Here is a 230,686-nt window from a genome sequence, read left to right as displayed (position 1 = left end):
TAAACGCATATTCACATACCGCGCGCAGCGCCTCACTGGCGATACCTTTCCCCTGTGCAGCAGGCACAACCGTATAGCCAATATCAGCCTCTTCACGATTCTCTGGGCTGATCTGCAGACCGATATCGCCCAGCGGCGTGTCATCATCACGAAAACGAATCACAAAAACGTGCGCCGCCGTTAAGCGCGCAGCAAATACGCGCCGGGTCTCTTTTTCCGGCGCGATGGCGGCCATGTAACGCATGATATTGCGATCTTCCCGCAGCGAGCGGAAGAAGGCCCAGTCAGTGGGTTCGAACGGGGTGAGGTGCAGACGGGGTGTGGTTATGGTTGCCATTGTTACGCCATTTCATCGGGACATGGCGTACAAATGTAACATATTCATCCCACCACATCCCCCAGAGCCTCTTCTACGTCATACCAGCGAAACGCAAACCCGGCCGCTTCCAGCCGTTTAGGCAGCGCGCGCTGTCCGCCCAGCACCAGCACCGACGCTTCACCCATCATCAGGCGAATCATCGTCGCAGGCACGCGTAAAATCGCCGGGCGATGCAGAGCATGGCCCAGAGCGTGGGCAAACTGCTCATTTCGCACCGGGTACGGCGCAACCATATTGAACGGCCCACGTAGATCGTTATCCAGCAGCCAGAGAATACCGTTGACCATATCGTCGATGTGGATCCACGCCAGATACTGACGGCCATTGCCGATGGGGCCACCCAGTCCGAGCCGGAACGGAGGAAGCATCTTCGCCAGAATTCCGCCTTTCGGTGCGAGCACCACGCCGGTGCGCAGCAGGCACACGCGGGTAGTATCGCTCTGCGCCGCACAGGCAATGCGTTCCCACTGGGCGCAGAGCTTATGGGTAAACTCGTTGTGCGGCGGCTCTTCTTCGGTCACGACCACCTCACCGAGGTCCCCGTAATAGCCTACCGCAGAGCCAGAAATCAGTACCGATGGCGGGGTATGACTGTTACGGATGAGCTCGACCAGCTTTTCGGTGATGTTCCAGCGGCTGCTGCACAACAGCTGTTTTTGCTCTTCCGTCCAGCGTTTGTCGGCGATGGGTTCACCGGCCAGGTTGATGACGGCGTCAAAGCCGTCCAGATTCTGCCGGTCAGCCAGATTTTTCCAGATGTCGATACCGGCACCCAGCACCTGACGCGCTTTCTCAGGGCTGCGCGTCACCACGGTAATGTCGTGATGTAACGCCTGCAGGCGCGCAATGAGATGACGGCCAATCAGGCCTGTACCGCCGGTCAGCAGAATCTTCATACAACCTCCAGGTTTACGCCTGGCGCTGCCAGCTTAACGTCATGGAGACGGAATCGGCGTAACGCAGGGCGTGAAGTTTATCGATCTCTACTTCAGCATAAGTGACCCAGTGATGTTCGCGTGCGATGTCGAGCACATCCTGAGTTAATTTTTCCAGCAGAGAGAAGCGGTTATTTTCCACGTACTGGATGATGCTTTTGGTAATCGTGCGATAGTTCAGCGCGTCATTGATGTCTTCACTGCCACGCGCCTTGTCTGCCGGATAGTGGATAACCACATTAATGACGATATCCTGACGGTTGGCGATCTCCTCGTCTTTGATACCGATAAACGTGCGTAAGCGTAAATTTTTTATACGAATAATAGCGTCATGCTGCGACATTGCAGGTCTTCTCCGTGTCAGTATTTCCTCCCCATAATACATGAGAGCCTGACAGGCGCCCAATCGGGCGCAGGCCTAAATCTCGTGGATTTTTTTCATTGCACGCTCGGTCGCCGGGCGGGTACGGATGCGCTCAAACCAGTTGTTGACTGCCGGATAAGACGCTAAATCAATGCGGTGGCGTTCATGGGTATTCACCCACGGCCAGCAGGCGATATCGGCGATACTGTAGTGATCGCCGCCGAGCCACGGCGTTTTCTCCAGCCGGTGGTTCAACACACCGTACAGGCGCTGCGTCTCCACCTGATAGCGCTCTATGGCATAAGGGATAGGCTGAGGAGCGTAAGCGGTAAAGTGATGGTTCTGCCCCAGCATCGGCCCCAGGCCGCTTGCCTGCCAGAACAGCCACTGCAGCGTGTGGTGACGTTCGCGCAGTTCACCGCTCAGCAGTTTGCCGGTTTTCTCCGCCAGATAGAGCAAAATCTCCCCGGATTCAAACAGGCTCAACGGTTTGCCGCCATCGGCTGGCAGGTTATCGATGATGGCCGGGATTTTATTGTTTGGTGAGATGGCCAGAAAGAGAGGCCTGAACTGATCGCCTTTGCTGATATCCACGCGAATGATCCTGTAATCCAGCTCGGCTTCTTCAAGAAAGAGGGTGATCTTATGGCCGTTTGGAGTAGGGGCATAGTAAAGGTCGATCATTCTCAACTCCTGTCAGTGTGAAGTGTAATGCCATGACCAATGAGTATAGGTGGTTGTTGTAAATCGTGAGTTTTCATCAAGTGACAGCGACGCAAAGAGAATATATGTTGAGTGAATACCGATCAGCCGATGAGGATGTTATGAACCAGCCTGTAATCACGTTGTGGTCCGATGCCCAATTCTTTTCACCCTATGTCATGAGCGTGTACGTGGCGCTGGCGGAAAAAGGGCTGTCATTTAGCCTGAAAACCGTTGATCTGGACGGCGGTGAACACCTGAAACCCCAGTGGCAGGGTTACGATCTGACGCGGCGCGTGCCGGTACTGGACATTGATGGTTTCGCCCTGAGCGAATCGTCGGCGATCGATGAATACCTGGAAGATCGGTTCGCGCCACCAGAGTGGGAGCGTATTTATCCTCACGATCTGCAAAAGCGGGCCCGGGCACGGCAAATCCAGGCGTGGCTACGCAGCGATTTGGTGCCGATTCGCGTTGAACGCTCCACGGATGTGGTATTTGCGGGTGTGAAAAAGCCCACCCTGAGTACTGAGGGGGCGCTGAGCGCGCAAAAGCTGATTGACACCGCCACCTCGCTGCTGGCCCACGGTAACCCAAACCTGTTTGGCGAGTGGTGTATTGCCGATACGGACCTTGCGCTGATGCTGAACCGCTTGATCCTCAACGGCGATGCGGTGCCCCAGCTGCTGGTGGATTATGCCACTTTCCAGTGGCAACGTGCGTCGGTGCAGCGCTATGTGGCACTCTCCGCTAAGCGCGTCGGCTGATAAGCCCTGGCGCTTAAGGTATGATAAGGGCAGTCTGTTTTTCTGAGGAGTGACTGATGAAACTGATGTTTGCGTCGGATATCCATGGATCCCTGCCCGCGACCGAGCGCGTTCTTTCCCTGTTTGCACAAAGTGGGGCGCAGTGGCTGGTTATTCTGGGTGACGTGTTGAACCATGGCCCACGTAACGCATTGCCGGAAGGCTATGCCCCTGCGCAGGTGGCGGAAAAACTCAACCCGTATGCCTCGCGCATTATCGCCGTGCGAGGTAACTGCGACAGCGAAGTGGACCAGATGCTGCTGCACTTCCCCATGACCGCTCCGTGGCAACAGGTGCTGCTGGAAAAATGCCGTCTGTTCCTCACCCATGGGCATCTTTTTAGCCCGGATAATCTCCCGGCGCTGGCCGCTGGCGATGTCCTGGTTTACGGTCATACTCATATTCCGGTAGCAGAAAAACGCGGGGAGATTTATCACTTCAATCCCGGTTCGGTCAGCATCCCGAAAGGCGGATACCCGGCGAGCTATGGCATGCTTGATGAGAATACGTTAAGTGTTATCGCACTTAATGATCAGCAAGTTATTGCACAGGTAGCGATTAATCCGTAAGTTACACCTCAACTGTAAACGCGCCGTAAGAGCGCTTAGACGAGAAGGTTTCCCGATGGTGGAGCAGAGTCATTTGGCAAGTACAGAGTGGGTTGACATTGTCAACGAAGAGAATGAAGTGATCGCGCAGGCCAGCCGCGAACAAATGCGCGCTGAACGCCTGCGTCATCGTGCGACGTACATTGTTGTTCATGACGGCATGGGCAAAATTTTGGTTCAACGCCGCACGGACACCAAAGATTTTCTCCCTGGTATGCTGGATGCCACTGCGGGCGGTGTCGTTCAGGCGGATGAGGTCCTGCTGGATTCCGCACGCCGTGAAGCGGAAGAAGAGTTAGGCATTGCGGGCGTACCGTTTGCCGAACATGGGCAGTTCTATTTCGAAGACGAACATTGCCGCGTCTGGGGCGGGCTGTTTAGCTGCGTTTCCCACGGCCCGTTCGCCCTGCAGGAAGAAGAAGTGAGCGAAGTGAGCTGGATGACGCCGGAAGAGATCACCGCGCGTTGTGACGAGTTCACGCCGGATTCGTTAAAAGCGCTGGCGCTGTGGATGACCCGCAACGCCAAAAACGAATCGACCAAATCCGAGAAAGAAGAAGAGTCTGAATAAGCCTTAGCAGCTCTCCCTCAGACACAGACTGGATGCGATGGGTTTCTGATCGCGCCAGTCTCCGTCATTCAGACGTTCCAGTAATGCACGTCCCGCTTCAATACCAATCTTACGATGGGGCACTGCCATCGTCGTCAGCGGCGGCTGACAGACACGGCTGACGTCGCTGTCGCCAAACCCGACCACGGCCAGGTCGTCCGGCACCTTGATACGCCTGCGCTGGCATTCGTACAGCGCGCCACAGGCCAGTTCATCTGAGACGCAAACCAGTGCATCCAGCTCCGGCCACGCCAGCAGAAATTCAGGAAGTTGTGCGGCCCCCGTCGAAAAACTCGGCGGCATGGCGGCATTTATCACCCGGTTAGGCGACATATGGTGGCGCAGCATCGCTTTGTACCAGCCCTGCAAATGCTGCTGGAATATCCACTGCTCCTGGTTGGCACACAGCAGGCCGATGTTCTGGTAGCCGCGTTTAATAACCATTTCCGTGAGTTCATACATGGCCGCGACGTTATCAATCCCGATGTTCATATCAATGGGATCGGCGCGCATGGCCCCCATTTCCATGACCGGAATCGAGGCGTTCTTCAGCCAATGGCGCACGGTGTCAGTATGTTCAACGCTGAGCAAAATCGCGGCGGCGATATTCGACGCCAGCAGCGTTTCCAGTAATTTCTCTTCCTGTTCAAGACGATGCTGGGATTCGGCCAGCATGATCTGATATCCGGCAGGCTGCAGCACCTGCTGGAGCCCGGCGAACATCTCTGAACAACCGGCTTCGGAAAGATTGGGAACGACCATCGCGATGGTCCATGACGAGGCCGAAGCCAGCGCGCTGGCAGCAAGGTTGGGCATATAGCCTAACTCTTGTACCGCGGCTTCTATTTTTTCTCGCAGTTTATCGGAAACCTGTTCAGGCGTGCGGAGAGCACGGGACACGGTCATTGTGCCCACACCGGCAAGCTGTGCGACATCGGCAAGTGTCACTTTACCGGTACTGCGTCGTTTTCGGGTTAGAGACATACACCTTCCTGCTGACAGGACGCCACTCATTTCATCCTTCGCTTCACGTGACAGGCAGTATACGCCTTAAATCCCTTTTTTTGCTGTGATTTCGCGCCAGGATGTCAATTTGATAGCGCTATCACACTTCTGAATGTTAGATCTTGGTAGCGCTATCTTTGTGATCCCGATCGCAGTCAATTCGTTATGCGTTGAATAAAGTTTGCTCATCTTTAGCGCAGTGTCGGGAGGGAAAATGCTGAAAAAGTGGATATATGATACAACCATCACGCTGCAGGATAGCGTTGAGAGTTGGCCGCAGGCGCTGGAGATGTGCGCGAAACCGTTGCTGGAGTTGCAGGTCATTGCGCCGGAGTACGTGACGGCCATTATTGAGCAGCACCACACTTTAGGACCCTATTATGTGCTGGCACCAGGGCTGGCCATGCCGCATGCGCGGCCGGAAGAGGGGGCGAAAGGACTGGGCCTCTCATTATTAAAACTCAGGAAGGGCGTTTCATTCGGTGCGGGCGAATTCGATCCTGTTGATGTGATCGTCATGCTGGCGGCACCGGATAAACATAGCCATATCGAAATGATCTCCGCGCTGGCCGAATTATTCTCAAGCGATGAGGACATGGCTGAATTACATCAGGCGAATACCCTGGAGGAAATAAAAACGGTAATCGACCGCTTCTGATTTAATTATTTAATCCGACTTGTCACAACATTACGCGCAAGCGTGATGGGACATACTCTACGCAAAAAAAGGGGACAACAATGAAAATCATGGCTATTTGCGGTTCTGGCCTGGGCAGTAGTTTTATGGTCGAAATGAATATTAAAAAAGTGCTCAAGAAGCTGGATATTGACGCCGAGGTTGAGCACTCCGATCTCTCATCAGCCACGCCCGGTGCGGCCGATCTGTTCGTGATGGCGAAAGATATTGCCGCCAGCGCCAGCGTGCCGGAAAGCCAGCTGGTGGTGATCAACAACATCATCGATATCAACGAACTCGAAGCGCAACTGCGCGCCTGGTTCGAAAGACAATAACCCTGATAAGGCGAGGTGGATATGTTTATCCTTGAAACGCTGAATTTCGTTGTTGATATTTTAAAAGTCCCGTCAGTACTGGTGGGGTTAATTGCCTTAATTGGTCTGGTTGCGCAGAAAAAAGCATTTTCTGATGTCGTAAAAGGCACAATTAAAACGATTCTTGGCTTTATTGTTCTGGGCGGCGGCGCCACGGTGCTGGTGGGGTCATTAAATCCGTTAGGCGGTATGTTTGAACACGCTTTTAATATCCAGGGCATTATTCCCAATAATGAAGCGATTGTTTCCATTGCCCTGGAAAAATACGGTGCTTCGACCGCGCTGATTATGGCGTTCGGCATGGTGGCAAATATCATCGTCGCCCGCTTTACCCGACTGAAGTACATCTTCCTGACCGGGCATCACACCTTCTACATGGCGTGCATGATTGGGGTGATCCTCACGGTTGCGGGCTTTGAAGGGGTAGGGCTGGTCTTTACAGGGTCGCTGATCCTCGGGCTGGTCATGGCCTTCTTCCCGGCGATTGCGCAGCGTTATATGAAGCGCATTACCGGCAACGATGATATTGCTTTCGGCCACTTCGGCACCCTGGGCTATGTGCTGTCCGGCTGGATTGGCAGCAAGGTCGGCAAAGGTTCACGTTCAACCGAAGAGATGAACCTGCCGAAGAACCTGAGCTTCTTGCGCGACAGTTCGATCTCCATCTCTCTGACCATGATGATTATCTACCTGATCATGGCGGTGAGCGCCGGGCGTGAGTACGTCGAGGCTACCTTCAGCGGCGGTCAGAACTACCTGGTCTACGCCATTATCATGGCAATCACTTTCGCCGCAGGGGTGTTCATCATCCTGCAGGGCGTACGTTTAATTCTGGCAGAAATCGTCCCGGCCTTTACCGGTTTTTCCGAAAAACTGGTGCCCAATGCGCGTCCGGCCCTGGACTGCCCGGTGGTCTATCCGTATGCGCCCAACGCGGTACTGATTGGCTTCCTGTTCAGCTTCCTCGGGGGGATTGTGGGGTTAATTATCTGCGGCCAGTTTAACTGGGTGCTGATCCTGCCAGGCGTGGTGCCGCACTTCTTCACCGGCGCAACCGCGGGCGTGTTTGGTAACGCCACCGGTGGACGTCGCGGGGCAATGATTGGCGCTTTTGCCAACGGGCTTTTAATCACCTTCCTGCCGGTGCTGCTGCTGCCTGTGCTGGGAGCCATTGGCTTTGCCAACACCACGTTCTCGGACGCTGACTTCGGCGCCGTCGGGATTGTGCTTGGCAACCTGGCGCGCTTCCTGTCACCGCTGGCCATCACCGGGCTTGTCGTTGCGTTGTTCGCGCTGCTGGTGGCGTACAACGTGTTCGCGAAAAACAAATCTGCGGGTGGTAATGCGCAGGAAAACACCGGAGCCAAATCATGAATGACAATGAGATAACCGAACTGGCGCGTCAAATTCGACTCGAGACCCTGAAATCGCTGACGCAGCTGGGATTTGGTCACTACGGCGGCAGTATGTCGGTCGTCGAAACCCTGGCTGTACTGTACGGCGCGGTAATGAAAATTGACCCGGCAGACCCGGACTGGCCTGAACGAGACGACTTTGTCCTGTCGAAGGGCCATGCGGGACCGGCCCTGTACAGTACGCTGGCGATTAAAGGCTATTTCCCGATGGAAGAGCTGAGCACGCTTAACCAGAACGGCACACGCCTGCCAAGCCATCCGGACCGGCTAAAAACACGCGGTGTGGATGCCACGACCGGTTCGCTTGGCCAGGGGATCTCCATCGCGGGCGGCATGGCGCTGTCGCACAAGCTGGCCGGGCGGTCAAATCGGGTCTTTTGCATCGTCGGTGACGGCGAGCTGAACGAAGGGCAGTGCTGGGAAGCGTTCCAGTTTATAGCCCACCATCGTCTGAACAACCTGACGGTATTTGTGGACTGGAATAAGCAGCAGCTTGATGGCGAACTGGATGAGATCATCTGCGCGTTTGACCTGGAAGGGAAATTCCGCGCCTTTGGTTTTGACGTGGTGACGGTGAAAGGAGATGACATACCGGCACTGCTGAAGGTCACTGCACCGGTTCCGCCAGCGGATGCGCGTCCGCGGGTGGTGATCCTCGACAGCATCAAAGGACAGGGGGTGGCGTATCTGGAACAGCTGGGTAACTCGCACCACCTGCGATTGACAGCAGAGAGCAAAGCGGCCCTCAACGAGGCGATCCGTCAGCTGGAGGTAACTCATGATTAAGGTTGCACCTGCAGGACAGAGAGATGCCATTGAAATGCGTAAGGTCTACGCCGGTTTTGTGGCGAAACAGATTGAGGCCGGGAGCGATATTATCGCCCTGGAGGCGGATCTGATGAGCTCCATGGCGATGGATGGCGTGGCACGTGATTATCCGCAGCACGTGATCAACTGCGGCATTATGGAGGCCAACGTGATCGGTACCGCGGCAGGGCTGTCGCTCACCGGCCGTAAGCCGTTTGTCCACACCTTTACCGCGTTTGCCAGCCGTCGCTGCTTCGACCAGCTGTTTATGTCCCTCGACTACCAGCGCAATAACGTGAAGGTCATTGCTTCGGATGCGGGCGTGACGGCCTGCCATAACGGCGGCACGCACATGTCGTTTGAGGATATGGGTATTGTGCGTGGCCTGGCGCATTCGGTGGTGCTGGAGGTGACCGATGCGGTGATGTTTGAAGACATACTGCGTCAGCTTATCGACCTCGACGGGTTCTACTGGGTGCGTACTATCCGTAAACAGGCGCCGAGCGTGTATGCCCCGGGTTCAACGTTTACCATCGGCAAAGGCAATGTGCTGCGCGAAGGAAGCGACATTACCCTGATTGCCAACGGCATTATGGTGGCCGAAGCGCTGGAGGCGGCCCGTCAGCTTGAGCAGGAGGGCGTTAGCGCAGCAGTGATAGACATGTTCACCCTCAAGCCCATCGACCGGATGCTGGTGAAAAACTACGCCGAGAAAACCGGGCGGATCGTGACCTGCGAAAACCACAGCATTCACAACGGGCTGGGCTCGGCGGTGGCGGAAGTGCTGGTGGAGACCTGCCCGGTACCTATGCGTCGCGTGGGCGTGAAAGAGCGTTACGGCCAGGTAGGGACGCAGGAGTTCCTGCAGAAGGAGTATGGCCTGACGGCACACGACATTGTATCGGCGGCGCGGGAGCTGCTGTAAATAAAAAAGGCGACCCGTGAGTGGTCGCCTTTTTGTTGCCCGGTGGCGCTAGCGCTTACCGGGCCTACGGTCCTGTAGGCCGGATAAGCGAAGCGCCATCCGGCAAGACCTTATTTATTGCTGCTGTGAAGACTGGATCGCGGTCAATGCGATGGTGTAGACGATATCGTCTACCAGCGCGCCACGGGACAGGTCGTTCACAGGTTTGCGCATACCCTGCAGCATTGGCCCGATGGAGATCAGGTCGGCAGAACGCTGTACCGCTTTGTAGGTGGTGTTACCGGTGTTCAGATCCGGGAAGATGAACACGGTAGCGCGACCCGCAACCGGAGAGTTAGGCGCTTTGGATTTCGCAACATCAGCCATTACGGCGGCATCGTACTGCAGCGGGCCGTCGATCATCAGATCAGGACGTTTTTCCTGTGCAATACGGGTCGCTTCACGCACTTTCTCTACATCGCTACCTGCACCAGAGGTGCCGGTGGAGTAGGAGAGCATCGCGACGCGCGGTTCGATACCGAAGGCAATCGCGGAGTCCGCAGACTGAATCGCGATCTCAGCCAGCTGCTCTGCAGTTGGATCCGGGTTGATCGCACAGTCGCCGTAAACGTAAACCTGTTCAGGCAGCAGCATGAAGAACACGGAGGAAACCAGAGAGCTGCCTGGAGCCGTTTTGATCAGCTGCAGCGGTGGACGGATGGTATTCGCGGTAGTGTGAACCGCACCGGACACCAGACCGTCAACTTCGTCCTGTTCCAGCATCAGCGTACCCAGTACCACGTTGTCTTCCAGCTGCTCACGCGCAACGGCTTCGGTCATGCCCTTGCTCTTACGCAGTTCAACCAGACGAGCAACATAACTTTCGCGAACCACGTCTGGATCAACGATTTCGATGCCAGCGCCCAGCTCAACGCCCTGAGACGCCGCAACACGGTTGATCTCATCCGGGTTACCCAGCAGCACACAGGTTGCGATGCCGCGCTCTGCACAGATGGCAGCCGCTTTCACGGTACGTGGTTCATCGCCTTCTGGCAGAACAACACGTTTGCCCGCTTTACGCGCCAGCTCGGTCAGCTGGTAACGGAAGGCCGGAGGAGACAGACGACGGCTGCGCTCGGAGGTTGCGGTCAGGGATTCGATCCAGTCAGCGTTGATGTAGCTTGCAACGTATTCCTGAACCTTCTCGATACGCTCGTGGTCATCAACCGGCACTTCCAGGTTGAAGCTCTGCAGGCTCAGGGAGGTCTGCCAGGTGTTGGTGTTGACCATGAATACCGGCAGGCCAGTCGCGAACGCGCGTTCGCACAGCTTGCTGACGCGTGGATCCATCTCGTAAGCACCGGTCAGCAGGATAGCGCCGATTTCAACGCCATTCATCGCGGCCAGGCAGGCAGCAACCAGCACGTCTGGACGGTCTGCGGAGGTCACCAGCAGGGAACCTGCACGGAAGTGTTCCAGCATGTGTGGAATGCTGCGGGCGCAGAAGGTCACGGATTTCACGCGGCGGGTATTGATGTCGCCTTCGTTGATCACGGTGGCGTTCAGGTGACGCGCCATATCGATGGCACGGGTGGCAATCAGATCGAAGCTCCACGGCACCGCGCCCAGAACCGGCAGCGGGCTGGATTCCTGCAGTTTAGCCGGGTCAACTTTAATGACTTTCGCTTTGGAAGAGTCGTCGAAGATCTCGGACAGGTCAGGACGCGTACGGCCCTGCTCATCCACAGGCGCATTCAGTTTGTTGACGATTACGCCCGTGATGTTGGTGTTTTTGGTACCACCGAAGCTGCTGCGGGTCAGTTCGATACGCTCTTTCAGCTGCTCTGGGGTATCTGTGCCCTGAGACATCACAAAGACGATCTCGGCGTTCAGGGTTTTTGCAATTTCGAAGTTCAGCGACTGGGCAAACTGGTGTTTGCGGGTCGGAACCAGGCCTTCAACCAGCACCACTTCCGCGTCTTTTGTATTGGCGTGGTAGTTGGCGATGATCTCTTCCATCAGCACGTCTTTCTGGTTGCTGGAGAGCAGAGATTCAACGTGGTTCATCTTCAGCGGTTCAGCCGCTGGCAGATTGGAGTTCTTACGAACAATGGTGGTGGTCTGGTCTGGCGCATCGCCACCGGCACGTGGCTGGGCGATTGGCTTAAAGACGCTCAGACGAACGCCTTTGCGTTCCATAGCACGGATCACGCCAAGGCTGACGCTGGTCAGGCCGACGCTGGTTCCGGTAGGGATCAGCATAATAGTACGGGACACGGTTTATCCTCTTTCGTTACCGCCTGATTGTGGCGGGTGACAAAACAGCACCGCCAGCAGAGCTGGCGGTGTGGAATCAGGCAGTCAGACGGTGCGCGTCTTGCGCGATGACCAGCTCTTCGTTTGTTGGGATAACGAGAGCAGGGCGGGTGCCTTCTTTGTTGATGAAGCCAGACTTGCCGAAGCGGGCAGCCAGGTTACGCTCGTGATCAACTTCGAAGCCCAGAACGCCCAGTTTGCCCAGGGACAGTTCGCGAACCATTGCCGCGTTCTCACCGATACCACCGGTGAAGACAACCGCGTCCAGACGGCCATCCATCAGCGCAGTGTAAGAGCCGATGTATTTCGCCAGACGGTGGCAGTAAACGTCCATTGCACGTTTAGCGTCTTCTTTCTCTGCGTAGTTGTCTTCAACGTAACGGCAGTCGCTGGTGACTTCTGTCAGACCCAGCAGGCCAGACTCTTTGGTCAGCATTTTGTTGATCTGGTCAACGCTCATGCCCAGGGTGTCGTGCAGGTGGAAGATGATCGCCGGGTCGATGTCACCGGAACGGGTACCCATCACCAGACCTTCCAGCGGGGTCAGACCCATGGAGGTATCAACACATTTACCGTTGCGGATAGCAGAAACAGAACCACCGTTGCCCAGGTGGCAGGTGATGATGTTCACTTCTTCAACCGGTTTGTTCAGCACTTTTGCCGCTTCCTGAGTCACATAGAAGTGGCTGGTGCCGTGTGCGCCGTAGCGACGAACACCGTGCTCTTTGTAAAGGCTGTACGGCAGGGCATAGAGGTAAGACTCTTCCGGCATGGTCTGATGGAACGCGGTGTCGAACACGGCCACGTTTTTATCTTTCAGATTCGGGAAGGATTTCAGTGCTTCAGCGATACCGATCAGGTGCGCCGGGTTGTGCAGCGGAGCAAAAGAGGCTGAGTCTTTGATGCCCTGGATAACAGAGTCGTCGATCACGACGGAGCTGGTGTATTTCTCGCCACCATGGACGATACGGTGACCAATCGCAGTCAACTGAGCAGACAGTTCTGGTTTTTGTGCCAGAATAGTGTTAACGATAAAGTTCAGCGCTTCACTGTGAGCGGCGCCTGCACCTAAAGCCGCTTCTTGTTTGCTGCCGTCCATCTTCCACTTGATACGTGCTTCAGGCAGATGGAAACATTCGGCCAAACCAGAGAGGTACTCGTCACCATTGAGCGCATCGATGATGGCGAATTTCAGTGAGGAGCTACCGCAGTTCAGAACCAGTACTAACTTACTCGACATGGAAGTACCTATTATTGATACGTGGCTAAAAAAACGTCAAAGAGTCTAAAAGCGTAACGCATGCTGACCCAGACATTTATGATTAACATCATGCCAAACGAACATTCTGGCAGGATGGAAGAAATATCTATGATTTTATGCCATTTTGAACATTTTTCAGACAATGGCATAATATGCGATAATTTGACGAGTTAACGATTCTCGTCTATGGCCCTATCAGGCTGGCACAGGATACCCGATACGGGGTAGTGATGACAAAATATTTTGAACGTTGTCATAGCTTGTTGTGGTTTTGCACGAAAATTTTAATTTTTATATGTGAAGTTGAGGTATGCCATGTCGACACCTGAGATCCCGTCCGTAAGTTTTTTTAGTCTGTTTCGTCGGGGACAGCATTATGCGAAGACGTGGCCGATGGAAAAACGCCTTGCGCCCATGTTCATTGAGAATCGCACAATCCGCGCCACGCGCTATGCGATTCGTTTTATGCCACCTGTCGCCATCTTTACCCTGTGCTGGCAAATTGCGCTGGGCGGACAGCTCGGCCCTGCCGTCGCGACGGCGCTTTTTGCGTTAAGCCTGCCGATGCAGGGGCTGTGGTGGTTAGGTAAGCGTTCTGTTACGCCACTCCCGCCTTCTATTTTACACTGGTTTTATGATGTTCGCGGGAAACTGGAAGAAGCCGGTCAGGCGCTCGCTCCGGTTGAAGGCAAGCCAGATTATCAGGCGCTGGCTGACACGCTTAAGCGAGCTTTTAAGCAACTTGATAAAACATTCCTCGATGATTTGTGATTGATCATCGAAACGACGAATAAAAGAAGGCACAGTAACACACCGTTACCGTGTCTTTTTTTTAAGTGCCATGCGCTACAGGAGTCGAAAGATGGAAATGACCCATGCTCAACGTCTGATTTTGTCTAACCAGTACAAGATGATGACTATGCTTGATCCCGATAACGCTGAGCGCTACAGCCGCCTGCAGACCATCGTCGAACGCGGTTTTGGTTTGCAGATGCGCGAACTGGATCGTGATTTTGGCGAGCTGAAAGAAGAAACCTGCCGCATCGTGATCGACATTATGGAGATGTACCACGCGCTTCACGTGTCCTGGACCAACCTGAAAGATCAGCAGTCCATTGACGAGCGCCGGGTCACTTTCTTAGGCTTTGATGCCGCGACGGAAGCGCGTTATCTGAGCTATGTCCGTTTTATGGTGAATACAGAAGGGCGCTATACGCACTTTGATGCGGGCACCCACGGCTTTAACGCGCAGACCCCCATGTGGGAAAAGTATCAGCGCATGCTGAGCGCATGGCACGCCTGCCCGCGCCAGTACCACTTAAGCAGCAACGAAATTCAACAAATCATTAATGCCTGACGGAGGTGCGTGTGCAGTGTAGAGGTTTTCTGTTTGATCTGGACGGTACGCTGGTGGATTCGCTACCGGTTGTAGAGCGTTCATGGTGCCATTGGGCGGACAGACATGGCATCGACCATCAGGACGTGCTGAATTTTATCCACGGCAAACAGGCCATAACCTCGCTCCGGCATTTTCTGGCGGGACGCTCTGAGGACGAAATTCAGGCGGAGTTCAAATATCTGGAACACATTGAAGCCACGGACACGGACGGTATCACCGCGTTACCCGGTGCACGTGAACTGCTTGAGCATCTGAACGAAGCGCAAATACCGTGGGCCATTGTCACCTCCGGCTCCATTCCCGTGGCCCACGCCCGTCATAAGGCGGCGGGTTTACCCACGCCGGAGGTGTTCATTACCGCTGAGCGCGTCAAACGTGGAAAGCCGGAACCTGATGCGTTTTTACTGGGTGCAGAACTGCTGAGCCTTCCCCCTGCGGAGTGCGTGGTGGTGGAAGATGCCGCAGCAGGCGTGCTGGCCGGGTTGAACGCTGGCAGCCACGTTATTGCCGTCAACGTTCCGGCCGATTCTCCCCGGCTGGACGAGGCAGACTTTGTGCTCGACACGCTGACCGCGCTTGATATTGCTAAGGCACCAGACGGTATTGTAACCGTCTCGCTAAAAATGTAATCCCATGACATAGCCCCACGCTGCTGGGGCTTTTTTATGGCACAATTTTTCCTCTCTTTCTGACAAGGACATGTTGTGAACGGTGAACTGATTTGGGTTCTCAGCCTACTTTTAATTGCCATCATTCTTTTTGCTACAGGCAAAGTGCGCATGGATGCTGTCGCTCTGTTTGTTATCGTTGCGTTTGTGCTGAGCGGTACGCTCACGCTGCCGGAAGCCTTTTCGGGGTTTAGCGATCCCAACGTCATTTTGATTGCCGCGCTGTTTATTATCGGCGACGGCCTGGTGCGAACCGGCGTGGCGACGCTGGTGGGGTCATGGCTGGTGAAGGTAGCAGGCAACAGCGAAACCAAGATGCTGGTCTATCTGATGCTGACAGTCGCCGGGCTGGGGGCGTTTATGAGTTCGACGGGCGTGGTTGCCATCTTTATTCCGGTGGTGTTGAGTGTCTCCATGCGAATGCAGACGTCACCGTCGCGCCTGATGATGCCCCTGAGCTTTGCCGGGCTTATCAGCGGCATGATGACCCTGGTGGCCACGCCGCCGAACCTGGTGGTCAACAGCGAACTGATACGTGAAGGGCTGGAGGGCTTTAGCTTCTTCAGCGTCACCCCGCTTGGGCTGGTTATTTTGTTGATGGGGGTTGTGTATATGCTGCTGACTCGCTTCGCTCTGAAAGGCGAGAAGCAGGATAAATCGAAAGACGGCTGGAAACGACGTACGTTTCGCGATTTGATCAAAGAGTACCGTCTCGCCGGCCGCGCCCGCCGTCTGGCCATTCGTCCCGGCTCGCCGATGGTCGGCCAGCGGCTGGATGACCTGAAGTTGCGGGAACGTTATGGTGCGAACGTGATCGGCGTGGAGCGCTGGCGTCGCTTTCGGCGTGTCATCGTCAACGTGAACGGGGTCTCCGAATTCCGGGCGCGTGACGTTCTGCTGATCGATATGTCCACCGCGGAGGTGGATCTGCGTGAGTTTTGCAGTGAGCAACTGCTGGAGCCGATGGTGCTGCGCGGGGAATATTTCTCCGACCAGGCGCTCGATGTGGGTATGGCGGAAGTGTCGCTGATCCCGGAATCGGAATTGTTGGGTAAAACCGTGCGTGAAATGGGGTTCCGTACCCGCTATGGCCTGAACGTCGTCGGCCTGAAGCGTGATGGCGTGGCAATGGAAGGGGCGGTGGTGGATGAGCCCATCCTGTTAGGCGATATTTTTCTCGTCGTTGGTAACTGGAAGCTGATCAGCCTGCTCGGTCAGAATGGCCGCGACTTCGTCGTTCTCAACATGCCCGTTGAGGAGAGCGATGCCTCTCCGGCCCACAGTCAGGCGCCTCACGCCATTTTTTGTCTGGTGCTGATGGTGGCGCTCATGCTTACCGACGAGATCCCAAATCCGGTGGCGGCCATTATTGCCTGTCTGTTAATGGGCAAATTTCGCTGTATTGATGCCGAGAGTGCCTATAAAGCGATTCACTGGCCAAGCATCATTTTGATTGTCGGGATGATGCCGTTCGCCCTTGCCCTGCAAAAAACCGGCGGGGTGGATTTAGTGGTTAAAGGGCTTATGGACGTTGGTGGGGGATACGGTCCGTACATGATGATGGTGTGCCTGTTCGTCATGTGCGCCACGATCGGGCTGTTCATTTCCAATACCGCCACGGCAGTACTGATGGCCCCGATTGCGCTGGCGATGGCGAAATCCATGGGCGTGTCGCCGTACCCCTTTGCAATGATGGTGGCGATGGCGGCCTCTGCGGCGTTTATGACGCCGGTCTCTTCGCCGGTTAACACGCTGGTACTGGGGCCGGGGAATTATCGCTTTAGCGATTTCGTGAAGATTGGCGTACCGTTCACCATACTGGTGATGCTGGTATGCGTGGTGCTGATCCCGGTGTTATTCCCGTTTTAGCGTGAGCGCAGAAACGTAGGCCGGGTAAGGCGAAGCCGCTACCCGGCGAAAAATTACAACGGAGAATCCTGGCTGATCTCATCCAGCGATAAATGGAAGCTCGGCACAAACACCTGCATAAAATAATCCATCTCCTCGCTGCGGCGGGATTCCAGCGTCTTCTCCAGACGCGTTTTGGCCAGTAAAAACTCGTTATTCCCGGCAGACAACTCTTCCAGACATTTCAGGTAGGCGCAGAGCGCGTCCGCCTGCTTCACCAGTGACTTTTCCTCTTCGGTGTACTGATGTTCGTCAATCAGTGGCTCAAAGACATCGCGCAGTTCATCCGGCACCATGTCGATTAGCTTCTGCTGGGCGATCTTCTCGATGGCCTTATATTCCTGCGCAATCTGCGAGTTGAAGTATTTAACCGGGGTAGGAAGATCGCCGGTCAGCACCTCGGAGGCATCGTGATACATCGCGAGCAAGGCAATGCGTTCCGCATTGACCTGACCGTTGAATTTGCGGTTCTTAATGGCGGCAAGCGCATGCGCGACCATCGCAACCTGCAGACTATGTTCTGAGACATTTTCGGTGCGCACGTTGCGCATCAAAGGCCAGCGGTTGATGAGTTTCAGGCGGGAAAGGTGGGCAAAAAAATGACTCTGACTCATAGGTTACCTTTTGTCTTCACTGCGACAAACTTCATTGTGCGGGGAGGGGAGGGAAGATGCAAATTTGCGGAAGTTAGAGGCCGGGTAAGCGCAGCGCTACCCGGCAGAAAGATGATGTTATTGGTGGTATCCGGAGAGGAATCGTCCGAAGCGGCTGATGGCCATTTCGAGGTCATCTTCGCGCGGCAACGTCACGATACGGACGTGATCCGGCCATGGCCAGTTGAACGCGGTGCCCTGAACCAGCAGCACTTTTTCCTGCAGCAGGAAATCAAGCACCATTTTCTGGTCATCGTGGATATTGAAGCGCTTCGCGTCGATTTTCGGGAACATGTACAGCGCGCCATTTGGCTTCACGCAGGAGACGCCAGGGATATCGTTGATCAGCTCCCAGGCGCGGTTACGCTGTTCATACAGGCGCCCGCCAGGCACGATGAACTCGCTGATGCTCTGGTAGCCGCCCAGCGCCGTCTGGATCGCATGTTGTGCCGGAACGTTGGCGCATAAACGCATGGAGGCCAGCATCTCCAGCCCTTCAATATAACCCCTGGCATGTTTTTTCGGGCCGTTCAGAACCATCCAGCCCTGACGGAAACCGGCCACACGGTAAGTTTTAGACAGGCCGTTAAAGGTGACGGTCAGCAGATCCGGTGCCAGCGCTGCAATGGAGTGGTGTTGCGCCGCGTCATACAGGATCTTGTCGTAAATTTCGTCAGCAAAGATGATCAGGTTGTGCTGACGGGCGATCTCCACGATCTCCATCAGCAGCTCTTTTGAATAGACTGCACCCGTTGGGTTGTTCGGGTTGATGATCACGATACCGCGCGTGCGTGGGGTGATTTTGGCACGAATATCGTCGAGATCCGGGAACCAGTCAGAAGACTCATCGCAGAGATAGTGCACCGCTTTACCGCTGGAAAGTGACACGGCCGCCGTCCACAGCGGATAGTCCGGAGCGGGTACCAGCATTTCGTCACCGCTGTTCAGCAAGGCCTGCATGGCCTGCACGATCAGTTCAGAGACGCCGTTGCCGATATAAATATCCTCAACGGTAACATCACGCATTCCGCGAGCCTGGTAGTGCTGCATAATGGCTTTGCGTGCGGAGTAAAGTCCTTTTGAATCGCAGTAGCCTTGCGCAGTAGGCAGGTTGCGGATCACATCAACCAGGATTTCATCCGGCGCTTCAAAACCAAATGGCGCAGGGTTACCAATGTTGAGTTTCAGAACCTTATTGCCTTCTTCTTCCATGCGTTTTGCCTCTTTGAGAACCGGGCCACGGATGTCGTAACAGACGTTATCTAGCTTGCTGGATTTTTCGATAGGGGACATGAACCTTTAACCTTTTCGCTATTATTGCCACTCCCTGCCGTGGAAGTCAGCACGGAACAATGTACTCCCCCCTCGCTTCGTTTTGAAGGGTAAACAGAAGAAGATTTTGTGCAATGGATGCATTTCTGAAGAATCTATTACGCTGCCTGCATCGAAATTTTATGGTCTAAAGTAATGCATGATTTGAGTAATTAGGCTTATCATGCTGTGAATTTTGATATTTATTGTATATTATGCTGTAAAAAATAAAATGAGGGCCAGCGCTCAGTCAAAAGTTTACCTGAGTGACTTTTCGTAAAACCTGAATGCTTCGGGACAAAACACGGGAATAGTCTGCTTTGGTTAAAAGTTACTCATGTGAAAATAATGTTAAGTGTTATTAATGAATGGCCTTAATCTAAATTAAAATTTATTTATTATTAACCAACAAAATGCAACTTTAGTTAATTTTAATAAAATTAGTTTAGAAGCTTAACAACACCCTTTAATCCTCAATATTGCAATAAGACTTATAAATAAAGTGGATTTGGGTTAAGATGTCTTTAAGGAAAGCAGAGGAAAGATACCTGTGTTTTGTATATCTGAGCCTGGTTTTCTGAATTAATTGATTGTTATTGTTGGAGTTATCTCTGGCTGGAGTGTGCGAAGCACAACCTGCAACGTTGACAGCGCTGCGATATAGATGGCAGAAAAGGTGTCTTACCTTTAATGTAATTTACATTAACCTGCGAACATCTAAATATCCTGAACGTTTAAGAGAATAAAAATAACGTCATGAAACGTGCTTTCTGACTGTTGATAAATACACAAAATCATTCACGCTGGATCATGGCGGCAAGTCTGAGCATCCGCTGACGCTTACTCACGTTAGTGATGGGGGAAGCAGACGTAGCCTTTGCCTCGACAGCTTGAATGATGACGTGTATTAAGGCAGCACAATAACTATCTGTCAGGCAGTCTGCCGGGCCGGGATGCGAGGGAAAACCTTCAGAGGGAATTGCTTAACTGTTACACACAGCTTCAACCCGGGCAGCTCCGCACGAGCAACCTGAAAGTGAATAGATATGATAAATGCAAATCGTCCGATAATGAATCTCGACCTCGATCTGCTGAGAACGTTTGTTGCGGTCGCCGACCTCAACACTTTTGCAGCAGCTGCTGCCGCAGTTTGCCGAACCCAGTCCGCCGTCAGCCAGCAAATGCAGCGTCTGGAACAACTGGTTGGTAAAGAGCTTTTTGCCCGTCATGGGCGTAATAAGCTCTTAACGGAACACGGTATTCAGCTTCTGGGTTATGCCAGGAAAATTCTTCGCTTTAATGACGAAGCATGTATGTCATTAATGTTTAGCAACCTCCAGGGGGTGCTAACGTTAGGTGCATCTGATGAGTCAGCGGATACTATATTGCCGTTCCTTCTCAATCGAATTAGTTCGGTTTATCCGAAGCTTGCGCTGGACGTTAGCGTGAAGCGTAACGCTTTTATGATTGAGATGTTAAAAGAGAATGAGGTTGACCTTGTGGTCACCACGCATCGTCCCGGCCAATTTAACTGCCTGACGCTGCGTACTTCTCCTACGCACTGGTATTGCGCGGCAGAATATGTGCTCCAGCAAGGTGAGCCTATTCCACTGGTATTACTGGATGATCCGAGCCCTTTCCGCGATATGGTGTTGTCGGCACTCAACGAAGCCAACATTCCATGGCGTCTGGCGTATGTGGCCTCCACGTTGCCTGCCGTTCGGGCAGCCGTGAAAGCCGGGCTGGGCGTAACCGCTCGTCCGGTGGAGATGATGAGCCCGGATCTGCGTGTGCTGGGTAAATCCGATGGGCTTCCCGTCCTGCCGGATACGGAGTATCTGCTGTGCCACAATACGTCCAGTAATAACGAGCTGGCGAAAGTGGTGTTCGAGGCAATGGAAAACTACCATAATCCATGGCAGTTTGAGCATGTTACCCACGAAGGGGGGGATGATTCCCTGATCGTTGAAGGTGATTTTGAGTGATCGAGAACTCAAAATTCTGGTAACAAAATGTAAGTGTAAAAAAATGCCACTCGCGCGAATTTCGCCTGGAGTGGCTTTTTTTTTGCACAAATTCCCTCCGGGAAACAGGGGGATTGAATGAGAATCCTTATTTATCAATGAATAAACAAGGGTTGGTTAAAGTCTGAACAAATTCTTTTCCCACTTCCTTCCCGCCCCCGGCATGTTAATAAAACAGGAAAGATGTTGCCGTTTTCTTGGTTGAATTAACAAAAGCGTGTCTCAGATCAAGAAAATACTCCTATTTGGGGGGAGGAATCGTTGGCAAATCCTGTCAAAATAGGAGGGTTATTTTTTTTACTTCCAAAACGGACACGATTCAACAACATGCATTTGACGGAAAGTCAGCTGGCCACCAGGGTTAAAGGGCACCAAATGTTAATGAGAATCGCTCGATGTAATTTAATGTGAAGAAACCTTTGTTAAAGTTGACAAAAGGTTATAGAAAGGAGTAAAAAACCCCATCATTTTGCTGTCTATGTCTCATTTCTGACAGTTAGTGTAAGGTTATTTGTTCCTCCCCATGAATCGATGTGATGCCCATCTGCCAGCAAGAGCAGTGTCGTCGGTATCACTTTTGATGAGTAAGCAATGAGTATGTCAACATCCACAGAAGTCATCGCTCATCACTGGGCATTCGCAATCTTTCTTATTGTAGCCATTGGCCTGTGCTGCCTGATGTTAGTCGGCGGCTGGTTCCTGGGCGGTCGCGCCCGCGCAAGGCACAAAAACACCCCTTTCGAATCAGGTATTGATTCAGTAGGTTCCGCTCGCTTACGCCTGTCTGCCAAGTTCTATCTGGTAGCCATGTTCTTCGTCATCTTTGACGTGGAAGCGCTCTACCTTTTCGCATGGTCGACCTCCATCCGCGAAAGTGGTTGGGTAGGCTTTGTCGAGGCCGCAATTTTCATTTTAGTGCTACTGGCCGGTCTGGTTTATCTGGTGCGTATTGGCGCGCTTGACTGGACGCCTGCGCGTTCACGTCGTGAACACATCAACCCGGAAAACAGTATCTCTAATCGTCAGCAGTAACAGCGAGGCAATAAGATGGATTATACGCTCACCCGCATAGATCCTAACGGTGAGAATGACCGTTACCCCCTGCAAAAACAGGAGATCGTAACCGACCCCCTGGAGCAAGAAGTCAATAAAAGCGTGTACATGGGCAAACTCGAACATGCCATGCACGATATGGTCAACTGGGGTCGTAAGAACTCCATCTGGCCTTACAACTTTGGCCTTTCCTGCTGCTACGTTGAAATGGTGACGTCATTCACTGCGGTGCATGACGTTGCGCGTTTTGGGGCAGAGGTACTGCGTGCATCCCCGCGTCAGGCTGACCTGATGGTGGTGGCCGGTACGTGCTTTACCAAGATGGCACCGGTTATTCAGCGTCTTTATGACCAGATGCTGGAGCCAAAATGGGTTATCTCCATGGGCGCATGTGCAAACTCTGGCGGTATGTACGACATTTATTCCGTCGTGCAGGGCGTAGATAAGTTTATTCCAGTGGATGTATACATCCCGGGTTGCCCGCCACGTCCGGAAGCTTACATGCAGGCGCTGATGCTGCTGCAGGAATCTATCGGTAAGGAACGCCGCCCGCTGTCGTGGGTTGTTGGCGATCAGGGTGTCTATCGCGCGAACATGCAGTCTGAGCGCGAGCGTAAACGTGGTGAACGTATTGCCGTCACCAACCTGCGTACGCCTGACGAAATTTAATTTGCGCCTGTGGGCCTGGAGAACACCTTCGCATATCACTACTCAAATAGCGCGAAGCCAGGCTTAACAGTCACCACGGACCATTTGCAATGGTGAACAATATGACCGACTTAACCGCGCAAGAAGCCACCTGGCAGACCCGGGATCATCTGGATGACCCCGTCATTGGCGAACTGCGCAACCGTTTTGGGCCGGATGCCTTTACTGTTCAGGCGACCCGCACCGGGGTACCCGTTGTTTGGGTGAAGCGTGAACAATTGCTGGAAGTTGTCGATTTCCTCAAGAAATTGCCAAAACCTTACGTCATGCTGTTTGACTTACACGGCATGGATGAACGTCTGCGTACGCACCGCCAGGGTCTCCCTGCTGCGGATTTTTCCGTTTTCTACCACCTGATCTCAATAGACCGCAATACGGATATCATGCTCAAGGTGGCATTGTCTGAAAACGACATGCATCTGCCGACGCTCACCAAACTTTTCCCGAACGCTAACTGGTATGAGCGTGAAACCTGGGAAATGTTTGGCATGACCTTCGACGGCCACCCGCATCTGACGCGCATCATGATGCCGCAGACCTGGACCGGCCACCCGCTGCGTAAAGACTACCCGGCACGTGCGACTGAATTCGATCCGTTTGAGCTGACCAAAGCCAAGCAGGATCTGGAGATGGAAGCGCTGACCTTCAAGCCGGAAGACTGGGGCATGAAGCGCGGGACCGAAAACGAGGATTTCATGTTCCTCAACCTCGGTCCAAACCACCCGTCTGCGCACGGTGCATTCCGTATCATCCTTCAGCTTGATGGCGAAGAGATTGTCGACTGTGTTCCGGATATCGGTTACCACCACCGTGGTGCTGAGAAGATGGGCGAGCGTCAGTCCTGGCACAGCTACATTCCGTATACCGACCGTATCGAGTATCTCGGCGGCTGCGTAAACGAAATGCCTTATGTGCTGGCCGTTGAGAAACTGGCAGGCATCACCGTACCGGATCGCGTTAACGTGATTCGCGTCATGCTGTCAGAACTGTTCCGTATTAACAGCCACCTGCTGTACATCTCCACGTTCATTCAGGACGTCGGTGCGATGACCCCGGTCTTCTTCGCCTTTACCGATCGTCAGAAAATTTACGATCTGGTGGAAGCGATTACCGGTTTCCGTATGCATCCGGCCTGGTTCCGTATCGGCGGCGTAGCACACGATCTGCCGCGTGGCTGGGACCGCCTGCTGCGTGAATTCCTCGACTGGATGCCGAAACGTCTGGCCTCTTACGAGAAAGCCGCGCTGCGTAACACCATCCTGAAAGGCCGTTCCCAGGGCGTTGCCGCCTACGGCGCGAAAGAAGCGCTGGAGTGGGGGACCACAGGTGCAGGTCTGCGCGCGACCGGTATTGATTTCGACGTGCGTAAAGCGCGTCCTTACTCTGGCTATGAGAACTTCGACTTTGAAGTCCCGGTTGGCGGCGGAGTTTCCGACTGCTATACCCGTGTGATGCTGAAAGTCGAAGAGCTGCGCCAGAGTCTGCGCATCCTTGAGCAGTGCCTCAACAACATGCCGGAAGGCCCGTTCAAGGCGGATCACCCGCTGACGACGCCGCCACCGAAAGAGCGCACGCTGCAACATATCGAAACCCTGATCACCCACTTCCTGCAGGTTTCCTGGGGCCCGGTCATGCCGGCACAAGAATCCTTCCAGATGATCGAAGCGACCAAGGGTATTAACAGTTACTACCTGACCAGTGACGGCAGCACCATGAGCTACCGTACCCGCGTGCGTACGCCGAGCTTTGCGCACCTGCAGCAGATCCCGTCCGCCATCCGCGGCAGTCTGGTCTCCGACCTGATTGTGTATCTGGGTAGTATCGATTTTGTTATGTCAGATGTGGACCGCTAATTATGCACGAGAATCAACAACCACAAACCGAGGCTTTTGAGCTGAGTGAAGCAGAGCGTGCCGCCATTGAGCACGAGATGCACCACTACGAAGACCCGCGTGCGGCGTCCATTGAAGCGCTGAAAATCGTACAGAAACAGCGTGGTTGGGTGCCGGATGGGGCGATCTATGCGATCGCAGAAGTGCTGGGTATCCCGGCCAGTGACGTAGAAGGCGTAGCCACGTTCTACAGCCAGATCTTCCGTCAGCCGGTAGGCCGCCATGTGATCCGCTACTGTGACAGCGTTGTCTGCCACATTACCGGTTATCAGGGCATTCAGGCTGCGATTGAGAAAAAACTCAATATCAAGCCGGGCCAGACCACGTTCGATGGTCGCTTTACTCTGCTGCCAACCTGCTGCCTGGGTAACTGCGACAAGGGGCCGACCATGATGATTGATGAGGATACTCACAGCCATCTGACGCCGGAAGCCATTCCTGACCTGCTGGAGCAGTACAAATGAAAACTGTAATTCGTACTGCTGAGACGCATCCGTTGACCTGGCGTCTGCGCGATGACAAACAGCCGGTATGGCTCGACGAATACCAGAGCAAAAACGGCTATGCCGGGGCGCGTAAGGCCCTGGGCGGCATGGCACCGGACGACATCGTTAACGCGGTGAAAGAGTCGGGCCTGAAAGGGCGTGGCGGTGCGGGCTTTTCCACCGGTCTGAAGTGGAGCCTGATGCCGAAAGACGAATCCATGAACATCCGTTACCTGCTGTGTAACGCGGATGAAATGGAGCCGGGTACCTATAAAGACCGTCTTTTGATGGAACAGCTGCCACACCTGCTGGTGGAAGGCATGCTGATCTCCGCATTCGCGCTGAAAGCGTACCGTGGTTACATCTTCCTGCGCGGTGAGTACATCGAAGCAGCTGAAAACCTGCGTCGCGCGATTGCCGAAGCGACCGAAGCGGGCCTGCTGGGTAAAAATATTCTCGGTACCGGCTTCGACTTCGAGCTGTTCGTGCACACCGGTGCAGGGCGTTATATCTGCGGTGAAGAGACCGCGCTGATTAACTCCCTGGAAGGCCGCCGTGCGAACCCGCGTTCCAAGCCACCGTTCCCGGCAAGCTCCGGCGTGTGGGGTAAACCGACTTGTGTTAACAACGTCGAAACCCTGTGTAACGTTCCGGCGATCCTCGCCAACGGCGTGGAGTGGTATCAGGGCATCTCCTCAAGTAAAGATGCCGGTACCAAGCTGATGGGCTTCTCCGGCCGTGTGAAAAACCCAGGCGTCTGGGAACTGCCGTTCGGTACTACCGCCCGCGAAATTCTTGAAGACTACGCCGGTGGCATGCGCGATGGCCTGAAATTCAAAGCCTGGCAGCCGGGTGGGGCAGGGACAGACTTCCTGACCGAAGCGCACCTTGACCTGCCGATGGAGTTCGAAAGCATTGGTAAAGCAGGCAGTCGTCTGGGTACGGCGCTGGCGATGGCCGTCGACCATGAGATCGGCATGGTATCGCTGGTGCGTAACCTGGAAGAGTTCTTCGCCCGTGAGTCCTGCGGCTGGTGTACACCGTGCCGTGACGGTCTGCCGTGGAGCGTGAAGATCCTGCGTGCTATCGAACGCGGCGAAGGCCAGCCTGGTGATATCGAGACACTTGAGCAACTGTGTCGATTCTTAGGGCCGGGTAAAACCTTCTGTGCCCACGCACCGGGTGCCGTCGAGCCGCTGCAGAGCGCGATTAAATATTTCCGCGACGAATTCGAAGCAGGCATCAAGCAGCCGTTCAGCAATACCCATTCCATCAATGGTATTCAGCCGAACCTGCTGAAAGCACGCTGGTAAAAACAGAATTTTGATTAACGCTCGGTTTCGGCCGAGCCAACTGGAAGCATGCTAATGGCTACGATTCATGTAGACGGCAAAGAATACGAAGTCAACGGGGCGGACAACCTGCTGGAAGCTTGTCTGTCTCTTGGCCTCGATATTCCGTACTTTTGCTGGCATCCGGCGCTGGGCAGCGTCGGTGCTTGCCGCCAGTGTGCGGTGAAGCAATATCAAAACGCGGAAGACACGCGTGGTCGCCTGGTGATGTCCTGTATGACGCCAGCCACCGAAGGCACCTTTATTTCGATTGATGACGAAGAAGCCAAACAGTTCCGTGAAAGCGTTGTGGAATGGTTGATGACCAACCACCCGCACGACTGCCCGGTCTGTGAAGAGGGCGGTAACTGCCACCTTCAGGATATGACCGTAATGACCGGTCACAGCTTCCGTCGCTATCGCTTTACCAAGCGTACTCACCGTAACCAGGACCTGGGGCCGTTCATCTCTCACGAAATGAACCGCTGCATCGCCTGCTACCGCTGCGTGCGTTACTACAAAGATTACGCAGACGGTCAGGATCTGGGCGTGTATGGCGCACATGACAACGTCTACTTCGGTCGTCCGGAAGACGGTACGCTTGAGAGCGAATTCTCCGGTAACCTGGTGGAAATCTGTCCGACCGGTGTATTCACCGATAAAACCCACTCCGAGCGTTACAACCGTAAGTGGGACATGCAGTTTGCACCAAGCATCTGCCAGCAGTGTTCGCTGGGCTGTAACACCAGCCCGGGTGAGCGCTACGGCGAACTGCGTCGTATCGAAAACCGTTACAACGGTACCGTAAACCATTACTTCCTGTGCGACCGCGGTCGTTTCGGCTATGGCTATGTGAACCTGAAAGACCGTCCGCGTCAGCCGGTTCAGCGCCGTGGCGACGACTTCATCACCCTGAACGCTGAACAGGCGATGCAGGGTGCGGCAGATATTCTGCGTCAGTCGAAGAAAGTGATCGGTATCGGTTCCCCACGTGCCAGCATCGAAAGCAACTTCGCGCTGCGTGAGCTGGTGGGGGCGGAAAACTTCTACACCGGTATCGCTCAGGGCGAGCAGGAACGTCTGCAGCTGGTACTGAAAGTGCTGCGCGAAGGCGGTATTCATACCCCTGCGCTGCGCGAAATCGAATCGTATGATGCGGTTCTGGTGCTGGGCGAAGATCTGACGCAGACCGGCGCTCGCGCGGCTCTGGCGGTTCGCCAGGCGGTGAAGGGTAAAGCACGTGAAATGGCAGCGGCACAGAAAGTGGCTGACTGGCAGATTGCGGCAATCCTCAACATCGGCCAGCGCGCGAAGCATCCTCTGTTTGTGACGAACGTCGACAACACCCGTCTGGACGATATCGCCGCGTGGACCTACTGTGCGCCGGTTGAAGATCAGGCGCGTCTTGGATTTGCCATTGCCCATGCGCTGGACAGCAACTCTCCGGCCGTTGAACTGGATCGTGACCTGCAGAGCAAGGTCGACGTGATTGTTCAGGCGCTGGCGGGGGCGAAGAAACCACTCATTATCTCCGGGACTAATGCCGGTAGCGCCGAGATCATTCAGGCTGCCGCGAACGTTGCCAAAGCCCTGAAAGGCCGTGGTGCGGACGTTGGCGTCACCATGATTGCCCGTGCGGTGAACAGCATCGGTCTGGGTATGATTGGCGGCGGCTCGCTGGAAGAAGCGTTAAGCGAACTGGAATCCGGTGCCGCTGACGCCGTTGTGGTGCTGGAAAATGACCTGCATCGCCATGCCTCTGCCGCGCGTGTCGACGCTGCACTCTCTAAAGCGCCGCTGGTGATGGTTATCGATCATCAGCGCACCGCGATTATGGATAAAGCGCACCTGGTGCTCTCTGCGGCAAGCTTCGCAGAAAGCGACGGTACGGTTATCAACAACGAAGGCCGCGCACAGCGTTTCTTCCAGGTTTATGACCCGGCGTACTACGACAGCAACACCGTGATGCTGGAAAGCTGGCGCTGGCTGCACTCCCTGCACAGCACCGTGCAGAGCCGTGAAGTGGACTGGACGCAGCTCGACCACGTTATCGATGCGGTAGTCGAAAAACTGCCTCAGCTGGCAGGCATTAAAGATGCTGCGCCTGAAGCGAGCTTCCGTATTCGCGGCCAGAAACTGGCGCGCGAACCGCACCGTTACAGTGGCCGTACCGCGATGCGTGCCAATATCAGCGTGCACGAACCGCGTCAGCCGCAGGATAAAGACACCATGTTCGCCTTCTCTATGGAAGGGAACAACCAGCCGTCTGCGCCGCGTTCACAAATCCCATTCGCATGGGCGCCGGGCTGGAACTCCCCGCAGGCCTGGAACAAGTTCCAGGCGGAAGTGGGCGGTTCATTGCGTCACGGCGATCCGGGCGTGCGTCTGATTGAAGCCTCCGAAACCGGTCTGGACTTCTTCACGACCGTTCCGACGAGCTTCCAGGCGCAGGACGGTAGCTGGCGTATTGCGCCGTACTACCATCTGTTTGGTAGCGACGAGCTGTCCCAGCGTTCACCGGTATTCCAGCAGCGTATGCCGCAGCCGTACATCAAGCTTAACCCGGCAGACGCCGCGAAGCTTGGCGTCAACGCGGGTGCGAACATCGCCTTTAGCTATGACGGCCAGACCATCAGCCTGCCGCTGATTATCTCTGAAGGTCTGACAGCAGGGCAGGTTGGTCTGCCGATGGGTATGCCTGGCATCGCGCCGGTACTGGCGGGTGCGCGTCTTGATAACCTGCAGGAGGCAAAAGCATGAGTTGGTTAACGCCGGATCTTATCGACATCCTGCTGAGCATTCTGAAAGCGATTGTCATTCTGCTGGTGGTGGTCACCTGTGGTGCGTTCATGAGCTTTGGTGAACGTCGTCTGCTTGGTCTGTTCCAGAACCGTTATGGACCAAACCGCGTGGGCTGGGGTGGTTCACTCCAGCTGGTTGCGGACATGATCAAGATGTTCTTTAAAGAGGACTGGATCCCGCGCTTCTCGGATCGCGTGATCTTTACTCTGGCTCCGATGATCGCCTTCACCTCGCTGCTGCTGGCGTTTGCTATCGTTCCTGTCAGCCCGACCTGGGTGGTCGCTGACCTGAACATCGGCATTCTGTTCTTCCTGATGATGGCAGGCCTCGCGGTGTACGCGGTGCTGTTCGCAGGCTGGTCCAGTAACAACAAATACTCGCTGCTGGGTGCGATGCGTGCGTCTGCGCAGACGCTGAGCTACGAAGTGTTCCTGGGTCTCTCCCTGATGGGCGTCGTGGCGCAGGCCGGTTCATTCAACATGACCGACATCGTCAACAACCAGGCCGACATCTGGAACGTTATCCCGCAGTTCTTTGGGTTTATTACCTTTGCTATCGCGGGCGTGGCGGTGTGTCACCGTCACCCGTTTGACCAGCCAGAAGCCGAACAGGAACTGGCCGACGGTTACCACATTGAATATTCCGGTATGAAATTCGGTCTGTTCTTCGTGGGCGAGTACATCGGTATCGTCACCATTTCCGCGTTGATGGTAACGCTGTTCTTTGGTGGCTGGCATGGCCCGTTCTTACCGCCGTTCATCTGGTTCGCGCTGAAAACCGCGTTCTTCATGATGATGTTCATTTTGATTCGCGCAGCGTTACCGCGTCCGCGTTATGACCAGGTAATGTCCTTCGGCTGGAAAGTGTGCCTGCCGCTGACGCTCGTCAACTTGTTGGTAACGGCGGCTGTCATTCTCTGGCAGCAGCCATAAGGGGCTATAGACCATGACCTTAAAAGAATTACTGGTAGGCTTCGGTACCCAGGTACGCAGTATCTGGATGATCGGCCTGCACGCGTTTGCCAAACGCGAAACCCGGATGTACCCGGAAGAGCCGGTATATCTGCCGCCGCGCTACCGTGGCCGTATCGTGCTGACGCGCGACCCGGACGGTTCCGAGCGCTGCGTTGCCTGTAACCTGTGTGCGGTAGCGTGTCCAGTAGGCTGTATCTCTCTGCAGAAAGCAGAGACGGTAGACGGCCGCTGGTACCCTGAGTTCTTCCGCATCAACTTCTCACGCTGCATCTTCTGTGGTCTGTGTGAAGAAGCGTGCCCAACCACGGCGATTCAGCTCACCCCGGACTTCGAACTGGGTGAGTACAAGCGTCAGGATCTGGTGTACGAGAAAGAGGATCTGCTGATTTCCGGTCCGGGCAAATACCCGGAATATAACTTCTACCGGATGGCGGGTATGGCAATCGACGGCAAAGATAAGGGCGAAGCGGAGAACGAAGCCAAGCCTATCGACGTCAAGAGCCTGTTACCGTAAGGAGAGGGCAATGGAATTCGCTTTTTATATCTGTGGCCTTATCGCCATCCTGGCTACGCTGCGAGTGATTACGCACACCAATCCGGTGCATGCGCTGCTGTACTTAATCATTTCGCTGCTGGCTATTTCCGGGGTGTTCTTTGCGCTCGGCGCGCACTTTGCCGGTGCGCTGGAAATCATCGTTTACGCCGGGGCCATCATGGTGCTGTTCGTCTTCGTAGTGATGATGCTGAACCTGGGCGGCTCTGAAATTGAGCAGGAACGTCAGTGGTTAAAACCGCAGGTGTGGATTGGCCCGGCAATTCTGTCGGCCATCATGCTGGTGGTGATTGTTTATGCCATTCTCGGCGTGAACGACCAGGGCATCGACGGTACGCCAATCGGCGCGAAAGAAGTGGGTATCACGCTGTTTGGACCGTACGTTCTGGCGGTAGAACTGGCCTCTATGCTGCTGCTGGCGGGTCTGGTTGTTGCCTTCCACGTTGGCCGCGAAGAGCGTGCTGGTGAGGTGCTGAGCAACCGCACTGACGACCGCGCGAAAAGAAAAACGGAGGAACGCGCATGATCCCCTTAACACATGGACTGATCCTCGCTGCGATTTTATTCGTTCTGGGCTTAACCGGTCTGGTTATCCGCCGCAATCTGCTGTTTATGCTGATCGGTCTGGAAATCATGATTAACGCCTCCGCGCTGGCCTTCGTGGTCGCCGGAAGCTACTGGGGCCAGACCGATGGTCAGGTGATGTACATTCTCGCCATCAGCCTCGCGGCTGCCGAAGCGAGTATTGGCCTGGCGCTGTTACTGCAGCTCCATCGTCGCCGCCAGAACCTGAACATCGATTCAGTAAGTGAGTTGCGTGGATGAACATGCTTGCCTTAACCATTATTTTTCCGCTGATTGGCTTCGTGCTGCTGGCGTTTTCTCGCGGCCGCTGGTCTGAGAATCTGTCTGCGACCGTCGGCATGGGCTCTGTCGGTCTGGCTGCGCTGGTAACAGCGTATGCGGGTATCGATTTCTTCAACAACGGACGTCAGGCCTTCAGCGTGCCGCTGTGGACCTGGATGTCGGTCGGTGATTTCAACATCGGTTTTAACCTGGTGCTGGATGGTCTCTCGCTGACCATGCTCTCCGTGGTCACCGGCGTGGGCTTCCTGATCCACATGTTCGCCTCCTGGTACATGCGCGGTGAAGAGGGTTACTCCCGCTTCTTCGCCTACACCAACCTGTTTATCGCCAGCATGGTGGTTCTGGTGCTGGCCGATAACCTGCTGCTGATGTATTTGGGCTGGGAAGGCGTGGGTCTCTGTTCGTACCTGCTGATCGGGTTCTACTACACCGATCCGAAGAATGGCGCAGCGGCTATGAAAGCGTTCGTCGTGACCCGTGTGGGTGACGTCTTCCTCGCGTTCGCGCTGTTCATTCTCTACAACGAACTGGGCACACTGAACTTCCGCGAAATGGTGGAACTGGCGCCAGCGCACTTCGCCGCAGGCAACAACATGCTGTGGTGGGCAACGCTGATGCTGCTGGGTGGTGCTGTGGGTAAATCTGCACAGCTGCCGTTGCAGACATGGCTGGCCGACGCGATGGCGGGTCCAACCCCTGTCTCCGCGCTGATCCATGCCGCGACCATGGTCACTGCCGGTGTGTACCTGATTGCGCGTACCCATGGCCTGTTCCTGATGACCCCGGAAATTCTGCATCTGGTGGGTATCGTCGGTGCGGTCACACTGGTACTGGCAGGCTTTGCCGCGCTGGTGCAGACCGACATCAAACGCGTTCTTGCTTATTCCACCATGAGCCAGATTGGCTACATGTTCCTGGCGCTGGGCGTTCAGGCGTGGGACGCGGCGATTTTCCACCTGATGACGCACGCGTTCTTTAAAGCGCTGCTGTTCCTCTCATCCGGTTCCGTGATCCTGGCCTGCCATCACGAGCAGAACATCTTCAAGATGGGCGGACTGCGTAAGTCCATCCCGCTGGTGTATGTCTGCTTCCTGGTGGGCGGCGCGGCGCTGGCGGCACTGCCGCTGATTACCGCGGGCTTCTTCAGTAAGGACGAAATCCTTGCCGGTGCCATGGCGAATGGTCATATCAATCTGATGGTTGCAGGTCTGGTCGGTGCGTTCATGACCTCCCTGTATACCTTCCGTATGATTTTCATCGTATTCCACGGTAAAGAACAAATTCACGCTCACGCAGGGAAGGGGATTACTCACCACCTGCCGCTGATTGTGCTGCTGGTACTCTCCACCTTCGTTGGCGCGATGATTGTGCCACCGCTGCAGGGCGTACTGCCAGACACCACCGAGCTTGAGCACGGTCGCGTTCTGACGCTTGAAATCACCTCTGGTGTGGTTGCTATCGCAGGCATTTTGATTGCTGCATGGCTGTGGCTGGGCAAACGCACGCTGGTGACTGCCGTTGCCAACAGTGCGCCAGGCCGTCTGCTGGGCACCTGGTGGTACAACGCGTGGGGCTTCGACTGGCTGTACGACATGATCTTCGTTAAGCCGTTCCTGGGCATTGCGTGGCTGCTGAAGCGCGACCCACTGAACAGCCTGATGAATATCCCGGCGATCCTCTCCCGCTTTGCAGGCAAAGGCCTGCTGTACAGCGAGAACGGTTACCTGCGCTGGTATGTGGCGTCCATGAGCATCGGTGCAGTTGTCGTGCTGGCGCTGCTGATGGTGTTGCGTTGATCGTAAAGTGAATTTTATTCGAATTCGTTGAAAATCAGGCCCCTGCTGGGGGCCTTAAAAAGGAATGTAAATCGCCATGTTACTACCCTGGCTAATATTAATTCCCTTCATCGGCGGCTTCCTGTGCTGGCAGACTGAACGCTTTGGCGTGAAGATGCCGCGCTGGATCGCGCTGATCACCATGGGATTGACGCTCGCGCTTGGTCTGCAACTCTGGTTGCAGGGTGGCTACTCCCTGACCCAGTCTGCGGGCATTCCGCAGTGGCAGTCTGAGTTTATCCTGCCGTGGATCCCACGTTTCGGCATTACGATCCACCTGGCGATTGACGGTCTGTCGCTGCTGATGGTAGTGCTGACCGGTCTGCTCGGCGTTCTGGCGGTACTTTGCTCCTGGCGAGAAATCGAAAAATACCAGGGCTTCTTCCACCTTAACCTGATGTGGATCCTGGGCGGCGTAATCGGCGTGTTCCTTGCCATCGACATGTTCCTGTTCTTCTTCTTCTGGGAGATGATGCTGGTGCCGATGTACTTCCTGATCGCGCTGTGGGGCCATAAGGCGTCCGACGGTAAAACGCGTATCACGGCGGCCACCAAGTTCTTCATCTATACCCAGGCGAGTGGTCTGGTGATGCTGATTGCCATTCTGGCGCTGGTGTTTGTGCACCACAATGCGACCGGTATCTGGACCTTCAACTACGAAGACCTGCTGAAGACCCCGATGTCTCACGGTGTGGAATACCTGCTGATGCTCGGCTTCTTCATCGCCTTTGCGGTGAAAATGCCGGTAGTACCGCTGCACGGCTGGCTGCCAGACGCACACTCTCAGGCGCCAACGGCAGGTTCTGTGGACCTGGCGGGCATCTTGCTGAAAACGGCAGCCTACGGTCTGCTGCGTTTCGCGCTGCCGCTGTTCCCGAACGCGTCCGCTGAGTTCGCACCGATTGCCATGTGGCTGGGTGTGATTGGTATCTTCTACGGTGCCTGGATGGCGTTCACGCAGTACGACATCAAACGTCTGATTGCGTACACCTCCGTCTCCCACATGGGCTTCGTGCTGATTGCTATCTACACCGGCAGCCAGCTGGCGTACCAGGGTGCGGTGATCCAGATGATTGCGCACGGTCTGTCCGCAGCCGGTCTCTTCATCCTCTGTGGTCAGCTGTACGAACGTCTGCACACCCGTGACATGCGTATGATGGGCGGTCTGTGGAGCAAAATTAAGTGGCTGCCGGCGCTGTCTATGTTCTTCGCGGTGGCGACCCTGGGTATGCCAGGTACCGGTAACTTCGTCGGCGAATTTATGATTCTGTTCGGCAGCTTCAAAGTGGTACCGATGATTACTGTCATCTCCACCTTTGGTCTGGTGTTCGCGTCCGTCTACTCGCTGGCGATGCTGCACCGTGCTTACTTCGGTAAAGCGAAGAGCGAAATTGCTGCACAAGAACTGCCGGGGATGTCGCTGCGTGAGCTGTTCATCATCCTGCTGCTGGTCGTACTGCTGGTGCTGCTGGGCTTCTTCCCGCAGCCGATTCTGGATACCTCGCACTCCGCGATGGGTAATATCCAGCAGTGGTTTGTTAATTCTGCTTCTACTACAAGGCCGTAATTCGCCATGACAATAACTCCACAACAACTGATCGCGCTGCTACCGCTGCTGATCGTCGGATTGACGGTGGTGGTTGTGATGCTCTCCATTGCGTGGCGACGCAATCACTTCCTGAATGCCACGCTGTCGGTCATCGGACTGAACGCCGCGTTAGTCTCTCTCTGGTTTGTTGGCCAGGGTGGGGCGATGGACGTCACCCCGCTGATGCGCGTTGACGGTTACGCCATGCTCTACACGGGGCTGGTTCTGCTGGCGAGCCTGGCGACCTGTACCTTTGCCTATCCGTGGCTCGAAGGCTACAACGACAACAAAGAAGAGTTTTACCTGCTGGTACTGATTGCCGCGCTGGGCGGCATTCTGCTGGCGAATGCGAACCATCTGGCTGCGCTGTTCCTCGGCATTGAGCTTATCTCTCTGCCGCTGTTCGGTCTGATTGGTTATGCCTTCCGTCAGAAGCGCTCCCTGGAAGCGAGCATCAAGTATACGATCCTGTCTGCTGCTGCCTCGTCCTTCCTGCTGTTTGGTATTGCGCTGCTGTACGCACAGACCGGTAACCTCTCGTTCATGGCGCTGGGCAAGAGCCTCGGCGACGGCATGCTGCACGAGCCGCTGCTGCTGGCGGGTCTGGGCATGATGATTGTTGGCCTCGGCTTTAAGCTCTCACTGGTTCCGTTCCACCTGTGGACACCAGACGTCTACCAGGGTGCACCGGCTCCGGTGTCTACCTTCCTGGCGACGGCGAGCAAAATCGCTATCTTCGGTGTGGTGATGCGTCTGTTCCTGTACGCACCGGTAGGTGACAGCGAAGCAGTTCGCACGGTGCTGGGGATTATCGCGTTCGTCTCCATCATCTTCGGTAACCTGATGGCGCTGAGCCAGACCAACATCAAACGTCTGCTGGGTTACTCTTCTATCTCTCATCTGGGTTACCTGCTGGTGGCGCTGATTGCGTTGCAGAGCGGTGAGATGTCGATGGAAACCGTAGGCGTTTACCTGGCCGGTTACCTGTTCAGCAGCCTCGGCGCGTTCGGTGTGGTGAGTCTGATGTCCAGCCCGTACCGTGGCCCGGATGCAGATTCACTGTTCTCCTACCGTGGCCTGTTCTGGCACCGTCCGATCCTGTCTGCCGTGATGACCGTGATGATGCTCTCTCTGGCGGGTATCCCAATGACGCTGGGCTTCATCGGTAAGTTCTACGTACTGGCTGTCGGTGTGCAGGCGCACCTGTGGTGGTTGACCGCAGGCGTAGTTATCGGCTCGGCAATCGGTCTGTACTACTATCTGCGTGTGGCCGTGAGCCTGTACCTGAGCGCGCCTCAGCAGCTCAACCGCGACGCACCAGGCAACTGGCAGTACAGCGCCGGGGGGATTGTGGTGCTGATCTCCGCGCTGCTGGTGCTGATCTTCGGTATCTATCCGCAGCCGCTGATTGATATCGTGCAGCGAGCAATGCCATTAATGTAAAAGCAAAAAACCCGCCTCGGCGGGTTTTTTTATGGTTTTCGCCCTCTCCCTGTGGGAGAGGGACGGGGTGAGGGCACCAGCCCGCACCAGGCTTAAGCCAGCTGCTTCCTGCTAATCAACGGTCCGTCAATCTTCTTCATTGAACGGTCCAGTACCTCTTCAATCACCGACGACAGCTCGTTCAGCTCAAACTTCGCCACGTAGCCGTCGGCCTTCACTTTACGAATATGATCTTCGTTGGCGTTGCCGGAAAGCGAAGAGTGGATCACCACCGGAATATCTTTCAGCAGCGGGTCTGTTTTGATTTTGCGCGTCAGCGTGAAACCGTCCATCTCTGGCATTTCGAGGTCGGTCAGCACCAGGGCAATTTTATCCGTGATCGGCACGCCTTCAGCCTGCGCCTGCGCGGCCAGCACGCCAATTTTCTCCCATGCGTCTTTACCGGTGATATGCAGCTGCGCCGGGATCTCCATAGCCTGTAATCCCTTCTCCAGCATGGAGCGTGCGACTTTGGAATCTTCCGCCACAATCGCCACAGCGCCAGGCTTGATATGGAACTTAGTGGTCTGCAGATTCGTGGCGTGCAGATCGTGGTTGGCCGGCGTGATGTCATACAGGATCTGCTCAACGTCCAGCACCATCGCCAGCTCGTTGGTATCGGTCTTTTCGTCCAGACAGGCGATACTGGTGATGTAACGTCCGCTGACGGCGGTTTCCGCCGCGTGGACCTGCTTCCAGTCAAGGCGCATGATGTTCTCAACCGATTCCACCGCAAACGCCTGCACGCTGCGGGCATATTCGGTGATCAGCAGGATGTTGAGCCCCGTCGTCGGCTTACAGCCCGCCACGGCGGCCAGGTCGATCACCGGGATCACCTGATCGCGAATATTCACCATCCCCATCAGCGGGGACTTCATCCCTGCGGGTTTGGTGAACTCCGGCATCGGCACAATTTCACGCAGCTTAAAAACGTTAATGCCAAACAGTTCGGATTTATTTTCATTCAGAGACGTGCCCAGACGGAACAGCAACAGCTCAAAACGATTCGACAGGGTGAGATTTGCCCTGTCATCAATATCTTTCTGGAAATTATCCATTCTACCCTCAAGTGAAATGCTGCCCTTTTAATCGTTATCGGCATCCTGAGAGAAAAATGAAGGACTAAACGCTGACCTGAGTGAAATCGTTGGCCAGCTCACATGCCGGGAACACGTCACGGCACTCTGCCAGCAGTTTCTCACAGCCCCGGGCGTCATAGCGCGAGCTGACATGGGTGACAATCAATCTTCCGACGTTCGCTTCACGGGCAAGCGCCGCCGCCTGACGTGTGGAACTGTGGCCACGGCTGTTGGCTTTTTCTTCCATCGCCGTTTCGAGCGTGGCTTCGTGTACCATTACGTCCACGCCACGCGCCAGATGCAGGGCCGCCGGACAGGGAGCGGTATCACCGAAAATCGCCAGTTTTTTGCCTGGCTGCGGTGGGGCGAGATACTCCTCTCCGTTGATAACCCGACCGTCTTCCAGGGTGACGGTTTCGCCCTGCTTCAGACGCTGGAACAGCGGCCCGGGTTTTACACCATCGGCAATCAGCGCGGCGGCGTCGAGCGCGCCGGGCTTATCATGCGCTTCAATGCGGTAGCCATAGCACTCAACCGGATGATTCAGCGGCCGGGCGGTGACGGTATAGTCACCGTCATCAAAGACCAGCCCCTCGGTTATCTCCACCACCTCCAGCGGATAATCCGTCCACGACCCGCTCAGGCGCAGCGTGGTGTCAACAAACTCACAAATACCCGCAGGCCCGTAAATCGTCAGCGGGTTGGCATTACCCGCCATCGACCGGCTGCACAGCAGGCCCGGCAGGCCAAACAGATGATCGCCATGCAGGTGGGTAATAAAGATCTTATCCAGCTTACCGGGATGATAAGTGGTGTGTAACAGCTGATGCTGCGTCCCTTCACCACAGTCAAACAGCCACAGTCCGCCACGGGTTGGGTGCTGCAGATCCAGCAGGATCGCGGTCACGTTTCGTGTGCGTGTTGGCACGCCAGCGGACGTACCCAGAAAAATCAGTTCCATAACGCAATCAGCCCTTTGCCGAATGGGGAAGGGTTTAGTATAACGTGATGAACCCAGGAAGGAGACTGACATGATCCAGTGGCAAGATTTACACCATAGTAAACTCACCGTTCAGACACTGTACGCCCTGCTCAAACTGCGCTGCGAAGTGTTTGTTGTAGAACAAACCTGCCCGTATCAGGACATCGATGGCGATGATCTGGTGGGCGAGAACCGTCATATTCTCGGCTGGAGGGATAACGAGCTGGTGGCGTATGCGAGGATTCTGAAAAGCGAGGACGATTTTGAGCCCGTCGTTATTGGTCGCGTCATTATCAGCGGCAAGGCGCGCGGTGAAAAACTGGGCTATCAGTTGATGGAAAAAACGCTGGAGGCATGCCAAAAACAGTGGCCAGACAAGGCGTTATACCTGGGGGCACAGGCGCACCTTCAGTCCTTCTACGGCCACTTTGGCTTTATGCCGGTTACGGACGTGTACGACGAAGACGGCATTCCTCATATCGGTATGGCGCGGGAAGTGAAACAGGCGTAATGGCAGGTCGTTGGCTATAGTTAGCGGACTGGTGTACTAACATGGAGAAAAATATGTCATTTCAATCCTGGGATACCCGTATCGATGACGACCTGGCTTTGCTGAGCGAAACGCTGGAAGAGGTGTTACGTTCGTCGGGCGACCCTGCCGATCAGAAATATATCGAACTGAAAGCACGTGCCGAACAGGCGCTACATGACGTCAAAACCCGCGTCAGCCATGCGTCCGACAATTACTACTATCGCGCGAAAAAAGCGGTGTATCGCGCCGATGATTACGTCCACGAAAAACCGTGGCAAGGCATTGGTGTCGGTGCGGCGGTTGGTCTGGTGCTGGGGCTGCTTCTGGCCCGTCGTTAAGCCCGGAATCTGACGCTTAACCCCTCCCTATACGTGGGTACTGATCTTTCTGATGGTACCCCGTATACTAAGTGTTTTCACAGGGAGAGGTTCGCGTGCATTCGATTTCTACCGCGCTGGAACGTCTGCGTACTCAGCTTGCGCAAGCGTTACCCGCTACACCCGGTTTACATCATTTCGACGTCTCTTTCCCGTTAAACGACGCTTTCGATCCTCTCGCCTGGCTTGGCGCTCAACGCTGTTTTCCTCAGTTCTACTGGCAGCAGCGTAACGGTGATGAAGAGCTGGCCGCGCTGGGCGCCGTTATCCATTTTTCCTCTCTGGCACAGGCTTCGCAGTTTTTACAGAATAACCCCGTAGAGAACGACACGCGGATCTGCGGCCTGAATGCCTTTACCCCGGAGCAGGGCAGTCTCTTTTTACCCCGTCTGCTGTGGCGACGTTCTGCCGGGACCGCCACGTTGCGTCTGCAGCTGTGGAGTGATCGCTCCCTTCAGGAAGATGCGGGCGCGGCGCTGGATTTCTTACAGCAGCTTCACGATGCCAGGCCGATACGCCCGCTATCAGCCCAGGTGGTGCAGGAGACCCATCAGCCGCAAAAACCAGAATGGCTCCGCCTTATCCGCCAGGCGACAGAGACCATCGCGCGCGGTGATGTTGAAAAGGTGGTGCTCGCCCGGGCAACCGATCTGCAGTTCAGTCAGCCTGTGAATGCCGTGGCGCTGATGGCGGCCAGCCGTGCCCTGAATCTGAACTGCTATCATTTCTGCATGGTTTTCGATGCCCGCAACGCGTTTCTTGGCTCCACGCCTGAACGCCTGTGGCGGCGGCGCGGCAACCTGCTACGTACCGAAGCGCTGGCCGGTACCGTCGCCAGCCATCCTGACGACAAGCAGGCCCGCCTTCTCGGCGACTGGCTAATGAGTGACGACAAAAACCAGCGCGAAAACATGCTGGTGGTGGAGGATATCTGCCAGCGGCTCCAGCACCACACCCGGACGCTGGAGGTCCTGCCTGCGCAGGTCGTACGGTTGCGTAAAGTGCAGCATCTTCGTCGCTGCATCTGGACCGAGCTCAAGCATGCGGATGATGAGCAATGTCTGCATGTGCTGCAGCCGACGGCTGCGGTTGCCGGGTTACCGCGCCAGCCAGCACGCGAATTCATACACCGCGTTGAACCTTTCGACCGGGAATGGTATGCCGGATCCGCCGGATATCTGTCGCCAGAACAAAGCGAGTTCTGCGTGGCCCTGCGCTCGGCGCGCGTCCATGACGCCACCGTCCGTCTTTACGCCGGGGCGGGGATCGTCAGCGGTTCCGATCCGGAACAGGAGTGGCAGGAGATCGAAAATAAAGCCGCAGGCTTGCGCTCTCTGCTCCTGAAGGATTAGTACTGATTCGCGCAATCCCGATTCATATCAAAATTCTATTTTTTTCTATTATTTATACTGTGTCGCATTCTTGATACCGGACAATCTCATGTCAGTAAGTTCTTTTAACCGACGCTGGGCGACGGTGATCCTTGAAGCCCTGACTCGCCATGGCGTCAGGCATGTGTGTATTGCGCCGGGCTCACGCTCCACACCGCTGACGCTGGCGGCAGCAGAGAACCGGGCATTTATTCACCACACCCATTTTGACGAGCGCGGCCTGGGCCACCTGGCGCTGGGGCTGGCAAAGGTCAGCAAGGAACCGGTGGCGGTGATCGTCACCTCTGGTACCGCTGTGGCAAACCTCTATCCGGCCCTTATTGAAGCCGGGCTGACCGGTGAGAAACTGGTTCTGCTGACGGCCGATCGCCCGCCGGAGCTTATTGACTGCGGGGCGAACCAGGCTATTCGTCAGCCGGGCCTCTTTGCCTCGCATCCTTCGCAGACGGTTTCGTTACCCCGACCCACGCAGGACATTCCCGCAAGCTGGCTGGTCTCGACCGTCGATCACGCCATGGAGACGTTGCGCAGCGGGGCGTTACATATTAACTGTCCGTTTGCCGAGCCGCTGTATGGCGAAATGGACGACACCGGTCTTGCCTGGCAGCAGCAGCTTGGCGACTGGTGGGAGAGCGAAAAGCCGTGGCTGCGTGAGCAGACACACCTTGAGAGCGTAAAGCAACGTGACTGGTTCTTCTGGCGGCAAAAGCGTGGCGTGGTTATTGCCGGGCGCATGAGCGCCGCCGAAGGCAGGCAGGTGGCCGAATGGGCACACACCCTTGGCTGGCCGCTGATTGGCGACGTGCTGTCCCAGACCGGACAGCCGCTGCCGTGTGCCGATCTCTGGCTCGGGAATGCGAAAGCGGTCACTGAGCTGGCGCAGGCGCAGATTGTGGTTCAGCTGGGTTCAAGCCTGACCGGCAAGCGGTTACTGCAGTGGCAGGCAACCTGCACTCCGGAAGAGTACTGGCTGGTGGATCCGCTGGAAGGGCGGCTCGATCCGGCGCACCATCGCGGTCGTCGTCTGGTAAGCGAGATCGATGCCTGGCTGGCGCTGCACCCGGCGGAAAAGCGCACCCCGTGGGCCGTTGCGATCCCGGCGCTGTCGCGTCAGGCGTGGGAGTTGACCCGCGCACAATGCGAAAGTTTTGGTGAAGCAGAGCTGGCGCACCGTATTCACCGGTATCTGCCGGAGCAGGGGCAGTTGTTTGTCGGCAACAGCCTGGTGGTGCGTCTGATTGATGCGTTCTCAAAACTGCCTGCGGGCTATCCGGTCTACAGTAACCGTGGCGCCAGCGGCATTGACGGGTTGATCTCCACGGCGGCGGGTGTGCAGCGAGCCAGCGCGAAATCCACGCTGGCGATCGTGGGCGATCTTTCGGCGCTGTACGATCTCAATGCGCTGGCGCTGCTGCGTCAGGTGTCGGCGCCGTTTGTGCTGATTGTGGTCAACAATAACGGCGGACAGATTTTCTCCCTGCTGCCGACACCGCAGAGTGAACGCGAGCGCTTCTATCTGATGCCGCAGAACGTGCAGTTTGAACATGCCGCAGCGATGTTTAATCTGACATACCATCGCCCGGAAAACTGGGAAGCGCTGGATGCCGCCCTGAGCAGTGCCTGGCGACAGCCCGGTGCAACGCTGATTGAACTGGTCGTCAACGAAGCTGACGGTGCGCAGAAGCTGCAAAGCCTGCTGGCGCAGGTGAGCCACCTGTGATCCTCGCAGGCGTGCAACAGGCCGGTAAACCAGGCTACCCCTGGCTGGTCTTTTTGCATGGATTTTCCGGGGATTGCCACGAGTGGCAGACGGTCGGGGAGGCGCTCGGCGATTACCCCCGGCTTTATCTCGACCTGCCGGGTCACGGCCGGTCCGCCAGTATGGGTGTCACGGGGTTCGAAGAGGTGTGTGACGTGCTTACCCGAACCCTTGTTAGTTACAACATACTTAACTACTGGCTGGTGGGGTACTCCCTCGGTGGCCGCATTGCGATGTTCCATGCCTGCCAGGATCCTGCGGGGCTTCGCGGCATCATCGTGGAGGGCGGGCATCCGGGTCTGCAGGGGGTCGCAGCGCGAGAGGCAAGGTCTGCATCCGACCATCTGTGGGCGCAGCGTTTTCGCACGCAGCCCCTCTCAAATGTTTTTGCCGACTGGTATCAACAGCCTGTCTTTGCCTCCCTCACGGACAGCCAGCGCAGGGCGCTCATCGCCCTGCGCTGTCGCAACGCGGGCACAAACCTGGCGATGATGCTTGAGGCAACCTCGCTCGCCGTGCAACCAGACCTGCGTGCCGCACTCAGCGCGCGAAATTTCCCTTTTGATTATCTCTATGGCGAACGTGACGAGAAGTTCGCGGCCCTGGCCGCTGAACTGAACGCGGTTCGCCATGTCATTCCAAACGCCGGACACAACGCCCACCGGGAAAATCCCGGGGCGGTTAGCGCGAGTCTGGCTCAGATACTGCGTCGTCGAATAAAGGACACACTATGATCTATCCTGATGAAAACATGCTCTATGCACCGGTTGAATGGCAAGACTGCTCCGAAGGCTACACCGACATTCGCTATCACAAATCGACTGACGGCATCGCCAAAATCACCATTAACCGTCCGCAGGTGCGCAACGCGTTCCGTCCGCTGACCGTAAAAGAGATGATTCAGGCCCTGGCGGATGCGCGCTATGACGACAACATCGGCGTCATCGTCCTGACCGGGGAAGGCGAAAAAGCGTTCTGCTCCGGTGGCGATCAGAAAGTGCGCGGTGACTACGGCGGATATCAGGACGATGCGGGTACCCATCACCTGAACGTCCTCGATTTCCAGCGTCAGATCCGCACCTGTCCAAAACCGGTGGTGGCCATGGTGGCGGGCTACTCTATCGGCGGCGGTCACGTGCTGCACATGATGTGCGATCTGACGATTGCCGCAGAGAACGCCATCTTCGGCCAGACCGGCCCGAAAGTCGGCTCCTTCGACGGCGGATGGGGGGCTTCCTACATGGCGCGCATTGTTGGTCAGAAAAAAGCCCGTGAAATCTGGTTCCTGTGCCGCCAGTACAATGCCCAGGAAGCGCTGGACATGGGACTGGTTAACACCGTGGTGCCAATTGCCGATCTCGAAAAAGAGACCGTTCGCTGGTGTCGCGAAATGCTGCAGAATAGCCCAATGGCGCTGCGTTGCCTGAAAGCGGCCCTGAACGCCGACTGTGACGGTCAGGCGGGTCTGCAGGAGCTGGCAGGTAACGCCACCATGCTGTTCTACATGACCGAAGAGGGCCAGGAAGGACGCAACGCGTTTAACGAAAAACGCCAGCCAGACTTCAGCAAATACAAACGGAACCCGTAATGCGTCGCGCGCAGGTTTACCGCTGGCAGATACCGATGGACGCGGGCGTGGTGCTGCGTGAACGGCGGTTAAAAACCCGTGATGGCTTCTTCGTGCAACTGCAGCAGGGCGAAGGGCAGGGCTGGGGCGAGATTTCGCCTCTGCCGGGCTTTAGCCTGGAGTCGCTGGAGGAGGCGCAGGCTGCGCTGGTGGCATGGGTAGAGGAATGGCGTTCAGGCGTGAATCCGCCGCTGCCGGATGTGCCTTCCGTCGCGTTTGGCATCAGCAGCGCGCTTGCGGAGCTCGACGGTAGCCTGCCTGATGAGGCCGATTACCGTGCCGCGCCGCTCTGCACGGGCGATCCGGACGAGCTGTTTGCATTGCTCAGCGCAATGCCCGGCGAGAAAGTGGCGAAAATCAAAGTCGGTCTTTACGAAGCGGTACGCGACGGGATGGTCGCTAACCTGTTGCTGGAAGCGATCCCCGATCTGCGCCTGCGTCTGGATGCCAACCGCGCCTGGACGCCGCTTAAGGCGCAGCAGTTTGCAAAGTACGTCAACCCGGCGTACCGCAGCCGCATTGCCTTTCTGGAAGAGCCATGCAAAACCCGTGAGGATTCACGCGCCTTTGCCCGAGAAACCGGCATTGCCATCGCCTGGGATGAAAGTCTGCGCGAGGCGGATTTTGTCTTTAGCGCCGAGCCGGGCGTCAGCGCCGTGGTCATAAAGCCGACCCTGACGGGCAGTCTGGCAAAGGTGCGTGAACAGGTGGCGGCAGCGCATGCCGCAGGGCTGACGGCGGTGATCAGCTCCTCCATCGAATCCAGCCTTGGGCTGACGCAGCTGGCACGCATTGCCGCCTGGTTAACGCCCGACACCATCCCCGGGCTGGACACGCTAAACCTGATGCAAACCCAGCTCATTCGCCCGTGGCCGGGGAGCGCGCTGCCGTGCGCGGGCGTTGAGGCGCTGGAGCCGTTGCAATGAGTTTTACCGACTGGCCGTGGCGGCACTGGCGCGTGCAGCGTGCTGATAAACCGGCTCTGCGCCTGAATGACGAGGTGCTCAGCTGGCAACAGCTGTGTACGCGCATCGACAGCCTTGCGGCGGGGTTCCAGCAGCAGGGCGTGGAGGCGGGTGACGGCGTGCTGCTGCTCGCCCATAATCACCCGCAGACCCTGCTGGCATGGCTGGCGCTACTCCAGTGCGGCGCGCGTATCCTTCCCGTTAACCCGCAACTGCCGCGTCCGCTGCTGGAGGTATTACTTCCGCAGATGACGTTGCGTTTTGCGCTGGTGCTGGATGGTCACTACGATGGGCTTGCTGCCCTGAGCCTGCATGCGCTGTCTGGTGAATACCATGCGGCGTGGCAACCTGAGCGACTGGCCTCAATGACGCTCACCTCCGGCTCTACCGGGCTGCCGAAAGCGGCCGTTCATACCTGCGGGGCGCATCTTGCCAGCGCTGAGGGCGTCCTCGCGCTGATGCCCTATGGCGACGATGACGACTGGCTGCTGTCGCTGCCGCTGTTTCATGTCTCCGGGCAGGGGATCTTATGGCGCTGGCTGCAGGCTGGCGCGCGCTTAACCGTACGCGAGAAGCAGCCGCTGGAGCAGGCTTTACAGGGGTGTACGCATGCCTCGCTGGTGCCAACCCAGCTCTGGCGTCTGCTTAATACCCACCAGCGGATCGCGCTGAAAGCGGTACTGCTGGGCGGGGCCGCTATCCCCGTTGAACTGACGCAACAGGCGCGTGAGCAGGGGATCTGCACATTCTGCGGCTACGGCCTGACGGAGTTTGCCTCTACCGTCTGTGCGAAAGAGGCTGACGGTGAACCGGACGTGGGCAGTGCGCTGCCGGGCAGAGAGGTGCAGGTCGTTAACGGTGAAGTGTGGATCAGGGCGCAAAGCATGGCCTCAGGCTACTGGCGCGACGGTGCGTTGTTACCGCTCACGAATTCAGAGGGCTGGTTCGCCACCCGCGATCGCGGCGAGCTGCATGATGGCCGCCTGACGATCCTCGGTCGGATGGATAACCTCTTTTTCAGCGGAGGCGAAGGGATCCAGCCGGAGAGCCTGGAGCGGGTTATCGCGACCCATCCGCACATCAGCCAGGTCTTCATTGTCCCGCTGAATGACGCCGAATTTGGTCAGCGTCCGGTGGCGGTAGTGGAGTGTGAACCGGGAACGGATATCGCCCAATTCACGGAATGGATTCAGGGCAAACTGGCGCGATTTGAGCAGCCCGTGCACTGGCTGGTGCTGCCATCAGAGCTGAAAAATGGCGGGATTAAGATCTCCCGCCAGGCGTTAACACAGTGGGTGAATGCCCAACTGTCAGGGTAATCAGCCGATATCGGGCTGCGGTTTACGCTGACGGCGGCGTAGCAGGCGCAGCACCGGCGGCACGACCACCACCACGATTGCCATCGCCAGCAGAACTTTCGCCACATTGCTGTCCCACAGAATAGAGACATTGCCATTGCTGATGGACAGGGCGCGGCGCAGGTTCTGCTCCAGCATCTCACCCAGCACAAAGCCCAGAATCAGTGGCGACATCGGGAAGTGCATTTTACGCAAGATGTAGCCGAACACCCCCAGCGCCACCATCAGAATCAGGTCGAAGGTGGTGCTGTGTACCGCATACACCCCCACCGCCGAGACGGCTGCGATTGCGGGTACCAGGAACCACAGTGGAATGGTCAGCATGCGGGTGAACAGACCAATCAGCGGGATGTTCATCACCAGCAGCATCACGTTGGCGATCAGCAGCGCCGCAATCAGCCCCCAGACGATGTCCGGCTGCTCGGTAAACATTGCCGGTCCCGGCGTGATGTTATAAAGCGTCAGCGCGCCCATCATCACCGCCGTGGTGCCGGAGCCGGGCACGCCCAGGGTGAGCATTGGTATAAACGAGCCGCAGGCCGAGGCATTATTGGCCGCCTCAGGTGCGGCAACCCCGCGAATATCCCCTTTACCAAAGCTGTCGCTGTTACCGCTGAGTTTTTTCTCCGTCATATAGGTAATGGCGCTGGCGATTGTCGCGCCGGCACCCGGCAAAATACCAACAAAGAAGCCAATCACTGAAGAGCGCAGCGTGGTGCCGATACACTGCGCGCCCTCTTTGGCGCTAAAGAGCATCCGGCCGGTTTTACGCACCAGCGTCTGCCCGCTGCTGGTATGTTCCAGCATCAGTAAGATCTCAGAGACAGAGAACAGACCAATCACGACCACGATAAACTGCACGCCGTCGGACAGGTGAACGCTGTCGAAGGTAAAGCGATACACCCCGGTGTTGGCATCCACGCCGACGGTGGCTAACCCTAAGCCAATCAGCGCAGACAAAAACGATTTCAGTGGGTTTTGCGCCATCATGCTGCCGAGACAGGCGATGGCGAAGACCATCAGGGCAAAATATTCTGCCGGACCAAACGCCAGCGACCACTGGGCCAGCGCAGGGGCAAACAGAATGATGCCGCCAATGGCAATCAGCGAGCCAAAGAACGAACTCACGGCGGAGATGGACAGTGCCACGCCGCCGCGCCCCTGCCGCGCCATCGGGTAGCCATCCAGCGCGGTCATAATGGCCGCCGCATCCCCGGGTACGTTGAGCAGTATTGACGAGATACGGCCGCCATATTCACAGCCGATGTAGACCGTCGCCAGCAGGATCAGGGCCGATTCCGCAGGCAGATGCAGGGCAAACGCCAGCGGGAGCAAAATAGCGACCCCGTTGATGGGCCCAAGGCCGGGCAGCAGACCGACGATCGTGCCGACAAAGCAGCCGATCAGAGCGATCACCAGGTTTTCCGGGGTCATCGCCACAGCGAACCCCTGTGAGAGGTAAATCCAGGTATCCATAGCGTGCTCCGTTAATTAAGCCAGGCGCCAGGCGGCAGCGTCACATCCAGCAGACGGTCAAAGGCGTACCAGAGGAAAATGCCCATCACCACGCCCGAGATCCCCGCCGCCGGGAGGCTGGCGTTAAACAGTATGCCGATCACCATCGTCAGGATGGCGGTCGCTACCGGGAAGCCGAGCCACTCAAAGCCCCAGGCGTACATCAGCAGGACAATGACCATCACCAGCAGCCGCTGCAGAATGCGCTTAGGCGGCCACTCTACGGTATCCGGATGGCGTAACAGCAAGGCCACCGAACAGAGCAGCATCAGGCCGACAATGCCCATGGGAAAGGGGCGTGGCCCCACCGGTTCATAGCTGTATTCGCTGTGGATCTGCCAGGCGACGAACATCCCGCCAATGCAGAGCAACAACCAGATCCCGGCAAAAATGCGATCGCTCATAGCACCTCCGGTTATTTGGCCAGGCCAAAGGCTTTCGCCTGTTCGCGGTAGTCATTCACCTGTTTTTTAACGTAGTCGTCCAGCTGCTTGCCGCTCAGGTTGAACTCGAACAGCCCGCGCAGATCGCGCTGCTTTTTAAACTCCTCGGTCTGCTGGAGTTTGTTAAAGGTGTCGACCCACCACTGATATTCCGCATCGGTGACTTTTGGCCCGACGAAGAAGCCGCGGATAATCGGCCAGACCAGGTTATAACCCTGCTCTTTGGCGGTAGGGACGTTTGCCAGCTGGCCCGGCAGGCGGTTTTCGGAGAAGACCGCCAGCACGCGGATTTTATCGCCGCTGAGGTAGGGCACCATTTCGCTGAGATCGCCGGAAACCGCCTGTACGTGATTGCCCATCAGCGCCGTCACCGGTTCACCGCCGCCCTCAAACGCCACGTAGCGCATTTTGTGCGGATCCACTTTCGCCTGCTGCGCCAGCAGGGCCGCTTTCATCCAGTCCTGACTGCCGATAGAGGCACCGGCACCAATCACCACGCTGTTGGGGTCTTTTTCCATCGCGGTGAGCAAATCTTTCAGGGATTTCCACGGGGAATCCGCGCGCACCGCAATCATGCCGTAGTCGGTGCCGACGGTGGCCAGCCAGCGCACGTCATCCACGCCGTAGCGGCCAAACTTGCCCTGAGAAAGGTTGAGCAGCGAGCCGCCGGAGAAGGCCACCACCGTGCCGGCTTCCGCCGGACGTTGCGCGACAATCGCGTTATAAGCTACCGCACCCACGCCGCCAGGCATGTAGGTCACACGCATGGGTTTCTCGATGGCCTTCGTCTCCAGCATGCTGACCTGAATCAGTTTACAGGTGAGATCGAAACCACCACCCGGTTTGGCCGGGGCGATACATTCGGTGCGGGACGGGGCGTCCTGCGCCTGGACAACAGAGGCACTCATCATCAATACGCTTGCAGCAAGCGTTGAAAGTAATTGTTTTTTCATCGTTTATCCTCACGCCGGCGATCCGGGAGTACGGGTACGGGTTTTTTTCTGATTATGTGAACCACCTTGTAGCGGTTCCGTTGCGTGATTGTTAAAACATTAACCTTTCATTTCCCTTTCAACGCGACACCAACTTTACAGGATGTGATATGCGTCTCTTACTGGCGGAAGATAATCGTGAGCTGGCTCACTGGCTGGAGAAAGCGCTGGTGCAGGAGGGCTTTGCCGTGGATTGCGTTTCTGACGGTCGCGCGGCCGATCATCTTCTGCAGGGGGAAAACTACGCGGTGGCGATCCTCGACATCGGCATGCCCGGTTTTGACGGCCTGGAGGTGGTACACCGTTTGCGAAAACGCGGCCAGACCTTGCCGGTGCTGTTTCTCACCGCACGCAGCAACGTGGCGGATCGGGTGAAAGGGCTGAACGCCGGAGCGGATGATTATCTGCCAAAACCGTTCGAACTGGAGGAGCTTGACGCCCGCCTGCGTGCCCTGCTGCGCAGAAGCGAGGGGCGGACCCAGGAGCGTCAGCGCCTGGGAGAGCTGGAGTATGACGACGACGGTTTTTTCCTGCTGCGCGATGAGCCGCTCGCGCTCACCCCGCGCGAACTGTCGCTGCTGAAGGTGCTGATGCATCGCCGCACCCGGCCTGTCTCCCGGCAGCAGCTGTTCGACCAGGTGTTTAGCCTGAATGACGACGTCAGCCCGGAGAGTCTCGATCTCTACATCCATCGTCTGCGCAAAAAGCTGAGCGGCAGCGGCGTGCGGATCACCACCCTGCGCGGGCTGGGCTATGTGCTGGAGTGCGGCGATGAAGTGGGTTAAGCCTCAGTCGCTTTATCTGCAGCTGCTGCTTTTTCTCGGCCTGCCACTGCTGTTGCTGTGGGGGTTATCGGCCTTTAACAGCTACGTCAGCGCGCTGCAGGCGGCGACGCAGGCATACGACCGCACGCTGTTATCCTCTGCGCGCACCATATCGGAGCAGCTGGTGGTTCATGACGGTAAGCTTGGGGTAAATGTGCCCTGGGTGGTACTCGACAGTTTTGAACTGAATATGAACGACCGGCTCTATTACAAGGTGGTCGATCCCGACGGACGGGTGATCTCCGGTTATGACGATCTGCCGAAGATGCCGCCGGCAACCTCGCGCACCACCCTCTATCCGGCGCTGGCCTGGTTTTATCATACCGAGTATCGCGGACAGGCGATTCGGGTGGCGCGCTTGCTGCAACCCGTCAATGAAGATAATATTGTTGGCATGGCCGAGATATATGTGGCGGAGACACTCCAGTCCCGCCGCTATCTCGCCAGCCAGTTACTCTTTTCGTCGTGGGTCTCCCAGGGGCTGCTGGTGCTGCTGACGCTGGTGCTGACCGCGTGGTTGCTGCGCCGCGTGCTGCGCCCGATGCGCCAGCTCTCATCTTTGATGGTGCGACGCGATCCTGGCCTGCTCGCACCGTTGCCGGAGCTGTTGCCCTGGTCCGAAACCCGGCTGCTGATCGTGGCCTTTAACCGCTATATTGACAGGCTTCGCGGCGTGCTCTCACGGCAGGAACGCTTTAACGCCGATGCCTCGCATCAGCTTAAAACGCCGCTGGCCGTGCTGAAAACCCAGGTCTCTGTCGCCCTGACGCGCGACGATCCTGCCCTGTGGCAGGAGAGCCTGAGGGCGATGAATGTGACGCTCGATAACACCCTTGTGCTCACCGAACGGCTGTTGCAACTCTCGACGGTGAAGCGCAAAGAGCAGGGGGAGCGCCAGTTTGCCCCCGTGGATCTGGTGCAGGTGGTGCAGAACTGCTGCTTCTCCCGGCTGGCACAGGCGCGCAGCAAGGCGATCGATTTGGGTTACGACGGCATTCAGCAACCCGTCATGATGGAAGGTGATGAGGTACTGCTGGGCGAGCTGTGTGCCAACCTGCTTGAGAACGCGATCAAATATACCCCGGCAGGGGGCATCGTTACCGTATTCTTGTGCACCGACCAGGGCGCCGTTGAGCTCAGCGTAGAGGATAGCGGCCCCGGTATTGACGATGACCAGATACATCAGGCCATGCTGCCTTTCCACCGGCTGGACAACGTGGGGGATGCCGCCGGATCAGGGATCGGGCTGGCGCTGGCGGGCGACATTGCCCGGCTGCACCGCAGCCATCTGCAGCTTTCCCGCAGCGAAACGCTGGGCGGGCTGAGCGTAAAAATGCGCTTTCTGTTGCTGACGTAAAAAAGCCGCACGTTTCAAATCGTTACAATCTACTTGCTGGCCGCACGCAGAGTGCTTGATCCCCTGGCGTCTCAGGTTAAAATCTCGCGATTTTGGGACTTCTCTATAAAATTGTGCGGGATCACGACAATGAAAAAAGTGGCATTGATGGGCTTAGGCCTGATATTCGTTTCGGCGGCGGCTAACGCCATCAGCTTTAACGGCTCGGCGGGTCAGGATTACACCCACCTGGGCTTTGGCCTGGGCACCGAGACTGCCGGTCTGGCAATGACCGGCGGCTGGACGCATAACGATGACGACGGCGATGCGGCAAGCCTCGGCCTGGGTCTGAACATTCCTCTCGGCCCGTTCCTGGCGACTGTGGGCGGTAAAGGTATTTATACCAACCCGAACGACGGCGACGAAGGCTACGCGGCGGCTGTGGGCGGCGGTCTGCAGTGGAAAATTGGCGACAGCTTTGGTCTGTTTGGTGAGTACTACTATTCTCCGGACTCCCTCTCCAGCGGTATCGACAGCTATGAAGAAGCCAACGCTGGCGCGCGCTGGACCATCATGCGTCCGATTACCATCGAAGCGGGTTATCGTTATCTGAACCTGGCGGGCAAAGACGGCAACCGCGACAACGCGTTGGCTGACGGCCCGTATGTGGGCGTCAGCGCAGGCTTCTAATCACCCCGGCGCGGCGTCCGTCGCGCCAGTTTCTCTCCTCTCCATGCCGCTGATTGCGCTATAGTGTTTTCACCTTATAAGCGGGAGAACACAATGATTAACGTGGAGATGTTATCCACCGGCGACGAAGTGCTGCATGGACAGATTATTGATACCAATGCGGCCTGGCTTGCCGATCTTTTCTTTGAGCAAGGATTACCGTTAACGCGCCGCAATACCGTAGGCGACAATCTTGAGTCGCTGGTCACTGTTCTGCGCGAGCGTAGCGAACACTGCGACGTGCTGATTGTGAATGGTGGGCTCGGCCCTACCAGCGACGATCTCAGCGCGCTGGCGGCTGCGACCGCCAAAGGCGAAGGGCTGGTGTTGCACGAAGAGTGGCTGACCCACATGGAGCGTTTCTTCTCCGAACGTGGCCGCGTGATGTCGCCCAGCAATCGCAAACAGGCTGAAATCCCGGCCAGTGCCGAACTGGTCGATAACCCGGTGGGGACCGCCTGCGGATTCGCCGTCCAACTGAACCGCTGCCTGATGTTCTTCACGCCGGGTGTCCCGTCTGAATTTAAAGTGATGGTCGAACAGCAGATCCTGCCGCGCCTTCGCCAGCGTTTTACCCTGCCTGAACCGCCAGTCTGCCTGCGCCTGACCACCTTTGGCCGCTCGGAAAGCGATCTGGCACAGAGCCTCGATCACCTGCCGCTGCCGCCGGGGGTATCCATGGGCTATCGCTCGTCCATGCCGATCATTGAACTCAAGCTCACCGGGCCGGCCACCCAGAAAGCGGCGATGCTGGCGCTCTGGCCGGAAGTGCAGCGTGTGGCAGGGGAAAGTCTGATTTTCGAGGGCACAGAAGGGCTACCGGCGCAGATTGCAACGCATCTGCAGTCGCGCCAGCTGAGCGTCACCTTAAGCGAACAGTTCACCGGTGGCCTGCTGGCACTGCAGCTGTCGCGCGTGAATGCTCCGCTGCTGGCCAGCGAGGTGGTGCCGTTCCAGCAGGAGACGCTGGCGCAGACGGCGCGCTGGGCCTCAGAACGCAGGGTTAACCATTTTGCCGGTCTGGCGCTGTTTGTCGGCGGAATGGATGAGGAATACCTCAACTTTGCGCTGGCGACGCCGGAAGGGACACATGCCTTAAGAGTCAAAATGAGTATCACCCGCCACAGCCTGGCGGTGCGTCAGGAAGTCTGCGCCATGATGGCGCTGAACATGCTGCGTCGCTGGCTGGCAGGGAAAGAGGTGGCCAGCGAGCACGGCTGGATCAACGTGGTGGAATCGCTGTTCGTTGAGTAACCGTTTTGCCGGGGCGGTGGCCCCGGCGATACCTAACCCAGCGCTTTTGCCAGCAGCGTGATCGGATGTTCGCAACGCTTGCTGGTGGACATCTCTATCTGCCACTTGCAGGTTTCGCAGTCGGTCACCACGATATCGGCGCCGCTCTCTTCAATCTGGCGGAACAGCGGCGCACCAATCGCCTGTGAGGTTTCGTAGTTTTCACGCTTAAAGCCGTACGTCCCCGCAATGCCGCAGCAGCGTGAATCCAGCACCGTCAGCTCCAGCCCTGGAATTAGCCGCAACAGTTCCAGCGTGTAGAGCGACCAGCCCATTTTCTCCATATGACATGGCGTGTGATAGACCACTTTCAGGGGGAGATTTTTCAGTGGTAACGTCTGCCCGCTGTCCAGTTTGCGCCACAAGAAACGCGTTGCCAGCTCAATGTGTTCGCGCAGGCCGGTGTTGTCCACGTCCAGCAGGTGCGGATACTCATCGCGCAGCGTGAAGGTGCAGGTCGAGGAGGTGGCCAGCACCGGAATGCCTTTATCGACGATGGCCTCACGCAGCGACGAGACGTTGCTTCTGGCCTGTTTGCGCGCTTTATCGGTAAACCCGTTGGCGATCAGCGGCACACCGCAGCATTTCTCCTTGTTCAGTAACTGCACGCCTGTCCCCATGGCGTTCAGCACTTTCAGCAGATCTTTTCCCAGTTGCGGGTGGTTGTAGTTCACATAACAGCCGTGAAAGAACGCCACCTGATCGGCATACCGCGCCTGGTCTTCCGCCACCGATTTGTACCAGCGGCGGAAGGTGCCGTGGGAATATTTGGGCAGGCTGCGGTGATGGTCGATCTTAAGCGTGGCATCCAGCAGCTGGCGCACCGGTTTCAGCGAAGTCGCGGCGTTCACCAGCGGGGCAAACGGCGTGGAGACGCTGCCCATCAGATCGGTATGGCTGAGAATGGCATCGCGCAGGGACGGTTTTTGCGTGCTATAGCGTGCCCGGGCGCGCTGAATGATGTCACCGATTTTCACATCCGACGGGCAGGCGACTTCACACCGTTTGCAGTTGATGCAGTATTTCAGCGCGTCATCGTACAGCGCGCCGTCCTTCAGACGCAGGCGCTCGCCGTCCGGCCCGGCCTGTTTCGGTCCGGGGTAGCGCGGGTTAACGCCGCTGACCGGGCAGACGGTGGTGCAGACCGTGCATTTGATGCAGCTTTCAAAGCGGGTATCGTTCATTGTTCAGCCTCCGTGCGCTGGCAAATCTGCTCTGCCACATAGAGCGCCGTTATGGCGCAGACACCGCCGCCGCAGCCCTGGGCGATAGGATCGTATCCGCCCAACAGCGAGCCGATGGCGTAGAGATTCGTGACTGGCTTTCCGGAAAGTTGCGGATGCAGCTGTTTATCCACTATCACCCCGAACTGTTGCCAGGGCTGTGGGGCAAAGAAATCGCTCTGATACCAGTCCGCGCGAGAGGTACTCTGACGGACATCCAGCCCCATGATGGCTTCCCGTATGCCGTCCCGGCTGCTCAGCAGACCGTTGCTGAAGAAACTGCCGCTTGCCAGTACCGCATAACGCGTGCGAAGCGGAATGTCGTCGTGGTTGCGCGTCCAGATTTCGCTCACCGCGCCGTCAGTCAGGCTGATTTTTTTCACTTCATCACCCGCCATCCACACACCGCCCTGAGCCACAAACTGGCGCTGAAGCTGGGTATGCAGGCGAATGCCGGGCACGGAAGGGGGAAGCGTTGGCAGCAGGCCGAGCGAGCAGGGCAGGCGGTCGGACAGCCAGCGCCACAGCCGGTTGTCCTGCAAGCCAAAGCAGGCAGGCATAAACAGCGCGTCGCATCCCTCTGCAAGCGGTTTGAGCGCCTCATACAGCAGCGGCCATTTCTCTTCGTTATCCAGAAAACGGGCAATATTCACCGCGCGAAACTCGCTGGGGTTGTCGCGCAGAACATCCAGCTCAGGAAGGTCTATCTCTGCCGTTTCAGCGCTGATCCCCTGGCGACTGAGCGAGGCCGCCGCCAGATGGGGCTGAAAATCCAGAAAACCGCTAATGCCCACCACCCGCACGCGCGTGGCCCTGAACGGGGCAACGGGCACCTCCTCCGGGCTGAGCCAGGCCGAGCGCAGGGTGCCAAGCGGCGTGACGCGCGCGTGATTTTGCCTGGCGCTCCCCTGCATACGTGCGCCGCAATCCGCCAGCAGCGCTTCGGTCTCCAGGGCAAAGCGGTCAATGTGCTGCGCGCCCGTCAGGTGATAAGGATGCTCGGCCGGCAGTTTTTCGCGGTACGTTTCATCCACCAGATCCAGCGAGCCCGACGAGAAGTGCAGGGCGCTCTGGCCCCGGGTGATAATGGCGCAGCGCAGTCCCTGCTTCGTGAGTTTGATGCCACAGAGCAGACCCGCCAGCCCGCCGCCGACGATCACCGTATCAAATTTCATCACGCTGCTCCTTCTCAAGACCGCAAAGCCCCTGGTACACCCAGCGGGTAAATTCGCTTTCACGCAGGGCATCGCCCCAGGCGACAGGCTGAATGCCTTTCCAGCGCTCGTTTAAGAAATCGCTTAGCTGATCGAGCGACTGGGTGGCGGTGGTGGTATGAAAACGCTGCAGCAGCCCGGCGGCACGGCAGGCACACAGCTCCCCCTGACAGGTGCCCATCCCGACGCGGGTGCGGCGGCGGAGATCGAGCAGGCTATTCACCGTCAGATTCTCCACCGCGTATTGCACTTCCCCGGCGGTAACGGCCTCGCACTCGCATACCAGACTGCGGCTCAGCCGCCCTTCACCCAGCCAGACAGGTGTTCTGTCGCCATGGCGATAGACAGCCGAACCACGCAGGGGGGCAGGCAGGGAGATAATTTTTTGCAGCGTTTTCTCGGTGGACTGGCGTGAGCCGGGCAGGGGCTGTTCTGCGGTCACGCACGGTTCGCTATTGCCCAGTTTGCGGCAGACGGCATCCGTCGCCCATTCGGCCATCAGGCGGTAGGTCATCAATTTACCGCCGGTGATGGTGATGAAGCCGTCCAGCCCGTCGCGCGCGGCATGGTCAAGCAGCACAATGCCGCGGCTGACGTTGCGTCCGCTTGGGTCGTTATCGCTGGCGACAAGCGGGCGCACACCCGCGTAGGCGCGCAGGATGCGGGTCTGGGCCATTACCGGCGCCAGTTTTTCCCCTTCGCGCAGCAGGATGTCGACCTCTTCTGCGGTGACCCGATTGTAGTCAATCTCGCTGTAGTCCACGTGGGTGGAGGTGGTGCCGATTAACGAAATAGTATCGCCGGGTACAAGGATGTCTGCGTCAGACGGTTTACGGCAGCGGTTGATGACATGGTTATTAATGCGGTGGTCGAGGATCAGCAGCGAGCCTTTGGCCGGGAACATGCGCACAGATAAATCGGCGTATTCCGCGATGCGTTGCCCCCAGATCCCCGCTGCGTTGACCACCACGGCGGCATACAGCTCGCTGTGTTCGTTGTACTGCGTATCCAGGACCCGCACGCCCACGATGCGATGCCCCTCACGGATAAGTCCGGTAACCTGATGGCCGGTCAGGATCCGCGCGCTGTGCTCGCGGGCGTCCAGCATGTTGGCCGCCGTCAGACGAAACGGATCCACGGTGCCGTCCGGGACTTTTACTGCCCCGGTCAATGCCGGATTAACCGAAGGTTCGATGCGACGCGCAAGGGCCGGGTCAATGGCTTGCGCCTGAATTCCCGCCGCCTGACAGGCGGTAATGAAGGTTGACTGAAAGGCGAGATCGTCTTCGGGAAGCGTAATAAACAGGCCGTCGGTCGGTTCAATGCAGTGGCGGGCGATACGTCGCAGGATCTGATTTTCGGCGATACATTCGCGTGCCGATTCGCCGTCGGTGACGGCGTAGCGGGCGCCGCTGTGCAGCAGGCCATGATTGCGTCCGGTAGCGCCGGTCGCAATATCATGGCGCTCCAGGAGCGTGACGCTCAGCCCTCTGAGCGCACAGTCGCGTGCGATGCCAGCGCCGGTCGCCCCCCCGCCAATGATAATCACATCGCTGTAGCGTGGATCGTGAATTGTCATTGTCATCCCTCTGTGTTCGTTTTTTATCATTTAGCCACATGAAAACTGTGGTTTGTTTGATTTCGAACACAAACGAGCGAAATTCGAAAGTGAAACGTGATTCCATGCGCTTTTTTGCGCATGTTGTCATATTTCTGTAACAATTTGTGCGTTGATTCACAGTAACAATCACCGTGATTTCTTAACATCCCCGCCTTACTGGAGTTTGGGGCAGTTAAACCCCTGTAAATTCAATACATGGCCACGGAGGCTGTCATGCTCAGTATCTTTAAACCTGCGCCGCACCGGGCGCGTCTGCCAGAGGCAGAAATAGATCCGCTTTACCGCCGCCTGCGCTGGCAAATCTTCCTGGGGATCTTCTTCGGGTATGCGGCGTATTACCTTGTGCGTAAAAACTTTGCCCTCGCCATGCCTTATCTGGTTGAGCAGGGCTTTTCACGTGGCGATCTCGGGTTCGCGCTGTCGGGGATCTCCATCGCCTACGGCTTTTCGAAATTTATCATGGGATCGGTGTCGGATCGCTCGAATCCGCGCGTGTTCCTGCCAGCCGGTCTGATCCTGGCGGCGGCGGTGATGCTGTTTATGGGTTTTGTGCCATGGGCAACGTCCAGCATCGCCATTATGTTTGTGCTGTTGTTCCTGTGTGGCTGGTTCCAGGGGATGGGATGGCCGCCATGCGGGCGTACCATGGTGCACTGGTGGTCGCAAAAGGAGCGTGGCGGTATCGTGTCGGTGTGGAACTGTGCGCATAACGTGGGTGGCGGCATTCCGCCTCTGCTGTTCCTGCTGGGGATGGCCTGGTTCAACGACTGGCACGCTGCGCTCTATATGCCTGCCTTTGGCGCCATTCTGGTGGCGATTATCGCCTTTGCGCTGATGCGCGATACACCGCAGTCCTGCGGCCTGCCGCCGATTGAGGAGTACAAAAACGACTATCCGGATGATTACAGCGAGAAGCACGAAGAAGAGCTGACGGCAAAGCAGATCTTCATGAAGTACGTGCTGCCGAACAAACTGCTGTGGTATATCGCGGTGGCGAACGTGTTTGTTTACCTGCTGCGCTACGGCATCCTCGACTGGTCACCGACCTACCTGAAAGAGGTGAAGCATTTCGCGCTGGATAAATCCTCCTGGGCCTACTTCCTGTACGAATACGCGGGGATCCCGGGGACGCTGATTTGCGGCTGGATGTCGGACAAAGTATTTAAGGGCAACCGTGGCGCAACGGGCGTCTTCTTTATGACGCTCGTGACCATTGCCACCGTCGTCTACTGGCTCAACCCGCCGGGTAACCCGGGCGTGGATATGACCTGTATGATCGTCATCGGCTTCCTGATTTATGGTCCTGTTATGTTGATCGGTCTGCATGCGCTGGAACTGGCACCGAAAAAAGCAGCCGGTACGGCGGCAGGCTTTACCGGTCTGTTCGGCTACCTGGGCGGTTCGGTCGCGGCGAGCGCTATTGTGGGCTATACCGTTGACTTCTTCGGCTGGGACGGCGGCTTTATGGTGATGATCGGCGGCAGCGTGCTGGCGGTACTGCTGCTGATTGTGGTGATGATCGGTGAAAAACGTCACCACGCGGACGTGCTGGCGCGTCGTCAATAAGGAGCATTGCCATGAAATTAACGCAATTAGCGACCGGTCTGCTGCTGGCGGGCCTGATGACCGGCTCCGCACTGGCGGCGGATAAAATCGTTATTGCCCATCGCGGCGCAAGCGGCTATCTGCCGGAGCATACGCTGCCGGCGAAAGCGATGGCCTACGCGCAGGGGGCCGATTATCTTGAGCAGGATCTGGTGATGACAAAGGACGACCAACTGGTCGTCCTGCATGACCACTATCTGGATCGCGTGACCGATGTGGCGGAGCGTTTCCCGGACCGCGCCCGTAAAGATGGCCGTTTTTACGCCATCGATTTTACTCTGGATGAAATCCGCTCTCTGAAGTTTACCGAAGGCTTCGAGATTGAAAACGGCAAGAAGGTGCAGGTTTATCCGGGACGTTTCCCGATGGGCAAGTCCGACTTCCGCATTCATACCTTCCAGGAAGAGATTGAGTTTGTTCAGGGGCTGAACCACTCCACCGGTAAAAACATCGGTATCTACCCGGAGATCAAAGCGCCCTGGTTCCACCATCAGGAAGGGAAAGACATTGCCGCGAAGACGCTGGAGGTGCTGAAGCAGTACGGCTACACCAGCAAGAAGGACAAAGTTTACCTGCAGTGTTTTGACGCCGCCGAGCTAAAGCGCATCAAAACCGAGCTGGAGCCGAAGATGGGGATGGATCTCAATCTGGTACAGCTGATTGCCTATACTGACTGGAATGAAACCCAGGAGAAGCAGGCAGACGGCAAGTGGGTAAACTACAACTACGACTGGATGTTCAAACCGGGTGCCATGAAACAGATCGCGCAGTACGCCGACGGCATCGGGCCGGATTACCACATGCTGGTGGCGGAGGGCTCGACCCCAGGCCACGTGAAGCTGACGGCAATGGTGAAAGAGGCGCACGCCAGCAAGATGCAGGTGCATCCGTATACGGTGCGTGCTGACCAGTTGCCGCCGTATGCCACGGACGTGGATCAGCTTTATGAGGTGTTGTACAACCAGGCGGGCGTGGACGGACTGTTTACGGATTTCCCGGATAAAGCGGTCGAATTCATTCACCGGAAGTCGGTTTTGTAGGTTGGCTAAGGCGAAGCCGCCACCCGACAATCAGGCTCTGCGGCCTGATGCTCTCACCCTAACCCTCTCCCACCGGGAGAGGGAACCAGGGCAATCACATCTCGATTTCTATATCGCCTTTTGCCCGGCAGCAGCAGGGCAAAATTTCCCCTTCGTTGATAAAGGCCAGCGGTTCGGTCAGCCAGTCCACCTGGCCGGTGACCAGACGACAGCGGCAGGAGCCGCAATAGCCTTCACGACACTGGTACTCTACCGTCACCTGATTCGCCTCAAGGGCCGCCAGCAGGGAAGGGTGCTCTTCCTGGCACAGCACTTCTGTACCCGAAAGACTCAGCGTTACGCGTGTCATCAGAGCTGGAAGTCGCTCAGGTCGTCGGTGTTGACTTCGGAATCAATCTGACCGACCAGGTAAGAACTCACTTCCACTTCCTGTGGCGCCACCTGCACGTTATCTGACACCAGCCAGGTGTTGATCCACGGGATCGGGTTGGAACGCGTCTGGAATGGCAGATCGAGACCGACAGCCTGCATACGGATGTTGGTGATGTACTCAACGTACTGGCACAGGATGTCTTTGTTCAGGCCAATCATGGAGCCGTCGCGGAACAGGTAGTCTGCCCACTCTTTCTCCTGCTGTGCGGCCAGCACGAACAGGTCGTAGCACTCCTGTTTGCACTCTTCAGCGATTTCCGCCATCTCCGGGTCGTCTGCACCGCTGCGCAGCAGGTTCAGCATGTGCTGGGTGCCGGTCAGGTGCAGGGCTTCGTCACGGGCGATCAGACGGATGATTTTGGCGTTCCCTTCCATCAGCTTGCGCTCGGCAAAGGCGAAGGAGCAGGCAAAGCTCACGTAGAAGCGGATGGCTTCCAGCGCGTTAACGCTCATCAGGCACAGGTACAGCTGCTTTTTCAGCGCGCGCAGGTTCACGGTGACGGTTTTACCGTTCACGTTGTGGGTGCCTTCGCCCAGCAGATGCCAGTAGCTGGTCATCTCGATCAGCTCGTCGTAGTAGTGGGCGATCCCTTCCGCGCGTTTCTGAATCTGCTCGTTGGTGACGATATCGTCAAACACCACCGCCGGATCGTTAACGATGTTGCGGATAATATGGGTGTATGAGCGGGAGTGGATCGTCTCAGAGAACGCCCAGGTTTCAACCCAGGTTTCCAGTTCCGGAATGGAGATCAGCGGCAGCAGGGCGACGTTCGGGCTACGACCCTGAATGGAGTCCAGCAGCGTCTGGTACTTCAGGTTGCTGATGAAAATGTGTTTTTCGTGCTCCGGCAACGCCTGGAAATCGATACGGTCGCGGGAAACGTCAACTTCTTCCGGACGCCAGAAGAAGGAGAGTTGCTTTTCAATCAGCTTTTCGAAGATGTCATATTTTTGCTGATCGTAGCGTGCCACGTTGACCGGCTGGCCGAAGAACATCGGCTCTTTGAGCTGGTCGTTTTTCGTCTGTGAAAAGGTGGTATATGCCATGAATGTGTCCTGTGGTGTTATTTCCCCCTCACCCCGGCCCTCTCCAACAGGGAGAGGGGGAAAGAGTTTCCTCTCCCGGTGGGAGAGGGTTAGGGTGAGGGGATTTATTAGATCTTACATGCGCCGCTTTCGCAGCCATCATCCTGAATTGATGGTGCCAGATCGTCCTGCGCGTCTTCTGCACCATCACGGGTGTTGTGATAATACAGGGTTTTCACGCCAAATTTGTAGGCGGTGAGCAGGTCTTTCAGCAGTTGCTGCATCGGCACTTTACCTGACGGGAAACGCGTCGGGTCGTAGTTGGTATTGGCAGAGATCGACTGATCGATGAATTTCTGCATGATACCCACCAGCTGCAGGTAGCCGTCATTGTTTGGCATTTCCCACAGCAGCTCGTAATTGTCTTTCAGCAACTCGTAATCCGGCACGACCTGGCGCAGGATACCGTCTTTCGACGCTTTAATGCTGACATGGCCGCGCGGCGGCTCGATGCCGTTGGTGGCGTTAGAGATCTGCGAAGAGGTCTCAGACGGCATCAGGGCAGAGAGTGTGGAGTTGCGCAGGCCGTGAGTCTTAATGGATTCACGCAGTGCTTCCCAGTCCAGCTTCAGCGGCGCGTTTGCAATCGCATCCAGGTCTTTCTTGTAGGTGTCGATTGGCAGAATGCCTTTCGCATAGGTGGTTTCGTTGAACCACGGGCATGCGCCTTGCTCTTTCGCCAGCTCGTTAGAGGCTTTCAGCAGGTAATACTGGATCGCTTCGAACGTTTCGTGGGTCAGGTTGTTCGCGCTGCCGTCGGAGTAACGCTTGCCGTGTTTCGCCAGCCAGTAGGCGAAGTTGATGACGCCGATACCCAGCGTACGACGGCCCATTGCGCCGCGTTTCGCCGCCGGGATTGGATAGTCCTGGTAGTCCAGCAGGGCGTCGAGCGCACGTACGGCCAGTACCGCCAGCTCTTCCAGTTCATCCAGGCTCTTAATCGCGCCCAGGTTGAACGCAGACAGCGTACACAGCGCGATTTCGCCGTTTTCGTCATTCACGTCTTCCAGCGGTTTGGTCGGCAGGGCGATCTCCAGGCACAGGTTAGACTGGCGCACTGGCGCAACAACCGGATCAAACGGGCTGTGGGTGTTGCAGTGGTCAACGTTCTGGATGTAGATACGGCCGGTAGAGGCACGTTCCTGCATCATCAGGGAGAACAGATCGACCGCCTTCACGCGCTGTTTACGGATGCTGTCGTCTTTTTCGTATTTGGTGTACAGACGTTCAAACTCGTCCTGATCGGCGAAGAACGCGTCATACAGGCCCGGGACATCGGACGGGCTGAACAGGGTAATGTCTTCACCTTTCAGCAGACGGGTGTACATCAGTTTGTTGATCTGGACGCCGTAGTCCATGTGACGCACGCGGTTACCTTCAACACCACGGTTGTTTTTCAGTACCAGCAGGCTTTCGACTTCCAGGTGCCACATTGGGTAGAACAGGGTTGCCGCACCACCGCGCACGCCGCCCTGAGAGCAGGATTTTACGGCGGTCTGGAAGTGTTTGTAGAACGGGATACAACCGGTATGGAACGCTTCACCGCCGCGAATTGGGCTGCCCAGGGCACGAATACGGCCGGCGTTGATACCGATACCGGCACGCTGGGAGACGTATTTGACAATCGCGCTGGAGGTGGCGTTGATGGAGTCCAGGCTGTCACCGCACTCGATCAGCACGCAGGAGCTGAACTGACGGGTTGGGGTACGCACGCCAGACATGATAGGCGTCGGCAGAGAAATCTTGAACGTTGAGACCGCATCATAAAAACGCTTCACGTATTCAAGACGGGTGTCGCGCGGGTAGTTAGAGAACAGGCAGGCGGCCACCAGAATATAGAGGAACTGGGCGCTCTCGTAGATTTCACCCGTGACACGGTTCTGAACCAGGTATTTGCCTTCGAGCTGTTTCACCGCTGCGTAGGAGAAGTTCATATCACGCCAGTGATCGATAAACCCGTTCATCTGCTCGAACTCTTCTTCCGTATAGTCTTCCAGCAGATGCGTATCGTATTTGCCCAGCTCAACCATTTTCACCACGTGATCGTAAAGCGCAGGCGGCTCGAACTGGCCGTAGGCTTTTTTACGCAGGTGGAAAATCGCCAGACGTGCAGCGAGATACTGATAATCCGGCGCTTCGCGGGAGATCAGATCCGCCGCCGCTTTGATGATGGTTTCGTGGATATCAGACGTTTTGATGCCGTCGTAGAACTGAATATGGGAACGCAGTTCAACCTGGGAGATAGATACGTTGTTCAGGCCTTCTGCTGCCCAGTCGAGAACTCGATGGATTTTGTCCAGATTGATACGCTCGGTAGTACCGTCGCGCTTTGTCACCAGCAGACTCTGATTCATGTGGGTTTTACCTGTCCGTGAAATAAAAAAATATCCCCCGTTTATCCACAGATCCGCCTTGTGACTAACTCTGTGGATAAATACTACATATAGGGGGTTTGCGATAAGAAAAACGCTATATGGTGAGTATTCTAGTAAGGATTCTTTTCAGTACAAGGGTTGATTTTGACGTTAAATTGAGGTTGTGAAAGGGTAAAAAAGGCTAAGTCCTCATGCTGTAAGGCCTGGAAGAGATGTCAATAATTAAGAAAAAAAATTCAAAATTTGATCGAGTGCTGATTTCTTCAACGGGAGGTCAGAATTGCGCAACATGATGTCGCGCAATCTTTATAAGAATAATGGATGACGTTAGTCGTTTTTGGCGGTCGTGTGCAACATATAGTTAACATCTACGCCCGGTGCGAGTTTGAATTTATCCGTGAATGGATTGTAGTGCAGACCGGTAATGTGCTGCTCCTTGAGCCACGTCTGGTCAACCCAGCTCAGTAACTCAGCAGGCTTGATGAATTTCTTCACGTCGTGCGTGCCTTTCGGCACCATGCGCAGCACATACTCAGCGCCGACGACGGCCATCAGCCAGGCTTTGCCGTTACGATTGATGGTGGAGAAGAAGACCTGGCCGCCCGGTTTCACCAGTTTTGCGCAGGCATTGACGACAGACTGCGGGTCGGGCACATGCTCCAGCATCTCCATGCAGGTCACCACGTCGTACTGGTGCGCATGTTTTGCCGCGTGTTCCTCGACCGTTTCCTGCACGTACTCTACCTGAATCCCGGACTCCAGCGCATGCAGACGGGCAACCTGCAACGGTTCAAAACCCATATCCAGGCCGGTAACGGTGGCCCCTTCGCGCGCCATGCTCTCTGCCAGGATGCCGCCGCCGCAGCCGACGTCGAGCACTTTTTTACCGAACAGACCGCCGGAACGCTCCGCGATATAGCCCAGACGCAGCGGGTTGATGCGATGCAGCGGTTTGAACTCACCTTCGAGATCCCACCAGCGGGACGCCACCGCTTCAAATTTGGCAATCTCTTCGTGGTCAACGTTGTGAGCCACCGGGGATTTTTCGGCATTCATGGGCGCTTTTACTCCTTATTTAGCAAGACGAATGAGTATATCAGGCAATCCCTGTGAATAAAGCGTATAGGTTTACCTGTATCACCGCGGCTGTGTTATAATTTGCGACCTTTGAATCCGGGATACAGTAGAGGGATAGCGGTTAGATGAGCGACCTTGCGAGAGAAATTACACCGGTTAACATCGAGGAAGAGCTGAAGAGCTCCTATCTGGACTATGCGATGTCGGTCATTGTTGGCCGTGCGCTGCCGGACGTCCGCGATGGCCTGAAGCCGGTACACCGTCGCGTACTATACGCCATGAACGTATTGGGCAATGACTGGAATAAAGCCTACAAAAAATCTGCCCGTGTCGTTGGTGACGTAATCGGTAAATACCATCCCCATGGTGATTCCGCGGTGTACTACACCATCGTTCGTATGGCGCAGCCATTCTCGCTGCGTTACATGCTGGTAGATGGTCAGGGTAACTTTGGTTCTATCGACGGCGACTCCGCCGCGGCAATGCGTTATACGGAAATCCGTCTGGCGAAGATTGCCCATGAGCTGATGGCCGACCTGGAAAAAGAGACGGTTGATTTCGTTGATAACTACGATGGCACGGAAAAAATTCCTGACGTCATGCCAACGAAAATCCCTAACCTGCTGGTGAACGGTTCGTCCGGTATCGCCGTAGGGATGGCGACCAACATTCCGCCGCACAACATCACCGAAGTGATCAACGGCTGCCTGGCCTATATCGACGATGAAGACATCAGCATTGAAGGGCTGATGGAACACATCCCGGGCCCGGACTTCCCGACGGCAGCGATCATCAACGGTCGTCGTGGTATCGAAGAAGCGTACCGCACCGGTCGCGGCAAGATTTACATCCGTGCCCGCGCCGAAGTGGAAGCAGATGCCAAAACCGGCCGTGAAACCATCATTGTTCACGAGATCCCGTATCAGGTGAACAAAGCGCGTCTGATTGAAAAAATCGCCGAGCTGGTAAAAGAAAAACGTGTTGAAGGCATCAGCGCGCTGCGTGACGAGTCTGATAAAGACGGTATGCGCATCGTGATTGAAATCAAACGCGACGCGGTGGGCGAGGTTGTGCTGAACAACCTGTACTCCCAGACTCAGCTTCAGGTCTCCTTCGGTATCAACATGGTTGCACTGCACCATGGTCAGCCGAAGATCATGAACCTGAAAGAGATCCTGAGCGCGTTTGTCCGTCACCGCCGCGAAGTGGTGACCCGTCGTACCATTTTCGAACTGCGCAAAGCGCGTGACCGTGCCCACATTCTTGAAGCACTGGCCGTGGCGCTGGCCAACATCGACCCGATCATCGAGCTGATCCGTCGCGCGCCAACCCCGGCGGAAGCGAAAACCGCGCTGATTTCCCGTCCGTGGGATCTGGGCAACGTTGCGGCAATGCTGGAGCGTGCAGGTGATGACGCCGCGCGTCCTGAGTGGCTGGAACCTGAATTCGGTGTGCGTGATGGTCAGTATTATCTGACGGAACAGCAGGCTCAGGCGATTCTGGATCTGCGTCTGCAGAAACTGACCGGCCTTGAGCATGAAAAACTGCTCGACGAATATAAAGAGCTGCTGGAGCAGATCGCTGAGTTGCTGCACATTCTGGGCAGCGCAGAGCGCCTGATGGAAGTGATCCGCGAAGAGCTGGAGCTGATCCGCGATCAGTTCGGCGATGAGCGTCGCACCGAAATCACCGCTAATACTGCGGATATCAACATCGAAGACCTGATCAACCAGGAAGACGTTGTTGTGACCCTGTCTCACCAGGGCTACGTGAAGTATCAGCCGTTAACCGACTACGAAGCACAGCGTCGCGGTGGTAAAGGCAAATCTGCGGCACGTATTAAAGAAGAAGACTTTATTGACCGTCTGCTGGTGGCGAACACCCATGACACCATCCTCTGCTTCTCCAGCCGGGGTCGTCTGTACTGGATGAAGGTCTACCAGTTGCCGGAAGCGAGCCGTGGTGCACGTGGTCGTCCAATCGTTAACCTGCTGCCGCTGGAAGCGAACGAACGTATCACCGCCATTCTGCCGGTACGCGAGTACGAAGAAGGCGTGAACGTCTTTATGGCGACCGCCAGCGGTACCGTGAAGAAAACCGCGCTGACCGAGTTCAGCCGTCCACGTTCTGCCGGTATCATCGCGGTGAATCTGAACGAAGGCGATGAGCTGATTGGCGTCGATCTGACTTCAGGCAAAGATGAAGTCATGCTCTTCTCCGCAGCCGGTAAAGTGGTGCGCTTTAAAGAAGACGCCGTCCGTGCAATGGGGCGTACCGCAACGGGCGTTCGCGGTATCAAGCTGGCGGGCGAAGACAGCGTCGTTTCTCTGATCATTCCTCGCGGGGAAGGGGCCATCCTGACCGTGACGCAAAATGGTTACGGTAAACGTACGGCGGAAGGGGAATACCCGACCAAGTCGCGTGGCACGCAGGGCGTTATCTCTATCAAGGTGACCGAACGCAACGGTTCCGTTGTAGGCGCGGTGCAGGTAGACGATGCCGACCAGATTATGATGATCACCGATGCCGGTACGCTGGTGCGTACCCGCGTGTCGGAGATCAGCGTGGTGGGTCGTAATACCCAGGGCGTTATCCTCATCCGTACGGCGGAAGACGAAAACGTGGTGGGCCTGCAGCGTGTTGCTGAGCCGGTGGATGACGAAGAGCTCGATTCCATCGACGGTAGCGTCGCGGAAGGTGATGATGACATCGCACCGGAAGTGGACACCGACGATGATGCAGCGGATGACGTTGACGAGTAATGTCTCCTGACGCATAAAGGGCCGGATTCCGGCCCTTTTCTTTTGCAGATGCAGATAAGTCAACGTTGCGACAAGCCGCGTTTACCGCTACCTTAACCACATTCTTTTTGACCCCGACGGCGGAGCCTCGCCCCTTTGAAATACCTCGTCTCCTTTCGAACCACGCTGAAAGTCTCTCGCTATCTGTTTCGGGCGCTGGCGCTCTTGCTTTGGTTACTGGTGGCCCTGTTCTCGGTGTTTTACATCGTTAACGCGCTGCACCAGAAAGAAGCGGAGATCCGCCAGGAATTTAACTTAAGCTCCGATCAGGCCCAGCGTTATATTCAGCGAACATCCGACGTGATGAAGGAGCTGAAGTACATTGCCGAAAATCGTCTGACGGCGGAAAACGGTATTCTTGCTATCCGCGGGCGTAATGACAAAACCGAAGTGCCCGATTTCGAGCCGTTGTTCCCGGATTCCGACTGTTCCGCCATGAGCAATACCTGGCGCGGATCGCTGGAGTCGCTCTCCTGGTTTATGCGCTACTGGCGCGACAACTTCTCCGCCGCCTATGACCTGAACCGCGTGTTCCTGATTGGCAGCGAAAACCTCTGTATGGCCGACTTTGGTCTGCGCGACGTGCCCGTCGAACGTGATGATGCGCTGAAAAGTCTGCATGAGCGGATTGTGAAATACCGCAATGCGCCACAGGATGAGCGCGGGAATAACATCTTCTGGATAAGCCAGGGGCCGCGCATGGGCGTGGGCTATTTCTACGCGTTGACGCCGGTGTATCTGGGCAATCGTCTGCAGGCGCTGCTGGGCATTGAACAGACCATCCGCATGGAAAACTTCTTCACGCCGGGCAGCCTGCCGATGGGAGTGACCATTCTGGATGAAAACGGCCATCCCCTGATTTCACTCACCGGGCCGGATAATCGCCTGAATATTGATCCGCACTGGATGCAGGAGCGTTCGTGGTTTGGCTATACCTCAGGTTTCCGCGAGCTGGTGCTGAAGAAAAGTTTACCGCCATCGTCGTTGAGCATTGTCTATTCACTGCCGGTGGATATGGTGCTTGAGCGGATCCGTATTCTTATCATGAACGCCATCCTGCTGAACGTGCTGGTAGGCGGGGCGCTGTTTACCCTGGCGCGGATGTATGAGCGGAAGATTTTCATTCCTGCTGAAAATGATGCCCAGCGTCTGGAGGAGCACGAGCAGTTTAACCGTAAGATTGTCGCCTCCGCGCCGGTTGGGATCTGTATCCTGCGCACCCAGGACGGCACCAATATCCTCAGTAACGAACTGGCGCATAACTACCTGAACATGCTGACGCATGAGGACAGGCAAAGGCTGACGCAAATTATCTGTGGTCAGCAGGTGAATTTTGTCGACGTGCTGACCAGTACCCATACCAACCTGCAGATAAGCTTCGTGCATTCGCGCTACCGCAATGAGAACGTGGCAATTTGCGTGCTGGTGGATGTCTCGGCGCGCGTGAAAATGGAAGAGTCGTTGCAGGAGATGGCCCAGGCGGCGGAGCAGGCGAGCCAGTCGAAATCCATGTTCCTTGCCACCGTCAGTCACGAGTTACGTACGCCGCTGTACGGGATTATCGGCAACCTCGATCTGCTGCAGACCAAAGAGCTGCCGAAAGGGGTTGACCGCCTGGTGACGGCGATGAACAACTCCTCAAGCCTGCTGCTGAAAATCATCAGCGACATTCTTGATTTCTCTAAAATTGAATCCGAGCAGCTAAAAATTGAACCGCGTGAGTTCTCGCCACGTGAGGTGATGAACCACATCAGCGCCAACTATCTGCCGTTGGTGGTGCGTAAACAGCTGGGCCTCTATTGCTTTATTGAACCGGATGTACCGCTGACGCTGCATGGCGATCCTATGCGTCTGCAGCAGGTCATTTCGAACCTGCTCAGTAACGCCATCAAATTTACCGACATCGGCTGTATTGTGTTGCATGTGTGCCGGGCAGGGGACTACCTGAGCATTCGCGTGCGGGATACTGGCGTTGGGATCCCGGCCAAGGAAGTGGTTCGTCTGTTTGACCCGTTCTTCCAGGTGGGTACCGGCGTGCAGCGTAACTTCCAGGGGACCGGGCTGGGGCTGGCGATTTGTGAGAAGCTCGTCAGCATGATGGACGGCGATATCTCGGTGGATACCGAACCCGGTATGGGCAGCCAGTTCACCATCCGTATTCCGCTCTATTCCGCGCAGTATCCGACGAAAACGACGGTCGATGGCCTGAGCGATAAGCGCTGCTGGCTGGCGGTGCACAACGCCTCGCTGAATGATTATCTGACGGCACTGCTGAACCACAGCGGCGTGCGGGTTTCCCGTTATGAAGGCCAGACGCCGGACGTGGATGATGTACTGATCACCGATGACACGCTGGCACAACCGTGGCAGGGAAGGGGCGTGGTGATGTTCTGTCGTCGTCACATCGGCATCCCGGTTGAGCGTGCGCCGGGCGAGTGGGTTCACAGTGTGGCGACGCCGCATGAACTGTTGGGGCTACTGGCCCGCATCTACAGCGTGCAGCTTGAAGAGAACGATGGCGCGGCTAGCCTGCCGTCACCGGAATCGCTGGCGTCGGTGAACGACGATATGATGATTCTGGTCGTGGACGACCATCCGATTAACCGTCGTCTGCTGGCTGACCAGCTGGGCTCGTTGGGCTATCAGTGTAAAACCGCCAATGACGGCGTGGATGCGCTGAATGTGCTGAGTAAAAACCATATTGATATCGTTCTCAGCGACGTGAATATGCCCAATATGGACGGCTATCGCCTGACGCAGCGTATTCGTCAGCTTGGTCTGACGTTGCCGGTGGTGGGGGTTACGGCGAATGCGCTGGCGGAAGAGAAACAGCGCTGTCTGGAGTCAGGCATGGACAGCTGTCTGTCGAAACCGGTCACGCTGGACGTTCTGAAGCAGACGTTGTCCGTGTATGCGGAACGCGTCAGAAAAACGCGGACATAAAAAAGTCCCGTAAGGGCCTTTTACTTTTCACCTTCTCCCCGTGGGAGAGGGCATCAGGACGCACTCCCGTCCTGGATCAATCCTTATCCGTCGCGCTCAGCGTCACGGAGGAGAGATAGTTCAGCAGCGCGATATCATTATCCACGCCCAGTTTCATCATGGCTGATTTCTTCTGGCTACTGATGGTTTTGATACTGCGGTTCAGCTTCTTGGCAATCTCGGTCACGAGGAAGCCTTCAGCGAACAGACGCAGAACTTCGCTCTCTTTTGGTGACAGGCGTTTATCGCCGTAGCCACCGGCACTGATTTTTTCCAGCAGACGAGAGACGCTCTCAGGGGTGAACTTCTTACCTTTCTGCAGCGCGGCCAGCGCTTTAGGCAGGTCAGTTGGTGCGCCCTGTTTCAGTACAATCCCTTCGATATCCAGATCCAGCACGGCGCTCAGAATCGCCGGGTTGTTGTTCATGGTCAGAACAATGATCGAGATGTCCGGGAAGTGACGTTTAATATATTTGATGAGCGTGATCCCATCACCGTATTTGTCCCCGGGCATGGAGAGGTCGGTAATGAGCACGTGCGCATCAAGTTTTGGGAGGTTATTGATCAGTGCTGTAGAGTCTTCAAATTCACCGACTACATTCACCCACTCGATCTGTTCAAGTGATTTGCGAATACCGAACAGTACAATCGGATGGTCATCGGCAATAATTACGTTCATATTGTTCATGTATTAGGCTACCTTGCTACAGCAAGCTTTTGACGTAGGCGTCAATGTCGCTGATGTATTTTTCAATGCCAGAGGCATCTTTCTCACGAATTAGATGTTCCAGCGTTTCACATAACTGCTTGCCGGGAACCAGATTAAGCATGGCAAACACCCCTTTAAGCCGGTGTGCTGTCTGCGCCAGCGCTGCAAAATCATTCGCAGCGGACTCAGTATACAACCGCTTAACATCATCTGGTACTGTATCAACAAAGAGTGAATAGTATCCGCTGGCGTGAAGCTCGGCATTTTCATTGCCGCCTAACGGGGATTCCGCTATCTCTTCCTGTGCCAGTTGCTCTTCTATTAGTTGTAGTACAGCTTCCTGCATCGCATTGCTAATATTAAAGTTGACGCGCAGCTGGCCTGGGCCGATTTTTCGCACGCCTGGCTCATCATCGCTTAAAAGCAAGCCGGAGGCAGTAAGATTAGACGGATTATCAGTTAAAAACAGATCAAATTCTTGACTTGAGAGTCTTTCATCCGGCGTGATGCAGGCCGCACCCCAGTTTTCCAGCTGGCGAACCACAATGTTGCGGATCTCGTTCGAGGTCACATCCACCATCACAATTACATCATCCAGCAGGCGCTCTTCATCTTCCTCCTGCGGATTAGCGGCCATTTTCACGTGCAGCGAATAACGGGTACCGAGCGACTCGCGGGCTTTAATATTGAGATGGCCGCCAAGCTTACGGGCCAGCTGATCGCAAAGCCAGAAGGTCAGGGCATTGGCCTTACCGTAGTGATCGCTCTGAGTATCATTCAGGAACGGGAAGTGCAGATTATCAATTTCACTGGTCGTGACGCCTTCGCCGGTATCGAGAATGCGGAAGGTGAGGCGATCCTCTGCGGACTCGTCGGTATTGACCTCAAGGGTAATTTTACCGATCTGCGTGGTGGTGACAGCGTACTGAATAATCATCAGCAGAATTCGACGCAGTGCCTCGCGATCGCCGTGACGCTCGTCATTGGCCGGCAAATGGTTGTTGATCAACAGCTGCAGCCCTTTACGCTTAATCACCGGCAGAACATCCGGCACGACTTCATCAATCAGATCCTGAATGGAGAAGAGGGTCGGCGTGCCTTTCCAGAAGTCGTTCTCCAGCATGTTCGCCAGCTGGATCTCATCCACCATCCGCACCAGTGAATCCGCCTGGCTCGCCAGCTGCTGGCTATCAGGCGTGCTCAGCGCCGCCGCCTGCGTAGCCAGTGCTCTTAACGGTTGCTTGAAGGCGTCACCAATGTTCTGCATAAACGCGGCGCGACCCTGCTGGTTTTTCTCATACAATCTTTGCGCCTGCTTCAGTTTTTTATTCACCAGCACTTCGCGATCCTGATCGCGGATAATAAAGATCTGCGTGCGGGAGGCGACCTGGCTGCGGAACTGACGGATCTCGTACAGCTCATTGTTGATGGTGGCCTGGATGATCCCCTGATGCTGATCCGCCATGGTGGTAATGTTCTGCAGATTCAGATGTGGCAGCAGGTGGTCGGCAATTTTGTTGCTCATCACCGTGCGGTTGGCTTCCTGATCGTGAACCAATACGCCAAGCGGCAGCACGGAGATAATTTCTTCATTCAGGGCACGCAACACGCGCAACTCATTACTGGTCCCGGCCGGTACCGTTGAGGCATCGCTCTGACGCCCAGGCTGGAAACGGAACGTACTGTAGCCAAACAGCGCCAACGCCAGCAGGCCAATATTCAGCAGCAGCGGCAGGAGGATATTTTGCAGGGTATCAAGCAGCAGCGTGCCAAACGGCACCTGCCACACCAGACGCATACCGGTTGAGTTCAGCGAAGAGGCAATTTCAATTTTTGAACCGTTAAAGGAGATAGAGACGCTTTCTACGGCCTCTTTATCCGCGGCGGCACGCATGTTCTGGGTGCTGTTGTCTGGCTCCAGACGGAAGCTGTCGAGCGGCATATCCGGCGGGATCAAATCATTAATCGGCAGATCGAACGCCACAACCGTCGCCAGATGTCCTGGCTGGTTAAAGGTGGTACGCAGGGTAAAGTAATGACCATTTTGCCAGGCCAGACGGCGTAAGGAAGAGAAGCTCTCGCGCTCATCAAGGGCGTTCGCTTGCTGCAGCATTTCTGCCCGGCGCGAATCGACAATGCTGCCTACGGTCGTCTCTTTAAAACCCGAGGAGAGATCTTTCAGCGGCAGGGTCGAAATCAGGATCATGCTGTTATCCTGACCGTTCAGATAGTACATCGACCATGGCACTGTCTCAGCACCCCAGAGGGTATCCAGGTAGGTTGAAATGCGCTGCGTCATCTCAAGCGTCGCGCTGTCGTGCGAGCCGAAAATAAGCGCTTCCGTTTTGCGCTGCGGCTTTTCGAGGTAGTAAACGTCCTGCTTAAGGCGCGTCTCCTGCAGCCCTTCGCCTGACGATGTCGCTGGAGCGGCTGCGATATTGTCGTAAATCTGCCAGGTGGCGTAGCGCCAGGTATCAATGCGCTTGTGCACGGCATGCGTGATATCGACGACCTGATAGCTTTTATCCTTCAGCCAGGCGTTCACCGCGCTTTGAACCATCACCCCCATCGTGACCAGCAGCACAACGATCAAAAGAAGAAAGAAACGGGTGATGCTCCCGGGGAGTAGGGAGAATTTGCTCGGGGCGGTAGTTTCAGTCTGACTCATTGATTTGTTTAACCCGTGATGGCCGTGCTTAAAGGCGATAGGGCAGTATAAAGGGTAATAACTGAATTTCCAGCCTCATAGCCTTTGAACACGCGACTTTTTCCTCTGTGAGTACTGACGGAATAGTCTGTATTAAATGTGTACATACCCAGGGAGAATGTACAGATTACGCACGATATCAGACAGAGAATAGCACGAATAAACAAGAAATTAAGTTTTATTGCGCTGCGTTTTATGCGGGAGGGGTTTCAGGTGAATTTAGTTAATAGTCGTTATGATTTCTGTGCGGTAGCACAAAAAAATTATAATTGCGTAAAGAAAGGTAAAAAAAAACCGAATGCGAAGCATCCGGTTGAATTAGGGATAAACAGACATTCAAAGCTGAATGACGGTAATAAATAAAGTTAATGATGATAGCGAGAGTTATTTTAGTGATTACGCACGATCTTGTTTTGTCATTCAGTGCTGTAAATTTTTATATTGTAACTATATGATTTTTATGGGTGTATATTTTCGTTTGATTATTAGTGCTAATTTCTTAAGCGCTTTGTGCTTTGTAAAAGTTCCTTGATGTTTACAAATTGAAACATCTTGATAGTAAAATGAAACATTTTCAAAGTTTTCGTATCATATTCCTGTTGGATTATTCTGTAATTTTGAGGAGAATGAAATTGCCGACTGGTTAAGAGGGTTAACCGGTAAGCAGTGGTAATAATAAGGCATATAACAGAGGGTTAATAAAATGAAAGTTAAAGTACTGTCCCTCCTGGTACCAGCACTGCTGGTAGCAGGCGCAGCGAATGCGGCTGAAATTTACAACAAAGACGGCAACAAATTAGATCTGTACGGCAAAGTCGATGGTCTGCACTATTTCTCTGATGACGACAGTCAGGATGGCGACCAGACCTACATGCGTCTTGGCTTCAAAGGCGAAACTCAGGTTAACGATCAGCTGACCGGTTACGGCCAGTGGGAATACCAGATTCAGGGTAACTCTGGTGAGAACGAAAACAACTCCTGGACTCGTGTGGCGTTCGCCGGTTTGAAATTTGGTGACGCGGGTTCTTTCGACTACGGTCGTAACTACGGCGTTGTTTACGATGTGACTTCCTGGACCGACGTTCTGCCAGAATTCGGCGGTGACACCTACGGTTCTGACAACTTCATGCAGCAGCGTGGTAACGGCTTCGCGACCTACCGTAACAGCGATTTCTTCGGCCTGGTTGATGGCCTGAACTTCGCCGTTCAGTATCAGGGTAAAAACGGTAGCGCAAGCGGTGAAGACCAGACTAACAATGGTCGTACTGAACTGCGTCAGAACGGCGACGGTGTTGGCGGTTCTATCACTTATAACCTGGGCGAAGGCTTCGGTATCGGTACTGCCGTGTCCAGCTCTAAGCGTACCAGCTCCCAGAACGATCTGACTTACGGTAATGGCGACCGCGCTGAAACCTACACCGGCGGTCTGAAATACGACGCTAACAACATCTACCTGGCTGCTCAGTATACTCAGACCTATAACGCGACTCGCGTAGGTAACCTGGGTTGGGCTAACAAAGCGCAGAACTTCGAAGTGGTTGCTCAGTACCAGTTCGACTTCGGTCTGCGTCCTTCCGTGGCATACCTGCAGTCCAAAGGTAAGGATCTGGAAAACGGTTACGGCGATCAGGATCTGCTGAAATATGTTGATGTGGGTGCGACTTACTACTTCAACAAAAACATGTCTACCTACGTGGACTACAAAATCAACCTGCTGGATGACAAAGAGTTCACCCGTAACGCAGGTATCAGCACTGACGATATCGTAGCACTGGGTCTGGTTTACCAGTTCTAATCGCTTTTCAGTGTAACAAAGGGGCCGACTGGCCCCTTTTTCTTGCCTTTTTTAAGGCCTTTCAATTCCCGCGTTTTGGTGTACTCTTGCCGCCCTGGCATGAGGATAATAATGAATGGACATGACTTTTTTACGCGCCAGCGTCCTGGCAACCTTTTTTTTCCTGACCGCATGTGACTCGTCCACGCCTGTGGCACACACCGACGCGCCAGCGGCGACGGTGCTGGAAGGCAAAACGATGGGGACATTCTGGCGCGTCAGCGTGATGAACCTTGATAAAGCACGCGCAGAAGAACTTCGCGGCAAAATTCAGTCTCAGCTGGATGCCGACGATCAGCTGCTATCCACCTACAAAAACGACTCGGCGCTGATGCGCTTTAACCTCTCTACCAGCACGTCTCTGTGGCCGGTGAGCGAAGAGATGGCGGATATCGTGACTGAATCCATGCGCGTGGGTTATAAAACTCACGGTGCGATGGATGTGACCGTGGGACCGTTAGTTAATCTCTGGGGATTTGGTCCGAACAAACAGCCGGTTACCACACCCGATCAGGCGGCCATCGACGACGCCCGCGCCCGGACAGGACTTCAGCATCTGACGGTGATCAACCAGTACGGGCAACAGTATCTGCAAAAAGACATTCCCGACCTGTTTGTGGATCTGTCGACCGTCGGGGAAGGTTATGCGGCGGATCATCTGGCCGCACTGATGGCTCAGGAAGGCATCCCGCGTTATCTGGTCTCCGTGGGTGGCGCGTTGGTTAGCCGGGGGATGAACGCCAGCGGCAAACCGTGGCGTGTGGCGATTCAAAAGCCGACCGACCAGCAAAACGCAGTGCAGGCGATTGTCGATATTAACGGCCATGGCATCAGCACCTCCGGCAGCTACCGTAACTATTACGAGCTCGACGGGAAGCGTATCTCGCATGTGATTGACCCCCAGACCGGGCGACCCATTACGCATAATCTGGTCTCGGTCACGGTGATCGCTCCCACGGCGCTGGAAGCCGATGCCTGGGACACCGGGTTAATGGTACTCGGTACAGAGAAAGCCAAAGAGGTGGTTCGCCAGCAGGGGCTGGCTGTGTACATGATCACCAAAGAGGCCGACGGGTTTAAGACCTGGAGTTCACCACAGTTCGACAGCTTCCTGGTGAGCGAAAAGAATTAAAAAGCAAGGTTGCGGGTTTTTGAATGCTGGCGCTCAGGCAAGCTGTAGGTATGCTTGTAAGAGGAGCCGATGATGAAAAACCCGACCTTTACTACCGATGAGGATCGCTGGCAGGCCGTGCTGGCCCGCGATCCGCGTGCTGACGAACAGTTTGTCTTTGCCGTGCAGACGACGGGGATCGTGTGTCGTCCGTCCTGTCGCGCCCGTCACGCCCTGCGTAAAAATGTCCACTTTTATCCCGATGTACATCATGCTGTTCAGGCCGGATTTCGTCCGTGCAAGCGCTGCCGGCCGGACAAACGCGACCCGCAGGAAGAGAAGCTGGCAAAAGTGGAGCTTGCCTGCCGTCTACTGGAGCAGGATCCCGCGTTAACGCTGGAAATGCTGGCGCAGCAGGTTGCCATGAGTCCGTTCCATTTCCACCGCCTGTTTAAGTCCGTGACCGGGATGACGCCAAAAGCCTGGCAGCAGGCGGCGCGAGGACAACGCCTGCGCAGCGCGCTCGCCCACGGGGACAAAATTACCGATGCCGTGCTGGCGGCAGGGTTCCCGGACAGCAGCAGCTATTATCGTAAAGCCAACGACGCGCTGGGCATGACGGCAAAGCAGTACCGTAAAGGGGATGTCGCAGTGCGTTATGCCATCAGCGAGTGTGCCCTGGGCCGCTGTCTGGTGGGTGAAAGCGAGCGGGGGATCTGTGCAATATTGCTGGGCGATGATGATGCAAAAGTTACCCAGGAGATTTTGTCGCTATTTCCGCACGCGGAGCACGCACCGCTGGAAGGCGAATTCGCCCGACGCGTTCATCAGGTGATTAACGCTATCGATAACCGCGCCGTGCCGCTGGCACTCCCGCTGGATATTCGCGGAACCGCTTTCCAGCAGCAGGTCTGGCAGGCCCTGCGCAATATTCCCTGCGGTGAAACAGCAAGCTACCAGCAGGTGGCGCAGGCGATTGGCAAACCTGGCGCGGTACGTGCGGTGGCCGCAGCGTGTGCCGCAAATAAACTGGCGATCGTCATCCCCTGTCACCGTGTTGTCCGTCACGATGGCGCGCTGTCAGGATACCGATGGGGGACGGAACGAAAGGCGTTATTATTGAAACGTGAGGCGAAGAATCAGGAGAGATAATGCTCGATCTTTTTGCAGATGCAGAACCCTGGCAGGAGCCGCTTGCGCCTGGTGCGGTGATCCTGCGCCGGTTTGCGCTCTCCCGGGCACCGGAATTGCTTGCCGGGATCCATGACGTCGCGGCGGTGTCGCCCTTTCGGCATATGGTCACCCCGGGCGGCTACACCATGTCGGTGGCGATGACCAACTGCGGCACAGCAGGCTGGGCAACCAACGAACGGGGTTATCTCTATGCTGCGGATGATCCGGTCACCGGCCAGCCCTGGCCGCCCATGCCTGCGGTTTTTCAGGCGCTCTGCCATGATGCCGCCGTCGAGGCCACTTATCCCGATTTTCAACCGGATGCCTGTCTTATCAACCGCTATGGCGTTGGGGCGAAACTCTCGCTGCATCAGGATAAAGATGAACCCGATCTGCGTGCGCCGATCGTCTCGGTATCCCTGGGGCTGCCCGCCGTGTTTCAATTCGGCGGGTTACGCCGCAACGATCCTCTCCAGCGTCTGATGCTGGAGCATGGGGATGTGGTGGTGTGGGGCAGGGAGTCGCGGCTCTATTACCACGGCATTCAGCCATTGAAGCCTGGCGTCCATCCGCAGACGGGCGAGTTCCGCTTTAACCTGACTTTCCGCCAGACCGCGCCAGGCAAATAAAAATAAGAATTATTCTTGATGTAAACGCAGGGCAGTTTACACTGCTGGCTGATTTTTATTGTCCGGATTGCCTGCATGCAACTACTTCTTCTTGTCTGGCGTCAGTATCGCTGGCCCTTTATTGCGGTAATGCTGTTAAGCCTTGCCAGCGCCGCATTAGGGATTGGTCTGATCGCCTTCATTAACGTGCGTTTGATTGAAATGGTCGACACCTCGCTGTCCGTTCTGCCGGAATTTCTGGGGCTGTTATTACTGCTGATGGCGGTCACGCTGGGTTCCCAGCTGGCGCTGACGGCTCTGGGGCATCATTTCGTCTTCCGCCTGCGCAGCGAGTTTATCAAGCGGATCCTGGATACCCAGGTGGAGCGCGTCGAGCAGCTCGGCAGTGCCTCTTTGCTGGCAGGGCTGACCAGCGACGTGCGCGCCATCACCATTGCGTTTGTCCGCCTGCCGGAGCTGGTGCAGGGTATTATTTTGACCGTTGGTTCGGCGGCCTATCTCGCCTGGCTCTCCAGCAAAATGCTGGCCGTTACGGCACTGTGGATTGCTATCACCATCTGGGGCGGTTTTTTGCTGGTATCCCGCGTCTACAGACACATGGCAGTACTGCGTGAAACCGAGGACAAACTCTATAACGATTACCAGACGGTACTGGAAGGGCGCAAAGAGCTGACCCTGAACCGCGAGCGTGCGGAGCATATCTTCAATAACCTCTATATTCCGGATGCGCGTGAATACCGGCATCATATTATTCGCGCCGATACCTTCCACCTGAGCGCGGTTAACTGGTCGAACATAATGATGCTGGGCGCGATTGGCCTGGTCTTCTGGATGGCCAACAGCCTGGGCTGGGCCGATACTAACGTTGCGGCGACCTACTCCCTGACGTTGCTGTTTTTGCGTACACCGCTGCTCTCGGCCGTCGGCGCATTACCCACCCTGCTGAGCGCGCAGGTGGCGTTTAATAAGCTCAAAAAGTTCGACCTTGCTCCGTTCAAAGCCGAATTCCCGCGCCCTCAGGCCTTCCCGAACTGGCAAACGCTGGAACTGCGTAACGTCACGTTCCGCTATCAGGACAACGCCTTTTCCGTGGGGCCGGTCAATCTGACGATTCATCGCGGCGAACTGCTGTTTCTCATTGGCGGTAACGGCAGCGGGAAGTCGACGCTGGCGATGTTGCTGACGGGGTTATATCAGCCGCAATCGGGTGAAATTCTGCTGGATGGCCACGCGCTGAGCGCAGAGAAGCCTGAGGATTATCGCAAGCTCTTCTCGGCGGTATTCACCGACGTCTGGCTCTTCGATCAACTGCTGGGACCGGAGGGGCAGCAGGCTAACCCGGCGCTGGTGGAGAAGTGGCTGGCGCATCTGCAGATGTCGCACAAGCTTGAACTGCAGGACGGCAAGATCCTCAACCTGAAGCTCTCGAAAGGTCAGAAAAAGCGCGTGGCGCTGCTGCTGGCCCTGGCGGAAGAGCGCGACATCATTCTGCTGGACGAGTGGGCGGCGGATCAGGACCCGCATTTCCGCCGCGAGTTCTACCAGGTGCTGCTGCCGCTGATGCAGGCGATGGGCAAAACCATCTTTGCCATCAGCCATGACGATCACTACTTCATTCACGCCGACCGGCTGCTGGAGATGCGTGACGGCAAGCTGAGCGAACTGACCGGTGAAGAGCGCGATGCGGCGTCTCGCGATGCGGTGGCGCGCACGGCCTGAAGCCCTCATCCTAACCCTCTCCCACAGGGAGAGGGGATAAATCGTGCATGTTATGCCGATTTTTTCTCCATCCCGCCCCGTTGTTTATTCTTATTTACATATCTCCGCGCTATGCTTAAAGCCAACTTATTTCATGGATTTATGATTAATGTCGGTTTTAAAGAAAAACAGTGCCAGGCAGCGCGACCAGGAACGTGCGCGTCTCATCTGGCTCCTTACGACGGATAAAGCAGTCACCTCTGCGTTACTGGGCAAACTGACCCTGGCTGAGCAATATGATGTCGGCACACTGGCCGACGATATTGCTGAGGTAGGTGCGCTGGTTGCTCATTTACCCCCGCCAGATCTGGCGGATACCCTGGAAGCGCTCCCCTCGGAAGAGCGTCATGCTCTGTGGCGTCTGGTGCAGGATCACGAGCGCGGGCAGGTATTGCTGGAAGCCTCTGAAAACGTCTGGGACGATCTCATTGATGAGATGAGCGACCGGGATATTCTTGATGCCCTGCAGACGCTGGATATTGATGAACAGATTTATCTCGTTCAGCACCTGCCGCGAAACCTGACCGGGCGATTACTGGCTTCGCTGCCTGCGGAAGAGCGGGCGCGCGTGCGTCAGGTGATGCACTACGACAAACACAGCGTGGGCGCCATTATGGAGTTTGGCGTCATCATGGTGCGTCCGGATGTCACCCTCGGTACGGTTCAGCGCTATCTGCGTCGTCTGGGCAGCATGCCGGACAACACCGATAAACTGTTTGTCACCTCGCGGGATAAAACCCTGCTTGGCGAGCTGGAACTCAAAACGATCCTGCTGAACAGCACTCAGCGGCGGGTGAGTGAGGTGATGGAAACCGAGCCGATGGTCTTCTCCCCGGAAGACGACGCGGAAAAAGCGGCCCGTACCTTCGAACGTGACGACCTTGTGAGCGCGGCGGTCGTCGATTCTGTCGGTAAACTGATGGGGCGTCTGACCATCGATGAGATCGTCGACGTGGTCTACGAAGAGACCGATAACGATTTACGTGCGCTCGGCGGGATCAGCGCCGAAGATGACGTCCACGCCTCCGTCGGCAAGGCGGTGAAAACCCGCTGGGCATGGCTCGCCATTAACCTCTGCACTGCATTTATCGCCTCCCGGGTGATCGACGGCTTTGAACACACCATTTCACAACTGGTCGCGCTGGCCTCGCTGATGCCGATCGTGGCCGGGATTGGCGGCAACACCGGCAACCAGACCATTACTATGATTGTCCGCGCGCTGGCGCTGGAGAATATTCAGCCGGGAAACTTCGCCTTCCTGATCTTCAGGGAGATGGGCGTGGCGCTGATTAACGGCCTGGTATGGGGAGGCATTATGGGCGGTATTACCTGGTGGCTGTACGATGATATGGCGTTAGGCGGGGTGATGATGCTGGCGATGGTGCTGAATCTGCTGGTGGCCTCCATGATGGGGGTCATTATCCCGCTGACGATGACCAAACTGGGGCGCGACCCCGCGGTGGGGTCGAGCGTGATGATCACCGCCATCACCGATACCGGCGGTTTCTTTATTTTTCTTGGGCTTGCAACGATTTTTCTTCTTTAAGCCGACGCTTGAGCCGGGCGGGAAGCAGTGCCATCACAATAATCCCGCCCATCACGCCAATGGCCAGGTTACCGGTTGAAACCGTTGCTGCAACGGTAATCAGCATCACGACCGTTTCGGCAATGGGCGCGCTTTTTAACGTGGCAGGCTGAAGGCTATGCCAGTTAAACGTTTTGATGGCAACAATCGCCATGATCCCGGCCAGTACGGCCATAGGGATTTTTGCCATTATCTCACTGAGGGCGGTGACCAGCACCAGCAGCACCATGCCCGCTGCAAAAGTTGAGACGCGACTGCGACCTTTGCCCATCTCCACGTTGACGATGGTCTGCCCGATCATGGCACAGCCCGCGATACCGCCGTACAACCCGGCCAGAATATTCCCTGCGCCGAGACCGATGCTTTCACGGCGTTTGCTGGAGGATGTCGCGGTCAGTTCATCCACCAGTTTTGCCGTCAGCAGAGATTCCAGCAGGCCGACAAAGGCGATGCTGAGCGCGCATGGCCAGATGATGCTGAGCGTTTCCATGTTCAGCGGAACGAGCAGCTGTGTCAGCCCTGGCAAACCACTGCTCATAGAGCCTTCATCCCCCACCGTCGGGAGAACCTGTCCGGTGGTCACGGTGAACAGGGTGAGCAGTACAATCGCGATAAGCGGTGACGGGACGCTTTTGATATAGCGTGGCACCCACAGCACAATCAGCAGCGTCAGCACGAACAGGCCCACAATCAGCGGGCTGCGGCTCCAGAAATGGGGAACCTGCGCGAAGAAAATTAACAATCCCAGCGCATTTACGAAGCCGGTCATCACCGACTGGGGAATAAAGCGCATCAGGCGCGCCATCCCGAGCACGCCGAACAGGATCTGAATTATCCCGGCCATCAGGACGGCCGGCAGGATGTACTGCACGCCGTGCTGATGCACCATCGGGCCAATGACCAGCGCGACGGAACCCGCTGCCGCTGTCACCATCGCGCGACGACCGCCGAGCACTGAAAGGGTCAGACACAGCACGACGGAGGCCATCAGGCTTACCTTCGGATCAACGCCCGCGACCACGGAAAAAGAGATCACCTCAGGAATGAGGGCCAGGGCGGTAATGACGCCCGCCAGGGTTTCACGTAGCAACAGGTGGGGTGAGCGCACGACCGTGGAGACATGGTCTTCACGGGAGGAAAAAGCAGGAGGTAATGACATAACAATTCGCAGGTTGGGGCGGGCTTCCGTGCGCGCGATCACAAAGTGCAGCATAGTAGCCAGAAAAACTGCGTCTTGCCAGTTGCATCCAGCAATTCCCTACAAACAATCCATCATTAAATTTCACAATTACAATAATTTCGTAACCTTTAAACAATATTTAAAAGTTGCTACCGTTCCCCCCGCAGCTTTTTTCACCTGCAATTTCCACGCTTCAAGCACTACTCAACTAAGGCAAAATTATGAAAAAAATGACTGCCATGCTCTTTTCTCTGGCCGTGGGGCTGAACACCGTCTCTATGGCGGCGAACGCTGACACACCAAAAGAGCAGGAAACGGACGTCCTTTTAATTGGTGGCGGTATCATGAGCGCCACGCTGGGAACCTATCTGCAAGAGCTCCAGCCGGACTGGTCGATGACCATGGTCGAACGCCTGGATGGCGTCGCGCAGGAGAGTTCAAACGGCTGGAACAACGCCGGTACCGGACATTCGGCACTCATGGAACTGAACTATACGCCGCAGAAAAAGGACGGTTCCATTAGTATCGAGAAGGCGGTAGAGATCAACGAAGCATTCCAGATTTCTCGCCAGTTCTGGTCTCACCAGGTGAACAGCGGCGTGATGCACGATCCGCACTCGTTCATCAACACCGTGCCGCACATGAGCTTTGTGTGGGGGGAGCAGAATGTGAACTTCCTGCGCGCGCGCTACGCGGCGCTGCAGCAGAGCACGCTGTTCCGCGGCATGAAGTATTCTGAAGACCACGCGCAGATCAAAGAGTGGGCACCGCTGGTCATGGAAGGGCGTGACCCGAACCAGAAAGTGGCAGCGACCCGCACCGAGATTGGTACCGACGTCAACTATGGCGAAATCACCCGTCAGCTGGTGGCCTCTCTGAAGAAAAAAGAGAACTTTAACCTTCAGCTCAGCACCGAAGTGCGTGGCTTTAAGCGCAACGCTGACAACAGCTGGAGCGTGACCGTTGCCGATCTGAAAAACAACGAAGCCGAGCACGTCATCAAGGCGAAGTTTGTCTTTATTGGTGCGGGCGGCGCGGCGCTGAAACTGCTGCAGGAGTCCGGTATCCCTGAAGCTGACGACTACGCGGGCTTCCCGGTAGGCGGCCAGTTCCTGGTATCGGAAAACCCGGAAGTGGTGAACCGTCATCTGGCAAAAGTATACGGCCAGGCCTCCGTCGGTGCGCCACCGATGTCCGTTCCACACATCGATACCCGTATGCTTGATGGTAAACGTGTGGTGCTGTTCGGGCCGTTTGCAACCTTCTCCACCAAATTCCTGAAAAACGGCTCGTTGTGGGATCTGCTCAGCGCAACCACGACCTCTAACGTTAAGCCAATGATGGATGTCGGTCTGGATAACTTCGATCTGGTGAAATACTTGATTAGCCAGGTGATGCTCTCTGATGAAGAACGCTTCGAGGCACTGAAAGAGTACTATCCGCAGGCCAAAAAAGAAGACTGGCGTTTGTGGCAGGCGGGTCAGCGCGTACAGATCATCAAGCGTGATCCGAAAGAGGGCGGTGTGCTGCGTCTGGGTACCGAAGTGGTAAGCGATAAAGACGGCACCATTGCCGCGCTGCTGGGGGCGTCACCAGGGGCCTCTACCGCTGCGCCAATCATGCTGCACCTGATGGAAAAAGTGTTCAAAGATAAAGTTGCCACGCCGGAATGGCAGGCCAAACTGAAAACCATCATTCCATCCTACGGTACTAAGCTGAACGGTAACGTGGACGCGACGGAGCAGGAGCTGGAATACACCAGCCGCGTACTGCAACTGCAATACGTTAAACCGCAGGCCGCTGATGCTGCACCAAAAGCAGAGCTCAAGCCGCAGGCAGAAAACAAACCGGTTGCGGATATCGCGCTGTAAGGTAAAAGCAAAACGGTAACATCTGTTACCGTTTTTAGTGTTTTCTCCCTCTCCCGGTGGGAGAGGGTTGGGGTGAGGGCACCAGAACGCACCCTTTCCGGGTCGGGTAAGGCGAAGCCGCCACCCGACGTATTCTTAACGTACTACCGCTTGTCCGACATTCTCATCTGCTTTCCACACGCGATATTTCACTTCCACGTTTTCCGGCGTATACACCACGATTGGCAGCTTGCTGTTGTAGCGTAACAGGCTGTTATCACCCTGATACGCGGTCACGAATTTCTTCTCTTTCTTGCCATCCGGGCAGGCCATCATGGTGGAGACCGGGGACGTCACTTTATCAAAGATAAAGTAGTCGTAACCCCAGCCTTCCAGCGTTTTACTTTCCAGCTGGCCGCCCAGACGGTGCTGGTTGCAATCCACTTCCAGCGTCTGGCCGATCAACAGTTCCACTTTGAAATTCGCTTCGTCCTGCTGAGCGGGAAGCTGGATCACCTGACGCTTCATTCCTTTTTCCGCTTGCGGATAAGGGGCGACTTTTTCCAGAGGCTGTGGTTTCTGGCTGTCGGTAGCGAAGGCGCTGGTGCTCACGCACGCGGCGGCGATCAGGGCAAGGGCAAATTTAGGTGCGTTTTTCACTGTCATTCCTTTATGTCAAAACGATCCTCAAAAGATTAGCATAACGGTTATGAATTTTTAGAGTGATTTACTTACATTTTCAATATGATTAGTGTAATGAACTGCATTTGTCGCCATTTTTTGGTTGTTCGTACTGCGGTGGAGTCTGGCGGCAGATCGTGTTATTTTAAGGCCTAAATAATGTTATTCATCTGTAAAGGGAAGAGAGATGATTCGTGCAAAGCTCAAAACACCTGAAGGCCGTAAGTTCCTCCTGGCGTTGCTGGTTGTGTTTATGATTGCGGCTGCGTGCGTGGGGCGAGCAACCATTGTCGGCGTCATCGAACAGTACAATATTCCGCTCTCCGCGTGGACGACCAGCATGTATGTCCTGCAGTCGGCGATGATCTTCGTTTACAGCCTGGTGTTCACCGTCCTGCTTGCTATTCCGCTGGGTATTTTCTTCCTCGGCGGGCGTGACAAGCACTAAGCGTTCACGTGCGATAACGAAGCCAGCCTGCGGGTTGGCTTTTTTTTGCCTGACGCTGTGTATTCGCATTTCCAGGATATTCTGTTGAGAACACCTTTGTTTACAGAAAGCAGGAGAGGCTTAATGCAATCCCGGTTTGCCACGCTAAGCCGGATCCCGAAAGGCGTCTGGGTGGTCGGTGGAGTCAGCATGTTGATGGACATCTCTTCGGAGATCATTCACAGCTTGCTGCCGTTGTTTATGGTGACCACGCTGGGGGCCAGCGTGATTTTTATCGGCCTGATCGAGGGGCTGGCTGAAGCGACAGCGTTATTTATTAAGGTGTTTTCCGGGGCAATCAGTGACTATCTTGGCAAGCGTAAAGGGCTTGCGGTGTTGGGCTATGGGCTGGGGGCGCTGAGTAAACCCCTGTTCGCTATCGCCACGTCTTCCGGCATGATTCTGGGCGCACGGCTCATCGATCGGGTCGGGAAGGGGATCCGCGGTGCGCCGCGTGATGCGCTGGTTGCTGACGTTACGCCGCACGAGCTTCGCGGCGCGGCGTTTGGTCTGCGGCAGTCAATGGATACTATCGGCGCATTTCTCGGTCCGTTGCTGGCCGTTGGCCTGATGCTGCTGTGGAATAATGATTTCCGCACCATTTTCTGGATCGCGGTGATCCCCGGCGTGCTTGCCGTGGCATTGCTGTTTTTCGGTCTGCATGAACCGACAACGCCAGTCGGGCAAAAACGTACAAATCCCGTCAAAAAAGAGAATCTCAGGCGTCTGGGGAAAGGCTGCTGGTGGGTGATTGGGCTGGGGGCCGTCTTTACGCTTGCGCGCTTCAGTGAGGCATTTCTTGTTCTTCGTGCGCAGCAGTCCGGGGTGCCGCTGGCGCTGATACCGCTGGTGATGGTGGCCATGAACCTGCTTTATTTCCTCTCTGCTTATCCGTTTGGCAAGCTTTCTGACGTCATGAGCCATACCAGACTACTGCAGTGGGGGCTGATGGTGCTGATAGGGGCTGATGTTGTGCTTGCACTGAGCACTCACTGGGCTGGCATTATATTCGGTGTCGCGCTTTGGGGCCTACATATGGGGATGACGCAGGGGTTACTGGCGGCCATGATAGCTAAAACCGCACCGGCTGATTTGCGTGGTACCGCCTACGGTATTTTTAGTCTGGTCAGTGGTGTTGGGCTGTTGATTGCCAGCGTGGGGGCGGGCGCTATCTGGGACACGTTTGGCGCGGAATATACATTTTATGCGGGGGGCGTGATTTGCCTGCTGGCGCTGGTTTATCTGCGTAAAACGCCGGATGAACTGCAATAAAAAAACCAGCCATATGGCTGGTTTCTGAATAGTTTTGGTCGGCACGAGAGGATTTGAACCTCCGACCCCCGACACCCCATGACGGTGCGCTACCAGGCTGCGCTACGTGCCGACGCATGCAAGAATACTACTCGATTCCGTTTTGAATGCAAGGGAATCTGTCGCTAACTGGTTTATAATTAATCAGTTAGCGATAAACCGTTTCTCATCCGTCAGAACCTGAAGCAGCAGGCTCAACTGCGGTTTCTGGTCTTTCAACCGCTCACCCTGCAGGTTATACGTCTGATAATTTCCGTTGCTGTTCAATACCAGCGTCAGCATTGGCGTGGTCACTGCAAGCGTATCATTACCCGCTGCCGTCACCCAGTTGTGGCGGCGTGTCGCGCTGAAGAGATCCTGCCCTTGCGAATACTCATTTGCAGGCGTACTGACGTGCAGCAGCCGTTGCATCAGGGTGGTCATCACATCTTTATGTTCGGTGAGCATGTTAATGCGTTGGGCGGGGGTGCCCGGCCAGTGGATCACCAGCGGAACATGCAGATTCGGTCGCGACCAGCTCATACTCTTCGCTTCGTCACCCAGCGGTACGCCATGGGCTGCCGTCACGATCACCACGGTATTATCGAGCTTACCGGATTCGCGTAAGGCATCAAGCACGCGGCTAATCTGGTCATCAACATTGCCTGCTGCACGGCTGTAGCGGCGCGCAAAGCCTTTCTGATTGCTGTCATCGAGCGTGGTGCCATTAAAGGCAACCCAGGAGAACCAGCGGTTATCTTCCTGGGCATAACGCTGCAGCCAGTTTATCCACTGACTGGCGGTCTGCTCGTCCGACTGACTTTCTGCGGCGGGCAATGAGAAATCAGACAACAGCGCCTGCCGGTACAGCGGGCTGTTAAAGCCGTCTGAGGAGAACAAACCTAACTGATATCCCTGCTGATTGAGCCCGGTGATGAGCGCTGCAGGAATGCGCGCAGAAAGTACGCCGTCCATGTAGGCGGCTGAAATCCCATAGAACAGGCCAAAAATGCCCGTATCGGCGGTGTTGCCGGAACTCATATGCTGGGTGAACGTCACGTTCTTGCTGGCGAAATCGGCCAGCGCAGGCATCTGCTTCTCGTAACGGGAATAGTTCAGACCATCGACGGTGATCAGCAGAACGTTTTGCCCGCGTCCCATATCGCGATAGCGCAGCTCGCTCAGCGGATACTGCACGCTGACCGCTTCCGGATTACCTTGTTCAATCAGACGACGCTGGTACTCCTGCGCGTCCAGCAGACCGTGTTTTTCAAGGAACCGACGTGACGTCATCGGGTAAGAGAGCGGCAGGTTTGCGCGCTGCATGGTGATTGGGCGATAGAAGTTCGCATCCGCCCAGATATACATAATGTGCGAACTGATAAAGGAGACGAAAAAGATCGCGGCCACAGGCTTCGCGTAATGGCGTCGCCGGGTCAGGCTGCGCAGTTTTTGCCAGCTCCACGTGGCAAACAGCATCTCTATCAGAAGGATCACCGGGACGCTGATGAACATCAGCTGCCAGTCACGGGCCGTTTCGTTCTGATCGGGGTTAATCACCAGCTCCCAGACAATGGGATTGAGATGCAGGTGGAAGCGGGTGAACACTTCACTGTCGATAAGCAGCAGCGTCATCCCTGCCGTTGCAAGGATGGCGGATAAAAATCGCATCAGACGCTGCGACATGACGATAAACGTCAGCGGGAAGAGGATCAGCAGATAGGTGGCGAAAACCAAAAAGCTAAAGTGCCCTACAACGCTTATCCAGGAGTAAATACGCCCGGTTAGCGTTGTCGGCCAGTCTGCGACAAACAGATAACGACAGCCGATGACCGTCGCCAGCAGAATGTTGAACAGGGCAAACCAGTGCCCCCAGCTGACCATCTGGGAGACTTTTTCACGGTAGCGCTGACGATTCGTCACCATAAACTGTTGTTCGTTTCCCTTAATGGGCCTGGTCGTCGCTAACGGAAGACTGTAACGCCTGGGCGAAAGATTTTGCGATCGCCTGACGCTGAGCCGGAGCAACGCTGGTATTGATAAGGTTGGTGACCATATTTCCCAAAACCATCAGGGAGAGATCGGTCGGTGTTTTATGTTTTTCCAGTACGTTGACCAGCTCACTGAGCAATTGTTCAACGTGTTCATCACTGTAGCGGGAATGTTGTGGCATAAATCAAAATCAGTTTGTTGATGAAAGGGCAACATATTACCGTAGCAACAGCTTTTTTTCCCCTTTTTTATCAGTTGTTGCACACATGGACTGGTGGTGGTTGAATACCGCCCGGTCTAAAAGGAGAGTTTATCATGAGTCTGGAAATCAACCAGATTGCCTTGCACCAGCTTATCAAGCGTGATGAGCAAACCCTTGAAGTGGTGCTGCGCGATTCGTTACTGGAACCCACGGCGACCGTTGTGGAAATGATGGCGGAGTTGCACCGCGTCTACAGTGCAAAAAATAAAGCCTATGGTCTGTTCAGCGACGAGAGTGAACTGGCGGATAGCCTGCGCCTTCAGCGTCAGGGCGAAGAGGATTTCCTGGCCTTTAGCCGCGCCGCAACCGGGCGTCTGCGCGACGAGCTGGCGAAATACCCGTTTGCCGACGGCGGGATCGTTCTGTTCTGCCACTATCGCTACCTGGCGGTCGAGTATCTGCTGGTCACCGTGCTGAACAATTTAAGCAGTATGCGCGTGAACGAGCAGCTGGATATCAGCTCCACCCATTATCTGGATATCAACCATGCGGATATCGTTGCGCGTATTGATTTGACCGAGTGGGAAACCAATCCGGAGTCGACCCGCTACCTGACTTTCCTGAAAGGGCGTGTGGGGCGTAAAGTGGCCGATTTCTTTATGGACTTCCTCGGCGCCAGCGAAGGTCTCAACGCCAAAGCGCAGAACAAAGGGCTGCTGCAGGCAGTGGATGACTTCACGGCGGAAGCGCAGCTCGATAAATCTGAGCGCCAGAACGTGCGTCAGCAGGTTTACAGCTACTGCAACGAACAGCTGCAGGCGGGGGAAGAGATTGAGCTGGAGTCGCTGTCAAAAGAGCTGGCCGGCGTCAGTGAAGTCAGTTTCCAGGAATTTACTGCTGAGAAAGGGTATGAGCTGGAAGAGAGCTTCCCGGCGGATCGCAGTACGCTGCGCCAGTTAACCAAATTTGCCGGAAGCGGCGGCGGGTTAACCATCAACTTTGATGCCATGCTGCTGGGGGAACGTATCTTCTGGGATCCGGCCACCGATACGCTGACCATCAAAGGTACGCCACCCAACCTGCGCGATCAGCTGCAGCGTCGCACCACTGGCGGTAAATAACCGCCATAAAAAAACCCCGCCGAAGCGGGGTTTTTTTTCGACGTGTTTGCGATTACGCGCGAACAAAGTCGATGTGAGTCAGTTTTGGCTTGAACGCGTGACGCTGAACAGCCTGAACTTTCACTTTTTCTTCTTTACCGCCAACAACGATGGTCAGAACTTCGCTGTAGAATTCAGCTTTGGTCTGCAGGTTCCACACTTTGTCGTGATCCAGTTCGATAGAAACTGGAGCAGCTTCGCCACCGTAAACGATAGCCGGGAACTTGTTAGCGGTACGCAGGCGGCGGCTCGCACCCTTACCCTGCACGTTACGTACTTCTGCTTCGATAGTGAACATTGATTTCTCTCTGTATTTAAAACCCTACTACAGGCGACCCAGCAGCAGGTGAGTGTTCTGCTTTGCGGATGCAAAAGCGGGCGGCATTATAGCCCCCAATCCACCTCAGGGCAATGAATTAATCCCCACTAAAAAAACCGCTTAGCGCGTCGGCGACCGCCTGAGGTTGCTCTTCTGGCTGAAAATGGCCGCACCGGGGAATAACGCGCCCGTCAACGTGCGCGGCAAACGCCCTCAGCGGCGAGGCCATATCAGGAATCGAACCCTGATCGGCACTGAGTGCCAGAACGGGCACGGAGAGTTTACCCCGTTCGCTAAGCGCCCGGTTTTGCGTAGCGGAGAGGGCGGCAGCGCGATAGTAAGCCAGCCCCGCGCGCAAGCCACCTTCGCGCGTAAAAATGCGCAGATACTCGTCAAGATCCGCCTCACTGAAGGTGAGGGGATTTGCCGCTTTGCGACGCAGAAACCACTCCAGATAGCCACGCTCTTTGCCGCTAATAAGGAATTCAGGCAGATCGGCAACCACGTGAAAGGCAAAATGCCAGGTGCGCCAGGCGCGATCCGCGGTGACAGGCAGGGCGTCGGGTAAGGTGATACCAGGTATGCCGGCATCCAGCAGCGCCAGCTTTATCACCTCATCGCTGTACATCGCCGCATAAGGCCAGGCAACCCAGGCTCCCACGTCGTGACCGGCCAGATAGTAGCGATGCACGCCAAGCTGGGTCAGCAGTTCATGAACATGGCTGGCGAGGGTTTGGGTGTCATACCCCTCTGACGGACAATCGGTATCACCCTGTCCGGGTAAGTCCGGGGCGATGACATGATAGCGCTCGGCCAGCAAAGGGATAACATGGCGCCAGGCGTACCAGCTTTCGGGGAAACCTGCCAGCAGGACAACCGTCTGCGCGTGCTGTTCTCCGGCGGTGACGTAATGCGTGCGGATGCCATTGATGAGCATGAAATGGTGCTGCGGGGCGATGGGCGTGGTCATAGCGATCTCCGGAATAATAGGAAATGATCGTTTCCTAATTGATGAAAAAAACTCAGCCGAGCAGGCTGAGTGCCGCGCTAACAGCGCTGTTTATCTCGTCCTCAGACAGGCCTTGCTTGCCGATCACGCGGTAACCCTGTAGCAGGGCGAAAATATTACGCGCCGTTTGCTCCGTGGGCAGCGCGCGGGAAAGGCTACCGTCCTGCTGGCCTTCCTGAACCAGTTCGAACAACAGCTGCTCGGTACGCTGCATGGCGGCTTTGATGTACCGGGCAGTCGCCTCATCAAAAACCGCCAGCTCAGTCGCGCTGGCGACCACCAGACAGCCGCGTATGCCCTCAGGACCGTGGCTGCTCTCGGCGTAGAAGCGTAACACCGCCGCGATTTTATCTCGTCCGCTGCGTGCCGCCTCGGTACGCTGGCGCAGGGCGGCGCTGCGCATCCGGGTGTAACGGTCGAACGCCGCGAGAAACAGGCCATTCTTGCTGCCAAAGGCTTTATACAGGCTTCCCGCCGTAAGCCCAGTCGCGTCACTCAGCTCTTTGATTGAGGTAGCATGATAGCCGCGCTCGCGGAAAACGAGCAGGGCGCTGTCGATGGCGGCGTCGGTATCAAATTCACGCGGGCGACCGGGAAGACGTGACATGAGGAAGTCCTGTTGTAATGCGATAATGCATAATAGGAAACAATCGTTTCCTATTCAAGGCCTGTCTGTCATTACCGCAGTTCGTTGGCCCGTCGAAAACGACCTTCATAGTCAAACACCTTTTCACGGACCTGCCAGTACTGGCCTTTCTTACGGGCGACCACAAAATCAGGATGGCGTAGCAGCACCTGCTGATGCACGATATCTGCGACGGTTATCCAGCGCAGCGGTACGCCCGGCGTGCGGGTATGCGGGCGGATAAAGAGTTGTTCGAAGGCCGTGCGCTGTGCCGGAGTGTGCACCCTGAAGCGCTCGCTGACGTCGGCGCCGTCCTCATCGTAATAGGTGATTTTCAGCCATTCGCCTTTTTCATCCGCACCCGGTTGCAGCGCCATGCCAGCGCAGCGCAGCACCAGCGCATCCTTTAACTTCAGCGCGGCCTTCAGCATGTCATCAGGGTCGACAAGAACCGTGTCACATTCGCGACAGCGGCGGGCGGCAATATCATTTTCGGCGTTGCACTGGGGGCAGTTTTTAAAGCGGAAACGGAAATCGCACTGCTCGCGATGCCCTTCATCATCTTCAAACCAGCCCTGACAGCGGCGGCCAAAGTGTTCGATCAGCGTGCCGTCAGCCGTTGTTTTGCCCCAAAAGGTGTTGGCAAAACCACAGGCAGGGCAAAAGACCTGCACCGGCACGTTGTCACTTTTGCCTTTCGGCGTACCCACTTCAGGCGAGTAGAGATCGTGCGGGTTACCGGCGTAATCGAGGATCAGACAGTCGGTTTTACCGGGGGCCAGACGCAGACCACGACCGACGATTTGCTGATACAGGCTGACCGATTCGGTCGGACGCAGAATGGCAATCAGGTCGACGTGGGGGGCATCAAACCCGGTGGTGAGCACCGAGACGTTTACCAGATAGCGAAACTGCTGCGCTTTAAACGCCTCAATCAGTCTGTCACGCTCCGGGCCAGGGGTCTCGCCGGTGATCAGCGCCGCGTCGTCAGCGGGCAGTAAGCCGGTGATTTCGCGCGCATGCTCTACGGTGGCGGCAAAGATCATCACCCCTTTGCGCGTTTCAGCGAACTCTTCTATCTGGCTGATAATATGCGGCGTGATGCGTTTTTGCTTTTTCAGCTCCTGATTCAGATCCGCTTCACTAAATAAGCCGTTGCTCTGCGCCTGTAAGCGGCTGAAATCGTACTGGACGACCGGCATATCGAGCCGTTCAGGCGGTGTCAGGTAGCCATGTTTAATCATATAGCGCAGCGGAAGTTCATAGATACAGTCGCTGAACAGCGCCTTCTCATCCCCTCGCACCATGCCGTGATAATGAAAGCGATAGATCCAGCCTTTACCCAGGCGAAACGGGGTTGCCGTCAGGCCCAGCAGGCGTAAGTGAGGGTTCACCTCTTTCAGGTGAGTGAGGATTTGCTGATACTGGCTATCGTCGTCATCGCTGATGCGATGGCACTCGTCAACAATCAGCAGCGAAAATTCGCTGCGAAACAGCTCAAGGTTGCGGGCCACAGACTGCACGCTGCCAAACACCACTTTGCCGTGGCTCTCTTTGCGCTTTAGCCCGGCGGCGAAGATATCAGCTTCCAGGCCGAGCGCACAGTACTTGGCATGGTTTTGCGCAACCAGCTCTTTGACGTGCGCCAGCACCAGCACGCGGCCGCGCGCCAGGCGGGCAAGTTCGGCGATCACCAGGCTTTTGCCTGCGCCAGTCGGGAGCACAATGGCTGCTGGCTCACGGTGTTTGCGGAACCAGGCCAGGGTGGCGTCAACGGCTTCCTGCTGATAGGGACGAAGTGTAAAAGTCATGGGGTCTCTGTATCGTTATGCCGCATATAGTATGCCACGAAACTTTTTCCCTTGAGTGGCGCAACCAGACCATTATACTGAACCGTTCCTGACTGCTTCTTTTTCGGACGCATTGTCCGACTTCCAGCACCATTAAGGCTAAAAAGATTTCATGCGACTTGATAAGTTTATCGCTCAGCAACTCGGCGTAAGCCGCGCTATTGCCGGGCGCGAGATCCGCGCCAGCCGCGTTACCGTGGATGGCGACATTGTGAGAGACAGCGCGTTCAAACTGCAACCTGACCACCAGGTGGAGTATGACGGCAATCCGCTGACCCAGCAGCACGGTCCGCGCTATTTCATGCTCAATAAGCCGGAAGGCTACGTCTGTTCTACGGACGATCCGGATCACCCGACGGTGCTCTATTTCCTCGACGAACCGGTTGCCCACAAGCTGCATGCGGCTGGCCGCCTCGATATCGACACCACGGGACTGGTGCTGATGACCGATGACGGTCAGTGGTCCCACCGCATTACCTCTCCGCGTCATCACTGTGAAAAAACCTATCTGGTGACGCTGGAATCGCCGGTGGCAGATGACACGGCAGAACAATTTGCCAAAGGCGTTCAGCTGCATAATGAAAAAGACCTCACCAAACCGGCGGTGCTGGAAGTCATTACCCCGACCGAAGTCCGTCTGACCATCAGCGAAGGGCGTTAACATCAGGTGAAACGTATGTTCGCCGCGGTGGGTAACCACGTTGTGGGTCTGCATCGCGAACGCATTGGGGCAATTGAACTCGATCCCGACCTGGCGCCCGGCGAATATCGCCCGCTGACGGAAGAAGAGATCGCCAGCGTGGGGCTGCCCGCGCATTAATTTCAGGAGAACCCTGTGACCACCAGGCCACACTCGTCTTTCAAAATCGTGTTCATTCTTGGCCTGCTGGCCATGTTGATGCCGCTGTCGATTGATATGTATTTGCCTGCGCTGCCGGTGATTTCGACGCAGTTTGGCGTACCGGCAGGCAGCGCGCAGATGACGCTCAGCACCTATATTCTCGGTTTTGCCCTCGGCCAGCTGTTTTATGGCCCGATGGCTGACAGCCTCGGGCGTAAGCCGGTTATTCTGGGCGGAACGTTGATCTTTGCAGCCGCAGCTGTGGCCTGTGCGCTGGCACAGAGTATCGATCAGCTGATCGTGATGCGTTTCTTCCACGGTCTTGCGGCGGCCGCGGCAAGCGTGGTGATTAACGCCCTGATGCGTGACATCTACCCGAAAGAAGAGTTCTCCCGCATGATGTCATTCGTCATGCTGGTGACCACCATTGCGCCGCTGGTGGCACCGATGGCCGGTGGTGCGGTGCTGGTATGGTTCAGCTGGCATGCCATTTTCTGGATCCTGGCGCTTGCCGCACTGCTGGCCTCGGCGATGATTTTCTTCTTTATTGATGAAACGCTGGCCGTCGAGCGCCGCCAGAAATTCCACATCCGTACCACGATGGGGAATTTTGCCTCGCTGTTTCGCCACAAACGGGTGCTGAGCTACATGCTGGCAAGCGGCTTCAGCTTTGCCGGGATGTTCTCCTTCCTGAGTGCCGGGCCGTTTGTCTATATTGAGCTGAACCACGTTTCACCGCAGCACTTTGGGTATTACTTTGCGCTGAACATTGTGTTCCTGTTCATCATGACCATCATTAACAGCCGCTTTGTTCGCCGGATTGGGGCATTGAACATGTTCCGTGCCGGGCTGTGGATCCAGTTTGTGATAGCTATCTGGCTGGTGGTCAGCGCGTTTCTCGGCGTGGGCTTCTGGGCGCTGGTGGTGGGGGTTGCTGTCTTTGTTGGCTGTGTCTCGATGATCTCCTCCAACGCGATGGCGGTCATCCTCGACGAGTTCCCGCATATGGCAGGCACCGCGTCATCGCTGGCGGGGACATTCCGCTTCGGGATAGGTGCGGTGGTGGGGGCGCTACTTTCAATGGCGACCTTTAACACGGCCTGGCCAATGCTGTGGGCCATGGCGTTCTGCGCCACCAGCTCTATTCTCTTCTGTCTTTACGCCAGCCGACCACGCAAAGCCCCGCATTAATCTGCACATCAGGCCCGATACGGGCCTTTTTGTTGACCCATATCAACCAAACCTGCGTTCGTTTACCCCTTGTTTGTTTCTTTTATGTAAAATCTATTTATGTAAAAAGTCACATCATTGTATTTAAAAAGGTTGAGTTAGATCGCAGAAACGGGTACATATAGCGCCGACGCGAGCCTGAATACCTATAAAAAAGCGCTGAATAGTGCAGGTTGGCGATGATGTGTTACTATAAATGTAAATAAATTGTGAAGTAAATTTGCTTCCGGGGATCGAACGTGAATACATTACAACTCTCCATAGTCCATCGCTTGCCCCAGAGCTATCGCTGGTCGGCGGGTTTTGCAGGTTCGAAAGTTGAACCGATTCCGCAAAACGTTGCAGGTTGCGAGAATTGTCTGGTCGCGCTCAAACTGCTTAGCCCGAGCGATGAAAACGCATGGCCGGTCATGGAGCGCTTAAGCCAGGCGCTGACGGATATCGAAGTGGACAGCTCCGTGCTGGAGTGTGAAGGCGAGCCGTGCCTGTTTGTAAAAAGTCAGGATGAATTTGCCGCGACCTGCCGTCTGAAAAACTTTGGCGTTGCCATAGCTGAGCCTTTCTCGGGCCAGTATCCCTTCTGAGCGCTAGTCTGCCGATAACAGCTGGCGCGTGTAGCTCTGCGTCGGTGCAGTAAATACGCGCTGGCACTCACCTTGCTCGACCACCTTTCCCTGCCGCAACACGATCACCTGATGACATAGCGCCCGCACCACCTGTAGATCGTGGCTGATAAAGATATAGGCCAGCCGGTGCTTTTCCTGTAACCCTTTTAACAGGGTCAGGATCTGTGCTTGCACGGTTCTGTCCAGCGAGGATGTCGGTTCATCCAGGATAATCAGCTCCGGTTTAAGGATCAGTGCGCGGGCAATGGCGATGCGCTGGCGCTGTCCGCCAGAAAATTCAGCCGGGTAGCGATGCCGGGTTTCGGGATCTAACCCCACCTCCGCCATCACCCGCGTGACCTCGTTTTCACGTTGCAGAGCCGTCAGGGCAGGCTGATGGACGCGTAACCCTTCCTCGATGATCTGCAAAATACTCAGCCTTGGATTGAGCGAAGAATTGGGATCCTGAAACACCACCTGCATGCGGGGACGTACCGGCAGCATCTGCCGACGGTTCCAGCGGTGCAGCGGCATGCCGTCAAACAGGATCTCGCCCTGCGAGGCGATCAAACGCAGCAGTGCCAGGCCGGTGGTGCTTTTGCCCGAGCCCGACTCACCCACCAGGCCCAGCGACTCGCCCGGACGCAGTGAAAAACGGATATTTTTCAGCACGGCGTTCTGGTCGACCACGCGGCGCAGAATACCTTTGCGGATGGGGAAGGAGACAGACAGTCCCTCGACGTTGAGCAACGGCGTGCTGTCCCCCCGGAGAGGCACCGGATCGCCTGAGGGTTCACTGTCGAGCAGCCGCCGGGTATACGGGTGCTGAGGCGCATTCAGCAGTGAGGCGGCGGTGTTCTGCTCAACACAGCGTCCGTTTTGCATCACGGCGACGCTGTCGGCCAGCTTTTTCACAATGCTCAGGTTATGGGTGATAAACAGCAGACTCATGTTCAGCTCGCTACGTAGCTCCCGCAGCAGCTGTAAAATCTGCGCCTGCACCGTGACGTCCAGCGCGGTGGTGGGCTCATCGGCAATCAACAGTTCCGGGCGCGTCAGCAGCGCCATGGCAATCATCACCCGTTGGCGCTCACCGCCGGAAAGCTGATGCGGAAAATCGCTCAGCCGTTTTGCCGCGTTGCGGATGCCGGTTCTGTCGAGGCAGTCAAGGATTTCCCCGCGTGCGGCCTCTTTGCGCATGCCACGGTGCAGGGACAGCACTTCGTAAAGCTGTTTTTCCAGAGTATGCAGCGGGTTGAGTGAGACCATCGGCTCCTGGAAAATCATCGCAATTTTATTGCCGCGGACGCCCCGCAGGGTCTGTTCGTCGGCGTGCAGCAGCGAGCTGCCGTGAAACAGAATATCCCCTTGCGGGTAGCTCACCGGCGGAGAGGGGAGCAGGCGCAGAATGGAGAGTGCCGAGACGCTCTTGCCGGAGCCAGATTCCCCCACCAGCGCCAGCGTTTCGCCACGCTGGATCTGCAGCGACAGATCGCTGACCACGGTGCGCGTCTCACCCTGTTTCGAAAAGGCAATCGACAGATTATCGATACTGAGAAGGGGCTGCGTCATGTTACACCGCCTTGTTGGGATCGAAGGCGTCGCGCACGGCTTCGCCAATAAAAATCAGCAGCGAAAGCAGTACCGCCACGGAAAGAAAGGCTGTAATGCCCAGCCACGGCGCCTGCAGGTTGTTTTTGCCCTGCAGCAACAGCTCGCCGAGCGACGGGGAGCCGAGCGGTAGTCCGAAGCCCAGAAAATCGAGCGAGGTGAGGGTGGTGATGGAGCTGCACAAAATAAACGGCAGGAAGGTCAGGGTCGCCACCACGGCGTTCGGCAGCATATGGCGGAAGATGATCCCACGGTCGCTCACGCCCAGTGCCTGCGCGGCACGAATATAATCAAAATTACGGGTGCGCAGAAATTCTGCGCGCACGACGCCCACCAGCGCCATCCAGCCAAACAACACGGTGATCCCCAGCAGCCACCAGAAGTTTGGCTGCACCACGCTTGAAAGCAGGATGATCAGAAACAGCGTTGGCATACCTGACCACACCTCAATCACGCGCTGACCCCAGAGGTCAATTTTACCGCCATAGTAGCCCTGTACGGCTCCTGCCACCACGCCCATCACGCTGGAGAAGAGCGTCAGCATCAGCCCAAAGAGGATCGAGATTCGGGTACCGTAGAGGATGCGCGCCAGCACGTCGCCACCGTTGGCATCCGTTCCCAGCCAGTTTTGCGTGGACGGGGGAGAAGGGAAGGGGGTCGTGGTGGCGAAATTGATACTGTTGGCGCCAAAACGAATCGGGGCCCACAGTGCCCAGCCGTGTTGATCAATCTGCTGGCGCAGCCACGGATCCTGATATTCCGCCGGTGTCGCAAACGGGCCGCCAAAGTCACTCTCACTGTAGTTGTTAAGCACCGGGACATACCAGCGGTCGTTAAAATGCACCAGCAGGGGTTTATCGTTGGCAATCAGCTCTGAGCACAGGCTTAACACAAACAGGACGGCAAAGATCCACAGCGACCAGTAGCCACGACGGTTGTGGCGAAAACGGGCCCAGCGGGCCTGATTGACGGGGCTTAAACGCGGCATCATCGGCCCTCAAAATCGATTCGGGGATCGACCAGCGTATAGCTGATATCACTGACGATATTCAGCAGCAGGCCAATCAGAGTGAAAATGTAGAGTGTGCCAAACATCACCGGGTAATCACGCGACACGGTGGCTTCATAGCCCAACAGCCCCAGACCGTTAAGCGAGAACATCACCTCAATAAGCAGCGAACCGGTAAAAAACATACTGATGAACGTGGCCGGAAATCCGGCAATCACCAGCAGCATGGCGTTGCGGAACACGTGCTTCCACATGATCTGTTTTTCACCCACGCCCTTCGCGCGGGCGGTGACGACATACTGCTTGCGGATCTCATCAAGAAAAGCGTTTTTGGTCAGCATGGTCAGGGCGGCAAATCCGCCAATCACCGTTGCCAGCACCGGCAGCGTGATATGCCAGAGATAGTCGGTGATTTTCTGATACCACGGCAGGGTGCTGAAATCGGCGGATACCAGCCCCCGCAGCGGGAAGAGATCGAAATAGCTGCCGCCGGCAAAAAAGACAATCAGCAGCACAGCGAACAGAAACGCCGGAATGGCATAGCCGATGATAATGAACGTACTGCTCCAGATATCAAAGCGGCTGCCGTTGTAGACCGCTTTACGGATCCCAAGCGGTATAGAGACCAGGTAGATAATCAGCGTTCCCCACAGTCCCAGGGTGATCGACACCGGCAGGCTTTGTTTGATCAGAGTTAAGACCGAGGCACTGCGGAACAGACTATCGCCAAAATCAAACCGGACATAATCCCACAGCATTTTGAAATAGCGCTCGTGAATCGGTTTATCAAAGCCATAGCGATGGGTGATCTCGGCAATCACCTCCGGATCCAGCCCACGGCCGCCGCGATAATGGCTTTCGCTGATATTCCCCACGCCCGTTCTGGCGTGGCTTGCGCCCATTCCTTCTCCGCCACCGCCGGGCATCCCGCCGCTGGTGCCAAATTCAATGGCCGCAATCGCCTGATCGACCGGGCCGCCGGGCGCGATTTGCACAATAAAGAAGTTAATGGTGATGATGGCCCACAGGGTTGGGATGATCAGCAGGAGACGGCGGATTAGATACGCACCCATGATGATTCCTTATCGCCGCTCAGCAGGGAGTCTGGCGGCTTTGTTAACGTCATACCACCAGGTATCAAAGCCCAGCGAATAGATCGGGCGCACGGCAGGCAGCGAAAACTTGTCCCAGCGGGCAAGACGATCTTCACCCATATACCACATGGGCAGCATGTAGTAGTTCCAGGTGAGCACTCTGTCGAGGGCGCGTCCTGATGGCAGGAGCTTCTGTTTATCGCCCTGTGCCGCCACGATCTTTGCAATTAGCGCGTCAACGACCGGGCTTTTTACCCCCGGCGCATTGTACGAGGAGTCGATGTAACTGGACGCCCAGGAGATCTGCAGGTCGGAGCTGGGCCAGGGCTGCGCGGGCCACAGGCTCTGCATCATATCGTAATCCCGGCTGCGTTTGCGGTTGGTGAGCTGGGCAATATCCACCTGGCGTATGTTCATTATGATCCCCAGCCGGGCCAGGTTGTGCTTAAACGGCAAAACCCACTGATCGTTTGCCCCGGACGCGATCAGGAGCTCGAAGCTCAACGGTTTTCCCGTTTGAGCATTGACCCGTTTTTGATTTTTCAGGACCCAACCGGCCTCATCCAGCAATTTGCTGGCTTTCAGCAAATTGTCACGATCAAAGCCGTTGCCATCGGAGGTGGGGGGATCAAACACAGTGGTAAAAACTTCCGGCGGCAATTGTGCTTTGAAGGGGGCCAGCAGCGTCAACTCGTCGGCATTGGGGTAAGCGCGCGCAGCGTATTCGGTATTCTGAAAATAGCTGTTAGCGCGGCTGTAGGCACCATAGAACAGCGCCTTGTTCATCCACTCAAAGTCAAAGGCCAGGGTAATGGCCTGACGTACCCGGCGGTCGTTAAACACCGGACGCTGAATATTGAACGCCAGCCAGCGCGTGTCCTGGGCAGAGCTATTTTTGTGCTCGTCCTTGACGATGTAGCCGTTGGCGAAGTTTTTGCCAATATAGCGCGTGGCCCAGTTTTTGGCGCTGCTCTCCAGGCGTAAATCGAAAGCTCCGGCCTTAAAGGCCTCAAAAGCCACGTTATCGTCCAGGTAGTAATCATAGCGAAGGGTGTCGAAGTTCCAGCGCCCCCGGTTTACCGGCAGGCTGGCGGCCCAGTAGTCTTTTACACGGGAGTAGACCACATACTGCCCCATGCGCCAGTCGGTGATGCGGTACGGGCCTCCTGCCAGCGGCGGAGTGGAGAGCGGGTCGCTCAATTTATGGGATTTCCAGAACGATTCAGGCATCACGGGCAGGGAGAACAGGCTCAGCATATTCTCTTTATTTGGCTCGCTGAGTTCAATGCGCACCGTGAGCGGTGCGATGGCCCGGACCGACGCGCCTTTGTAGACAATGCGGAACTGGGGAACGCCTTCGGTCATGAATTTATGAAACGTAAAGGCGATATCGCTTGCCCTGACCGGCGTGCCGTCATGAAAACGTGCCCGCGGGTTAAGTGAAATTTCTGCCCAGGCAAAATTATCCGCATACCGCACGTTTTCGGCGATCAGCGGGTAGTAACTGCCGGGCTCATCATCAGAGGTGACAAACAGGGTATCGTAGAGAGATTCGGTGCGCGCCGCGGCCACACCGCGCAGGGCAAAGCGGTTAAAGTTATCGAACGTGCCCGTGGCGGAGAGCGTCACATTCCCGCCTTTCGGCGCGGCAGGGTTAACGTAATCGTAATGGGTGAAATTCACCGCGTATTTCGGTTCACCAATCACGGCAAACGCAACGTCTTCTTTGATGGTTTGCGCCTGGCTGGACAGGGGCGTCAGTGCCAACAGCAACAGTATGAAGCGCATAAACATCTCGCGGCGGCTCCCTCTTTAACAGACCGGCTCAGTTAAGCTGAATAATAAGTGACGTCACGGGCAATGTGAAATTATTCGCCAGCGGGCGACAGGTCAGGCCGCCACTCACGGAACTGCGCCAGCGGCATCGGACGGCTAATCCAGTATCCCTGCAGGAAGTTAACGCCATGTTCGCGCAACCAGGCTGCCTGTTCCGGTGTCTCCACGCCTTCCGCGACGGTGGACATATTGAGCCGTCTGGCCAGCATCAGCACGGCATCAAGCACCGGGGAGGTGACGGTTTCTGTCCCAATGGCGTTAACGAAACCCCGGTCAATTTTGATGTAGTCCATGGTGAAGTGCTCAAGATAGATCAGCGCGCTGTGGCCGGTACCGAAATCATCAATCGCTATCTCAAACCCTTCGTTGTGCAGCCATTCGAACAGGTTGTTGGCTTCACGGTGATTGAGCATGTCGCGCTCGGTAATTTCCAGCACCAGTTGGAAGTGATCCGGCGGGAGTAAATCTTTAAACGTGCGCATATCATCTTTGAAACTTTCTGCATGCAGATGCCCCGGCGCGATATTAATACCGAGTTTCGCACCAGGTGGTAACTGTGTCTGTAATACCGGCGCATCGTGAATGATAAGGTCAAACAGATGCAGCGTGAGCGGAACAATCAGCTGCTGGGCTTCAGCAAAATTGATAAAGGCATCAGGTGGGATCTCACCCATGGTAGGGTGCTTCCAGCGCATCAGGACCTCAACCCCCCGCATTTTAAGATCTTTTGCATCCACCACGGGCTGATAGACCACATAAAACTGGCCGCGCTTAATGGCGCTGAGGATCTCTTTGCCGGGATTAACGCGGATGGTGAGGATATAGAAATTAAGCGATCCTGCCGCAATACCACACACCAGCCCGAAGAACAGGGCGAAGAGGATTTCGTCGCTCGTCCACTTTTCGGCGTACAGATTGACGGTCAACGGCACTGCTTTAAGCGTGGCGGTACGCTCGGGCACTTCATGTAAATCTTTCGCCCTGACCAGGGTGCTGGACATTGTAGACAGCGCCATGTCGCCGATGATGATGGCAATCCCTGCGAAGTCATCCTGACGCGCGGTATAAAGCAGATAGGGGGTCAGATTGAGATTAACTGACGTAAATACCCCGCCGTCTTTAACCAGAGGGTTTCGGTACCAGATGGCAATGGCGGGTTTATTCGGCAGCATAGGGGTGCCTGGCAGTAACGCCATATCAATCTGCTTGTTGATGTGCAGCTCGGGTATAAGTTCTTCCATCGGGCTATTCATCGGCCCGGTGGCCGACGAGCAGAAGGCTATTTTGTCCCTGACCAGTAAGAACGCACGCACATTGAGACTGAAGGCCGCGCGCGACGTCAGCTCGGCATTCACGTCATGGCAGCTGTTTAGCGTGAGGGGCTGGAGGACATCGATAGAGGTTTTCAACTCATCGAAATAGCTCTCCATATAGATACTCACATCGGTAATCAGGGTGTCGAACCGCACTTCCCGCTTGTGGTAACTCCAGAAAAATTGCAGGGATCCGAGAAGCAGGGCAATGACCAGACCCGTAATAACGCTGAGGAGAAGTATTTTGCGATTACTGGAAAAGTAGCGGGTGAACATAGACGTCGTGATTCCTGAATTGCCGCTGGATGTATTCAGTTTAACGGGCAAAAAAAAACACCGCCGAAGCAGTGTCTTTTTTTCATCATATCGCCAGCCAAGGGATAACCCGCGATACAATCATCATATTAACTGCGGGTCAGTACGCGACGCGCTTCGTTGTAGCGCTTCTTCCAGTATGGCTCGTTCATGCTGGAAATGGTCACACCGCTGCTGGTGGAGGCATGCACAAACTGGTCATTACCAATATAGATGCCGACATGTCGACCCGTAGAACCGGCACGGAACAGGACTAAGTCACCGGTGCGCAGTTTTGTACGTGAAATCGACTTGCCCATCTCCTGCTGTTCATAGGTTGAACGCGGAAGATCTAACCCAAACTGCTCACGGAAAGTACGCTGTACAAAACCGGAACAATCGATACCTTTTTTGGTGCTGCCGCCCAGACGATAACGCACGCCTTTCCAGTCAGCATACTGGTCCATAATACGGGACTTCACGTCCAGATTACGCACCATATTTTCAAATTCATCCTGAGAGGCTTGCAGTGACGAGGAATCTTCCATTCCCACAACACGCGTCTCAGGATGCATATTCTTTGCGGTGTTCGATGTACTACATGCAGACAGCAGTACCGCGACTGCTATCGCCGGGATCCCCCGTAAGATGTATCTCAAAATCGGTTGAGATTTGACCATTTTGTTTATTTTCCCTTGAAGTCCTTAACGACAAATATCGTTATAAAAATGCCAAACGTGACGAGACTAATTATCTGTTCACAATGAGACAATTCTTTCTGGTCACATTTGTGGCGCAGCGCACAAATTTATTCACCAAGGAAATAATTATCTCTATGGGGCAAAACGAGTTCGAGATTAACCGATTGCCAGGGCTATTGCGAGTAAAAAAAGCCTTTTTTTTATAAGAAATTGTGATACAGAAAGTAAAAATCCGTCATTGCTTAAAATGCAGTCAGATCCGACGCTTAATCACGCAATTGCTTCATTTTTATCATGAAGCTGATGACAGGAATATGACAGGGTGAAACGATCGTGGGCGGGAGATCTATCAGGGATCGCGATGATCCCTGATAGCGAGCGTTAATTTAGGTTAGTTATTTGTTTAATACTTGTTGCGTTTTACCGGGGAGATAGCGATCAAACAACGCTATTATTCGGTCGCTCAGTGGCGTCATCAGACACCAGGGCAACGCAATCAGCGCAACGGAGAGCGAACCCACGGCAATATCGGTGAACCAGTGTGCGCCAATCATTACGCGAGGGAAGGCGAAAACCACAAAAATAATCAGGGCTATTGCGAACGCTTTTCTGCCGAAATAGCGCAACATGACTGCGCAAAAAATAAGCAACATCATGCCGTGATCGCCAGGGAAACTGGCCTTTGAGGCATCTTTCGTCGGAATATGCAGCAATTCGCTGACGCGATAAATATCGGTAAAGAAGAGCGTTGGGCTTGAGCGCTTGACCGGAATAATAGCCGTAGCCAACTGGTTAATGGCTACGGCAAGCAGCAGCATCATCAGACCAATAATCATAATGCGGCGACGCCCGGTTTTGTCCTCTTTCAGCCAGAAAGAGAGCATCAGACAGCCCATCGCCACCAGCGAACAGCCGTCAAACGCGCGGTTATTGGTAATCGCCACCAGCCACAGGAAGGCATCACTCTTCACCAGAGCCTGGTTAAAGAAATGGAAGATGGCAGAATCCAGCGGAAACCAGAAACCGTGATCCACCGGGATATACCAGGAGAAAAAGAGCGCCAGTCCGGCGACATTGAGCAGCAAAATCATGGGAATTCGAGTTGTCATAACATTCAGCATACAGGGAAATCAGGGGCAACGTTAGCCGCCCGAACTTAAACGAAGCTTCAACAGGCTGGACTGCAGGGCATTCCAGTCGGCGTTAACCGCACTAATTAACTCTATTCGGCTATCCGGGGGCGCAACATTCTGCGTTTCAATAAAGAAATCTTCACCCTGACGGTTGATACGCACCAGGCCGTCGGGGGTGCGCATAATCCCCTTAACGCGATCGACCGGCGCCAGTCTTGCCCACTCCAGTACGCCTATGGTGTCGAAAACGGTATCCGCATCGAAGATCCACCCACAGGCCTGATAGCCCTGACCGCTGTTCAGATTACGCCGCCAGCGCTGGTGTTCAGGCAGACTCAACGCTGCCAGACCCTGCTTTGCGGGATGACTATGCGCATGCTCCGCACTGGCTGGCAGCTCGGTGAGGTTCAGACGAGGAAGGTCGAGCAGGGCGACATCCATCTTCCCCTGAGTGGTTTGCACCCGCTGACGGTTGCCCCCGAAATGTTGCCACCAGGCATCGAATGCCGCCTGGCTTTCAGCCGTAGCCCGATCTTCTTTATTTGCGACGATAATATCTGCGCAGGCGAGCTGATCGCGGAAGTTGTCGTTGGCCACCGCTTTTTCATCCAGCAGCTGTCGCGGGTCGAGCAGGCAAAGCGTGGCGCGTAAGTCTATCCACGGCTCGTAAACCGGTGCGGTGAGTAAATCAAGAATTTGCTTCGGGTGGCCAAGCCCCGTCGGTTCAATCAGCAGGCGGTCGGGTTTACCCTGACGCAGCAGCGTGTTCAGCCCCACCTGCATGGGCAGGCCATTCACACAGCACATGCATCCGCCCGGGATCTCTTTGATCATGGCGCCGCTGTCAGACAGTAACGCGCCGTCAATACCGACTTCACCGAATTCATTGACCAGCACGGCCCATTTTTCTGCCGGATCTTTATTGGCCAGCAGGTGGAGAATCGAGGTGGTTTTCCCGCTACCGAGAAAACCGGTAATAAGGTTGGTCCTGGTCACGTGCGCTCCGGTAGATAATTGTGATGATGTAACAATTATCTCTCATCCTGACGAAAAAAGGGCGCAATGAGAAGAGGAAGGGCAAACGGAGCGCATGTCCGTTCGCCTTAAGCGCAATAAACGTTAAAGATTTAACGTTTCGATAACAGCCTGGCGCGCCCCGAAGCGGGCAATACGTTGGTATGCCTGGCGCACCGCCTCGACAAAAACGGGGTTTTGCGCGAGGTCATGACCAAAAACTTCACTCAGCGTCAGCAGAGCGGTAACGCGGTTTGCGTCATTGCTGGCTTCAACCTTCGCACGAATTTTGTCGCTGAGCGGATCGCGGACATCAATCGTATTGCCTTGTTCATCTGTACTGCTGACGTAGCGGATCCAGCCCGCCACGCCCAGCGCCAGCAATGGCCATGCACTTTTGCGCTCCAGATGAATACGGATCCCCTCCAGCATGCGCTGAGGCAGCTTCTGGCTCCCGTCCATCGCGATTTGCCAGGTGCGATGCTGCAGTGCCGGGTTAGCAAAACGATCGAGCAGGCTGTCGGCGTAAGCTGTCAGGTCAACGCCGGTGATACGCAGCGTGGGGGCCTGTTCATCCAGCATTAAGCGTCGCGCGGCCTGACGAAACGCCTCATCCTCCATACATTCATTAATATGCGCATACCCGGCGAGATAGCCCAGATACGCCAGGAAAGAGTGGCTGCCGTTGAGCATGCGTAGCTTCATCTGTTCCCACGGAAGAACGTCCTGCACCATCTGCACGCCTGCCACTTCCCACTCCGGGCGTCCGGCGACAAAGTTATCTTCCACGACCCACTGAATAAAGGGCTCGCAGCTGATGGCGCACGGATCGTCAACACCCAGTTCCTGCGCGATTTCCGCCAGTGAGGCGTCGGTGGCGGCGGGCACAATCCTGTCGACCATCGTTCCCGGAAAACTAACATGGTCATCAATCCACCCGGCCAGTTCAGGAGCGCGTTTCTGAGCCATGCCGAGAACGGCATTTTTCACCACATGGCCGTTATCAGGGATGTTATCGCAGGAAAGCACCGTAAAGGCGGGTAAGCCGCGTTCACGGCGGCGATGGAGCGCTTCGACAATGATCCCCGGGGCGGAATGCGGCTCGGTGGGATTTTCCAGGTCGTGAACGATGCGGGCGTTTTGCAAATCCAGTTTCCCGGTGGCGGGGTCGATGCAGTAGCCTTTCTCAGTGATGGTGAGCGAAACGATAGCCACCTGCGGCTCGCAAAATTTCTCAATGATGGCGGCCAGCGAATCCAGTTTTGCGTTCAGGCATTCATGCACGGCCCCAATGATAATGGGTTGGTTGCCCTCCGCGCCTTTCTCCAGCACGGTGAAGAGATGATCCTGGGCCCGGAGCTGGCGCATCAACACATCGCCGCTGAAGAGGCTGATCTCACAGATGCCCCAGTCGCCTCCTTTGGCATTCAGCACGCGATCGGTCAACAACGCCTGATGCGCGCGGTGAAAGGCACCAAAGCCGAAATGGACGATGCGCGAGCGCAGATGCGTGCGATCGTAGCGCGGTTGCTGAACATGGGCAGGAAGCGAGGTGGAGGCAATTGTCTTCATGAAATACACACCTGATTAACCATTAATTAACAATGCCAGTGTAAAGTTATATGACAACAAAAAGAATTGGTAAGCCGTAATTATCGCGGTTATGTGAGTTTGATCAATCAATGTGTGGCGCTGTATTGACCCTTCTCGTTAAACATGTATGGTAGTCGTCATCGCAGTAACATATATTGGTATAACAACTTGAGAGGGTGGGGCAATGGAACAAACCTGGCGTTGGTACGGGCCGAACGATCCGGTTTCTCTTGATGATGTGCGTCAGGCTGGCGCAACGGGTGTCGTCACGGCGCTGCATCATATTCCTAATGGTCAGGTGTGGCCGATAGAGGAAATTCAAAAGCGTCAGGCACTGCTGGCGGAAAAGGGATTAACCTGGTCTGTTGTAGAAAGTATTCCCGTTCACGAAGATATCAAAACTCATTCCGGCGAGTATCAGACCTGGATTGCCAACTATCAGCAGAGCATCCGCAACCTGGCGGCCTGTGGTATTGATACCGTTTGCTACAACTTCATGCCGATTCTGGACTGGACGCGCACTGACCTTGAGTATCAGATGCCTGACGGTTCAAAAGCGCTGCGTTTTGATCAGATCGCCTTTGCGGCATTTGAGTTGCACATTCTGAAGCGCCCTGGCGCGGAAGCCGATTACACGCCGGAAGAGCAGCAGCAGGCGCGCGCATGGTTTAGCGCAGCAAGTGAAGCTGACATTGAAAAGCTGACCCGCAATATCATCGCCGGCCTGCCGGGCGCTGAAGAGGGCTACACGCTGGATCAGTTCCGCGCTCGTCTGGCAGAGTACGGTGATATCGATAAAAATCAGCTGCGCGAAAACATGGCCTACTTCCTGCGCGCGATTGTACCGGTGGCGGAAGAGGCGGGCGTTCGTCTGGCCGTGCACCCGGACGATCCTCCGCGCCCGATCCTCGGTCTGCCGCGTATCGTTTCTACCCTCGAAGATATGCAGTGGCTGAAAGAGACGGTCGATAGCATTTATAACGGCTTTACCATGTGCACGGGCTCGTACGGCGTGCGTGCGGATAACGACCTGGTACAGATGATCGAAACCTTCGGCGATCGCATTCACTTCACGCATCTGCGTGCAACCTGCCGCGAAGAGAACCCGAAAACCTTCCACGAAGCGGCACACCTGGGCGGTGATGTGAATATGGTGGCGGTGGTGGATGCCATTCTGGCAGAAGAGTCACGGCGTAAGCAGGCGGGTGATTTACGTCCTATCCCGTTCCGTCCGGATCATGGGCATCAGATGCTGGACGATCTGCGCAAGAAAACCAACCCGGGCTATTCGGCAATTGGCCGTCTGAAAGGGATGGCAGAAGTGCGCGGCGTAGAGCTGGCGCTGAAGATGACGAAGTATCCTGAGCTTCTGTAAGTTCTGTTGCCCGGTGGCGCTACGCTTACCGCGCCTACAAAATCAAAAAAACCGGCTCTCAGGCCGGTTTTTTCTAGGCCGGATAAGGCGAAGCCGCCACCCGGCAGATACACCACTTAGTCAGCACGACCCATATAGCGTTTTTCTTCGATATGAATGCGGATTTTCTCGCCGGCGGACAGGTACTCAGGCACCTGTACCACCAGACCGGTGGTCAGAGTCGCTGGTTTGTTACGTGCACTGGCTGACGCGCCTTTAATGCCCGGTGCCGTTTCAACGATTTCCAGATCAACCGTCTGCGGCAGTTCCAGCGCCAGCAGCACGCCGTCCCAGGTCAGAACCTGCATGTCCGGCATACCGCCTTCAGGAATGAAGAGCAGCTCTTCTTCAATCTGATCTTTGGTGAAGATGTACGGGGTGTAATCTTCTTTATCCATGAATACATACTCGTTGCCGTCGATATAGGAGAAATCGACATAGCGACGGGTCAGAGTGACGGTATCAACGATATCATCACCTTTGAAACGTTCTTCCACTTTAAGGCCGGTACGCACATCGGCGAAACGCATTTTGTACAGCGTTGCTGCACCACGGGCGCTCGGGGCCTGAATATCGATATCTTTCACAATCAGCAGTTTGCCGTTGTAATTCAGTACCATACCTTTCTTAATTTCGTTCGCTCTTGGCATTGCAGTAATCCTGTCTACGGGAGGTAAAAAATATCGCGCCAAATTACTCGTGCGCGGCCTTTCAGGCAAGCGGAATTCGTGGCTTTTGCTATCAATACGCAAAAGGTGTTACTGTGCACGCGATACCCGACTGCGCGGGTATTCGTCACCGATAGAGAGCATTTATGGATTGTCGTCCCGATTGCGGCGCGTGCTGTACCGCACCGTCCATTTCAAGCCCCATTCCAGGAATGCCGGAGGGCAAGCCTGCCAATACCCGCTGCGTTCAGCTCTCTGAAACCAACCTGTGCAAGATCTTTGGTTCGCCTCTGCGCCCGAAGGTGTGCTCCGGGCTGCAGCCCTCCGCTGAGATGTGCGGCAGCACGCGCGCGCAGGCGATGACGTACCTGCTTGATCTGGAAGCGCTCACCGCACCTTAAACGTCTTTAATTCTTGTCAGGCAGCCTATCGTCAGGGTGCACATCACCAGCGCAATCCAGAACACCGTGTGATAGTTCCAGATCTCGGCCACCACACCGGCCATTGAGCCTGCGATAATCCAGCCCACGCGGGTGGTATTAGTATAAAGGGTGGTGGCGGAGCCTGCCTGGCCCGGCATCAGATCCTGGAAGTAGAGCATGCCAATCCCGGCGAGTATGCCGATATAGATGGCGTTCAGCAGCTGTAAAGCCAGCAACAGCCCCGGCGTATGTACCGTCAGCATGCCGATATAAAACAGGAGCCCGGCGACGGCGGCGATACGCATCAGAAAACGTTTCCCGAAACGCTTCGCGTAATAGCCAGCAATCAGCATGGTGGGAATTTCAAGCCCGGCCGCGGTACCCATCATGATGCCAGCGAGCTTCTCGGGCAGATGCAGTTCGTCAATAATAAACAGCGGCATATTAATGATATACAGGCTGTTGGTGCCCCACATCAGCGTACAGATAATAAAGAGGAGCAGGGCGTCACGACGGTTACGCCGCGGTGCCTCCAGCACACCCGTCGCCACTTTTGGCTCTTTACGCATCGACGGCAGAAAGAACCACACCATGGTGCCACACACCACAAAGGCGACAGCCGCACTCAGGTACATCACCGTAAAACCAAACCCCATCGCCAGGGCGTAAGCCAGCGGCGGGCCTATCACCCACGCCAGCGACACTTGCGCACGCAGAATGGAGCTGAACATCACCGCTTCGCGCCCGGTATGGTCGGCATGCTCACGGGCAAGGGCGAACATCTGCGGATTCGCCGTTGAACCGAAACTGCTCAGAAACACCCCGATAAACAGCAGAACAAAATAGTTGCGGTTCCAGGCAAACAGGACGCAGGCGAACACCCCCAGCAGACAGCAAAAGACGATCAGGCTTTTACGATCGCCTTTTTTATCCGAACGCCCCGCCAGAAACTGGCTCACCAGGATGCCGATAATGGCACTTCCGGTAAAGAAGAAGCCCACCATCGCCGGGCGCGCATGGACTTCATTGGTCAGGAACAGGCTCAGCGTAGGGGTCTGCAGCGCACCGGCGATGCCGGTCAGGAAGGCAACAATCAAAAATGCCGTTGAGGTGAAATCAAAGGGCTTCGGCGAGACGGCGGCGGGCGTGTTATGCATGTTTCACAATCGGTGAGTTTTAAGGAGACGCGGAGTGTACGTCGCGAGTCAGAAAATAAACAGAGGGTGCGGTCAATTTCGCCACGAATAATCAAAATGGCATTTCAGATTTGCATGCCGCTGACCTTAGCTGAAACTGATTTGCTGACCGTCAGCAAAATTCAGCTCAACGAGGAAGAAATGTGCTGCATCTCTAAATTCTGCAATCAGAAATGTAACTTTCCTTGCAACGTCTTGCAGAAAGCGCAAGACTTTTTGAAACGTTTCAGCGCTATCTTGTTTTAACAAACGGAGCAGGCTAGCGCATTTTTTCTCATTTAAGCTGAAACGATTCAATTTCAGCAGGAGAGGAGAACCATGTTCCAGTTATCTGTACAGGATATCCACCCGGGCGCTCAGGCCGGGAACAAAGAAGAGGCTATTCGCCAGGTTGCCGCTGCCCTTGTGCAGGCCGGAAACGTGGCTGAAGGCTACGTTAATGGCATGCTGGCGCGTGAGCAGCAGACCTCGACCTTCCTTGGCAATGGCATCGCCATTCCGCACGGCACCACTGACACCCGCGACCAGGTGCTGAAAACCGGCGTTAAGGTTTATCAGTTCCCGCAGGGCGTAGTGTGGGGTGACGGGCAGGTGGCATACGTGGCTATCGGCATTGCGGCCAGCAGCGACGAGCACTTAGGTTTGCTGCGTCAGCTGACGCACGTGCTGAGCGATGACTCTGTGGCCGAACAGCTTAAATCTGCCACCACCGCTGAAGAGCTGCGCGCTCTGCTGATGGGCGAGAAACAGAGCGAAGCGCTGAAACTGGATAACGACACGCTGACGCTGGATGTTGCCGCGACGGACCTGGTGACGCTGCAGGCCCTGAACGCAGGACGCCTGAAAGAAGCCGGGGCGGCAGACGCTACCTTTGTCACCCGCGTCATTAACGATAAGCCTCTTAATCTGGGCCAGGGAATCTGGCTGAACGACAGTGCTGAAGGCAACCTGCGGAGCGCCATTGCGGTGAGCCGTGCCGCAAACGCCTTTGACGTAGATGGTGAAAGCGCTGCGCTGCTGGTGACCGTCGCCATGACCGATGACCAGCCGGTTTCCGTGCTGAAGCGTCTGGGCGATCTGCTGCTGAACAACAAAGCTAAAAAACTGCTGAACGCTGATGCCGCCACCGTGCTGGCACTGCTGACCAGTGATGATGCGCTGACTGATGATGTGCTGAGCGCAGAGTTCGTTGTGCGTAACGAGCACGGCCTGCATGCCCGTCCGGGTACCATGCTGGTGAATACCATTAAACAATTCGAAAGTGAGATCACCGTGGCTAACCTTGATGGCACGGGCAAAGCGGCCAATGGTCGTAGTCTGATGAAAGTTGTCGCGCTGGGCGTGAAGAAAGGTCACCGTCTGCGTTTCACCGCGCAGGGTGCGGATGCTGAACAAGCGCTGAAAGCGATTGGCGATGCCATCGCGGCGGGTCTGGGGGAGGGTGCATAATGAGCAGACGTGTTGCGACTATTACGCTGAACCCGGCTTATGACCTGGTAGGGTTTTGCCCGGAGATTGAGCGCGGCGAAGTAAACCTTGTGCGTACCACTGGCCTGCATGCTGCGGGCAAAGGGATTAACGTCGCGAAAGTGCTCAAGGATCTCGGTATCGATGTCACCGTGGGGGGATTCCTCGGTAAAGATAACCAGGATGGTTTCCAGCAGCTGTTCAGCGAGCTGGGTATTGCTAACCGTTTCCAGGTTGTTCAGGGCCGTACCCGTATCAACGTCAAACTGACGGAGAAAGACGGGGAAGTGACCGATCTGAACTTCTCTGGCTTTGAAGTGACGCCGTCTGACTGGGAGCGTTTTGTTAACGATTCCCTGACCTGGCTGGGCCAGTTTGACATGGTGTGCGTCAGCGGCAGTCTGCCCTCCGGCGTAAGCCCGGAAGCCTTCACCGACTGGATGACGCGTCTGCGCAGCCAGTGCCCGTGCATCATTTTTGACAGCAGCCGTGATGCGCTGGTTGCCGGTCTGAAAGCGTCGCCGTGGCTGGTTAAGCCTAATCGTCGTGAACTGGAGATCTGGGCTGGCCGGAAGCTGCCAGAATTAAAAGATGTGATTGACGCTGCCCATGCGCTGCGCGAGCAGGGTATCGCTCACGTGGTGATTTCGCTTGGTGCAGAAGGGGCGTTGTGGGTTAACGCGTCTGGCGAATGGATCGCCAAACCGCCGTCGGTTGACGTTGTCAGCACCGTTGGCGCCGGGGATTCGATGGTTGGCGGTCTGATCTACGGCCTGCTGATGCGCGAATCCAGTGAACATACTTTACGTCTTGCCACCGCCGTTGCTGCCCTGGCCGTGAGTCAGAGCAATGTCGGCATTACCGATCGTACCCAGTTAGCCGCGATGATGGCGCGCGTTGACTTAAAACCTTTTAACTAACAGCAGGAGAGGAATAATGAAAACGCTGCTGATTATTGACTCCGGTCTCGGACAGGCTCGCGCCTATATGGCGAAGACCCTGCTGGGAGCGGCGGCGAACAAAGCACATCTGGAAATGACCGATAACCCGGGCGACGCTGAACTGGCGATTGTGCTGGGTGATAAGGTCCCGGCTGACAGCGCGCTGAACGGCAAAAAAGTGTGGCTGGGCGATATTAATCGCGCGGTGGCACATCCGGAACTGTTCCTGAGCGAAGCGAAAGGTCATGCGTCTGTCTACAGCGCACCGGTTGCAGCGGCGCCGGTTGCTGCCGCGGGCCCGAAACGTATTGTGGCGGTGACGGCCTGCCCGACGGGCGTCGCACATACCTTTATGGCGGCTGAAGCAATTGAAACCGAAGCGAAAAAACGCGGCTGGTGGGTAAAAGTTGAAACCCGTGGCTCGGTGGGTGCGGGCAATGCCATCACCCCGGAAGAAGTGGCGGAAGCCGATCTGGTGATCGTTGCGGCGGATATCGAAGTGGATCTGGCAAAATTTGCCGGAAAACCGATGTACCGCACCTCTACCGGCCTGGCGCTGAAGAAAACTGCGCAGGAGTTTGATAAAGCGCTGGCAGAAGCCACGCCTTATCAGGCTACCGGTGCGGCTAAACCGGCCACCGAAGGGAAAAAAGAATCCGCGGGTGCCTATCGTCACCTGCTGACCGGTGTGTCTTATATGCTGCCGATGGTGGTCGCGGGTGGTCTGTGTATCGCGCTGTCATTCGCGTTTGGTATCACCGCATTTAAAGAAGAAGGGACGCTGGCCGCGGCGTTGATGCAGATTGGTGGCGGTTCCGCGTTCGCGCTGATGGTGCCGGTGCTGGCGGGCTTTATCGCCTTCTCCATCGCTGACCGTCCGGGTCTGACGCCAGGTCTTATCGGCGGTATGCTGGCCGTGAGCACCGGTTCCGGCTTTATTGGCGGTATCATTGCCGGTTTCCTGGCGGGTTACGTTGCGAAGCTTATCAGCTCGAAACTGAAGCTGCCGCAAAGTATGGAAGCCCTGAAACCGATTCTGATCATCCCGCTGATTTCCAGCCTGGTGGTCGGTCTGGCGATGATTTACCTGATTGGTAAGCCGGTTGCGGGTATCCTGGCGGGTCTGACCCACTGGCTGCAAACCATGGGTACGGCGAACGCGGTGCTGTTGGGTGCCATCCTTGGTGGCATGATGTGTACCGACATGGGTGGTCCGGTAAACAAAGCGGCCTACGCTTTCGGTGTTGGCCTGCTGAGTACTCAGACCTACGCGCCGATGGCAGCCATTATGGCGGCCGGTATGGTGCCACCGCTGGCTCTGGGGCTGGCAACGATTATTGCGCGTCGTAAATTCGACAAAGCGCAGCAGGAAGGCGGTAAAGCGGCGCTGGTGCTGGGCCTGTGCTTTATCACCGAAGGGGCGATTCCATTCGCGGCCCGTGACCCAATGCGTGTTCTGCCTTGCTGTATCGCTGGCGGCGCGGTGACCGGGGCAATCTCAATGGCGATTGGCGCGAAGCTGATGGCACCGCACGGTGGTCTGTTCGTTCTGTTGATCCCGGGCGCCATCACCCCGGTACTGGGTTACCTGCTGGCGATTGTTGCCGGTACGCTGGTGGCGGGGCTCTCTTACGCGGTGCTGAAACGCCCTGAAGCGGAAGTGGTGGCGAAAGCAGCCTAAGCGATAAAACCACAAAAAAGCCGGATCGCGTTAAGCGTCCGGCTTTTTTTATGCCGCCTGTTCAGCGGTCTGCTGCGCCTTCAGCCAGGCGATCTCTTCCGCCCAGATATCCGGATTGATGGTTTCCAGCACCATGGGGATACCATCGAAACGGGCGTCCTGCATGATAAAGCGGAACGCATCATGGCCGATATTGCCTTCGCCCAGGCTGTGGTGGCGGTCTACACGGCTGCCAAAAGCGCTTTTGGCATCGTTTAAGTGCATCCCGCGCAGATACTTAAAGCCCACCACGCGTTCGAACTCATCGAAGGTGTTTTTTGTGGCCTCGGTTGTGCGCAGGTCATAACCGGCCGCAAACGCGTGACAGGTATCGATACATACGCCCACGCGGGATTTGTCTTCCACGCCGTCGATAATGGCGGCCAGATGTTCGAACCTAAAACCGAGGTTGCTGCCCTGACCGGCGGTATTCTCAATCACCGCAGTCACACCCCGGGTTTTATCCAGCGTGATGTTGATGGACTCCGCAATGCGCGCCAGGCAGGCTTCTTCGTCTATCTGCATCAGGTGGCTACCGGGATGGAAGTTCAGCAGCGTCAGCCCAAGCTGCTCGCAGCGCTGGACTTCATCAAGAAACGCCTCGCGGGACTTCTCAAGGGCTTCTTCGACCGGATGACCGAGGTTGATCAGGTAACTGTCGTGGGGAAGGATTTGACCCGGCCCGTAGTGGTATTTCTCACAGGCGGCTTTAAAATCATCAATCACTTCAGCGGTAAGTGGTGCGGCGCGCCACTGACGCTGGTTTTTGGTGAACAGGGCGAAAGCGGTCGCCTCAATTTCGGCGGCGCGAATGGCGGCATTCGCAAGGCCACCAGCAGCGCTGACGTGCGCTCCAACGTATTTCATAAAGGACTCCTGTTAACCCGAAATGCGTATCATAGCGGGTTAACAGGAGAAGGATGTAGTGGTTTATGCCATCAGGCTGTGGACCACGAGGTTAATCGCGCCGCCACCCACAATCAGCCAGATGAAGAGCACCAGCGCCATCAGCAGCGGTTTTGCACCGGCTTTTTTCAGTGCGCTGACGTGCGTGGTCACCCCCAGTGCCGCCATCGCCATCGCCAGCAGCACGGTATCCAGCGTCACCAGCATATCGACCACCGCTTTTGGCAGCAGGTGGAAGGAGTTGAAAATCGCCACCACGATAAACAGGATCGCAAACCACGGAATGGTGATTTTACTCTTCTGGTTACTGCCCGCTGGCGCAAGCTGTTTCACGCGGGCGGCCAGGATAATCAGGAACGGTGCCAGCATCATGACGCGCAGCATTTTGGCAATCACCGCGGCGTTTTCGGCTTCCGGGTTAATGGCGTGACCTGCCGCCACAACCTGCGCCACTTCATGCATGGTTGAACCAATATAGATGCCATAGGTCTCCGGGCTAAACCAGTGGGCAACCAGCGGATACATGGCCGGGTAGAGGAAAATAGCCAGCGTACCGAAGATCACCACGGTCGCGACGGCCACCGTGACTTTGCTGGATTCCGCCTTGACGACAGGTTCGGTTGCCAGCACCGCCGCCGCACCGCAAATACTGCTCCCGGCACCAATCAGCCAGCTGGTCTGTTTATCCAGGCCAAAGATTTTCTGCCCGATAAAGCAGGCCAGTAAAAAGGTACTGGTGAGGGTCAGGACGTCAATGGCGATACCGCTGATGCCGACATCGGCAATCTGCGAAAAAGTGAGGCGAAAGCCGTAAAGAATGATCCCGAGGCGCAGCAGATGCTGCTTGGCAAAAATAACGCCGCCATCACAGGACTTCCAGATATGCGGGTAAACGGTATTACCCACGACCATGCCGAGCAAGATCGCCAGCGTTAAGGCGCTAAAACCAGCACCGGCGACGGCGGGAATGCTGCCGCCCCAGAGTGCCACGCCGGTGACGACCGCGCTGAGGGCAAGACCCGGCACGAAGTGCCACAATGTACGATGATGCTGTAAGGTAATTTCTGACATAACCTTCTCCTTTGTCTGGCTAAAGGTTACGGCGCGCTGGCTTAAAAATAAAATTGATTATATACTTATAATTAATCTATATAAGTGGTAAGCAACCATGCACATTACATTGCGTCAGCTGGAAGTCTTTGCCGAAGTGCTGAAAAGCGGGTCGACGACACAAGCCTCACAGATGCTGGCACTTTCCCAGTCTGCGGTCAGCGCGGCCCTGACCGATCTTGAGGGTCAGTTGGGCGTGCAGCTCTTCGACAGGGTAGGGAAGCGGCTGGTGGTCAACGAGCATGGTCGCCTTCTGTATCCCCGTGCGCTGGCGCTGCTGGAACAGGCGACGGAAATTGAACAACTGTTCCGGGAAGAAAACGGCGCCATCCGTGTATATGCCAGCAGTACCATCGGAAACTACATTCTGCCGGAAGTGATTGCCCGCTATCGCCGGGATTTCCCGACCCTGCCGCTGGAGATGAGCGTCGGTAACAGCCAGGATGTAATCAACGCGGTGATCGATTTCCGCGTGGATATCGGTCTTATCGAAGGGCCGTGCCATAACGTCGATATCATTGCTGAACCTTGGCTGGAAGATGAACTGGTGGTCTTCGCCTCGCCGGCCTCGTCGCTACTGCAGGGGGAGGTGACGCTGGAGCGACTGGCGCAGGCGCAGTGGATCCTGCGTGAGCAGGGCTCTGGCACCCGGGAAATTGTCGATTATCTGCTGCTCTCCCATCTGCCCCATTTCCAGCTGGGCATGGAGCTTGGCAACTCAGAAGCGATTAAGCATGCGGTCCGTCATGGTCTGGGGATTAGCTGTCTCTCGCGGCGGGTCATTGCTGAACAGCTGGAGGCCGGAACGCTGGTTGAAATTCCGCTTCCGCTGCCAAAACTGGTGCGCACGTTGTGGTGCATTCACCATCGTCAGAAACACCTCTCCAGTTCGTTACAGCGTTTTCTGCGCTATTGCGCCATTTAAAAGCGCCCCTCACCCCAATGGGGAGAGGGAAAAATTATGCTTTACTTATAATCCTGGCCGAGTCATGAAGGTCTCTTATAACTCAGTATTTCTGCCGGAAGGAACGCGGATCGTCTGCTACAATCGCGCCTCATTTATTAGATGGACAGCATTTTCACATGGTTTCAGAAATTAAAACCACAGAAGCGCCCGCGCTACGTCGCGAACTCAAGGCGCGTCACCTGACGATGATCGCCATCGGCGGCTCAATCGGTACAGGTCTTTTTGTTGCCTCCGGGGCAACCATTTCGGCAGCAGGCCCGGGTGGGGCGCTTTTCTCTTATATCCTGATTGGCCTGATGGTCTACTTCCTGATGACCAGTCTGGGCGAACTGGCCGCATACATGCCGGTATCAGGTTCGTTTTCGACCTATGGTCAGAAATACGTTGAAGAAGGGTTCGGCTTCGCGCTGGGCTGGAACTACTGGTACAACTGGGCGGTTACCATCGCCGTTGACCTTGTCGCCGCACAGCTGGTGATGACCTGGTGGTTCCCGGACACGCCAGGCTGGATCTGGAGTGCGCTGTTCCTCGCGGTCATCTTCCTGCTGAACTACATCTCCGTTCGCGGCTTTGGCGAAGCGGAATACTGGTTCTCTTTGATCAAAGTGGCAACCGTCATCATCTTTATCGTCGTCGGTGTGGCGATGATCGTTGGTATTTTCAAAGGTGCAGAACCTGCAGGCTGGAGCAACTGGACAATTGGTGATGCGCCGTTTGCCGGTGGTTTCTCGGCGATGATTGGTGTGGCGATGATTGTTGGCTTCTCCTTCCAGGGAACCGAGCTGATTGGTATTGCCGCCGGTGAATCTGAAAATCCGGAGAAGAACATTCCGCGCGCGGTGCGTCAGGTGTTCTGGCGTATTCTGTTGTTCTATGTATTCGCGATCCTGATCATCAGCCTGATCATTCCGTACACCGACCCAAGCCTGCTGCGTAACGATGTCAAAGACATCAGCGTCAGTCCGTTCACGCTGGTCTTCCAGCATGCCGGTCTGCTCTCTGCGGCGGCGGTGATGAACGCCGTGATCCTGACCGCGGTACTGTCCGCGGGTAACTCAGGGATGTATGCCTCAACCCGTATGCTCTATACCCTGGCCTGTGACGGTAAAGCGCCGCGTATTTTCGCAAAATTGTCTCGTGGCGGTGTGCCGCGTAACGCACTGTATGCCACAACGGTCATTGCTGGTCTGTGCTTCCTGACCTCCATGTTCGGTAACCAGACGGTGTACCTGTGGCTGCTCAACACCTCTGGTATGACGGGCTTTATCGCCTGGCTGGGGATTGCTATCAGCCACTACCGCTTCCGTCGCGGCTATGTGATGCAGGGACACGATCTGAACAACCTGCCGTACCGTTCCGGGTTCTTCCCGCTGGGGCCGATTTTCGCCTTCATTCTGTGTCTGATTATCACCCTGGGCCAGAACTATGAAGCGTTCCTGGCGGACACCATTGACTGGGGCGCCGTCACGGCCACCTACATTGGTATTCCGCTGTTCCTGGTGATCTGGTTTGGTTACAAGCTGATGAAAGGAACGCACTTCGTTCGCTACAGTGAAATGGAATTCCCGGAACGATTTAATAAATAAACCGCACTTCCTCTCTTTTAGCCCGCTCATTTGAGCGGGCTTTTTTATGCGGGATTAGAAGCTGTACGTCATGCCGACGGTATAGCGGCGGCCGTCGAGTACGGTGTCGTAGGTATCGTAATCAATCTGCTTATCAAGCACGTTGTAAACGCCGGCGGTGACCAGCAGGTTTTTATTCGCGTTATAGCGCAGACCGACATCAACCTGGGTATAGGACGGTGTGCCCTGAGACATTGAGGTACGGCTCAGGTATTCAGACGTTTTACCGCGCAGGTTCAGACGGCTCCAGAACCCGACATCCGGCGTGGCCTGCCAGTCAAGGGTGGTGTTGAACATATGCTTCGGCATTTTGTTCAGCGGCTTGCCAGAGAATTGGCCACTTTTCTGCTCCGATTCCGTGTAGGTGTAGTTGGCGGTCCAGTTCACATCACGGGTAATTTTCCAGCCGAAGGTGGATTCCACACCGCGCATGTTCGCTTTGTCCACATTGACGCGGTCGCTGACGAAATCATAGGTGTGATTACCAATGGTGCAGGCAGGATCGGCGCTGCTGTTACAGCGGCGCACTTCGGTGATCTTATCCTTGAAGTCGGTATTGAACAGCGTCACTCCGGCATTCAGATTGTCGCTGTTATCCCAGAGCAGGGCGATCTCTTCGCTCAGGCTCTTCTCCGGTTTCAGATCCGGATTGCCGACAATGATGCCATCAAGACGTCCACCGCCCGTTGCCTGGCCCCAGCTGGCTGAAGACTGACGCAGGTCCGGCGCACGGTAGCCAGCGGAGACGCCACCTTTTAGCGTCCACTGATCGGCCAGATGCCACACGCCATAGCCGCGTGGCGTCCAGTTGGTGCCGTAGTTTTGGTCTTTATCCATCCGCAGACCACCGGTCAGCGTAAAGCTGTCGGTCATCGCCCATTCATCTTCGGCAAATAGCGCCCAGCTCCAGCGCGTCAGTTTGTTGAGCCCATCAGCGGCTTGCAGCTGGTTGCCGTTATCGCGCAGTTTCTCATAACGATACTGCCCGCCGAGGGTCAACGTATGGTCACCCAGGAAGATCTGGTTCTGGTTGTTGAACGTCGTGTTCCAGGATCGCATGTCGCGATCCGGGTTGTTGGTCTCTTCCTGCTGAATGTAGCTGGTGGTATTGAAGTCGCTGTAATAGCCGTTATGGGTTAATGCGTACGTCGTATGCTCGTAGCGCGTCTCACTCTTTGTGTTCGGCTTGCAGGTGTTGCCGCGGCAGGTTTCTGTCGCTTTGGACATGCCTGGCGTGCTGTTTCTGTCCTGAAGTTCACGGGCAAAATCGAGATCGAAATCATTCTGCTCGTCCGGGGTAAAGTTCAGTGTAATGCCGCCGTTACGCATCTTCTGCTCGTTATACCCGTTGACGATTTTATCTTCCGCGCGGCGTGACAGCAGTCCCGTCACTTTTGCCCCCAGCAGGCCGTCAATCAGTGGGCCCGAAGCATAGGCGTTGGTCTGGAAAATATCGCCGGAATCATTGTTTTCCTGGAACGTGGCATCGCCATGTAAAGAGCCGGTCCAGGCTTTGGTATTCGACACTTTTTTGGTGATCACGTTGATCACACCGCCCATGGCGTCCGAGCCATACAGCGATGACATCGGGCCGCGGATCACTTCGATGCGTTCGATGGACTCCAGCGGCGGCAGCCAGCCTTGTTCAATACCCGCGTTATCGCTGTTTGGGCGCGTGCTGCGGGTACTGATACGTTTGCCGTTGACCAGAAACAGCGTGTACTGGGAAGCCATGCCGCGAATGCTGATATCGCTGCTGCTGCCCCCACCGGTGACGACCACGCCCGGTACATCTTTCAGCGCATCGGTGACGTCGCGGTACGCTTTGTCTTCAATTTGCTGTTTCGAAATAACGGATATCGAGGCGGGGGCATTCTGGATCTTTTGTTCAAACCCGGTGGCAGTGACGACAACGGTGTCCTGTTCGGCTGCGTGAACGACGTGGGGAAGTGTGGCGACGCCAACGGCGATAGCCAGTGCCTTAACGCGAGGTATAGTCATTTTGTACATTCCGTATAAATGAAAAAAACTCCATCGGGATAACCCTGATAACGCTATGTCTTTGTCTTGTAAGAACGCTTTGTGATGGAGAAGAGGCTCGAATTGTACAAAAGAATGTAGATTTGTAAACACAAATGATAATCGAAATCATTTGTGTTTGATGTGAAAGGCAGACTACTGAGGTGATTCACTCCGATGGCAGGGTATGCCCGGCACGCAGAGCGTCACCGGGCGAGAAGGGGATTTACCCGAACAAATGCTCCGCATGGAAACGAAGATGATCCTCAATAAAGGAGGCGATGAAGTAATAGCTGTGGTCATAGCCTGGCTGAATGCGCAGCGTCAGCGGCCAGTCCTTCTGACGTGCGGCTTCAGCCAGCACGGCAGGTTGTAATTGCCCTGCCAGGAACTGATCCGCATCACCTTGATCGACAAGCGTCGGGATCGTACTTCCTGGCTGGCTCGCCAGCATCAGGGCGCAACTGTCCCATTCCTGCCAGCGTTGCGCGTCATCGCCCAGATAATTTGTAAAGGCTTTCTGCCCCCACGGGACCTGGGTGGGGTTCACAATTGGCGCAAACGCGGACACGCTGGTGTATCTGCCCGGGTTTTTTAGCGCCATGATCAACGCGCCGTGCCCACCCATAGAATGCCCGCTGATGGCACACCGGTTGCTTACCGCAAACTCACGCTGGATCAGCGCTGGCAGCTCGTCGGCAATGTAGTCGTACATGCGGTAATGGCTTGCCCACGGCTGCTCGGTGGCGTTCAGATAGAACCCGGCCCCTTTGCCCAGATCATATCCAGCATCGTCCGCCACCTCATCACCACGCGGGCTGGTGTCTGGCATCACCAGGGCGATACCCAGCTCGGCCGCCACACGCTGCGCGCCCGCTTTAGTGGTGAAGTTCTCATCGTTACAGGTTAACCCCGAGAGCCAGAACAGAACCGGAGGCTTTACGCCTTCTCTGGACGGCGGCAGGAAAATGCTGAACGTCATGGTGCAGTTCAGTACGGCGGAGTCGTGGCGCCAGCGCTGCTGTCGACCTTCAAAACAACGATGCTCTTCGAGCAGTTCCATGCAGGGCTCCTTAATGCGAATTGCTATTCATTCAGTCCATAATACAGAGTTTTCATTTACCTGTGAGCAACTTTCACTTTCGCAAGACAGCGAGATACTGCATCATAAATTTACTTTTTATTAACAACTGGAGCGGTCATGGCGCTGCGAATTGCGCTCAGTGGATTTGTGGTTCTGGTGGTGGCGATGGGGATTGGGCGCTTCGCGTTTACTCCACAGGTGCCGCTGATGATTGCCGCCGGGCAACTCACGCTCACCAGCGCAGGTCTGGTGGCGGCGATGAACTATCTGGGCTATCTGGTGGGCGCATGGGATGCGATGCGCGCCCATCGCTTTGTTGAAACCCGCCTCTGGCTGGGCATTACTGGCGCGGTGGCGCTGACGCTGCTTTCCGCCGCGGCAGATAACGCGCTGGTACATGGTCTGCTGCGCTTTGTGATTGGCTGCATGAGCGGCTGGTCGATGGTGTTGATTGCCGCCTGGACCAACGAGCGGCTGGGGCAACTGGGTAAACCGGGCCTGAGCGCGGCCGTGTTTGCCGGGCCGGGTGCAGGTATCGCCCTGAGCGGATTGCTCGCGGTTTATATCCATGCGAAAGCGTTATCGGCCGGGGCTGCATGGCAGATCTACGGCGTGCTGGCACTGGTGCTTATCGCATTGATTGCCCGCTATTTACCGCGTGCCGGGCAACTTCACCGGCCGGGCAGTGCGCCTGAACCATTGATTCTGACGCAAGATTTAAAGCGCCTGGTCTGGAGCTACAGCCTGGCCGGGTTTGGCTACATCCTGCCTGCGACGTTCTTATCGCAAATGGCGGCCGTGCGTTTCCCCGGTAGCCTGTTTGCACAGTTTGTCTGGCCGATCTTTGGCATCGCCGCTGTGGTGGGCATCGTGCTCAGCATCGTTTTGCGGCACACCTCTACCTCGAACCGCAGGCTGGCTATCGTGCTGTGGTTACAGGGGGCGGGCGTGCTGGCGGCCTGGCTACTGCCGGGGATTGGCGGCTTGCTGACGGGCGGTCTGCTGGTGGGGGGCGGATTCCTGTGTGCCGTTCAGCTCTCTTTACTCTACGGGCGCGAACTGGCACCCGATCATACCCGCTACATGGCGGGGCTGCTGACCACCGGTTACGCCATTGGCCAGTTAGTGGGGCCGATGACCTCAGCGTTATCCACCTGGCTTACCCACAAGCTTGAGCCTGCACTGGGGCTGGCAGGCGTGGCGCTGTTCATTGGCGGCGCGCTGGTGTGGAACCGTCAGGCTGAAAGGCAACAGCAATTGCAATAATTATCGTCGTGAATACTGGATTATGTGCGCCGCCTCACGCACAATGAGCGCACACTTTTGCCACAACGAGGGCAGAAGACGCCACACCTGCAGGAGAAAAGAATGTCATCACTCAGTAAAGAAGCGGCCCTTGTCCACGAAGCCCTGGTTGCGCGCGGTCTTGAAACGCCACTGCGTCCACCCGTTCAGGAAGTGGATAATGAAACCCGTAAACGTCTGATTGCCGGGCACATGACCGAGATCATGCAACTGCTGAATCTCGATCTGAGCGACGACAGTTTGATGGAAACGCCGCATCGCATCGCAAAAATGTATGTCGACGAAATTTTCTCCGGCCTGGACTACGCCAACTTCCCGAAAATCACCGTCATTGAAAACAAAATGAAGGTGGATGAGATGGTCACGGTGCGTGATATCACGCTGACCAGCACCTGTGAACACCACTTTGTGACCATCGACGGTAAAGCGACTGTGGCTTACATTCCAAAAGATACGGTGATTGGTCTGTCCAAAATCAACCGTATCGTGCAGTTCTTTGCCCAACGCCCACAGGTGCAGGAGCGTCTGACGCAGCAGATCCTGACCGCGCTGCAAACGCTGCTGGGCACCAATAACGTCGCGGTCTCCATTGACGCGGTTCACTACTGCGTGAAAGCGCGCGGTGTGCGTGATGCTACCAGTGCGACCACCACCACGTCGCTGGGCGGTCTGTTTAAATCCAGCCAGAACACCCGCCAGGAGTTCCTGCGCGCCGTGCGTCACCACAACTAATCAGACAGGGCAGGGACCATGGAGCGAAACGTCACGCTCGATTTTGTTCGCGGCGTCGCCATTCTCGGTATCCTGCTGCTTAATATCAGCGCCTTCGGCTTGCCGAAGGCCGCCTATCTCAACCCGGCCTGGTATGGCGACATCAGCCGCAGCGATGCCTGGACCTGGGCGATCCTCGATCTTTTTGCCCAGGTGAAATTCCTCACCCTGTTTGCGCTGCTGTTTGGTGCTGGCCTGCACCTGCTGCTCAAACGCGGCACGCGCTGGATACAATCACGTCTGACGCTGCTGGTTCTCCTTGGCTTTATTCACGGCCTGTTCTTCTGGGATGGTGATATTCTTCTCGCCTATGGATTGGTCGGGCTGATTTGCTGGCGGCTGATCCGCGACGCGCACAGCGTAAAAAGCCTGTTTAATACCGGCGTCATGCTCTATGTCATGGGGCTTGGCGTACTGCTGTTGCTGGGTATGATTTCCGGCGAGGCGACCAATCGCTCGTGGATACCGGACGCCGCCAACCTGCAGTATGAGCAGTTCTGGAAGCTAAAAGGCGGCGCGGAAGCGATAAGCAACCGTGCGGATATGCTGGGCGATAACCTGCTGGCGCTGGGTGCGCAATACGGCTGGCAGCTGGCGGGGATGATGCTGATGGGCGCATCCCTGATGCGTACCGGCTGGCTGAAAGGGGAATTTAGCCTGCGCCACTACCGTCGCACAGGAGCCTTGCTGGTGCTACTGGGGGTGGCGATCAATCTCCCGGCGGTGATCGCGCAGTGGCATCTTCACTGGGATTACCGCTGGTGCGCTTTCCTGCTGCAGGTTCCGCGCGAGCTCAGTGCCCCGTTCCAGACCATCGGCTACGCCGCGCTCATCTATGGCTTCTGGCCGCAGCTCTCCCGTCTCTGGATTGTCAGTGCCGTTGCCTGCGTCGGCCGCATGGCGTTAAGCAATTATCTGCTGCAGACTCTCATCTGCACCACGCTGTTCTACCGATTTGGCCTGTTTATGAAATTCGACCGCCTTACGCTGCTGGCATTTGTTATTCCGGTCTGGATGGTAAACCTGACGTTTTCGGTTATCTGGCTACGCTATTTCCGCCAGGGGCCGCTGGAGTGGGGGTGGCGTCAGTTAACCGCAAAAGCGTCAGGCGTTTCATTGAGTAATACATCCAGATAACGATCTGGATCACAATCATTAACAAAACGGATGTAACCGTTTTCATCTGTGTGAGCTTCTTCACGTAGTCCCTTTTCTCTCGCTGCCAAAATAGCCACCTTGCTAAACACAGGGGGTGTCTGTGAGTTGCTGCAATCCTTTTAAGGATGGTGAATATGATCACCATTCGTGACGTCGCCCGTCAGGCGGGCGTTTCTGTGGCTACCGTCTCTCGCGTGCTAAACAATAGTGCGCTGGTCAGCCCTGAAACCCGTGAAACCGTGATGAAAGCCGTGACCCAACTGGGTTACCGGCCCAATGCTAACGCGCAGGCGCTGGCTACCCAGGTCAGTGACACCGTGGGCGTGGTGGTGATGGACGTGTCGGATGCGTTTTTTGGGGCGCTGGTTAAAGCGGTGGATGTTGTCGCCCAGCAGCACCAGAAGTATGTGCTGATCGGCAACAGCTATCATGAAGCAGAAAAAGAGCGCTATGCCATCGAAGTGCTGATCCGCCAGCGTTGTAACGCGCTGATTGTCCATTCAAAAGCCCTGAGTGATGAAGAACTTGCCGGATTTATGGAGCAGATCCCCGGCATGGTACTGATCAACCGTATTGTGCCCGGCTATGCCCACCGCTGCGTAGGGCTGGATAACGTGAGTGGCGCGATGATGGCCACGCGAATGCTGATTAATAACGGGCATCAGCGGATCGGATATCTGGCGTCCAGCCACGCGATTGAGGACGACGAACTGCGTCGTGAAGGCTGGCAAAACGCCCTGAAAGAGCACGGCATTGCGCCTTCTGAAAGCTGGGTAGGTACCGGCACACCGGATATGCAGGGAGGGGAGGCGGCGATGGTCGAACTGCTGGGCCGCAACCTGCAGCTCTCTGCGGTGTTTGCGTACAACGACAGCATGGCCGCCGGGGCACTGACCGCGTTAAAAGATAACGGCATTGCGGTGCCACAGCATTTATCGTTGATCGGTTTTGATGATATTCCCATTGCCCGTTACACCGACCCGCAGCTGACAACGGTACGCTATCCCATTGCCTCAATGGCCAAACTGGCAACAGAACTGGCGTTACAGGGCGCGGCAGGGCAGCTGGATCCGGGGGCAACTCATTGTTTCATGCCGACGTTAGTGCGTCGTCATTCGGTCTCTGCCCGGCAAATTGTGGTTCCGATCACTAACTGATAAAGCGAGCTGATGTAACCGTTTTCAATCTGTGAGTAAATTCACAGTATCTTAACAAGGCGCTGACTATGATGTCAGCGTTTTAGGGGCTGAAACGCTATGTAACAGTGATTATTCACTTTCACTATAGCCAACGTGCCGCAAACAACGAATAAAACGCATTTCTGGAGCGTTACCGAACACGGAAGATAGAAATTTTATAAGTGAACTTCGGCTGTCAGTAACGTTTTATTAACATCTGCCCGCCGATCGTTATTCACAAGAACTACCCTGCATAAAAAAAACCGGAGATACCATGAATAAGAAGGTGTTGACTCTGTCTGCTGTAATGGCAAGCATGCTTTTTGGTGCTGCAGCGCACGCTGCGGATACCCGTATTGGTGTGACTATCTATAAATACGACGACAACTTCATGTCTGTTGTGCGTAAAGCGATCGAGAAAGATGCTAAAGCAGCGCCAGATGTTCAGCTGCTGATGAATGACTCCCAGAACGACCAGTCCAAACAGAACGACCAGATCGACGTTCTGCTGGCAAAAGGCGTGAAAGCACTGGCAATCAACCTGGTTGACCCGGCTGCTGCAGGCACAGTTATTGAGAAAGCGCGCGGCCAGAATGTGCCAATCGTCTTCTTCAACAAAGAACCTTCCCGTAAAGCGCTGGACAGCTATGACAAAGCGTATTACGTCGGTACTGACTCCAAAGAGTCCGGTATTATCCAGGGCGATCTGATCGCGAAACACTGGGCGGCCAACCCGAACTGGGATCTGAACAAAGACGGCCAGATCCAGTTTGTGCTGCTGAAAGGTGAACCGGGCCACCCGGATGCTGAAGCGCGTACCACTTACGTTGTCAAAGAGCTGAACGACAAGGGCCTGAAAACCCAGCAGCTGGCCTTAGATACCGCAATGTGGGATACCGCTCAGGCGAAAGACAAAATGGACGCGTGGCTGTCTGGTCCTAACGCGAACAAAATTGAAGTGGTTATCGCTAACAACGACGCGATGGCTATGGGTGCGGTAGAAGCCCTGAAAGCACACAACAAATCCTCTATCCCTGTGTTCGGCGTGGATGCGCTGCCAGAAGCCCTGGCACTGGTGAAATCGGGTGCGATGGCCGGTACCGTGCTGAACGATGCCAATAACCAGGCGAAAGCGACCTTCGATCTGGCGAAAAACCTGGCCGACGGTAAAGGTGCAGCGGATGGCACCAACTGGAAAATCGACAATAAAATCGTTCGCGTACCTTACGTGGGCGTAGACCAGTCCAACCTGGCTGAGTTTATCGGTAAATAAGATAGTTAGTCATGTCTCCACAGGGCGCAACATGTTGCGCCCTTTTATAACGCGATATGCGAGGCCAACAAGGTATAATTATGGTCAGCACAACTACTCAGTCGTCCGGTGAATACTTGTTGGAAATGAACGGCATCAACAAGTCGTTTCCCGGTGTTAAGGCACTCGATAATGTTAATTTAAAAGTTCGTCCCCACTCTATTCATGCGTTAATGGGGGAAAACGGGGCAGGTAAATCAACATTATTAAAATGTCTTTTTGGGATCTATCAAAAAGATTCTGGCAGTATTCTTTTTCAGGGGAAAGAGATCGATTTCCATTCAGCAAAAGAAGCACTGGAAAACGGTATCTCAATGGTTCACCAGGAATTGAACCTGGTACTGCAACGTTCGGTAATGGATAATATGTGGTTGGGTCGTTATCCCACCAAAGGTGTTTTTGTCGATCAGGACAAAATGTACCGTGACACCAAAGCCATTTTCGATGAGCTGGATATTGATATCGATCCGCGCGCCCGCGTGGGAACATTATCCGTCTCACAAATGCAGATGATCGAAATTGCCAAAGCGTTCTCCTATGATGCGAAAATTGTCATCATGGATGAACCGACATCGTCATTAACGGAAAAAGAGGTTAACCACCTTTTTACCATTATTCGTAAGCTGAAAGAGCGCGGCTGCGGCATTGTTTATATCTCCCATAAAATGGAAGAGATCTTCCAGCTGTGTGATGAGATAACCATCCTGCGCGACGGCCAGTGGATAGCCACCCAGCCTCTGGAAGGGCTGGACATGGACAAGATCATCGCCATGATGGTAGGTCGTTCCCTGAATCAGCGTTTCCCGGATAAAGAGAACAAGCCAGGCGAGGTGATCCTTGAGGTCCGTAACCTGACCTCGTTGCGCCAGCCCTCCATTCGCGATGTCTCCTTCGACCTGCACAAGGGCGAAATTCTGGGCATTGCCGGCCTGGTTGGGGCAAAACGTACCGATATCGTCGAAACCCTGTTTGGTATTCGCGAGAAAGCCGAAGGCACCATCACGCTGCACGGTAAGAAAATCAACAACCACAACGCCAACGAGGCCATTAATAATGGTTTTGCGCTGGTAACGGAAGAGCGTCGTTCAACCGGTATTTATGCCTATCTGGATATTAACTTTAACTCGTTAATTTCTAATATTCGCAACTATAAAAACAAAGTTGGACTGCTGGATAATTCCCGCATGAAGAGCGATACCCAGTGGGTTATTGACTCCATGCGCGTAAAAACGCCAGGTCATCGTACGCAAATTGGTTCGTTGTCGGGTGGTAACCAGCAGAAAGTCATTATCGGTCGTTGGTTATTAACGCAGCCAGAAATTCTGATGCTGGATGAACCGACCCGTGGTATTGACGTCGGCGCGAAGTTTGAAATTTATCAGCTGATTGCCGAGCTGGCGAAAAAGGATAAAGGGATCATTATCATCTCTTCCGAAATGCCGGAATTGTTAGGGATCACGGACCGTATTCTGGTTATGAGCAATGGTCTCGTTGCCGGTATTGTTGACACGAAAACGACAACGCAAAACGAAATTTTGCGTTTAGCGTCTTTGCACCTTTAAGATCAGGGGCTCCTCATGAGTGCGTTAAATAAAAAAAGTTTTCTCACTTATCTGAAAGAAGGCGGTATTTACGTTGTTCTTTTAGTATTGCTGGCCATTATCATTTTCCAGGATCCTACGTTCTTAAGTCTGCTGAACCTGAGTAACATTCTGACTCAGTCTTCCGTGCGTATTATCATCGCGCTGGGCGTGGCGGGGCTTATCGTCACCCAGGGGACTGACCTTTCCGCGGGGCGTCAGGTCGGTCTGGCGGCGGTGATCGCGGCAACCCTGTTGCAGTCGATGGAAAACGCCAACAAGGTGTTCCCGGAAATGGCGACCATGCCCATTTTCGTGGTGATTCTGATTGTCTGTGCCATCGGTGCGGTGATTGGTCTGATTAACGGTATTATCATCGCTTACCTGAACGTGACGCCCTTTATCACCACTCTGGGCACGATGATCATCGTTTACGGCATCAACTCCCTCTACTACGACTTCGTCGGCGCGTCCCCCATCTCGGGCTTCGACAGCGGCTTCTCGACCTTTACGCAAGGCTTTATTGCGCTGGGCAGCTTCCGCCTGTCGTACATCACCTTCTACGCGCTGATTGCGGTGGCTTTCGTCTGGATCCTGTGGAACAAAACCCGCTTCGGTAAGAACATCTTCGCCATCGGGGGTAACCCGGAAGCAGCGAAAGTGTCCGGCGTGAACGTGGCCCTGAACCTGCTGATGATCTATGCGCTGTCCGGTGTGTTCTACGCCTTCGGCGGGATGCTGGAAGCGGGCCGTATCGGCTCTGCCACCAACAACCTCGGCTTTATGTACGAACTGGATGCGATTGCCGCCTGCGTGGTGGGTGGGGTCTCCTTCAGCGGCGGCGTGGGCACTGTGCTCGGCGTGGTCACCGGTGTGATCATCTTTACGGTCATCAACTACGGTCTGACCTATATCGGCGTGAACCCATACTGGCAGTACATTATTAAAGGCGCCATTATCATCTTCGCGGTTGCGCTGGATTCACTGAAATACGCCCGCAAGAAATAATCGCTTCTCGTATTATCTGGCCCGCTCACCGAGCGGGCTTTTTTTATGTCTCACGCCAGCGCCGATTCCTGCCCGGTGACAATACTTTCAAACCAGTCGAGCTCCGCGAGTTTGCACGCGACCCACTGGTGTGAAAACGCCTCGCCCAGGCTGTCGATGAGATACTGGCAGCGGGCAAATTCTTCAATGGCCTGTTGCTGGAACAGCGGCAGTACCGGTTCATCATGCTGCGGTGCGGGTAAATCCTTTTCGTCGAAATTTTCCAGCCCGTACAACATGCCGGTCAGGATGGTCGCCGCCACCAGATACGGGTTGGCATCAGCCCCCGCCAGCCGATACTCAATGCGGCGGTTGCTCTCGTCCGAGCAGGGGATGCGTAGCGCGGCGGAGCGGGTGTTATAGCCCCAGGAATTGAATAACGGCTCAGTGAGGTTTTTACGCAGGCGGCGAAACGCGTTCACGCCGGGTGCCAGAATGGCGACGGAGGCGGGCATCAGCGCCAGCTGGCCCGCAATGCATAAGCGCATCATGCTGTTCAGTTCATCCACCGGCGAGGCAAACATATTTTCGCCGTGAATGTTGTTCAGGCTGAAATGGAAATGCAGACCGCTGCCGGATTGCTGGCTAAAGGGTTTCGCCATAAAGTTGGCCTGCAGGCCGTGCTTCTCTGCCACAAAGCGGGTTAAGCGTCGCAGGGCCAGCACGTTATCGCACATCTCAACCACGTGATGGCTGTGCTTGAGGTTTAATTCGAACTGACCGGATTCGGCCTCGGCCACGATCCCGGTAAGGGGAATACGCTGCAGGTGTGCCAGTTGTTCCAGTTCGTCAAATAGCGCGGTGTGTGCCGTTGAGGTATCCAGATGAAAGCAGCCCTGATTCTGCGGATCCTGTGGGCCTCTGCCGGTGAGATAGAACTCAATCTCCGGGGCAATCACCGGGTAGAGACCATGCTGGTGAAAGCGGGCCAGGACGTTCTGCAGTATCACGCGTGGCTCAAGTGAACAGGGGGTTCCGTCGCTCTCTTTCATCGTCAGCAGGATCTGTGCGTTGTGCTGCGGATCGTGTGAAGAGGGGCGCAGGGAGCCCGCTACCGGAACACAAAAACGGTCTGGCTCATCATCAAGCGCGGCGGCTATCTTTCCTTTCTGGTCCATCGAATAGACAGAGAGGGGAAAATAACAGCCCTTTTCAAGGCTCAGCATGTTCTCCACCGAGAGTCGCTTGCCGCGCATGATGCCATTGATATCGTTGAGGTAAACGTCAATATGTTTTGTCTGCGGGTAACGCGCCAGATAATCCGCCACTTCCACCGACACGTTATGCTGCAAGGCATCCAGCTTTTCATCAAGCCACAGCCCAGAATTCAGCGCGGTCGGGAGGGATAAACCCGGGAAGTTAAAATATGGACGGATACTTTTCAGGAAAAACGCATTCATTATCGAGTTCATAGTCATTCTTCAATGAAGCCGTAGCGGCAGTGAACTCAGCATAAAAGGGCAGGCGTAAAGGTCGGATAAAAAGCGTGGCGCCTGGCGTAAAGAAACGATAAAAGCGGGCTACTTTTTCTCTTTCTTCTGGATCTCAGGCAGCTGTTCCGGGGTGACGGCCGGGTAGCCCTGCGCATCTTCAGGCACTTCATGCATGGCCGGAATCGGCACCAGTGGACCTAAAAAGCGCGGTTCACGTTTGAAGATATAGAGGTCAGCCAGCGCCCCGAAGCGGGCGCCAAACTCGCGCACGCGTACGCTCAGCATATCTTTTGGCGATGGCACGGCGTAACACTGCGCCTGAATGCCCATGTGCAGCGCGATAAACAGCGCACGTTCGCAATGGAAGCGCTGGGTGATGATGATGAAGTCGTTGGTATCGAATACTTTGCGCGTGCGGACGATGGAGTCGAGTGTGCGGAACCCGGCGTAGTCGAGCACGATATCTGCCGGATCAACGCCGGCGGCAATCAGGTCTTTACGCATGGTGACTGGTTCGTTGTAGCTTTGCAGCGCGTTATCGCCGCTTAACAACAGGTAATTGACCTTACCGCTGTTGTAGGCGTTGAGTGCGCCCTGAATACGGTAGCGGTAATACTGATTGATAACACCGGTGCGGTAATACTTTGCGGTGCCGAGCACCACGCCAACCTGGCGGTAGGGGAGATCCTGCAGATCGTCAAAAATGTAGGGGGCCGTTTTCCAGCTCATCCAGCGGTCGAGACCCAGCACGATCAACAGCAGTATGCCGACCAGGACAGACAGGCTGTAAAAAACGCGCTTTAACATGCAGATGGCTCGTACCGAAGGTGAAATTTAACTCAGGCTACTGTACCCGTCTGGTTAGCGCAAGAAACAGCGCATCAACTGAGGGCTTTTTCAGCAAACTGGCGGGCATTTCTGCCCGCCGGATGGATCACGTCAGTAATACACGCTCGATTGACGAGCAGCCCAGCGCTTTCAGGGTGGTGGCGGTAGCATCCCACTGAATCAGCGGCGCATCGGCAATTTCTGCCAGAATGGCGCGCTGGATATCCGGGTAATCGTAGCCGTTGAGGCTCAGCAGGTTCAGTGCGCCCTGCAGCGGTGGCAGCGTTGGGTTAAACGCGGCGTTTTCCGCATAGCTGCCGCTAAAGATACGCCCATCGCGGCACTGCAGTGCCACGCCGCTCGGGGAGTTGCTGTATGGCGTGTGGCTCTTGTTGGCAGCGCGAATGGCCGCCTGGTTCAGGTCATCACCGGACAGCGCATAACCGTGGTCCTGCTCGTCCATCAGCAGGGTTTTGATCTCAAGATCTTTCGGGCCGAAGGCGTCAGGCAGGTAATCGCCCAGCGTGTGCGGCGCGCGACCCGGCAGATTGATGCGCAGTTGCAGCCCGCTGTTCAGTTCATTCATAAACTGACGACAGTGGCCGCACGGGGTGTAGTTTACGGTAATGGCGCTCAGGGCTTTTTCGCCACGCAGCCAGGCGTGGCTGATGGCGCTCTGTTCCGCATGAACAGTCTGCTGCATGGTTGCGCCCAGGAACTCCATGTTTCCGCCGAAGTACCAGGTGCCGCTGACGCCACGCGCGATGGCACCCACGTTAAAGTGGGACAGATCGGCACGCGCACAGGCGGCAGCCAGGGGGAGCAGTGCGAAAGCCAGCGCGTCTTCGTCTAGATCCGTTGCCTGTTTCAGCGTGGTGATCTGCTCAGCGGTGAGCAGGGCGGGGAAATGCTCATCCGCCAGAATCGGGGCCAGAGCTGATTGCAAATTCTCTGCAAGCCGGGCGAAAGCCGCTTGAAAACGTGGATGCATGGCGTTTGCCTCATAAAGGTTAATGGATCGGTAGTGTACGGAGCCGTCAGGGCTTTATATGTGATCCACTTCTCATTATGTATGCAACTTATGAAAACAAAATGAAATTTGCGCGACGCATCGCAAATTTTAGCCCATCACCGCCAGAATAATGGGGAAAATGAACGGCGCCATCAGCGAGGTCATGATTCCGCAGATCACCAGCGCCAGCGAGCTGAACGCCCCTTCCTGGTAATCCAGCTCCGCACAGCGGGCAGTGCCCAGCGCGTGCGACGCGGTGCCCATCGCCAGACCGCGTGCGGCTTTGGTGTGAATGCGCATGACATTGAGCAGGGTATGGCCAAACACGGCGCCCAGTATGCCGACGAAGATCACGCACATGGCGCTGATGGCCGGAATACCCCCGAGGCTGCCGCCCACGGCCATGGCGATAGGCGTGGTCACCGATTTCGGCAGAATAGAGGCGGCAATTTGCGCAGAGGCCCCCATCAGCAGTGCGACTGAAGTACCGGTGATCATCGCCACCAGGCTCCCCACAAAACAGATGGTAATAATGGATTTCCAGCGGGCGCGGATCTGGTGTAGCTGTTCATATAAAGGAAAGGCGAGCGCGACCACGGCGGGTTGCAGCAGGTCGTTTAAAATTTTGCTGCCGGCAAAGTAGCGTTCGTAAGGAATACCGGTAAGCAGCAGGAACGGGATAATCACCACCATCGCCACCAGCAACGGGTTAAGCAGCGGCATCTTGAACCGGGCGGCAAGTTTGCGTGCCGCGAAGAACACCGCCAGGGTTAATGGCAGCGACCACCAGATATTAGCCATCATTGTTTTGTTCCTTTCTGTCCAACCACTTTGCGTTCGCCATGCACCAGATGCGAACTCCAGCTCACCACCAGGAAAACCACCAGCGTACTGACCGCGCAGGAGACGACGATCGGGCCGAACTGCGCCTTGAGCAAATCAAAATATTGCATTACACCGACACCAATCGGCACGAACAGCAGCGCCATATAGCGAATGAGGACGAAGCAGCCAGGGTTGACCCATTTCGCCGGCAGAATTTGCAGGGCCAGCAGAACAAAGAGGATCAGCATGCCGATGATGCTGCCTGGAATGGTGATAGGAAGCAGGGAAGCGATGAAAATCCCGGCGTACAGGCAGGCGTAAATCAGGACGAATGCGCGCAGATATTGCCAGATAGTGTTTAATGATTTTCTCATGGTTAAAATCCTTGCTGAAACGCATTCATCATACAATTAAACCCGAAAGTGTGCCACGGATCACATCATGAATTTTGAGCATACCCGTCATTCCAGAATAGAACGTCGTGCTTTCCACATACATACAGAGCGGATACTATAGCGCGTCTTTTTTCACAGGTACTGCTATGCGTGTTTTACTGGCCCCAATGGAAGGCGTGCTCGACTCCTTGGTGCGCGAACTTCTGACCGAGGTGAACGATTACGATCTCTGCGTGACGGAGTTTTTGCGCGTGGTCGATATGTTGTTGCCGGTAAAATCGTTCTACAGACTCTGTCCGGAGCTGCACCGCCAGAGCCGGACCACCTCCGGCACGCTGGTGCGTATTCAACTGCTGGGCCAGTATCCTGAATGGCTGGCAGAGAACGCCGCCCGTGCCGTCGAGCTCGGCTCTTACGGGGTCGATCTCAACTGTGGCTGCCCGTCTAAGCTTGTGAACGGCAGCGGCGGTGGGGCGACGCTGCTGAAAGATCCGGAGCTGATTTACCGTGGCGCGAAAGCGATGCGTGAGGCCGTGCCCTCGCACCTGCCGGTGACGGTCAAAGTGCGCCTGGGCTGGGACAGCGACGCGCGGCAGTTTGAAATTGCCGATGCGGTGCAGCAGGCCGGCGCTACCGAGTTGGTGGTGCATGGCCGCACCAAAGAAGACGGCTACAAAGCCGAGCGCATTAACTGGCAGGCGATAGGCGAGATCCGCCAAAGGCTCACTATTCCGGTTATCGCCAACGGTGAAATCTGGGATTACAAGAGCGCGCAGGCCTGTCTGAAGGCCACTGGCTGCGAGGCGGTGATGATCGGCCGCGGTGCGCTGAATGTGCCTAACCTTAGCCGGGTGATTAAATATAACGAGCCGCGTATGCCGTGGGCTGATGTTGTTACGCTGCTGCAAAAATATAGCCGTCTGGAAAAGCAGGGCGACACCGGTTTATATCATGTGGCGCGCATTAAACAGTGGCTCAGCTATTTACGCAAAGAGTACGATGAAGCGCTGGGATTATTTCAGGAGATTCGGACATTACAGACTTCTGCGGATATTGCGCGGGTGATCCAGTCAAAATAATAAGCGTTAAATTGCTCACACTTTTTTAAAACAAAAAACAATACAGGTTTTCAACGTGGCGCGACGGTGTTAAGGTGCCACTGTTTTCAACGCAGGATTGTTACTGGTTAACAGGCAAAACCTAAGCGTTTCACAGCAGTTATCGCTGTGGAGTGCTTAGGTTTTTTTTTGCCTATCGTTTACGCAGGAGAGACATTTGGCTTAGCGCTTTTCACTGATTTTAAAAAATTAAATATCGACAGGAAATAGAAAATTTTCCTGCGGCTGGTTACGCACTAAATACTCAATCACGGGCTGCTATTATGGCAAATAAAAATAAATTCTACGCATTCGCCTTATTGACGTTATCCCCGCTGTCCATGGCGCAAGACTGGAACGGAACGGTATTAGGTTTTGAGGCGCCACCGGCTCCTGTTCTCGGTGAGATGCTCGGCGTGCGGAAGATCCTCAACGATAACGGCTTTACGTACAATCTTGGTTATTTAAACGAAATCGGCTGGAACGGTGGTGGTGGCTATAACCATGACTCCCACGTGGCCTATATCGATCAGTTTGCGCTGACCTTTAATCAGGATCTGGCGCGCTGGACCGGCATTCCCGATGCGCGTATTGAAGGGAATATCGTCAACCGCAACCACAATGACGATCTCACCACCAGACGCGTTCAGGATCCGCGCGTTAATTTTAACGATCTGACGCAGGAAAGCTGGGGCGGGCAGTCGATTACCCGCCTGGGCTGGCTGACCTTTGCCCGCAGCTTTGACGACCGACGTCTGACGTGGCGCATAGGGATGATGAACAAGGTGCAGACCTTCGATCAAATCATCCCCTGTGACTTCCAGCTGCTGTCGCAGTGCGGCGGCAAGTCAGCCAACTCATTAACCTGGAACAACTGGAACGTACACACCTGGGGCACGACGCTTGAGTATAAATTCACGCCGACATTTACCCTGAAAGGCGGCGTGATGGAGCAAAATCCGCAGGCCTCCAGCCGTAGCCACGCCTGGAGCTGGTCGACAAAGGGCAGCAAAGGCGTCTTGCTGCCGGTTGAAATCGAAGCGCGTCCGCTGATTAATGGTCTGCCGGGTGCGTATAACCTGGGGGTGGTGTTTACCAACGCGCCGCAAACCGATCTCTATCGCGGTAAATCCGGAGGGGCAGGCGCGACGGACCCGGCGGGATTTGCGCAACACAACCGGACCTGGTTTATGTACGCCGGCCTCAACCAGCAGCTTACGCAGCATCAGGACGATCCGAATCGCGGCTTAAGCACCTCTTTCAGCATGAGCCTTGCCGATCAACGTACGAATTACATGCATCAGGTTTACGCCGCCTCGCTGCGCTATCGCGGGTTGTTTGATGCACGCCCGGAAGACTGGATTGGCTTTGGCGTAACCTGGATTGATATGAGCAGCCAGTACGCGCGCAACCAGCGTTACCTGAACAGCCTGAGCGGCGTTTCCGGCTATAACGATCCGGCCTGGCACCCGGTGCCGGGCCATTCCCTGAACGGCGAGTTTTACTACCGTTTTCGTCCAGTGCCATGGCTTGAGCTACAGCCGGGCATTCAGTACTGGCACCATCCCGGCGGGGTCAGCCGCACCCAGGATGCCTGGGTCACGGAGCTGAAAACGGTGGTGACCTTCTGATATCACCGGTGCAAGTTCGATCCGCATCACGTTTCTGACGCGTGACCCATTGAGGCTACGAATGAAACTGTTACAGTGCCAGAACTGGATTGTTACTGCTTAGGCAGGCAAAACCTGATTTTCTGGCATCTGCCGGAGGTCAGGTTTTTTTGTTTCTGGGGTTCCGATGAAAATCGCCAAAATACTTAATAACAATGTGGTGGTTGTTCAGGATGAACGCGGAGGTGAACAGGTGGTGATGGGGCGCGGGCTGGCTTTCCAGAAGCGCGTCGGTGATGACCTGGATACCGCGTTGATTGAAAAGGTGTTTGCGCTGCAAAGTGATGAGTTGGTGCGTCGGCTTGGAGAGTTGCTGAGCCAGATCCCGCTGGAAGTGATGACCACCTGTGACCGGATTATTGGGCTGGCGGCACAGCGGCTGGGAAAACTGCAGGACAGCTTGTATATCACACTCACGGACCACTGCTACTTTGCGATTGAACGCCAGAAAAAAGGGCTGGCCATCAAAAACGTGCTGCTGTGGGATATCAAGCGGTTATATCCGAAGGAGTTCGAATTAGGGCAGGAGGCGCGGGCCATTATCGCCAGACGCCTGAACGTCGAACTGGAGGAGGATGAGGCGGGGTTTATCGCACTGCATCTGGTGACCGCGCAGTTGAACAGCGAAATGCCGGACGTGATGCACGTGACGCGGGTGATGCAGGAGATCCTGCAACTGGTGAAGTATCAGCTGCAGCTTGAGTATGACGAAGAGTCGCTCAGCTATCAGCGTTTTGTCACCCACCTGAAGTTTTTTGCCCAGCGGATGCTTACCCGCACGGTGGTGGAAGATGATGATGTCACGCTGCATTCGGCGGTAAAGGACAACTATGCGAAAGCCTGGAAATGCGCCGAGAAAATCGCGCAGCATCTGAATAAAAGCTACCAGCGCGATCTGACAACCGAAGAAATTATGTTCCTCGCCATTCATATCGAGCGAGTGAGAAAAGAGGGGCGTTAAGCCTCAACACGGGATTGTTACTGCATAACGCAGGCAAAACCTGAGCGCGGACTTCGTAAGGAGGCCGTGCTCGGGTTTTTTTATTTTTTGAACTCAGTCAACAGATGCCTGCGGGCATCGGATGTAAGGAAATCGAGATGGAATACCAGGCTCTGGCGAAGGATATTCTCGGCCACGTTGGCGGAAAAGAGAACATAATCAGTCTTGTTCACTGTGCCACCCGGCTTCGCTTCAGGCTCAAAGAGAATCAACGGGCAGATGCGGAAGGGCTCAAGAAAAACCCGGGCGTGATCATGGTGGTGGAAAGCGGCGGCCAGTTTCAGGTGGTGATTGGTAACCACGTTCATGATGTCTGGCAGGCGGTGCGGAGCGAAGCAGGACTGACTGATGACGCGCCTGTTGTGGAAGACAAGGGGGAAAAGGGGAATCTGCTGGGTCGTCTGATCGACATCGTCTCCGGGATCTTTACCCCGTTTATCGGCATTCTTGCCGCGTCCGGTATTCTGAAAGGGCTGCTGGCGCTGGCGGTGGTGTGCGGCTGGCTTAGCACTGAGAGCGGTACCTATAAAATCTGGTTTGCCGCAAGCGACGCGCTGTTCTTCTTCTTACCGCTGGTGCTGGGCTATACCGCCGGGAAAAAATTCGGCGGCAATCCGTTTATTACCATGGTGATTGGCGGGGCGCTCACTCATCCGGTGATGATTGCGGCGTTTAACGCCAGCCAGCAGCCTGGTGCGGTAGCGGAAGCCTTTCTCGGCATCCCTGTCACCTGGTTCAACTACAGCGCGTCGGTGATCCCGATCATCCTCGCCTCGTGGGTCAGCTGCTGGCTGGAAAAACAGAGCACCAGGCTGCTGCCTTCCTCGATGAAAAACTTCTTCGCGCCGCTGATCTGTCTGGGCGTGACCGTACCGCTGACTTTCCTCATCATTGGACCGCTGGCGACCTGGCTGAGCCAGATGCTGGCGAACGGCTATCAAAGCATTTACGTTCTGGCGCCGTGGCTGGCGGGGGCGGCGATGGGCGCGCTGTGGCAGGTCTGCGTTATTTTTGGTCTGCACTGGGGGCTGGTACCGCTGATGATTAACAACCTGGCGGTGCTGGGACATGACTCCATGCTGCCGATGCTGCTGCCCGCCGTGTTCGGGCAAGTCGGGGCGGCGCTGGGGATCTTCCTGCGAACCCGCGATGCCCGCCAGAAAATGCTGGCAGGTTCATCGGTGACGGCAGGCATTTTTGGTATCACCGAACCGGCGGTTTATGGCGTGAACCTGCCTCTGCGCCGTCCGTTTATCTTTGGCTGCGTGGCGGGGGCTATCGGCGGCGCGATTGTCGGCTTCAGCGATACCCACGTTTACTCCTTTGGCTTCGCCAATATCTTTACCATTGCACAGATGATCCCGCCTGGGGGCGTAAACGCCACGCTGTGGGGCGGTGTCATCGGTACCGTGGTGGCGCTGGTGCTGAGCTGCGGCCTGACCCTGGTGGCCGGAATGCCCGGGCGTGCCACGCCGGAGGTTGCGCTTTCTGCCGGGGAAAACGATGTCTTATCCCCCATGACCGGTACCGTTCTGGCGCTTGACCAGGTGCCGGATACCACGTTTGCCAGCGGCCTGCTGGGCAGCGGTGCCGCCATTATTCCATCTGATAACAAAGTGGTTGCCCCGTTTGCCGGTGTGGTGGCCTCTTTGTTCCAGACCAAACACGCCATCGGCTTGCTCAGCGACAGCGGGATTGAAGTGTTGATCCATGTGGGTATCGACACCGTGAAGCTCGACGGCAGGCCGTTTACTGCCCATGTGAAGGTGGGCGACAGGGTTCAGCCTGGCGACCTGCTGCTGGAGTTTGATCGTCAGGCGATTATTGATGCCGGATATGACCTGGCGACCCCGATTATTATCAGTAACAGCGATGAGTATCGTGACGTGGTGACCGTGGCGGCGACGTCCGTCAATGCGGGTGCGCCGTTACTCAGCGTCAGCAAACAATAACAGGAGAACGTGATGAAAACTTTCCCGGACGATTTTTTATGGGGCGGCGCGGTTGCCGCGAATCAGGTAGAAGGCGCGTATCTGGAGGATGGAAAAGGGCTGTCCACCTCAGACGTTCAGCCGCAGGGGGTCTTCGGCCCGGTAGTTGAGCGCGTGGCGGGTGACAGCGGCATCAAGGATATCGCCATCGACTTCTATCATCGCTATCCGGAAGACATCAGGTTGTTCGCGGAGATGGGCTTTAGCTGCCTGCGCGTCTCCATTGCCTGGACGCGTATTTTTCCCAACGGCGACGAACTTCAGCCTAACGAAGCGGGACTGGCGTTTTACGACAGATTGTTTGACGAGCTGGCTGCGCACAACATTACGCCGCTGGTGACGCTCTCACACTACGAAATGCCGTGGGGGCTGGTGAAGCAGTACGGCGGGTGGGGCAGCCGCCAGACTATTAGATTCTTTGAGCGCTATGCCCGTACCGTCTTTGCGCGCTACAAAGAGAAGGTGAAGCTGTGGCTGACCTTCAATGAGATCAATATGTCTCTGCACGCCCCGATGACGGGCGTCGGTCTGCCGGAAACCAGCAGCAAAGGGGAGGTGTATCAGGCGATCCACCATCAGCTGGTGGCCAGCGCGCTGGCGGTAAAAGCCTGTCACGAGATCGTGCCTGACGCCAGAATTGGCAACATGCTGCTGGGCGGACTGATGTATCCGCTGACCTGTAAGCCGGAAGATGTACTGGAAACGCTGCAGGAAAACCGCACCTGGCAGTTCTTTGGCGACGTACAGTGCCGTGGCGCCTACCCGGGGTATATGCAGCGCTTCTTCCGCGACAACGGGATTCAGCTTGAGGTCACGGATGCCGACCGCGAGGCGCTGAAATCCACCGTCGATTTTATCTCCTTCAGCTATTACATGACGGGCTGCGTCACCGCGGATGAAGCCCTCAACCAGCAGGCGCGTGGCAACATCCTGAGCATGGTGCCAAACCCGCATCTGGCAAGTTCCGAATGGGGCTGGCAAATTGACCCTGTCGGTCTGCGCACCCTGTTGAATGTGCTCTGGGACCGTTATCAGAAGCCGTTGTTTATTGTGGAAAATGGTCTGGGAGCAAAGGATAAACCGGACGCTGACGGTGTGGTGCAGGATGATTATCGCATCCGCTACCTTAACGACCATCTGGTACAGGTGCGCGAAGCCATTGAGGATGGGGTTGAGGTAATGGGATATACCAGCTGGGGGCCAATCGACCTGGTGAGTGCGTCTAAAGCTGAACTCTCCAAGCGCTATGGCTTTATTTACGTCGATCGCGATGACAGCGGAAATGGCACGCTGGCCCGCAGTCGTAAGAAAAGCTTCTATTGGTATAAAGAGGTAATTGCAACAAAAGGCGCATCGTTAAAAGCGGAATAAAGGGAATTTGCCCGGCGGTATGCCGGGCAAAGGAATCAGAAAATCATCTTGAATACACCGGTGACGACCAACAGTCCTATCAGAAATATAATTAAAATTACCCACAGTAATATTTTCATTCGCGTCTCCTGCGTCTGTATGTCAACAGTAAGTGTAGCAGGCAATTTATCATTAAGATGAATTCACTGATTTAATTCATTCCTGTGATGTATAATTTTCTGAATATAAAAGTGTATGACAATTTGCACATTGCCACGCATTACTAAAAAAACAAACAGCATCAAGCGTAATTTGCGCCTTTATTTTTTTGCGTGAATGGCGTAATGAAACCTTTTCTTATTTTATCTCTGAGTGCTTCTTTTGCATTTTGTCTGGCCGGCTGTGCGCCGCAACATGCCACGGTATCCCCCCTCACTACCCGGCCGATCACGGCGTCGGTTAATACGGTTCTGCGTCATCAGGACTGGCCGAAAAATGAATGGTGGAAGGCGTATAACGATCCCCAGCTAAACAGACTGATTGCCAAAGCACTGGACGATGCACCGGATATGCAGATTGCCCGTCAGCGTATTACCCTTGCTGAAGCCCAGGCTAAAGCCACCCTGGCAGCCGACGGCCCGCAAATGGATTTTTCGGCTGACGCCGAACGTCAGAAAATGTCCGCCGAAGGGCTGATGGGGCCTTTTGCTCTTACCGATCCGGCGGCGGGAACCACCGGCCCCTGGTATACCAACGGTACATTCGGCCTGACTGCGGGCTGGGATCTTGATTTGTGGGGCAAAAATCGCGCCCGGGTGGAGGCCCGGATAGGCAAAGTGAATGCGCAAAAAGCGGAGCTTGAGCAGACCCGTCAACTGCTTGCCAGCAGCGTGGCGCGGCTCTACTGGGACTGGCAAACACAGGCCGCCGCAGGGGATATCCTCATGCAGATAAAATCCGAACAGGACAATATCATTGGTGCCGATCGCGAGCTGTATCAGCACGGCATCACCTCCTCTGTGGAAGGTGTCGAAACCGATATCAACGCCAGCAAAACCGAAGAGCAAATCGCCGAGGTTCACGGCAAAATGAAAGCCGTTGAGGCGCGTCTGAACGCGTTGACTAATACCTCCGCGCTGGTGCTCACACGGCATGCCTTACCGACGGTTGAGGCGTCGTTACCGTCGACGCTGGGGTATGAACTGCTGGCCCGACGGCCGGATCTGCAGGAGGCGCACTGGTATATCGAAGCGTCCATGAGCGAGGTCGATGCCGCCAGAGCGGCGTTTTATCCTGATGTGAATCTGATGGCGTTTTTACAGCAGGATGCCCTGCACCTGAGCGATCTGTTCCGTTCTTCAGCCCAGCAAATGGGCGTGACCGCCGGGCTGACCTTGCCCATTTTTGACAGCGGCAGGCTGAATGCACAGCTGGATATCGCCCAGGCGCAGAACAATCTCTCGGTGGCGAATTACAACAAGGCGGTGGTGGATGCCGTGAACCAGGTGGCACGTACGGCCAGCGAAGTGGAAATGCTGACGGCGAAAAATCAGCATCAGCAGCAGGTGGAAAAAGATGCCGCGCGTGTGGTGGCGCTGGCGCAGGCGCGTTTTAGCGCCGGGATTATTGCCGGATCCCGCGTCAGTGAAGCCAAAATCCCCGCGCTGAAAGAACATCTCGCCGGTCTGCTGCTGCAGGGCGAGTACATTGACGCCACGCTGCAGCTGACGTCCGCGCTCGGCGGTGGTTATCATCATGGCTAATCAGGGTCATTATCTATACTTACCTCTTTGCAGTTTTTCAGGAGGTGAGTATGACCAAAGTAGCGATTGTCACCGCATCGGACTCCGGGATTGGTAAAACCACGGCCCTGATGCTGGCTGAACGTGGGTTTGATATTGGCGTCACCTGGCATTCTGATGAACAAGGGGCGCGGGAGACCTGCCGCGAAGTGGAGGCGCAGGGACGGCGGGCTGAAGCTATCCAGCTTGATTTAAGCACCCTGCCGCAGGGGGCGCAGGCGATTGAAACGTTAATCGCCCGTTTTGGTCGCCTGGACGTGCTGGTTAACAACGCCGGCGCGATGACCAAAGCGCCCTTCCTGGATATGCCGTTTGATGAGTGGCGGAACATCTTTACTGTCGATGTGGACGGCGCGTTTCTCTGTTCGCAAATAGCCGCGCGTACAATGGTGAAGCAAGGGGAAGGGGGGCGAATTGTGAATATCACCTCGGTGCATGAACACACGCCGCTGCCGGAGGCCAGCGCCTATACCGCCGCAAAACACGCCCTGGGGGGATTAACCAAATCCATGGCGCTGGAGCTGGTGCAGCACAACATTCTGGTGAATGCTGTCGCGCCGGGGGCGATTGCCACCCCGATGAATGATATGGACGAGAGTGAAGTGAAGGAAGGCTCGATGCCAGCGATCCCGCTCGCCAGACCGGGGTACACCAAAGAGATCGCCAGTCTGGTGGCGTGGTTATGCGACAGCGACGCCAGCTACACCACCGGCCAGTCGTTTATCGTCGATGGTGGGTTTATGCTGGCGAATCCGCAGTTTAAACCGGCGGGTTAGCTTCCCCCTCACCCCGTGGGAGAGGGTGTTTTAAGTTCCCTCTCCCTGTGGGAGAGGGTGAGGGCAGCAGGCCGCACTCACTCCTCATCCTGCTTCTTCTCTCTGTGCCGCATCCACAGCCTGACCCCAATCACTGCCACAACCACCAGTATCAGCCACGCCCAGTGCTTCAGATGCTGGTCAAGGTTATGCAGCCACGGACCAATCACTTCTCCACCCACGTAACCGAGCGTGGTAAAAATCAGCGCCCAGGCGAATGCACCAATCACGTTCAGCGGCAGGAAGATTTTCGGCGGCAGGCGGCTGGCGCCAATCAATATCGGCCCGATGATCCGAAAGCCATACATAAAACGGGTGCCAATAACAAACAGGTAAGGATGACGCTGAATGAGCCGTTGCGCCCGGTTAATCTTCTTTTTGTGTTTAGCGAAACGCTTAAGCAGCGTCGGCCCAAAGCGCATCCCCAGAAAGTAGAGCAGCTGATCGCCAATCATCCCGCCCAGGGCAACCGCGGCGACGACCAGCGGGAATTTGAGTAATCCCTGATGCGCGGCGACGCCGCCTAACAGCGTGATGGTTTCACCTTCCGCCACGCTCCCGACAACCAGCGCTGCGTATCCGTATTGTTCAATAAGTCCGTTGATATCCATTACGTAAACATCATCTCCCTCAGCATGCCTCGCTTAATCATATACCCCTTGTCTCAACCGCGGGGCAATCAACGGAAATTTCCCACTGTACATAAAATAATCTAAAGCCTGCATTATACTTAAGGTATCGATGACGGGCCGACAACAAGGGGGCGCTATGAACCATGTCTGGGGACTTTTTTCCCATCCCGATCGTGAAATGCATGTCATCAAAAGTGAGAACGAAACGGTCTCGCATCATTACACGCACCACGTGCTGCTGATGGCAGCGGTGCCGGTGATATGCGCGTTTATCGGTACAACACAAATCGGCTGGAACTTTGGTGATGGTACCGTGGTTCAGCTTTCCTGGTTTACCGGGCTTTATCTGGCCATTCTCTTTTATGGTCTGATGCTGGCGGGTGTCGCCATCATGGGACGTGTCATTCACTGGATGGCGCGTAACTATCCGCAACGTCCTTCACTGGCACACTGTATGGTCTTTGCCGGATATGTCGCAACCCCGCTGTTCTTAAGCGGTATTGTTGCGCTCTATCCACTGGTCTGGTTGTGCGCGCTGATCGGTACTATTGCGCTCTTTTACACGGGTTATCTGCTGTATCTGGGCGTACCCACCTTCCTGAATATCAATAAAGAAGAGGGCCTGAGCTTCTCCAGTTCAACGCTCGCCATCGGCGTGCTGGTGCTGGAGGCGTTACTGGCGCTGACGGTGATTCTTTGGGGTTATGGATACCGTCTCTTCTGAGTTCACTGCATTGCTGGCGTAAATGCCAGCAATGCAGCATCTGTTCACGATTATCCGCTGGCGACAATGCACGGTGACCGCTATGATGCCGGAGCCAGCCTGTGTTTCTCCGTCGACACAGGCGGTGTACGTCATAACGTGCGTGAATAATTATCAGAAGTCTCACCATGCTGAAATTCCGAGTTTCTTTACTTAGCCTGGCACTGTTGCTGGGGGCGTCTGCTGGCGTGCCAGCTCTCGCCAAAACGCCCGCGGTGACCACCGCTGCTGCCCAACCGCAAATCGCTTCCGGCAGCGCGATGATTGTTGATCTCAACACCAATAAGGTGATCTACGCCAGCCATCCGGATCTGGTGCGCCCGATTGCCTCGATAACCAAATTAATGACCGCGATGGTGGTGCTGGATGCACATCTGCCGCTGGATGAAAAACTGAAAGTGGACATCAGCCACACGCCGGAGATGAAAGGGGTTTACTCCCGCGTGCGTCTGAACAGTGAAATCAGCCGTAAAAACATGCTGCTGCTGGCGCTGATGTCGTCTGAAAACCGCGCGGCAGCGAGCCTCGCCCACCACTATCCGGGTGGCTATGACGCTTTTGTTCGCGCGATGAATGCCAAAGCCAAAGCGCTGGGTATGAATAATACCCATTATGTTGAGCCGACAGGTCTGTCGATTCACAACGTCTCCACGGCGCGCGATCTGACGAAACTGCTGATTGCCAGTAAACAGTACCCGCTGATTGGGCAACTCAGTACCACGCGTGAAGAGATGGCCACCTTTGCGAATCCGGCCTATACGCTGCCGTTTCGCAACACCAACCACCTGGTGTACCGCGAGAACTGGAATATTCAGTTAACCAAAACCGGCTTTACTAACGCGGCGGGTCACTGTCTGGTGATGCGTACCGTGTTCAACGGTAAACCGGTGGCGCTGGTGGTGATGGATGCCTTCGGCAAATATACTCACTTCGCCGATGCCAGCCGACTGCGCACCTGGATTGAAACAGGGAAAGTGCAGCCGGTTCCGGCTGCGGCGCTGACGTATAAAAAGCAGAAAGCCGAGCAGATGGCGACGGCGCAGAACGATTAGGTAAAAGCAAAACGGTAACTATGTTACCGTTTTTTTCTGTTTTCTCCCTCTCCCTGTGGGAGAGGGCCGGGGTGACGGCACCAGACCGCACTGGGCCTATTCCGGCAGCGTCCAGTCTCCGTCGTTGAGCGGGCGCTGCATAATCACCGTATCCCGCCAGTCGCCTTTTTTGTAACCCACGCTACGCAACTGACCCACGACTTCAAAACCGTGCTTTTTATGCAGTCGCAATGAGCCGGCATTATTATTGCCATCACCCACAACGGCAATCATCTGCCGCCAGGGGCCTTGCTCGCAGCGTTCAATCAGCGCGCCCATTAATGCGCTGCCAAAACCGCGTCCTGTGGTGCTGGCATCCACGTAAATAGATTCTTCCAGCGTGTAGCGATATGCGTGTCGTGGACGGTAGGGGGTGGCATAGCAATAGCCCACCACAATGCCGCGATACAGCGCCACCAGCCAGGGCAAACCGTTATCGGTGACGTTTTTCAAACGCTTACGCATTTCATCAACGGTGGGGGGAATTTCCTCAAACGACGCGCGTCCGTGAAGTACATGCCATGCGTAAATAGCCGAAATGGCATGCACATCGTCGGGAAGGGCATCGCGCACTTCCACTTCGGTTACGGATAAGATATCAACAGCCGACATGATGTGCCTGCTCCTCGTCAAAGATTGCCGGAGAAACGTTTCTCCGGCGAGTGCAGGTACTCTAGTACGATTGAGCTGTGCTTAACAATCTCTTAAATATGGCTGTATGAATTAATCAGACGCTTGCGTTATGGACTGCTCCGCGTTAACGCTCTCCTTCCAGTATTTATTCCGCGTTGTTTTACCAATGCCGGGATTCATACTGTTTGTAGGGTCATTCTCGCGATAAAACTGCTTAAGTGTATCGGGGGCTTTGTAAAGATGCCCGACGTTGTGTTCCGCAGGATATTGTGCGCCACGTTCGCGAAGAAGGGCGAGCATCTCCTCTTTCAACGCGTGCGCGTCGACCCCTTTTTTAACGATGTAATCCTGGTGGAAGACGTAGCACATAAAGTGGCCGTAATAGAGCTTATGCACCAGCTTGCTGTCGATTTCCGGCGGTAGATGTTCAAACCACTCGGTATCGTTGCGTCGCAGCGCAATATCCAGCGCCAGAATATCCTCTACCTCTTCTGAGTGTACGGCCTGATAACGGATGGCGGCACCCGCAGCGGCAAAACGGTGCAGGAAGGCTTTGCTTCCCTCCTCAGGCGTACAGGCGAAGAAATCCCCCTCGGCGGTTTTAAAGAATTCGCTCAGCCAGGTCTGCGCTTCGGCGATCCCGTCCCCGGCCATTTTCAGCAGCAGGTGATGTTCATACTTATCGCGCCAGGTTTTCATGCGCTCCGGCAGGTGGGCGGGGAAGACATTCCCCAGCTTCTGCATAAAGCGGTCGGTGAAGTGCGGTTTAAACAGCGACACCTTCTCCAGCATCGCGTCGGTGCGGCCTTTCATGGTGAAGAAGAACGGCATTTTATCGGTGCCAAGCTTGTCGATCATCAGGAACGTATCTTTGCCGTAGCGTTCGGCGATGTCGTAGATATCCCGGTGCATATACTCGCCCGCCACCGGCAGGTGCGTGAATTCGCCCAGAATATGACGACGGATTTCGGTCAGCACGTCAGGCTGATTGGTGCCGATGTAAAACACCTGCTGCTTTTTCTCGGCCGGGAAGGTGTCGAGCCGGACCGCGAAAACGGCCAGTTTGCCCGCGCAGCCGGAGGATTCAAACAGGCGGTCCGGGTCGGCGTTATAACGCGCCGGGGTATCCGCGTCGATATCGCGCACGCGGGTGACGTAATCGTGGTCGTGGGCATGACGGCCATCGTGCTGCACGTCTTCATCTTTCACGCGATCGTCGTCGAGCTTGCTCAGGATCTGCTCCGGGGTAACGCCCAGATCGATTCCCAGATGGTTAACCAGCGTCAGCTTGCCGTTTTCATCAATACGGGCATACAGCGACATTTCGGTATAAGCGGGTCCGCGCTGCACCAGCGAGCCGCCGGAGTTATTGCAGATCCCACCAATAACGGAGGCGCCAATACAGGATGAACCAATCACCGAATGCGGTTCGCGCCCCAGAGGCTTAAGCGCTTTTTCCAGCGAGTAGAGCGTGGTGCCGGGGAAGGCCAGCACCTGCTCGCCTTTATCCAGCAGGTGGAGTTTGTCGAGACGCAGGGTGCTGATGATGACGATATCACGGTCGTAATCGTTGCCGTTCGGCGTCGAGCCTTCGGTCAGGCCGGTGTTAGCCGCCTGCATTAAAATAATCTTGTCGGCGGCGACGCAGGCGCTCAGGACGCGCCACAGCTCCAGCAGCGTGCCGGGAAAAACCACCGCCAGCGCATCGCCCTGTCCGGAACGAAAGCCCTTACGGTAGCGGGCAGTTTTGGCCGGGTCGGTAAGCAGGTGAGAGTGACCAACCAGGCGCGACAGTTCGTGAATAAAAGTCGTGTTATCGGCAGTTCGAACAGAAGACATCTTCCACTCCTTGTGGTGGGGCAAATTTCTCGCTGTAAAGCATAGCGCGATTAGCCGTTTAGAGGGCGCGTATTTGCGAGAAAAATCAGAGAATAACCCTGCAACGTTCTGAGGGTTTGTGGCACACTGCGCTTTTCGCACGCCCTGGCCGAGATCTTCCGGCGGAAATTGATGAGAGAGTAAAACGACATGAAATGGCTATGTTCTGTAGGTGTCGCCGTCAGCCTGGCACTGCAACCTGCGCTGGCAGATGAACTGTTTGGCAATCACCCGCTTACGCCTGAAGCACGGGACGCGTTTGTCACGGAATTGCTCAAGAAAATGACGGTCGATGAGAAGATCGGCCAGCTGCGTCTTATCAGCGTCGGCCCGGATAACCCGAAAGAGGCGATCCGCGAGATGATTAAAGAGAGCCAGGTGGGGGCGATTTTTAACACCGTAACCCGTCAGGATATCCGCAAAATGCAGGATCAGGTGATGGAACTTAGCCGCCTGAAAATTCCGCTGTTTTTCGCCTATGACGTGGTACACGGACAGCGTACCGTATTCCCTATCAGCCTCGGTCTGGCCTCCTCCTTTAACCTCGACGCGGTGAAAACCGTCGGGCGCGTCTCGGCATATGAAGCCGCCGACGACGGCCTGAACATGACCTGGGCTCCGATGGTTGATGTCTCCCGCGATCCGCGCTGGGGCCGCGCGTCAGAGGGCTTTGGTGAAGATACTTATTTGACCGCCACGATGGGGAAAACCATGGTGGAAGCGATGCAGGGTAAAAGCCCGGCGGATCGCTATTCGGTCATGACCAGCGTCAAGCACTTCGCGGCCTATGGTGCAGTGGAAGGCGGTAAAGAGTACAACACCGTCGACATGAGCCCGCAGCGCCTGTTTAACGACTATATGCCGCCGTACAAAGCAGGCCTGGATGCCGGTAGCGGCGCGGTGATGGTCGCCCTGAACTCGCTCAACGGCACGCCAGCCACGTCGGATTCCTGGCTGCTGAAAGACGTGCTGCGTGACCAGTGGGGCTTCAAGGGCATCACCGTCTCTGACCACGGCGCCATTAAAGAACTCATCAAACACGGCACGGCGTCGGACCCGGAAGATGCGGTGCGCGTGGCGCTCAAATCCGGCATCAACATGAGCATGAGTGACGAGTATTACAGCAAGTACCTGCCGGGGCTGGTGAAGAGCGGCAAGGTGACGATGGCGGAGCTGGACGATGCCACGCGTCACGTGCTGAACGTGAAATATGACATGGGGCTGTTTAACGATCCTTACAGCCACCTGGGCCCGAAAGAGTCTGACCCGGCAGACACCAACGCCGAAAGCCGTCTGCACCGTAAAGAGGCCCGTGAAGTGGCGCGTGAAAGCCTGGTGCTGCTGAAAAACCGACTCGACACGCTGCCGCTGAAAAAATCCGGCACCATTGCGGTGGTTGGCCCGCTGGCAGACAGCAAGCGCGACGTGATGGGTAGCTGGTCTGCGGCGGGTGTGGCCGATCAGTCCGTGACGGTGCTGACCGGTATTAAGAGTGCGGTCGGTGAAAACGCGAAGGTGATCTATGCCAAAGGGGCGAACGTCACTGATGATAAAGATATCGTGACTTTCCTCAATCAGTATGAAGAGGCGGTGAAGGTCGATCCGCGCACGCCAAAAGAGATGATTGACGAAGCGGTAAACGCCGCGAAACAGTCTGATGTGGTGGTTGCGGTGGTGGGTGAAGCGCAGGGGATGGCACACGAAGCCTCCAGCCGTACCGATATCACGATCCCGCAAAGCCAGCGTGATCTGATCGCCGCCCTGAAAGCCACTGGCAAGCCGCTGGTGCTGGTACTGATGAACGGCCGTCCGCTGGCGCTGGTGAAAGAAGATCAGCAGGCTGACGCCATTCTGGAAACCTGGTTCGCCGGTACGGAAGGGGGGAACGCCATCGCCGATGTGTTGTTTGGTGATTACAACCCGTCGGGCAAACTGCCGATGTCCTTCCCGCGCTCTGTCGGGCAGATCCCGGTGTACTACAGCCACCTGAATACCGGTCGTCCGTATAACGCTGATAAGCCAAACAAGTACACCTCCCGTTACTTCGATGAAGCGAACGGTCCGCTGTATCCGTTTGGTTACGGTCTGAGCTATACCACCTTTAAGGTCTCTGACGTGAAAATGTCAGCCCCGAGCCTGAAGCGTGACGGTAAAGTGACTGCCAGCGTTGAGGTGACGAATACCGGCAAACGTGAAGGTGCGACGGTGCTCCAGATGTACGTTCAGGATGTGACCGCCTCCATGAGCCGTCCGGTGAAACAGCTGCGCGGCTTTGAGAAGGTCAACCTGAAACCTGGTGAAACCAAAACCATCAGCTTCCCGATCGACGTGGATGCCCTGAAGTTCTGGAACCAGCAGATGAAATACGATGCGGAACCGGGCAAGTTCAATGTGTTTATTGGTGTGGATTCGGCTCGCGTCAATAAAGGCGAGTTCGAGCTGCTGTAACCTTTCCTTCCTTTGCATCCCCCGTTCATCGGGGGATGCGTCTTACCTTATGCTAAAAAGGCATTTTGCCGGGTAAATCCGCCGTTTTAAGCTACGCTTTTCTCTCAAGCCTCTGAAAAAGGCGACAAAAAAATGAGGATAGTGGAATGACGATTAAAACGGGGATGATGGTTTCTGCGGCGTTGCTCGCGGCGCTAAGCCTGCCGCTACAGGCGGCAGAACCGGTAAAAGTGGGCTCGAAGATCGATACCGAGGGTGCGCTGCTCGGGAATATCATTTTGCAGGTACTTGAAAGCCACGGCGTGAAAACCGTCAATAAAGTCCAGCTGGGCACCACGCCCGTGGTACGCGGCGCCATCACCTCCGGCGAGCTGGATATCTACCCGGAATACACCGGCAACGGGGCATTCTTCTTCAAAGATGAAAACGATCCGGCATGGAAAAACGCCAAAGCCGGGTATGAAAAAGTCAAAAAACTCGATGCAGAACAGAACAAGCTGGTCTGGCTGACCCCGGCTCCGGCCAACAACACCTGGACCATCGCGGTGCGTAAAGACGTGGCGGAGAAAGGCAAACTGACCTCGCTGGCGGATCTCAGCCGCTATCTGAAAGAGAAGGGCGACTTTAAGCTTGCGGCCTCCGCGGAGTTTATCGAGCGTCCGGACGCGCTGCCTGCTTTCGAAAAAGCCTACGACTTCAAGCTCGACCAGGCACAGCTGCTCTCGCTCGCGGGCGGTGACACCGCGGTGACCATCAAGGCGGCGGCGCAGCAGACCTCTGGCGTCAATGCGGCGATGGCCTACGGTACGGACGGCCCGGTCGCGGCGCTAGGTCTGCAAACCTTAACCGATCCGAAAGGCGTTCAGCCTATTTATGCCCCAACGCCCGTGGTGCGTGAGGCGGTGCTGAAAGCCTACCCGGATATCGCTGAATGGCTCAAACCGGTCTTTGAAAAACTGGATGAGAAAACGCTGCAACAGCTCAACGCCAGCATTGCCGTAGAGGGACTGGATGCCAAAAAAGTGGCCGCCGACTTCCTGAAACAACAAGGGCTTGTGAAGTAACAGGACAGGGCTGTGCCAATAAAATGTCATAACCGCGTACTGCTGCTGTTGGCCTGTGTGGCCATGGCGGCGGTCGCGCTACCGTTTGTCAATGTGGCGCCTAACCGCCTGATGTCGGGGGAAGGGCGCGCACTCTGGCAGGTCTGGCCGTTTACGCCGCTGCTGCTGGTTGTAGCGCTGGGTGCACTGGTTGTGCTCTCGCTCAGCCGTGGGCGGGTTGCACAATGGCTGACGCTACTCCTCAGTGAAGGCCTCTTCATCACCTTGTTCTGGAGTGCCGGGCTTGCCGCCACGCACATGACCTCGGCGGAAAGTCCACTGGCGCGAACCACCGTGGGCAGTGGACTGTGGCTGTGGCTGGCGCTGTGTCTGCTGGCCTGCAGCGATGCGATCCGCCGCCTGATCCCGTCGTCTGCCTGGCGCTGGGTGCTCAATGCCCAGATCTGGTGTGTTCCGTTGCTGCTGCTGTTCAGCGGTGAGCTGAATAATCTCTCGCTGTTAAAAGAGTACGCCAACCGTCAGGAGGTGTTTGATGATGCACTGGCGCAACACCTGACGATCCTCTTCGGCACGCTGTTCCCGGCGTTACTGCTGGGGGTACCGCTGGGCATGTGGTGTTACCGTCACCCTTCCCGCCAGGGCGGGGTTTTTGCCGTGCTCAACGTGATCCAGACCATTCCTTCCGTGGCTCTGTTTGGCCTGCTGATTGCGCCGCTTGCGGGACTGGTGAAGTCATTTCCGGCCTTAGCCGCTGTCGGTATCGCCGGAACCGGATTAACCCCCGCGCTGATTGCCCTGGTGCTGTACGCGCTGCTGCCGCTGGTCCGCGGCGTGGTGGCGGGCTTAAGCCAGGTCGCGCCGGATGTGCTGGAGAGCGCCCATGCAATGGGGATGAGCCGGCGCCAGTGCTTCTGGCAGATCCAGCTCCCGCTGGCCTTGCCCCTGCTGCTGCGTAGCCTGCGGGTGGTGGCGGTCCAGACCGTCGGGATGGCGGTGATCGCCGCGCTGATTGGCGCTGGTGGCTTTGGTGCGCTGGTGTTCCAGGGGCTGCTGAGTAGCGCGCTGGATCTGGTGTTACTGGGCGTGGTGCCCACGATTGCACTGGCGGTCGTCATCGATGCGCTGTTTGCCTTATGGCTCGCGTTGCTCGGGAGAAGAGCCAATGATTGAATTTCACGATGTCAGTAAAACGTTTGCCGGCCGTCCGGCGGCAAGCCACCTGAACCTGAATTTTGCCGAGGGGGCGTTTTCAGTACTGATTGGCACCTCGGGTTCGGGGAAATCCACCACCCTGAAGATGATCAACCGCCTGGTGGAGCACGACAGCGGTGTAATACGTTTTGCCGGGGAAGAGATCCGCAGCCTGCCGGTGCTGGAGTTGCGTCGTCGCATGGGCTACGCCATCCAGTCCATCGGCCTGTTTCCCCACTGGTCGGTCGCGCAGAACATTGCCACCGTGCTGCAGCTGGAAAAATGGTCGCGGGCAAAGACTGACGCACGAGTGGACGAGCTTATGTCGCTGCTGGGGTTAGAGCCCGGGCTGCGTGACCGCTACCCGCATCAGCTTTCGGGCGGGCAACAGCAGCGTGTGGGGGTGGCGCGCGCGCTGGCGGCCAATCCGCAGGTGCTGCTGATGGATGAGCCTTTTGGCGCGCTGGATCCGGTCACACGCGGGGCGCTGCAGACCGAGATGACCCGCATTCACCGGATCCTTGGGCGGACGATCGTCCTCGTGACGCACGATATTGATGAGGCGCTGAGGCTGGCCGACCATCTGGTATTGATGGATCACGGCGAAGTGATCCAGCAGGGCACGCCGCTTGACCTGTTGACCCATCCGAAGAACGATTTTGTGCGCGAGTTTTTTGGCCGCAGCGAACTGGGCGTCAGGCTGCTCTCCCTGCGAACCGTCAGCGATTATATGCGTCGACAGGATGTGGCGATAAGCGGTGAACCGTTACAGGAACAGATGAGCCTGCGGGACGCGCTCTCCGCCTTTGTGGCGCGCCAGTGCGAAGTCTTGCCGGTTACGGATGCCGCAGGCGCACCGTGCGGCACCCTGCATTTTCGCGATCTGCTGGCCGGGGAGGTGGCGCGTGAAGGTCATGCGTGATCCGCTCCTCTGGCTGACAGGGCTTTTTGTTGCCTTGCTGTTTCTGATGCCGCACAGCGCGGCGCTGTTCAGCTCACTCTTTCCCGGCCTGCCGCGACCGGTCTATCAGCAGGAGAGTTTTGTCAATCTTGCCCTGGCGCACCTGTGGCTGGTGGCGCTCTCCAGCGCGATTGCCGTGGTGCTGGGCGTGGGCGCCGGGATTGCGGTAACACGGCCCTGGGGGAGAGAGTTTCGCCCGCTGGTGGAGACAATTGCGGCTATCGGGCAGACATTTCCGCCGGTGGCGGTCCTGGCGATTGCGGTGCCGGTGATCGGGTTTGGTCAGCAACCGGCCATCATTGCGCTGATTCTTTACGGCGTGCTGCCTGTTCTTCAGGGGACGCTGGCGGGCATTGCGTCGGTACCGGCATCGGTACTGAGCGTGGCCGAAGGGATGGGCATGAGCAGCGGTCAGCGACTGTGCAAGGTTGAACTGCCGCTTGCGGCACCGGTGATTATCGCGGGGATCCGTACGTCGGTGATTATTAACATCGGCACGGCGACCATCGCGTCTACGGTGGGGGCCAATACGCTGGGAACGCCGATCATCATCGGCTTAAGCGGGTTTAATACGGCCTATATAATCCAGGGGGCGGTACTGGTCGCGCTGGCGGCCATCGTCGTCGATCGCCTGTTTGAGCGGCTGGCTCAATTCCTCAGCCGACACCGCCACGAACAATAAATGAGTACCCGGCCAGCATCACGCCGCCGATGCCGCTGACGGCCATCAGTACAAAAAGGGTAATTACGGCCAGTTTGGTTGCCTTCATCATCTGCTCCTGTTATTAACGGAACAATTATACGGTGAAGCGCAGCTGTTAATGAACCATTAAATGCCGTTACGGCTCGTCGGGACCGAGGGCGTAAACCGGATAACCGTGTTCCCGCCATTCCGTCAGCAACTGTTGCTGCGAGGCGGAGGGCACTTCGCCGCACCAGACCAGCAGGGTCTGGCCGTCGAAAAATTCGGGCCGCAGCTGGGCAAGCGAATGCGCCAGAACATCCACACGCCAGCCCTGTTGGGTGGCGATCCAGGCTTCCAGCCACAGCCGCGTGGTGTCGTGCACGTTCCAGCCGACAACCAGCGCGTCTTTTCCGCCTTTGTTTCTCGCCGAGGCAAGACAAACGGCGATGTAGTTGATAAGGACGCCGTCGAGCATACTCAGCAGCGCCTGCAGGGTGGAGTGCTGACATTGCAGCCGTCGACGAAGCGGGATGAAAAGATGGCTGATTAGCGTTTGCGCCGGATAATCGCGGCCTTGCTCTTTTATCCACGCGCGCAGGCGCTGGAGGTTACCCGCCTGCAGGAGCCGCAGCAGGGTTTCCTGTTGTTCGCGCCAGAGGTGTTGTGTGTCGGGATCGTCATGGCTGAGCAGCGACTTAACCTTGCCCACCTGTACACCGTTGTCGATCCAGCTTTTGATCTCGCGGATCCGGTCGATATCGGCATCGTTAAAAAGACGGTGACCACCGTCCGTTCGCTGCGGTTTGAGTAAACCATACCGTCGCTGCCATGCCCGTAGCGTGACGGGATTGATGTCACAAAGGAGTGCCACTTCACCGATCGTGTAAAGCGCCATAATCGCCCCCTGGCTAACGCGTCCCCAGCTTAACTGTAGACCCAGTTTGTCGAACCAGGAAGAATTGCTCTTTTTTTGTACAAATAATGCGAAGCATGCGTTATGTTCGGCAAAAGATGTGATGGCGGACACGATTTACCGCTTTTTTGGACTGCTTCAAAGAAACTTCGGCGCCTTCAGTGTATGTTACGCGTTTTCAGAAGGTGCGGTTCCTGAGTATGTACGAGTTTAATCTGGTGCTGCTGTTGTTTCAGCAGATGTGCGTGTTTCTTGTCATCGCCTGGTTGATGAGTAAAACGCGTCTGTTCATCCCGCTGATGCAAGTGACCGTCCGCCTGCCGCACAAACTCCTCTGCTATGTAACCTTCTCCATTTTCTGCATTATGGGGACCTACTTTGGCCTCCATATTGAAGACTCGATCGCTAACACCCGCGCGATTGGCGCGGTGATGGGGGGGCTGCTCGGTGGCCCCGTGGTCGGCGGACTCGTCGGGCTGACCGGCGGCCTGCACCGTTATTCCATGGGCGGCATGACGGCGCTCAGTTGCATGATCTCCACCATCGTGGAGGGGTTGCTTGGTGGCCTGGTGCACAGCTACATGATTAAACGTGGCCGCCCGGATAAAGTTTTCAGCCCGCTTACTGCGGGCGCGATCACCTTTGTGGCCGAAATGGCGCAGATGGCGATCATCCTCCTTATCGCCCGACCGTTTGAGGATGCGCTGCATCTGGTGAACAGTATTGCCGCCCCGATGATGGTCACCAACACCGTGGGCGCGGCGCTGTTTATGCGCATTCTGCTCGACAAGCGCGCCATGTTTGAGAAATACACCTCGGCGTTCTCTGCGACAGCACTGAAGGTCGCCGCCTCAACTGAGGGGATCCTGCGCCAGGGCTTTAACGAAGAAAACAGCATGAAGGTGGCGCAGGTGCTCTATCAGGAGCTGGACATCGGTGCCGTTGCGATTACCGATCGTGAAAAGCTGCTGGCCTTTACCGGTACCGGCGACGATCACCACCTTCCCGGCAGACCGATTTCGTCCGCGTATACGCTTCGTGCGATAGAGACCGGTGAGGTAGTCTATGCCGACGGAAACGAGGTGCCCTACCGCTGTTCGCTGCACCCACAGTGTAAGCTTGGCTCTACGCTGGTCATCCCGCTGCGGGGTGAAAACCAGCGAGTGATGGGGACCATTAAGCTCTATGAAGCCAGGAACCGCTTGTTCAGTTCAATCAACCGAACGCTGGGGGAGGGGATTGCGCAGCTGCTCTCCGCGCAAATCCTGGCGGGGCAATATGAACGGCAAAAAGCCCTGTTAACGCAGTCGGAAATTAAGCTCCTGCACGCTCAGGTGAACCCGCATTTCCTGTTTAATGCCCTCAACACCCTGAAAGCGGTGATACGCCGCGACAGCGATCAGGCCGCGCAGCTGGTGCAGTTCCTGTCGACGTTTTTCCGCAAGAACCTGAAACGGCCGTCTGAAATTGTCACCCTGGCCGATGAGATTGAGCATGTAAACGCCTATTTGCAGATTGAGCAGGCGCGCTTCCAGTCACGTCTGCAAGTGTCGCTATCCGTGCCGGATGAACTGGCGTATCAGCATCTTCCGGCCTTTACCCTGCAGCCGATTGTGGAAAATGCCATTAAGCACGGGACATCGCAGCTTCTGGGGAATGGGGAGATCACCATTTCTGCCAGCCGGTTTAATCATCATCTGGTGCTGAATATTGAAGACAATGCCGGGCTTTACGTCCCGTCCGCGTCAGGCGGGCTGGGGATGAGCCTGGTGGATAAACGCCTGCGCGCTCACTTTGGTGATGGATGTGGCATTACCGTGGCCTGTGAGCCGGACCGATTTACCCGTATTACGTTACGATTGCCGCTGGAGGAGACCGCATGTTAAGAGTGCTGATAGTCGATGATGAACCGTTGGCACGGGAAAACCTGCGCGTGCTGTTGCAGGAGCAGAGTGACATTGAGATTGTGGGAGAGTGCGCCAACGCCATTGAGGCCATTGGTGCTGTGCATAAACTGCGCCCGGACGTGCTGTTCCTCGACATCCAGATGCCCCGTATCAGCGGGCTGGAGATGGTCGGCATGCTTGATCCGGAGCATCGCCCGTATATCGTGTTTCTGACGGCGTTTGACGAATATGCCGTGAAGGCCTTTGAAGAACACGCGTTCGATTACCTGCTGAAGCCGATTGAAGAGAAGCGGCTCGAAAAGACCCTGACGCGTTTACGCCAGGAGCGTACGGTACAGGACGTCACGCTGCTGCCGGAAAACCAGCAGCCGCTGAAGTTTATCCCGTGTACCGGGCATAGCCGGATTTACCTGCTGCAGATGGATGATGTGGCTTTCGTCAGCAGTCGCCTGAGCGGGGTGTTTGTCACCAGCGCCGAGGGCAATGAAGGCTTTACCGAGCTGACGCTGCGCACCCTGGAGAGCCGCACGCCGCTTGTCCGCTGCCATCGGCAGTATCTGGTTAACATGGCGCATCTGAAAGAAATCCGTCTGGAAGATAACGGCCAGGCCGAGCTGGTGCTGCGGGCCGGTCAAACGGTGCCCGTCAGTCGCCGCTACCTGAAAAGTTTGAAAGAGGCGATTGGCCTGTAAAACTGGTACACTGCGCGCCATTGCATCATCGACAGTTAAAGGCACTCATGCTTAGTAATGATATTCTTCGTAGCCTGCGCTACACCCTGAAAGCAAACAACAACGACATGGTGCGCATTCTTGCGCTGTCTGCCATGGAATCCACCTCTGCCGGTTTCGACACCTGGATGACCAAAGAGGACGAAGAGGGGTTTGTTCGCTGCCCGGACATTATCCTGTCTGGCTTCCTGAACGGCCTGATCTACGATAAGCGTGGCAAAGATGATTCTGCACCTGAACTGGCGCTGGAGCGTCGGGTGGACAACAACACGGTGCTGAAAAAGCTGCGTATCGCGTTCTCGCTGAAAACGGATGATATTGTGGCGATCATGACCGAGCAAAAATACCGCGTATCCGTGCCGGAAGTGACCGCCATGATGCGTGCGCCGGGCCATAAAAATTACCGCGAGTGCGGCGACCAGTTTATGCGTAATTTCCTGCGCGGGTTGACCCACCGGGTGCATAACACGAAGGCGTGATTGCGGAATGGGGGCGGCCTGCTGCCCTCATCCCAGCCCTCTCCCTGTGGGAGAGGGAGAACAAAAAAGCCGGAGATAATCTCCGGCTTTTTTGTTATTTCACCTGCTGACCCGGCTTCGCGCCTTCGTCAGGGCTTAACAGGAAGATATCTTTCCCGCCAGGGCCTGCGGCCATCACCATCCCTTCAGAGATGCCGAAGCGCATTTTACGCGGTGCCAGGTTCGCGACCATGACGGTCTGACGGCCAATCAATACCTGCGGATCAGGATAGGCAGAACGGATGCCGGAGAAGACGTTACGCTTCTCACCGCCCAGATCCAGCGTCAGGCGCAGCAGCTTGTCAGAGCCTTCCACGAATTCTGCGTTCTCAATCAGCGCCACGCGCAGGTCGATTTTGGCAAAATCATCAAAGGTGATGGTCTCCTGAATCGGATCGTCAGCCAGCGGGCCGGTCACCGGTGCTGCGGCCGCTTTCACCTCTTCTTTCGAGGCTTCCACCAGGGCTTCAACCTGTTTCATCTCAATGCGGTTGTAGAGCGCCTTAAAGGTGTTGACCTTGTGGCCGAGCAGTGGCTGCTGAATGGCATCCCAGCTCAGTTCGGTATTGAGGAACGCTTCTGCACGGGCTGCCAGTTGCGGCAGAACTGGCTTCAGATACGTCATCAGCACGCGGAACAGGTTAATGCCCATGGAGCAGATCGCCTGCAGATCGGCATCGCGGCCTTCCTGCTTCGCGACCACCCACGGCGCCTGCTCGTCCACATAACGGTTAGCCAGGTCTGCCAGCGCCATGATTTCACGCACCGCTTTACCGAACTCGCGGGTTTCCCACGCGTCGCCAATGGTGGCCGCCGCATCGGTGAAGGTTTTGTACAGCGCAGGGTCAGCCAGTTCGGCCGCCATCACGCCGTCAAAACGCTTGGCGATAAAGCCCGCGTTACGGGAGGCCAGGTTAACCACCTTGTTAACAATGTCCGCGTTCACGCGCTGCACGAAATCTTCCAGGTTCAGGTCGATGTCGTCGATGCGGGAAGAGAGCTTCGCCGTGTAGTAGTAACGCAGGCTGTCCGCGTCGAAGTGGTTCAGCCAGGTGCTGGCTTTAATGAACGTACCGCGAGATTTGGACATCTTCGCGCCGTTCACCGTCACGTAGCCGTGAACAAACAGGTTGGTCGGCTTGCGGAAGTTGCTGCCTTCCAGCATTGCTGGCCAGAACAGGCTGTGGAAATAGACGATGTCTTTACCGATGAAGTGATACAGCTCGGCGGTGGAATCTTTCTTCCAGTACTCGTCGAAGCTGACGGTGTCGCCACGCTTGTCACACAGGTTCTTGAAGGAACCCATGTAGCCGATTGGCGCGTCCAGCCAGACGTAGAAATATTTGCCCGGTGCATTTGGGATTTCGAAACCAAAGTAGGGCGCATCACGGGAGATGTCCCACTGCTGCAGGCCGGATTCGAACCACTCCTGCATTTTGTTCGCCACCTGCTCCTGCAGCGCGCCGCTGCGGGTCCACGCCTGCAGCATCTCGCTAAAGGAGGGCAGATCGAAGAAGAAGTGCTCGGAGTCACGCATTACAGGCGTGGCGCCGGAGACCACCGATTTCGGGTCGATAAGCTCTGTCGGGCTATAAGTTGCGCCGCACACTTCGCAGTTATCGCCGTACTGATCCGGTGATTTACATTTCGGGCAGGTGCCTTTGACGAAACGGTCCGGCAGGAACATGCCTTTTTCCGGATCGTACAGCTGAGAGATAGTGCGGTTTTTAATAAAACCGTTCTCTTTCAGACGGGTGTAGATGAGCTCAGACAGCTCCCGGTTCTCTTCGCTGTGCGTGGAGTGGTAGTTGTCATAGCTGATGTCAAAGCCAGCAAAATCGGTCTGATGCTCCTGACTCATTTCGGCAATCATCTGCTCAGGGGAAACACCCAGCTGCTGGGCTTTCAGCATGATCGGCGTGCCGTGGGCATCGTCCGCGCAGATGAAGTTAACCTCGTGGCCGCGCATTCGCTGGTAACGGACCCAGACATCAGCCTGGATATGCTCCAGCATGTGGCCGAGGTGGATTGAGCCGTTGGCGTACGGCAGTGCGCACGTTACCAGAATTTTCTTCGCGACTTGAGTCATAGTAGGCATTACTTCTTTTAACTGTGAAAAGGGTTTTTGATATTACCAAAAGGGGCATTATTAAGTAAGCACAAACCGCGGCCTTTCAGGTAAACTTGTTCATCTAAGGTCTTATTCACAAGAACAAAGGAGTCGGGATGAGTTCTCAATCCCAGGCCAAATCACCGGAAGCCTTACGAGCAATGGTCGCCGGGACGCTGGCTAACTTTCAGCATCCAACCCTGAAGCACAATCTCACTACGCTGAAAGCGTTGCACCATGTCGCATGGCTGGACGAGACGCTGCACATTGAGCTGCAGATGCCCTTCGTCTGGACCAGCGCCTTTGACGCGCTGAAAGAGCAAACCAGCTCTGAGCTGTTGCGCATTACCGGTGCGAAAGCGATTGACTGGAAACTGACCCACAGCATCGCCACCCTCAAGCGGGTGAAGAACCAGCCTGGCGTGAATGGTGTGAAAAACATCATCGCCGTCAGCTCTGGTAAGGGCGGGGTGGGGAAATCCTCTACTGCTGTCAACCTGGCGCTCGCGCTGGCGGCCGAAGGGGCGAAGGTGGGTATTCTGGATGCGGATATTTACGGGCCGTCAATTCCAAATATGCTGGGTGCAGAAAACCAGCGTCCAACCTCGCCGGATGGAACCCACATGGCGCCCATCATGGCGCACGGTCTGGCGACCAACTCCATCGGTTATCTGGTGACTGATGACAATGCGATGGTCTGGCGTGGCCCGATGGCCAGCAAAGCGCTGATGCAGATGCTGCAGGAGACCCTGTGGCCGGATCTGGATTATCTGGTGCTGGATATGCCGCCGGGTACCGGTGATATTCAGCTGACGCTGGCGCAGAACATTCCCGTGACGGGGGCCGTTGTGGTAACCACCCCGCAGGATATCGCGCTGATCGACGCCAAAAAAGGCATCGTGATGTTCGAGAAAGTCGAGGTGCCCGTACTCGGTATCGTCGAGAACATGAGTATGCACATCTGCAGCAACTGTGGTCATCATGAGCCTATCTTCGGCACCGGCGGTGCAGAAAAACTGGCGGCGCAGTATCACACCCAACTGCTGGGGCAGATGCCGCTGCATATCACGCTGCGTGAAGATCTGGATAGCGGGAAACCGACGGTGGTCAACCGTCCGGACAGCGAGTTTGCTGAGATGTATCGTCAGCTGGCGGGACGCGTTGCGGCGCAGCTCTACTGGCAGGGTGAAGTTATTCCTGGCGAAATCGCCTTCCGCGCGGTGTAATCTCCAGCGCCGGATTGCCGGGTGGCGGCTTCGCCTTACCCGGCCTACGAAATACGGTTTTGTAGGTCAGGTAAGCGAAGCGCCACCTGACTTTACCCAAGCCGATAATGCATCAGATAGTACTCTCCGTCCGGAGAATCTCCCGTTGCTTCAATGTGCCAGCCATGACGCTGATAAAACGCGATAGCCCGTTCGTTTCTCACCAGGCACTTTAGCGCCCCGGTACTGGTAAACGTTTTTTGCACCTGTTCCAGCAGCAAATGGCCTACGCCCAGGCTCTGATACTGCGGGTCAACGAACAGATTGTGCAGAAAATTATCATTCGTCCAGACTGACGCAAAGCCCACACGATGACCGTTCTGCACGGCGACCCAAATCACTTCGTCGCGGGTGGCCTCGTCAAAGTCTTCGAGCTGCCATTCGGCACCGTTTAGCCACGGCCACGCCTCGCGGCGGGCATGCAGGTAAAGCGTGCGCAGGAAAGGGCGATCGCTCTCCTGCCACGTCCGGATTTGAACGGTATTAGCGATGATAGAAGATATCTCCGTTATACGCTTTGTAGATTTTGCCATCAGCATCACCGATCAGGACGTAATTCTCGCCCATATAGGTCCAGTGTGTGCCCGCATCCGGTGCCGGAAGGTTACGCAGTTGATACTGTTTGATGGTGTATTCAGGGGTTTGATATTGCGCCGGAGCCGTGTCACCAATTTTGAACTTCGTGAAATCAGCGATGAACTCTTGTTCTTCATAAGCTTTGATGCCACCAGATGCTGACGCCGTTTGCGGGGCCGCATAAGCCGCGCTCGCAAGAGACATTACTACACCCAGAAGCAGCCATGTACGCTTAGCCATTTTTTCTCCAGTTATACCGTTACTGATACTCTCAGTCTGCTGTTGTGATGACGGTGTGGCAGACAGCCTATTTTAAGTATCCCAGCAGAGTCTGTTCGAAAAAAAATGTAACAAAAGTGGACGGTTTTGTGTAGATCAAACGTTTAATACTATTTTGTTTATGAATGATATTTTCTAAGACTAATTCAGTGCAGAAATGTTTTTTTTAATTAATTCTGAAAATATAAATTTGCTCTACATTTGTGACCTGAAATGCATGCATTTTATTTAAAGACGTTTTAAACTTAAAAAAGTGGAGCGGTTTAATTCTCAATTCTACGTGGTTCCGGTCCTTCAGTTAATTCTGCACATCGTTCAATGATGTGGGATTTTTACTTAATTGCTTGAAAAACAGCATATTGTAAAACCAGGCGATTCTTCCGGAATGGCCTGTTATGCGTTTTTTGCGCTCATGATTGATAAATTAATTTTAATGAAAAACACAACCACACTCTCTGTAATATTCTTAGCGATAAGTCTGTTGACTGGCTGCGTATTTTCTCCTGGGCAAACATTACGCTCATCGGGGAAAAACATCATCACGACGGGTGATGAAAATAATAATATAGATAAGCGCGTGGATCTTTATCCTCTTACCCCTTCCCTGATTGAGAAATTGCGTCCTGCCGCCGCGAAATCTCAGCCAAATCCTAATCTGGATGAGCAGGTCAGACACTGGGAGTACCGTATTGGCGCAGGTGATATTTTGACCGTTACCGTCTGGGATCACCCTGAACTGACAACACCGGCCGGGCAGTATCGTAGTGCCAGCGACACCGGCAACTGGGTGAATGCCGACGGGACGCTCTTTTATCCCTATGTCGGAAAACTCCCCGTGGCGGGAAAAACGGTCTCTGAAGTCAGGGAGGAGATCGCCAAACGGCTGGATAGCGTGATCGAAAGCCCGCAGGTGGATGTCAGCGTGGCCGCTTTCCGCTCGCAAAAAGCCTATGTCACTGGCGAAGTCGCCAAATCTGGCCAGCAGGCGATCACCAATATTCCCCTGACGGTTATGGATGCCGTCAACGCGGCGGGTGGGCTTTCTGCCGACGCGGACTGGCGCAATGTGGTTCTCACTCACGAGGGCAAAGATTCGCGCCTCTCTCTCTACGCGCTGATGCAGCACGGCGACCTGACGCAAAATAAACTGCTCTACCCGGGCGATATTCTTTTTGTACCTCGCAATGACGCCCTGAAAGTCTTTGTGATGGGGGAAGTGATCAAGCAGAGCACACTGAAGATGGACAGGAGCGGGATGACCCTTGCCGAAGCGCTGAGCAATGCGGGCGGGCTGAATCAGGACATGGCCGATGCGACGGGCATTTTTGTCATTCGCTCCATTGCCAAAGGCAACAATGCGGGAAAAATCGCCAACGTTTATCAGCTTAACGCGCAAGATGCCTCCGCGATGGTGCTGGGCACCGAATTCCAGCTTGAGCCCTACGACATTGTGTATGTCACCACGGCGCCGCTGTCGCGCTGGAACCGCGTCATTACCCAGCTCGTGCCCACCATCACCGGTGTTCATGACCTGACCGAAACGGTCCGTTACATCAGATCGTGGCCGCAGTAATGTTCGATTCCATTTTAGTGGTCTGCACCGGCAATATCTGTCGCTCGCCGATTGGCGAGCGGCTGTTGCGCCAGTTGCTGCCGGGGAAACGGATAACCTCGGCAGGCATATTTGGGCTGGAGGGAAGCCCGGCGGATATCATCGCTCAGGATGTGGCCAGTCGACATGGGATCTCACTTGATGGACATCGTGCGCGCAAACTGACTCCGCAACTCATGCGGGAATCGGAACTTATTCTTGTGATGGAACCTGCCCATCTTCGCTTTATCTCTGCCATGGCCCCGGAAATTCGCGGCAAATCGCTGCTCTTTGGGCAATGGCTTGAACCGCAGGACATCCCCGATCCCTATCGTAAAAGTCGTGAAGCGTTCGACTATGTTTTCGGGCTGCTGGGCAAAGCCAGCCAGGAATGGGCTCATCGTTTGAGTCAACAAGGAATGAAGCGTTAATGTCGTCTTACACATCAGAAAGTTACGGTGCGGCCGCACCGGAAAATCATGAAATTGATCTCATTCGTCTCCTTGGCGAGATGATCGATCACCGTGCAGTCATATTATCAATTACGTTCATTTTCACTCTGCTGGCGGGGCTGTATGCCTTTCTGGCCACGCCCGTTTATCGCGCAGATGCTTTAATTCAGGTGGAGGGAAAGCAGGATAATAGCCTGCTCAAAAATTTAAAACAGTTTGGCAGTGAGATGTCTCCCGATGTGCAACCCGAAATTCTCCTGCTTAAATCGCGCATGATCCTGGGCGCTACCGTTGATGAATTAGGATTAGCGCAGCATGTGACGCAGCGTACTTTCCCGGTTGTGGGGGGGCTTTGGGCACGGTTGCAGGGCCGCAAACCGGAGACGATCGACTTTGGCTGGCTGCAACTGCCACCTGTCAAAGACAAACCACGCACGCTTGTGCTCACTGTGCTGGAAAAAGGCGCATACCGGCTGGAAGGCGACAATTTTTATGCTGAGGGCATGGAGGGAAAACCTTTTGAAAAGGAGGGCGTTTCCCTGCTGGTGTCGAAACTGAATGCCCCAACGGGTACGCAATTCACGCTACAAACCCGTCCCCGCCTGGAGGCAATTAATCTGCTGAGTACCCAATTTAGCGTCGTTGAATCGGCAAAGCAGAGCGGGGTGCTAACGCTCACGTTGACCGGCACCGATCCTGACCGTATTGCCCTGGTGCTCAACCGGATTGCCAACAATTATCTGCAGCAAAATATCGCCCGCCAGGAAGCGCAGGATGCCCGCAGTCTTGCGTTTTTGCAGCAGCAGTTGCCCAAAATCAGAAGCGAGCTGGATCTGGCCGAAGAGCGGCTGAATCAGTACCGCAAACAGCGTGACTCGGTCGATCTCTCTCTGGAAGCGAAATCGGTTCTCGAGCAGATTGTGAATATTGAAAACCAGCTCAACGAGCTGACGTTTCGTGAGGCAGAGATTTCTCAGCTTTTCAAGAAAGATCACCCGAACTACCGCGCCCTGCGTGAAAAACGCCAGACGCTGGAGCAGGAGAGGATCCGTCTGAATCAGCGTGTCGCAGCTATGCCGTCGACGCAACAGGACATTTTGCGTCTCAGCCGGGACGTGGAGTCAGGCCGCACTATCTATCTGCAACTGCTTACCCGTCAGCAAGAGCTGAACATTTCCCGTTCCAGCGCCATCGGTAACGTGCGAATTATCGACAGCGCGGTAACCCAGCCCGATCCCATTAAACCGCGAAAGGCGCTGGTCATCGTGTTTGGCATCCTGCTGGGGTTGATATTATCAGTAGGCCTGGTGCTGGTCCGCATGGCGCTCAGACGCGGCATCAACACCGCCGATCAACTGGAAGGGCTGGGCGTCCAGGTGATGGCCACCTTGCCGCGTTCTGCGTGGCTGTGGAAAAAAACCAACCTGCGCAGAAAACGCGCGTTTGGTACACGCTGGAAACACCGGATCACCGACGTGCCTTTTCTGCCGGTTGATCGGCCAGCGGATATTTTTGTCGAGGCCGTGCGCGGACTGCGTACCAGTCTCCATTTCACGTTGCAGGATGCCGCTAACCGGATCGTCATGATTTCTGGCCCGACGCAGGACTGCGGAAAAACGCTTGTCAGCACGTCGCTGGCGGCGATTGAGGCGCAGGCCGGGCTGAGGGTGCTATTCATTGATGCGGATATGCGCGAGGGCTATGTCCATAACGTATTCGGTTTAACTAACCATACCGGACTGTCCGGCGTGCTTGACGGAAAATGTGAATGTCAGGAGGCGATACAACGCTATGAAAAAGGCAACATTGATGTGCTGACCTGCGGGCCGGTTCCGTTGCGCCCCTCTGAACTGCTGATGAGCGAACGCTTCAGGGCGGTAATGACCTGGGCAAATGAGCAGTACGATCTTGTGATCCTGGATACTCCGCCGGTACTGGCCGTTACCGATGCCTCCGTGGCTGCCCCGGTGGCCGCCACCTCACTGCTGGTGGCCCGCTTTGCGAAAACCAGCCTGAAAGAGATGGAAAACAGCATCAAGCGTCTGCAGCAAACGGGGGCCTATATCAACGGCACCGTGCTGAACGACGTGGTGAAGTCCGCAGCGCTCTATTACCGCGCAGGCTATGGCCATTACGAGTATGGCCAAAGCCCGACACGGCAACCGCGCAAGGATTAATGTTTTACCAGGGTGGCGAAGTAATACACCAGCGGGATGGCGAGGATCCAAAGTCCAACAGGGATGTCTCGCCATTTTCCTGCAATCGCTTTGATCACGATGTAAAACAGCAACCCTCCCGCAATCCCTGTCCCGAAGCTGTTGGCGATGAGCGTAATCATCACCATCATCAGCACCGGCAGTCCGTCGGTGAAGTTCGCCAGATCCACCTTGCGCAGGCCGCTGAACATATTAAGACCGATCAGGATCAGGGCAGGGGCTGTGGCTTCTTTTGGGATCATCAGCGCAACGGGGGTAAACAGCAGCATCAGCAGGAACATAACCGCTGCTGCCAGTGCCGTCATGCCGGTTTTACCGCCCGCTTCTGCGGCCGCCGAGGATTCAATCAGCGCCGTGGCGGCAGGAATACCCACCCACGGCCCAATGGCGGCGGCAATCGAGTCCACCATAAACGGACGATTGATATTGGCCATATTGCCCTCTTCATCCAGCAGTCCGGCTTCGCCCCCCACCGCCAGCGTGGTGCCCATGGTGGAGAAAAATTCCGACGCGAAAAAGACAAACAGGAACGGCAGGAAGGCAATATTCAGCGCACCCACCATGTCGATATGGCCCAGCACCGGTGTCAGTGAGTGAGGCATATCGATAAAGCTGGCGGGAAGCCGGGTCACCCCCATCGGGATACCCACAAGGGTGGCAAATAAAATGGCCCACAAAATGGCGCCCGGTATGCGACGCGCCTGCAGGGCAATGGCGAGGAACAGACCAGTGAGTGCCACCAGTGCACCGGGTGAGAGAAAATCACCCAGCATCAGCGCGTTTGTTTTCGCGTTGGCCAGCACCAGCCCGGCATTGCGAAAACCCAGTACCGCAACAAAAAGACCGATAGAGGCCGTCAGCCCCAGCTTGATGGACTGCGGTACGGAGCGGGTCACCACTTCACGCAGGCCGAAACGGGTGAGCAGGAAGAACAAAATTCCTGACCAGCAGGCAATGCCCAGACCAATTTGCCAGCCGATGCCTTCACTGCCTGCCAGCGTTACCCCGACCAGCACCGAGCCACCAATGCCGGGCCCGACAATAAACGGCAGGTTGGCGTAAAACGCCATCAGCAGCGTACCGGCCACAAACACCAGAATAGTGCCGGTGGTCGCCGCGCCTTTGTCCATCCCGCCCACGGCGAGAAGCCCCGGGATGACCACCAGCAAATAGGCGGCGGCAAGAAAACCGGTGAGACCGGCCAGACACTCTGTGCGCACGGTACTGCCGCGCGTATGCAGTGCAAAACGACGTTCAAGCCAGCTCCCTGGTGCTGGCGAATTAACGGTGTTGTCGGCCATTATCCGGCTCTCCTTCGGTATTATTGTGTAGTGTCCGGGGTTTCCCGGTAAGAAATCAACGGATCGACAATCTGGCGCGTGCTGCCATCGGTCAGTCCAAGATCGGTTAAATGCGGCCCGGCGTTGCAGGCAAGGCACGTCCCTTCAATCCCTTTAAATACTCTGTATGGCGGCTCCCAGTCGGCAATCTGGCTGCTGCGTTCGCGCAGCTCACGGAACTGGCGCGCCAGTTCCGCAGGGGCGAGTTCTGACAACATCCCCGCAATGGGCATCGCCACATGGGCAATCACGTCCCCGTTCTGGACCAGCGCCATCCCGCCACCGCTTTGGATCAGCGTATTAGCGGCCAGCGCCATGTCATTTGGATCGCGCCCCAGTACCACCAGATTGTGTGAATCGTGGGAGTAGCTGGTGGCAATAGCTCCCCGCAGCTCTCCCCAGCCTTCAAGCAGGGCGATTTGCGGTTTTGCCGCGTGGCGTGCGTGGCGGTGCTGAACCCAGATCAGGCTAAAACCAGCCGGTATGTCAACGCGTCCGTTACGCACCTGAACGTCAATTTCACCCCAGCGGGTAAAGCGTGCGCCGCTGATATGACGCAGGCGCGCCACACCGTGGTTTGCGTTATCGATGCGCATGTAAAAATCACTGGCGGTCAGCGCCGACAGGCGCACGGTATCACGGGGCAGAGTCAGAGGCGTATCGACAAGCGGCTCGATCATCGCTCCGTCACGGGCAATGCATTTTCCGGCGACGTACACCTGGCGAGCCGTCAGTTTATCCAGTGAATCGAACACCACCAGGTCCGCACGACGGCCCGCGGCAATCAGTCCGAGATCGTTACGCTGCAGGCGAAGGGAGGCGTTCAGGGTGGCAAACCGCAGCGCATCCGTCGCCGGAAGACCATGTTCAATCAGCAGGTTGAGCAGGGCGATGATGCCACCTTTTTCCATCAGCATGTCTGGCGGCACATCGTCGGTGCAGACCGTGATTTGCGACGAGAGATGCGGCAGCGTTTTCAGCGCGCTGACAATATCCGGCAGCAGATAAGGATGCGAGCCGCGGATCTCCAGCGTCAGCCCGGCGCGCAATTTTTCCAGCGCGTCCTCGGCGGAAGTGAGTTCATGGTCAGAGGTGACGCCCGCCGCCAGATACGCCTGTAAGTCCGCGCCGCTGAGTCCTCGCGCATGGCCTTCAATCAGCTTTCCACTTTCCAGCCCGGCCTGCAGGATCTCCAGCATACGCTGACTGCCATTAAGCACCCCGTGCATGTCCATCACTTCCGCTACGCCGCGCACTTCCGGCCAGCCGAGCAGGGTATTCATCTCTTCGCCCGCAAAGTCTGCGCCTGACATCTCCAGCCCCGGCGTGGAAGGGACGCTCGATGGTGCCGCGACCATCACCTGCAGCGGCAGGTTGCGGCTCGCCTCAATGGCAAAGCGGACGCCCTCAATCCCCAGCACATTCGCCAGCTCGTGCGGATCCCAGAAAACGGCGGTGGTGCCCTGCGCCAGTACAATCTCCGCGTAGCGTGCGGGCAGCAGGTGCGAGCTTTCAAGGTGAACATGCGTGTCCATCAGCCCCGGAGAGAGGAACTGGTTGTTCAGATCGTGCGTCTCATACGCATCGTTGCGGCTGCCGCGCGGATGGACGCTGGCGATAAGCGAACCGACGATACCCACATCCGCGTCGCGGATCTCACCGGTTGCCATATCAACAATTCGGGTATGGGTGAGCAACAGATCAAACGGCGTGTCGCCTCGTGCAGCCATAACGGCGCGGCGTCGGGTATCGGCAGTCATGCAATTAACAGTTCCAGCATTGAAATATTGACGTTACTCTATGCACCCGGCAAACGTTTGCCCAGTTGATAAAATTTATCGCCCGATAACCCCGGGTTATTCTGTGACGGGTGTAATGGATAATGATGACGGAACCCTGGCAGCGCTTGCCTGCGCTCTCCCTTCGACAGCTACAGTATTTTGTCACTCTGGCGCAGCTGCGTCATTTTACGGATACCGCCAGTAAGCTGGCTATCAGCCAGCCGGCACTCAGTAGCGCCTTGCGGCAAATCGAAACGGTACTCGGCGGCAAACTGGTCAATCGTACCGCGTCGGCGGTCACGCTGACCGAGTTGGGTCACGCCATTCTGCCACACGCCCAGCGGGTGCTCAGCGTGGCGCAGCTGGCGTTTGATGATATGCAGCAGATTGTGCAGGCCGGCGGTGACGGCACGGTGCGTATTGGCCTGGTACCCTCTGTGAGTTCGTTGCTGTTCCCGCTGCTGCCGCAGACGCTGGCGCAGGCTTTTCCGCGCCTGAGAGTGGAGTTTCACGACCAGACCAATGATGCGCTGGTGGCGCAACTGCTGAAAGGGCAGATTGATTTTGGCATCGGGGCGCTGGACAGTTCGGTACCCGAACAGCTGGACGTGTTCCCGCTGCAGGAAGATCCGTTTGTGGCGGTGTTGCATTGCGACGATCCGCTCGCCGCGTCGGCACATGTTCCCTGGAAACAGCTGGTTGGCCGGGATATTGCCGTGTTCTCAAAAGGAAATATTCAGCGGCTGGTCAATGCGCTTGCCGAAAGCCACCGTCTGTCTCTGCAGACCCGTTATCAGGTGGACTATATCGAGACGCTATACGGGCTGGTGCGCTCGAAGCTTGCCGTGGGGATATTGCCGCAACTGTACACCACGCACCTGCAGGACCCGCAGCTTAAGGTGGTCCACCTACAGCAACCGGCCCTGGCGCGTACGGTGGCGCTGATGCGAGCCCCGCAGGCGCTGCCTGCGCTCATTGAATCCTGCTTTACCCTGATGGTGGATACCTTACGCACCAGGTAGGGCGACACTTCTTTACAGCGAAACGGTGCGTAGCTCGCTAAGATGACCTTCGTTAAATCACGAGGTCACAATGGAAAACCGCAAATTCAGCAAACTGCGCCGCTGGGCGCGGGAAGGGATCATACTCGCTCTGCTGGCGCTGGCCGTGATGTGGGGCGTGGATCAGTACCGCAAACCGTCATTACCCGCCACGTTTAGTGCCACTCCGATGCAGGACATTAATGGCACGCTGCACGACATTGCGGCGCTCAGTCAGGACCGGCCGCTGTTGATCTACGTCTGGGCGACATGGTGCAGCATCTGCCGTTATACCACGCCTGCGGTCAATAAACTGGCAGAAGAAGGTGGCAATGTGGTGAGTGTTGCCATGCGTTCCGGGGATGACGCAAAGCTTGCGCGCTGGGTTGAAAAGAAACAGCTGAAAATGCCGGTGGTCAATGATGAAAACGGTGCGCTGTCGCAGCAATGGCAGGTAAGCGTTACCCCGACGCTGGTGCTGGTATCCAAAGGCAATGTCGTCAGTACAACAACGGGCTGGACAAGCTACTGGGGATTGAAAGTCAGGATGTGGTGGGCAGGGTTATAAAAATAGCCCCTCTCCCGATGAGAGAGGGGCTTTGCATTACTTCGCCAGAACTTCCTGCGCAGTGCGCTCAACCAGAGACAGCAGGATTTTAATATCCTCCAGCGTCACGGTTGGGTTCAGCAGTGTCAGTTTCAGACAGGTCACGCCGTTATGTTCGGTCACGCCGACGTTTGCACGGCCGGACTCCAGCAGCGCATCACCAATTTTCTGGTTCAGCAGGGCGATACCTGCATCATCTGCCTGCACCTCGCCACGGAAGCGGAACAGCACGCTTGCCAGCTGTGGCTGCATAACCAGTTCCAGAGCAGGCTGCTCTTTGACATAAGCCGCAACCTGCTGTGCCAGCGTCACGCCGTGATCGATGATCGCCGCGTATTGCTCCTGACCCAGCGCTTCCAGGCTCATCCACAGCTTCAGCGCGTCGAAACGGCGCGTGGTCTGCAGCGATTTGGACACCAGGTTCGGCACGCCGGCTTCTTCGTCGAACTCAGAGTTCAGGTAAGCCGCCTGATAGCGCATCAGTTCATAGTGGCGCGCTTCTTTCAGCAGGAATGCGCCGCAGCTGATGGTCTGGAAGAACTGCTTGTGGAAGTCCAGGGTAACGGAATCCACCAGTTCAATGCCGTCCAGGTAGTGACGATACTGCTCAGACATCAGCAGCGCGCCGCCCCAGGCCGCATCAACGTGTACCCAGATATTCTGCTTCGCCGCCAGTTCAGCAATGGCGCGCAACGGATCGATAGCACCCGCGTCGGTGGTACCTGCTGTCGCCACGATCGCCAGGATCTGCTCGCCGTTGGCATTGCACTGCTCGATTTTCGCCGCCAGATCGGTCAGATCCATGCGGGAGAATTCGTCAGTTTTTACCTGCACGACGGACTGGTAACCCAGACCCATCAGCGCCATGTTTTTCTGCACGGAGAAGTGCGCATTTTCCGAGCACAGCACGCGGATCTTACGCAGATCGCCCGTCAGACCATCCTGCTGAACGGAGTGGCCCTGACGCGCGAAGAACGCATCACGTGCCAGCATCAGACCCATCAGGTTGCTTTGGGTGCCACCGCTGGTGAAGACACCCGCGTCGCCAGCCTGATAACCCACGCGGGTACGCAGCCATTCGATCAGTTTGATCTCGATAATGGTTGCGGACGGGCTTTGATCCCAGGAGTCCATGCTCTGGTTAGTGGCGTTAATCAGCACTTCCGCCGCCTGGCTAACGACCAGGCTCGGGCAGTGCAGGTGCGCCACACACTGCGGGTGATGAACGGACAAACTGTCTTTCAGGAAGAACTCTACGGCGCGTTCAATCGCCGCTTCGTTACCCAGCCCTTTCGGGTTGAAATCCAGCTTAATGCGGTCGCGCAGTTCCGCGACCGTTTTGCCCTGATACATCTCAGGCTGCTTCAGCCACTGCATCACAGCCTGAGTGCTTTGTTCAATCGCCTGCTGGTAAGCTTCAATGCTCTGCGCAGAGGAGAACAAAATTGGGTTTGAATCAGACATCGTAATCAACAACTCCGGTTACGCCGGGCGAACGCCCGCAGCAAGCAGTGCCTGCTCGAATTTATCCAGGAAGACTTTCAGCTCATCATCGCTGATCAGCAGAGAAGGCAGCAGACGCAGAACGATACCGTTACGACCACCACGCTCCAGAATCAGACCGGCTTCGAAGCACTTCTTCTGAATCAGAGCAGACAGCTCGCCATCACCCGGGAAGCAACCCATGTGGTCTGCCGCTTCATGTGGCTTAACGATCTCAATACCGATCATCATGCCCAGACCGCGAACGTGGCCGATAACCGGATAGCGTTTCGCCATCTCGTTCAGCTGGCCTTTCAGCCATTCGCCCTGTGCCGCCACTTTGCCCGCGATGTTCTGATCTTTCAGGATTTTCAGCGTCGTCAGACCGGTTGCCATCGCCAGCTGGTTACCGCGGAAGGTGCCGGTGTGGTGACCTGGTGCCCAGGCATCGAACTGCTTTTTGATACCCAGCACAGCCAGTGGCAGACCGCCGCCAACCGCTTTAGACATCACGATGATGTCTGGCTCAATGCCAGCGTGTTCTAAGGCGAAGAATTTACCGGTACGGGCAAAGCCAGCCTGAACTTCGTCGAGGATCAGCAGAATGCCGTGTTCCTGAGTCACTTTACGGATGCGCTGCAGCCACTCAACCGGAGCCGGGTTCACGCCGCCTTCACCCTGAACGGCTTCCAGAATGACCGCAGCAGGTTTGCGCACGCCGCTTTCGACGTCGTTGATCAGGTTTTCGAAATAGTAGGTCAGCGCTTTTACGCCAGCCTCACCGCCGATACCCAGTGGGCAACGGTACTGGTGTGGATAAGGCATGAACTGCACTTCTGGCATCATACCGTCTACCGCTTCTTTCGGAGACAGGTTACCGGTCACGGACAGTGCGCCGTGAGTCATACCGTGGTAACCACCAGAGAAGCTGATAATACCGCTACGGCCGGTGACTTTTTTCGCCAGCTTCAGCGCCGCTTCCACGGCGTCAGCCCCGGATGGACCGGTGAACTGCAGGCAGTACTCTTTGCCCTGACCAGGCAGCAGAGAGAGCAGGTATTCGGAAAACGCGTCTTTCAGAGGCGTAGTCAGATCCAGAGTATGTAACGGCAAGCCGCTGGTAATGACATTTTGGATGCTTTTCAGCACATCAGGGTGGTTATGGCCAAGCGCGAGGGTGCCTGCGCCTGCTAAACAGTCAAGGTATTCTTTATTATCTGCATCGGTGATCCACACGCCTTCTGCTTTAGTAATAGCTAAAGGCAGTTTGCGCGGATAACTCCTGACGTTAGATTCAAACTCGGCCTGACGGGCCAGATAGGTTTCGTTGCTTTTGTGGGCATCTACGGTGTCAATACGGACTTTATCCGTCATCATATCACTCCTACAACCGCCGCTTCGTTATGAGCCACGATTGAATAAAAAGTTAAAAACAGATGGGGGCCTGAAAAAAACGCCGCCAATATAGAGCCTTTTGCCACGGGGCTCAATGGTTAATTTGTTTACTGTTTTGTGACAGAGGGCACAGGGGAGGGGAACTCCCCGTTTTAAGAAAGAAAATTACGTTCTATGTGCAATAAAAACAGCCAGTTACGAGGGCATTGTCAGAACTGTAAACACAGAGAAAAGAGTGTGACAAATCGTGCCTTTCGTCGAAGAAAAAGGAGGCACATGGCCTCCTTGCGATCGTTATTTCTGCGTAACCTGCAAAATGCCGTGGTCGCGACCCTTCGTTTTATTCCAGGATGCACCGGTAATACCGTTCTCATCAAGGCTTAAAGAGATAACGAACCCGCCGCCATGGATTTCATAGAAGTTTGCGTTCACACGCTTAACGGTTGCTTTCTTACCATTAACGGTGGCGCTAAAAAAACCGTTTGAAATCGTGGCATTAAGTGCATCCGATGAGAATGAAGCTTCACGCATCGGATCGTGGATCGCTGCGGATGACGGCTGTGCCGCGTTTTGGGCTTTGCTTTTGTGGATATCGCAAGTGCCATCGTTGGCGTTTATTTCAGTACATCCCGAACGCGCTAATTGAGCACGATAGTGTGCGTTTATCGCATGAGCCGGCGTCGCCGCGACAGTGAACAACAGAGCAATTAAAGTTAATCGCGTTTTCATTGTTAAACCTTAGTTGTGGTGAGTGTGTTTATTCGTCTCTGTCGCTCTGGCCGCATTTGCATAAGCCGCAGACAGGGACGCATTATTTATGCTTTGTTGCCTTTGTTGCCTTTGTTGTTCGGATAAATAGCACGTGTCATAGCTGACCCCACTCGCTGTGCAATTCGCGATACGCTGAGTGGGCGATACACACCCCGCCAGCACAAGTGCGCCAGCCACGGTGATTAATACTTTTTTCATTTTATTACCTTATAAACTACACAGATAATAGGACACATACATCACGCCGATCCAAATTCCGACACCCAATAGCATCAGGTACAGGGCCGCTGAGATAAATATATATCTGGACATGTTTTTGGCTATCATCGCTATTCTCATCAGAGACGAGCGGGTTATAAACGTAATTGTGTTTTTTATTGTGGTGGTTTTTGTGTTTATTTAAAAGCCCATTCCGATACCAACAGAAGCACCCATATTATTGGCGGTATCATCAGAGAAACTCACTTTCCCGATGACATGTGAATTGAAGTTCACCGATGCTCCGACTGCGAGGGCACTTTCACCATTATAAGTCGCACCACCGGCAGAGAACATGACGCGTTGATCTGTTTGTACTTGCGGTAACCCCGCCATCGCCATTGCGCCTGAAATACCGGCATTGGCCTGCTTCTTATTATTATCCACTTCATCGCGCAATGATTTAAATTGCTGACTGGTGTTATTATTCATTGCCTGTAATGTTTGTTTGGTTGCCTGCAGATCCTGAGCGGTTGTGGTAATAGCATGGCTATTATTAGCGACTTTTGTTTGTGTTACCGTGTCTACCTGCATGCGTGTCACTGTGGTTGTCACGCCGTCTTTACCATTATGACCATTAATGCCGTCGCGCCCTTTAATTCCCGTTACACCTTGAGCACCTGTCGCGCCGGTATCGCCTTTCGCGCCTTTTTTACCATCCACACCGTTAACAGCTTTTGGCGCATTTTCTAAAATAGATCTAAGACGTTGTGCGTCAGTTACATTGCTATCAAGATGAGAACCCACCAAAGCGATATTGTTATATTTCGGCGTGGGAACGCCCTGTGGTTTGACAGACGGTGTAAGGCTAACAAAATGGGTAGCTGTCTGTACGGGTACATTATATGGCTGTTTGACTGGAGCATCAGAAATGTGATGCTCATTTGTAGGATGCTGCGAGCCGTTCAATTTCTGTGGAGTCAGGTTGGCCATCGCAACACCTGGCTGAACAACTGGTGTTGGTGTTTTTTGCGCTACGGTTAACGTTGCGGCAGGAATGACGGTCCGTGGTGGAGGCGTGAAAACACTCTGGTTATTTTTAGCATCAATATACGCTGCACCAAACACGCTGGGGGGGATGGCTGGTGTTAATGGTGTCGGCGTTTTTTGCGCTGCGGTCAAGGACGTCGCAGGAATCACAATTTTGGACGGTACCTGTTGAGCAACCGGTGTTGGTGTTTTTTGCGCTACGGTTAACGTCGCGGCAGGAATGATGGTCCGTGGTGGAGGCGTGAAAACACTCTGGTTATTTTTAGCATCAATATACGCTGCACCAAACACGCTGGGAGGGATGGCAGGTGTTAATGGTGTCGGCGTTTTTTGCGCTGCGGTTAACGTCGCGGCAGGAATGACGGTCCTTGGCGGAGGCGTGAAAACACTCTGGTTATTTTTAGCATCAATATACGCTGCACCAAACACGCTGCGAGGGATGGCTGGTGTTAACGGTGTCGGCGTTTTTTGTGCTGCGGTTAACGTCGCGGCAGGAATAACAACGTTAGACAACACGTTATTAGCAACAGGAGTGGGTACCTTATTAGGTACCATGTGAGGTTGCATCAACGGAGTGACTGTCGGTGTTGGTGGATTTGGTCTGGAAGGCATCGCAACAACGGGAGCACGCATAATCTCTGCAATTCGAGCATTTGTATTTTCTAATGTTTCCTCGGTCTTATGATAAAAATCCCAATCTTGCTGGTTAAAGTTGGCGCGATCATTGTTATATTTCAGAATTATAAATCTATTCAGCCGAGCAGCAGCATTTGCTTCAGTCCTTACTTGCTGAATCGCGTCTGACTTTTCTTGCAATGAAAAGTAAGTGGTAGCAAATACAGAACCAGAAATAGCCGAAAGAGTAATAGACGCTATAGCTGTTTTGATAAATTTCATTAGAAAGTTCTCATCATTAAATCAATAAAGATCAGATTGCTATCCTGGCGGGAAGATACAACCTCTTGTTATATCTGGGATAAATTACGAAATTTTGGTTTGATAACTTATTTCGTAACGCGTGGCAACTATCTATCAATGTGCAATAATAATTATTGATCTAAATCATAAATAGCATGAATAGCTAAACGGGTGATCTATAATGCTTTTGGTTTTAAACTCATAAAATACAATGACTTAGTTATTTTTGAAGAATGGATGAAAGAAGAGTTTCGAAATATTAACACTTAAGTAATCCTTAAGTGTTTTAAGCAAAAATGGTGCAAAATGTTCAAAATAGTTAATGCCTATTTATAGGTTGCCCTTACTTCTTTATTTTCGAATCTGACTTATGTTTTGAATGAAAGTTGCAGTGAGGGGTTTATATTGTGGGGTTTTTCCTGAAAAAATATTTATGTTGAAAATTAAAGCGAGAAAGTGTTCAGGCCAAATTGCAATAAATGCGTGAGTGTAATGTTATAAAAAGGAAAAAATAAGCAGGTGAGTCTGTATCAGATAATTCATTACGCTATCGCTGTGTGATATCACTCTGCCCGGTACCGTGATAACTCGAAAGCCCTTGCACCTGGCCTGCCGCCGCGGTTACACTAAATAGTAGCAATGAGTATCATTTAATTTATTGTATTATAAGTATTTTGACTCGGGGTGCCCTTCTTTGTGAAGGCTGAGAAATACCCGTATTACCTGATCTGGATAATGCCAGCGTAGTCCTGGCGATTATTCAAGGTAAAATCAAAGACTTATCTGCGATTTTCGAACCGTTTTGTTTAGCCGATCACATCGAGGCTCACGAAATGGGACACCAGACCATACGCCACACCATTAAACGTAACGGGGTTTATTACGTTCGTTTTCGCCTGCCTGATAATAAGTTTTTCCGGAAGTCGTTAGAGACTGACAGCCACACCCAGGCGCAGTTGCTCATGTCTTTTGCTTCTCCTGTAATTCCTCTGGTTCAACGTGGAGCCATCCAACCGGATCACTTCGGTAAGCGTCTTTCTGAGTATGGCAATAGTCTGAAGCAGCAGAATGAAAAATGGCTGGCGCACCAATTTCTGAATGATGCGCGGCGCAATATTCAGCCGATAGTTGTTCATGAAGACCGCGAGGTTGTCTCTCCTTCGGTAGATGAGGAAGAACAAACTGAAGCACAACCAGAACACGTGTTAACACTGGCTGGCGCGTGGAATATGTATAAAGAGGAGAAAGCCCAAAACTGGACGAAGGCTATCTCTCAAGCCAATGAGCGCTTTATGGAGGTGATGTTGATTGTCTTGGGTTCGTCAACTGATGTAACCACGATTACCAAGCAAGACATTAAACAGGTAATGGAGGTTGTTGAAAACTTGCCTAAGCGTGTTGTACAGCCTTATCGGTCAATGACGGTTCAGCAACTAATCGAGAGTGATGATGTTCCGCCCGAAGATTTAGTTGGCGCTGAGTCTATCCACAAGCATTTAAAGATGTATAAATCGCTATTCAAAACCTTCCTGACTGATAATAAAGATATTCTGGAGAAGTCTCCGACAGATGGGATCGTCGCCGCACCGTCTAAAGCGAGGTTTGGAGCATACAGTGCAGCAGAAATGAGAAAGTTTGTGGGGTGGGCGCTCAAGCAGCCTGACGGTTGGCAGAAGTGGATCACTCTTTTGTTGGCGTACACGGGAGCCAGAAGAGGCGAGATCGCAAAGCTGGAAAAATCTCATATCAAATATGATGAGGATAGTCAGCGGCACTATCTCCTGATCGCGGAAGGAGGGCAGGGGAAAACTGAGAACGCGACTAGACAGGTTGTAATACATCCCAAACTGATCGAATGGGGATTCCTTGATTTTGTAAACCGCCAATGGAAAGAGAAAATCTTCTCGCCTGTGTCGGGTAAGAACATGCCGAAGATCGGCAAAGTTTTAGCAGATGTGCGTGATCAGCTTGGTATTCCTTATCTTGATGACTATGGGCAGCGGCGATTGGTGCATAGCTTCCGACATACCATGATTTCAACCTGTTTAGCCGGATGGGTTGGCAACTTAGCGCATTTACAACAGGTAGTCGGGCATGAGAAAACTGGGACAGGGATCACAAAAAGATATATGCATACCTTCCCCCTCTTCACAGTTTGTTATGTTATTGATGAGTTAGACTGGCTCTGAGCCAAAGGTCGCAAGGTATGCTTGCTGTCATTAATAATATGCAATAAAGATTTTTTTGCAGCAATTAGACGGGCAAACCTTGTATTATTCATAAACAGAAAAGTAAAAATTATAAAGGACTATCATGGCTGATTATATTAATAGTAACATTCTTAGCCAGTCATATGTACATGTTGAGCCTGAATGGCTTTTAACTGTTAATGGAGAGAAAAAACAAGAAGCCATTGAAAGAATTAGGAATATCATTAAAACCCATGCCGAAGAACGAATGAGGTTCTTCCTCTATGATGATGTCGATATTGAAGTAACTTTCGAAGATGGTTCTATAAAGGCTCGTATTACAGCTTATGGTAAAATATGCGTATTATTAACGGCTCTTAATCCAGTCGGAAACTTTGTTGCAAACTATGATTCATACAGAAATGGAATAAAAACGATTGTTTCTGATGTGGCAAGATTAAGCGATGTTGTCAACTCTGAAGTTTTGTTCCAGACAAAATCTAGAAGTAAGAGTGAAATTATCAGGGTTGAGGCTAGAAAAGGAATTGTTGGCTCACTTGATAATATAAATAAAAAAATAAATGAAATTAGTTACAAAACAAGAGTAAACAAAAAAAATTCAGTAATGTCTATATATAATTCACTCTTGGAATTACACAAAAATATCCTTGATTTAATGGATAACGTAAATGATGTGAACGATAGAAATCTTGTTAGAACAGCGCTCATTGATGGTGTTAAAAATTTAAATTTGGGGAAAGGCGCATTTGATCTTACTGATCCAATGTCGAGAAATATGCATGATGATTTGTTAAAGGAAAGGGATGAATTAGTAAGGAATTTGGAAAATTATAAATAGTGAAACACTAAGATTAGAGTACACTATTATTTTTTTTGTGCTTTTCTAAAAAATTTAAAAGGGGCTTGCACCCCTTTTTTATTTGGACAACCATAATTGTGGGCGTCTAAAATTCTTGTGTTCTATATAAAATATAATATCTTTCCATAATTCATCATTGCTTTTCCAGAAAGACTCTTTTTCTTTGGCAGTAATGACTGAGCTTTCATCTATAGCTTTCCTGAGGATAAATGGCATGTCATAGTAAGGTTTTTTCCATAAGAGATTACGTAAATATTGCAATTCTTTTTTGGCATGTTCAACCTGCTCAATCATTTTTTGATTAGTCACATGATCTGAAATAGGTTTGTTACCAATCCAAAGTCGATATTGTTGTTCTAGTTTATCATGATGTGTTTTTAAAATTGTTTTTGCTTCTTCTAATAAGATAGAGCACATATCAAAAGTTGTGAAATAATACCAATCCTTCTTTATTTCATCTAATTCTTTGTCACTTACATTAATTTTTTTTAATTCATTTGATATAGACGTCACAAGATTAAACAGGTCTTTGTTTGAAGTGGCGGTATCCATTCTTCCTGTTCTCGATGCCAATGAAATTGCAACTTCAGAAATAGGTATGGAAACTTTTCTCAAACTATCTAATACATTTTCTGCATCGCTTATTGTATCCCTTAACTTTGCTTCAAGCCCAAGTATTTTTATCTCGCTCCAATCGAATTGAGTAATAACCATTATGCCCAGACCTGCTCCAATTATGACGGTTCCTCTCGTAGCACTCAAAGTGAAAGTTGCATAAATACCAAAAAGAATTAATGCTAACGCCATGAAAAAAAGTATGTTTTTTACCAGGGTATGTTTAAGCATATCTATGTGCTCATTAGGTTAAATGTTCTGAGATTATACATTGTTTTTTTTCTTTAAATATAGAGACCTTGAACAATTAAAAGCCTTTCGTTTTTACACTGTCGAAGGTATCTGGATGTGGGTTCTACTGCGAGCGAGTAACTAAAGTAAGTGAATAAGTGGTATTTTTGTAAGTACAAAGGTGCTTCCCCCATGCAACTCTTGTTCGTTATGATTTTGCCTTCCTCCGGCGAGGTGAAGCACAACAATGGTTGATTAGCGCAGCATTGTGAAGAGAGATATTTCATTCTCATCAATCTTTGAACAATAAAAAAGGCCAACCCGATAAGGTCAGCCTTTTAAAATTCAGTGAGTTAGCGAATTTTATGCTTTTTCCCAAGTAGCACATTCAAAGCATATTCAAAGCCGTGTTGCGCCTCTAAACGACAAAGGGTGACATTACAGATCCCCAACTTCTTACACAGCGCCTTACGGTTAATTACTTCCGCCGTACCAGATACATAGACTTGACCAGCGCCGGGGATATTGATTGAAACTTTCATGTGTTACCTCAGTGTAAAAGTAAAAATGAATATAACCGGAAGAGATAACCCCCAGCCGTACCGGAAGGGCGCGACCGGAGGAAATGTGCATTACTTCAGCTTGACGTTCAGCGTGTAGTTCGGGCGCAGGTTCAGCGGAATGAAGCTCGCCTCCTGGTGAATGGTCACCATGCCGTAACGGTCAGTCATTACTTTCTGGTAGTAAGGGCTGATCACGCCTTTAGCGGCGACGTCCTGATTCCTGGAGGCAGGACCGTGTACCAGTTTGAACGGGTTACGATCTGCTGCATTGAACTTAGGAACGAACAGGCCGGAACCTTCTTCGATTTCGTAGCGGTCATCGTCCGCCAGAATGAAAGTAATGTTGCCAATGCTGAAGGAGTCATAACCCGCAGTGTTAACCGGGATCAGAGCGCCTTTTGCAGCTTCAGCCACTTTGTTGGTGATCAGGCTGGTTACTTCTGGGTGGCTCGCCAGAACGTCATACAGGTCTGGGGAGCAGAAGCAATAGAAGCGGTCCAGATAGGAGCGGCTCGCGCCGTACTCTTTAACCAACATGCGGCGAATCTTCGCAAGCTGTGCATAGACGTTAGCGCCAGCTGATCCGTCAAGGTCGAAACTCAGCGGGGCCGTGCCGAATACCGCATTAAAATCGACATCCCCGTCATCGGTTTTAGCCGCTTTAGCGGACTGTTTGAACAGGGCGCGGGCCAGTGTGCTTTCAACCGTCTCCAGGTGATAGTTACGCATACGGATAGATTTAGCAGCGATCACAGAGGAAACAGCCTCAACCTGATCCGGGTTAGCCGGGCTTACCAGACCCTGCCAGTCAGCGGTTTTTACGTCCGCCTCGGTGGCATAGTGTGGGATCTCCTGGTCACGCAGAATGGTTTTATCCATCTTGATCGCGTTTACTTCGGTGCCATAGCGGGCAACCTGTTCCAGTTCACTAACCTGAGTTTCCACAATATCCAGAACCTGGGCGCGTGGAGTGGTTGAGTTAACATCGGAGAAGATACCCAGATCAGAGATCAGATAATTGCCTGCTGGCACATCTTTGATCGCCGCTACGGTGTCCAGCTTTTCAAACTGTTTAAAATCAATAGCCATTGTGTGATTTCCTTATGCTTTGAAGTAATCGGCGTTGATAGCCAGGCGAACGTCACCGGAAGCTGTCAGGGCGGTCAGTGCGGCTTTTTTGCTCGCGGCGTCTTTGGCACGTAGAGCAAAATCGGTAATCACAACATGGCGATCCACGATAACCAGCGTTTTGGGCTTGCCATCGGCGGACATATTGGAAAGGTTAATGATCGGCTTGCCAGCGTCAGCGGCGGCGGAGTCGAACAGGGCAAAAGTTTTGCTGTCCAGAATATCGCCACAGAAGACGTCAGCCGGGAGGCTTGGGGCGGTTACTTCGGTGCGGTCAAACAGGCTGGAGGCGTAATTCACGATTACGTCACCTTGCGTTACCGGGTAGCGCTCGGAAGTTTTCATAAAGGTTTTCCTTATGGAGGGTTTTAGATGTGGAGAGAGTCCACAGGGTGATCCGGTGCAACGCCGGATATAAGGACCGCCACAGAGGACAATCCGAATTGTTGGAAGATGGGAGGCCGTGGGCTGAATAGAAGAGGGCGGCATCCGCGCCGCCCTTTCTAATCTGGCTCTCTCTCACCCTCGCTAGGGTGGGGGGAGGTGTAAACCTCTTTTTTGTGGTCACTCACCCGCCAGCGTCACGGGAGCAACCGCCAGCCGATGGGCAAATAACCACAAAAAAGAACCCGGAAAGAGACACCGGGATGAAGGCAATGTAACTTACTGTCTGATCACTTGTTTTCCTGTGTAGCCGCAATGCCTTACATGATTTGCTTTCATGGTTCAGCAAAGAAGCCACAGAGGAAAACGGACGCCTGAAATACGCCCGGAAACCATCGAAGAAAATCAATAGTTTATCGTTGCAACTGGGGAACCACCCCCGGCCCAACTGTGGACCCCGTGGAGGGTCGCTACAATCGTGGAGATCGCTTGTATTCTGAAGAGCCGCAGCTAGCGACGCTTTAGAATAGGGCCTGTGGCGCAAGCCCTATGATTAGAGGCGTTTTGAATCGTAGGAGTGAAACAATCGGCGGAACTTGAGGAGAGGACCGCACACAAAGCATTCTGGCAAGTGGGGTTGAAAGAACGCTTTGGGTGAGGGCCGGGACGGGGGAGAAGTCCGCCCGGCTCACTCAGTACAGACCCACAAGGGCTGGCTAAAGCACACGTTAATGAAAGTTCTGTACAGGTGCGGGGCGGTAAGCTGCAAAACGGCGATTTCGACATACTCACCACATCCCACACCATGAATACTATGTTATCACAAATGAGAATGATTATCAATAAATATTAATTGTATTCCTATTTTATTTGTGGTATGGCGTGACTTCCCCACATATTGGGAAGAGAGGCAAATCAATTTTTATTAACTGGCGGGTAGGTTGTGGGTTTACATGTTGGCACTTTTGACAACAAACCATGTAGCCCAAAAGGCACACAAGAGTATATAACTACATAAAACCTCGCTACGCTCGCCCTCCGGGCTACGGTTTTATTAATCTTAGAATTTAATCGTTCAATAATTAATCGCTCAGGCTCTTAATTATTTCTCTTTTAAATTCTAGCCTCTTAAAACCTTTTCGCCCCTCCGGGCTTACCAGGTTTTAGGCCGTTGGCCTGTTTTCCCACAATGTGGAGTCTCGCCTGATGAGGCTCACTCCCGGGGAGGAAGAATCTTCCGGGCGGAAATATTTTCCGGGGTATGTCAGATTGACGTACTGATCAGGAGATTGATCCGGGGTCAATATGGACCCGGTGGGGCAGCTTAGGCAAAATCTGCCTAACTTGCTGATCCGGCAATTCCTGCCCAACTTCCAAAGTCAGGCAAAATCTGCCTAAGCTAATATCCGAAGTCAGGCAAAATCTGCCCACTATAAGATTAACAAGATGAACCCTTGTTAACACACCTTCTGATAAGAGGGCTTGCGCCCTTGAGGGCCAGGTCAAGACCTAGAGAGTGTGAGTATTGTTATTGATTGAATAATCAAGAGATCAGACTCTTGAGACAGGGAACCCTGTTCCCGTATCTTGGGAGAGAACCTTCCACAGGTTCGACTCTTTGGGAATAGCAGAAACAGAACTCGCTCCAGCGAGTTTCTTTTCTGCCTTTGGGAAACCGTGACATCTGGGCGGCGGGGTGGGGGTGCCCGGCCCGGTACACAGTGCCGCACAGCGTACAGAACCACAACCCACAGAAACCCACCTAAACGCACCGCTGTGGCGCTCTCTCCTACGTGGACAAGGAAACACCTTATCAACGCCTAAAGCGTCACAGAACGCCGGACAGGCACACCCATGCAGTTTGTTCACTTAACAACCAGTCGCAACAAAACACAATGTTTTTATTGCGTTTTATTGCAAAACGGTGTAAAATATATAACATAATGATGCGGAGCGCTTCCCTCTGAATTATAATCCATCCAATCGGAGAGTGCAATGAGTATTTACCTTGATGTTGAAAAAATGGTTGATCGTGTCGACCATGGCGACACCCGTCGACAGACCCTAACAGAAGCCCGTAGCCGTTTTAAAGCACAAGGGCGCATGGAAGAAGTTGAAGCGATTACTCAGGCCCTTGAATTGACCAAATCCAAGGCATCTGGAGTCCTCCGCCAGTCTCAGCGCATTGCCACCAAAATTACAGAGATGGACGCAGAGAAAGCATTAGAGCTTAAAGCAACCGTTGCGCTGTTCGCTTCCAAGTCTACGGATCTGCAAGCCTCTATTGTGCTGGCTTTCCAATCCCTCTTTGAGGCTAAAGGTGTAACCCTGGACCACGATGAGGTGATGGCCCTGTTAATGTTGAAAGCATCAGCGGATTTTGAGGACATGACAGGCGAGCTACCAATTATTGTACATTAATCAGTAACTTAATTTGGGAGGGTAACAATGAATCACGTTTATACAGACTTGTCGGAATCCCGCCTGTTGTCTGGATATGCAAGCCAGATTGTGGAAGCTATCCAAAATGATGAGTCTGCCCCGCACCTTTACGACGACATCCGCGAAATGCTCCAGCAGGTTAGCCCCTCTGGCATGATTACCATCGGTAACCCGGCGATCACCGCCCCTGCGTCATGGTGGGGTGATTGGTTCGGCCTCAACCTCACCGCTGAAGACATCGCAGAATTAAAGGAGATTTGCCTGTGAGTAAAAATAAAGAGTTGGGGATCAGCTTCGATCCCTATGTGATGGAGCAGCTTTTCGCGTTGGCCTCCACCCGTGAACATGGCAGCGTTCACACCATTGTTAAGAAAGCAGTCAGCCAGTTTTTGAAAACCGTTAATTCCGATTCTGTTAAGGATTCCCACAATGACCGAATTTCTAAATAAGCTCTACTCCAAAGACTTTGTGAAAACGTCCCGAACCTTGCGCCGCTTGAAAACGTACAACGGCGTAAAAGTCTCTTTAGAGATGGTTCTGACATACGACTTGATCGCTTCATTCAACCGTGATCAGCGTATGGCTAACGGTCACATTAAGCAGGGGATGCCGTCCGCTTTTGGTCAGGCGGAATTAGCTGATTTTCTCATGTGCTCACTGAGAACGGCCCGCAACGTGATCGGCGCTTTGAAAAAGGCAGGTCTGATCGAGTGTGTCGGACGTGGCCCGCATGATGTGGATCTGTTGGTATGCCTGCCTATTGTCGAAGCTAACACGGAAGAAGCAGCGCCTACGCCTAAGCCGTCCGCCACACGTCCACAGCGGGCCACAGCGGAGCGGGAAGAGGTGCAGGAGTCCAACCACACAGCGGAGCCTGTAGAAGCGCCTGAGATTGTGCCAGCAACGCCAGGGCCAGCAGCGCCGATCACATTGCTGGATGTTTACAGCGGGAGGGTGGAAACGGTGGAGCAAGCTGATCCCCAACCGGGGGAAGTGGTTCCTGTGGGGGTGCCAGCGGTGACGCCATACCCAAGAGGGGAAGTCAAGGAGCCGTCGAGAGAGTGGGATTTAGACCCAGCTTTTTGATTTGGTAAAATTTAAATGTAAATCCCCATTATACGCATGATGTCAAATTCCCCGTGTGAAGTCAATAATTTTCTGGAGATTCCTTTTGAGCATTATCACAACTGAAGTAAAAGCCCTAACCCCTGAAGAGGAAGCGATGATCGCCGCTCTCTCTGACAAGCTGGCTACCAGTAAGCCACGCCCCCCGATGGATGAAAAGAAGCTGACAACGGATCAGATTGTCCAAATCAAGCGGGCCTGTGTGATGGGTCATAGTGCTAAGGCGATCTGTGCAGCTTTCAAGGTGTCCCTGGCGTATGCCCTGAAGATGAAACGGGAATACAACCCTGTGAAATATCAAAAGGCCGTGCTGACCCTTCCCGAGAAAGCCGTGATGATTCAGCAGATGAAAGCGGACAATCTCCCGGATCAGATGATTGGTGAAATGTTGGGGATCAATATCAAGACTGTGGAGACCCTCTCCCAGGTGACCCCGGCTAAGTATCTGGCAGACCAGATGTTACCTTACGATCAGGTGCTGGCTAATCTTCGTGCTCCTCGATATGTGGCTAACCCGGTTTACAAGTTGGGGACCAGCATGACCAGAGTACGCAAGATTATCAGCGCCGGGCGGAAGGAACTCCGCACCGTGATCATCCCCTCCAAACGAGCCGCATAACCCCCCCGGCCCGCAGTCGGACCTACTAGCCCCATTGCAATATTTACTTCTCCCTTTTGGGCGATGGTCCCTGTGGATTATCTACGCCCTTGTAAATCTCTATTTTCTCTTTTGTCACCTCGCCATATAAGGACCCTCTCACATGGAAGCATTTAAGAACCTCCTCAATCAGTTGGAAATTCAGAAGGCAGAGCAGCGCCAGCGGGAAGCCGAAGAGGCAACCAAACAGAACGAACTCCGCAAGGCACAGGCCGATCTGTCACTGGATGAGGTTATCGCTTTGTACGCCAACCAGTTGGAAGCCTCCACCAATGCCGCAGACAGCGCCCAGAAGGGCCGCGCCATTAAGAGCCGGGGAATTGCTCTGTGTCACAAGGATCAGGGATTCAGCGCCAACGGTCGCCCGGTCTCTCTCCTGACCAAATCCGCAGACCTGCCAGCAGGTCACCGCCGGGTAATCATCAACAAGGCAGCAGGGCGCACCCTGAAGGCTACCAAACTGGAAGGGGATGAATAATGAGCGGTAACGTGATTGTTACGAAAACGACGAACCGGGTAACTTTTGAGACCGACCGTGGAAGCTATCAGCGCACCGTTGACCGTATCAAACAGGTGGGGAAAGAGTGGGACAAAGTAGCGTCCAAGATGAAACCGCTACGCCTCAAGTTTGAGGAAAACGCCTACACCAAGATCCGCCGGAAACAGCAGGACGCCGCCGCAAAAGCAGCACTGGCAGAAGCCAAAGCCAAAGCGGCAGCAGACGCCAAAGCATCCAAAGCACAGATCGCAGCGGAGCGTAAGATCCAGACAATCCGCGCTAAAGCTATCCGCTTCAGCACTTCAGCCGCTAACGCCAACGTTACCCCGGCCCAACGTGCTGGACACCTCCAGGAGTTTGGACAGCTTACCCGCCAGTATCACGCCGGGTCTATGGCATTGCAGGAATATAACGCCCGTGTGTCACGCCTTCAGCAAACCATGCGCCAACAAGGCCGGGTAGGCATGAGGGGAGCCACAATTCCAGTAACCGCGAAAGTAAACAAACTTGATACCTCCATGATCGAGGGTGCAGGCGGGGCGATCACCATTGCCGCAACTGTGGCTTTGAGTGGCAAGATCATGACCACCGGACAGGATTTTGAATCCGCTATATCTGGTCTTACAGCGATCACCGGTTCCACAGAGAAAGCCGCTAAAGAGTTTGAGTATCTCAAAGAACAGTCCAACCGTTTGGGCCTCGACCTCATTAAGACCAGCAAGGATTACACACAATTTGCGGCCTCTGTTGGGGATAAACTCCCTAAAGACCAGATGCGATCCATCTTTGAGGGGGCCAGTGAATGGGGCCTTGTAACTGGTGCATCCGCAGATGAGCAATCACGTGCTTTGAAAGCCCTTAACCAGATGATGGCTAAAGGCCAGGTCATGTCTGAGGAATTGAAGGGCCAGTTGGCGGAAGCTCTCCCCGGTTCTGTGGGTCTGTTCGTTAAGGCTCTTAACGACATGAAAGGCGTTACCAACCTGACAGAGAAAGATCTGTTTAAGTTGATGGAAGACGGGAAGCTGTTCTCTAAGGACATCCTCCCACACGTGGCTAAACAGATGAAGGAAGCGGCCCGGAACGGCGGAGCACTTGACAAGGCTATGAAGTCCAACCGGGCATCATGGCAGCGCCTCAATACCAGTATGCAGAATGCTATGAATGTTTTCTTTACTTCTGGCTTCGGCAACGAATTAACCAACGCTTTCGACTCAATCAGCGCCGCTATTGACGGGTCTGGTGGAGCCTTTGAGATGTTCGGGCATATCGCCGGGAAGATTGTTGAAGGCGCCACAGATGCGTTTACAGAGTTGCATGACACTGTGATCTTTACCTTCCGTGTGATTGAGTATTACGCCGCCAAAATGGGGATCAATGGGGAGCAGCTCAAAGCCTGGGGAGAAATGGCAGCATACGCCGCCGGAGTGGCTCTGTTCGCTGGCTCTGTTTACAAGTTGGGCGGGGCTTTCAAGTGGGTTCTCACCATGCTGAACCCTCTTACCAAACTGTTGGGAGTCATGAAGGGGATCGCCGCTATTGGTGGCATTGAAGCCGCTTCTGAAGCTCTGGGCGATGGTAAGCCAGGTAAAGACGGTAAACCGGGCAAACCTGGGAAGAATACCAAACCGATCAGCGCGGGCCGTGGCGTTAACTTTGGCCTCCCGGCTATTATCGCCGCTGTATCACTGAATGACCGCCTTGATCAGATTCAGGCAGACCCGGAAGCGTTTAAGCGCAAGGTGCAGGAGAATAGAGACCGTCCAACCTTGTGGACCGACATCATGGAGGCTTTCTCCGGTAGTTGGTACGAAAAGCAGCAGAACGCAACCCAGCAGGCAGCACAGACCGCAGCACTCGATCAGACTGTTCGTGTTGCTGTCCCAACCTTCACCCCACCAGATGCAGCGACGGTTACAGGTGGATACAGTAACGCACTGATGGCCCCGCCAGCGTGGCTAAACCAGCCTCTTAACGTTAACGTCAATGTGAAAGTGCAGGATGGTCAAGTTAAAGATTTGGTACGCTCTGAAGTCGAGAGCAACAACCAGCACGCTTTCAACATGCTTATGCAGGGCGGGCCTAACTAACTGCCCATACAAAAAAGGCTCCTCTAGTGGGAGCCTTTTCTCTTTCATAATTCCTAATATCCTGGCTTTTCATTACAGATCCGCTATTGAATATTTATCACTAAAATCATCTACTTTGCGTTGTGTGGCCCCAATGTAATGGAGCGTACTTGATAACGATTTGTGCCCTAATGCCTTACTGATTACGGCTATATCCTCCCCATTGTCATAACCAATTGTTGGTTTACTCTTCCTCATGCTGTGGGTCGAAAGATTCAGCCCCAGCTTTTCCCCGGCGTAGCTAATTTCCTCATGCAATTTGGAGCGGCTCACAGGCTTTCCCTTGCTCCTGTGGCTGTTCAACTGTAAGAGGTACACATGATCAGGGTTCGCCTCTCTCCGGGCCGCTATGATGCGTTTAGCGGTATCGGTGAGCCTCACCCGGACAGATTCACCCGTTTTCTGTTGGGACAGGACAAGGTGATCGCCTTTGATGTCGTCATAACGGATAGAGCGCAGGTCCGACACCCTCAGCATTAACTCATAACCTAATAACCAGGCGTCACGGTACAGCGTCAGCCCCTTGCCCTGTTTGAGTAGCTCAACCGCTACCGCTTTCACTTCCTGAACTGATTTACAACCCTCTACGAAATTCATTTTGTACCCTCCAGATCCTAACTGTGATCAATTATTGATCAAAAAACAGGCACTTGTAAAAGACAAAAATTATTAATTTTAAGTTGTGTCTTTTTAGTGAATTAAATCGGGTTTAATCGCGTTTAATGGCAGAGTAATGATCCGGCAGGGGAGAGAAACGGCCCTTATGGGCTGTTTATGTGGGTAAAAGATGGTTACTTAATGTACTGTCACCACAAGGCGGGTAAGATGATTTGACTCCCCAATCGCCTTTAAGTTACTGTATTTGTGTATAATTAATTATTGTTTCGTAATGGTGTTGCCTGGCAAATTTTCAATTTACCCTCAAGAAAAAATCCCCAGCTTTTTTATTCACACAAGAGAATCAATGTTATTTGTAAACGATAGTTATTCTCAATACCAATCAGGGCGAAATCCTTCGCCCCTCAAAGGGCCTCTGTAGGCCCGCTCTCTGTATGCGCCTGTGGCGCTACCACTCTTAACCCTGTGGGTTTGTATTGCTTGCCATAAGATAACGCGCCACAGGCGCACAGGGGAGGCGGACGCCTCCAGGGTGGCCCGGCTGGGCCACTGGTCCACAGGATAAAACAACAGAATGGTATTGTGTTGTTATTAAGTAATTGAGAATAAAGGGATATATGAGCGAGCGCACTGTAAGAGCGGAAGGTTGGGCAATGTTTGACCAGAATGCAGGCCATCCGGTAGGGAGTGCCCCCAGATATTTGGCGAAAATACTCTCATCACCCGGGGCCTCAGTTCGAGGGGCCTAGCAACAATATCCAAACTCCCGGATATTTTCCCACCCAACTGGAAGGAATCCGCCCCTATTTTATGGTCGTGTATAGGTTAGGCTGAGGGAGGCTCGCCAGTGTACACCCCCTGGATTTGGTGATCTGTTAAGTTGTTGATTTTGATCGATTTTAGATCAATCATCCGTTGCCGGGATTACCCCCACCCAGACGGATGGCACACAATGAATAACGATAAGTCAAACCACCCTAAACACTTTCAATACTTGGGCCGCATGGTCACTGTTTACCCTACATACATCATTATTGATGGTATAAAGATCAGCCGTTCCCGCCTTTCCTTTGCATTCCAATTGGAATTGGCAAAAGCACTTCGACTGCATGAAGAAAGCGTATGCAGAGAATAGATTCCATTTAAATCATCACGATTAAAATTATTTTCTTAAGCCGCCTTATGGGCGGTTTTTTTGTGCCTGCCATTTATCTGTGGGACACAACGTGAGACACAAACTGGGACACAGAGGATTTTTTAGGGTTGAGTCTTTGGCTTCCCGCTGGCATGATCCAGAACAGGGATTAACGGGACGTTAATCGCAAGCTTTTGATTTTGTTTTATTTGACTCGGGGTGCCCTTCTTTGTGAAGGCTGAGAAATACCCGTATTACCTGATCTGGATAATGCCAGCGTAGGGAAGTCAGATGCCTCCCCTGGTCATCGCTTCTTCACGCAAGGCAGGAGCGAAACCATGCAGCCTGACCTGCTCGATTTACACGTTTTACACCACTTCCGAACCCGTTCTCCGCTCACCCATTGCATGACCAACGATGTCGTGCAGACCTTTACGGCCAACGTTTTGCTGGCGCTTGGCGCATCCCCCGCGATGGTGATTGAGGCCGAAGAGGCAGAACAGTTTGCCGGGATGGCCGATGCGCTGCTGATTAACGTCGGTACCCTCACCACGCCCCGCGCCCAGTCGATGCGGCGGGCCATCGAGAGCGCGGTGGCGGCAGGCAAACCGTGGACGCTTGACCCGGTGGCGGTGGGCGCTCTGGCGTTTCGCACCCGCTTTTGCCATCAAATCCTTGCCCTGAAACCGGCAGCGATTCGCGGCAATGCTTCGGAAATTCTCGCCCTTGCGGGGATGAGCGCAGGGGGACGCGGTGTCGATACCACCGACACCGCCGCCGCCGCGCTACCCGCCGCGCAGGCGCTGGCTCGCCAGACCAATGCCATTGTGGCGGTGACGGGGGAGGTGGATTACGTCACCGACGGCCAGCGCACCCGAACGGTTGCGGGCGGCGATCCGTTAATGACCCGCGTGGTGGGCACCGGGTGCGCGCTCTCGGCGGTGGTGGCGGCGAGTTGTTCCCTGCCGGGGGATCGGCTGGACAATGTTGCCGCTGCCTGCGGATGGATGAAGCGCGCCGGAACGATCGCCGTTGCGCAGTCTTACGGGCCGGGCAGCTTTGCCAGCGCGTTCCTTGATGCGCTGCACAACCTGGAGGGGGAGGCATGAAACGAATTAATGCTCTGACGATTGCCGGTACCGATCCAAGCGGCGGTGCCGGTATCCAGGCCGACCTGAAAACGTTCTCGGCGCTTGGCGCTTACGGCTGCTCGGTGATCACCGCGCTGGTGGCGCAAAACACGCGCGGCGTGCAGTCGGTCTACCGTATCGAGCCTGATTTTGTCGGTGCACAGCTGGACTCGGTGTTCAGCGATGTGCGCATCGACACCACCAAAATCGGGATGCTGGCGGAAACGGATATCGTCGAGGCGGTGGCTGAGCGGCTGCAACGTTATCAGGTGCAAAATGTGGTGCTGGATACGGTGATGCTGGCTAAAAGCGGCGACCCGCTGCTCTCTGTATCTGCTGTTGAGACATTGCGCAAGAAACTGCTGCCGCAGGTGGCGCTGATTACGCCAAATCTGCCTGAAGCGGCCGCACTGTTAGACGCGCCGCACGCGCAGAATGAACGTGAAATGAAAGAGCAGGGGAATGCCCTGCTGGCGATGGGGTGCGGCGCGGTGCTGATGAAAGGCGGCCATCTTGATGACGATGAAAGCCCGGACTGGCTCTTTACCCGTGACGGTGAACTGCGTTTCACGGCCCCGCGTGTGCACACCAAAAATACCCACGGTACGGGGTGCACGCTCTCTGCCGCGCTGGCGGCGCTGCGTCCACGGCACAACAGCTGGAACGATACGGTACGCGAGGCCAAAATGTGGCTCTCCGCCGCGCTGGCAAAAGCCGATACTCTGGAAGTGGGTCACGGTATTGGGCCGGTTCATCATTTTCATGCATGGTGGTAAGCCAGTATACTGGCAGGAAACACCACGCCTGAGAAAACAGAGATGGAACAAGCGCATACCCGGTTAATCGCTCAACTGAATGAACGGATCGCCGCGCCCGACAACATGCCGCTGTATCTGAAATTTGCCGAAACGGTAAAAAACGCGGTACGCAGCGGGATGCTGGAGCACGGCAATATTCTGCCCGGCGAGCGCGATCTGAGCCAGTTAACCGGGGTGTCGCGCATTACCGTGCGCAAAGCGATGCAGGCGCTGGAAGAAGAGGGCGTGGTAACGCGTGCCCGGGGGTACGGGACGCAGATCAACAACATCTTTGAATATTCGCTCAAGGAAGCGCGCGGTTTTTCTCAGCAGGTGGTGCTGCGCGGTAAAAAACCTAACACGCTATGGGTGAATAAACGGGTGGTGAAGTGTCCGGAAGAGGTGGCCAGCCAGCTGTCGGTACCCCCGGACAGCGAGGTATTCTTGCTTAAGCGCATTCGTTACGTTGACGATGACGCGGTGTCGATTGAGGAGTCCTGGGTTCCGGTTGAGTTAATTCATGACCCGGACGCAATTGGCATCTCGCTCTACGACTACTTCCGTAGTCAGAATATCTTTCCGCAACGCACCCGCTCCCGTGTCAGCGCCCGGATGCCGGACAGCGAGTTTCAGGCGCATATTAGTATGGATGACAAAATACCGGTACTGGTGATCAAGCAGGTTGCGCTTGACCAGCAGCACCGGCCGATTGAGTACAGCATCAGCTACTGTCGCAGCGACCTATACGTCTTTGTGTGCGAGGAGTAATGCCTCGCGCGTCGGCGCGCAATCCCCGCCGCGGTGGCTGACCACCCAGGCCGCCACGGCATTCCCCAGAGTCACGGCATCCGCCAGACGCCATCCTGCCGCCAGACCGGCAAGCGTACCGCCCGCATGGCTGTCGCCTGCGCCAATGGTATCGACGACGGTGGCGGGAAACGCGGGAACATAACCTGATGCGTCGCCTTCATACCAGGCTGCGCCATCTTTGTCGTGGCGAATAATCAGCGCGGCGTCATAACGGTGCTGCCACTGCACGCCTAAGGTATCAACGTCCATGCCAGCGCGCTCAGCGGCAATCTGCGCCTCCTGACGATTGAGCGACACGATGGGTTTCAGGGCCATGATCCGCGCCATCAGCGCGTCGGGAATATCGGCAATGCGGGGGCCAAAATCGATAAACGCGGTGACATTTTCCAGCGACTCCAGCCAGCGTGTGAGCAGTTCACCCGATGGTGATGCCAGCTGATAGCCGGACAGATACACCAGGCTACCCGGCGGGACATTCAGCCCATCCAGCCAGTGCGGCTGCCACTGGTTCTCCACGCCGCTGAACGACATAAAGGTGCGTTCACCGTCAGGCTCTACCAGCGCCAGACACCAGCCGTTATCGCCTGCTTCGGCCTCCACGGCGCTGTGCAGATCCTGCCTGGCCATGGCGTTACGGATGATCTCGGCCCATACGCCGTGGCCGACGGGCAGGGCGTTTTGCGCCGCAATGCCGAGCCGCTTCAGGGCGATGGCAATATTCAGCGCACAGCCGCCGATATTCACCCCCTGTTGTTTCAGCTCGATGTCGCACCCGCGCCAGGGCAGGGCGTACGCGTCGGCGATCACGTCGATCACCGCCGCGCCCAGCACCGTAACCGGGCGTGTGGCCTGTAATGTTTCAAGACGTTGGGCTAACGTACTCATACGCCCTCCCTTTGCTCCCGGTAGTGCAGCAGTTTTTCGCAGTAGTGGTCAAAATTGAGCCGGTTTACGGTGTCGAGTTCATCCTTCAGCGCCGGGTCAATCGCCTGCACGCCGTGCAGTGCCCCGCAGATGGCCGTTGCCATCGCCCCGATGGTGTCTGTATCTCCGCCGAGGTTGGCGCACAAAATCGCGCAGCGGTTTGGGTCCGTGCCGGCCAGCTCCACCATCGCAATCGCCGCCGGAACGGATTCGATGGTGCTGGTGCCCGCACCAATGAGCTGGTAAACCTGCTCGCTGGCGGAGTCGACGCCATGGGCTTCCCGCACGGTCTTAAGCGCCAGTTCAATACGAGCCGCCAGCGAGGCGCTGAAGGTGGTGGTTTTCGCCTCCTGTGCATAGCGGGCAATGCCGGGCAGGGCATCGACGATGTTCTGCCAGCGCTCACCGTCGATGGCGCGCGAAACTGCCCAGGCAATCACCACGGCCCCGGCGATGGCGAGGTCCGATTTATGCGTCGGGCTGGAGGCCAGCGCGACCTGCCCGACAAAATGTTCCAGCCGCGTCGCCGGTAGCAGGCAGCCCAGCGGGGAGGCCCGCATCGCCGCCCCGTTGGTCACGCCGTTGTTGTCCAGTTCGCTGACGGGTTTGCCGTCGCGGATGGCGTTAAGCGCGATTTTTGAGGTGGGCCCCAGCACATTTTTATTAAAGGCATCGAAATCCAGCGCCCAGTTCAGGATATGTTTGCCGATGACATCCGCGTCAATCTCCCCGTCGCATTCGATAATTGCATCGGCCAGGCACAGCGCCATCGAAGTATCATCGGTGAACTCCGCGCGCTTAAAATAGCAGGCCGCGTTATTCTCTGCCGGGCCGGGTAAAAAGCGGTCGATCCAGCCGAAGTGCGCTTTGACGCGCTTTCTCGGCCACAGCTCGGAGGGCATACCCATCGCATCCCCTAACGCCTGCCCGTAAAGAGCACCGAGAATACGTTCTTGTTTCATTTAACTTCCCCTTGTGTCAGCGCAGCATCGCCATCAACCACCTCAATTGCGGTGATCTCTTTGTCCGATTCGCGGAAAAACAGCATAAACAGCACGGCAATCACGGCAATCATGATCGCCCCGAATGTCCACATCCCGGCCCAGTTGAAGGTCAGCCCATTCACCGGCTCTTTGTAAGCGAACATTTTTTCCATCATCACGCCGCCCAGGCGGTAACCCAGCAGGCTACCAAAACCCTGACAGCACAGCGTAATCAGGCCTTGTGCGGCGGTGCGCATATGCACCGGCGCTTTTTTATCCACGTAGATATACGCGGTTACATAGTAGAAGTCGTAGCTCACCCCGTGCAGCAGAATGCCGAGGAACAGCAGTGCATAGGTGAAGTACTGTTCCGCACCGCCGTAAACAAAGAAGCCGTAGCGGATGGCGGCCGTGAGCAGACCCAGCAGTAAGACCTTCTTAATACCAAAGCGTTTAGTGAAGAACGGCAGCGCCAGCATAAAGAAGATTTCCGAGAACTGGCCGAGCGTCATCCAGCCGGTGGCGTTTTTCATCCCCACCTCGGTGAGATAACCGTTGGCGAAGATGTAGTAGAAGGCCAGCGGCATCGCGAACAGGAAAGAGCAGAAGAAGAACACCAGGAAGTTTTTGTCGCGCAGCAGGATCAGCGCGTCCAGACCGAGCATCACTTTGAAATCCAGTTTGCCGGTACTTTTCGGCGGCGTATTCGGCAGGAACAGGGCAAATACGCCCAGCAGGGCGGAACTGGCTGCGGTCATCAGCAGCGGAATATTGGTATCAGAGATATCGCTATAGCCCAGCATCTGCGGCAGGAACCCACATGCCAGACCGGAGGCGATCCAACCGATAGTGCCCATCACGCGAATACGCGGGAAATCGGCTTCCACGTCATCGACGTTGGCGAAGGCAATACTGTTGGTCAGCGCAATGGTGGGCATATAGGTGAGGGAGTAGGCCAGCAGCAGCGGGAAGAAGGTGCTGAACTGGGTTTGCTGTGCGGCGAAGTACATCAGAATGGCACCGGCAAACATCAGCACCGCCAGCACTTTCTGGGCGGCAAAGAAGCGGTCGGTTAGCGAGCCGACGAGAATAGGCGACAGGATCGCCGCAATGGCCGTACAGGCGTAGGACCAGCCAATCTCCCCGGCGGTAAAGCCGCTTTTGCTCAGCCATAGCCACAGCGGCACAAACCACGCTCCCCAGATAAACCATTCAACAAACATCATGAATGACAGTTGGACTTTCGTTTTCATTGTTTAATCCTGCATGTCAGTGAGAGTACGCCTTTAACATACCATTCAATAATACCTTTAAAATACCTTTGTGGTGATTGTTTGATCAATGTAACAGTTTTGTTGTACACGAATCGAGCCAGCAGATTGTGCTGAAAAAAAATGCAAATGCTGGAAAATCTGTTAAGTCGGTACCAGGCTTAGTCTGCCCATAAAAATGTGGGTCTGGATAAACACTCACCGACATGACGTCGGAATTACGGGAGCATCGCTATGACTGATATTGCGCAGTTGCTTGGCAAAGACGCCGACAGCCTTTTACAGCATCGTTGTATGACCATTCCAGCCGACCAGCTTTATCTGCCCGGCCACGACTACGTTGATCGCGTGATGGTGGATAACAACCGTCCACCGGCCGTGCTGCGAAATATGCAGACGCTCTATAACACCGGGCGGCTGGGCGGTACCGGGTATCTCTCGATTCTGCCGGTTGACCAGGGCGTTGAGCACTCGGCAGGCGCCTCCTTTGCAGCCAATCCGCTCTACTTTGATCCGAAGAACATTGTAGAGCTGGCGATTGAAGCGGGCTGTAACTGTGTGGCCTCTACCTATGGCGTGCTGGCGTCTGTTTCACGGCGTTATGCCCACCGCATCCCTTTCCTCGTCAAACTGAACCACAACGAGACTCTCAGCTACCCAACCGAATATGACCAGACGCTCTACGCCAGCGTGGAGCAGGCGTTCAATATGGGCGCAGTAGCGGTTGGGGCGACGATCTACTTCGGCTCTGAGCAATCCCGTCGTCAGATTGAAGAGATTTCCGCCGCCTTTGAACGCGCCCATGAGCTCGGGATGGTGACCGTGCTGTGGGCGTATCTGCGTAACTCCGCGTTCAAAAAAGACGGGGTGGATTACCACGTCTCAGCTGACCTGACCGGCCAGGCGAACCACCTGGCCGCAACCATTGGCGCTGACATCGTGAAGCAGAAAATGGCCGAGAATAACGGCGGCTATAAGGCGGTGAACTTCGGTTATACCGATGACCGTGTCTACAGCAAACTGACCAGCGATAACCCGATCGACCTGGTGCGCTACCAGCTGGCGAACTGCTACATGGGACGCGCCGGGCTGATTAACTCCGGCGGTGCGGCGGGTGGAGATACTGACCTGTCTGACGCGGTACGCACGGCGGTTATCAACAAACGCGCAGGCGGTATGGGGCTGATCCTCGGCCGTAAGGCGTTTAAGAAATCAATGGCTGACGGCGTGAAGCTGATCAATGCGGTTCAGGATGTCTATCTGGACAGCAAAGTGACGATCGCGTGAGTACTCCTTCTCCCGGTGGGCTGAAGGATCCCCATAAATAATGCCTGCACAGACGGCTCCCTCTCCCACAGGGAGAGGGGATCAGCGCAGAAGCACACAATCCGGCGGCAACCGGCACTGCAGCGCGCCGGGCAACACCTCTATGCGGAAATGCTCCCCGCTCAACGGTTCCCCATCCAGATTAAACGTCATCCCGTGCGGGGCATTTACTTCGAACCACGCGGATTTTCCGGCAATAATATTTGGGCTCTCTTCGGGCTGCGTCAGCGTGGTAAACAGCGCGGGCAGCAGGCCGTCGCCGGTGAAAATACGCAACTGAAGCTGACCGTCATTAATTAGCGCCTCCGGGCATAGCTGCTGCCCGCCGCCTGCCTGACGACCGTTGCCAATGCCAATCACCAGCGCGTCTCCCTGCCACTGGAAATCCTCGCCGCGAATTTCGCAGCGGTCAGGCTTGAGGGTGTCCATGCGCATCAGACCGTGGATCAGATAAGAGACACCGCCCAGCGCCGCTTTGAGTTTTTCCGGCGTTTCGCTGGTGATCCGCGTGCCGAACCCGCCCGTCGCCATGTTGATAAAGCAGGTTTTGTCATTCACCTGCGCAATGTCCACGGCGGTAGCTTTGCCGAGGATCGCCAGTTGCAGGGCTTTACTCAACTCCTCCGGAATGCCGGCGCTGGTGGCAAAATCATTGGCGGTACCGAGCGGTAAAATGCCCATCACCAGACGGTCTTCTGTGGGCAGGTCGACAAGCGCAGCGGCGATCTCATTGATGGTGCCGTCGCCGCCGCCGGAGATAATGGTTTCGACGCCCAACGTCAGGCCTTCATGGATATACCGTGCCGCGTCGCCTTTTTCCCACGTGACCCGTACATGGATCCGCGCCCCGTTTTCCCGCAAATCAGTGATTGCCTGACGCAGCAGATCGTTGCCTGCACTTTTACCATTGAGAATCAATAAACTGTCTGGATAGGTTGCCATCCTCGCTGCTCCCTTTTTTAGCGTTAGTAAGAGTGTATAGCAGTGCGGAAAAAAGCGGGTAAGAACAGGATGAAATGGAAAAATAAGGCCGCGTAAGCGGGGCCGTTATACCGCCAAACGAAGCCCGTAGCGCTTACATAGCATGCTCCTGTCACTTGCGGTTATCATTTGAGCCCTGACATTTGCTTTGCCTCAATTTTCAACTGCTTACGCCAGACACGGTTATGTAGCGTTAACGCAATGGAACGGTAAAAAATCGATGTATTCATCCACATGATATTCAGACAGAAAAATCCCAGACCCAATAAAGAGGTTATTTGCGGCGTGTAATTGTCAACGGGGCCGAATAAAAGCAAAATCCATGTCGAGAGGAAATAAACGATGCTCATCAAGCCTGTCAGCGTAATGACAAAAATATGCAGTTTATATCCAGACAAAGAACCCCGTATCGTCATAAACATCGTGCTCATCACTGCCAGACAATACACACTTGCTGCACTGAATACTCCCATCATGACTTTAAACTCTGGCAGTTCGAGCCAGCGAAACAGCAGCAACCAGAGGGAAACCTGCAGCATGGCGTAGCAAAAAATAGCAAGTAAGGTACTCAATGCCAAAGGAATTCCTGTCATATGTACACCCACAGGAACGCCAAACTGCGCTTTTAACTCCTCTTTTAATGGCTCAAGCTGATGGAGATCAACGGTCGCCATTTTACTTTTAACCACAGCACTTAATGCGAGGCTATTTTTAATGTATTTCATCATGGCTGGGTTATTAACTTCCTGTAAATGAAAAAGACTGAATTAAACCAAAAATGTATTTACCCGTTTGTACAACATTCTGCGGATTTCTGATATTACCTGAGATAGCACTTCCCACAAAGGCTGAGGAGTTTGAAATGGTGTTTAACAACTCATGCTAAGAGCAACTGCAATGATTCCTCCGCCACGTCGACGATAGCAAACGCCCCGGTGCTGAAAACTCTTTTTCATCGCTGATGGTGTTGAACAATGGGCCCCGCGAGGCGTTAGCTTCTAAGTCGATAAAACCAGAGTTAAGAAAGGTAGATTGAAGTAAAAACGTCCATTATGCTGACCCCAGGTCGTTATGTGCCTTTACAGATTCAGGAAAAGGCCATTCGTTATGGTACCAGAACGCCAGACCCACTAAAAAAGCCTGGGCTTTTCCGGTACGAAGCGCGTATGTATAAGCTTGTGGAAGACAGGCAAAATAAAGGCACTTACATTTATAAGTCTTATCGTCTTGAGGTTTTGGTCAGAGAAACTGACTGGACTATCATGCATTTTCAGTACATGCCGTAAGGAGGGATCATGATAGATATCACAAGCGGTGACAGACACCTTAAATTAACGCCTTATGAAAGGCTGACTGAGCCCGAGGAGCCAGCTTATAGCCGTATTATGGTATGGGTTGAATTCTCAATCCCTGCCTTAAAAACGGCGTTTGCTGCAGAGTTTTTTGTCGGTCAGTTAGAGCAGTTCAGGCATGATATCCATGGCTTCCATCAGGCCTTAAAAACAGGGGCGAAATTTAAGGATATTAATTTAACCTCGGCATTCGAGCAGGTTGTGCTTAAGTTTCATCAGGCACATTTTGCCGGAGATGTTGGCGTCAGCATGGTACTGAAGCCTGAAAACCATGCTGACAGTATTACGCTTGAGGATTCCTTCGATATTGATGAAAGCTATTTGCCAGACCTGCTCTCAGGTCTGGACGACATCATTTCATGGCAGAACTGACGCCTGAATGAAGCCATAAGACCGGCATTCAAAGTGCCGGTTTTTTTATGCCATTTTTCGCAATTTTCCCGTTTTAAGTCGCGCATGCATCGGTTGCATGAGTTTGCATTCGTCTTAATTCCCGTGTTTGCCAGCCTGCTCCGTCGCTGGTGCGGTTCGGGGCTCTCTCAGTGCTCATGCGGTCTTATATCGATGTGGGTATTGGGTGAGCGTGACCAGAAAAAAATCCTTTTATTTCATTTTATTAAAGCGAAAAAATAAGCCCGCGTAAGGGAGATTACGCGGGCTAAGGAGGTGGTTCCTGGTACAGCTAGCATTTATGGGTTATGTTTTTCAGCGCTGGGGATAATACCCGTATTGAACGAAGCGGTATGTGATCCGATTCTAAGAATTTTCCCGGCATGAAAAAATTTCCCTGGTTGACTATTTACTATGCGGATTTCGGGTGCTTTCACCGTTGAAATTGCGCATCAGCAGGGCGAACTCCAGCTCCACCTCTTCCGGTACCGGCAGCCAGACGGTATGGCCATTGCCCGGCGCAACCTCAATGGCTTCGCCTTTGCCGTTCTCCAGGTGCTCCAGCGTGAAGTTCATGTTGCCCTGCGGGGTCATCAGCTCCAGGCTGTCGCCTTTGGTGAACTTGTTTTTCACCGCCACGGCGGCCAGCGCACCTTTGCGCTCGCCGGTAAAATCGCCGACAAACTGCTGACGCTCGGACATGGAGTAGCCGTGCTCGTAGTTCTGGTAGTCGTCATGGGTATGACGACGCAGGAAACCTTCTGTGTAGCCGCGGTGCGCCAGGCCTTCCAGGGTTTCCAGCAGGCTGGTGTCGAACGGTTTACCGGCTGCCGCGTCGTCAATCGCTTTGCGGTACACCTGTGCGGTACGCGCGCAGTAGTAATAGGATTTGGTGCGGCCTTCAATTTTCAGGGAGTGCACGCCCATCTGGGTCAGACGTTCAACGTGGGCGACGGCGCGCAGATCTTTTGAGTTCATGATGTACGTGCCATGCTCGTCTTCAAAGGCGGTCATGTACTCGCCCGGACGTTTGGCCTCTTCAATCATAAACACGCTGTCGGTTGGCGCGCCGATGCCCAGCGTAGGCTCAACGTGAGTGACCGGGATCGGCTCATGCTTGTGGACGATATTCCCGATGTCGTCCTCTTTGCCTTCCTGGACGTTATATTCCCAGCGGCAGGCGTTGGTGCAGGTGCCCTGGTTCGGGTCGCGCTTGTTGATGTAACCGGAGAGCAGGCAACGCCCGGAGTAGGCCATGCACAGCGCACCGTGAACAAAAATTTCGATTTCCATATCCGGCACCTGGGTGCGGATCTCTTCAATCTCGTCGAGGGACAGTTCACGCGACAGAATAACGCGGGTCAGCCCCATCTGTTTCCAGAACTTCACCGTCGCCCAGTTCACGGCGTTAGCCTGCACGGAGAGGTGAATATCCATCTCCGGGAAGTTTTCCCGAACCAGCATGATTAAACCCGGGTCCGACATGATCAGCGCATCCGGCCCCATATCCACCACCGGCTTCAGGTCACGGATGAATGTTTTCAGCTTGGCGTTATGCGGCGCGATGTTGACCACCACGTAGAATTTTTTGCCCAGGGCATGCGCTTCGTTGATGCCGAGCTGCAGGTTCTCGTGGTTGAATTCGTTGTTGCGCACGCGCAGCGAGTAGCGAGGCTGGCCCGCATAGACGGCGTCGGCACCATAAGCGAAAGCGTAACGCATATTTTGCAGCGTTCCCGCCGGGGAAAGGAGTTCCGGTTTAAACATGTTTGTTCTCGTTCTGATGACAGGTCAGATCCGCGTGCACCAGGTGCAGCGGTAAGGGGAGATCCCCCACTTTAAGGGCGGGCATTGTAGCGCTGCGTGACGGGGAGGTAAAGCGCCGGGTCGCGTCACCGCTCACCCGGCGTGCTTCGGGTTGTCAGGTATTGTCTTTTACCGTCTGGGTAGAACCGTTGGTTTTGACTGAGGCGATGCCCTTATCACGCGATTGTTCGGTCGCATACAGCTGGCTGCTGCCAATCACCTGATGGTTGCCCGCCTTAAGATTGAAATGGAACTTACCGTTAGAGGCGGTTTTCTTTTCGTAACGCTCATCCTGCGGGCTGTTCGTGCGTACGGAAGCAATACCGTTCTCAGCGGCACTTTTACTGGTGTAAAGCTCACTGGTAAGAATAATCTCTCCGTTTCCCGCTTTCAGCACAAACCTGAATTGACCATCACTGCTCTTGTTTAATTCGAACCAACCAGACATAGGCACTCCTTGATCGACAGTTAACTTATCCGTACCAGTTATAAGTAAACGAACCGGTAAAAAGAGTATGGTTGATTCCTGAATTGATTCCAGAAAAGAAAAACCCGCCTGGTGGCGGGTTTCAGAGGTGGGGCGTCACGCAATCCTGCATGCATCCGCTTCCCATCGATACCCCACGCCATACACCGCGCGAATAAATGACTGTTCGGCGTCGAGCGCTTCCAGCTTGCGGCGCAGGTTTTTGATGTGGCTGTCGATGGTGCGGTCAGTCACCACGCGGTAATCGTCATACAGGTGGTTCAGCAACTGCTCGCGAGAGAACACTTTCCCCGGTTCGTGGGAAAGGGTCTTCAGCAGGCGGAACTCAGCGGGCGTGAGATCCAGAAGCTTGCTGCGCCAGCTTGCCTGGAAGCGGCTCTCGTCGACAATCAGCGGGCTTTCGGCGTCCAGCATCTGCAGTTCGCGCTGCGGTTTACAGCGGCGAAGAATGGTTTTCACGCGGGCGACGACTTCACGCGGGCTGTAGGGTTTGCAGATGTAATCGTCCGCGCCAATTTCGAGGCCCAGCAGGCGGTCGATTTCTTCGATTTTTGCCGTTACCATGACGATCGGCACGTCGGAGAAGCGACGAATTTCCCGGCACAGGGTCAGGCCGTCGGTGCCGGGGAGCATCAAATCCAGCAGGATCAGATCCGGCGGCGTCTGGCGCACGTACGGCAACACCTGATCGCCATGGCTGATAAGCGACGGGGCGTAGCTGGCTGCTCGTAAATAGTCGATCAGTAACTGCCCAAGCTTAGGCTCGTCTTCCACAATCAGAATGCGTGGCGTGTTTTCGTCAATCGGTAATTCGGTCATGCTTCTCTCGATAAATCCCGTTCCAGCGGTAACTCTACTGTAATGCTAACCCCGCCAAAAGGCGAATGGGCGGCACGGAGGGTGCCATTATGCGCCTCGACGATATTAACGCAAATCGCCAGCCCCAGCCCGGAGCCGCCGCTGGCGCGGTTGCGTGAGCCTTCGGTGCGATAAAAACGTTCAAACAGTTTTTCCAGCTGCGCATCCTGAACGCCAGGAGCGGAGTCGGCAAAGGTGAGGGCGAAGCGGCCGTTTTCCTGTTTGCCGGAGATATGCAGTCCGCCGCCGCTGTCGGTGTAGCGCAGGCTGTTTTCCAGCATATTGTTGAAGAGCTGCATCAGACGATCTTTATCGCCAAACACCACCGCACTGTCCGGCAGGGAGAGATCAATGGTCAGGTTGCGGCTGGCAAAACGTTCGCGGAAAGCCCCGCTGATCACCTCCAGAATGTTGATCACATCCACCGGTGCTTTCTGGTAGGCCAGCGCCCCTTCGTCTGACATGGAGAGCTGGTGCAAATCGTCCACCAGTTTGGTCAGCGTACCCACTTCCGCCTGCAGGGAGGCTACCGATTCGGGCGTAAACTGGCGCACGCCGTCCTGAATGGCCTCCAGTTCGCCGCGCAGCACCGCCAGCGGGGTGCGCAGCTCGTGCGAAATATCGGCCATAAAATCGCGGCGCATCTGCTGGTTTTTCTCCAGCGTACTGGCGAGCTGGTTAAAATCCTGCGCCAGCTTGCCCAGTTCATCCTGGCTGCGGGTGTCCACGCGGGTGGAAAAATCCCCGGCGGCCAGTTTATGCGTGCCCTCCACCAGCCGTTTCACCGGGGCGAGCAGACCCCGCGCCAGCGGGAAGGTGGCAAGCGCGGCCAGCAGGGTGGAGAGGGCGACAATCAGCCAGCTTGTCCGGCGCTGCTGGCGGTCAAAGTTGATATCGGTGTTGCGCGTCAGCCGCTCCACCGGGGAGGCGATAACCCAGCCAACGGTGGCGTTATTGACTTTGATCGCCCGCCGGGTGCCGTCCGGCGGGATGGGTGAACGCGGGCCAACCAGCGTGCGCATATCCTGGTCAATCACCCAGAACTGAGTGCGCCAGCCGTGCGGCGGCATGCCCGGGCCGGGACGATCTTCGCCGCTATCGTGCTCCAGCGAACGCAGGATCTGGAAAATAAAACGATCGTTGTTGCGTAAAAAACGCCAGTTCCCGTGCAGGGCATACTGTTCGCTTAGCGCATCGCTCAGCCCCTGCAGGCGCTGCTCGTTGCCGTGTTTGATGTAATCAATAAAGCCGCGCTCAAAGCTGATCCGCACCGCCCAGTGCATGGTAACCAGCAGAACGATACAGGTGGCAAATATCGCCACAAAAAGCTTGCCGGTAATACCCGGACGCCAGAATTTCATGAGCCTCTCCTTTTGCCGCGCCTAATCACGACGTTCTTGCTGGTATCATCCGGCACGCGGGCGAAGATGAAAGCGGGCAGGGCGATGATAACCGCCATGCTGAGATACGTGTATAAAAAGACCTGATGCGCCACCGGCGTGTCGATGCTGAGATGGTGCTGACCGTACATGCCGAGCAGTAAACCGGCAAGGGTGACCCCCACGCTCATGGAGAGCTGCATGATCATCGACAGCAGACTGTTGCCGCTGCTTGCCAGTTCATCCGGCAGGTCTTTCAGCGTCAGGGTATTCATTGAGGAGAAGCGCATGGAGTTAATAATGCCCTGGCAGAACAGCACCAGCGGCAGGGCGTAGTACCAGCCCATCAGCGCTACAGCCATAAACAGCAGGCTGACCAGTGCCAGCCCCAGCGTGGCGGCCACCAGCACGTGGCGATAGCCAAAGCGGTTGACTACCTGCACCACAATGCGCTTCATTCCCATGCTGCCCAGCACCATCGGGATCATCATCAGCCCCGCGTGAAACGGTGAAAAGCCCATACCGATTTGCAGGAAGACGGGCGTCATAAACGGCAGCATGCCACTGCCGACGCGTCCCGCAAAGCTGCCGAGCAGCCCAATACGGTAGGTGGAATTTTTAAACAGTGACAGACTGAACAGCGCGCGCTCATTTCCTCTGGCGTGCCACAGATACCACAGAATAGCGCTCACCCCGATGACGGCCATAACGGCCAGCGTCAGGGACGAAATCCCCAGCCCTTTTTGCCCGTCGAGGGCGAGGGTCAACGTCGCCATACCGGTGGCGAGCAACAGAAAACCGAGGACATCAAAGCGCCGCGTCTGCAGGGTGTAGTTAGGCATCAGCGTCAGGGTGGCGATGGCGCCGATAATGCCCACCGGCAGGTTGATGAGGAAAATCCAGTGCCAGGAGGCATACTCCACGAGGATCCCGCCCAGCGCCGGGCCCAGCAGAGGGCCCACCTGGCCTGGTAAGGTCACAAAGGTCATTGCCGCCATATACTGCTCGCGTGGCACTATCTTCATCACCGTCAGCCGCCCGACAGGCACCATCATGGCCCCACCGACGCCCTGCAGAACGCGCGCCATCACCAGCTGATCCAGCGTATTCGCCATTGCGCAAAACAGCGACCCCACGGTAAACAGCACGATGGCGCTGAAGAAGATATTCCGCACTCCCACTTTGTCCGCCAGCCATCCGCTGGCAGGGAGCATCACGGCAACCGTCAGTACGTAGGAGACAATCACCATGTGCATGTGCAGCGGGCTCTCCCCCAGGCTTTTTGCCATTGAGGGGAGGGCGGTGTTGACGATGGTCGTATCCAGCGACTGCATAAAGAAGCCGAAGGCTACTATCCATAATTGCCAGCGAACGTTACTGGGAAGATCAGTCATTTACCCGGTCACCGTGGTTCTGTTTTTACGAGAAAAACGCAGCCGCAGGCGGTCAAAGAACAGATAGACCACCGGCGTGGTGTAGAGCGTCAGCAGCTGGCTCATCACCAGCCCACCGACGATAGTGATCCCCAGCGGCTGGCGCAGCTCTGAACCATCGCCACCGGAGATCACCAGCGGCAGCGCGCCAAACAGCGCCGCCAGCGTGGTCATCATAATCGGGCGAAAACGCAGCAGGCAGGCCTGGAAGATTGCCTCTTCTGGCGTCAGGTTTCCGTTACGCTGAGCCTCCAGCGCAAAGTCCACCATCATGATGGCGTTTTTCTTCACAATACCGATTAACAGCATGATCCCGATTAAGGCGATGAGGCTAAACGGCGCGCCAAACAGCTCCAGCGCCAGCAGCGCCCCCACGCCTGCTGACGGCAGCGTCGAGAGAATGGTCAGCGGATGGACGTAGCTCTCATACAGTACGCCAAGCACGATGTAGACCGTGGCAATGGCCGCCAGAATCAAAATCACCTGCGAGTTCATCGTCTCCTGGAAGACCTGCGCGGTCCCGGCAAAACTGCCGCGCACGGTCGAGGGCACGCCGAGCTGGGTCATGGCACGGTTAATGGCCTCGCTGGCCTCGGAAAGCGACGAGCCGGTGGGCAGGTTAAAGGAGATGGTCGATGCTGCCGACAGCCCCTGATGGTTAACCGAGAGCGGTGCATTGGCAGGCCGCCAGCTGGCGAAGTAAGAGAGCGGGATCGCCTTACCGTCGTTGTTGATCACAAACATTTTATCCAGCGCGCTGATGTCCTGGGTATAGCGCGGGTCCACTTCCATCACCACCTTGTACTGATTCATTGGCTGATAGATGGTGGAAATCTCGCGCTGACCAAAGGCGTTATTCAGCAGGCTGTTGGCGGCTTCTACGTTAATGCCCAGCCGTGACATGGTTTCACGATCGTAGGTCAACGCCATTTCTGCCCCGTTGTCCTGTTGGTCTGAGTTCACGTCCGCGAGCTGCGGCAGGGCGGCCAGCGCTTTACGGATCTTCGGCTCCCACTCGCGCAGCGCGGCCAGATCGTCAGAGAGCAGGGTGTACTGGTAGCTGGCGTTCGCCTGACGCCCGCCCACGCGGATATCCTGAACGGCCATCAAAAACAGGTTGGCGCCTGGCTCTTTGGCGAGCTTCATTCGCAGCCGGTCTATCACCTGCTGCGCCGTTTCATTGCGCTCGCCGCGCGGCTTAAGGGTGATAAACATCATCCCGCTGTTAACGCGTGACCCGCCGGTAAAGCCGGTGACGTTATCCACCGCCTTGTCTTCGCGGATGATCTTCATAAAATCCTGCAGCTTGCCGCGCATCGCCTGGAAGGAAATACTCTGGTCAGCCTGGATGCCGCCCATAAGCACGCCGGTGTCCTGCTCCGGGAAGAAGGTTTTCGGGATGGAGATATACAGCCAGACGTTGAGCACAATGGTGCTGATAAGCACCATACCGACAATCCGCGTATGGTTGAGTACCCACTTCAGGGACTTACCGTACCCTTCCTGCATTGCCATCAGGAAACGGCCAAACCCTTTGCGACGCGGCTGCGAATGTGCTTTGCTGCGCTTGAGCATCCAGCCGCACATCATCGGCGTGAGCGTGAGCGAGATAACCAGCGAGATACCTATCGCCACGGAGAGCGTGACGGCAAACTCGCGCAGTAATCTGCCCGGCAGCCCGCCCATCAGCAGCAGCGGCAGGAATACCGCCACCAGCGACAGGCTCATGGAGAGCACGGTAAAACCGACCTCGCGCGTACCTTGCAGCGCCGCCTGCAGCGGCTTCACGCCCGCTTCCAGGTGGCGGGAAATATTCTCCAGCACCACGATGGCGTCATCCACCACAAAACCAGTGGCGATGGTCAGCGCCATCAGCGACAGGTTGTTGAGGCTAAAGCCGCACAGGTACATGGCGGCAAAGGTGCCAATCAGCGAGACCGGCACCGCCACCGCCGGGATCAGCGTTGCCCGTCCGGAGCGCAGGAACAGGAATACCACCAGGATCACCAGTGCCACGGAGATCACCAGCGTTTGTTCCACCTCTTCAAGCGAGGCACGAATGGTCGGCGAGCGATCCTGAGCAATCTGCAAATCAATGGCGGCCGGGATGGTCTCCTGCAACTCCGGCAGACGCGCCCGAATGCTGTTTACCGTTTCGATAATATTGGCTTCCGGCAGCTTGCGGATCATCAGCAAAATGGCCGGTTTGGCGTTGGTCATCCCGGCGTTGCGCACGTCCTGCACCGAGTCGGTGACGCTGGCCACGTCGCTTAAGCGCACCGCCGCGCCGTTATTATAGTGGATGATGAGCGGCTGATATTCCGCTGCGGTTTTGAGTTCGTCGTTGGTCTGGATCTGCCAGCGGTGGCTGGTGTTCTCTATCGCCCCCTGCGGCCTGCGCACGTTGGCGCTGCTGATGGCGGAGCGCACATCGTCCAGCGACACGCCCTGGTTAAACAGCGCCTCCGGATTCAGGCCGACGCGAACGGCGGGCAGGGAGCTGCCGCCGACGCTCACATCCCCCACGCCGTCAATCTGGGCAATGGTTTGTGCCAGCTGGGTTGAAGCAAAGTCGTAGAGCTGCCCCTGCGAGTAGGTGTCTGAGGTCAGCGTCAGGATCATGATCGGCGCGTCGGACGGGTTGGCTTTACGGTAGGTCGGGCGGCTCGGCATCCCGCTCGGCAGCAGGCTTTGCGCGGCGTTGATCGCCGCCTGCACGTCACGCGCCGCACCGTTAATATCCCGGTCAAAGCTAAATTCCAGAATGATGCGCGTGCTGCCCAGCGAACTGCTGGAGGTCATCTCGTTGACCCCCGCAATCCGCCCGAGCGAGCGTTCCAGTGGCGTGGCAACCGACGAGGCCATCGTTTCCGGCGACGCGCCCGGCAGCGATGCGCTGACCATGATCACCGGAAAATCCACCTGCGGCAGGGGAGCCACCGGCAGCAGGCGAAAGCCCAGCACGCCGCACAGCGTAATGGCGAGCGAGATTAAAATCGTCGCCACCGGGCGGTAAATGAAGAGGGCGAAAAACTTCACTTACGCCTCCTCTTCACGTTTCGGGAAGCGGCTTTTGGTCCACAGAGCCAGCTGGTCAAACAGCAGATAAATGACCGGCGTGGTGAACAGCGTCAGTACCTGGCTCACCAGCAGACCGCCGACCATGCCGATACCCAGCGGACGACGCAGCTCCGCACCGACACCAGTGCTGAGCATCAGCGGCAACGCACCTAACAGGGCGGCGAGCGTGGTCATCAGGATTGGACGAAAACGCAGCAGGCACGCCTGGAAAATGGCGTCACGCGGCGACATGCCCTGCTCGCGCTCGGCGGCAAGGGCGAAGTCGATCATCATGATGGCGTTTTTCTTCACGATCCCGATAAGCAGAATGATGCCGATAATGGCGATGACGTCCAGTTCGCTGCCCGCCAGCATCAGGGCCAGTAGCGCGCCCACCCCGGCGGTCGGCAGGGTGGAGAGGATGGTGATTGGGTGGATAAAGCTTTCGTACAGCACCCCGAGGACGATGTACATCGCCACCACCGCAGCCACGATCAGCCAGATGGTATTGCCCAACGCAGCCTGGAACGCCAGGGTGCTGCCCTGGAACTGGGTCTGAATATCGGACGGGAAGTTAAGTTCTTTCTCCGCGCCCAGAATGGCCTCGACTGCTTCGCCCAGCGAATAGTTGTCCGGTACGTTGAACGAGATGGTGGTGGACGGGAACTGATCGAGATGGTTAATCGACAGCGGCGTATAGCGCTCCTCCACGCTGGCAATGGCGCTTAACGGCACAATGCCGCCGTCTTTGCTGGTCAGGCGCACCGAGTCCAGCGCGGCCAGGCCGGGCGTGTTGTCGGTGTTGTGTTCCAGCACCACGCGATACTGATTCGCCTGGGTATAAATGGTGGAGATAAGGCGCTGGCCGAAGGCGTTATAAAGCGCGTTATCCACGTCGGACATGGTGATACCCAGACGGCTGGCGGTATCGCGATTGACGTTCACATACGCCGCCAGCCCTTTGTCCTGCCAGTCGCTGCTGACGTCAGAAAGCTGCGGCAGCGCCTTGAGTTTGTTAACCAGTTGCGGCACCCACGTGCTCAGCGCGTCAAGGCTGGTGGCCTGGAGCGTGAACTGGTATTGCGTGCGGCTGACCTGGGTATCGATGGTCAAATCCTGAATCGGCTGCAGGTAAAGTTCAATGCCCGGCACGCGCGCCACGGCAGTTTGTAGCCGCTCAATGACGGCGTTGACCCGATCGTCGCGGTCGTCCAGCGGCTTGAGGTTGATCTGCAGACGCGCACTGTTGAGTGACGGGTTGGTGCCATCGACCCCCACGTACGCGGTCAGGCTTTCTACCGCCGGATCTTTCATGATGATCTCAGACACCTGCTGCTGACGCTGCGCCATGCTGGCGAAGGAGACCGACTGCGGCGCCTGAAGCGTGCCCTGAATAATGCCGTTGTCCTGGATCGGGAAGAAGCCTTTCGGGATAACGATCCACAGCATGACGCTAAGCGCCAGCGTGCCGAGCGCCACGCCGAGCGTCGCCCACGGGTGGTTGAGGACTTTCGCCAGCATGCGACCGTAGGCGGCAATAATCCGCTCGAACATCCGCTCAGAGGCGCGGGAGAAGCGGTTTTGCTTGCGCAGGGATTCATGGCTCAGCATGCGGGCGCACATCATCGGCGTCAGGGTTAGCGACACCACGGCTGAGATCAGAATGGCGACCGCCAGCGTGACGGCAAACTCTCGGAACAGTCGTCCGACGATATCGCCCATAAACAGCAGCGGGATCAGCACCGCAATCAGCGAGAAGGTCAGCGAGATAATGGTAAATCCAATCTCGCCCGCTCCTTTCAGCGCAGCGGCCAGCGGTTTTTCACCTTTCTCGATATAACGCGAGATGTTCTCGATCACGACGATGGCATCATCCACCACGAAGCCGGTGGCGATGGTGAGCGCCATCAGCGTCAGGTTGTTGATCGAAAAATCGAGGAACACCATCACGGCAAATGTCCCCACCAGCGAGAGCGGCACGGCAACGGCGGGAATAATGGTTGCCGGGACGTTGCGCAGGAACAGATAAATGATCATCACCACCAGCGCAATCGCCAGCATCAGCTCAAACTGGGTGTCGGTGACCGATGCGCGAATGTTGGTGGTTCGGTCGGAAAGCACCTTCACAGTGACCGATTTGGGCAGGCTGTCGATAAGCTGCGGGAGCATGGTGCGAATGCTGTCGGCGGTTTCAATGATGTTGGCGCCCGGCTGGCGCTGCACGTTCATCACAATCGCCTGCTGTTTGTTGGCCCACGCACCCAGCCAGCTGTTTTCCGCGCCTTGTTCAACGGTGGCGACGTCACCCAGGCGCACCGGCGCGCCGTTCTGGTAGGCGATAATCAGCTGACGGTACTCATCGGCAGACTGCATCTGATCGTTGGCCGAGAGCGTCACGGCACGGGTTGGACCATCCAGCGAGCCTTTTGCCGAATTGACGTTGGCATTGCTGATCGCAGTGCGGATGGTTTCGCTGGTCAGCCCCAGCGTAGCGATGGCCTGCGCATTAAGCTTCACGCGCACCGCCGGGCGTTGCCCGCCCGCCAGCGTCACCAGCCCGACGCCGGAGACCTGGGAAATTTTCTGCGCCACGCGGGTTTCGACCATGTCTTCCACCTGGGTCATCGGCATGGCGGAAGAGGTCACGGCAAGGGTCATGATCGGCGGATCCGCCGGGTTCACTTTGCTGTAAACCGGCGGGTTAGGCAGGTCTGACGGCAGCAGGTTGGTGGCGGCGTTGATCGCAGCCTGCACCTCCTGCTCGGCCACGTCCAGCGACAGCGAGAGCTGGAACTGCAGCGTTACCACCGATGCACCGCCGGAACTTTGCGAGGACATCTGTTTCAGGCCCGACATCTGACCAAACTGGCGCTCCAGCGGGGCGGTGATGGCGGAGGTCACCACATCCGGGCTGGCGCCAGGATAGAGGGTAACGACCTGAATGGTGGGATAATCCACTTCCGGCAGCGCCGAGACGGGCAGGAAGCGATAGCCGATAATCCCGGCGAGCAGGATCGCCACCATCAGCAGCGTGGTGGCAACAGGGCGCAGAATAAACAGGCGTGATGGCCCACCTGTAGAGCCTGGGGGCATCACCTGCATCAGGAATTCGCTCCCTGTTTCGCAGGTTCAACCACTTCGACTTTGGCCCCTTCGGTCAGACGGTCAATGCCGTCGGTGACCACGCGGTCGCCTGCGGAAAGGCCTGCGCTGATCACCACCGTCTGGCTGTCCTGAATCCCGGTTTTCACCAGGTGCTTACTGACTTTATTGTCGCTGTTGAGCACCCAGACGAAGTTGCCTTCGTTACCCATCTGCAGCGCAGCGGCAGGGATCACCACCGCGTTTTCTTCGGTCGCCACCAGCATTCGCGCATTCACAAACTGATTCGGGAAGAGGGCGTCATCCTGGTTGTTAAAGCGCGCTTTCAGCTTGATGGTGCCGGTGGTGGTGTCGATCTGGTTATCCAGGCTAAGCAAAGAACCTTCGCTCAACTTCTGCTTGTTGGTACGGTCCCAGGCTTCCACCACCAGCCCCTTTCCGGCTTTCTGCGCCTGCACCACCGTCGCAATTTCGCTTTCCGGCAGGGTAAAGACTAAATCAATCGGGTGAGTCTGGGTGATCACCACGATGCCCGTAGTGTCACCGCTTGAGATCTGGTTGCCGATATCGACCTGCTTGAGGCCAACGCGCCCGTCAATCGGCGCGGTGATGCGGCTCCAGTCCAGCTGCAGCTGCGCACTGGCCACCGCGGCTTCGTCAGCTTTGATGGTGCCCTGCGTTTCGCTGACCAGCGACTGCTGCGTGTCCAGCTCCTGACGAGAGACCAGGTTGGTTTTCACCAGCTGCTGGTAGCGCGCCAGATCGCGCCGGGCGTTAGCGAGCGTGGCTTTGTCTTTCGCCAGCTGTCCCTGGGCCTGGGCGAGGGCGACCTTAAACTGGCTTGGGTCGATTTCAGCCAGTAAATCGCCAGCTTTCACCTGCTGACCTTCCAGGAAGTGGATCGCCATGAGCTGACCGTCGACGCGGCTGCGTACCGTGACGGTGTTAGCGGCGGTAATGGTCCCGAGACCGGTGAGATAGCGCGGAACGGCTTTATTCACCGCGGTAGCTGCCTGAACCGGTGCCAGCGCGCCGCCGCGCATACCGTGGCGCCCCCCGCCCGCAGGGCGTTGCGGCTGACTGCTGGCGCCTGCCGGAGCAGAAGACGTTGCAGATTGATTGTGCCAGTACCAGGCGGCGGCAAGGACCACCACAATGATACCTGCGGCGATTGCCCAGCGGGATTTATGACTGCCTTTCATCGTTATACGTTCTCATCCTGAAACACTTCGGGGAATGATACTAGTTTAGTCAGCTAACACAGCGGAAAAATGGAGGAAATATGGAAGACTGTCAGGAATGGTCTGAGAGTAGCGCCGCGGTTTTGACCCTCTCCCCGTGGGAGAGGGCCGGGGTGAGGGCACCAGACCGCACCAACGCTAGCTAAACATCACCTGTGCCCAGCGTGCCAGCCCCGCCGTGACGGAGCCAAAGTCATCGCCGCCGGCAATTGGAATGCCTGGCAGCTGTTCTGCCAGCGCTTTCTTGATCAGCGGCGAACGCGCGCTACCGCCGGTCAGGTAAATCACGTCCGGCTTCTCTTTGCCGTTCTCCAGCGCCAGCTGGACCTGCTCCAGAATACGCTGAAGCGGCTGAGCGAGCGCGGTTTCCAGTCCTTCCTGAGAAATGGCGGTTGCCAGATCTTCACTGATAAACGGCAAGGAAACCGCGTGATCCGGGCGATCGGAGAGGGCGATTTTGCTCTCTTCGGCAGTACGCACCACGCGATAACTCAGACGCTGACGCCAGACTTTGTAGAGCAGGGCGACCTTGTCAGCCTCCCGGGCATCGCGCACCATATCGTTCAGGAAGCGGCCGTTCGCGGTGCTGTAAAAATCACTCTGCGCGGGGACGTCGTTGATGGCGATAGCATTCCACCAGGGCAGGATCGGCAGGGCGATCCCTTTTTCCGTTTGCCCGCCCATGCCCAGCAGCGGCATCAGGCTCTTGAATGCAAGGGCGATATCCAGATCGTTACCACCCACGCGGCAGCCGCTGTGCCCCAGCAGGCTGTTTTCGCGGTCACGACGGTTATGCCACTGCGGCCCCATTAGCAAGAGCGAGCAGTCGGTCGTCCCCCCACCGATATCCACCACCAGCACGCGCTTCTCTGCTGTCAGCGTGGCTTCAAAATCCAGCCCCGCCGCCACCGGCTCATACTGGAATACCACGTCGCGAAAGCCCGCGCGGTGTGCGGCTCGTTCAAGGATCCCCTGCGCCTGCTGGTTGGCCTCGTCGCCACCCAGCCCCTGGAAGTTGATCGGACGGCCAATGACCGCCTGATCGATCGCCTCCGATACCTGGGTTTGCGCCTGATTGCGAATGTGCAGCATCATGGCGCAGACTAGATCTTCAAACATCGCCACCTGCTGCGGCTTCAGGCCGCTGGCACCGAGAAACGACTTTGGCGATTTAACGAAGTAAACCTCTTCCGGATCTTCAATGTAATGCCCGAGTGAAGAGAGGCCGAACTGGACGCTCGACGGGGTGACGTCGATATCTTCCTCGCGGTTAAAACTGACTGCCCGGCGCAGCAAAGCCTGTGATTCCGCCGCCGTGGCCGGAACCTGATGATGGCGGAACAGCCATTCGCTGACCGCTTCACGCGTGGGTGCGCAGAGCATTGACGGCAGCAGCGTACTCTCTTTTTCCATTTTCAGAAGCTGTGGTTGTCCGTTTTGCATAATCGCAACCGAACAGTTTGCCGTACCGTAGTCGAATCCAATAAACACGTTTAATCCCCATGCCAGTGAGAAGGGGCGAGACTTTAGCGGAATGCCCGTCTGGCGACAACAGGAATATGAAAGCAAGGCGAAACAAGGTCTTTCGGTTTATGCTGAGGGGAACAAAAAAGGAGCGACGATGTATACCCTGACCTGGCAACCCCCTTACGACTGGCAATGGATGTTTGGCTTTCTTGGCGCGCGTGCGGTAGAGGGCATTGAGACGGTTACCGACAGCTACTACGAGCGCAGTTACACCTGCCAGCGGCATCAGGGGATCTTTCGCGTCACCCCGGATCTGAACACCCACACGCTCAACGTGACGCTCAGCCCGGGATTAGTCCCGGTTGCGCAGATCTGCCTTGAGCGCATCGGGCGTCTGTTTGATCTCGCCTGCGATCCCCGGCAAATTCAGAATGCGCTGGGCGAACTGGGGGCCGCGCGTCCGGGGCTGCGTTTACCGGGGGCCATGGATGCCTACGAGCAGGGCGTGCGGGCGATCCTGGGGCAACTGGTCAGCGTAGCGATGGCGGCGAAGCTGGCCTCACGGGTGGTGGCCCTGTGCGGTGAACCGGTAAAGGATGCGCCGGGTTATCTGTCCTTTCCTACACCTGACGTGCTGGCTGCGGTGGATCCGCTGGCGCTGAAAGCCCTCGGCATGCCGGTTAAACGGGCGGAGTCATTGATTCACCTGGCCCGGTCCGTGGTCGATGGCACGTTTCCACTGTCTCCGCCTGAGGATATCGAAGCCGGGATGAAGGGGTTACAGCAGCGGCCGGGGATAGGGCGCTGGACGGCCAATTACCTTGCCCTGCGCGGCTGGCAGGCGAAAGACGTGTTCCTGCCGGATGATTATCTGATTAAGCAGCGCTTTGCCGGCATGACACCCGCGCAAATTCGTCGCTATGCCCTGCGCTGGCAGCCGTGGCGCTCTTACGCGCTGCTGCATATCTGGTATACCGACGGCTGGACGCCATCAGTTGATGGCGAAATAGCTGGTATTCAGCAGTAGATCCAGCGGCTGCGGCTCGCCGATGGTGTCACCAAAAATAAAATCAATGCCGATGCCGGAGAGCGTATCCATCATGATGGGCTGGTTACACGGGCCGGCGATGGTACGCATCCCCAGACGCTGCGCATGACCCTGGATGATGGTCACCATCATCTCATCCATCAGATTGCCATGAACATTGGTCACCACTTCCGCGTCCAGCATCAGATAATCCGCCATGTTGGCGCTCAGGTGGCTGAAGAGTGCCATGTCGCGCCCCGCCTGGCTCAACACCACGCGGCAGCCGGCGTGGCGGAGCTTTTGCAGCCCCGTCTGAATGTTCTGATCCGGGTTGGCCACCACGTCGATCGCGATAACCAGATGCAGCAGACGACCCGGTAATGGCCCTTTATCCAGAAGGTCGAGCAATTCATCAACCAGCGTGGCGCTGGCTAAACCGGCGGCAGAGAGGGGAAGCGCGACCCCCAGGCCTTTTCTGGCAACAGGAGCGGCATACGCGCGGAAGAACTCGCTAAAAATACGGCGGTCAAGCGCATGCAAAAGCTCAGGCTCCGCCAGACCGGAACGAAAGGCGTGCTCTTCCTGAACTTCACCCTGGCTGGTCCACAGGCGTAACGAAATCAGCCAGAAGTTGCAGCTCTCGGGAATACGCGGGGAGGCAACGCTGCGGGCAATCATCATCAGATGATTGTCTTTAATCATGTGCCACTGTTCATCGAGCGACATCATGCTGCGCGCGCTGTGGGTTCGCTCCTGCTGCGGTTCGTACACCGTTACCACGCCGCGACCGTTGTTTTTCGAGGCATAGCAGGCAATGTCGGCCTGAGACATCACTTCCGACGCCTGATGATTATTTTCATCAATCAGCGTGATCCCCGCGCTGGCGCCGATCCGGTGCAGGCGGCCTTCCCACATAAAGTGATAGTCGTTGATCGTGTGGATCAGTCGACCCGCAATATAGCGTGCGCTCTCAATATTGCAATCTGGCAGCAGCAATCCGAATTCGTCTCCGCCCAGACGCGCAAGCACGTCGCTGGAACGCAGCATGGTCAGCATCAATGACGACAGCTCCCGCAGCAGGGCATCGCCCGCCGCATGGCCAGCCGTATCGTTAACGGCTTTAAAGCGATCGAGATCGATAAACACCAGCGCATGACGCTGGCGCGTCTCCTGGACGGTCTGCAGTAGCCGTTTGAGATGATTTTCGAAGCTGACCCGGTTTGCCAGGTGGGTGAGGGCATCGTGAGAGGCACTGTAGCTGAGCTGACGCAGCATTTTGCGCGACTCGGTGACGTCCTGAATAACCAGCACCGAGCCGATATTCTGCCCGTCCAGCGTACTGAGCGGAGTGATGCTGTAATGGATATCAAAGAAGCCACCGGTACGGCAGTTAAGCACCACATCCTGTTCGATATCGGCGCGGGACATATCGCCGCTGTGAATATTCTCCATCAGCGGCCCTTTTTCACCGAAGGTGATATGCAGGACCTTCAGCACCGGCTGGCCAATGGCCTCGGTTTGCAGCCAGCCGCTCATCTTCTCGGCGACCGGGTTCATAAAGGTGACATTCATGTCGACATCGGTACACAACACCGCTTCGCCGATGGAGTCGAGAGTAATGTGCAAACGCTCTTTTTCCTGGAACAGGGCCTCGTTGAGCTGTTTAACCTCGGTCATGTCCATATTGATGCCGAGCAAACGTTCGACTTCGCCCTGTTTGTTGAGTACCCGGTTCGCCAGAGAGCGAATATGACGCACACCTTCTTTAACGCGAATCCGGAACTCCAGCTTAAACGGCATGCGCGCGATCAGGGAATCCCGGAGCACTTTTTCCGCATGGGCGCGATCTTCAGGCAGCATCTTCTCGTGCCAGAGCTGCCATGTCGGCTTGATGTGCGGCGGGATTTCATACAGATCAAACATCCGCTTATCCCAGCTGATGATGTCCGGCTCCAGATCCCACTCCCAGATGCCGATCCCCCCCGCTTCATTGGCGAGGGTGATGCGTTCCATCAGCCGTTTGTTGACCCATTCGGTCTGTTTCAGATCGTTAATATCTTCAATCTGGGCAATGAAATAGAGCGGCGAGCCGTCGGCATGGCGCACCACCGAGACAGCAAGCAGCGCCCAGACCACTTCTCCGCTGCGGGTGTAGTAACGCTTCTCCAGGGTATAGGTGTTGATATCCCCGTTGATCAGTTGTTCAAGCTGTTCGAGGTCGGTGTGCAGATCTTCCGGCCAGGTTAACTGCTGGAAAGTGAGCGACTGTAGCTCTGTCTGGCTGTAACCGAGAAAGTTACACAGCGCCTTGTTGGCCTGCAGCCACTGGCCTTCAATGCTGACCAGCGCCATCCCGATGGCAGAATACTCCATCGCGTTACGAAAGCGCTCTTCACTTTCAGTGATATGTTTCCGCTCCGCCCGGAAGGCGTACATCACCATGGTCATGACGTTGGCCGGGAGAAGCAGCATCAAAAACGGCAGCCACGGCGCATTCAGCATGGCGTTGGTGTGCTGGGTGGTAAGTGCCGTAGGGTTGCGGGCAATCATCAGGGAAACCACCATTACGGTGACCAGAAACACCATAAAGGCTTCCATACGCGGCAAGCGCACGGCGCTCCACATCAGCAGAACAATAACGCAGGTAAAGGGCCACGGCAGCCAGGTGATCGACGCCCAACTGAGCATCAGCGTCACGGCCATGGTGACCAGCGTTTCCAGCAGCAGCTTCGGGTCACGATGGCGCAGGAGATAGTGCGGTTTAAACAATAATCCTAATGGCACCAGTGCCAGCGCGCCGATGGCTTCAGACAATACCCAGACGAGGAAATTACGCAGTGGCTCAGAAGTAGGTACCAGAAAATGCACCAGAACGCCGCCGACCAGCGGGGGGATCAGCGCGCTGCCAATCGCCAGGCGGATCCAGTCGTTCAGGTTCTGCAATGGGTTATACCAGGGGAGCAGTTTGCGCAGTAATAGCGCACCAATAACCGCTTCCACCACGTTGATGGCGGTATAGGTCGGATTGATCGACGACCAGGAAAAAAGCATCCACGAGGCCAGAATATTGCCGAACGAGCAGGCAAGGGCAATGCCGGGCCACATTTTTCCGGCGTGGCGATAAAACGCCACCATCATTATGGCGGTAGGAAACCAGAGCGGTGCTAACAGCGTGCCGAAGCGGGTCAGTTCCAGTGAAAAAAGGGTAAAGATAAAGGTGACCAGGCCCAGACAGACAAGTCGCATGAGAGGATGTGGGGTGGTAACCAAAACCCGTTGGTGTTGTTTATTCATTACCGCTTTATCCAGAGACGCCATGCCGCCAGGAGTGAAGTCCGGACGAGTGAATATGCTAATTTGGTTTATGCTAGTACAAACAATTTACAATTCATATGGCGACTGCTCATAATTTGACATCATAGAATTATTAAATAGTTAGTGTGTAAAAAAATCATGTTAAACGCTGAAAAAACACGCGTAAAAATTTCACTCAGGGAACGTTAAGCCACTTTTCAGCCTGTCTCGCATAACCTGCGCTTTCGACTGGTATCACGTCCGTGAAATCCCTATAATTGCCGCGTTTGACGCTCCGGCGTCGTCCTTCCTTAACATCCAGGTTAATCAGGTCGCTAAATTTATGACTGATAAGTCTCATCAGTGCGTCATTATAGGCATCGCCGGCGCATCGGCTTCAGGTAAAAGTCTTATTGCCAGTACGCTTTACCGCGAACTGCGTGAACAAGTTGGTGATGAGCACATCGGCGTCATTCCCGAAGACAGCTACTACAAAGATCAATCCCATCTGTCGATGGAAGAGCGCGTAAAAACGAACTATGACCATCCCAATGCCATGGATCACAGCTTGCTGTTCCAGCATTTAGAAGCGCTGAAGAGCGGCCAGGCGATTGAACTGCCTGTTTATAGTTACGTAGAACATACCCGCACGCAGGAAACGATTCGTATTGAGCCGAAGAAGGTCATTATCCTCGAAGGCATCCTGCTTCTGACCGATGCGCGTCTGCGCGAGTCAATGAACTTCTCCATTTTTGTTGATACCCCGCTGGATATTTGCCTGATGCGCCGCATCAAGCGCGATGTGAACGAACGTGGCCGTTCAATGGACTCCGTCATGGCGCAGTACCAGAAAACCGTTCGCCCGATGTTCCTGCAATTTATTGAACCATCCAAACAATACGCCGATATTATTGTGCCGCGCGGGGGTAAAAACCGCATTGCCATTGATATCTTAAAAGCGAAAATCAGCCAGTTTTTTGAATAAGCCGCGCGAATTGTGTACCGTTCAGAGATAACCTGCTTCGCCCTGAGTCGTTATCCTCAGGGCACGATGCACGAAAGGAGAGAGTGCCATGCGTCTTTGTGATCGCGATATAGAAGCCTGGCTGGATGAAGGCCGCCTGTCTATTACCCCACGTCCACCCGTGGAGCGTATCAATGGTGTTACCGTTGATGTGCGACTGGGGAATAAATTCCGCACCTTCAGCGGCCATACCGCACCGTTCATCGACCTTAGCGGGCCGAAGGATGAAGTCAGTGCCGCGCTTGACCGCGTGATGAGTGACGAAATCGTTATCGACGAAGGCGAGGCCTTTTATCTGCATCCGGGCGAACTGGCGCTGGCAGTGACCTTTGAATCGGTGACTCTGCCTGCGGACCTGGTGGGCTGGCTTGATGGCCGCTCTTCTCTGGCGCGTCTGGGGCTGATGGTACACGTGACCGCACACCGTATCGATCCAGGCTGGTCCGGCCGTATCGTTCTGGAATTTTTCAACGCCGGTAAACTGCCGCTGGCGCTGCGTCCGGGCATGATGATTGGTGCGCTGAGCTTCGAACCGCTGACCGGCCCGGCCGATCGTCCTTATAACCGCCGTCAGGACGCAAAATATCGCGACCAGCAGGGTGCGGTTGCCAGCCGTATTGATAAAGACTGATCAGTTAGTCCACTGAGGATGCCATGAGAAGAGTTCTGACAACGCTGATGATTTTGCTGGTGGTGCTGGTGGCTGGCCTTTCAGCGTTGGTTCTGCTGGTTAACCCGAATGATTTCCGCGCCTATATGGTGCGGCAGGTCGAGGCCCGCAGTGGATACCAACTGAAGCTGGATGGGCCGCTGCGCTGGCACGTCTGGCCCCAGCTCAGCATTCTCTCTGGCCGCATGTCGTTAACTGCACCGGGGGCTGCCCAGCCGCTGGTGTCTGCCGATAACATGCGCCTTGATGTGGCGCTGATTCCGCTCTTTTCGCACCAGTTGCAGGTCAACCAGGTGATGTTAAAAGGCGCGGTGATTCAGCTTACCCGGCAAACTGAAGCCGTGCGTAACGCAGATGCGCCGGTTGCGCCGCGGGAAAATACCTTACCTGATGAACCGTCGGATACGGGCTGGTCATTCGATATCGGCAAACTGAAAGTGGCCGATAGCGTGCTGGTTTTCCAGCATGAGGATGATGAGCAGGTCACCGTACGCAATATCAACCTCAATATGGAGCAGGATGAGCACCATCTTGCTTCGCTGGAGTTTAGTGGCCGGGTGAACCGCGATCAGCGCGATTTGACCCTGTCGCTGAATGCCAGCGTTAACGCGTCTGATTATCCGCATCAGCTCACGGCAGACATCCAGCAGCTGAACTGGCAACTGACGGGGGCCGATCTCCCTGCCCAGGGGATCACCGGCCAGGGCACGATGCAGGCCGTCTGGCGTGAAGAGCAAAAACAGCTGGAGATGAATAATCTCAACCTGCAGGCCAATGACAGCAGCCTGAAAGGGCAGGCGAGCGTTATCCTTGCGGCGAAACCGAAATGGGTTCTCGATCTGCAGTTTGACAAGCTCAACCTGGAAAACCTGCTGCCACCGCCGCCGGCGAGCGCCACGGACAGTGATGCCGCGCAGACCGGGCAAAGCCAGGGGAAACAGGCGCGTCCGGTGATTTCGTCTAATCTCGATCAGCCTGACTATAACGGTCTGCGGGGCTTCACGGCGGACATTCTGCTGAAGGCCAACAGCCTGCGCTGGCGCGGGATCGATTTCACCGACGTGAGCAGTCAGATGTTCAACCAGAACGGTTTGCTGGTGATTTCGGAATTGAGCGGCAAAATGGGCGCCGGGCACCTTTCCCTGCCGGGCACGCTGGACGTGCGTAATGAGAACTCGACCGCAGCGTTTCAGCCCCGTCTCGACAACGTTGAGATTGGCACCATCCTGAAAGCCTTTGACTACCCGATCTCCATGACCGGTCAACTGACGCTGGCGGGAGATTTCTCGGGCACGAAGATCGATGCTGATGCTTTCCGTCGTGACTGGCAGGGGCAGGCTCATCTTGAACTGAAAGATGCACGTATGGAGGGGCTCAACTTCCAGCAACTGGTGCAGCAGGCGGTAGAGCGCAGCAGCGATGTGAAAGCACAGGAAAACTACGACAGCGCCACGCGTCTCGACAGCTTTACCAGTGACCTGACCCTCGACGACGGACAGCTCTCTCTTGACGGCATGCAGGGGGCTTCTTCCATGTTGTCATTAACCGGGGAAGGCAAGCTGGATCTGGTGAAAGAGACGGCGGATACCCGCTTCAATGTACGGGTTCTGTCCGGCTGGCAGGGCGAAAGCAAGCTGATCGACTTCCTGAAAGAGACGCCGGTGCCGCTGAGCGTATATGGCAAATGGCAGTCGCTGAACTACAGCCTTCAGGTGGATCAACTCCTGCGCAAACATCTGCAGGATGAAGCCAAACGTCGCCTGAACGACTGGGCGGATCGGAATAAAGATTCCCAGACCGGGAAGGATGTGAAGAAGCTGCTGGATAAGCTTTGATGTTTGTTGTGCCGGGTGACGGCTGCCAGTGCGGCCTGATGCCCTCACTCCATCCCTCTCCCACGGGAGAGGGAGCAATCGGGTTGCCGTTTTTTTTACCTACACCTCAAAATCCATCTCTTCTTCATCGCGCAGCGGAATCAGCTGCACCTTCTGCACGCGATGGTTCTCAATCTGCAGTGTTTTCAGCAGATAGTTGCCAACCTGAACTTCTTCTCCCGGTTGAGGAATACGCTGCAGATACTCCATCAGCAGACCCGCAATGGTGTGGTACTCACGTTTTTCATCCAGTGGCAGGGGAACATACTGAACCAGGTCTTCAAGCGGCATATGGCCGTTGGCCGTCCATGAACCGTCCGCGTTTTTCTGAATATCATGGCGTGCATCGATTTCATCCACTTCGTTGGGCAAATTACCGGCGATAGTTTCCATCACGTCGCTGAGCGTCACCAGCCCTTCAACCGAACCAAATTCATCCACCACAAAGGCAAAGTGCGTGCGCGCGTTACGGAATTGTTCAAGGGCAGAAAGCAGCTGCAACCCCTCCGGGAACACCAGCGGCTGGCGCACCAGGGCGCGCAGATTGAGTGCCTCACCGTGCAACTGCTGTTGCAGCAGGTCGATGACATGCACCACGCCCAGCAGCTCCTCTTCCTCTTCACCCCCTGTCACCACCACGCGGGTATGCTGGTTTTTATCCAGCAGGGCGCGGATCTGCTCTTCCGGCGCGGTGAGGTCGATATGCTCAATGTCATGGCGCGACGTCATGATGCTGCTAACCGTGCGCTGATTAAGATTGAGCACCCGCTCAATCATCAGCCGCTCCTGCGGATTAAAGATCTGCCCGTCACTGTGATCGGCCAGCATCGCGGAGGATTCTGCATCCAGCTCCGCATCTTCTTTCTTCCCGCTGAGCAGGCGCATCACCGTGTCGGCGGTGCGTTGACGTAATGTCTGATTTGCCGAGAGGAAGCGACGGCGGTTGAAAATCGCCAGCTGGTTAAGCGCCTCAATCATGACGGAGAAGCCAATGGCGGCGTAGAGGTAACCCTTCGGAATGTGGAACCCAAA

At 55.3% G+C, this 230,686-nt stretch carries 195 protein-coding genes, 1 tRNA gene, 1 pseudogene and 2 riboswitches (2 of these 199 only partly in view); of the genes and pseudogenes, 110 read left to right on the top strand and 87 right to left on the bottom strand.

Annotation, left to right across the window (positions count from 1 at the left end):
• The 4 genes from EKN38_RS01285 to yfcG all read right to left on the bottom strand — a co-directional run.
• Positions 1-337, bottom strand: partial view of a GNAT family N-acetyltransferase gene (locus EKN38_RS01285; protein ID WP_014832780.1) — the 5' portion only. 173 nt of this gene lie to the left of the window's left edge; 337 of the gene's 510 nt are visible here — the first part of the coding sequence; its start codon is at positions 335-337; the stop codon falls past the left edge of the window.
• Between the two features lie 44 nt (positions 338-381).
• Positions 382-1,275: a TIGR01777 family oxidoreductase gene (locus tag EKN38_RS01280; protein ID WP_014832779.1), complete on the bottom strand. Its 894-nt coding sequence runs from the start codon at positions 1,273-1,275 to the stop codon at positions 382-384.
• A 13-nt stretch (positions 1,276-1,288) separates the two neighbouring features.
• A complete protein-coding gene (gene folX, locus EKN38_RS01275; protein ID WP_014832778.1) occupies positions 1,289-1,657 on the bottom strand; it encodes a dihydroneopterin triphosphate 2'-epimerase in 369 nt (122 codons plus the stop codon).
• A 75-nt stretch (positions 1,658-1,732) separates the two neighbouring features.
• A complete protein-coding gene (gene yfcG, locus EKN38_RS01270; protein ID WP_014832777.1) occupies positions 1,733-2,362 on the bottom strand; it encodes a GSH-dependent disulfide bond oxidoreductase in 630 nt (209 codons plus the stop codon).
• 140 nt (positions 2,363-2,502) lie between these two features.
• Here yfcG and yfcF point away from each other — a divergent pair, with 140 nt between their 5' ends.
• Genes yfcF through yfcD form a run of 3 tightly spaced genes read left to right on the top strand, consistent with a single transcriptional unit; the run spans position 2,503 to position 4,365 of the window.
• On the top strand, positions 2,503-3,147 hold the full coding sequence (yfcF, locus tag EKN38_RS01265) for a glutathione transferase (RefSeq protein ID WP_014832776.1): 645 nt from the start codon (positions 2,503-2,505) through the stop codon (positions 3,145-3,147).
• A 56-nt stretch (positions 3,148-3,203) separates the two neighbouring features.
• The gene (yfcE, locus tag EKN38_RS01260; RefSeq protein WP_014832775.1) at positions 3,204-3,755 is read left to right on the top strand and encodes a phosphodiesterase; all 552 of its coding nucleotides are present in this window, start codon (positions 3,204-3,206) and stop codon (positions 3,753-3,755) included.
• Positions 3,756-3,810: 55 nt separating this feature from the next.
• Positions 3,811-4,365 carry an NUDIX hydrolase YfcD gene (gene yfcD / locus EKN38_RS01255; RefSeq protein WP_014832774.1) on the top strand — a complete coding sequence of 185 codons (555 nt, stop codon included), beginning with the start codon at positions 3,811-3,813 and terminating at the stop codon, positions 4,363-4,365.
• A gap of 3 nt (positions 4,366-4,368) precedes the next feature.
• On the opposite strand, the gene EKN38_RS01250 is transcribed toward yfcD, so the two are convergent.
• Positions 4,369-5,388: a LacI family DNA-binding transcriptional regulator gene (locus EKN38_RS01250; RefSeq protein WP_013098122.1), complete on the bottom strand. Its 1,020-nt coding sequence runs from the start codon at positions 5,386-5,388 to the stop codon at positions 4,369-4,371.
• A gap of 235 nt (positions 5,389-5,623) precedes the next feature.
• Here EKN38_RS01250 and EKN38_RS01245 point away from each other — a divergent pair, with 235 nt between their 5' ends.
• The 5 genes from EKN38_RS01245 (at position 5,624) to EKN38_RS01225 (ending at position 9,606) form a co-directional block, all read left to right on the top strand.
• Entirely contained in the window at positions 5,624-6,067 is a 444-nt protein-coding gene (locus EKN38_RS01245; RefSeq protein WP_014832773.1) for a PTS sugar transporter subunit IIA, read from the top strand.
• Positions 6,068-6,147: 80 nt separating this feature from the next.
• Complete coding sequence (locus tag EKN38_RS01240; RefSeq protein ID WP_014832772.1) at positions 6,148-6,420, top strand: PTS sugar transporter subunit IIB; 273 nt, start codon at positions 6,148-6,150, stop codon at positions 6,418-6,420.
• Between the two features lie 21 nt (positions 6,421-6,441).
• The gene (locus EKN38_RS01235) at positions 6,442-7,833 is read left to right on the top strand and encodes a PTS ascorbate transporter subunit IIC (RefSeq protein ID WP_014832771.1); all 1,392 of its coding nucleotides are present in this window, start codon (positions 6,442-6,444) and stop codon (positions 7,831-7,833) included.
• Positions 7,830-8,660, top strand: a complete 831-nt coding sequence (locus EKN38_RS01230; protein ID WP_014832770.1) for a transketolase — start codon at positions 7,830-7,832, stop codon at positions 8,658-8,660. The genes EKN38_RS01235 and EKN38_RS01230 overlap by 4 nt, the downstream gene beginning before the upstream one ends.
• Positions 8,653-9,606, top strand: coding sequence for a transketolase family protein (locus EKN38_RS01225; RefSeq protein WP_126521593.1), 954 nt, complete (start codon positions 8,653-8,655; stop codon positions 9,604-9,606). Before EKN38_RS01230 ends, EKN38_RS01225 begins: the two co-directional genes overlap by 8 nt.
• Positions 9,607-9,720: 114 nt before the next feature.
• Here EKN38_RS01225 and pta read toward each other — a convergent pair whose 3' ends face one another.
• Both pta and ackA read right to left on the bottom strand, forming a co-directional pair.
• Positions 9,721-11,862: a phosphate acetyltransferase gene (gene pta / locus EKN38_RS01220; RefSeq protein ID WP_014832768.1), complete on the bottom strand. Its 2,142-nt coding sequence runs from the start codon at positions 11,860-11,862 to the stop codon at positions 9,721-9,723.
• Positions 11,863-11,938: 76 nt separating this feature from the next.
• Positions 11,939-13,141 carry an acetate kinase gene (gene ackA, locus EKN38_RS01215; RefSeq protein ID WP_013098115.1) on the bottom strand — a complete coding sequence of 401 codons (1,203 nt, stop codon included), beginning with the start codon at positions 13,139-13,141 and terminating at the stop codon, positions 11,939-11,941.
• A gap of 336 nt (positions 13,142-13,477) precedes the next feature.
• Between ackA and yfbV the strand changes: the two genes are divergently transcribed.
• The 4 genes from yfbV (at position 13,478) to EKN38_RS01195 (ending at position 17,098) form a co-directional block, all read left to right on the top strand.
• A complete protein-coding gene (yfbV, locus tag EKN38_RS01210; protein WP_014832767.1) occupies positions 13,478-13,933 on the top strand; it encodes a terminus macrodomain insulation protein YfbV in 456 nt (151 codons plus the stop codon).
• A gap of 91 nt (positions 13,934-14,024) precedes the next feature.
• Positions 14,025-14,519 carry a YfbU family protein gene (locus EKN38_RS01205; RefSeq protein WP_014832766.1) on the top strand — a complete coding sequence of 165 codons (495 nt, stop codon included), beginning with the start codon at positions 14,025-14,027 and terminating at the stop codon, positions 14,517-14,519.
• Between the two features lie 11 nt (positions 14,520-14,530).
• Complete coding sequence (locus EKN38_RS01200; protein WP_014832765.1) at positions 14,531-15,190, top strand: sugar phosphatase; 660 nt, start codon at positions 14,531-14,533, stop codon at positions 15,188-15,190.
• A 75-nt stretch (positions 15,191-15,265) separates the two neighbouring features.
• Entirely contained in the window at positions 15,266-17,098 is a 1,833-nt protein-coding gene (locus tag EKN38_RS01195) for an SLC13 family permease (protein WP_014832764.1), read from the top strand.
• Positions 17,099-17,151: 53 nt separating this feature from the next.
• Here the strand turns inward: EKN38_RS01195 and yfbR are convergent, their stop codons facing one another.
• Both yfbR and alaA read right to left on the bottom strand, forming a co-directional pair.
• Entirely contained in the window at positions 17,152-17,751 is a 600-nt protein-coding gene (yfbR, locus tag EKN38_RS01190; RefSeq protein WP_014832763.1) for a 5'-deoxynucleotidase, read from the bottom strand.
• Positions 17,752-17,868: 117 nt separating this feature from the next.
• Positions 17,869-19,083: an alanine transaminase AlaA gene (alaA, locus tag EKN38_RS01185; protein WP_126521591.1), complete on the bottom strand. Its 1,215-nt coding sequence runs from the start codon at positions 19,081-19,083 to the stop codon at positions 17,869-17,871.
• A gap of 1,064 nt (positions 19,084-20,147) precedes the next feature.
• On the opposite strand from alaA, the gene lrhA reads away from it, so the two are divergent.
• From lrhA to nuoN, 14 genes are all read left to right on the top strand, one after another.
• A complete protein-coding gene (gene lrhA / locus EKN38_RS01180; RefSeq protein ID WP_014832761.1) occupies positions 20,148-21,086 on the top strand; it encodes a transcriptional regulator LrhA in 939 nt (312 codons plus the stop codon).
• A gap of 630 nt (positions 21,087-21,716) precedes the next feature.
• Positions 21,717-22,157 (top strand): NADH-quinone oxidoreductase subunit NuoA, encoded by a 441-nt coding sequence (gene nuoA / locus EKN38_RS01175; RefSeq protein ID WP_014171000.1) that lies wholly within the window; start codon positions 21,717-21,719, stop codon positions 22,155-22,157.
• A gap of 15 nt (positions 22,158-22,172) precedes the next feature.
• A complete protein-coding gene (nuoB, locus tag EKN38_RS01170; RefSeq protein WP_003861482.1) occupies positions 22,173-22,847 on the top strand; it encodes an NADH-quinone oxidoreductase subunit NuoB in 675 nt (224 codons plus the stop codon).
• Between the two features lie 89 nt (positions 22,848-22,936).
• Positions 22,937-24,739 carry an NADH-quinone oxidoreductase subunit C/D gene (gene nuoC, locus EKN38_RS01165; RefSeq protein ID WP_014832760.1) on the top strand — a complete coding sequence of 601 codons (1,803 nt, stop codon included), beginning with the start codon at positions 22,937-22,939 and terminating at the stop codon, positions 24,737-24,739.
• Positions 24,740-24,741: 2 nt separating this feature from the next.
• A complete protein-coding gene (nuoE, locus tag EKN38_RS01160; RefSeq protein WP_003861486.1) occupies positions 24,742-25,242 on the top strand; it encodes an NADH-quinone oxidoreductase subunit NuoE in 501 nt (166 codons plus the stop codon).
• On the top strand, positions 25,239-26,576 hold the full coding sequence (gene nuoF, locus EKN38_RS01155; RefSeq protein WP_003861487.1) for an NADH-quinone oxidoreductase subunit NuoF: 1,338 nt from the start codon (positions 25,239-25,241) through the stop codon (positions 26,574-26,576). Before nuoE ends, nuoF begins: the two co-directional genes overlap by 4 nt.
• A gap of 54 nt (positions 26,577-26,630) precedes the next feature.
• Positions 26,631-29,354, top strand: coding sequence for an NADH-quinone oxidoreductase subunit NuoG (gene nuoG, locus EKN38_RS01150; RefSeq protein ID WP_014832759.1), 2,724 nt, complete (start codon positions 26,631-26,633; stop codon positions 29,352-29,354).
• Positions 29,351-30,328: an NADH-quinone oxidoreductase subunit NuoH gene (gene nuoH, locus EKN38_RS01145; RefSeq protein WP_008500211.1), complete on the top strand. Its 978-nt coding sequence runs from the start codon at positions 29,351-29,353 to the stop codon at positions 30,326-30,328. The genes nuoG and nuoH overlap by 4 nt, the downstream gene beginning before the upstream one ends.
• 13 nt (positions 30,329-30,341) lie before the next feature.
• A complete protein-coding gene (gene nuoI / locus EKN38_RS01140; protein ID WP_003861491.1) occupies positions 30,342-30,884 on the top strand; it encodes an NADH-quinone oxidoreductase subunit NuoI in 543 nt (180 codons plus the stop codon).
• Between the two features lie 10 nt (positions 30,885-30,894).
• On the top strand, positions 30,895-31,449 hold the full coding sequence (gene nuoJ, locus EKN38_RS01135; RefSeq protein WP_008500212.1) for an NADH-quinone oxidoreductase subunit J: 555 nt from the start codon (positions 30,895-30,897) through the stop codon (positions 31,447-31,449).
• A complete protein-coding gene (nuoK, locus tag EKN38_RS01130) occupies positions 31,446-31,748 on the top strand; it encodes an NADH-quinone oxidoreductase subunit NuoK (RefSeq protein ID WP_003861496.1) in 303 nt (100 codons plus the stop codon). Before nuoJ ends, nuoK begins: the two co-directional genes overlap by 4 nt.
• Positions 31,745-33,586 carry an NADH-quinone oxidoreductase subunit L gene (gene nuoL / locus EKN38_RS01125; RefSeq protein ID WP_014832758.1) on the top strand — a complete coding sequence of 614 codons (1,842 nt, stop codon included), beginning with the start codon at positions 31,745-31,747 and terminating at the stop codon, positions 33,584-33,586. Before nuoK ends, nuoL begins: the two co-directional genes overlap by 4 nt.
• 76 nt (positions 33,587-33,662) lie before the next feature.
• Positions 33,663-35,192, top strand: a complete 1,530-nt coding sequence (gene nuoM / locus EKN38_RS01120) for an NADH-quinone oxidoreductase subunit M (RefSeq protein ID WP_014832757.1) — start codon at positions 33,663-33,665, stop codon at positions 35,190-35,192.
• A 6-nt stretch (positions 35,193-35,198) separates the two neighbouring features.
• On the top strand, positions 35,199-36,656 hold the full coding sequence (nuoN, locus tag EKN38_RS01115; RefSeq protein WP_014832756.1) for an NADH-quinone oxidoreductase subunit NuoN: 1,458 nt from the start codon (positions 35,199-35,201) through the stop codon (positions 36,654-36,656).
• A 92-nt stretch (positions 36,657-36,748) separates the two neighbouring features.
• Here the strand turns inward: nuoN and EKN38_RS01110 are convergent, their stop codons facing one another.
• Both EKN38_RS01110 and rbn read right to left on the bottom strand, forming a co-directional pair.
• Complete coding sequence (locus tag EKN38_RS01110) at positions 36,749-37,753, bottom strand: chemotaxis protein (RefSeq protein ID WP_013098100.1); 1,005 nt, start codon at positions 37,751-37,753, stop codon at positions 36,749-36,751.
• Between the two features lie 64 nt (positions 37,754-37,817).
• On the bottom strand, positions 37,818-38,735 hold the full coding sequence (gene rbn / locus EKN38_RS01105) for a ribonuclease BN (RefSeq protein ID WP_014832755.1): 918 nt from the start codon (positions 38,733-38,735) through the stop codon (positions 37,818-37,820).
• Between the two features lie 70 nt (positions 38,736-38,805).
• Between rbn and EKN38_RS01100 the strand changes: the two genes are divergently transcribed.
• The 8 genes from EKN38_RS01100 (at position 38,806) to menE (ending at position 46,726) form a co-directional block, all read left to right on the top strand.
• Entirely contained in the window at positions 38,806-39,267 is a 462-nt protein-coding gene (locus EKN38_RS01100) for a GNAT family N-acetyltransferase (protein ID WP_014832754.1), read from the top strand.
• Positions 39,268-39,320: 53 nt separating this feature from the next.
• Positions 39,321-39,626, top strand: coding sequence for a stress response protein ElaB (gene elaB, locus EKN38_RS01095; RefSeq protein ID WP_014832753.1), 306 nt, complete (start codon positions 39,321-39,323; stop codon positions 39,624-39,626).
• A gap of 95 nt (positions 39,627-39,721) precedes the next feature.
• Positions 39,722-41,017, top strand: coding sequence for an isochorismate synthase MenF (menF, locus tag EKN38_RS01090; RefSeq protein ID WP_014832752.1), 1,296 nt, complete (start codon positions 39,722-39,724; stop codon positions 41,015-41,017).
• Between the two features lie 88 nt (positions 41,018-41,105).
• Positions 41,106-42,776, top strand: coding sequence for a 2-succinyl-5-enolpyruvyl-6-hydroxy-3-cyclohexene-1-carboxylic-acid synthase (menD, locus tag EKN38_RS01085; protein WP_014832751.1), 1,671 nt, complete (start codon positions 41,106-41,108; stop codon positions 42,774-42,776).
• On the top strand, positions 42,773-43,549 hold the full coding sequence (gene menH / locus EKN38_RS01080; protein WP_014832750.1) for a 2-succinyl-6-hydroxy-2,4-cyclohexadiene-1-carboxylate synthase: 777 nt from the start codon (positions 42,773-42,775) through the stop codon (positions 43,547-43,549). The genes menD and menH overlap by 4 nt, the downstream gene beginning before the upstream one ends.
• On the top strand, positions 43,546-44,403 hold the full coding sequence (menB, locus tag EKN38_RS01075) for a 1,4-dihydroxy-2-naphthoyl-CoA synthase (RefSeq protein ID WP_014832749.1): 858 nt from the start codon (positions 43,546-43,548) through the stop codon (positions 44,401-44,403). Before menH ends, menB begins: the two co-directional genes overlap by 4 nt.
• Positions 44,403-45,368 (top strand): o-succinylbenzoate synthase, encoded by a 966-nt coding sequence (gene menC / locus EKN38_RS01070; RefSeq protein WP_014832748.1) that lies wholly within the window; start codon positions 44,403-44,405, stop codon positions 45,366-45,368. Before menB ends, menC begins: the two co-directional genes overlap by 1 nt.
• Entirely contained in the window at positions 45,365-46,726 is a 1,362-nt protein-coding gene (gene menE / locus EKN38_RS01065) for an o-succinylbenzoate--CoA ligase (protein ID WP_014832747.1), read from the top strand. The genes menC and menE overlap by 4 nt, the downstream gene beginning before the upstream one ends.
• Here the strand turns inward: menE and EKN38_RS01060 are convergent, their stop codons facing one another.
• Genes EKN38_RS01060 through EKN38_RS01050 form a run of 3 tightly spaced genes read right to left on the bottom strand, consistent with a single transcriptional unit; the run spans position 46,727 to position 49,676 of the window.
• Complete coding sequence (locus EKN38_RS01060; RefSeq protein ID WP_014832746.1) at positions 46,727-48,241, bottom strand: tripartite tricarboxylate transporter permease; 1,515 nt, start codon at positions 48,239-48,241, stop codon at positions 46,727-46,729.
• Positions 48,242-48,252: 11 nt separating this feature from the next.
• On the bottom strand, positions 48,253-48,684 hold the full coding sequence (locus EKN38_RS01055; protein ID WP_014832745.1) for a tripartite tricarboxylate transporter TctB family protein: 432 nt from the start codon (positions 48,682-48,684) through the stop codon (positions 48,253-48,255).
• A gap of 11 nt (positions 48,685-48,695) precedes the next feature.
• A complete protein-coding gene (locus EKN38_RS01050) occupies positions 48,696-49,676 on the bottom strand; it encodes a Bug family tripartite tricarboxylate transporter substrate binding protein (RefSeq protein WP_014832744.1) in 981 nt (326 codons plus the stop codon).
• A gap of 149 nt (positions 49,677-49,825) precedes the next feature.
• On the opposite strand from EKN38_RS01050, the gene tctD reads away from it, so the two are divergent.
• The 4 genes from tctD (at position 49,826) to EKN38_RS01030 (ending at position 53,858) form a co-directional block, all read left to right on the top strand.
• Entirely contained in the window at positions 49,826-50,500 is a 675-nt protein-coding gene (tctD, locus tag EKN38_RS01045; RefSeq protein ID WP_014832743.1) for a transcriptional regulator TctD, read from the top strand.
• A complete protein-coding gene (locus tag EKN38_RS01040) occupies positions 50,487-51,896 on the top strand; it encodes a sensor histidine kinase (RefSeq protein WP_014832742.1) in 1,410 nt (469 codons plus the stop codon). Before tctD ends, EKN38_RS01040 begins: the two co-directional genes overlap by 14 nt.
• A gap of 129 nt (positions 51,897-52,025) precedes the next feature.
• A complete protein-coding gene (locus EKN38_RS01035; protein WP_013098023.1) occupies positions 52,026-52,565 on the top strand; it encodes a YfaZ family outer membrane protein in 540 nt (179 codons plus the stop codon).
• A 93-nt stretch (positions 52,566-52,658) separates the two neighbouring features.
• A complete protein-coding gene (locus tag EKN38_RS01030; RefSeq protein WP_046888290.1) occupies positions 52,659-53,858 on the top strand; it encodes a nicotinamide mononucleotide deamidase-related protein YfaY in 1,200 nt (399 codons plus the stop codon).
• A 32-nt stretch (positions 53,859-53,890) separates the two neighbouring features.
• Here EKN38_RS01030 and glpC read toward each other — a convergent pair whose 3' ends face one another.
• From glpC to glpA, 3 genes are read right to left on the bottom strand one after another with little or no spacing between them, the layout of a single operon-like run.
• The gene (gene glpC, locus EKN38_RS01025; protein WP_014832740.1) at positions 53,891-55,081 is read right to left on the bottom strand and encodes an anaerobic glycerol-3-phosphate dehydrogenase subunit GlpC; all 1,191 of its coding nucleotides are present in this window, start codon (positions 55,079-55,081) and stop codon (positions 53,891-53,893) included.
• Positions 55,078-56,295 carry a glycerol-3-phosphate dehydrogenase subunit GlpB gene (gene glpB, locus EKN38_RS01020; protein WP_014832739.1) on the bottom strand — a complete coding sequence of 406 codons (1,218 nt, stop codon included), beginning with the start codon at positions 56,293-56,295 and terminating at the stop codon, positions 55,078-55,080. Before glpB ends, glpC begins: the two co-directional genes overlap by 4 nt.
• On the bottom strand, positions 56,285-57,913 hold the full coding sequence (glpA, locus tag EKN38_RS01015; protein WP_013098019.1) for an anaerobic glycerol-3-phosphate dehydrogenase subunit A: 1,629 nt from the start codon (positions 57,911-57,913) through the stop codon (positions 56,285-56,287). Before glpA ends, glpB begins: the two co-directional genes overlap by 11 nt.
• Before the next feature lie 255 nt (positions 57,914-58,168).
• On the opposite strand from glpA, the gene glpT reads away from it, so the two are divergent.
• Positions 58,169-59,521 (top strand): glycerol-3-phosphate transporter, encoded by a 1,353-nt coding sequence (gene glpT, locus EKN38_RS01010; RefSeq protein ID WP_013098018.1) that lies wholly within the window; start codon positions 58,169-58,171, stop codon positions 59,519-59,521.
• An 11-nt stretch (positions 59,522-59,532) separates the two neighbouring features.
• Positions 59,533-60,600: a glycerophosphodiester phosphodiesterase gene (glpQ, locus tag EKN38_RS01005; protein ID WP_014832738.1), complete on the top strand. Its 1,068-nt coding sequence runs from the start codon at positions 59,533-59,535 to the stop codon at positions 60,598-60,600.
• Positions 60,601-60,694: 94 nt separating this feature from the next.
• Here glpQ and yfaE read toward each other — a convergent pair whose 3' ends face one another.
• The 4 genes from yfaE to ubiG form a co-directional block, all read right to left on the bottom strand.
• Positions 60,695-60,949, bottom strand: coding sequence for a class I ribonucleotide reductase maintenance protein YfaE (gene yfaE, locus EKN38_RS01000; RefSeq protein WP_014832737.1), 255 nt, complete (start codon positions 60,947-60,949; stop codon positions 60,695-60,697).
• Positions 60,949-62,079, bottom strand: a complete 1,131-nt coding sequence (gene nrdB, locus EKN38_RS00995; RefSeq protein WP_014832736.1) for a class Ia ribonucleoside-diphosphate reductase subunit beta — start codon at positions 62,077-62,079, stop codon at positions 60,949-60,951. The genes yfaE and nrdB overlap by 1 nt, the downstream gene beginning before the upstream one ends.
• A gap of 107 nt (positions 62,080-62,186) precedes the next feature.
• The gene (gene nrdA / locus EKN38_RS00990; RefSeq protein ID WP_014832735.1) at positions 62,187-64,472 is read right to left on the bottom strand and encodes a class 1a ribonucleoside-diphosphate reductase subunit alpha; all 2,286 of its coding nucleotides are present in this window, start codon (positions 64,470-64,472) and stop codon (positions 62,187-62,189) included.
• Positions 64,473-64,820: 348 nt separating this feature from the next.
• A complete protein-coding gene (gene ubiG, locus EKN38_RS00985; protein ID WP_014832734.1) occupies positions 64,821-65,549 on the bottom strand; it encodes a bifunctional 2-polyprenyl-6-hydroxyphenol methylase/3-demethylubiquinol 3-O-methyltransferase UbiG in 729 nt (242 codons plus the stop codon).
• A gap of 146 nt (positions 65,550-65,695) precedes the next feature.
• Here ubiG and gyrA point away from each other — a divergent pair, with 146 nt between their 5' ends.
• A complete protein-coding gene (gyrA, locus tag EKN38_RS00980) occupies positions 65,696-68,332 on the top strand; it encodes a DNA topoisomerase (ATP-hydrolyzing) subunit A (RefSeq protein ID WP_126521589.1) in 2,637 nt (878 codons plus the stop codon).
• 135 nt (positions 68,333-68,467) lie between these two features.
• Complete coding sequence (gene rcsC, locus EKN38_RS00975; protein WP_014832732.1) at positions 68,468-71,314, top strand: two-component system sensor histidine kinase RcsC; 2,847 nt, start codon at positions 68,468-68,470, stop codon at positions 71,312-71,314.
• A gap of 76 nt (positions 71,315-71,390) precedes the next feature.
• On the opposite strand, the gene rcsB is transcribed toward rcsC, so the two are convergent.
• Together rcsB and rcsD are read right to left on the bottom strand one after the other, a co-directional pair.
• Positions 71,391-72,041 (bottom strand): response regulator transcription factor RcsB, encoded by a 651-nt coding sequence (gene rcsB / locus EKN38_RS00970; protein WP_003859405.1) that lies wholly within the window; start codon positions 72,039-72,041, stop codon positions 71,391-71,393.
• A gap of 16 nt (positions 72,042-72,057) precedes the next feature.
• Positions 72,058-74,730, bottom strand: coding sequence for a phosphotransferase RcsD (rcsD, locus tag EKN38_RS00965; RefSeq protein WP_014832731.1), 2,673 nt, complete (start codon positions 74,728-74,730; stop codon positions 72,058-72,060).
• Between the two features lie 742 nt (positions 74,731-75,472).
• Here rcsD and EKN38_RS00960 point away from each other — a divergent pair.
• From EKN38_RS00960 to mgtE, 6 genes are all read left to right on the top strand, one after another.
• The gene (locus EKN38_RS00960; protein ID WP_013098006.1) at positions 75,473-76,564 is read left to right on the top strand and encodes a porin OmpC; all 1,092 of its coding nucleotides are present in this window, start codon (positions 75,473-75,475) and stop codon (positions 76,562-76,564) included.
• A 115-nt stretch (positions 76,565-76,679) separates the two neighbouring features.
• Positions 76,680-77,735 carry an FAD:protein FMN transferase ApbE gene (apbE, locus tag EKN38_RS00955; RefSeq protein ID WP_013098005.1) on the top strand — a complete coding sequence of 352 codons (1,056 nt, stop codon included), beginning with the start codon at positions 76,680-76,682 and terminating at the stop codon, positions 77,733-77,735.
• A gap of 72 nt (positions 77,736-77,807) precedes the next feature.
• A complete protein-coding gene (gene ada / locus EKN38_RS00950) occupies positions 77,808-78,866 on the top strand; it encodes a bifunctional DNA-binding transcriptional regulator/O6-methylguanine-DNA methyltransferase Ada (protein ID WP_014832730.1) in 1,059 nt (352 codons plus the stop codon).
• Entirely contained in the window at positions 78,866-79,516 is a 651-nt protein-coding gene (gene alkB, locus EKN38_RS00945) for a DNA oxidative demethylase AlkB (protein WP_014832729.1), read from the top strand. The genes ada and alkB overlap by 1 nt, the downstream gene beginning before the upstream one ends.
• A 75-nt stretch (positions 79,517-79,591) precedes the next feature.
• Positions 79,592-81,235 (top strand): multidrug ABC transporter permease/ATP-binding protein, encoded by a 1,644-nt coding sequence (locus EKN38_RS00940; RefSeq protein WP_014832728.1) that lies wholly within the window; start codon positions 79,592-79,594, stop codon positions 81,233-81,235.
• Between the two features lie 148 nt (positions 81,236-81,383).
• Positions 81,384-82,820 (top strand): magnesium transporter, encoded by a 1,437-nt coding sequence (mgtE, locus tag EKN38_RS00935; protein ID WP_013098001.1) that lies wholly within the window; start codon positions 81,384-81,386, stop codon positions 82,818-82,820.
• On the opposite strand, the gene EKN38_RS00930 is transcribed toward mgtE, so the two are convergent.
• Positions 82,783-84,072, bottom strand: a complete 1,290-nt coding sequence (locus EKN38_RS00930) for a SulP family inorganic anion transporter (RefSeq protein ID WP_014832727.1) — start codon at positions 84,070-84,072, stop codon at positions 82,783-82,785. The genes mgtE and EKN38_RS00930 overlap by 38 nt on opposite strands.
• 188 nt (positions 84,073-84,260) lie before the next feature.
• Here EKN38_RS00930 and mqo point away from each other — a divergent pair, with 188 nt between their 5' ends.
• Entirely contained in the window at positions 84,261-85,910 is a 1,650-nt protein-coding gene (gene mqo / locus EKN38_RS00925) for a malate dehydrogenase (quinone) (RefSeq protein WP_014832726.1), read from the top strand.
• A gap of 135 nt (positions 85,911-86,045) precedes the next feature.
• Here mqo and eco read toward each other — a convergent pair whose 3' ends face one another.
• Positions 86,046-86,555 (bottom strand): serine protease inhibitor ecotin, encoded by a 510-nt coding sequence (gene eco, locus EKN38_RS00920; RefSeq protein ID WP_126521587.1) that lies wholly within the window; start codon positions 86,553-86,555, stop codon positions 86,046-86,048.
• A 202-nt stretch (positions 86,556-86,757) separates the two neighbouring features.
• Between eco and EKN38_RS00915 the strand changes: the two genes are divergently transcribed.
• Both EKN38_RS00915 and EKN38_RS00910 read left to right on the top strand, forming a co-directional pair.
• Positions 86,758-87,018 (top strand): DUF2534 family protein, encoded by a 261-nt coding sequence (locus EKN38_RS00915; RefSeq protein ID WP_013097997.1) that lies wholly within the window; start codon positions 86,758-86,760, stop codon positions 87,016-87,018.
• 123 nt (positions 87,019-87,141) lie between these two features.
• On the top strand, positions 87,142-88,329 hold the full coding sequence (locus tag EKN38_RS00910; RefSeq protein WP_014832724.1) for an MFS transporter: 1,188 nt from the start codon (positions 87,142-87,144) through the stop codon (positions 88,327-88,329).
• Positions 88,330-88,364: 35 nt separating this feature from the next.
• Here EKN38_RS00910 and EKN38_RS00905 read toward each other — a convergent pair.
• The 3 genes from EKN38_RS00905 to EKN38_RS00895 form a co-directional block, all read right to left on the bottom strand.
• Positions 88,365-88,441: transfer RNA gene (locus tag EKN38_RS00905), tRNA-Pro, on the bottom strand.
• Between the two features lie 71 nt (positions 88,442-88,512).
• Entirely contained in the window at positions 88,513-90,273 is a 1,761-nt protein-coding gene (gene yejM, locus EKN38_RS00900) for an LPS biosynthesis-modulating metalloenzyme YejM (protein ID WP_126521585.1), read from the bottom strand.
• A gap of 19 nt (positions 90,274-90,292) precedes the next feature.
• On the bottom strand, positions 90,293-90,520 hold the full coding sequence (locus EKN38_RS00895; RefSeq protein WP_001135586.1) for a YejL family protein: 228 nt from the start codon (positions 90,518-90,520) through the stop codon (positions 90,293-90,295).
• A 134-nt stretch (positions 90,521-90,654) separates the two neighbouring features.
• Here EKN38_RS00895 and yejK point away from each other — a divergent pair, with 134 nt between their 5' ends.
• The gene (yejK, locus tag EKN38_RS00890) at positions 90,655-91,662 is read left to right on the top strand and encodes a nucleoid-associated protein YejK (RefSeq protein WP_014832722.1); all 1,008 of its coding nucleotides are present in this window, start codon (positions 90,655-90,657) and stop codon (positions 91,660-91,662) included.
• A 52-nt stretch (positions 91,663-91,714) separates the two neighbouring features.
• On the opposite strand, the gene rplY is transcribed toward yejK, so the two are convergent.
• The 4 genes from rplY to EKN38_RS00870 all read right to left on the bottom strand — a co-directional run bounded on the left by rplY (position 91,715) and on the right by EKN38_RS00870 (position 95,465).
• Positions 91,715-91,999 (bottom strand): 50S ribosomal protein L25, encoded by a 285-nt coding sequence (rplY, locus tag EKN38_RS00885; protein ID WP_014832721.1) that lies wholly within the window; start codon positions 91,997-91,999, stop codon positions 91,715-91,717.
• A 118-nt stretch (positions 92,000-92,117) separates the two neighbouring features.
• Positions 92,118-92,990, bottom strand: a complete 873-nt coding sequence (locus tag EKN38_RS00880) for an alpha/beta fold hydrolase (protein WP_014832720.1) — start codon at positions 92,988-92,990, stop codon at positions 92,118-92,120.
• A gap of 52 nt (positions 92,991-93,042) precedes the next feature.
• A complete protein-coding gene (locus EKN38_RS00875) occupies positions 93,043-93,636 on the bottom strand; it encodes a TetR/AcrR family transcriptional regulator (protein ID WP_126521582.1) in 594 nt (197 codons plus the stop codon).
• 71 nt (positions 93,637-93,707) lie between these two features.
• Complete coding sequence (locus tag EKN38_RS00870) at positions 93,708-95,465, bottom strand: DEAD/DEAH box helicase (protein WP_014832718.1); 1,758 nt, start codon at positions 95,463-95,465, stop codon at positions 93,708-93,710.
• Positions 95,466-95,616: 151 nt separating this feature from the next.
• Between EKN38_RS00870 and rsuA the strand changes: the two are divergent.
• From rsuA to EKN38_RS00850, 3 genes and pseudogenes are all read left to right on the top strand, one after another.
• Positions 95,617-96,324, top strand: a pseudogene (gene rsuA / locus EKN38_RS00865) (16S rRNA pseudouridine(516) synthase RsuA).
• A gap of 15 nt (positions 96,325-96,339) precedes the next feature.
• Positions 96,340-97,536 (top strand): Bcr/CflA family multidrug efflux MFS transporter, encoded by a 1,197-nt coding sequence (locus EKN38_RS00860; RefSeq protein ID WP_014832716.1) that lies wholly within the window; start codon positions 96,340-96,342, stop codon positions 97,534-97,536.
• 278 nt (positions 97,537-97,814) lie between these two features.
• A complete protein-coding gene (locus EKN38_RS00850; RefSeq protein ID WP_014832715.1) occupies positions 97,815-98,159 on the top strand; it encodes a YejG family protein in 345 nt (114 codons plus the stop codon).
• 3 nt (positions 98,160-98,162) lie between these two features.
• Here EKN38_RS00850 and yejF read toward each other — a convergent pair whose 3' ends face one another.
• The 9 genes from yejF to EKN38_RS00805 form a co-directional block, all read right to left on the bottom strand.
• Positions 98,163-99,752, bottom strand: coding sequence for a microcin C ABC transporter ATP-binding protein YejF (gene yejF / locus EKN38_RS00845; RefSeq protein ID WP_126521580.1), 1,590 nt, complete (start codon positions 99,750-99,752; stop codon positions 98,163-98,165).
• Between the two features lies 1 nt (position 99,753).
• Positions 99,754-100,779: an ABC transporter permease gene (locus EKN38_RS00840; protein ID WP_014832713.1), complete on the bottom strand. Its 1,026-nt coding sequence runs from the start codon at positions 100,777-100,779 to the stop codon at positions 99,754-99,756.
• On the bottom strand, positions 100,779-101,873 hold the full coding sequence (locus EKN38_RS00835; protein WP_014832712.1) for a microcin C ABC transporter permease YejB: 1,095 nt from the start codon (positions 101,871-101,873) through the stop codon (positions 100,779-100,781). The genes EKN38_RS00840 and EKN38_RS00835 overlap by 1 nt, the downstream gene beginning before the upstream one ends.
• A gap of 9 nt (positions 101,874-101,882) precedes the next feature.
• A complete protein-coding gene (locus EKN38_RS00830; RefSeq protein ID WP_014832711.1) occupies positions 101,883-103,688 on the bottom strand; it encodes an extracellular solute-binding protein in 1,806 nt (601 codons plus the stop codon).
• A 74-nt stretch (positions 103,689-103,762) separates the two neighbouring features.
• Positions 103,763-105,319 (bottom strand): cyclic di-GMP phosphodiesterase, encoded by a 1,557-nt coding sequence (locus EKN38_RS00825; protein WP_014832710.1) that lies wholly within the window; start codon positions 105,317-105,319, stop codon positions 103,763-103,765.
• Positions 105,320-105,447: 128 nt separating this feature from the next.
• Positions 105,448-106,017: a bifunctional murein DD-endopeptidase/murein LD-carboxypeptidase gene (gene mepS, locus EKN38_RS00820; RefSeq protein ID WP_014170930.1), complete on the bottom strand. Its 570-nt coding sequence runs from the start codon at positions 106,015-106,017 to the stop codon at positions 105,448-105,450.
• Between the two features lie 416 nt (positions 106,018-106,433).
• A complete protein-coding gene (locus tag EKN38_RS00815) occupies positions 106,434-107,147 on the bottom strand; it encodes a phosphatase PAP2 family protein (RefSeq protein ID WP_148101648.1) in 714 nt (237 codons plus the stop codon).
• 33 nt (positions 107,148-107,180) lie between these two features.
• The gene (locus EKN38_RS00810; RefSeq protein WP_014832708.1) at positions 107,181-108,167 is read right to left on the bottom strand and encodes a CobW family GTP-binding protein; all 987 of its coding nucleotides are present in this window, start codon (positions 108,165-108,167) and stop codon (positions 107,181-107,183) included.
• 123 nt (positions 108,168-108,290) lie between these two features.
• Positions 108,291-109,757, bottom strand: a complete 1,467-nt coding sequence (locus EKN38_RS00805; RefSeq protein WP_014832707.1) for a mannitol dehydrogenase family protein — start codon at positions 109,755-109,757, stop codon at positions 108,291-108,293.
• Between the two features lie 205 nt (positions 109,758-109,962).
• Between EKN38_RS00805 and uxuA the strand changes: the two genes are divergently transcribed.
• Positions 109,963-111,153, top strand: coding sequence for a mannonate dehydratase (gene uxuA, locus EKN38_RS00800; RefSeq protein WP_014832706.1), 1,191 nt, complete (start codon positions 109,963-109,965; stop codon positions 111,151-111,153).
• 116 nt (positions 111,154-111,269) lie between these two features.
• On the opposite strand, the gene yeiP is transcribed toward uxuA, so the two are convergent.
• Positions 111,270-111,842 (bottom strand): elongation factor P-like protein YeiP, encoded by a 573-nt coding sequence (gene yeiP / locus EKN38_RS00795; protein ID WP_008500940.1) that lies wholly within the window; start codon positions 111,840-111,842, stop codon positions 111,270-111,272.
• A 164-nt stretch (positions 111,843-112,006) separates the two neighbouring features.
• Between yeiP and EKN38_RS00790 the strand changes: the two genes are divergently transcribed.
• Positions 112,007-112,261, top strand: a complete 255-nt coding sequence (locus EKN38_RS00790; RefSeq protein WP_014832705.1) for a YkgJ family cysteine cluster protein — start codon at positions 112,007-112,009, stop codon at positions 112,259-112,261.
• Here EKN38_RS00790 and setB read toward each other — a convergent pair.
• Complete coding sequence (gene setB / locus EKN38_RS00785; RefSeq protein ID WP_014832704.1) at positions 112,258-113,439, bottom strand: sugar efflux transporter SetB; 1,182 nt, start codon at positions 113,437-113,439, stop codon at positions 112,258-112,260. The genes EKN38_RS00790 and setB overlap by 4 nt on opposite strands.
• Before the next feature lie 357 nt (positions 113,440-113,796).
• Here setB and fruB point away from each other — a divergent pair, with 357 nt between their 5' ends.
• From fruB to fruA, 3 genes are read left to right on the top strand one after another with little or no spacing between them, the layout of a single operon-like run.
• Positions 113,797-114,927 (top strand): fused PTS fructose transporter subunit IIA/HPr protein, encoded by a 1,131-nt coding sequence (gene fruB / locus EKN38_RS00775; protein ID WP_014832702.1) that lies wholly within the window; start codon positions 113,797-113,799, stop codon positions 114,925-114,927.
• Positions 114,927-115,865 carry a 1-phosphofructokinase gene (fruK, locus tag EKN38_RS00770; protein WP_014170919.1) on the top strand — a complete coding sequence of 313 codons (939 nt, stop codon included), beginning with the start codon at positions 114,927-114,929 and terminating at the stop codon, positions 115,863-115,865. The genes fruB and fruK overlap by 1 nt, the downstream gene beginning before the upstream one ends.
• A 16-nt stretch (positions 115,866-115,881) precedes the next feature.
• Positions 115,882-117,567 carry a PTS fructose transporter subunit IIBC gene (gene fruA / locus EKN38_RS00765; protein ID WP_014832701.1) on the top strand — a complete coding sequence of 562 codons (1,686 nt, stop codon included), beginning with the start codon at positions 115,882-115,884 and terminating at the stop codon, positions 117,565-117,567.
• A 48-nt stretch (positions 117,568-117,615) separates the two neighbouring features.
• Here the strand turns inward: fruA and nfo are convergent, their stop codons facing one another.
• Positions 117,616-118,473 carry a deoxyribonuclease IV gene (gene nfo / locus EKN38_RS00760; RefSeq protein ID WP_014832700.1) on the bottom strand — a complete coding sequence of 286 codons (858 nt, stop codon included), beginning with the start codon at positions 118,471-118,473 and terminating at the stop codon, positions 117,616-117,618.
• Positions 118,474-118,536: 63 nt separating this feature from the next.
• On the bottom strand, positions 118,537-119,583 hold the full coding sequence (locus EKN38_RS00755; RefSeq protein ID WP_014832699.1) for a YeiH family protein: 1,047 nt from the start codon (positions 119,581-119,583) through the stop codon (positions 118,537-118,539).
• A gap of 97 nt (positions 119,584-119,680) precedes the next feature.
• Here EKN38_RS00755 and yieE point away from each other — a divergent pair, with 97 nt between their 5' ends.
• Positions 119,681-120,547 (top strand): DNA-binding transcriptional regulator YeiE, encoded by an 867-nt coding sequence (gene yieE / locus EKN38_RS00750; RefSeq protein ID WP_014832698.1) that lies wholly within the window; start codon positions 119,681-119,683, stop codon positions 120,545-120,547.
• A gap of 158 nt (positions 120,548-120,705) precedes the next feature.
• Positions 120,706-122,175, top strand: a complete 1,470-nt coding sequence (locus EKN38_RS00745) for an amino acid permease (RefSeq protein WP_014832697.1) — start codon at positions 120,706-120,708, stop codon at positions 122,173-122,175.
• Between the two features lie 54 nt (positions 122,176-122,229).
• Here EKN38_RS00745 and EKN38_RS00740 read toward each other — a convergent pair whose 3' ends face one another.
• Positions 122,230-124,215 (bottom strand): ligand-gated channel protein, encoded by a 1,986-nt coding sequence (locus EKN38_RS00740; RefSeq protein ID WP_043951790.1) that lies wholly within the window; start codon positions 124,213-124,215, stop codon positions 122,230-122,232.
• 244 nt (positions 124,216-124,459) lie between these two features.
• The gene (fghA, locus tag EKN38_RS00735; RefSeq protein ID WP_014832695.1) at positions 124,460-125,296 is read right to left on the bottom strand and encodes an S-formylglutathione hydrolase; all 837 of its coding nucleotides are present in this window, start codon (positions 125,294-125,296) and stop codon (positions 124,460-124,462) included.
• 138 nt (positions 125,297-125,434) lie between these two features.
• Here fghA and EKN38_RS00730 point away from each other — a divergent pair, with 138 nt between their 5' ends.
• The 7 genes from EKN38_RS00730 to mglC all read left to right on the top strand — a co-directional run bounded on the left by EKN38_RS00730 (position 125,435) and on the right by mglC (position 133,629).
• On the top strand, positions 125,435-126,583 hold the full coding sequence (locus EKN38_RS00730; RefSeq protein WP_126521578.1) for a YbfB/YjiJ family MFS transporter: 1,149 nt from the start codon (positions 125,435-125,437) through the stop codon (positions 126,581-126,583).
• 102 nt (positions 126,584-126,685) lie between these two features.
• Entirely contained in the window at positions 126,686-127,354 is a 669-nt protein-coding gene (gene folE / locus EKN38_RS00725; RefSeq protein ID WP_013097957.1) for a GTP cyclohydrolase I FolE, read from the top strand.
• Between the two features lie 18 nt (positions 127,355-127,372).
• Complete coding sequence (yeiB, locus tag EKN38_RS00720) at positions 127,373-128,530, top strand: DUF418 domain-containing protein YeiB (RefSeq protein WP_014832693.1); 1,158 nt, start codon at positions 127,373-127,375, stop codon at positions 128,528-128,530.
• 155 nt (positions 128,531-128,685) lie between these two features.
• Positions 128,686-129,708, top strand: coding sequence for an HTH-type transcriptional regulator GalS (galS, locus tag EKN38_RS00715; protein ID WP_014832692.1), 1,023 nt, complete (start codon positions 128,686-128,688; stop codon positions 129,706-129,708).
• 295 nt (positions 129,709-130,003) lie between these two features.
• On the top strand, positions 130,004-131,002 hold the full coding sequence (gene mglB / locus EKN38_RS00710) for a galactose/glucose ABC transporter substrate-binding protein MglB (RefSeq protein WP_014832691.1): 999 nt from the start codon (positions 130,004-130,006) through the stop codon (positions 131,000-131,002).
• Positions 131,003-131,082: 80 nt separating this feature from the next.
• Complete coding sequence (gene mglA, locus EKN38_RS00705; RefSeq protein ID WP_014832690.1) at positions 131,083-132,603, top strand: galactose/methyl galactoside ABC transporter ATP-binding protein MglA; 1,521 nt, start codon at positions 131,083-131,085, stop codon at positions 132,601-132,603.
• A gap of 15 nt (positions 132,604-132,618) precedes the next feature.
• A complete protein-coding gene (mglC, locus tag EKN38_RS00700) occupies positions 132,619-133,629 on the top strand; it encodes a galactose/methyl galactoside ABC transporter permease MglC (protein WP_013097952.1) in 1,011 nt (336 codons plus the stop codon).
• Positions 133,630-133,679: 50 nt separating this feature from the next.
• Here mglC and EKN38_RS00695 read toward each other — a convergent pair whose 3' ends face one another.
• The 5 genes from EKN38_RS00695 to EKN38_RS00675 form a co-directional block, all read right to left on the bottom strand.
• Complete coding sequence (locus tag EKN38_RS00695) at positions 133,680-135,068, bottom strand: glutamine synthetase family protein (protein WP_014832689.1); 1,389 nt, start codon at positions 135,066-135,068, stop codon at positions 133,680-133,682.
• 120 nt (positions 135,069-135,188) lie between these two features.
• Positions 135,189-135,908, bottom strand: coding sequence for an outer membrane permeability protein SanA (sanA, locus tag EKN38_RS00690; protein ID WP_014832688.1), 720 nt, complete (start codon positions 135,906-135,908; stop codon positions 135,189-135,191).
• Between the two features lie 127 nt (positions 135,909-136,035).
• Positions 136,036-136,920 carry a cytidine deaminase gene (gene cdd, locus EKN38_RS00685; protein WP_014832687.1) on the bottom strand — a complete coding sequence of 295 codons (885 nt, stop codon included), beginning with the start codon at positions 136,918-136,920 and terminating at the stop codon, positions 136,036-136,038.
• Between the two features lie 129 nt (positions 136,921-137,049).
• Positions 137,050-137,745, bottom strand: coding sequence for a CidB/LrgB family autolysis modulator (locus tag EKN38_RS00680; RefSeq protein WP_014832686.1), 696 nt, complete (start codon positions 137,743-137,745; stop codon positions 137,050-137,052).
• Positions 137,742-138,140 (bottom strand): CidA/LrgA family protein, encoded by a 399-nt coding sequence (locus tag EKN38_RS00675; protein ID WP_014832685.1) that lies wholly within the window; start codon positions 138,138-138,140, stop codon positions 137,742-137,744. The genes EKN38_RS00680 and EKN38_RS00675 overlap by 4 nt, the downstream gene beginning before the upstream one ends.
• Before the next feature lie 167 nt (positions 138,141-138,307).
• Here EKN38_RS00675 and dusC point away from each other — a divergent pair, with 167 nt between their 5' ends.
• The 7 genes from dusC (at position 138,308) to EKN38_RS00635 (ending at position 147,847) form a co-directional block, all read left to right on the top strand.
• Complete coding sequence (gene dusC / locus EKN38_RS00670) at positions 138,308-139,240, top strand: tRNA dihydrouridine(16) synthase DusC (protein ID WP_014832684.1); 933 nt, start codon at positions 138,308-138,310, stop codon at positions 139,238-139,240.
• A gap of 302 nt (positions 139,241-139,542) precedes the next feature.
• On the top strand, positions 139,543-140,889 hold the full coding sequence (locus EKN38_RS00665) for a carbohydrate porin (RefSeq protein ID WP_126521576.1): 1,347 nt from the start codon (positions 139,543-139,545) through the stop codon (positions 140,887-140,889).
• Between the two features lie 166 nt (positions 140,890-141,055).
• On the top strand, positions 141,056-141,889 hold the full coding sequence (licT, locus tag EKN38_RS00660) for a BglG family transcription antiterminator LicT (protein ID WP_014832682.1): 834 nt from the start codon (positions 141,056-141,058) through the stop codon (positions 141,887-141,889).
• A 137-nt stretch (positions 141,890-142,026) separates the two neighbouring features.
• On the top strand, positions 142,027-143,880 hold the full coding sequence (bglF, locus tag EKN38_RS00655) for a PTS beta-glucoside transporter subunit IIABC (RefSeq protein WP_126521574.1): 1,854 nt from the start codon (positions 142,027-142,029) through the stop codon (positions 143,878-143,880).
• A 12-nt stretch (positions 143,881-143,892) separates the two neighbouring features.
• On the top strand, positions 143,893-145,290 hold the full coding sequence (locus EKN38_RS00650; protein ID WP_014832680.1) for a glycoside hydrolase family 1 protein: 1,398 nt from the start codon (positions 143,893-143,895) through the stop codon (positions 145,288-145,290).
• A gap of 323 nt (positions 145,291-145,613) precedes the next feature.
• A complete protein-coding gene (gene mdtQ, locus EKN38_RS00640; RefSeq protein ID WP_043951671.1) occupies positions 145,614-147,032 on the top strand; it encodes a multidrug resistance outer membrane protein MdtQ in 1,419 nt (472 codons plus the stop codon).
• A 50-nt stretch (positions 147,033-147,082) separates the two neighbouring features.
• The gene (locus EKN38_RS00635) at positions 147,083-147,847 is read left to right on the top strand and encodes an SDR family oxidoreductase (protein WP_014832678.1); all 765 of its coding nucleotides are present in this window, start codon (positions 147,083-147,085) and stop codon (positions 147,845-147,847) included.
• A 77-nt stretch (positions 147,848-147,924) separates the two neighbouring features.
• Here EKN38_RS00635 and EKN38_RS00630 read toward each other — a convergent pair whose 3' ends face one another.
• Positions 147,925-148,497 (bottom strand): DedA family protein, encoded by a 573-nt coding sequence (locus tag EKN38_RS00630; RefSeq protein WP_014832677.1) that lies wholly within the window; start codon positions 148,495-148,497, stop codon positions 147,925-147,927.
• A 157-nt stretch (positions 148,498-148,654) separates the two neighbouring features.
• Between EKN38_RS00630 and EKN38_RS00625 the strand changes: the two genes are divergently transcribed.
• Together EKN38_RS00625 and pbpG are read left to right on the top strand one after the other, a co-directional pair.
• Positions 148,655-149,242, top strand: a complete 588-nt coding sequence (locus EKN38_RS00625) for a Yip1 family protein (RefSeq protein ID WP_014832676.1) — start codon at positions 148,655-148,657, stop codon at positions 149,240-149,242.
• A 167-nt stretch (positions 149,243-149,409) separates the two neighbouring features.
• A complete protein-coding gene (pbpG, locus tag EKN38_RS00620) occupies positions 149,410-150,333 on the top strand; it encodes a D-alanyl-D-alanine endopeptidase (protein ID WP_014832675.1) in 924 nt (307 codons plus the stop codon).
• Between the two features lie 96 nt (positions 150,334-150,429).
• On the opposite strand, the gene EKN38_RS00615 is transcribed toward pbpG, so the two are convergent.
• Positions 150,430-150,984: a GNAT family N-acetyltransferase gene (locus EKN38_RS00615; RefSeq protein ID WP_014832674.1), complete on the bottom strand. Its 555-nt coding sequence runs from the start codon at positions 150,982-150,984 to the stop codon at positions 150,430-150,432.
• Between the two features lie 111 nt (positions 150,985-151,095).
• Positions 151,096-152,844 (bottom strand): D-lactate dehydrogenase, encoded by a 1,749-nt coding sequence (gene dld / locus EKN38_RS00610; RefSeq protein ID WP_014832673.1) that lies wholly within the window; start codon positions 152,842-152,844, stop codon positions 151,096-151,098.
• 189 nt (positions 152,845-153,033) lie between these two features.
• Between dld and bglX the strand changes: the two genes are divergently transcribed.
• From bglX to EKN38_RS00585, 5 genes are all read left to right on the top strand, one after another.
• Positions 153,034-155,331 (top strand): beta-glucosidase BglX, encoded by a 2,298-nt coding sequence (gene bglX, locus EKN38_RS00605; protein WP_014832672.1) that lies wholly within the window; start codon positions 153,034-153,036, stop codon positions 155,329-155,331.
• 146 nt (positions 155,332-155,477) lie between these two features.
• Positions 155,478-156,395, top strand: a complete 918-nt coding sequence (locus EKN38_RS00600) for an ABC transporter substrate-binding protein (RefSeq protein ID WP_014832671.1) — start codon at positions 155,478-155,480, stop codon at positions 156,393-156,395.
• A gap of 12 nt (positions 156,396-156,407) precedes the next feature.
• Positions 156,408-157,565 (top strand): ABC transporter permease, encoded by a 1,158-nt coding sequence (locus EKN38_RS00595; RefSeq protein ID WP_014832670.1) that lies wholly within the window; start codon positions 156,408-156,410, stop codon positions 157,563-157,565.
• Positions 157,558-158,508 (top strand): ABC transporter ATP-binding protein, encoded by a 951-nt coding sequence (locus EKN38_RS00590; RefSeq protein WP_014832669.1) that lies wholly within the window; start codon positions 157,558-157,560, stop codon positions 158,506-158,508. The genes EKN38_RS00595 and EKN38_RS00590 overlap by 8 nt, the downstream gene beginning before the upstream one ends.
• The gene (locus EKN38_RS00585) at positions 158,492-159,229 is read left to right on the top strand and encodes an ABC transporter permease (protein WP_014832668.1); all 738 of its coding nucleotides are present in this window, start codon (positions 158,492-158,494) and stop codon (positions 159,227-159,229) included. Before EKN38_RS00590 ends, EKN38_RS00585 begins: the two co-directional genes overlap by 17 nt.
• On the opposite strand, the gene EKN38_RS00580 is transcribed toward EKN38_RS00585, so the two are convergent.
• Together EKN38_RS00580 and mlrA are read right to left on the bottom strand one after the other, a co-directional pair.
• The gene (locus tag EKN38_RS00580; protein ID WP_010433613.1) at positions 159,204-159,317 is read right to left on the bottom strand and encodes a protein YohO; all 114 of its coding nucleotides are present in this window, start codon (positions 159,315-159,317) and stop codon (positions 159,204-159,206) included. The genes EKN38_RS00585 and EKN38_RS00580 overlap by 26 nt on opposite strands.
• A 69-nt stretch (positions 159,318-159,386) precedes the next feature.
• Positions 159,387-160,127, bottom strand: a complete 741-nt coding sequence (mlrA, locus tag EKN38_RS00575) for an HTH-type transcriptional regulator MlrA (RefSeq protein ID WP_014832667.1) — start codon at positions 160,125-160,127, stop codon at positions 159,387-159,389.
• Positions 160,128-160,345: 218 nt separating this feature from the next.
• Here mlrA and EKN38_RS00570 point away from each other — a divergent pair, with 218 nt between their 5' ends.
• Genes EKN38_RS00570 through EKN38_RS00560 form a run of 3 tightly spaced genes read left to right on the top strand, consistent with a single transcriptional unit; the run spans position 160,346 to position 163,262 of the window.
• A complete protein-coding gene (locus tag EKN38_RS00570) occupies positions 160,346-162,031 on the top strand; it encodes a sensor histidine kinase (protein ID WP_126521572.1) in 1,686 nt (561 codons plus the stop codon).
• Positions 162,025-162,744, top strand: coding sequence for a two-component system response regulator BtsR (btsR, locus tag EKN38_RS00565; RefSeq protein WP_014832665.1), 720 nt, complete (start codon positions 162,025-162,027; stop codon positions 162,742-162,744). The genes EKN38_RS00570 and btsR overlap by 7 nt, the downstream gene beginning before the upstream one ends.
• Before the next feature lie 47 nt (positions 162,745-162,791).
• On the top strand, positions 162,792-163,262 hold the full coding sequence (locus EKN38_RS00560; protein WP_014832664.1) for a DUF1456 family protein: 471 nt from the start codon (positions 162,792-162,794) through the stop codon (positions 163,260-163,262).
• Between the two features lie 94 nt (positions 163,263-163,356).
• Here the strand turns inward: EKN38_RS00560 and metG are convergent, their stop codons facing one another.
• On the bottom strand, positions 163,357-165,390 hold the full coding sequence (gene metG, locus EKN38_RS00555; protein WP_014832663.1) for a methionine--tRNA ligase: 2,034 nt from the start codon (positions 165,388-165,390) through the stop codon (positions 163,357-163,359).
• Between the two features lie 137 nt (positions 165,391-165,527).
• Here metG and apbC point away from each other — a divergent pair, with 137 nt between their 5' ends.
• Positions 165,528-166,637 carry an iron-sulfur cluster carrier protein ApbC gene (gene apbC / locus EKN38_RS00550; RefSeq protein WP_014832662.1) on the top strand — a complete coding sequence of 370 codons (1,110 nt, stop codon included), beginning with the start codon at positions 165,528-165,530 and terminating at the stop codon, positions 166,635-166,637.
• A 92-nt stretch (positions 166,638-166,729) separates the two neighbouring features.
• Here the strand turns inward: apbC and EKN38_RS00545 are convergent, their stop codons facing one another.
• Both EKN38_RS00545 and EKN38_RS00540 read right to left on the bottom strand, forming a co-directional pair.
• Positions 166,730-167,209, bottom strand: coding sequence for a GNAT family N-acetyltransferase (locus EKN38_RS00545; RefSeq protein ID WP_043951789.1), 480 nt, complete (start codon positions 167,207-167,209; stop codon positions 166,730-166,732).
• Positions 167,160-167,492, bottom strand: a complete 333-nt coding sequence (locus EKN38_RS00540; RefSeq protein WP_014832660.1) for an RcnB family protein — start codon at positions 167,490-167,492, stop codon at positions 167,160-167,162. Before EKN38_RS00540 ends, EKN38_RS00545 begins: the two co-directional genes overlap by 50 nt.
• A 472-nt stretch (positions 167,493-167,964) precedes the next feature.
• On the opposite strand from EKN38_RS00540, the gene EKN38_RS00535 reads away from it, so the two are divergent.
• The 3 genes from EKN38_RS00535 to etk are packed head-to-tail and all read left to right on the top strand — an operon-like array spanning position 167,965 to position 171,751.
• Positions 167,965-169,104, top strand: coding sequence for a polysaccharide export protein (locus EKN38_RS00535; RefSeq protein ID WP_014832659.1), 1,140 nt, complete (start codon positions 167,965-167,967; stop codon positions 169,102-169,104).
• Positions 169,104-169,553, top strand: a complete 450-nt coding sequence (locus EKN38_RS00530) for a protein-tyrosine-phosphatase (protein ID WP_014832658.1) — start codon at positions 169,104-169,106, stop codon at positions 169,551-169,553. The genes EKN38_RS00535 and EKN38_RS00530 overlap by 1 nt, the downstream gene beginning before the upstream one ends.
• The gene (gene etk, locus EKN38_RS00525; RefSeq protein ID WP_014832657.1) at positions 169,553-171,751 is read left to right on the top strand and encodes a tyrosine-protein kinase; all 2,199 of its coding nucleotides are present in this window, start codon (positions 169,553-169,555) and stop codon (positions 171,749-171,751) included. Before EKN38_RS00530 ends, etk begins: the two co-directional genes overlap by 1 nt.
• On the opposite strand, the gene EKN38_RS00520 is transcribed toward etk, so the two are convergent.
• Both EKN38_RS00520 and EKN38_RS00515 read right to left on the bottom strand, forming a co-directional pair.
• Complete coding sequence (locus EKN38_RS00520) at positions 171,748-173,091, bottom strand: NCS2 family permease (protein ID WP_014832656.1); 1,344 nt, start codon at positions 173,089-173,091, stop codon at positions 171,748-171,750. The genes etk and EKN38_RS00520 overlap by 4 nt on opposite strands.
• A gap of 20 nt (positions 173,092-173,111) precedes the next feature.
• Entirely contained in the window at positions 173,112-174,890 is a 1,779-nt protein-coding gene (locus EKN38_RS00515; RefSeq protein WP_014832655.1) for an adenine deaminase, read from the bottom strand.
• Between the two features lie 122 nt (positions 174,891-175,012).
• Between EKN38_RS00515 and EKN38_RS00510 the strand changes: the two genes are divergently transcribed.
• Both EKN38_RS00510 and EKN38_RS00505 read left to right on the top strand, forming a co-directional pair.
• A complete protein-coding gene (locus tag EKN38_RS00510) occupies positions 175,013-175,933 on the top strand; it encodes a LysR family transcriptional regulator (RefSeq protein WP_170289883.1) in 921 nt (306 codons plus the stop codon).
• Positions 175,934-176,003: 70 nt separating this feature from the next.
• On the top strand, positions 176,004-176,519 hold the full coding sequence (locus EKN38_RS00505) for a protein disulfide oxidoreductase (RefSeq protein ID WP_014832653.1): 516 nt from the start codon (positions 176,004-176,006) through the stop codon (positions 176,517-176,519).
• A 36-nt stretch (positions 176,520-176,555) separates the two neighbouring features.
• Here EKN38_RS00505 and EKN38_RS00500 read toward each other — a convergent pair whose 3' ends face one another.
• The 4 genes from EKN38_RS00500 to EKN38_RS25920 all read right to left on the bottom strand — a co-directional run bounded on the left by EKN38_RS00500 (position 176,556) and on the right by EKN38_RS25920 (position 182,351).
• Entirely contained in the window at positions 176,556-178,022 is a 1,467-nt protein-coding gene (locus EKN38_RS00500) for a pyridoxal phosphate-dependent decarboxylase family protein (protein WP_014832652.1), read from the bottom strand.
• Between the two features lie 18 nt (positions 178,023-178,040).
• Positions 178,041-179,417: a diaminobutyrate--2-oxoglutarate transaminase gene (locus EKN38_RS00495; RefSeq protein WP_126521570.1), complete on the bottom strand. Its 1,377-nt coding sequence runs from the start codon at positions 179,415-179,417 to the stop codon at positions 178,041-178,043.
• Positions 179,418-179,729: 312 nt separating this feature from the next.
• Positions 179,730-180,164 (bottom strand): hypothetical protein, encoded by a 435-nt coding sequence (locus EKN38_RS00490; protein ID WP_014832651.1) that lies wholly within the window; start codon positions 180,162-180,164, stop codon positions 179,730-179,732.
• A gap of 441 nt (positions 180,165-180,605) precedes the next feature.
• The gene (locus EKN38_RS25920) at positions 180,606-182,351 is read right to left on the bottom strand and encodes a YadA C-terminal domain-containing protein (protein WP_230863185.1); all 1,746 of its coding nucleotides are present in this window, start codon (positions 182,349-182,351) and stop codon (positions 180,606-180,608) included.
• 691 nt (positions 182,352-183,042) lie between these two features.
• Positions 183,043-183,139, top strand: a riboswitch (TPP riboswitch).
• Between the two features lie 66 nt (positions 183,140-183,205).
• Between EKN38_RS25920 and EKN38_RS00475 the strand changes: the two genes are divergently transcribed.
• Positions 183,206-184,561: an integrase gene (locus EKN38_RS00475; RefSeq protein ID WP_126521568.1), complete on the top strand. Its 1,356-nt coding sequence runs from the start codon at positions 183,206-183,208 to the stop codon at positions 184,559-184,561.
• Between the two features lie 124 nt (positions 184,562-184,685).
• Entirely contained in the window at positions 184,686-185,420 is a 735-nt protein-coding gene (locus EKN38_RS00470; protein ID WP_126521566.1) for a hypothetical protein, read from the top strand.
• Between the two features lie 78 nt (positions 185,421-185,498).
• Here the strand turns inward: EKN38_RS00470 and EKN38_RS00465 are convergent, their stop codons facing one another.
• The 4 genes from EKN38_RS00465 to EKN38_RS00450 all read right to left on the bottom strand — a co-directional run bounded on the left by EKN38_RS00465 (position 185,499) and on the right by EKN38_RS00450 (position 188,323).
• A complete protein-coding gene (locus EKN38_RS00465) occupies positions 185,499-186,287 on the bottom strand; it encodes a hypothetical protein (RefSeq protein ID WP_126521564.1) in 789 nt (262 codons plus the stop codon).
• Between the two features lie 353 nt (positions 186,288-186,640).
• Positions 186,641-186,829, bottom strand: a complete 189-nt coding sequence (locus tag EKN38_RS00460; RefSeq protein ID WP_126521562.1) for a hypothetical protein — start codon at positions 186,827-186,829, stop codon at positions 186,641-186,643.
• 90 nt (positions 186,830-186,919) lie between these two features.
• Positions 186,920-187,939, bottom strand: a complete 1,020-nt coding sequence (locus EKN38_RS00455; RefSeq protein ID WP_126521560.1) for a major capsid protein — start codon at positions 187,937-187,939, stop codon at positions 186,920-186,922.
• A 12-nt stretch (positions 187,940-187,951) separates the two neighbouring features.
• Entirely contained in the window at positions 187,952-188,323 is a 372-nt protein-coding gene (locus tag EKN38_RS00450) for a hypothetical protein (protein ID WP_126521558.1), read from the bottom strand.
• A gap of 2,034 nt (positions 188,324-190,357) precedes the next feature.
• Here EKN38_RS00450 and EKN38_RS00445 point away from each other — a divergent pair.
• The 7 genes from EKN38_RS00445 to EKN38_RS00415 all read left to right on the top strand — a co-directional run bounded on the left by EKN38_RS00445 (position 190,358) and on the right by EKN38_RS00415 (position 195,176).
• A complete protein-coding gene (locus EKN38_RS00445) occupies positions 190,358-190,783 on the top strand; it encodes a hypothetical protein (RefSeq protein WP_126521556.1) in 426 nt (141 codons plus the stop codon).
• Between the two features lie 27 nt (positions 190,784-190,810).
• The gene (locus EKN38_RS00440) at positions 190,811-191,071 is read left to right on the top strand and encodes a hypothetical protein (protein WP_126521554.1); all 261 of its coding nucleotides are present in this window, start codon (positions 190,811-190,813) and stop codon (positions 191,069-191,071) included.
• Positions 191,068-191,253 carry a hypothetical protein gene (locus tag EKN38_RS00435; RefSeq protein ID WP_039274128.1) on the top strand — a complete coding sequence of 62 codons (186 nt, stop codon included), beginning with the start codon at positions 191,068-191,070 and terminating at the stop codon, positions 191,251-191,253. Before EKN38_RS00440 ends, EKN38_RS00435 begins: the two co-directional genes overlap by 4 nt.
• Complete coding sequence (locus EKN38_RS00430; protein WP_126521552.1) at positions 191,234-191,890, top strand: hypothetical protein; 657 nt, start codon at positions 191,234-191,236, stop codon at positions 191,888-191,890. The genes EKN38_RS00435 and EKN38_RS00430 overlap by 20 nt, the downstream gene beginning before the upstream one ends.
• An 85-nt stretch (positions 191,891-191,975) precedes the next feature.
• A complete protein-coding gene (locus tag EKN38_RS00425; RefSeq protein WP_126521550.1) occupies positions 191,976-192,548 on the top strand; it encodes a hypothetical protein in 573 nt (190 codons plus the stop codon).
• Between the two features lie 142 nt (positions 192,549-192,690).
• Positions 192,691-193,065 carry a hypothetical protein gene (locus tag EKN38_RS00420; RefSeq protein WP_126521548.1) on the top strand — a complete coding sequence of 125 codons (375 nt, stop codon included), beginning with the start codon at positions 192,691-192,693 and terminating at the stop codon, positions 193,063-193,065.
• On the top strand, positions 193,065-195,176 hold the full coding sequence (locus EKN38_RS00415; protein WP_260480481.1) for a tape measure protein: 2,112 nt from the start codon (positions 193,065-193,067) through the stop codon (positions 195,174-195,176). The genes EKN38_RS00420 and EKN38_RS00415 overlap by 1 nt, the downstream gene beginning before the upstream one ends.
• 72 nt (positions 195,177-195,248) lie before the next feature.
• Here EKN38_RS00415 and EKN38_RS00410 read toward each other — a convergent pair whose 3' ends face one another.
• On the bottom strand, positions 195,249-195,812 hold the full coding sequence (locus tag EKN38_RS00410; RefSeq protein ID WP_126521546.1) for a tyrosine-type recombinase/integrase: 564 nt from the start codon (positions 195,810-195,812) through the stop codon (positions 195,249-195,251).
• A 1,361-nt stretch (positions 195,813-197,173) separates the two neighbouring features.
• A riboswitch (TPP riboswitch) is annotated at positions 197,174-197,270 on the top strand.
• Between the two features lie 36 nt (positions 197,271-197,306).
• Here EKN38_RS00410 and thiM point away from each other — a divergent pair.
• Genes thiM through EKN38_RS00390 form a run of 3 tightly spaced genes read left to right on the top strand, consistent with a single transcriptional unit; the run spans position 197,307 to position 199,663 of the window.
• Complete coding sequence (thiM, locus tag EKN38_RS00400; RefSeq protein WP_014832648.1) at positions 197,307-198,077, top strand: hydroxyethylthiazole kinase; 771 nt, start codon at positions 197,307-197,309, stop codon at positions 198,075-198,077.
• Entirely contained in the window at positions 198,074-198,874 is an 801-nt protein-coding gene (gene thiD / locus EKN38_RS00395; RefSeq protein ID WP_014832647.1) for a bifunctional hydroxymethylpyrimidine kinase/phosphomethylpyrimidine kinase, read from the top strand. Before thiM ends, thiD begins: the two co-directional genes overlap by 4 nt.
• 42 nt (positions 198,875-198,916) lie before the next feature.
• On the top strand, positions 198,917-199,663 hold the full coding sequence (locus tag EKN38_RS00390; RefSeq protein ID WP_014832646.1) for a GntR family transcriptional regulator: 747 nt from the start codon (positions 198,917-198,919) through the stop codon (positions 199,661-199,663).
• Here the strand turns inward: EKN38_RS00390 and EKN38_RS00385 are convergent.
• From EKN38_RS00385 to EKN38_RS00375, 3 genes are read right to left on the bottom strand one after another with little or no spacing between them, the layout of a single operon-like run.
• Positions 199,637-200,590 carry a PfkB family carbohydrate kinase gene (locus EKN38_RS00385; protein ID WP_014832645.1) on the bottom strand — a complete coding sequence of 318 codons (954 nt, stop codon included), beginning with the start codon at positions 200,588-200,590 and terminating at the stop codon, positions 199,637-199,639. The genes EKN38_RS00390 and EKN38_RS00385 overlap by 27 nt on opposite strands.
• Positions 200,587-201,591, bottom strand: a complete 1,005-nt coding sequence (locus EKN38_RS00380; RefSeq protein WP_014832644.1) for an ADP-ribosylglycohydrolase family protein — start codon at positions 201,589-201,591, stop codon at positions 200,587-200,589. The genes EKN38_RS00385 and EKN38_RS00380 overlap by 4 nt, the downstream gene beginning before the upstream one ends.
• Entirely contained in the window at positions 201,588-202,865 is a 1,278-nt protein-coding gene (locus EKN38_RS00375; protein ID WP_014832643.1) for a nucleoside permease, read from the bottom strand. The genes EKN38_RS00380 and EKN38_RS00375 overlap by 4 nt, the downstream gene beginning before the upstream one ends.
• A gap of 252 nt (positions 202,866-203,117) precedes the next feature.
• Between EKN38_RS00375 and fbaB the strand changes: the two genes are divergently transcribed.
• Positions 203,118-204,170, top strand: coding sequence for a class I fructose-bisphosphate aldolase (fbaB, locus tag EKN38_RS00370; protein WP_008500869.1), 1,053 nt, complete (start codon positions 203,118-203,120; stop codon positions 204,168-204,170).
• Positions 204,171-204,251: 81 nt separating this feature from the next.
• On the opposite strand, the gene yegS is transcribed toward fbaB, so the two are convergent.
• The gene (gene yegS, locus EKN38_RS00365) at positions 204,252-205,151 is read right to left on the bottom strand and encodes a lipid kinase YegS (protein WP_014832642.1); all 900 of its coding nucleotides are present in this window, start codon (positions 205,149-205,151) and stop codon (positions 204,252-204,254) included.
• A gap of 164 nt (positions 205,152-205,315) precedes the next feature.
• Positions 205,316-205,918, bottom strand: coding sequence for a hypothetical protein (locus EKN38_RS00360; RefSeq protein WP_014832641.1), 603 nt, complete (start codon positions 205,916-205,918; stop codon positions 205,316-205,318).
• A 567-nt stretch (positions 205,919-206,485) separates the two neighbouring features.
• Here EKN38_RS00360 and EKN38_RS00355 point away from each other — a divergent pair.
• On the top strand, positions 206,486-206,914 hold the full coding sequence (locus EKN38_RS00355; protein WP_126521542.1) for a hypothetical protein: 429 nt from the start codon (positions 206,486-206,488) through the stop codon (positions 206,912-206,914).
• Between the two features lie 423 nt (positions 206,915-207,337).
• Here EKN38_RS00355 and yegQ read toward each other — a convergent pair whose 3' ends face one another.
• The 9 genes from yegQ to yegD all read right to left on the bottom strand — a co-directional run bounded on the left by yegQ (position 207,338) and on the right by yegD (position 221,789).
• Positions 207,338-208,699, bottom strand: coding sequence for a tRNA 5-hydroxyuridine modification protein YegQ (yegQ, locus tag EKN38_RS00350; protein WP_014832638.1), 1,362 nt, complete (start codon positions 208,697-208,699; stop codon positions 207,338-207,340).
• Positions 208,700-208,853: 154 nt separating this feature from the next.
• A complete protein-coding gene (locus EKN38_RS00345; RefSeq protein ID WP_014832637.1) occupies positions 208,854-209,186 on the bottom strand; it encodes a YegP family protein in 333 nt (110 codons plus the stop codon).
• 135 nt (positions 209,187-209,321) lie between these two features.
• Complete coding sequence (gene baeR, locus EKN38_RS00340) at positions 209,322-210,044, bottom strand: two-component system response regulator BaeR (RefSeq protein ID WP_014832636.1); 723 nt, start codon at positions 210,042-210,044, stop codon at positions 209,322-209,324.
• The gene (gene baeS, locus EKN38_RS00335; RefSeq protein WP_014832635.1) at positions 210,041-211,444 is read right to left on the bottom strand and encodes a two-component system sensor histidine kinase BaeS; all 1,404 of its coding nucleotides are present in this window, start codon (positions 211,442-211,444) and stop codon (positions 210,041-210,043) included. Before baeS ends, baeR begins: the two co-directional genes overlap by 4 nt.
• A complete protein-coding gene (locus EKN38_RS00330; protein ID WP_126521540.1) occupies positions 211,441-212,856 on the bottom strand; it encodes an MFS transporter in 1,416 nt (471 codons plus the stop codon). Before EKN38_RS00330 ends, baeS begins: the two co-directional genes overlap by 4 nt.
• A complete protein-coding gene (gene mdtC, locus EKN38_RS00325; RefSeq protein WP_126521538.1) occupies positions 212,857-215,934 on the bottom strand; it encodes a multidrug efflux RND transporter permease subunit MdtC in 3,078 nt (1,025 codons plus the stop codon). It lies immediately after the preceding gene.
• Positions 215,935-219,057, bottom strand: a complete 3,123-nt coding sequence (locus tag EKN38_RS00320) for an MdtB/MuxB family multidrug efflux RND transporter permease subunit (protein ID WP_014832632.1) — start codon at positions 219,055-219,057, stop codon at positions 215,935-215,937.
• Positions 219,057-220,259: an MdtA/MuxA family multidrug efflux RND transporter periplasmic adaptor subunit gene (locus EKN38_RS00315; protein WP_014832631.1), complete on the bottom strand. Its 1,203-nt coding sequence runs from the start codon at positions 220,257-220,259 to the stop codon at positions 219,057-219,059. Before EKN38_RS00315 ends, EKN38_RS00320 begins: the two co-directional genes overlap by 1 nt.
• Before the next feature lie 177 nt (positions 220,260-220,436).
• Entirely contained in the window at positions 220,437-221,789 is a 1,353-nt protein-coding gene (gene yegD / locus EKN38_RS00310; protein WP_014832630.1) for a molecular chaperone, read from the bottom strand.
• Between the two features lie 130 nt (positions 221,790-221,919).
• Here yegD and alkA point away from each other — a divergent pair, with 130 nt between their 5' ends.
• Positions 221,920-222,792, top strand: coding sequence for a DNA-3-methyladenine glycosylase 2 (gene alkA / locus EKN38_RS00305; protein WP_014832629.1), 873 nt, complete (start codon positions 221,920-221,922; stop codon positions 222,790-222,792).
• Here the strand turns inward: alkA and EKN38_RS00300 are convergent.
• Positions 222,757-226,086, bottom strand: a complete 3,330-nt coding sequence (locus EKN38_RS00300) for a diguanylate cyclase (RefSeq protein ID WP_014832628.1) — start codon at positions 226,084-226,086, stop codon at positions 222,757-222,759. The two genes, alkA and EKN38_RS00300, sit on opposite strands and share 36 nt — an antisense overlap.
• Before the next feature lie 343 nt (positions 226,087-226,429).
• Here EKN38_RS00300 and udk point away from each other — a divergent pair, with 343 nt between their 5' ends.
• The 3 genes from udk to asmA all read left to right on the top strand — a co-directional run bounded on the left by udk (position 226,430) and on the right by asmA (position 229,615).
• Positions 226,430-227,071: a uridine kinase gene (gene udk, locus EKN38_RS00295; RefSeq protein WP_008500855.1), complete on the top strand. Its 642-nt coding sequence runs from the start codon at positions 226,430-226,432 to the stop codon at positions 227,069-227,071.
• Between the two features lie 88 nt (positions 227,072-227,159).
• Complete coding sequence (dcd, locus tag EKN38_RS00290) at positions 227,160-227,741, top strand: dCTP deaminase (RefSeq protein ID WP_013097886.1); 582 nt, start codon at positions 227,160-227,162, stop codon at positions 227,739-227,741.
• A 23-nt stretch (positions 227,742-227,764) separates the two neighbouring features.
• Entirely contained in the window at positions 227,765-229,615 is a 1,851-nt protein-coding gene (asmA, locus tag EKN38_RS00285) for an outer membrane assembly protein AsmA (RefSeq protein ID WP_014832627.1), read from the top strand.
• A 99-nt stretch (positions 229,616-229,714) separates the two neighbouring features.
• Here asmA and EKN38_RS00280 read toward each other — a convergent pair whose 3' ends face one another.
• Positions 229,715-230,686, bottom strand: the 3' portion of a protein-coding gene (locus tag EKN38_RS00280) for a TerC family protein (RefSeq protein WP_014832626.1). 612 nt of this gene lie beyond the right edge of the window; only the last 972 of its 1,584 coding nucleotides appear in the window; the start codon falls outside the window, past its right edge — the gene reads right to left on this strand; its stop codon occupies positions 229,715-229,717.

The organism is Enterobacter sp. WCHEn045836, assembly GCF_003965585.1.
GTDB lineage: Bacteria > Pseudomonadota > Gammaproteobacteria > Enterobacterales > Enterobacteriaceae > Enterobacter > Enterobacter dissolvens.
This window is presented reverse-complemented; position numbering and strand designations above follow the sequence as displayed.

Bases quoted from the DNA above. Each gene is read 5' to 3' on its own strand.
- EKN38_RS01280 (WP_014832779.1), bottom strand. From the start codon at position 1,275: ATGAAGATTCTGCTGACCGGCGGTACAGGCCTGATTGGCCGTCATCTC.
- folX (WP_014832778.1), bottom strand. From the start codon at position 1,657: ATGTCGCAGCATGACGCTATTATTCGTATAAAAAATTTACGCTTACGC.
- yfcG (WP_014832777.1), bottom strand. From the start codon at position 2,362: ATGATCGACCTTTACTATGCCCCTACTCCAAACGGCCATAAGATCACC.
- yfcF (WP_014832776.1), top strand. From the start codon at position 2,503: ATGAACCAGCCTGTAATCACGTTGTGGTCCGATGCCCAATTCTTTTCA.
- yfcE (WP_014832775.1), top strand. From the start codon at position 3,204: ATGAAACTGATGTTTGCGTCGGATATCCATGGATCCCTGCCCGCGACC.
- yfcD (WP_014832774.1), top strand. From the start codon at position 3,811: ATGGTGGAGCAGAGTCATTTGGCAAGTACAGAGTGGGTTGACATTGTC.
- EKN38_RS01250 (WP_013098122.1), bottom strand. From the start codon at position 5,388: ATGTCTCTAACCCGAAAACGACGCAGTACCGGTAAAGTGACACTTGCC.
- EKN38_RS01245 (WP_014832773.1), top strand. From the start codon at position 5,624: ATGCTGAAAAAGTGGATATATGATACAACCATCACGCTGCAGGATAGC.
- EKN38_RS01240 (WP_014832772.1), top strand. From the start codon at position 6,148: ATGAAAATCATGGCTATTTGCGGTTCTGGCCTGGGCAGTAGTTTTATG.
- EKN38_RS01235 (WP_014832771.1), top strand. From the start codon at position 6,442: ATGTTTATCCTTGAAACGCTGAATTTCGTTGTTGATATTTTAAAAGTC.
- EKN38_RS01230 (WP_014832770.1), top strand. From the start codon at position 7,830: ATGAATGACAATGAGATAACCGAACTGGCGCGTCAAATTCGACTCGAG.
- EKN38_RS01225 (WP_126521593.1), top strand. From the start codon at position 8,653: ATGATTAAGGTTGCACCTGCAGGACAGAGAGATGCCATTGAAATGCGT.
- ackA (WP_013098115.1), bottom strand. From the start codon at position 13,141: ATGTCGAGTAAGTTAGTACTGGTTCTGAACTGCGGTAGCTCCTCACTG.
- yfbV (WP_014832767.1), top strand. From the start codon at position 13,478: ATGTCGACACCTGAGATCCCGTCCGTAAGTTTTTTTAGTCTGTTTCGT.
- EKN38_RS01205 (WP_014832766.1), top strand. From the start codon at position 14,025: ATGGAAATGACCCATGCTCAACGTCTGATTTTGTCTAACCAGTACAAG.
- yfbR (WP_014832763.1), bottom strand. From the start codon at position 17,751: ATGAGTCAGAGTCATTTTTTTGCCCACCTTTCCCGCCTGAAACTCATC.
- alaA (WP_126521591.1), bottom strand. From the start codon at position 19,083: ATGTCCCCTATCGAAAAATCCAGCAAGCTAGATAACGTCTGTTACGAC.
- lrhA (WP_014832761.1), top strand. From the start codon at position 20,148: ATGATAAATGCAAATCGTCCGATAATGAATCTCGACCTCGATCTGCTG.
- nuoA (WP_014171000.1), top strand. From the start codon at position 21,717: ATGAGTATGTCAACATCCACAGAAGTCATCGCTCATCACTGGGCATTC.
- nuoB (WP_003861482.1), top strand. From the start codon at position 22,173: ATGGATTATACGCTCACCCGCATAGATCCTAACGGTGAGAATGACCGT.
- nuoC (WP_014832760.1), top strand. From the start codon at position 22,937: ATGGTGAACAATATGACCGACTTAACCGCGCAAGAAGCCACCTGGCAG.
- nuoE (WP_003861486.1), top strand. From the start codon at position 24,742: ATGCACGAGAATCAACAACCACAAACCGAGGCTTTTGAGCTGAGTGAA.
- nuoF (WP_003861487.1), top strand. From the start codon at position 25,239: ATGAAAACTGTAATTCGTACTGCTGAGACGCATCCGTTGACCTGGCGT.
- nuoG (WP_014832759.1), top strand. From the start codon at position 26,631: ATGGCTACGATTCATGTAGACGGCAAAGAATACGAAGTCAACGGGGCG.
- nuoH (WP_008500211.1), top strand. From the start codon at position 29,351: ATGAGTTGGTTAACGCCGGATCTTATCGACATCCTGCTGAGCATTCTG.
- nuoI (WP_003861491.1), top strand. From the start codon at position 30,342: ATGACCTTAAAAGAATTACTGGTAGGCTTCGGTACCCAGGTACGCAGT.
- nuoJ (WP_008500212.1), top strand. From the start codon at position 30,895: ATGGAATTCGCTTTTTATATCTGTGGCCTTATCGCCATCCTGGCTACG.
- nuoK (WP_003861496.1), top strand. From the start codon at position 31,446: ATGATCCCCTTAACACATGGACTGATCCTCGCTGCGATTTTATTCGTT.
- nuoL (WP_014832758.1), top strand. From the start codon at position 31,745: ATGAACATGCTTGCCTTAACCATTATTTTTCCGCTGATTGGCTTCGTG.
- nuoM (WP_014832757.1), top strand. From the start codon at position 33,663: ATGTTACTACCCTGGCTAATATTAATTCCCTTCATCGGCGGCTTCCTG.
- nuoN (WP_014832756.1), top strand. From the start codon at position 35,199: ATGACAATAACTCCACAACAACTGATCGCGCTGCTACCGCTGCTGATC.
- EKN38_RS01110 (WP_013098100.1), bottom strand. From the start codon at position 37,753: ATGGATAATTTCCAGAAAGATATTGATGACAGGGCAAATCTCACCCTG.
- rbn (WP_014832755.1), bottom strand. From the start codon at position 38,735: ATGGAACTGATTTTTCTGGGTACGTCCGCTGGCGTGCCAACACGCACA.
- EKN38_RS01100 (WP_014832754.1), top strand. From the start codon at position 38,806: ATGATCCAGTGGCAAGATTTACACCATAGTAAACTCACCGTTCAGACA.
- elaB (WP_014832753.1), top strand. From the start codon at position 39,321: ATGTCATTTCAATCCTGGGATACCCGTATCGATGACGACCTGGCTTTG.
- menD (WP_014832751.1), top strand. From the start codon at position 41,106: ATGTCAGTAAGTTCTTTTAACCGACGCTGGGCGACGGTGATCCTTGAA.
- menB (WP_014832749.1), top strand. From the start codon at position 43,546: ATGATCTATCCTGATGAAAACATGCTCTATGCACCGGTTGAATGGCAA.
- menC (WP_014832748.1), top strand. From the start codon at position 44,403: ATGCGTCGCGCGCAGGTTTACCGCTGGCAGATACCGATGGACGCGGGC.
- menE (WP_014832747.1), top strand. From the start codon at position 45,365: ATGAGTTTTACCGACTGGCCGTGGCGGCACTGGCGCGTGCAGCGTGCT.
- EKN38_RS01060 (WP_014832746.1), bottom strand. From the start codon at position 48,241: ATGGATACCTGGATTTACCTCTCACAGGGGTTCGCTGTGGCGATGACC.
- EKN38_RS01055 (WP_014832745.1), bottom strand. From the start codon at position 48,684: ATGAGCGATCGCATTTTTGCCGGGATCTGGTTGTTGCTCTGCATTGGC.
- EKN38_RS01050 (WP_014832744.1), bottom strand. From the start codon at position 49,676: ATGAAAAAACAATTACTTTCAACGCTTGCTGCAAGCGTATTGATGATG.
- tctD (WP_014832743.1), top strand. From the start codon at position 49,826: ATGCGTCTCTTACTGGCGGAAGATAATCGTGAGCTGGCTCACTGGCTG.
- EKN38_RS01040 (WP_014832742.1), top strand. From the start codon at position 50,487: ATGAAGTGGGTTAAGCCTCAGTCGCTTTATCTGCAGCTGCTGCTTTTT.
- EKN38_RS01035 (WP_013098023.1), top strand. From the start codon at position 52,026: ATGAAAAAAGTGGCATTGATGGGCTTAGGCCTGATATTCGTTTCGGCG.
- EKN38_RS01030 (WP_046888290.1), top strand. From the start codon at position 52,659: ATGATTAACGTGGAGATGTTATCCACCGGCGACGAAGTGCTGCATGGA.
- glpC (WP_014832740.1), bottom strand. From the start codon at position 55,081: ATGAACGATACCCGCTTTGAAAGCTGCATCAAATGCACGGTCTGCACC.
- glpB (WP_014832739.1), bottom strand. From the start codon at position 56,295: ATGAAATTTGATACGGTGATCGTCGGCGGCGGGCTGGCGGGTCTGCTC.
- glpA (WP_013098019.1), bottom strand. From the start codon at position 57,913: ATGACAATTCACGATCCACGCTACAGCGATGTGATTATCATTGGCGGG.
- glpT (WP_013098018.1), top strand. From the start codon at position 58,169: ATGCTCAGTATCTTTAAACCTGCGCCGCACCGGGCGCGTCTGCCAGAG.
- glpQ (WP_014832738.1), top strand. From the start codon at position 59,533: ATGAAATTAACGCAATTAGCGACCGGTCTGCTGCTGGCGGGCCTGATG.
- yfaE (WP_014832737.1), bottom strand. From the start codon at position 60,949: ATGACACGCGTAACGCTGAGTCTTTCGGGTACAGAAGTGCTGTGCCAG.
- nrdB (WP_014832736.1), bottom strand. From the start codon at position 62,079: ATGGCATATACCACCTTTTCACAGACGAAAAACGACCAGCTCAAAGAG.
- nrdA (WP_014832735.1), bottom strand. From the start codon at position 64,472: ATGAATCAGAGTCTGCTGGTGACAAAGCGCGACGGTACTACCGAGCGT.
- ubiG (WP_014832734.1), bottom strand. From the start codon at position 65,549: ATGAATGCCGAAAAATCCCCGGTGGCTCACAACGTTGACCACGAAGAG.
- gyrA (WP_126521589.1), top strand. From the start codon at position 65,696: ATGAGCGACCTTGCGAGAGAAATTACACCGGTTAACATCGAGGAAGAG.
- rcsB (WP_003859405.1), bottom strand. From the start codon at position 72,041: ATGAACAATATGAACGTAATTATTGCCGATGACCATCCGATTGTACTG.
- rcsD (WP_014832731.1), bottom strand. From the start codon at position 74,730: ATGAGTCAGACTGAAACTACCGCCCCGAGCAAATTCTCCCTACTCCCC.
- EKN38_RS00960 (WP_013098006.1), top strand. From the start codon at position 75,473: ATGAAAGTTAAAGTACTGTCCCTCCTGGTACCAGCACTGCTGGTAGCA.
- apbE (WP_013098005.1), top strand. From the start codon at position 76,680: ATGGACATGACTTTTTTACGCGCCAGCGTCCTGGCAACCTTTTTTTTC.
- ada (WP_014832730.1), top strand. From the start codon at position 77,808: ATGAAAAACCCGACCTTTACTACCGATGAGGATCGCTGGCAGGCCGTG.
- alkB (WP_014832729.1), top strand. From the start codon at position 78,866: ATGCTCGATCTTTTTGCAGATGCAGAACCCTGGCAGGAGCCGCTTGCG.
- EKN38_RS00940 (WP_014832728.1), top strand. From the start codon at position 79,592: ATGCAACTACTTCTTCTTGTCTGGCGTCAGTATCGCTGGCCCTTTATT.
- mgtE (WP_013098001.1), top strand. From the start codon at position 81,384: ATGTCGGTTTTAAAGAAAAACAGTGCCAGGCAGCGCGACCAGGAACGT.
- EKN38_RS00930 (WP_014832727.1), bottom strand. From the start codon at position 84,072: ATGCTGCACTTTGTGATCGCGCGCACGGAAGCCCGCCCCAACCTGCGA.
- mqo (WP_014832726.1), top strand. From the start codon at position 84,261: ATGAAAAAAATGACTGCCATGCTCTTTTCTCTGGCCGTGGGGCTGAAC.
- eco (WP_126521587.1), bottom strand. From the start codon at position 86,555: ATGACAGTGAAAAACGCACCTAAATTTGCCCTTGCCCTGATCGCCGCC.
- EKN38_RS00915 (WP_013097997.1), top strand. From the start codon at position 86,758: ATGATTCGTGCAAAGCTCAAAACACCTGAAGGCCGTAAGTTCCTCCTG.
- EKN38_RS00910 (WP_014832724.1), top strand. From the start codon at position 87,142: ATGCAATCCCGGTTTGCCACGCTAAGCCGGATCCCGAAAGGCGTCTGG.
- yejM (WP_126521585.1), bottom strand. From the start codon at position 90,273: ATGGTGACGAATCGTCAGCGCTACCGTGAAAAAGTCTCCCAGATGGTC.
- EKN38_RS00895 (WP_001135586.1), bottom strand. From the start codon at position 90,520: ATGCCACAACATTCCCGCTACAGTGATGAACACGTTGAACAATTGCTC.
- yejK (WP_014832722.1), top strand. From the start codon at position 90,655: ATGAGTCTGGAAATCAACCAGATTGCCTTGCACCAGCTTATCAAGCGT.
- rplY (WP_014832721.1), bottom strand. From the start codon at position 91,999: ATGTTCACTATCGAAGCAGAAGTACGTAACGTGCAGGGTAAGGGTGCG.
- EKN38_RS00880 (WP_014832720.1), bottom strand. From the start codon at position 92,990: ATGACCACGCCCATCGCCCCGCAGCACCATTTCATGCTCATCAATGGC.
- EKN38_RS00875 (WP_126521582.1), bottom strand. From the start codon at position 93,636: ATGTCACGTCTTCCCGGTCGCCCGCGTGAATTTGATACCGACGCCGCC.
- EKN38_RS00870 (WP_014832718.1), bottom strand. From the start codon at position 95,465: ATGACTTTTACACTTCGTCCCTATCAGCAGGAAGCCGTTGACGCCACC.
- yejF (WP_126521580.1), bottom strand. From the start codon at position 99,752: ATGACGCAGCCCCTTCTCAGTATCGATAATCTGTCGATTGCCTTTTCG.
- EKN38_RS00840 (WP_014832713.1), bottom strand. From the start codon at position 100,779: ATGCCGCGTTTAAGCCCCGTCAATCAGGCCCGCTGGGCCCGTTTTCGC.
- EKN38_RS00835 (WP_014832712.1), bottom strand. From the start codon at position 101,873: ATGGGTGCGTATCTAATCCGCCGTCTCCTGCTGATCATCCCAACCCTG.
- EKN38_RS00830 (WP_014832711.1), bottom strand. From the start codon at position 103,688: ATGTTTATGCGCTTCATACTGTTGCTGTTGGCACTGACGCCCCTGTCC.
- EKN38_RS00825 (WP_014832710.1), bottom strand. From the start codon at position 105,319: ATGTTCACCCGCTACTTTTCCAGTAATCGCAAAATACTTCTCCTCAGC.
- mepS (WP_014170930.1), bottom strand. From the start codon at position 106,017: ATGGTCAAATCTCAACCGATTTTGAGATACATCTTACGGGGGATCCCG.
- EKN38_RS00815 (WP_148101648.1), bottom strand. From the start codon at position 107,147: ATGACAACTCGAATTCCCATGATTTTGCTGCTCAATGTCGCCGGACTG.
- EKN38_RS00805 (WP_014832707.1), bottom strand. From the start codon at position 109,757: ATGAAGACAATTGCCTCCACCTCGCTTCCTGCCCATGTTCAGCAACCG.
- uxuA (WP_014832706.1), top strand. From the start codon at position 109,963: ATGGAACAAACCTGGCGTTGGTACGGGCCGAACGATCCGGTTTCTCTT.
- yeiP (WP_008500940.1), bottom strand. From the start codon at position 111,842: ATGCCAAGAGCGAACGAAATTAAGAAAGGTATGGTACTGAATTACAAC.
- EKN38_RS00790 (WP_014832705.1), top strand. From the start codon at position 112,007: ATGGATTGTCGTCCCGATTGCGGCGCGTGCTGTACCGCACCGTCCATT.
- setB (WP_014832704.1), bottom strand. From the start codon at position 113,439: ATGCATAACACGCCCGCCGCCGTCTCGCCGAAGCCCTTTGATTTCACC.
- fruB (WP_014832702.1), top strand. From the start codon at position 113,797: ATGTTCCAGTTATCTGTACAGGATATCCACCCGGGCGCTCAGGCCGGG.
- fruK (WP_014170919.1), top strand. From the start codon at position 114,927: ATGAGCAGACGTGTTGCGACTATTACGCTGAACCCGGCTTATGACCTG.
- fruA (WP_014832701.1), top strand. From the start codon at position 115,882: ATGAAAACGCTGCTGATTATTGACTCCGGTCTCGGACAGGCTCGCGCC.
- nfo (WP_014832700.1), bottom strand. From the start codon at position 118,473: ATGAAATACGTTGGAGCGCACGTCAGCGCTGCTGGTGGCCTTGCGAAT.
- EKN38_RS00755 (WP_014832699.1), bottom strand. From the start codon at position 119,583: ATGTCAGAAATTACCTTACAGCATCATCGTACATTGTGGCACTTCGTG.
- yieE (WP_014832698.1), top strand. From the start codon at position 119,681: ATGCACATTACATTGCGTCAGCTGGAAGTCTTTGCCGAAGTGCTGAAA.
- EKN38_RS00745 (WP_014832697.1), top strand. From the start codon at position 120,706: ATGGTTTCAGAAATTAAAACCACAGAAGCGCCCGCGCTACGTCGCGAA.
- EKN38_RS00740 (WP_043951790.1), bottom strand. From the start codon at position 124,215: ATGACTATACCTCGCGTTAAGGCACTGGCTATCGCCGTTGGCGTCGCC.
- fghA (WP_014832695.1), bottom strand. From the start codon at position 125,296: ATGGAACTGCTCGAAGAGCATCGTTGTTTTGAAGGTCGACAGCAGCGC.
- EKN38_RS00730 (WP_126521578.1), top strand. From the start codon at position 125,435: ATGGCGCTGCGAATTGCGCTCAGTGGATTTGTGGTTCTGGTGGTGGCG.
- folE (WP_013097957.1), top strand. From the start codon at position 126,686: ATGTCATCACTCAGTAAAGAAGCGGCCCTTGTCCACGAAGCCCTGGTT.
- yeiB (WP_014832693.1), top strand. From the start codon at position 127,373: ATGGAGCGAAACGTCACGCTCGATTTTGTTCGCGGCGTCGCCATTCTC.
- galS (WP_014832692.1), top strand. From the start codon at position 128,686: ATGATCACCATTCGTGACGTCGCCCGTCAGGCGGGCGTTTCTGTGGCT.
- mglB (WP_014832691.1), top strand. From the start codon at position 130,004: ATGAATAAGAAGGTGTTGACTCTGTCTGCTGTAATGGCAAGCATGCTT.
- mglA (WP_014832690.1), top strand. From the start codon at position 131,083: ATGGTCAGCACAACTACTCAGTCGTCCGGTGAATACTTGTTGGAAATG.
- mglC (WP_013097952.1), top strand. From the start codon at position 132,619: ATGAGTGCGTTAAATAAAAAAAGTTTTCTCACTTATCTGAAAGAAGGC.
- EKN38_RS00695 (WP_014832689.1), bottom strand. From the start codon at position 135,068: ATGAATGCGTTTTTCCTGAAAAGTATCCGTCCATATTTTAACTTCCCG.
- sanA (WP_014832688.1), bottom strand. From the start codon at position 135,908: ATGTTAAAGCGCGTTTTTTACAGCCTGTCTGTCCTGGTCGGCATACTG.
- cdd (WP_014832687.1), bottom strand. From the start codon at position 136,920: ATGCATCCACGTTTTCAAGCGGCTTTCGCCCGGCTTGCAGAGAATTTG.
- EKN38_RS00680 (WP_014832686.1), bottom strand. From the start codon at position 137,745: ATGATGGCTAATATCTGGTGGTCGCTGCCATTAACCCTGGCGGTGTTC.
- EKN38_RS00675 (WP_014832685.1), bottom strand. From the start codon at position 138,140: ATGAGAAAATCATTAAACACTATCTGGCAATATCTGCGCGCATTCGTC.
- dusC (WP_014832684.1), top strand. From the start codon at position 138,308: ATGCGTGTTTTACTGGCCCCAATGGAAGGCGTGCTCGACTCCTTGGTG.
- EKN38_RS00665 (WP_126521576.1), top strand. From the start codon at position 139,543: ATGGCAAATAAAAATAAATTCTACGCATTCGCCTTATTGACGTTATCC.
- licT (WP_014832682.1), top strand. From the start codon at position 141,056: ATGAAAATCGCCAAAATACTTAATAACAATGTGGTGGTTGTTCAGGAT.
- bglF (WP_126521574.1), top strand. From the start codon at position 142,027: ATGGAATACCAGGCTCTGGCGAAGGATATTCTCGGCCACGTTGGCGGA.
- EKN38_RS00650 (WP_014832680.1), top strand. From the start codon at position 143,893: ATGAAAACTTTCCCGGACGATTTTTTATGGGGCGGCGCGGTTGCCGCG.
- mdtQ (WP_043951671.1), top strand. From the start codon at position 145,614: ATGAAACCTTTTCTTATTTTATCTCTGAGTGCTTCTTTTGCATTTTGT.
- EKN38_RS00635 (WP_014832678.1), top strand. From the start codon at position 147,083: ATGACCAAAGTAGCGATTGTCACCGCATCGGACTCCGGGATTGGTAAA.
- EKN38_RS00630 (WP_014832677.1), bottom strand. From the start codon at position 148,497: ATGGATATCAACGGACTTATTGAACAATACGGATACGCAGCGCTGGTT.
- EKN38_RS00625 (WP_014832676.1), top strand. From the start codon at position 148,655: ATGAACCATGTCTGGGGACTTTTTTCCCATCCCGATCGTGAAATGCAT.
- pbpG (WP_014832675.1), top strand. From the start codon at position 149,410: ATGCTGAAATTCCGAGTTTCTTTACTTAGCCTGGCACTGTTGCTGGGG.
- EKN38_RS00615 (WP_014832674.1), bottom strand. From the start codon at position 150,984: ATGTCGGCTGTTGATATCTTATCCGTAACCGAAGTGGAAGTGCGCGAT.
- dld (WP_014832673.1), bottom strand. From the start codon at position 152,844: ATGTCTTCTGTTCGAACTGCCGATAACACGACTTTTATTCACGAACTG.
- bglX (WP_014832672.1), top strand. From the start codon at position 153,034: ATGAAATGGCTATGTTCTGTAGGTGTCGCCGTCAGCCTGGCACTGCAA.
- EKN38_RS00600 (WP_014832671.1), top strand. From the start codon at position 155,478: ATGACGATTAAAACGGGGATGATGGTTTCTGCGGCGTTGCTCGCGGCG.
- EKN38_RS00590 (WP_014832669.1), top strand. From the start codon at position 157,558: ATGATTGAATTTCACGATGTCAGTAAAACGTTTGCCGGCCGTCCGGCG.
- EKN38_RS00580 (WP_010433613.1), bottom strand. From the start codon at position 159,317: ATGAAGGCAACCAAACTGGCCGTAATTACCCTTTTTGTACTGATGGCC.
- mlrA (WP_014832667.1), bottom strand. From the start codon at position 160,127: ATGGCGCTTTACACGATCGGTGAAGTGGCACTCCTTTGTGACATCAAT.
- EKN38_RS00570 (WP_126521572.1), top strand. From the start codon at position 160,346: ATGTACGAGTTTAATCTGGTGCTGCTGTTGTTTCAGCAGATGTGCGTG.
- btsR (WP_014832665.1), top strand. From the start codon at position 162,025: ATGTTAAGAGTGCTGATAGTCGATGATGAACCGTTGGCACGGGAAAAC.
- EKN38_RS00560 (WP_014832664.1), top strand. From the start codon at position 162,792: ATGCTTAGTAATGATATTCTTCGTAGCCTGCGCTACACCCTGAAAGCA.
- metG (WP_014832663.1), bottom strand. From the start codon at position 165,390: ATGACTCAAGTCGCGAAGAAAATTCTGGTAACGTGCGCACTGCCGTAC.
- apbC (WP_014832662.1), top strand. From the start codon at position 165,528: ATGAGTTCTCAATCCCAGGCCAAATCACCGGAAGCCTTACGAGCAATG.
- EKN38_RS00545 (WP_043951789.1), bottom strand. From the start codon at position 167,209: ATGGCAAAATCTACAAAGCGTATAACGGAGATATCTTCTATCATCGCT.
- EKN38_RS00540 (WP_014832660.1), bottom strand. From the start codon at position 167,492: ATGGCTAAGCGTACATGGCTGCTTCTGGGTGTAGTAATGTCTCTTGCG.
- EKN38_RS00535 (WP_014832659.1), top strand. From the start codon at position 167,965: ATGAAAAACACAACCACACTCTCTGTAATATTCTTAGCGATAAGTCTG.
- EKN38_RS00530 (WP_014832658.1), top strand. From the start codon at position 169,104: ATGTTCGATTCCATTTTAGTGGTCTGCACCGGCAATATCTGTCGCTCG.
- etk (WP_014832657.1), top strand. From the start codon at position 169,553: ATGTCGTCTTACACATCAGAAAGTTACGGTGCGGCCGCACCGGAAAAT.
- EKN38_RS00520 (WP_014832656.1), bottom strand. From the start codon at position 173,091: ATGGCCGACAACACCGTTAATTCGCCAGCACCAGGGAGCTGGCTTGAA.
- EKN38_RS00515 (WP_014832655.1), bottom strand. From the start codon at position 174,890: ATGACTGCCGATACCCGACGCCGCGCCGTTATGGCTGCACGAGGCGAC.
- EKN38_RS00510 (WP_170289883.1), top strand. From the start codon at position 175,013: ATGATGACGGAACCCTGGCAGCGCTTGCCTGCGCTCTCCCTTCGACAG.
- EKN38_RS00505 (WP_014832653.1), top strand. From the start codon at position 176,004: ATGGAAAACCGCAAATTCAGCAAACTGCGCCGCTGGGCGCGGGAAGGG.
- EKN38_RS00500 (WP_014832652.1), bottom strand. From the start codon at position 178,022: ATGTCTGATTCAAACCCAATTTTGTTCTCCTCTGCGCAGAGCATTGAA.
- EKN38_RS00495 (WP_126521570.1), bottom strand. From the start codon at position 179,417: ATGATGACGGATAAAGTCCGTATTGACACCGTAGATGCCCACAAAAGC.
- EKN38_RS00490 (WP_014832651.1), bottom strand. From the start codon at position 180,164: ATGAAAACGCGATTAACTTTAATTGCTCTGTTGTTCACTGTCGCGGCG.
- EKN38_RS25920 (WP_230863185.1), bottom strand. From the start codon at position 182,351: ATGAAATTTATCAAAACAGCTATAGCGTCTATTACTCTTTCGGCTATT.
- EKN38_RS00475 (WP_126521568.1), top strand. From the start codon at position 183,206: ATGGGACACCAGACCATACGCCACACCATTAAACGTAACGGGGTTTAT.
- EKN38_RS00470 (WP_126521566.1), top strand. From the start codon at position 184,686: ATGGCTGATTATATTAATAGTAACATTCTTAGCCAGTCATATGTACAT.
- EKN38_RS00465 (WP_126521564.1), bottom strand. From the start codon at position 186,287: ATGCTTAAACATACCCTGGTAAAAAACATACTTTTTTTCATGGCGTTA.
- EKN38_RS00460 (WP_126521562.1), bottom strand. From the start codon at position 186,829: ATGAAAGTTTCAATCAATATCCCCGGCGCTGGTCAAGTCTATGTATCT.
- EKN38_RS00455 (WP_126521560.1), bottom strand. From the start codon at position 187,939: ATGGCTATTGATTTTAAACAGTTTGAAAAGCTGGACACCGTAGCGGCG.
- EKN38_RS00450 (WP_126521558.1), bottom strand. From the start codon at position 188,323: ATGAAAACTTCCGAGCGCTACCCGGTAACGCAAGGTGACGTAATCGTG.
- EKN38_RS00445 (WP_126521556.1), top strand. From the start codon at position 190,358: ATGAGTATTTACCTTGATGTTGAAAAAATGGTTGATCGTGTCGACCAT.
- EKN38_RS00440 (WP_126521554.1), top strand. From the start codon at position 190,811: ATGAATCACGTTTATACAGACTTGTCGGAATCCCGCCTGTTGTCTGGA.
- EKN38_RS00430 (WP_126521552.1), top strand. From the start codon at position 191,234: ATGACCGAATTTCTAAATAAGCTCTACTCCAAAGACTTTGTGAAAACG.
- EKN38_RS00420 (WP_126521548.1), top strand. From the start codon at position 192,691: ATGGAAGCATTTAAGAACCTCCTCAATCAGTTGGAAATTCAGAAGGCA.
- EKN38_RS00415 (WP_260480481.1), top strand. From the start codon at position 193,065: ATGAGCGGTAACGTGATTGTTACGAAAACGACGAACCGGGTAACTTTT.
- EKN38_RS00410 (WP_126521546.1), bottom strand. From the start codon at position 195,812: ATGAATTTCGTAGAGGGTTGTAAATCAGTTCAGGAAGTGAAAGCGGTA.
- thiM (WP_014832648.1), top strand. From the start codon at position 197,307: ATGCAGCCTGACCTGCTCGATTTACACGTTTTACACCACTTCCGAACC.
- thiD (WP_014832647.1), top strand. From the start codon at position 198,074: ATGAAACGAATTAATGCTCTGACGATTGCCGGTACCGATCCAAGCGGC.
- EKN38_RS00390 (WP_014832646.1), top strand. From the start codon at position 198,917: ATGGAACAAGCGCATACCCGGTTAATCGCTCAACTGAATGAACGGATC.
- EKN38_RS00385 (WP_014832645.1), bottom strand. From the start codon at position 200,590: ATGAGTACGTTAGCCCAACGTCTTGAAACATTACAGGCCACACGCCCG.
- EKN38_RS00380 (WP_014832644.1), bottom strand. From the start codon at position 201,591: ATGAAACAAGAACGTATTCTCGGTGCTCTTTACGGGCAGGCGTTAGGG.
- EKN38_RS00375 (WP_014832643.1), bottom strand. From the start codon at position 202,865: ATGAAAACGAAAGTCCAACTGTCATTCATGATGTTTGTTGAATGGTTT.
- fbaB (WP_008500869.1), top strand. From the start codon at position 203,118: ATGACTGATATTGCGCAGTTGCTTGGCAAAGACGCCGACAGCCTTTTA.
- yegS (WP_014832642.1), bottom strand. From the start codon at position 205,151: ATGGCAACCTATCCAGACAGTTTATTGATTCTCAATGGTAAAAGTGCA.
- EKN38_RS00360 (WP_014832641.1), bottom strand. From the start codon at position 205,918: ATGATGAAATACATTAAAAATAGCCTCGCATTAAGTGCTGTGGTTAAA.
- EKN38_RS00355 (WP_126521542.1), top strand. From the start codon at position 206,486: ATGATAGATATCACAAGCGGTGACAGACACCTTAAATTAACGCCTTAT.
- yegQ (WP_014832638.1), bottom strand. From the start codon at position 208,699: ATGTTTAAACCGGAACTCCTTTCCCCGGCGGGAACGCTGCAAAATATG.
- EKN38_RS00345 (WP_014832637.1), bottom strand. From the start codon at position 209,186: ATGTCTGGTTGGTTCGAATTAAACAAGAGCAGTGATGGTCAATTCAGG.
- baeR (WP_014832636.1), bottom strand. From the start codon at position 210,044: ATGACCGAATTACCGATTGACGAAAACACGCCACGCATTCTGATTGTG.
- baeS (WP_014832635.1), bottom strand. From the start codon at position 211,444: ATGAAATTCTGGCGTCCGGGTATTACCGGCAAGCTTTTTGTGGCGATA.
- EKN38_RS00330 (WP_126521540.1), bottom strand. From the start codon at position 212,856: ATGACTGATCTTCCCAGTAACGTTCGCTGGCAATTATGGATAGTAGCC.
- EKN38_RS00320 (WP_014832632.1), bottom strand. From the start codon at position 219,057: ATGCAGGTGATGCCCCCAGGCTCTACAGGTGGGCCATCACGCCTGTTT.
- EKN38_RS00315 (WP_014832631.1), bottom strand. From the start codon at position 220,259: ATGAAAGGCAGTCATAAATCCCGCTGGGCAATCGCCGCAGGTATCATT.
- alkA (WP_014832629.1), top strand. From the start codon at position 221,920: ATGTATACCCTGACCTGGCAACCCCCTTACGACTGGCAATGGATGTTT.
- EKN38_RS00300 (WP_014832628.1), bottom strand. From the start codon at position 226,086: ATGAATAAACAACACCAACGGGTTTTGGTTACCACCCCACATCCTCTC.
- udk (WP_008500855.1), top strand. From the start codon at position 226,430: ATGACTGATAAGTCTCATCAGTGCGTCATTATAGGCATCGCCGGCGCA.
- dcd (WP_013097886.1), top strand. From the start codon at position 227,160: ATGCGTCTTTGTGATCGCGATATAGAAGCCTGGCTGGATGAAGGCCGC.
- asmA (WP_014832627.1), top strand. From the start codon at position 227,765: ATGAGAAGAGTTCTGACAACGCTGATGATTTTGCTGGTGGTGCTGGTG.